The 230686-nt window shown below is 52.9% G+C and carries 238 protein-coding genes, 5 tRNA genes, 1 pseudogene and 1 riboswitch (2 of these 245 only partly in view); of the genes and pseudogenes, 107 read left to right on the forward strand and 137 right to left on the reverse strand.

Going from position 1 to position 230686, the window contains the following annotated elements:
* The 6 genes from BC440_RS09650 to BC440_RS09675 form a co-directional block, all read left to right on the forward strand.
* Positions 1-432: the final stretch of a branched-chain amino acid ABC transporter permease gene (locus BC440_RS09650; protein WP_007089521.1), read on the forward strand. 492 nt of this gene lie to the left of the window's left edge; the window shows 432 of its 924 coding nt (coding positions 493-924); its start codon lies off the left edge, out of view; the stop codon is at positions 430-432.
* Positions 432-1952, forward strand: a complete 1521-nt coding sequence (gene livM, locus BC440_RS09655; RefSeq protein ID WP_071239972.1) for a high-affinity branched-chain amino acid ABC transporter permease LivM — start codon at positions 432-434, stop codon at positions 1950-1952. The genes BC440_RS09650 and livM overlap by 1 nt, the downstream gene beginning before the upstream one ends.
* The gene (locus tag BC440_RS09660; RefSeq protein ID WP_071239973.1) at positions 1949-2800 is read left to right on the forward strand and encodes an ATP-binding cassette domain-containing protein; all 852 of its coding nucleotides are present in this window, start codon (positions 1949-1951) and stop codon (positions 2798-2800) included. Before livM ends, BC440_RS09660 begins: the two co-directional genes overlap by 4 nt.
* Positions 2801-2823: 23 nt before the next feature.
* Positions 2824-3534 (forward strand): ABC transporter ATP-binding protein, encoded by a 711-nt coding sequence (locus tag BC440_RS09665; RefSeq protein WP_007089524.1) that lies wholly within the window; start codon positions 2824-2826, stop codon positions 3532-3534.
* Positions 3535-3544: 10 nt separating this feature from the next.
* A complete protein-coding gene (locus tag BC440_RS09670; RefSeq protein WP_007089525.1) occupies positions 3545-3898 on the forward strand; it encodes a DUF6867 family protein in 354 nt (117 codons plus the stop codon).
* A gap of 209 nt (positions 3899-4107) precedes the next feature.
* Entirely contained in the window at positions 4108-5214 is a 1107-nt protein-coding gene (locus tag BC440_RS09675; RefSeq protein ID WP_007089526.1) for a branched-chain amino acid ABC transporter substrate-binding protein, read from the forward strand.
* 126 nt (positions 5215-5340) lie between these two features.
* On the opposite strand, the gene BC440_RS09680 is transcribed toward BC440_RS09675, so the two are convergent.
* Positions 5341-5760 carry a MucR family transcriptional regulator gene (locus tag BC440_RS09680; protein ID WP_007089527.1) on the reverse strand — a complete coding sequence of 140 codons (420 nt, stop codon included), beginning with the start codon at positions 5758-5760 and terminating at the stop codon, positions 5341-5343.
* A gap of 461 nt (positions 5761-6221) precedes the next feature.
* On the opposite strand from BC440_RS09680, the gene rpiB reads away from it, so the two are divergent.
* From rpiB to thiL, 9 genes are all read left to right on the forward strand, one after another.
* Positions 6222-6668, forward strand: coding sequence for a ribose 5-phosphate isomerase B (gene rpiB / locus BC440_RS09685; protein WP_071239974.1), 447 nt, complete (start codon positions 6222-6224; stop codon positions 6666-6668).
* 84 nt (positions 6669-6752) lie between these two features.
* Positions 6753-8027 carry a serine hydroxymethyltransferase gene (gene glyA, locus BC440_RS09690; RefSeq protein ID WP_007089529.1) on the forward strand — a complete coding sequence of 425 codons (1275 nt, stop codon included), beginning with the start codon at positions 6753-6755 and terminating at the stop codon, positions 8025-8027.
* Between the two features lie 24 nt (positions 8028-8051).
* Entirely contained in the window at positions 8052-8525 is a 474-nt protein-coding gene (gene nrdR / locus BC440_RS09695; protein ID WP_007089530.1) for a transcriptional regulator NrdR, read from the forward strand.
* The gene (ribD, locus tag BC440_RS09700; protein ID WP_071239975.1) at positions 8525-9646 is read left to right on the forward strand and encodes a bifunctional diaminohydroxyphosphoribosylaminopyrimidine deaminase/5-amino-6-(5-phosphoribosylamino)uracil reductase RibD; all 1122 of its coding nucleotides are present in this window, start codon (positions 8525-8527) and stop codon (positions 9644-9646) included. The genes nrdR and ribD overlap by 1 nt, the downstream gene beginning before the upstream one ends.
* A gap of 4 nt (positions 9647-9650) precedes the next feature.
* Positions 9651-10238, forward strand: a complete 588-nt coding sequence (locus BC440_RS09705; RefSeq protein WP_071239976.1) for a riboflavin synthase — start codon at positions 9651-9653, stop codon at positions 10236-10238.
* Between the two features lie 6 nt (positions 10239-10244).
* Positions 10245-11399 (forward strand): 3,4-dihydroxy-2-butanone-4-phosphate synthase, encoded by a 1155-nt coding sequence (gene ribB, locus BC440_RS09710; RefSeq protein WP_071239977.1) that lies wholly within the window; start codon positions 10245-10247, stop codon positions 11397-11399.
* Positions 11400-11401: 2 nt separating this feature from the next.
* Complete coding sequence (gene ribH / locus BC440_RS09715; protein WP_071239978.1) at positions 11402-11866, forward strand: 6,7-dimethyl-8-ribityllumazine synthase; 465 nt, start codon at positions 11402-11404, stop codon at positions 11864-11866.
* Positions 11866-12363: a transcription antitermination factor NusB gene (gene nusB, locus BC440_RS09720; protein WP_007089535.1), complete on the forward strand. Its 498-nt coding sequence runs from the start codon at positions 11866-11868 to the stop codon at positions 12361-12363. Before ribH ends, nusB begins: the two co-directional genes overlap by 1 nt.
* Before the next feature lies 1 nt (position 12364).
* A complete protein-coding gene (gene thiL, locus BC440_RS09725) occupies positions 12365-13342 on the forward strand; it encodes a thiamine-phosphate kinase (RefSeq protein WP_071239979.1) in 978 nt (325 codons plus the stop codon).
* Positions 13343-13357: 15 nt separating this feature from the next.
* On the opposite strand, the gene bamE is transcribed toward thiL, so the two are convergent.
* Positions 13358-13807: an outer membrane protein assembly factor BamE gene (gene bamE, locus BC440_RS09730; RefSeq protein WP_007089537.1), complete on the reverse strand. Its 450-nt coding sequence runs from the start codon at positions 13805-13807 to the stop codon at positions 13358-13360.
* Positions 13808-13970: 163 nt separating this feature from the next.
* Here bamE and BC440_RS09735 point away from each other — a divergent pair, with 163 nt between their 5' ends.
* The 7 genes from BC440_RS09735 to BC440_RS09765 all read left to right on the forward strand — a co-directional run bounded on the left by BC440_RS09735 (position 13971) and on the right by BC440_RS09765 (position 18547).
* Positions 13971-14522, forward strand: a complete 552-nt coding sequence (locus tag BC440_RS09735; RefSeq protein ID WP_247643553.1) for a ubiquinol-cytochrome C chaperone family protein — start codon at positions 13971-13973, stop codon at positions 14520-14522.
* 12 nt (positions 14523-14534) lie between these two features.
* Positions 14535-15107, forward strand: a complete 573-nt coding sequence (locus tag BC440_RS09740) for a DUF177 domain-containing protein (RefSeq protein WP_071239981.1) — start codon at positions 14535-14537, stop codon at positions 15105-15107.
* 262 nt (positions 15108-15369) lie between these two features.
* Complete coding sequence (plsX, locus tag BC440_RS09745) at positions 15370-16446, forward strand: phosphate acyltransferase PlsX (RefSeq protein ID WP_037992611.1); 1077 nt, start codon at positions 15370-15372, stop codon at positions 16444-16446.
* Positions 16447-16493: 47 nt separating this feature from the next.
* The gene (locus BC440_RS09750; RefSeq protein WP_071239982.1) at positions 16494-17465 is read left to right on the forward strand and encodes a beta-ketoacyl-ACP synthase III; all 972 of its coding nucleotides are present in this window, start codon (positions 16494-16496) and stop codon (positions 17463-17465) included.
* A 154-nt stretch (positions 17466-17619) separates the two neighbouring features.
* Positions 17620-17910 carry an integration host factor subunit alpha gene (locus tag BC440_RS09755; RefSeq protein ID WP_007089542.1) on the forward strand — a complete coding sequence of 97 codons (291 nt, stop codon included), beginning with the start codon at positions 17620-17622 and terminating at the stop codon, positions 17908-17910.
* An 11-nt stretch (positions 17911-17921) separates the two neighbouring features.
* The gene (locus BC440_RS09760; RefSeq protein ID WP_071239983.1) at positions 17922-18401 is read left to right on the forward strand and encodes a MerR family transcriptional regulator; all 480 of its coding nucleotides are present in this window, start codon (positions 17922-17924) and stop codon (positions 18399-18401) included.
* A gap of 69 nt (positions 18402-18470) precedes the next feature.
* A tRNA-Pro gene (locus BC440_RS09765) sits at positions 18471-18547 on the forward strand.
* Between the two features lie 48 nt (positions 18548-18595).
* Here BC440_RS09765 and BC440_RS09770 read toward each other — a convergent pair.
* On the reverse strand, positions 18596-19042 hold the full coding sequence (locus tag BC440_RS09770; RefSeq protein ID WP_071239984.1) for a histidine phosphatase family protein: 447 nt from the start codon (positions 19040-19042) through the stop codon (positions 18596-18598).
* Between the two features lie 226 nt (positions 19043-19268).
* Complete coding sequence (locus BC440_RS09775) at positions 19269-19526, reverse strand: hypothetical protein (RefSeq protein ID WP_071239985.1); 258 nt, start codon at positions 19524-19526, stop codon at positions 19269-19271.
* Between the two features lie 104 nt (positions 19527-19630).
* On the opposite strand from BC440_RS09775, the gene cutA reads away from it, so the two are divergent.
* Together cutA and BC440_RS09785 are read left to right on the forward strand one after the other, a co-directional pair.
* Complete coding sequence (gene cutA, locus BC440_RS09780) at positions 19631-19987, forward strand: divalent-cation tolerance protein CutA (RefSeq protein WP_071239986.1); 357 nt, start codon at positions 19631-19633, stop codon at positions 19985-19987.
* A gap of 60 nt (positions 19988-20047) precedes the next feature.
* Positions 20048-20611: a septation protein A gene (locus BC440_RS09785; RefSeq protein WP_037992603.1), complete on the forward strand. Its 564-nt coding sequence runs from the start codon at positions 20048-20050 to the stop codon at positions 20609-20611.
* A gap of 65 nt (positions 20612-20676) precedes the next feature.
* Here the strand turns inward: BC440_RS09785 and BC440_RS09790 are convergent, their stop codons facing one another.
* Positions 20677-21870, reverse strand: a complete 1194-nt coding sequence (locus BC440_RS09790) for a bifunctional 2-C-methyl-D-erythritol 4-phosphate cytidylyltransferase/2-C-methyl-D-erythritol 2,4-cyclodiphosphate synthase (protein WP_071239987.1) — start codon at positions 21868-21870, stop codon at positions 20677-20679.
* 170 nt (positions 21871-22040) lie between these two features.
* On the opposite strand from BC440_RS09790, the gene ccsA reads away from it, so the two are divergent.
* The 11 genes from ccsA (at position 22041) to BC440_RS09845 (ending at position 35013) form a co-directional block, all read left to right on the forward strand.
* Complete coding sequence (gene ccsA / locus BC440_RS09795; protein ID WP_247643554.1) at positions 22041-22793, forward strand: cytochrome c biogenesis protein CcsA; 753 nt, start codon at positions 22041-22043, stop codon at positions 22791-22793.
* 129 nt (positions 22794-22922) lie between these two features.
* Complete coding sequence (gene dusB / locus BC440_RS09800; RefSeq protein WP_071239989.1) at positions 22923-23927, forward strand: tRNA dihydrouridine synthase DusB; 1005 nt, start codon at positions 22923-22925, stop codon at positions 23925-23927.
* 43 nt (positions 23928-23970) lie between these two features.
* Complete coding sequence (locus BC440_RS09805; RefSeq protein ID WP_037992596.1) at positions 23971-25116, forward strand: ATP-binding protein; 1146 nt, start codon at positions 23971-23973, stop codon at positions 25114-25116.
* On the forward strand, positions 25113-26561 hold the full coding sequence (ntrC, locus tag BC440_RS09810; RefSeq protein WP_007089552.1) for a nitrogen regulation protein NR(I): 1449 nt from the start codon (positions 25113-25115) through the stop codon (positions 26559-26561). Before BC440_RS09805 ends, ntrC begins: the two co-directional genes overlap by 4 nt.
* Positions 26558-28831, forward strand: a complete 2274-nt coding sequence (locus BC440_RS09815; protein ID WP_083379334.1) for a PAS domain-containing sensor histidine kinase — start codon at positions 26558-26560, stop codon at positions 28829-28831. Before ntrC ends, BC440_RS09815 begins: the two co-directional genes overlap by 4 nt.
* 50 nt (positions 28832-28881) lie before the next feature.
* The gene (locus BC440_RS09820) at positions 28882-30264 is read left to right on the forward strand and encodes a sigma-54 dependent transcriptional regulator (RefSeq protein WP_007089554.1); all 1383 of its coding nucleotides are present in this window, start codon (positions 28882-28884) and stop codon (positions 30262-30264) included.
* Between the two features lie 43 nt (positions 30265-30307).
* A complete protein-coding gene (trkA, locus tag BC440_RS09825; protein WP_007089555.1) occupies positions 30308-31687 on the forward strand; it encodes a Trk system potassium transporter TrkA in 1380 nt (459 codons plus the stop codon).
* A gap of 62 nt (positions 31688-31749) precedes the next feature.
* A complete protein-coding gene (locus BC440_RS09830) occupies positions 31750-32436 on the forward strand; it encodes an HAD family hydrolase (protein ID WP_071239990.1) in 687 nt (228 codons plus the stop codon).
* Between the two features lie 120 nt (positions 32437-32556).
* Positions 32557-32814, forward strand: a complete 258-nt coding sequence (hfq, locus tag BC440_RS09835) for an RNA chaperone Hfq (protein ID WP_007089557.1) — start codon at positions 32557-32559, stop codon at positions 32812-32814.
* On the forward strand, positions 32774-34153 hold the full coding sequence (gene hflX, locus BC440_RS09840) for a GTPase HflX (protein WP_139192097.1): 1380 nt from the start codon (positions 32774-32776) through the stop codon (positions 34151-34153). The genes hfq and hflX overlap by 41 nt, the downstream gene beginning before the upstream one ends.
* A gap of 53 nt (positions 34154-34206) precedes the next feature.
* Positions 34207-35013, forward strand: a complete 807-nt coding sequence (locus BC440_RS09845) for an inositol monophosphatase (RefSeq protein WP_071239991.1) — start codon at positions 34207-34209, stop codon at positions 35011-35013.
* Positions 35014-35030: 17 nt separating this feature from the next.
* Here BC440_RS09845 and mazG read toward each other — a convergent pair whose 3' ends face one another.
* The 5 genes from mazG to ectA form a co-directional block, all read right to left on the reverse strand.
* Positions 35031-35855, reverse strand: coding sequence for a nucleoside triphosphate pyrophosphohydrolase (mazG, locus tag BC440_RS09850; RefSeq protein WP_071239992.1), 825 nt, complete (start codon positions 35853-35855; stop codon positions 35031-35033).
* A 150-nt stretch (positions 35856-36005) separates the two neighbouring features.
* The gene (locus BC440_RS09855; protein WP_071239993.1) at positions 36006-37505 is read right to left on the reverse strand and encodes an aspartate kinase; all 1500 of its coding nucleotides are present in this window, start codon (positions 37503-37505) and stop codon (positions 36006-36008) included.
* An 86-nt stretch (positions 37506-37591) separates the two neighbouring features.
* Complete coding sequence (locus BC440_RS09860; RefSeq protein WP_007089562.1) at positions 37592-37993, reverse strand: ectoine synthase; 402 nt, start codon at positions 37991-37993, stop codon at positions 37592-37594.
* Positions 37994-38058: 65 nt separating this feature from the next.
* The gene (ectB, locus tag BC440_RS09865) at positions 38059-39342 is read right to left on the reverse strand and encodes a diaminobutyrate--2-oxoglutarate transaminase (protein WP_071239994.1); all 1284 of its coding nucleotides are present in this window, start codon (positions 39340-39342) and stop codon (positions 38059-38061) included.
* Positions 39343-39457: 115 nt separating this feature from the next.
* Positions 39458-40006, reverse strand: a complete 549-nt coding sequence (gene ectA, locus BC440_RS09870) for a diaminobutyrate acetyltransferase (protein WP_007089564.1) — start codon at positions 40004-40006, stop codon at positions 39458-39460.
* 210 nt (positions 40007-40216) lie between these two features.
* Between ectA and BC440_RS09875 the strand changes: the two genes are divergently transcribed.
* Together BC440_RS09875 and BC440_RS09885 are read left to right on the forward strand one after the other, a co-directional pair.
* A complete protein-coding gene (locus tag BC440_RS09875; protein WP_247643555.1) occupies positions 40217-40828 on the forward strand; it encodes a MarR family winged helix-turn-helix transcriptional regulator in 612 nt (203 codons plus the stop codon).
* Between the two features lie 307 nt (positions 40829-41135).
* Positions 41136-41567 carry a hypothetical protein gene (locus BC440_RS09885; RefSeq protein WP_063091980.1) on the forward strand — a complete coding sequence of 144 codons (432 nt, stop codon included), beginning with the start codon at positions 41136-41138 and terminating at the stop codon, positions 41565-41567.
* Positions 41568-41604: 37 nt separating this feature from the next.
* Here the strand turns inward: BC440_RS09885 and BC440_RS23120 are convergent, their stop codons facing one another.
* The 21 genes from BC440_RS23120 to BC440_RS09970 all read right to left on the reverse strand — a co-directional run bounded on the left by BC440_RS23120 (position 41605) and on the right by BC440_RS09970 (position 51298).
* On the reverse strand, positions 41605-41772 hold the full coding sequence (locus BC440_RS23120; RefSeq protein WP_175484477.1) for a hypothetical protein: 168 nt from the start codon (positions 41770-41772) through the stop codon (positions 41605-41607).
* 144 nt (positions 41773-41916) lie between these two features.
* Positions 41917-42144: a hypothetical protein gene (locus BC440_RS09890; protein WP_071239997.1), complete on the reverse strand. Its 228-nt coding sequence runs from the start codon at positions 42142-42144 to the stop codon at positions 41917-41919.
* Positions 42134-42277, reverse strand: coding sequence for a hypothetical protein (locus tag BC440_RS23125; RefSeq protein WP_175484478.1), 144 nt, complete (start codon positions 42275-42277; stop codon positions 42134-42136). The genes BC440_RS09890 and BC440_RS23125 overlap by 11 nt, the downstream gene beginning before the upstream one ends.
* Positions 42278-42436 (reverse strand): hypothetical protein, encoded by a 159-nt coding sequence (locus BC440_RS23130; RefSeq protein ID WP_175484479.1) that lies wholly within the window; start codon positions 42434-42436, stop codon positions 42278-42280.
* Positions 42437-42584: 148 nt separating this feature from the next.
* Positions 42585-42851 carry a hypothetical protein gene (locus tag BC440_RS09895; RefSeq protein ID WP_071239998.1) on the reverse strand — a complete coding sequence of 89 codons (267 nt, stop codon included), beginning with the start codon at positions 42849-42851 and terminating at the stop codon, positions 42585-42587.
* Between the two features lie 7 nt (positions 42852-42858).
* Positions 42859-43362 carry a cell wall hydrolase gene (locus tag BC440_RS09900; protein ID WP_247643556.1) on the reverse strand — a complete coding sequence of 168 codons (504 nt, stop codon included), beginning with the start codon at positions 43360-43362 and terminating at the stop codon, positions 42859-42861.
* On the reverse strand, positions 43359-43583 hold the full coding sequence (locus BC440_RS09905; protein ID WP_071239999.1) for a hypothetical protein: 225 nt from the start codon (positions 43581-43583) through the stop codon (positions 43359-43361). Before BC440_RS09905 ends, BC440_RS09900 begins: the two co-directional genes overlap by 4 nt.
* Positions 43580-44287, reverse strand: a complete 708-nt coding sequence (locus BC440_RS09910) for a hypothetical protein (RefSeq protein ID WP_071240000.1) — start codon at positions 44285-44287, stop codon at positions 43580-43582. Before BC440_RS09910 ends, BC440_RS09905 begins: the two co-directional genes overlap by 4 nt.
* A gap of 7 nt (positions 44288-44294) precedes the next feature.
* The gene (locus tag BC440_RS09915) at positions 44295-44669 is read right to left on the reverse strand and encodes a hypothetical protein (RefSeq protein ID WP_071240001.1); all 375 of its coding nucleotides are present in this window, start codon (positions 44667-44669) and stop codon (positions 44295-44297) included.
* Complete coding sequence (locus tag BC440_RS09920) at positions 44666-45082, reverse strand: hypothetical protein (protein ID WP_071240002.1); 417 nt, start codon at positions 45080-45082, stop codon at positions 44666-44668. The genes BC440_RS09915 and BC440_RS09920 overlap by 4 nt, the downstream gene beginning before the upstream one ends.
* A complete protein-coding gene (locus BC440_RS09925) occupies positions 45061-45306 on the reverse strand; it encodes a hypothetical protein (protein ID WP_071240003.1) in 246 nt (81 codons plus the stop codon). Before BC440_RS09925 ends, BC440_RS09920 begins: the two co-directional genes overlap by 22 nt.
* A 9-nt stretch (positions 45307-45315) precedes the next feature.
* Positions 45316-45606 (reverse strand): LPXTG cell wall anchor domain-containing protein, encoded by a 291-nt coding sequence (locus tag BC440_RS09930; protein WP_071240004.1) that lies wholly within the window; start codon positions 45604-45606, stop codon positions 45316-45318.
* 55 nt (positions 45607-45661) lie between these two features.
* Positions 45662-46480 (reverse strand): major capsid protein P2, encoded by an 819-nt coding sequence (locus BC440_RS09935; protein ID WP_071240005.1) that lies wholly within the window; start codon positions 46478-46480, stop codon positions 45662-45664.
* Positions 46481-46492: 12 nt separating this feature from the next.
* The gene (locus BC440_RS23610; RefSeq protein WP_282097243.1) at positions 46493-46615 is read right to left on the reverse strand and encodes a hypothetical protein; all 123 of its coding nucleotides are present in this window, start codon (positions 46613-46615) and stop codon (positions 46493-46495) included.
* 238 nt (positions 46616-46853) lie between these two features.
* Complete coding sequence (locus tag BC440_RS09940; protein ID WP_139192098.1) at positions 46854-47510, reverse strand: DUF87 domain-containing protein; 657 nt, start codon at positions 47508-47510, stop codon at positions 46854-46856.
* The gene (locus BC440_RS09945; protein WP_139192099.1) at positions 47495-48139 is read right to left on the reverse strand and encodes a hypothetical protein; all 645 of its coding nucleotides are present in this window, start codon (positions 48137-48139) and stop codon (positions 47495-47497) included. Before BC440_RS09945 ends, BC440_RS09940 begins: the two co-directional genes overlap by 16 nt.
* Positions 48140-48454: 315 nt before the next feature.
* Positions 48455-49684, reverse strand: coding sequence for a hypothetical protein (locus tag BC440_RS09950; protein WP_139192100.1), 1230 nt, complete (start codon positions 49682-49684; stop codon positions 48455-48457).
* A 56-nt stretch (positions 49685-49740) separates the two neighbouring features.
* On the reverse strand, positions 49741-50007 hold the full coding sequence (locus BC440_RS09955; protein ID WP_071240009.1) for a hypothetical protein: 267 nt from the start codon (positions 50005-50007) through the stop codon (positions 49741-49743).
* 121 nt (positions 50008-50128) lie between these two features.
* Complete coding sequence (locus BC440_RS09960; protein WP_175484480.1) at positions 50129-50521, reverse strand: hypothetical protein; 393 nt, start codon at positions 50519-50521, stop codon at positions 50129-50131.
* Positions 50502-50891 (reverse strand): DUF736 family protein, encoded by a 390-nt coding sequence (locus BC440_RS09965; protein WP_071240011.1) that lies wholly within the window; start codon positions 50889-50891, stop codon positions 50502-50504. Before BC440_RS09965 ends, BC440_RS09960 begins: the two co-directional genes overlap by 20 nt.
* Positions 50892-51082: 191 nt before the next feature.
* Positions 51083-51298, reverse strand: coding sequence for a hypothetical protein (locus BC440_RS09970; RefSeq protein ID WP_071240012.1), 216 nt, complete (start codon positions 51296-51298; stop codon positions 51083-51085).
* Between the two features lie 197 nt (positions 51299-51495).
* Here BC440_RS09970 and BC440_RS09975 point away from each other — a divergent pair, with 197 nt between their 5' ends.
* Positions 51496-51789, forward strand: coding sequence for a hypothetical protein (locus BC440_RS09975; RefSeq protein WP_071240013.1), 294 nt, complete (start codon positions 51496-51498; stop codon positions 51787-51789).
* Between the two features lie 148 nt (positions 51790-51937).
* Here BC440_RS09975 and BC440_RS09980 read toward each other — a convergent pair whose 3' ends face one another.
* From BC440_RS09980 to BC440_RS10015, 8 genes are all read right to left on the reverse strand, one after another.
* Positions 51938-52711 carry an MBL fold metallo-hydrolase gene (locus BC440_RS09980; RefSeq protein WP_071240014.1) on the reverse strand — a complete coding sequence of 258 codons (774 nt, stop codon included), beginning with the start codon at positions 52709-52711 and terminating at the stop codon, positions 51938-51940.
* Complete coding sequence (locus tag BC440_RS09985) at positions 52708-53526, reverse strand: TatD family hydrolase (protein WP_071240015.1); 819 nt, start codon at positions 53524-53526, stop codon at positions 52708-52710. The genes BC440_RS09980 and BC440_RS09985 overlap by 4 nt, the downstream gene beginning before the upstream one ends.
* The gene (metG, locus tag BC440_RS09990; protein ID WP_071240210.1) at positions 53523-55082 is read right to left on the reverse strand and encodes a methionine--tRNA ligase; all 1560 of its coding nucleotides are present in this window, start codon (positions 55080-55082) and stop codon (positions 53523-53525) included. The genes BC440_RS09985 and metG overlap by 4 nt, the downstream gene beginning before the upstream one ends.
* An 87-nt stretch (positions 55083-55169) precedes the next feature.
* Positions 55170-56273, reverse strand: coding sequence for a DNA polymerase III subunit delta' (locus tag BC440_RS09995; protein ID WP_071240016.1), 1104 nt, complete (start codon positions 56271-56273; stop codon positions 55170-55172).
* On the reverse strand, positions 56273-56932 hold the full coding sequence (gene tmk, locus BC440_RS10000) for a dTMP kinase (RefSeq protein ID WP_071240017.1): 660 nt from the start codon (positions 56930-56932) through the stop codon (positions 56273-56275). Before tmk ends, BC440_RS09995 begins: the two co-directional genes overlap by 1 nt.
* Positions 56929-58101 (reverse strand): D-alanyl-D-alanine carboxypeptidase family protein, encoded by a 1173-nt coding sequence (locus BC440_RS10005; RefSeq protein ID WP_071240018.1) that lies wholly within the window; start codon positions 58099-58101, stop codon positions 56929-56931. Before BC440_RS10005 ends, tmk begins: the two co-directional genes overlap by 4 nt.
* A gap of 123 nt (positions 58102-58224) precedes the next feature.
* Positions 58225-59295, reverse strand: a complete 1071-nt coding sequence (locus tag BC440_RS10010; protein WP_071240019.1) for a septal ring lytic transglycosylase RlpA family protein — start codon at positions 59293-59295, stop codon at positions 58225-58227.
* A gap of 51 nt (positions 59296-59346) precedes the next feature.
* Entirely contained in the window at positions 59347-60354 is a 1008-nt protein-coding gene (locus BC440_RS10015) for a lytic murein transglycosylase (RefSeq protein ID WP_071240211.1), read from the reverse strand.
* 259 nt (positions 60355-60613) lie between these two features.
* On the opposite strand from BC440_RS10015, the gene BC440_RS10020 reads away from it, so the two are divergent.
* The 20 genes from BC440_RS10020 to BC440_RS10115 all read left to right on the forward strand — a co-directional run bounded on the left by BC440_RS10020 (position 60614) and on the right by BC440_RS10115 (position 81100).
* Positions 60614-60703 (forward strand) — tRNA-Ser (locus BC440_RS10020).
* 116 nt (positions 60704-60819) lie between these two features.
* The gene (locus BC440_RS10025; RefSeq protein WP_071240020.1) at positions 60820-61911 is read left to right on the forward strand and encodes a tyrosine-type recombinase/integrase; all 1092 of its coding nucleotides are present in this window, start codon (positions 60820-60822) and stop codon (positions 61909-61911) included.
* Between the two features lie 158 nt (positions 61912-62069).
* Positions 62070-64247, forward strand: a complete 2178-nt coding sequence (locus BC440_RS10030; RefSeq protein WP_071240021.1) for a replication endonuclease — start codon at positions 62070-62072, stop codon at positions 64245-64247.
* Between the two features lie 116 nt (positions 64248-64363).
* On the forward strand, positions 64364-64693 hold the full coding sequence (locus BC440_RS10035) for a hypothetical protein (protein WP_071240022.1): 330 nt from the start codon (positions 64364-64366) through the stop codon (positions 64691-64693).
* Positions 64690-65106: a hypothetical protein gene (locus tag BC440_RS10040; protein WP_071240023.1), complete on the forward strand. Its 417-nt coding sequence runs from the start codon at positions 64690-64692 to the stop codon at positions 65104-65106. The genes BC440_RS10035 and BC440_RS10040 overlap by 4 nt, the downstream gene beginning before the upstream one ends.
* Positions 65107-65109: 3 nt before the next feature.
* A complete protein-coding gene (locus tag BC440_RS10045) occupies positions 65110-65394 on the forward strand; it encodes a hypothetical protein (protein ID WP_071240024.1) in 285 nt (94 codons plus the stop codon).
* Between the two features lie 890 nt (positions 65395-66284).
* Positions 66285-66788, forward strand: coding sequence for a hypothetical protein (locus tag BC440_RS10050; RefSeq protein ID WP_071240025.1), 504 nt, complete (start codon positions 66285-66287; stop codon positions 66786-66788).
* Entirely contained in the window at positions 66781-67170 is a 390-nt protein-coding gene (locus tag BC440_RS10055) for a hypothetical protein (RefSeq protein ID WP_071240026.1), read from the forward strand. Before BC440_RS10050 ends, BC440_RS10055 begins: the two co-directional genes overlap by 8 nt.
* Entirely contained in the window at positions 67167-69005 is a 1839-nt protein-coding gene (locus BC440_RS10060) for a hypothetical protein (RefSeq protein WP_071240027.1), read from the forward strand. Before BC440_RS10055 ends, BC440_RS10060 begins: the two co-directional genes overlap by 4 nt.
* Before the next feature lie 3 nt (positions 69006-69008).
* Positions 69009-69878, forward strand: a complete 870-nt coding sequence (locus tag BC440_RS10065) for a hypothetical protein (RefSeq protein ID WP_071240028.1) — start codon at positions 69009-69011, stop codon at positions 69876-69878.
* A complete protein-coding gene (locus BC440_RS10070; protein WP_071240029.1) occupies positions 69875-70501 on the forward strand; it encodes a hypothetical protein in 627 nt (208 codons plus the stop codon). The genes BC440_RS10065 and BC440_RS10070 overlap by 4 nt, the downstream gene beginning before the upstream one ends.
* Before the next feature lie 890 nt (positions 70502-71391).
* Positions 71392-73335 carry a methyl-accepting chemotaxis protein gene (locus BC440_RS10075; RefSeq protein WP_071240030.1) on the forward strand — a complete coding sequence of 648 codons (1944 nt, stop codon included), beginning with the start codon at positions 71392-71394 and terminating at the stop codon, positions 73333-73335.
* 429 nt (positions 73336-73764) lie between these two features.
* Positions 73765-74526 (forward strand): ATP-binding cassette domain-containing protein, encoded by a 762-nt coding sequence (locus BC440_RS10080; RefSeq protein WP_348769614.1) that lies wholly within the window; start codon positions 73765-73767, stop codon positions 74524-74526.
* Positions 74527-74610: 84 nt separating this feature from the next.
* A complete protein-coding gene (locus tag BC440_RS10085; protein WP_062948861.1) occupies positions 74611-75408 on the forward strand; it encodes a lysine/arginine/ornithine ABC transporter substrate-binding protein in 798 nt (265 codons plus the stop codon).
* A gap of 87 nt (positions 75409-75495) precedes the next feature.
* Positions 75496-76188 carry an ABC transporter permease gene (locus BC440_RS10090; protein ID WP_071240032.1) on the forward strand — a complete coding sequence of 231 codons (693 nt, stop codon included), beginning with the start codon at positions 75496-75498 and terminating at the stop codon, positions 76186-76188.
* Positions 76189-76191: 3 nt separating this feature from the next.
* Entirely contained in the window at positions 76192-76938 is a 747-nt protein-coding gene (locus BC440_RS10095) for an ABC transporter permease subunit (protein WP_071240033.1), read from the forward strand.
* 165 nt (positions 76939-77103) lie between these two features.
* On the forward strand, positions 77104-78207 hold the full coding sequence (locus tag BC440_RS10100) for a succinylglutamate desuccinylase/aspartoacylase family protein (RefSeq protein ID WP_247643557.1): 1104 nt from the start codon (positions 77104-77106) through the stop codon (positions 78205-78207).
* 88 nt (positions 78208-78295) lie between these two features.
* Complete coding sequence (gene deoC, locus BC440_RS10105) at positions 78296-79129, forward strand: deoxyribose-phosphate aldolase (protein WP_071240035.1); 834 nt, start codon at positions 78296-78298, stop codon at positions 79127-79129.
* Positions 79130-79186: 57 nt separating this feature from the next.
* A complete protein-coding gene (locus BC440_RS10110) occupies positions 79187-80410 on the forward strand; it encodes a phosphopentomutase (RefSeq protein ID WP_071240036.1) in 1224 nt (407 codons plus the stop codon).
* Positions 80411-80413: 3 nt separating this feature from the next.
* Positions 80414-81100, forward strand: a complete 687-nt coding sequence (locus BC440_RS10115) for a DsbA family oxidoreductase (RefSeq protein WP_083379336.1) — start codon at positions 80414-80416, stop codon at positions 81098-81100.
* A 58-nt stretch (positions 81101-81158) separates the two neighbouring features.
* On the opposite strand, the gene mfd is transcribed toward BC440_RS10115, so the two are convergent.
* The gene (gene mfd / locus BC440_RS10120; RefSeq protein ID WP_071240037.1) at positions 81159-84656 is read right to left on the reverse strand and encodes a transcription-repair coupling factor; all 3498 of its coding nucleotides are present in this window, start codon (positions 84654-84656) and stop codon (positions 81159-81161) included.
* 4 nt (positions 84657-84660) lie between these two features.
* Positions 84661-84936: a succinate dehydrogenase assembly factor 2 gene (locus tag BC440_RS10125; protein WP_007089584.1), complete on the reverse strand. Its 276-nt coding sequence runs from the start codon at positions 84934-84936 to the stop codon at positions 84661-84663.
* 234 nt (positions 84937-85170) lie between these two features.
* On the opposite strand from BC440_RS10125, the gene recG reads away from it, so the two are divergent.
* Positions 85171-87258: an ATP-dependent DNA helicase RecG gene (gene recG / locus BC440_RS10130; RefSeq protein WP_071240038.1), complete on the forward strand. Its 2088-nt coding sequence runs from the start codon at positions 85171-85173 to the stop codon at positions 87256-87258.
* 57 nt (positions 87259-87315) lie between these two features.
* On the opposite strand, the gene BC440_RS10135 is transcribed toward recG, so the two are convergent.
* A complete protein-coding gene (locus BC440_RS10135; RefSeq protein ID WP_071240039.1) occupies positions 87316-88164 on the reverse strand; it encodes a DUF502 domain-containing protein in 849 nt (282 codons plus the stop codon).
* A gap of 199 nt (positions 88165-88363) precedes the next feature.
* Here BC440_RS10135 and BC440_RS10140 point away from each other — a divergent pair, with 199 nt between their 5' ends.
* Together BC440_RS10140 and BC440_RS23515 are read left to right on the forward strand one after the other, a co-directional pair.
* Entirely contained in the window at positions 88364-88630 is a 267-nt protein-coding gene (locus tag BC440_RS10140) for a hypothetical protein (protein WP_071240040.1), read from the forward strand.
* 76 nt (positions 88631-88706) lie between these two features.
* Positions 88707-88892, forward strand: a pseudogene (locus BC440_RS23515) (NUDIX domain-containing protein); the annotation flags it as partial.
* Between the two features lie 245 nt (positions 88893-89137).
* Here the strand turns inward: BC440_RS23515 and rpoH are convergent.
* Positions 89138-90007: an RNA polymerase sigma factor RpoH gene (gene rpoH / locus BC440_RS10150; RefSeq protein ID WP_037992565.1), complete on the reverse strand. Its 870-nt coding sequence runs from the start codon at positions 90005-90007 to the stop codon at positions 89138-89140.
* Positions 90008-90601: 594 nt separating this feature from the next.
* Between rpoH and BC440_RS22395 the strand changes: the two genes are divergently transcribed.
* Entirely contained in the window at positions 90602-91141 is a 540-nt protein-coding gene (locus BC440_RS22395; RefSeq protein WP_233421868.1) for a YchJ family protein, read from the forward strand.
* Here the strand turns inward: BC440_RS22395 and BC440_RS10160 are convergent.
* The 17 genes from BC440_RS10160 to BC440_RS10240 form a co-directional block, all read right to left on the reverse strand.
* A complete protein-coding gene (locus BC440_RS10160; RefSeq protein WP_223305096.1) occupies positions 91138-91557 on the reverse strand; it encodes an NUDIX domain-containing protein in 420 nt (139 codons plus the stop codon). The two genes, BC440_RS22395 and BC440_RS10160, sit on opposite strands and share 4 nt — an antisense overlap.
* 103 nt (positions 91558-91660) lie before the next feature.
* Positions 91661-92515, reverse strand: coding sequence for a hypothetical protein (locus BC440_RS10165; RefSeq protein WP_139192103.1), 855 nt, complete (start codon positions 92513-92515; stop codon positions 91661-91663).
* Positions 92516-92679: 164 nt separating this feature from the next.
* Complete coding sequence (gene ssb, locus BC440_RS10170; protein ID WP_007089593.1) at positions 92680-93204, reverse strand: single-stranded DNA-binding protein; 525 nt, start codon at positions 93202-93204, stop codon at positions 92680-92682.
* A 59-nt stretch (positions 93205-93263) separates the two neighbouring features.
* Positions 93264-93737 carry a GAF domain-containing protein gene (locus tag BC440_RS10175; RefSeq protein ID WP_007089594.1) on the reverse strand — a complete coding sequence of 158 codons (474 nt, stop codon included), beginning with the start codon at positions 93735-93737 and terminating at the stop codon, positions 93264-93266.
* Positions 93738-93906: 169 nt separating this feature from the next.
* Positions 93907-94977, reverse strand: a complete 1071-nt coding sequence (locus BC440_RS10180) for a sn-glycerol-3-phosphate import ATP-binding protein UgpC (RefSeq protein ID WP_007089595.1) — start codon at positions 94975-94977, stop codon at positions 93907-93909.
* A 63-nt stretch (positions 94978-95040) separates the two neighbouring features.
* Complete coding sequence (gene ugpE / locus BC440_RS10185) at positions 95041-95895, reverse strand: sn-glycerol-3-phosphate ABC transporter permease UgpE (RefSeq protein ID WP_007089596.1); 855 nt, start codon at positions 95893-95895, stop codon at positions 95041-95043.
* 14 nt (positions 95896-95909) lie between these two features.
* Positions 95910-96788, reverse strand: coding sequence for an ABC transporter permease subunit (locus tag BC440_RS10190; protein ID WP_007089597.1), 879 nt, complete (start codon positions 96786-96788; stop codon positions 95910-95912).
* Between the two features lie 80 nt (positions 96789-96868).
* Positions 96869-98167: a sn-glycerol-3-phosphate ABC transporter substrate-binding protein UgpB gene (gene ugpB / locus BC440_RS10195; RefSeq protein ID WP_071240042.1), complete on the reverse strand. Its 1299-nt coding sequence runs from the start codon at positions 98165-98167 to the stop codon at positions 96869-96871.
* A gap of 442 nt (positions 98168-98609) precedes the next feature.
* Positions 98610-99470 (reverse strand): ABC transporter permease, encoded by an 861-nt coding sequence (locus BC440_RS10200; RefSeq protein ID WP_007089599.1) that lies wholly within the window; start codon positions 99468-99470, stop codon positions 98610-98612.
* A gap of 14 nt (positions 99471-99484) precedes the next feature.
* Positions 99485-100366 (reverse strand): ABC transporter permease, encoded by an 882-nt coding sequence (locus BC440_RS10205; RefSeq protein ID WP_071240043.1) that lies wholly within the window; start codon positions 100364-100366, stop codon positions 99485-99487.
* On the reverse strand, positions 100363-101475 hold the full coding sequence (locus BC440_RS10210; protein ID WP_071240213.1) for an ABC transporter ATP-binding protein: 1113 nt from the start codon (positions 101473-101475) through the stop codon (positions 100363-100365). Before BC440_RS10210 ends, BC440_RS10205 begins: the two co-directional genes overlap by 4 nt.
* A gap of 133 nt (positions 101476-101608) precedes the next feature.
* On the reverse strand, positions 101609-102697 hold the full coding sequence (locus BC440_RS10215; RefSeq protein ID WP_007089602.1) for an extracellular solute-binding protein: 1089 nt from the start codon (positions 102695-102697) through the stop codon (positions 101609-101611).
* A 306-nt stretch (positions 102698-103003) separates the two neighbouring features.
* Positions 103004-104122 carry a sn-glycerol-3-phosphate ABC transporter ATP-binding protein UgpC gene (gene ugpC / locus BC440_RS10220; RefSeq protein ID WP_071240044.1) on the reverse strand — a complete coding sequence of 373 codons (1119 nt, stop codon included), beginning with the start codon at positions 104120-104122 and terminating at the stop codon, positions 103004-103006.
* Between the two features lie 27 nt (positions 104123-104149).
* Positions 104150-105001, reverse strand: coding sequence for a carbohydrate ABC transporter permease (locus BC440_RS10225; protein ID WP_071240045.1), 852 nt, complete (start codon positions 104999-105001; stop codon positions 104150-104152).
* 12 nt (positions 105002-105013) lie between these two features.
* Complete coding sequence (locus BC440_RS10230; protein WP_071240046.1) at positions 105014-105952, reverse strand: sugar ABC transporter permease; 939 nt, start codon at positions 105950-105952, stop codon at positions 105014-105016.
* Positions 105953-106142: 190 nt separating this feature from the next.
* The gene (locus tag BC440_RS10235; RefSeq protein ID WP_037992556.1) at positions 106143-107405 is read right to left on the reverse strand and encodes an ABC transporter substrate-binding protein; all 1263 of its coding nucleotides are present in this window, start codon (positions 107403-107405) and stop codon (positions 106143-106145) included.
* Between the two features lie 47 nt (positions 107406-107452).
* Positions 107453-108340: an N-acetylmuramic acid 6-phosphate etherase gene (locus tag BC440_RS10240; RefSeq protein WP_037992553.1), complete on the reverse strand. Its 888-nt coding sequence runs from the start codon at positions 108338-108340 to the stop codon at positions 107453-107455.
* A gap of 266 nt (positions 108341-108606) precedes the next feature.
* On the opposite strand from BC440_RS10240, the gene BC440_RS10245 reads away from it, so the two are divergent.
* From BC440_RS10245 to uvrA, 7 genes are all read left to right on the forward strand, one after another.
* Complete coding sequence (locus tag BC440_RS10245) at positions 108607-109497, forward strand: BadF/BadG/BcrA/BcrD ATPase family protein (RefSeq protein ID WP_071240047.1); 891 nt, start codon at positions 108607-108609, stop codon at positions 109495-109497.
* Entirely contained in the window at positions 109494-110255 is a 762-nt protein-coding gene (locus tag BC440_RS10250; RefSeq protein WP_037992551.1) for a GntR family transcriptional regulator, read from the forward strand. Before BC440_RS10245 ends, BC440_RS10250 begins: the two co-directional genes overlap by 4 nt.
* A gap of 48 nt (positions 110256-110303) precedes the next feature.
* The gene (locus BC440_RS10255; RefSeq protein ID WP_037992549.1) at positions 110304-111347 is read left to right on the forward strand and encodes an SIS domain-containing protein; all 1044 of its coding nucleotides are present in this window, start codon (positions 110304-110306) and stop codon (positions 111345-111347) included.
* Positions 111347-112483, forward strand: a complete 1137-nt coding sequence (nagA, locus tag BC440_RS10260; protein ID WP_037992548.1) for an N-acetylglucosamine-6-phosphate deacetylase — start codon at positions 111347-111349, stop codon at positions 112481-112483. Before BC440_RS10255 ends, nagA begins: the two co-directional genes overlap by 1 nt.
* Before the next feature lie 43 nt (positions 112484-112526).
* Complete coding sequence (locus BC440_RS10265; protein WP_037992545.1) at positions 112527-113594, forward strand: Gfo/Idh/MocA family oxidoreductase; 1068 nt, start codon at positions 112527-112529, stop codon at positions 113592-113594.
* Between the two features lie 20 nt (positions 113595-113614).
* On the forward strand, positions 113615-114694 hold the full coding sequence (fbaA, locus tag BC440_RS10270; RefSeq protein ID WP_037992544.1) for a class II fructose-bisphosphate aldolase: 1080 nt from the start codon (positions 113615-113617) through the stop codon (positions 114692-114694).
* A gap of 191 nt (positions 114695-114885) precedes the next feature.
* The gene (gene uvrA / locus BC440_RS10275) at positions 114886-117714 is read left to right on the forward strand and encodes an excinuclease ABC subunit UvrA (protein WP_071240048.1); all 2829 of its coding nucleotides are present in this window, start codon (positions 114886-114888) and stop codon (positions 117712-117714) included.
* A gap of 22 nt (positions 117715-117736) precedes the next feature.
* Here the strand turns inward: uvrA and BC440_RS10280 are convergent, their stop codons facing one another.
* Positions 117737-118717 (reverse strand): hypothetical protein, encoded by a 981-nt coding sequence (locus tag BC440_RS10280; protein WP_247643558.1) that lies wholly within the window; start codon positions 118715-118717, stop codon positions 117737-117739.
* A 186-nt stretch (positions 118718-118903) separates the two neighbouring features.
* On the opposite strand from BC440_RS10280, the gene trmFO reads away from it, so the two are divergent.
* Positions 118904-120250, forward strand: coding sequence for a methylenetetrahydrofolate--tRNA-(uracil(54)-C(5))-methyltransferase (FADH(2)-oxidizing) TrmFO (gene trmFO / locus BC440_RS10285; RefSeq protein ID WP_071240214.1), 1347 nt, complete (start codon positions 118904-118906; stop codon positions 120248-120250).
* Between the two features lie 37 nt (positions 120251-120287).
* On the opposite strand, the gene BC440_RS10290 is transcribed toward trmFO, so the two are convergent.
* The 3 genes from BC440_RS10290 to BC440_RS10300 form a co-directional block, all read right to left on the reverse strand.
* On the reverse strand, positions 120288-120854 hold the full coding sequence (locus BC440_RS10290; RefSeq protein WP_083379358.1) for a hypothetical protein: 567 nt from the start codon (positions 120852-120854) through the stop codon (positions 120288-120290).
* Positions 120855-120996: 142 nt separating this feature from the next.
* A complete protein-coding gene (locus tag BC440_RS10295) occupies positions 120997-121842 on the reverse strand; it encodes a phytoene/squalene synthase family protein (protein WP_071240050.1) in 846 nt (281 codons plus the stop codon).
* Positions 121843-121848: 6 nt separating this feature from the next.
* The gene (locus BC440_RS10300) at positions 121849-123027 is read right to left on the reverse strand and encodes a mechanosensitive ion channel family protein (protein WP_071240051.1); all 1179 of its coding nucleotides are present in this window, start codon (positions 123025-123027) and stop codon (positions 121849-121851) included.
* A 111-nt stretch (positions 123028-123138) separates the two neighbouring features.
* Between BC440_RS10300 and BC440_RS10305 the strand changes: the two genes are divergently transcribed.
* Positions 123139-124497 carry an NAD(P)-binding protein gene (locus BC440_RS10305; RefSeq protein WP_071240052.1) on the forward strand — a complete coding sequence of 453 codons (1359 nt, stop codon included), beginning with the start codon at positions 123139-123141 and terminating at the stop codon, positions 124495-124497.
* A gap of 6 nt (positions 124498-124503) precedes the next feature.
* Here BC440_RS10305 and BC440_RS10310 read toward each other — a convergent pair whose 3' ends face one another.
* From BC440_RS10310 to yajC, 5 genes are all read right to left on the reverse strand, one after another.
* Positions 124504-124884, reverse strand: coding sequence for an Mth938-like domain-containing protein (locus BC440_RS10310; RefSeq protein ID WP_007089621.1), 381 nt, complete (start codon positions 124882-124884; stop codon positions 124504-124506).
* Between the two features lie 50 nt (positions 124885-124934).
* Positions 124935-125834: a DMT family transporter gene (locus BC440_RS10315; protein ID WP_071240053.1), complete on the reverse strand. Its 900-nt coding sequence runs from the start codon at positions 125832-125834 to the stop codon at positions 124935-124937.
* A gap of 145 nt (positions 125835-125979) precedes the next feature.
* Positions 125980-126909 carry a protein translocase subunit SecF gene (gene secF, locus BC440_RS10320; RefSeq protein WP_007089623.1) on the reverse strand — a complete coding sequence of 310 codons (930 nt, stop codon included), beginning with the start codon at positions 126907-126909 and terminating at the stop codon, positions 125980-125982.
* 19 nt (positions 126910-126928) lie between these two features.
* On the reverse strand, positions 126929-128503 hold the full coding sequence (gene secD / locus BC440_RS10325; protein WP_007089624.1) for a protein translocase subunit SecD: 1575 nt from the start codon (positions 128501-128503) through the stop codon (positions 126929-126931).
* Between the two features lie 135 nt (positions 128504-128638).
* A complete protein-coding gene (yajC, locus tag BC440_RS10330) occupies positions 128639-129016 on the reverse strand; it encodes a preprotein translocase subunit YajC (RefSeq protein ID WP_007089625.1) in 378 nt (125 codons plus the stop codon).
* A 236-nt stretch (positions 129017-129252) separates the two neighbouring features.
* Between yajC and BC440_RS10335 the strand changes: the two genes are divergently transcribed.
* Complete coding sequence (locus tag BC440_RS10335; RefSeq protein WP_037992528.1) at positions 129253-130116, forward strand: ATP-binding protein; 864 nt, start codon at positions 129253-129255, stop codon at positions 130114-130116.
* 60 nt (positions 130117-130176) lie between these two features.
* Here the strand turns inward: BC440_RS10335 and BC440_RS10340 are convergent, their stop codons facing one another.
* The 14 genes from BC440_RS10340 to argS form a co-directional block, all read right to left on the reverse strand.
* Positions 130177-131271, reverse strand: coding sequence for a peptidoglycan DD-metalloendopeptidase family protein (locus tag BC440_RS10340; protein WP_247643560.1), 1095 nt, complete (start codon positions 131269-131271; stop codon positions 130177-130179).
* A gap of 57 nt (positions 131272-131328) precedes the next feature.
* Positions 131329-131982: a protein-L-isoaspartate(D-aspartate) O-methyltransferase gene (locus BC440_RS10345; RefSeq protein ID WP_037992525.1), complete on the reverse strand. Its 654-nt coding sequence runs from the start codon at positions 131980-131982 to the stop codon at positions 131329-131331.
* Entirely contained in the window at positions 131979-132746 is a 768-nt protein-coding gene (gene surE / locus BC440_RS10350; protein WP_007089629.1) for a 5'/3'-nucleotidase SurE, read from the reverse strand. The genes BC440_RS10345 and surE overlap by 4 nt, the downstream gene beginning before the upstream one ends.
* A gap of 8 nt (positions 132747-132754) precedes the next feature.
* Positions 132755-134032, reverse strand: coding sequence for a serine--tRNA ligase (gene serS / locus BC440_RS10355; protein ID WP_071240054.1), 1278 nt, complete (start codon positions 134030-134032; stop codon positions 132755-132757).
* 112 nt (positions 134033-134144) lie between these two features.
* Entirely contained in the window at positions 134145-135143 is a 999-nt protein-coding gene (tatC, locus tag BC440_RS10360; RefSeq protein WP_341455978.1) for a twin-arginine translocase subunit TatC, read from the reverse strand.
* A gap of 2 nt (positions 135144-135145) precedes the next feature.
* Positions 135146-135559: a Sec-independent protein translocase protein TatB gene (tatB, locus tag BC440_RS10365; protein WP_071240056.1), complete on the reverse strand. Its 414-nt coding sequence runs from the start codon at positions 135557-135559 to the stop codon at positions 135146-135148.
* Positions 135560-135594: 35 nt separating this feature from the next.
* Positions 135595-135825, reverse strand: a complete 231-nt coding sequence (gene tatA, locus BC440_RS10370; protein WP_007089633.1) for a twin-arginine translocase TatA/TatE family subunit — start codon at positions 135823-135825, stop codon at positions 135595-135597.
* A gap of 165 nt (positions 135826-135990) precedes the next feature.
* Entirely contained in the window at positions 135991-137034 is a 1044-nt protein-coding gene (locus BC440_RS10375; protein ID WP_071240057.1) for an ABC transporter ATP-binding protein, read from the reverse strand.
* 135 nt (positions 137035-137169) lie between these two features.
* Positions 137170-137940, reverse strand: coding sequence for an SMC-Scp complex subunit ScpB (gene scpB, locus BC440_RS10380; RefSeq protein WP_071240058.1), 771 nt, complete (start codon positions 137938-137940; stop codon positions 137170-137172).
* Entirely contained in the window at positions 137930-138838 is a 909-nt protein-coding gene (locus tag BC440_RS10385; RefSeq protein WP_071240059.1) for a ScpA family protein, read from the reverse strand. The genes scpB and BC440_RS10385 overlap by 11 nt, the downstream gene beginning before the upstream one ends.
* A 26-nt stretch (positions 138839-138864) precedes the next feature.
* Positions 138865-139548, reverse strand: a complete 684-nt coding sequence (locus BC440_RS10390; RefSeq protein WP_071240060.1) for a site-2 protease family protein — start codon at positions 139546-139548, stop codon at positions 138865-138867.
* 14 nt (positions 139549-139562) lie between these two features.
* On the reverse strand, positions 139563-140630 hold the full coding sequence (gene nagZ / locus BC440_RS10395; RefSeq protein WP_071240061.1) for a beta-N-acetylhexosaminidase: 1068 nt from the start codon (positions 140628-140630) through the stop codon (positions 139563-139565).
* Positions 140617-141462: an SPOR domain-containing protein gene (locus BC440_RS10400; protein ID WP_071240062.1), complete on the reverse strand. Its 846-nt coding sequence runs from the start codon at positions 141460-141462 to the stop codon at positions 140617-140619. Before BC440_RS10400 ends, nagZ begins: the two co-directional genes overlap by 14 nt.
* Positions 141463-141467: 5 nt before the next feature.
* A complete protein-coding gene (gene argS / locus BC440_RS10405; RefSeq protein WP_071240217.1) occupies positions 141468-143219 on the reverse strand; it encodes an arginine--tRNA ligase in 1752 nt (583 codons plus the stop codon).
* Positions 143220-143488: 269 nt separating this feature from the next.
* Here argS and erpA point away from each other — a divergent pair, with 269 nt between their 5' ends.
* Positions 143489-143830 (forward strand): iron-sulfur cluster insertion protein ErpA, encoded by a 342-nt coding sequence (gene erpA / locus BC440_RS10410; protein ID WP_007089641.1) that lies wholly within the window; start codon positions 143489-143491, stop codon positions 143828-143830.
* A 76-nt stretch (positions 143831-143906) separates the two neighbouring features.
* The gene (gene xth / locus BC440_RS10415; protein ID WP_083379340.1) at positions 143907-144734 is read left to right on the forward strand and encodes an exodeoxyribonuclease III; all 828 of its coding nucleotides are present in this window, start codon (positions 143907-143909) and stop codon (positions 144732-144734) included.
* 202 nt (positions 144735-144936) lie between these two features.
* On the opposite strand, the gene ribB (BC440_RS10420) is transcribed toward xth, so the two are convergent.
* The 10 genes from ribB (BC440_RS10420) to BC440_RS10465 all read right to left on the reverse strand — a co-directional run bounded on the left by ribB (BC440_RS10420) (position 144937) and on the right by BC440_RS10465 (position 156483).
* Positions 144937-145605, reverse strand: a complete 669-nt coding sequence (gene ribB, locus BC440_RS10420) for a 3,4-dihydroxy-2-butanone-4-phosphate synthase (protein WP_007089643.1) — start codon at positions 145603-145605, stop codon at positions 144937-144939.
* Positions 145606-145724: 119 nt separating this feature from the next.
* A riboswitch (FMN riboswitch) is annotated at positions 145725-145875 on the reverse strand.
* 132 nt (positions 145876-146007) lie between these two features.
* Entirely contained in the window at positions 146008-147285 is a 1278-nt protein-coding gene (locus BC440_RS10425) for an EAL domain-containing protein (protein WP_037992632.1), read from the reverse strand.
* A 57-nt stretch (positions 147286-147342) separates the two neighbouring features.
* Positions 147343-148209, reverse strand: a complete 867-nt coding sequence (locus tag BC440_RS10430; RefSeq protein ID WP_071240063.1) for an aminotransferase class IV — start codon at positions 148207-148209, stop codon at positions 147343-147345.
* Complete coding sequence (locus BC440_RS10435; protein WP_071240064.1) at positions 148206-148799, reverse strand: aminodeoxychorismate/anthranilate synthase component II; 594 nt, start codon at positions 148797-148799, stop codon at positions 148206-148208. Before BC440_RS10435 ends, BC440_RS10430 begins: the two co-directional genes overlap by 4 nt.
* A 54-nt stretch (positions 148800-148853) precedes the next feature.
* A complete protein-coding gene (gene pabB / locus BC440_RS10440; protein WP_247643561.1) occupies positions 148854-150287 on the reverse strand; it encodes an aminodeoxychorismate synthase component I in 1434 nt (477 codons plus the stop codon).
* 151 nt (positions 150288-150438) lie between these two features.
* Positions 150439-153105, reverse strand: a complete 2667-nt coding sequence (locus tag BC440_RS10445) for a valine--tRNA ligase (RefSeq protein ID WP_063094071.1) — start codon at positions 153103-153105, stop codon at positions 150439-150441.
* A gap of 89 nt (positions 153106-153194) precedes the next feature.
* Positions 153195-153803, reverse strand: a complete 609-nt coding sequence (locus BC440_RS10450) for a DUF2497 domain-containing protein (protein WP_071240065.1) — start codon at positions 153801-153803, stop codon at positions 153195-153197.
* A gap of 112 nt (positions 153804-153915) precedes the next feature.
* Positions 153916-155268: a TolC family outer membrane protein gene (locus BC440_RS10455; RefSeq protein WP_071240066.1), complete on the reverse strand. Its 1353-nt coding sequence runs from the start codon at positions 155266-155268 to the stop codon at positions 153916-153918.
* Positions 155269-155410: 142 nt separating this feature from the next.
* A complete protein-coding gene (locus BC440_RS10460) occupies positions 155411-155734 on the reverse strand; it encodes a rhodanese-like domain-containing protein (protein ID WP_007089652.1) in 324 nt (107 codons plus the stop codon).
* A 95-nt stretch (positions 155735-155829) separates the two neighbouring features.
* Positions 155830-156483, reverse strand: coding sequence for a protein-L-isoaspartate O-methyltransferase (locus BC440_RS10465; RefSeq protein ID WP_071240067.1), 654 nt, complete (start codon positions 156481-156483; stop codon positions 155830-155832).
* 294 nt (positions 156484-156777) lie between these two features.
* On the opposite strand from BC440_RS10465, the gene BC440_RS10470 reads away from it, so the two are divergent.
* The 6 genes from BC440_RS10470 (at position 156778) to BC440_RS10495 (ending at position 161537) form a co-directional block, all read left to right on the forward strand.
* Positions 156778-156851, forward strand: a tRNA-Cys gene (locus tag BC440_RS10470).
* Positions 156852-156855: 4 nt separating this feature from the next.
* Positions 156856-156931 (forward strand) — tRNA-Asn (locus tag BC440_RS10475).
* A gap of 105 nt (positions 156932-157036) precedes the next feature.
* A complete protein-coding gene (locus BC440_RS10480; RefSeq protein ID WP_071240068.1) occupies positions 157037-157960 on the forward strand; it encodes an aldo/keto reductase in 924 nt (307 codons plus the stop codon).
* Positions 157961-158129: 169 nt separating this feature from the next.
* Positions 158130-158205, forward strand: a tRNA-Asn gene (locus tag BC440_RS10485).
* 82 nt (positions 158206-158287) lie between these two features.
* Positions 158288-158605 (forward strand): hypothetical protein, encoded by a 318-nt coding sequence (locus BC440_RS10490; protein WP_071240069.1) that lies wholly within the window; start codon positions 158288-158290, stop codon positions 158603-158605.
* A 241-nt stretch (positions 158606-158846) separates the two neighbouring features.
* Positions 158847-161537 carry a bifunctional acetate--CoA ligase family protein/GNAT family N-acetyltransferase gene (locus BC440_RS10495; RefSeq protein WP_071240070.1) on the forward strand — a complete coding sequence of 897 codons (2691 nt, stop codon included), beginning with the start codon at positions 158847-158849 and terminating at the stop codon, positions 161535-161537.
* An 83-nt stretch (positions 161538-161620) separates the two neighbouring features.
* On the opposite strand, the gene BC440_RS10500 is transcribed toward BC440_RS10495, so the two are convergent.
* Complete coding sequence (locus BC440_RS10500; protein ID WP_007092176.1) at positions 161621-162058, reverse strand: MerR family DNA-binding transcriptional regulator; 438 nt, start codon at positions 162056-162058, stop codon at positions 161621-161623.
* 126 nt (positions 162059-162184) lie between these two features.
* Positions 162185-163687 (reverse strand): hypothetical protein, encoded by a 1503-nt coding sequence (locus tag BC440_RS10505; RefSeq protein WP_071240071.1) that lies wholly within the window; start codon positions 163685-163687, stop codon positions 162185-162187.
* A gap of 667 nt (positions 163688-164354) precedes the next feature.
* Here BC440_RS10505 and secD (BC440_RS10515) point away from each other — a divergent pair.
* The 7 genes from secD (BC440_RS10515) (at position 164355) to BC440_RS10545 (ending at position 171412) form a co-directional block, all read left to right on the forward strand.
* On the forward strand, positions 164355-166931 hold the full coding sequence (gene secD, locus BC440_RS10515; protein ID WP_071240073.1) for a protein translocase subunit SecD: 2577 nt from the start codon (positions 164355-164357) through the stop codon (positions 166929-166931).
* Between the two features lie 174 nt (positions 166932-167105).
* On the forward strand, positions 167106-167891 hold the full coding sequence (locus tag BC440_RS10520) for a DUF4198 domain-containing protein (RefSeq protein WP_071240074.1): 786 nt from the start codon (positions 167106-167108) through the stop codon (positions 167889-167891).
* Between the two features lie 207 nt (positions 167892-168098).
* The gene (gene cbiM / locus BC440_RS10525; RefSeq protein ID WP_063094050.1) at positions 168099-168722 is read left to right on the forward strand and encodes a cobalt transporter CbiM; all 624 of its coding nucleotides are present in this window, start codon (positions 168099-168101) and stop codon (positions 168720-168722) included.
* A 3-nt stretch (positions 168723-168725) separates the two neighbouring features.
* Positions 168726-169394 carry a hypothetical protein gene (locus tag BC440_RS10530; RefSeq protein ID WP_071240075.1) on the forward strand — a complete coding sequence of 223 codons (669 nt, stop codon included), beginning with the start codon at positions 168726-168728 and terminating at the stop codon, positions 169392-169394.
* Positions 169391-170167, forward strand: a complete 777-nt coding sequence (cbiQ, locus tag BC440_RS10535; protein WP_071240076.1) for a cobalt ECF transporter T component CbiQ — start codon at positions 169391-169393, stop codon at positions 170165-170167. Before BC440_RS10530 ends, cbiQ begins: the two co-directional genes overlap by 4 nt.
* Complete coding sequence (locus tag BC440_RS10540; RefSeq protein ID WP_071240077.1) at positions 170149-170808, forward strand: ABC transporter ATP-binding protein; 660 nt, start codon at positions 170149-170151, stop codon at positions 170806-170808. The genes cbiQ and BC440_RS10540 overlap by 19 nt, the downstream gene beginning before the upstream one ends.
* A gap of 61 nt (positions 170809-170869) precedes the next feature.
* Positions 170870-171412 carry a DUF924 family protein gene (locus BC440_RS10545; protein ID WP_071240078.1) on the forward strand — a complete coding sequence of 181 codons (543 nt, stop codon included), beginning with the start codon at positions 170870-170872 and terminating at the stop codon, positions 171410-171412.
* Between the two features lie 71 nt (positions 171413-171483).
* On the opposite strand, the gene BC440_RS10550 is transcribed toward BC440_RS10545, so the two are convergent.
* Both BC440_RS10550 and yaaA read right to left on the reverse strand, forming a co-directional pair.
* Complete coding sequence (locus BC440_RS10550) at positions 171484-172548, reverse strand: glycosyl transferase family protein (protein WP_007092166.1); 1065 nt, start codon at positions 172546-172548, stop codon at positions 171484-171486.
* Between the two features lie 21 nt (positions 172549-172569).
* Entirely contained in the window at positions 172570-173343 is a 774-nt protein-coding gene (gene yaaA / locus BC440_RS10555; RefSeq protein ID WP_071240079.1) for a peroxide stress protein YaaA, read from the reverse strand.
* A 196-nt stretch (positions 173344-173539) separates the two neighbouring features.
* Between yaaA and BC440_RS10560 the strand changes: the two genes are divergently transcribed.
* Positions 173540-173860, forward strand: a complete 321-nt coding sequence (locus tag BC440_RS10560) for a peptidylprolyl isomerase (protein ID WP_007092164.1) — start codon at positions 173540-173542, stop codon at positions 173858-173860.
* Between the two features lie 79 nt (positions 173861-173939).
* Here BC440_RS10560 and BC440_RS10565 read toward each other — a convergent pair whose 3' ends face one another.
* The 3 genes from BC440_RS10565 to BC440_RS10575 form a co-directional block, all read right to left on the reverse strand.
* Entirely contained in the window at positions 173940-174290 is a 351-nt protein-coding gene (locus BC440_RS10565) for a DUF1491 family protein (protein WP_007092163.1), read from the reverse strand.
* Positions 174290-175084 carry a peptidoglycan DD-metalloendopeptidase family protein gene (locus BC440_RS10570; RefSeq protein ID WP_071240080.1) on the reverse strand — a complete coding sequence of 265 codons (795 nt, stop codon included), beginning with the start codon at positions 175082-175084 and terminating at the stop codon, positions 174290-174292. The genes BC440_RS10565 and BC440_RS10570 overlap by 1 nt, the downstream gene beginning before the upstream one ends.
* A gap of 88 nt (positions 175085-175172) precedes the next feature.
* The gene (locus BC440_RS10575) at positions 175173-175658 is read right to left on the reverse strand and encodes a hypothetical protein (protein ID WP_007092161.1); all 486 of its coding nucleotides are present in this window, start codon (positions 175656-175658) and stop codon (positions 175173-175175) included.
* 216 nt (positions 175659-175874) lie between these two features.
* On the opposite strand from BC440_RS10575, the gene BC440_RS10580 reads away from it, so the two are divergent.
* Complete coding sequence (locus tag BC440_RS10580; RefSeq protein ID WP_071240081.1) at positions 175875-176552, forward strand: DUF599 domain-containing protein; 678 nt, start codon at positions 175875-175877, stop codon at positions 176550-176552.
* 38 nt (positions 176553-176590) lie between these two features.
* On the opposite strand, the gene BC440_RS10585 is transcribed toward BC440_RS10580, so the two are convergent.
* A complete protein-coding gene (locus BC440_RS10585) occupies positions 176591-177778 on the reverse strand; it encodes an MFS transporter (protein WP_071240082.1) in 1188 nt (395 codons plus the stop codon).
* Between the two features lie 386 nt (positions 177779-178164).
* On the opposite strand from BC440_RS10585, the gene thrS reads away from it, so the two are divergent.
* From thrS to msrA, 6 genes are all read left to right on the forward strand, one after another.
* Positions 178165-180102: a threonine--tRNA ligase gene (gene thrS, locus BC440_RS10590; RefSeq protein WP_071240083.1), complete on the forward strand. Its 1938-nt coding sequence runs from the start codon at positions 178165-178167 to the stop codon at positions 180100-180102.
* A 261-nt stretch (positions 180103-180363) separates the two neighbouring features.
* A complete protein-coding gene (locus tag BC440_RS10595; RefSeq protein WP_071240084.1) occupies positions 180364-180825 on the forward strand; it encodes a tetratricopeptide repeat protein in 462 nt (153 codons plus the stop codon).
* A gap of 113 nt (positions 180826-180938) precedes the next feature.
* Complete coding sequence (locus BC440_RS10600; RefSeq protein ID WP_247643562.1) at positions 180939-181325, forward strand: hypothetical protein; 387 nt, start codon at positions 180939-180941, stop codon at positions 181323-181325.
* A 167-nt stretch (positions 181326-181492) separates the two neighbouring features.
* Positions 181493-182821: an SPOR domain-containing protein gene (locus BC440_RS10605; RefSeq protein ID WP_139192105.1), complete on the forward strand. Its 1329-nt coding sequence runs from the start codon at positions 181493-181495 to the stop codon at positions 182819-182821.
* Positions 182822-183036: 215 nt separating this feature from the next.
* Positions 183037-183369: a hypothetical protein gene (locus tag BC440_RS22940; protein ID WP_139192106.1), complete on the forward strand. Its 333-nt coding sequence runs from the start codon at positions 183037-183039 to the stop codon at positions 183367-183369.
* Between the two features lies 1 nt (position 183370).
* Complete coding sequence (msrA, locus tag BC440_RS10615) at positions 183371-184015, forward strand: peptide-methionine (S)-S-oxide reductase MsrA (RefSeq protein ID WP_063094020.1); 645 nt, start codon at positions 183371-183373, stop codon at positions 184013-184015.
* Between the two features lie 57 nt (positions 184016-184072).
* Here the strand turns inward: msrA and BC440_RS10620 are convergent, their stop codons facing one another.
* The 5 genes from BC440_RS10620 to moaB all read right to left on the reverse strand — a co-directional run bounded on the left by BC440_RS10620 (position 184073) and on the right by moaB (position 188588).
* Positions 184073-184834, reverse strand: a complete 762-nt coding sequence (locus BC440_RS10620; RefSeq protein WP_007092152.1) for an IclR family transcriptional regulator C-terminal domain-containing protein — start codon at positions 184832-184834, stop codon at positions 184073-184075.
* Positions 184835-184905: 71 nt separating this feature from the next.
* The gene (locus BC440_RS10625) at positions 184906-185712 is read right to left on the reverse strand and encodes a hypothetical protein (RefSeq protein WP_071240087.1); all 807 of its coding nucleotides are present in this window, start codon (positions 185710-185712) and stop codon (positions 184906-184908) included.
* Between the two features lie 213 nt (positions 185713-185925).
* On the reverse strand, positions 185926-186987 hold the full coding sequence (locus BC440_RS23615) for a methyl-accepting chemotaxis protein (RefSeq protein ID WP_071240088.1): 1062 nt from the start codon (positions 186985-186987) through the stop codon (positions 185926-185928).
* 249 nt (positions 186988-187236) lie between these two features.
* Positions 187237-188007, reverse strand: coding sequence for a sulfite exporter TauE/SafE family protein (locus BC440_RS10635; protein ID WP_071240089.1), 771 nt, complete (start codon positions 188005-188007; stop codon positions 187237-187239).
* Positions 188008-188057: 50 nt separating this feature from the next.
* Positions 188058-188588: a molybdenum cofactor biosynthesis protein B gene (gene moaB, locus BC440_RS10640; protein WP_007092148.1), complete on the reverse strand. Its 531-nt coding sequence runs from the start codon at positions 188586-188588 to the stop codon at positions 188058-188060.
* Between the two features lie 426 nt (positions 188589-189014).
* Here moaB and BC440_RS10645 point away from each other — a divergent pair, with 426 nt between their 5' ends.
* From BC440_RS10645 to BC440_RS10670, 6 genes are all read left to right on the forward strand, one after another.
* Positions 189015-190967 (forward strand): acetoacetate--CoA ligase, encoded by a 1953-nt coding sequence (locus BC440_RS10645; RefSeq protein WP_071240090.1) that lies wholly within the window; start codon positions 189015-189017, stop codon positions 190965-190967.
* Between the two features lie 533 nt (positions 190968-191500).
* Positions 191501-192520, forward strand: coding sequence for an amino acid ABC transporter substrate-binding protein (locus tag BC440_RS10650; RefSeq protein ID WP_007092146.1), 1020 nt, complete (start codon positions 191501-191503; stop codon positions 192518-192520).
* Positions 192521-192635: 115 nt separating this feature from the next.
* Entirely contained in the window at positions 192636-193832 is a 1197-nt protein-coding gene (locus BC440_RS10655) for an amino acid ABC transporter permease (protein WP_007092145.1), read from the forward strand.
* Position 193833: 1 nt separating this feature from the next.
* On the forward strand, positions 193834-194937 hold the full coding sequence (locus BC440_RS10660; RefSeq protein ID WP_007092144.1) for an amino acid ABC transporter permease: 1104 nt from the start codon (positions 193834-193836) through the stop codon (positions 194935-194937).
* A gap of 18 nt (positions 194938-194955) precedes the next feature.
* The gene (locus tag BC440_RS10665) at positions 194956-195744 is read left to right on the forward strand and encodes an amino acid ABC transporter ATP-binding protein (protein WP_071240091.1); all 789 of its coding nucleotides are present in this window, start codon (positions 194956-194958) and stop codon (positions 195742-195744) included.
* Between the two features lie 147 nt (positions 195745-195891).
* On the forward strand, positions 195892-196716 hold the full coding sequence (locus BC440_RS10670; protein WP_071240092.1) for an ATP-binding cassette domain-containing protein: 825 nt from the start codon (positions 195892-195894) through the stop codon (positions 196714-196716).
* Between the two features lie 20 nt (positions 196717-196736).
* On the opposite strand, the gene BC440_RS10675 is transcribed toward BC440_RS10670, so the two are convergent.
* Positions 196737-197501, reverse strand: a complete 765-nt coding sequence (locus BC440_RS10675; RefSeq protein WP_037987529.1) for a DeoR/GlpR family DNA-binding transcription regulator — start codon at positions 197499-197501, stop codon at positions 196737-196739.
* A 106-nt stretch (positions 197502-197607) separates the two neighbouring features.
* On the reverse strand, positions 197608-199167 hold the full coding sequence (locus tag BC440_RS10680) for a DASS family sodium-coupled anion symporter (RefSeq protein WP_071240093.1): 1560 nt from the start codon (positions 199165-199167) through the stop codon (positions 197608-197610).
* A 293-nt stretch (positions 199168-199460) separates the two neighbouring features.
* On the opposite strand from BC440_RS10680, the gene BC440_RS10685 reads away from it, so the two are divergent.
* Positions 199461-201092, forward strand: coding sequence for a GMC family oxidoreductase N-terminal domain-containing protein (locus tag BC440_RS10685; RefSeq protein ID WP_071240094.1), 1632 nt, complete (start codon positions 199461-199463; stop codon positions 201090-201092).
* 75 nt (positions 201093-201167) lie between these two features.
* On the opposite strand, the gene deoA is transcribed toward BC440_RS10685, so the two are convergent.
* From deoA to BC440_RS10725, 9 genes are all read right to left on the reverse strand, one after another.
* Complete coding sequence (gene deoA, locus BC440_RS10690; protein ID WP_071240095.1) at positions 201168-202508, reverse strand: thymidine phosphorylase; 1341 nt, start codon at positions 202506-202508, stop codon at positions 201168-201170.
* Between the two features lie 58 nt (positions 202509-202566).
* On the reverse strand, positions 202567-203373 hold the full coding sequence (locus tag BC440_RS10695; RefSeq protein WP_071240096.1) for a purine-nucleoside phosphorylase: 807 nt from the start codon (positions 203371-203373) through the stop codon (positions 202567-202569).
* Positions 203370-203900, reverse strand: coding sequence for a cytidine deaminase (cdd, locus tag BC440_RS10700; RefSeq protein WP_348769613.1), 531 nt, complete (start codon positions 203898-203900; stop codon positions 203370-203372). The genes BC440_RS10695 and cdd overlap by 4 nt, the downstream gene beginning before the upstream one ends.
* 29 nt (positions 203901-203929) lie before the next feature.
* Positions 203930-204055, reverse strand: a complete 126-nt coding sequence (locus BC440_RS23620) for a hypothetical protein (RefSeq protein ID WP_278371619.1) — start codon at positions 204053-204055, stop codon at positions 203930-203932.
* A 15-nt stretch (positions 204056-204070) separates the two neighbouring features.
* Complete coding sequence (locus BC440_RS10705) at positions 204071-204265, reverse strand: hypothetical protein (protein WP_139192108.1); 195 nt, start codon at positions 204263-204265, stop codon at positions 204071-204073.
* Between the two features lie 148 nt (positions 204266-204413).
* The gene (locus BC440_RS10710) at positions 204414-205385 is read right to left on the reverse strand and encodes an ABC transporter permease (RefSeq protein ID WP_071240099.1); all 972 of its coding nucleotides are present in this window, start codon (positions 205383-205385) and stop codon (positions 204414-204416) included.
* Positions 205385-206503, reverse strand: coding sequence for an ABC transporter permease (locus BC440_RS10715; RefSeq protein ID WP_071240100.1), 1119 nt, complete (start codon positions 206501-206503; stop codon positions 205385-205387). The genes BC440_RS10710 and BC440_RS10715 overlap by 1 nt, the downstream gene beginning before the upstream one ends.
* Positions 206500-208074: an ABC transporter ATP-binding protein gene (locus tag BC440_RS10720; protein WP_071240220.1), complete on the reverse strand. Its 1575-nt coding sequence runs from the start codon at positions 208072-208074 to the stop codon at positions 206500-206502. Before BC440_RS10720 ends, BC440_RS10715 begins: the two co-directional genes overlap by 4 nt.
* Positions 208075-208123: 49 nt before the next feature.
* On the reverse strand, positions 208124-209119 hold the full coding sequence (locus BC440_RS10725; protein ID WP_071240101.1) for a BMP family ABC transporter substrate-binding protein: 996 nt from the start codon (positions 209117-209119) through the stop codon (positions 208124-208126).
* Between the two features lie 600 nt (positions 209120-209719).
* On the opposite strand from BC440_RS10725, the gene BC440_RS10730 reads away from it, so the two are divergent.
* Together BC440_RS10730 and BC440_RS10735 are read left to right on the forward strand one after the other, a co-directional pair.
* Positions 209720-211315, forward strand: a complete 1596-nt coding sequence (locus tag BC440_RS10730; protein WP_071240102.1) for a bifunctional metallophosphatase/5'-nucleotidase — start codon at positions 209720-209722, stop codon at positions 211313-211315.
* Positions 211316-211460: 145 nt separating this feature from the next.
* Positions 211461-212411, forward strand: a complete 951-nt coding sequence (locus BC440_RS10735; protein ID WP_071240103.1) for a carbohydrate kinase family protein — start codon at positions 211461-211463, stop codon at positions 212409-212411.
* Here the strand turns inward: BC440_RS10735 and BC440_RS10740 are convergent.
* The 7 genes from BC440_RS10740 to BC440_RS10770 form a co-directional block, all read right to left on the reverse strand.
* Positions 212408-213265 carry a type 1 glutamine amidotransferase gene (locus BC440_RS10740; RefSeq protein ID WP_071240104.1) on the reverse strand — a complete coding sequence of 286 codons (858 nt, stop codon included), beginning with the start codon at positions 213263-213265 and terminating at the stop codon, positions 212408-212410. The genes BC440_RS10735 and BC440_RS10740 overlap by 4 nt on opposite strands.
* Positions 213266-213311: 46 nt before the next feature.
* Positions 213312-214481, reverse strand: a complete 1170-nt coding sequence (locus BC440_RS10745) for an iron-containing alcohol dehydrogenase (RefSeq protein WP_071240105.1) — start codon at positions 214479-214481, stop codon at positions 213312-213314.
* Between the two features lie 29 nt (positions 214482-214510).
* A complete protein-coding gene (locus tag BC440_RS10750) occupies positions 214511-215902 on the reverse strand; it encodes an aldehyde dehydrogenase family protein (RefSeq protein ID WP_071240106.1) in 1392 nt (463 codons plus the stop codon).
* An 84-nt stretch (positions 215903-215986) separates the two neighbouring features.
* Entirely contained in the window at positions 215987-217354 is a 1368-nt protein-coding gene (locus tag BC440_RS10755) for a glutamine synthetase (protein WP_071240107.1), read from the reverse strand.
* Positions 217355-217610: 256 nt separating this feature from the next.
* Positions 217611-218663 (reverse strand): TRAP transporter substrate-binding protein, encoded by a 1053-nt coding sequence (locus tag BC440_RS10760; protein WP_071240221.1) that lies wholly within the window; start codon positions 218661-218663, stop codon positions 217611-217613.
* 169 nt (positions 218664-218832) lie between these two features.
* On the reverse strand, positions 218833-220158 hold the full coding sequence (locus BC440_RS10765) for a TRAP transporter large permease subunit (RefSeq protein WP_071240108.1): 1326 nt from the start codon (positions 220156-220158) through the stop codon (positions 218833-218835).
* The gene (locus BC440_RS10770) at positions 220155-220664 is read right to left on the reverse strand and encodes a TRAP transporter small permease subunit (RefSeq protein ID WP_037987544.1); all 510 of its coding nucleotides are present in this window, start codon (positions 220662-220664) and stop codon (positions 220155-220157) included. Before BC440_RS10770 ends, BC440_RS10765 begins: the two co-directional genes overlap by 4 nt.
* Before the next feature lie 508 nt (positions 220665-221172).
* Here BC440_RS10770 and BC440_RS10775 point away from each other — a divergent pair.
* Together BC440_RS10775 and BC440_RS10780 are read left to right on the forward strand one after the other, a co-directional pair.
* Positions 221173-222048: a MurR/RpiR family transcriptional regulator gene (locus BC440_RS10775; RefSeq protein WP_071240222.1), complete on the forward strand. Its 876-nt coding sequence runs from the start codon at positions 221173-221175 to the stop codon at positions 222046-222048.
* Between the two features lie 97 nt (positions 222049-222145).
* A complete protein-coding gene (locus BC440_RS10780; protein ID WP_007089884.1) occupies positions 222146-222388 on the forward strand; it encodes an Lrp/AsnC ligand binding domain-containing protein in 243 nt (80 codons plus the stop codon).
* 81 nt (positions 222389-222469) lie between these two features.
* Here BC440_RS10780 and BC440_RS10785 read toward each other — a convergent pair whose 3' ends face one another.
* Positions 222470-222949, reverse strand: a complete 480-nt coding sequence (locus tag BC440_RS10785; RefSeq protein WP_247643563.1) for a hypothetical protein — start codon at positions 222947-222949, stop codon at positions 222470-222472.
* 346 nt (positions 222950-223295) lie between these two features.
* Between BC440_RS10785 and BC440_RS10790 the strand changes: the two genes are divergently transcribed.
* Positions 223296-223649 (forward strand): hypothetical protein, encoded by a 354-nt coding sequence (locus tag BC440_RS10790; RefSeq protein WP_063093033.1) that lies wholly within the window; start codon positions 223296-223298, stop codon positions 223647-223649.
* Here the strand turns inward: BC440_RS10790 and BC440_RS10795 are convergent.
* The 12 genes in view from BC440_RS10795 to BC440_RS10850 are tightly spaced (at most 41 nt apart) and all read right to left on the reverse strand, a layout consistent with a single transcriptional unit that may run on beyond the window.
* Positions 223646-223879, reverse strand: coding sequence for a hypothetical protein (locus BC440_RS10795; RefSeq protein WP_071240110.1), 234 nt, complete (start codon positions 223877-223879; stop codon positions 223646-223648). The two genes, BC440_RS10790 and BC440_RS10795, sit on opposite strands and share 4 nt — an antisense overlap.
* Positions 223800-224039, reverse strand: a complete 240-nt coding sequence (locus BC440_RS10800) for a hypothetical protein (RefSeq protein ID WP_063093032.1) — start codon at positions 224037-224039, stop codon at positions 223800-223802. The genes BC440_RS10795 and BC440_RS10800 overlap by 80 nt, the downstream gene beginning before the upstream one ends.
* Positions 224036-224683 (reverse strand): cell wall hydrolase, encoded by a 648-nt coding sequence (locus BC440_RS10805; RefSeq protein WP_063093031.1) that lies wholly within the window; start codon positions 224681-224683, stop codon positions 224036-224038. The genes BC440_RS10800 and BC440_RS10805 overlap by 4 nt, the downstream gene beginning before the upstream one ends.
* Position 224684: 1 nt before the next feature.
* Positions 224685-224882, reverse strand: a complete 198-nt coding sequence (locus tag BC440_RS10810; RefSeq protein WP_063093030.1) for a hypothetical protein — start codon at positions 224880-224882, stop codon at positions 224685-224687.
* A complete protein-coding gene (locus BC440_RS10815; protein WP_063093029.1) occupies positions 224879-225211 on the reverse strand; it encodes a phage holin family protein in 333 nt (110 codons plus the stop codon). The genes BC440_RS10810 and BC440_RS10815 overlap by 4 nt, the downstream gene beginning before the upstream one ends.
* A gap of 41 nt (positions 225212-225252) precedes the next feature.
* Positions 225253-225546 carry a hypothetical protein gene (locus BC440_RS10820; protein WP_071240111.1) on the reverse strand — a complete coding sequence of 98 codons (294 nt, stop codon included), beginning with the start codon at positions 225544-225546 and terminating at the stop codon, positions 225253-225255.
* Positions 225547-225583: 37 nt separating this feature from the next.
* Positions 225584-225919, reverse strand: a complete 336-nt coding sequence (locus BC440_RS10825) for a hypothetical protein (protein WP_071240112.1) — start codon at positions 225917-225919, stop codon at positions 225584-225586.
* Positions 225916-226296, reverse strand: a complete 381-nt coding sequence (locus BC440_RS10830) for a hypothetical protein (protein WP_071240113.1) — start codon at positions 226294-226296, stop codon at positions 225916-225918. The genes BC440_RS10825 and BC440_RS10830 overlap by 4 nt, the downstream gene beginning before the upstream one ends.
* 10 nt (positions 226297-226306) lie before the next feature.
* A complete protein-coding gene (locus BC440_RS10835) occupies positions 226307-227317 on the reverse strand; it encodes a hypothetical protein (protein ID WP_071240114.1) in 1011 nt (336 codons plus the stop codon).
* Positions 227317-227646, reverse strand: a complete 330-nt coding sequence (locus tag BC440_RS10840; protein WP_071240115.1) for a hypothetical protein — start codon at positions 227644-227646, stop codon at positions 227317-227319. Before BC440_RS10840 ends, BC440_RS10835 begins: the two co-directional genes overlap by 1 nt.
* A 14-nt stretch (positions 227647-227660) precedes the next feature.
* Positions 227661-230273, reverse strand: coding sequence for a phage tail protein (locus BC440_RS10845; RefSeq protein WP_071240116.1), 2613 nt, complete (start codon positions 230271-230273; stop codon positions 227661-227663).
* Between the two features lie 3 nt (positions 230274-230276).
* A protein-coding gene (locus BC440_RS10850; RefSeq protein WP_083379343.1) for a hypothetical protein crosses the window boundary here: on the reverse strand, positions 230277-230686 show its 3' portion. The gene runs 10 nt beyond the window's last position; the window shows 410 of its 420 coding nt (coding positions 11-420); its start codon lies off the right edge, out of view — the gene reads right to left on this strand; the stop codon is at positions 230277-230279.

The following is a 230686-nucleotide window of genomic DNA, read 5'->3' on the forward strand; positions in this document are numbered from 1 at the left end:
GTTCTGATGGCTGTGTTTTCGACACTGATTGCGAAAACGTCGCTTGGTCGTGCTCAGCGCGCCTGTGAGCAGGACCGTACCATGGCTGGCCTGCTTGGCGTTAACGTTGACCGCACCATCTCCACGACCTTTGTCATGGGGGCAGCTCTTGCCGCAGTCGCGGGGATGATGGTGACCCTGTATTACGGTGTGATCGACTTCTATATCGGCTTCCTTGCCGGTGTTAAGGCGTTCACTGCTGCCGTTCTGGGGGGCATCGGATCGCTTCCGGGTGCAATGCTTGGTGGTCTTCTGATTGGTCTGATCGAAGCATTCTGGTCGGGTTATCTCACGATCGAATACAAGGACGTCGCAACGTTCAGTATTCTGGTTCTCGTGCTGATTTTCCGTCCGTGGGGTCTGCTTGGTAAGCCGGAGGTCGAGAAAGTCTGATGTCCGCTCTTATCACTTCTTCACGGATTTCCGGTGCGGAAATTGTCAAGGAACTCGCGTTCTTTGCTGTTATTGCACTGTTGATGTCGGTCATGATCCTTGGTGTCGAGACGGTTGACCGTCCGACCGGGCTTGAACTGGCTGTTCGTTGGGATCTGGTGGTTACCGCCATCATCTCGACAATCATTGGTCGATTGGCATTGATCCTTCGCCGCGAACACATTTCGCGTGTGGGACAGGCTTTGCTGATTACCGCCGCCGCAGTGGCGGTATTCGAGATGTTCGTCCGCTTCCGCGACATGGATGATCGCTGGGCTTCGCCAGTCTTCCTTGATATGGCGTTTGGCAGTGCAACGAGCGTAATTGTGGCTGTTGCGTTCGTCACGATCGTTTTTGCAATTGCCTATTTCAGCATGAAAAAGCCAGGTGCCGAAGAGGAAGAAAGCGGCTCCAGGCTTTCGTCAAAAATCCAGCTGGCATATCGGACCAACACCAAGAAGATCGGGGCATTGGGGATTGTATTCTTCATTATTTTCCCGTTCCTGTTTGGTGAAAACCGCTCCGCTATCGACCTCGCGACCCTGGTCATGATCTACATCATGCTGGGTTGGGGGCTGAATATCGTGGTCGGTCTGGCCGGTTTGCTTGATCTGGGTTACGTCGCATTTTATGCGGTCGGCGCCTATTCCTATGCACTGTTGTCCCAGCATTTCGATCTGAGCTTCTGGTTGTGCCTGCCGCTGGCCGGTATTTTTGCCGCAAGTTTCGGTATTGTGCTTGGTTTCCCGGTGTTGCGACTGCGTGGCGATTATCTGGCGATTGTGACGCTTGGTTTCGGTGAAATCATCCGTGTTGTCCTGATCAACTGGTATGATCTGACCCGTGGACCAGACGGTATTTCGTCGATTGCCCGGCCCAGCTTCTTTGGCTTTGCCGAGTTTGATCGACGCTTGCCGGAAGGGGTTATGGGATTCAACGAATTGTTCGGTTTGGACTATTCGACGATGCATCGCCTGATCTTCCTGTATTACCTGATCCTTGTGCTGGCACTGGTAACCGCATTTGTTACCGTACGCCTTCGCAAACTGCCGATTGGTCGTGCATGGGAAGCGTTGCGCGAAGACGAAATCGCCTGCCGCTCGCTGGGGATCAACCCGACGAATACCAAACTTTCGGCATTTGCGATTGGTGCAATGTTCGGTGGTTTTGCTGGCGCGTTCTTTGCAACACGTCAGGGCTTCATCAGCCCGGAAAGCTTTACCTTCCTTGAATCTGCCGTGATCCTGGCCATCGTTGTTCTGGGTGGTATGGGCAGTCAGATCGGGGTGGTTCTTGCCGCGATTGTCATGATCGGTTTCCCGGAAATGTTCCGCGAACTGGCCGAATATCGCATGCTGATTTTCGGAGCTGGTATGGTTGCCATCATGTTGTGGCGTCCGCGCGGTCTTCTGTCTTTCCGTGACCCGACCATTCTGCTGAATATGAGCAAGAAAGAAAAAGTTGCCGGAGAAGTCAAATGACCGACAACGTACAGCTTGAAGTCGAACATCTAACCATGCGCTTTGGCGGTCTGGTCGCGATTGATAATCTTTCGTTCACCGCAAGAAAGCGTGAGATCACGGCAATTATCGGCCCGAACGGGGCAGGGAAGACCACGGTCTTCAACTGTCTTACCGGGTTCTATGTGCCGACCGAGGGACGTCTGACGCTTTATGCCAATGACGGACCGCGTTTGCTGGAGCGTATGGAAGGTTTCCGTATTCCACGCAACAACGGTGTGGCACGTACTTTCCAGAATATCCGCCTGTTCACGGGCATGACCGTTCTGGAAAACCTGGTTGTCGCCCAACATAACCAGCTTATGGAGGCATCCGCCTTTTCGCTGGCAGGACTTTTCAATCTTGGTCGCTATACCAGTGCCGAGAAAGAAGCGCTTGAAACCGCCAAGTTCTGGCTTAACAAGGTTGGTCTGTATGAACAGGCTGACTGGAATGCCGGGAACCTGCCTTATGGCTCCCAGCGTCGCCTCGAGATTGCGCGTGCAATGTGCGTCAATCCTTCCTTGCTGTGTCTTGACGAGCCGGCAGCAGGCCTTAACCCTCGTGAGTCCGCGGAGCTTAACGTTCTGTTACAGAGCATCCGCGATGATCAGGGAATCGGCCTTCTGTTGATCGAACATGATATGAGCGTCGTCATGAAGATTTCCGATCATGTGATCGTCCTTGATTACGGAAAGAAGATTGCTGATGGCAATCCGGAAGCCGTCAAGAATGATCCGGCTGTTATTCGTGCTTACCTCGGTGAGGATGAAGACGATGAACTGCCGTCGGAAGTCGCCGCCGACCTTCATCTAGATCCGAATGCGTAGCGAGGGAGCAGATCGATATGTCCATGCTGAAGATTGAAGGTGTTCACACCTTCTATGGCAATATCGAAGCCCTCAAGGGCATTGATATGGAAGTCAACGAGGGCGAGATTGTCACCTTGATCGGGGCCAATGGTGCCGGCAAGACGACCTTGCTGATGACATGCTGCGGATCACCGCAGGCGTCAAAAGGGCGCATTCTGTTTGAAGGTCAGGATATCAGTCGCATGCCAACGCATGAGATTTGTCGTCTTGGTATTCAGCAATCCCCTGAAGGGCGTCGGATTTTCCCGCGCATGTCTGTCTATGAAAACCTGCAGATGGGGGCAAGCACCCAGGATCCGAAATATTTCGAAGAGGATCTGGAGATGGTGTTTGATCTGTTCCCGCGTCTGAAAGAACGCATCAACCAGCGTGCGGGAACAATGTCCGGGGGCGAGCAGCAGATGCTGGCAATCGGTCGTGCCCTTATGGGGCGTCCCCGTTTGCTGTTGCTTGATGAGCCTTCTCTCGGGATTGCGCCACTTGTCGTCAAGCAGATTTTCGAGACGATCAAGAAGATCAACCGCGAGAAGAAGGTCACGGTCTTCCTGGTCGAGCAGAACGCGTTCCACGCACTCAAGCTTGCCCATCGCGGTTATGTGATGGTCAATGGCAATATTACTCTCTCGGGTACGGGGGCTGAACTTCTGGCAAATCCGGAAGTTCGTGCCGCCTATCTCGAGGGTGGCCACTAGGAGGACGGATATGGAAGCGATTACAGGTACCAGCATTGGTGTCACAATCGGAATTACCGTCATCCTGATGGGGTTCTGTGCATTTATGACAGGGCAGGCGATCGCCAATACATGGCGGCCGTTCTACCAGCTTTATCCGTATGCCTTGTTACTGGGGGCGACGGACCGTTTCATGACGTTTGCGCTGTTCGAGGGTGAGCTTCTTTCGCTTACAGGATATATTTTCGATACGGTTATCCTGTTTGTGATTATGGCGGCCGCCTTCCGCGTAACGCGGGTCAACAAGATGCTGTCGCAATATCCGTGGCTTTATGAACGTGTCGGACCCTTCGGATTTCGCGCACGTGACGGGGCGGACGTCTGATCTTTTCGGGGGTGATGGGCAACTGTCACCACCACATTGCTAAATTGTTGGCAATGCAATGTTTAGTACTATTGCACACCAATTCTGGGGTGTTAAAGTACAGGGAGCCAAAACCGGTAATCGAAAAAAAAGCGAGCCGGTTTAGGGTCCGAAAAAGATGGTTCTGTCATGGTGACGGAACCAACCTTTGGAACAGGGAGACTTCTCTTATGTCGAAAACCAAGCTCGGCCTTCTGGCAACTGCTTCCGCGCTTGTCCTCTCGATGGGTGCAGCAAAAGCAGACATCGTTATCGCGACCGTCGGTCCGATGACCGGCCCTTACGCCGCCTTTGGCGAACAGATGACCCAGGGCGCCCAGAAAGCGGTTGCAGACCTCAATGCTGCTGGTGGCGTTAACGGCGAAAAAGTCGTTCTCGAAATCGGTGATGATGCTTGCGATCCGAAACAGGCTGTTGCTGTTGCAAACCAGCTCGTTAGCAAGGGTGTTGCTCTTGTCGCTGGTCACTTCTGCTCGGGTTCCTCGATCCCGGCTTCGGAAGTTTACTTCGAAGAGGGCATCGTGCAGATTTCCCCGGCTTCGACCAACCCGCAGCTGACCGAACGTGACATGGACAACGTTTTCCGTGTTTGCGGTCGTGATGACCAGCAGGGCGAAGTTGCCGGCAAGTATCTTGCTGAAAACTATGGCGACAAGAAAATCGCCATTGTTCATGACAAACAGGCTTATTCCAAAGGTCTTGCAGACGAGACCAAGAAAAACCTGAACGCTGCTGGCGTTGAAGAAGTCATGTACGAAGCCATCACCCCGGGCGAGAAAGATTACTCGGCTCTGGTAACCAAACTGAAATCCGAAGGCGTTGACGTCCTTTATTATGGCGGTTATCACACCGAGCTGGGCCTGATCGTTCGTCAGATGCGCAGCCAGGGTCTTGAGACCGTTGCGATTTCTGGTGATGCGCTCAACTCACTCGAATACTGGTCGATCACGGGTGATGCCGGTGCAGGAACACTTTTCACCGCCGGTCCGGCGCTTGAAAAAGACCCGCGCAACGCTGAACTCGTAAAATACTTCGAAGGTCAGGGCTACAAGCCGGAAGGTTACACCCTTTACACCTATGGTGCGGTTCAGGCTTGGGCACAGGCAGTTGAAAAGGCCGGTACCACCGACTCTGAAGCTGTCATCGAAGCACTGCATAGCGGTGATACATTCGACACCGTTCTTGGTTCGATTGCGTTCGATGCCAAGGGTGACGTCGCAGCTCCGGGTTACGTCTTCTATGAATGGAAAGACGGCGGCTACGATTACGCAAACTAATCAGATATTCTGATCAGCAGAAAGCCCGGCAGAAATGCCGGGCTTTTTTGTTGCCGACCACATAAAAGAAAAGCGCCTTCAGAAATTGCTGAAAACGCTTTTTCTTTTAGGTCAAAGGGCAGGCGATTACTTCGCCTTGCGACCCAGGCCGATTTTCTTGGCAAACTGCGAACGCTGTTTTGCATAGTTCGGCGCGACCATCGGGTAATCTGACGGCAGGCCCCATTTCGCCCGGTATTCTTCCGGGGTCAAATTGTATGTTGTCCGAAGGTGGCGTTTGAGCATTTTGAGCTTTTTGCCGTCTTCAAGGCAGATGATGTAATCATCGCCAATTGATTTGCGGATCGGAACAGCCGGTTTCAGCGGTTCTTCTTCTTCAATGGTTTCGTCTTCACGCAGAACGTCAAGCGAATTGAAAATTGTCGAAATCAATTCCGGAATCTGTGCAGATGCAATTGCATTGTTACTGACATAAGCAGAAACGATATCAACAGTCATCTGTAGCAGTTCGTCGCGGTCCAGAACGCTGTTTTCAGCATCGGTCATCTTAAAATATTTCCTTCGCTATTATGAATAGGCAATGCTTTTTGCATTATTTTACGAATATAGTCAAACAAGACTGTTATTCAATATATCGATTCTACTTAAATTTTCAAAACAAGGAAAACCCATGCGAGATGAGAAACAAATAAAATCTGCAAAGGCATGACTGCTAATGCGGTTTAGTTGATAAAGATTCCACACCTTTTGTTTCGTCGATTTTGTTCGACAGCGTATGGTGGGGTTTATATCAATGTATATGTGTCGTTGTTTTTCTTTAGTTGATGATTTTCTAACGCAATGGGGGTGAATGTCTTTTTTAAGTGTAGTCAAGTGTTGTTCTGTACGCTTAGAAGTTGCTGACTTAAAACTTTGGCAACATAGGCCGCTGTGCGTTGGCAGTTGCGAAGCTATGTGCTAAAAGGCGCTCCAAATTACTGTTTGGCGTATTTACCAAGGGCTCGCATATGACAGCCAAGACCATTGCCATCGCTGCCGATCACGGTGGCGTTGAACTTAAATCCCAAATCATCAAGTCGCTTGCCGGAAATGGCTGGGAGGTTCTCGACCTTGGAACCGACGGTTCTACGTCAGTTGATTACCCGGATTATGCGCAAGCCGTTGCCAAATCGATTATCGATGGCAAGGCTGAACGCGGTATTCTTGTATGCGGTTCCGGGATCGGTATGAGCATCGCTGCCAACCGATATCCTCAAATTCGTGCTGCCTTAGTACATGATCGCCTGTCAGCCGAACTTTGCCGTCAGCACAACAACGCCAATGTTCTGTGCCTCGGCGCACGCCTTTTGGGTGATGCGACGGCGCTTGATTGCGTTAACGCGTTTATGATGACTGAATTCGAAGGCGGTCGTCACGAACGGCGTGTTGAAAAGCTTTCTTCACTTACCGACTGATTTTTCGCCACCTGGCAATAACCCGGTACGGGTTTCGAACTTTGCTGCGTTCGGCCCCGCCACATTGTATCGAGAGGCCCCATAATGTCATTCAAAGGCTTTTTCTCTACCAGCTTGTCAGAAGCAGATCCGGCACTGTTCAAATCGATTACCGATGAACTGGATCGCCAGCAGAACCAGATCGAAATGATTGCTTCGGAAAACATTGTTTCCAAGGCTGTGATCGAGGCACAGGGAACGGTTCTGACCAACAAATACGCCGAAGGCTATCCTTCGCGCCGGTATTATGGTGGCTGCGAGTTTGTCGACGTTGCAGAAGAACTTGCGATCAATCGCGCAAAAGAACTGTTTGGGTGTGAATTTGTCAACGTGCAGCCGCATTCTGGAGCGCAGGCAAATGGTGCGGTCATGCTTGCCCTTTGCAAGCCCGGTGATACCATCCTTGGCATGTCGCTTGACGCAGGCGGGCATCTTACCCACGGAGCACGCCCGGCACTTTCTGGCAAATGGTTTAATGCCATTCAGTATGGTGTGCGTGAAGACGATCTGACGCTTGATTACGATCAGGTCGAAGCTCTTGCTGTGGAACACAAGCCGACACTGATCATTGCAGGTGGTTCAGCCATTCCGCGCCAGATCGATTTCAAACGCTTCCGTGAAATCGCCGACAAGGTAGGTGCGTTGTTGATGGTTGATATGGCGCATTTCGCCGGTCTTGTCGCCGGTGGCGTTCATCCGAGCCCGCTTCCCTATGCCGATGTCGTGACAACCACGACGCATAAAACCCTTCGCGGTCCGCGTGGCGGTATGATCCTGTCGAATAATGTTGAAATCGGCAAAAAGATCAATTCGGCAGTCTTCCCTGGCTTGCAGGGCGGCCCATTGATGCATGTTATCGCTGCCAAGGCGGTTGCCTTTGGCGAAGCATTGCGCCCCGAATTCAAGGAATATGCGCAGCAGGTTGTCGATAACGCGAAGGCATTGGCCGAAGTTCTGGTCAAGCGTGGTTTCGATATCGTGACCGGAGGCACCGATACGCATCTGATGCTGGTTGACCTGCGTCCGAAAGGCCTCAAAGGCAACAATGCAGAAGTTGCGCTTGAGCGTGCAGGAATCACTTGCAACAAAAACGGCATTCCGTTCGATACCGAGAAACCGACCATCACGTCCGGCGTTCGTTTGGGGACACCGGCAGGCACCACGCGTGGTTTTGGTGTTGAGGAATTCAGGCAGATCGGTGAACTGATTGGCGATGTGCTTGATGCTCTTGTTGATAATCCTGATGGCAATGCCCAGGTCGAAACGGCAGTTCGCACCAAGGTCGAAGACCTTTGCAAACGCTTCCCGATTTATGCCTGATTATATCGGGAGAGAGTAAAAACAATGCGTTGTCCGTTCTGCGGCCATACAGACACCCAGGTCAAGGACTCCCGTCCGACCGAGGAACATCACGCAATTCGCAGACGCCGGTTTTGTCCGGCCTGCGGGTCCCGATTCACGACATTTGAACGTGTTCAGCTGCGTGAATTGATGGTGGTGAAAAAGGACGGGCAACGCGAATTGTTTGATCGTGACAAACTGGCGCGATCAATCTTTCTTGCCTGCCGGAAGCGCCCGATTGAGGACGAACGTGTCGAAAAGGCGTTAAACGGCATTCAACGACGCCTTGAAAGCAGTGGTGAAAGCGACATTTCTACCGACACAATCGGAGAAATGGTCATGGGAGCTTTGATCGCTCTCGATCAGGTTGCTTATGTCCGTTATGCTTCGGTGTATAAAAATTTCCGAGAAGCCCGCGACTTTGAGCAGTTCGTGGAAAACATGCATGATGGGGAAGAAGAGGCGGACACAGAGTAATGACAGCCACCGCGTTTTCAGATGACGACCGGCATTTCATGCGGGTTGCGCTAAGCCTGTCAAAACGTGGTCTGGGAAATGTCTGGCCCAACCCGTCAGTTGGGTGTGTTCTGGTTTCTTCTGAAGGGGCAATCGTCGGTCGTGGTTTTACCAAGCCGGGCGGTCGCCCACATGCAGAGCGTGTCGCACTTGATGAGGCAGGCGATAAAGCACGCAACTCTACTGCCTATGTAACGCTCGAACCCTGTAGTCATTTTGGTAAATCGCCGCCTTGTGCGTTGGGACTGATCGAATCCGGTGTAAAGCGTGTCGTCAGCGCCCTCGAAGACCCTGATCGTCGTGTTTCAGGAAAAGGGTACAAAATGTTGCGTGATGCGGGCATCACGGTTGAAACAGGGCTTTATGGCGACGAAGCCCATCGCATCAATGCTGGGTTCCTATCGCGCATTGTTTCCGGTCGGCCGATCATTACATTAAAACTGGCATCCACCATCGATGCCCGATCCGCGACGCGCTCTGGTCAGAGCCAGTGGATAACGGGGGATATTGCGCGTGAGTGTGGTCACCTGTTGAGAGCCAATCACGATGCGATCCTTGTTGGTGCCAAGACTGTCATTGTTGATAACCCCACTCTCACATGCCGTATCCCCGGACGAGAAGCCCAATCACCTGTTCGTGTTGTCCTTGATCGCAATGGCGATGTACCTGTATCGGCGGAATTGGTCCGTGGTGCCCAAAAAGTCCCTACCTGGATCATTACATCCCAAGACAAATTTGACGAAGTTTTTGAAAAATTTGGAAAAACCGGGGTCAAAGTACTTACTGCCGGGTGCAAGAATGATCATTTCGACCTAAATGACGTGATGAAACGTTTGGGCGAGCAGGGTCTGACGCGTGTTTTGGTTGAAAGTGGCGGCAATCTGGCTGCCGACTTGGTGCATCGAGATTTGATTGATCGGGTGGTTCATTTCATTGCACCATCCCTGATCGGGGCAGAAGGCAAGGCGATGATCGCTGAGCTCGGGCTTGATCACCTTTCAGACATGCCACGTTTTCAGCGCAAATCTGTTCGTCCAGTTGGTAAAGATATTGCGATAACTTACGAAAAAATAACGGAATAGATAAATGTTCACTGGCATCATTACGGATATAGGATTTGTTCGGAAAATCGAAAAACGCGGCGACACCCGTTTCGAATTCTCGACCGCTTTTGATACCTCTAAAATCGCTCTTGGGGCGTCGATTGCCTGTAATGGTGCGTGCATGACCGTTATCGAAATTGGTTCGGACTGGTTTGCCATCGAGGCATCTGCCGAAAGTCTTGATAAGACGACTTTGGGCGATCTTGAGGTCGGATCGCGCATAAATCTGGAACAGGCCACACGGATCGGGGACGAGTTGGGCGGGCATATCGTATCCGGTCATGTGGACGGTGTTGCGACGCTGATAAAACGCATTCCCGAAGGTGATTCCCTTCGTTTGACATTCGAGGTTCCTGAAGCTTTTGCGAAATACATTGCGTCAAAAGGCTCGGTAACGCTTGAAGGTGTTTCATTGACTGTCAATGAGGTTGACGGAAACACTTTTGGTATCAATCTGATACCCCATACCCAGACTCACACGACGCTGGGATCGAAACAACCAGGTGACCGGATCAATTTCGAGATTGATATGCTGGCGCGTTATGTCGCGCGCATGCTGGGTAAGGATTGAACGACCATGCCGCATCGTTATCTGTCACCAATTGAAGATGTTATTGAAGAAGCCCGAAATGGCCGGATGTTTATTCTTGTCGATGACGAGGACCGGGAAAACGAGGGTGATCTGGTTATTCCCGCCCAAATGGCAACACCGGATGCCGTAAACTTTATGGCAACTCATGGCCGTGGGCTTATTTGTCTGACGCTGGAATCCGAACGTTGCGATCATCTTGGGCTGCCTTTGATGAGCGCGCGAAATGGTACGCGGCATGAAACGGCGTTTACAGTTTCGATCGAAGCGGCGACAGGTGTGACAACCGGTATTTCCGCCCCGGACAGGGCGCGAACAATTTCCGTCGCGATTGATACAAAATCAACTTCCGACGATATAGTGACCCCGGGACATGTCTTTCCTTTGCGCGCGCGTCCAGGTGGTGTTCTTGTGCGGGCGGGGCATACCGAAGCATCGGTTGATATTTCGCGCCTTGCGGGCCTCAATCCATCTGGCGTTATTTGCGAGATCATGAGCGAAAGCGGCGAAATGGCGCGTTTGCCGGAACTTGTCGAGTTCGCCAAAAAGCATAATCTCAAAATCGCCCAGATTGCCGATTTGATCCGCTATCGCCGGAAGCATGAAAGAGTTGTTCAGCGTAAGGCGACAACAAAAATCAATTCGGTGCATGGCGGCGAGTTTGAGCTCAATCTGTATGTCAACAATGTCACATATGCCGAACATATTGCTTTGGTGAAGGGCGACATTTCTGATGCAAAGCCGGTTCTGACGCGTGTCCACGCATTGAATTTGCTTGAAGATGTGCTTGGCGACCGGCAAGGAGCGCATGGCGGCGAGTTGCAGGCCGCAATGCGGCAGATTGGCGAGGAGGGGCGTGGCGTTATTGTTCTCATCCGTGAACCGCGCCCCAATACGCTTTCATCGTCTATTGCAAAGCTTATCGAGCTCAATGGCGGGGACGGAGATGCTCTGCGTCAGGAAATCGCAAAATCTGCTGACGACTCTGATTTGCGTGACTATGGTGTTGGCGCACAGATCCTGCTTGATCTTGGCGTTCGCGATATGATTTTGCTTTCAAATACCAAAAGACACATCGTAGGGCTTGACGGGTTCGGTCTAAATCTGGTTGATCAGCGTCCGCTTGTTGTCTCGGAGGAATAAACATGAGTAACGGTCCGCACATTCTGGTCGTTGATGCGCCTTATTACACCCATATCGTCGAAGATCTGGTCAAAGGGGCTGCGTCGACGCTCGAAGCTGGTGGTGCAACCTGGGACCGGATTTCTGTTTCAGGTGCCTTCGAGGTTCCTATAGCAATCCGCTACGCTGTTCAGTCCATGGCTGATCTTGCGACTGGTCCGCGCTATGATGGCTACTTGGCACTTGGCTGCGTTATTCGCGGTGAAACCACACATTACGACCATATCTGTGAAGAAGCAAATCGCGCATTGATGCAGCTTTGCCTTGATTACCGTCTGGCGATCGGCAATGGCATCCTGACCGTTGAAAATGAAGCCCAGGCACTTGCACGCGCCAAGGCAGATCAGAAGAATAAAGGTGGCGAGGCCGCCCGTGCTGTTCTTCGTATGATTGAAGTTCAAAACCATTTTGGAATACATCACAAGTAATGACTGATAAACCCAAGGCATCAGCCGCCCAACGACGCAGTGCTGCGCGTTTTGCCGCCATTCAGGCGCTATACCAGGCGGAGCTTTCCCAGCTTTCGGCCGGTGACGTCGTGCGCGAATATTCGGATTTCCGCCTTGATGGCGAAGGTATTCGCGACCTTGATGAGCCCAATGACAATCTGATTGATCCGGATCGCGGATTTTTTGCCGACCTGGTTCAGGGGGTTACTGCGCGCACGGTCGATCTTGACGGGCTGATCGACTCAGCTCTGGAAAAGGGTTGGACAACCAAACGTCTTGAAACTGTTTTGCGCTGTATTCTGCGGGCAGGAACCTATGAGTTGATGATGCGCGAAGATGTACCGATGCGCGTTGTCATCACTGAATATGTGGACGCTGCCCATTCGTTCTTTGACGAAACCGAGCCGAAGCTTGTAAACGCTGTCCTTGACAGGATCGGCAAAACGCTTCGCGCGGGTGAAGCCGGTAAGAATTGATATGGTCGCGCGATCAGGAGAATTCGATCTGATCGCACGTCATTTTGCGCCCATCGCGCAAAAGTCAAAAGCCGCATTGTCCCTTCTGGACGATGCGGCTATTTTGTCACCACCTGATGGGCACGAAATTGTTGTTACGGTCGACGCACTTGTGGCCGATGTACATTTTCGCAGTCAGGATGATCCGGTCGACATCGCGCGCAAGGTTATGCGTGTCAATCTGTCTGACCTTGCAGCTATGGGGGCTTATCCTTTGGGGGTGCTGCTAACGGCTGGTTATAATCGCGACCTTTCCGAAGACTGGATCGCTTCCTTTGCGAACGGTTTGGGGCAGGATTGCGCTACCTATGATACCCCGCTTCTGGGGGGCGATACTGTTGGAACACCAGGTCCCACATTTTTCAGCCTGACGGCGTTCGGTGCCGTGCCAATTGGGCGCGCCATGCGCCGGGATGCGGCCAAACCGGGTGATTTGATTGCGGTTACCGGTACATTGGGCGATGGCGCACTCGGCTTAAAGGTCTTACAGGGCAACCTTATAGGGCTGGACGCCACCGATAGTGCCTATCTTTCGTCGCGATACCTGTTACCGCAACCACGCCTGACGATTGGCAGAAAATGCGCTGATGCTTATGGCCGCTATGCTGCGATGGATATCTCGGACGGATTGGCCGGGGATTGTCGCAAGATTTGTTTGGCGTCTGGTGTCGGCATGGTTTTTGACAAGGATCTTATTCCATTATCAAAGGCAGCGATGAATGCGGTAAATACCGATCCCGACCTATGGGCGTCTGTGCTGGGGGGCGGGGATGATTACGAACTTCTGATTTGCGCCGATCAAGCAGATATCAAAACGTTGGGTAACGATGTCACGGTCATTGGCAAGGTGACGGACCGGCCTGGACAGGTCGAACTCATCGGAGCCGACAAAAAAATAGTCGAACTCGCCAATGACGGGTTCGACCATTTCAAAGCCTGAAAACGAATTTGGAATTTATTTGGTTTCGCTGAAGCGACCAAGGTTGCCAAACAGCTGCTGCAGAACTGTAATTTCCTTGCCTGCGGTTGGCGTGATCCGATCCGTCGGAATGACTGGTTTACCGTCTTCAAGGTCATATTCGCTTAGGATATCGACCCGGTTTGCCGCATCAAAACTGACGAGAATAACCTTTTGCTCAACGACATCCGGTGCCAGAAACGCAATTGTTTCGGTTCTGCGCGAAATATAAAGCCAGACATTTTCGTCAAAGGCCGCAACGCTTGATGGCGATCCCAAAAGATCGGTCACATCACCCTTTGTGGATTGCCCGACGATGATTTGTTCGAGAACTTCGGGTTCAGGAGCATTGCCGCGCGTTGCGATACGCGGGCTGCAGGCAGCAACAAATGCCACTGCCAATCCGGCCAGCATCATAAGGGAAAGGCGTGTTGTTCTTGTATGCATGGAACTCACCAAAGCGATCAGCCAGTTAAAGTCATTAAGGAATTGCCTTGAGTTTCAGCGCTGGGCGCATGATATTGCCGGGCAATGTTGGGGCGATGTCGCCCCGGGAAATTTACGGCATTCTGCGTGCCATGGCTGGAATGTCAACGAAGGAGTGTTACTGTTGTTCGGCTGGTTGAAGAAAAAAGACCGTAAACAAAGTGCTGCCTTTGCGCTTTACACCGGAATGGTGGGGCAGGCGCGCAAGTCTGAATTCTATACACGCCTTGGCGTCGCAGATACCATGGAAGGGCGATTTGACCTGATTCTGGTGCATGCCTTTGTTCTGTTTCGGCGTCTGAAAAAAGACAATGAAAGTCGTGAACTGGCGCAGGAAATCTTTGACGTGATGTTTTCCGATCTTGACCAGAATATGCGTGAGATGGGAATTGGTGATGTCGGAATCCTGAAGCGCATCCGAAAAATGTCGGAGTCCTATCACGGTCGCATTGTCGCCTACGAAGAGGGTGTTCAATCCGGTGCAATAGAACTTGCCGCCGCACTCAACCGCAATCTTTATGCCGACAACGAGGCTAGTGATGCGCAATTGATGGCCATGGTCGGTTATGTCAATGATGCCCTTGCACACCTTGACCGTCAGAAAACCGAAGAATTACACAACGGCGTTATCCATTTTCCGGCTGTGCCGGAAGCCGCCGTTGCACCAACCGAATAGAAAGAGGCCCCAATGCCTGAACAGATTACACCCGAATTTTCCCGCATCGTTAATACGGACGAACAGGTCGGGAAAAAAAGCAAGATCGAGATCGAAGCAAATGAAAAGGAGCGCGAGGCGCTTGCTGAACGCTTCGAACTGATTGCTATCAATAGTTTAAAGGCAACCCTGACGACTACGACGGCAGGCAATGGCGAAGTCACCCTTCGTGGTCCCATGCATGCCGATATTGTTCAGCGTTGTGTTGCGACACTCGAGCCGGTCCGCGAAACCATCGAAGACGAGGTGGAGGTTCTGTTTTCTCCGCATGTATCCGAAGATGACCTTCCTTCGAATCCCGATGATCTGGATGATCTTTCCGAAGAAGAGCTTATGGCGCTTCTGGATCAGCCAGAGCCATTGGTAGATGGCAAAATTGATGTTGGTGAAGTTGTCGCACAGTTTCTTGCTGTCGCTATGGACCCTTATCCGCGCAAGGACGGCGCGAAAGTTGCGGACGTGGTTAAATCGGAAGACGAAGAAGAGCGTCCCAACCCGTTTGCAAAACTCGCAGGTCTTAAGGATAAGCTAGAGAAGAAAAACTAAATTACCATTCTGGTTGCGTTTTTCGTCACGTAAAATGTCAGGAAAATGCCGGTAACGACCGGCATTTTACGCTTTTGACCGAAAAGGCGAAGAGCAAGCCGGATACTGGTCGCTTTTGATTGCATATCGGCTTTACCTTGTATCTGGCTGAGAATTCCGGTAATTACGGGCTTTCCGGCATGCCGAAGACAAGTTTAGCCGATAGGCAAGCCTGCCGGTAAATTCCGGTTCAGATGTTTTAGAACAACCATAAGAGAATACATTGCCTGAACAGGTCTGCATATCACTTGACGCGATGGGAGGAGACCACGCGCCTGAGATGGTCGTGGCGGGTGCGGAAATTGCCCTGAAACGGTTGCCTCATCTTAAATTTTTGATGTTTGGGGATGAAGCGCGGCTCAAACCGCTGCTCGCCAAATATCCGGGGCTCGAAACCGTCAGTCAAATTCGTCATGCCTCTCAAGAAGTGACGATGGATGACAAACCGTCCGTTGCCTTGCGGCAGCGTCGGGATTCCAGCATGCGGCTGGCTATCAATGCTGTTAAAGAGGGGGACGCGCAAGGCGTCGTATCTGCCGGAAATACCGGTGCTCTGATGGCTATGGCCAAATTCGTCCTTAAAACCGTACGTGGTATCGACCGGCCGGCAATTGCGACCTATATGCCAACCCAGCGCGGCGAGACTGTCATGCTCGATCTTGGCGCCAACATTGAATGTGACGAGAACAACCTAGTGCAGTTCGCGCTTATGGGCGAGGTTTTCGCACGCATTCTGTTTGGTATTGAAAGGCCTTCTGTGGGCTTGCTCAATGTCGGGATTGAAGAACTCAAAGGCAATGAGTCGGTCAAGAAGGCCGCAGCGATACTTCGTGAAATCGACCTTCCGATCCGCTTCGAAGGATTTGTCGAAGGCGATGACCTTGCCAAGGGCACCGTGGACGTAATTGTGACCGACGGCTTTACCGGTAACGTTGCACTTAAAACCGCCGAAGGAACGGCGCGACTGCTGGTGCACTTCCTGCGTGAAACTTTCAAAAGTTCATTCTGGGCGAAGGTCGGCTATCTGTTGGCTCGTCGATCATTGCAGCGTTTCCGGGAACGTATGGACCCGCGTCGTTACAATGGTGCGATGCTGCTGGGGCTGAACGGGATTGCCGTGAAAAGCCACGGTGGCACCGATGCGCTGGGGTTCTCGAATGCCATTGGCGTTTGTCACGACCTTATTGCGAACCGGCTGAACGAAACGATCAAGGGTGAACTTGCCGCCTTCGAAGAGGCGATTTCCAAAGCTCCGATCGATGAGGAAACCATCGCCCTCGCAGCTGGCCAGGTCGACTGATACTGTCTGTCCCAACTATTCCCACTAAAACTGGCGGTTCTTAAATCATGACTGTTCGTTCTCGCATTATTGGTTGCGGTTCTTATCTTCCTTCGAATGTTGTAACCAATGATGAACTGGCAAAGCGCGTCGATACATCTGATGAATGGATCGTTGCGCGGACGGGAATACGACAGCGTCATATCGCTGCCGAAGGGGAAACTACCAGTGATCTTGCGGTGGCTGCTGCAACACGTGCAATGGAACATGCCGGTGTGACTGCCGCGGACATTGATATGATTATCGTTGCGACAGCGACACCCGATAATACCTTTCCGGCAACGGCAACAAAGGTACAGCATCGACTGGGCGTTGTCGGTTTTGCCTTCGACGTTCAGGCGGTTTGCTCGGGCTTCGTTTACGCCCTTACCACTGCGGACATGTATATCCGAAACGGTCAGGCAAAAACGGTTCTCGTGATCGGGGCAGAAACATTTTCGCGTATTCTGGATTGGGAAGACCGCCGGACATGCGTTTTGTTCGGGGACGGAGCAGGGGCGGTTGTTGTTCAGGCCGTTGAAGGCAAGGGCACCGTCGAGGATCAAGGTATTCTCGCAAGTCGATTGCATTCGGATGGTGGTAAATACGAACTGCTGTATGTCAATGGCGGTCCATCAACGACCCAGACTGTTGGTTTTCTTCAGATGGAAGGCAAGGAAGTTTTCCGCCATGCAGTGACCAACCTTGCAGGCGTTATTCGCGAAGTCCTTGCCGATACGGGGCTTGAAGTCGCGGATATTGATTGGCTGGTGCCGCATCAGGCCAATCGTCGCATTCTTGACAGCACTGCCAGAAAGTTTGGCATTTCCAAAGACAAGGTGGTCATTACGGTTGATCGTCACGCGAACACGTCCGCGGCGTCGATTCCCCTGGCACTTGCCGAAGCCGTTCATGATGGCCGGATCAAGCGTGGTGATATTGTAATTCTGGAAGCGATGGGCGGCGGTTTCACTTGGGGCGCTGCACTGGTTCGCTGGTAAGCTCTGGATTCTGTAGGATATCTGACAAAAACAAAGCATTTGCTTAAAAAACACAACATTCTGCCGCAAAGCGATGTATCCTGTTGATATTGACTGATTTCGCCACCAGATATAGCCTTGTGTATAAAGTCCCGTTTTAAGGAGGCGGCCTGTTATGTCGGAAGCTACGATTACCCGCGCTGATCTTGCCGAAGCCGTTTATCAGGAAGTCGGTTTGTCGCGTAACGAGTCCGCCCAGTTGCTGGAAACGGTTCTCGACGAAATTTCATCTGCCTTGATCAAGGATGAAGTCGTAAAGATTTCCTCGTTTGGCAGTTTTTCCGTTCGCCAGAAGGGACAGCGCATTGGTCGCAATCCCAAGACAGGTGAAGAAGTGCCAATCCTGCCGCGCAAAGTGCTTGTGTTCCGGCCGTCGCAGGTGTTGAAAGCACGCATTAACGCTTAAGAACTGAACTCATGAAAAATAACTTGGGGGCTGAGGCGGAAAACCGCCGCACAGCAAAGTCTGACTCTGCGTTTCGTACAATTAGCGAAGCAGCAAAAGAGCTGGGGCTGCAGCAGCATGTCCTGCGTTTTTGGGAATCCAAGTTTGCTCAGATCAAACCAATGAAACGTGCTGGCGGGCGACGTTATTATCGCCCGGAAGATCTGGTGTTGCTGGCTGATATTCGTTCACTGCTCCATGATCAGGGCTACACCATCAAGGGTGTGCAAAAGCTGCTTGATCAGAACAAGGGGCAGTTGCCTTCGGAAGTCGCGGTGGCGTCGCGGGCTGAAACCGTCGATGGTCCATCGGATGAAGCATCAGATATGGCTTATTCGGCAGGCACATCAGGAACACCAGATAAGACTGTTCTTGCAAACCTGTTAGGTGAATTGGAAGAGCTTCAAGGCATCCTCAGGTCGGCCCTGCAACAGTCGGAAAAAAATACGTAAAAACCATTTGCGTCTTTGGGCTTGCGCGGCTATTTATCGAGCCGCGTCAAACGACGCATTCTTTACGGTCGGAGCGTGGCGCAGCCTGGTAGCGCACCTGCATGGGGTGCAGGGGGTCGGAGGTTCGAATCCTCTCGCTCCGACCAATTTATTCTCCATCAAAATCTGATATGCGATCATTGGTACTGGCGAGGCTACGGCATCAGTCGGGCAAGCATTTCCACAGTGTTATTTTCGTCAACACGGATCAAAATGATTTCTCCTGATCTCGGATAGATGCCGGTTAATGCGGTGATATTCACCTGATGGGTAATCAACAGGGCCTTGATTCCTTCGGGAAGTGCACCAAGTCGGTCAATGATTTGGTCTGTTTGAGTTTTCTTGGTACCGCTATCACGGAAAAACGAATTAAGTGCCGGTTCTTCTGTCACGGGGCCAAGGTCAAGCAAGCTGGCGGTTTCCAAACAGCGACACCACTGACTGCTGAGAATTACATCCAACGCAATGCCCGCTTCACGGACGCGTTCTCCGATGGCGCGCGCCTGATTGCGACCGGTCTCGTCAAGATTTCGTTGGGTGCTGCAATCGCCAATGGTGAAGTTTTCCGGATCGCCAGTACCCGGCGCAATGGCATGACGCATTAGCGCATGCACATCTGGCTGATGCCATATATCCCACGCGTGCTCGGTATCTGACGCTTTGGCGCTGTGTGCGACAAAGGAGCATGCGAGGGTGAGAACAGCAACCGTATTTCTGACAAATGAACACATGATCCGGCACACTCAGTGGTAAAAGGTGATTAACCTTGATACCCGTGGACATGCTGATTAGATCAGTGCAGCGGTTCGGGATCGCGACCGGATGTCCTTATGCGTTTTTATCAGCAACAGAGGTCGCAACCCTACGACCTTCATCGGTTAGTTTGCAAATCAGCCAGTTCGGTTTGATCGGGTTGTCGAACCATGGGGCAGCCCATCCATGATCAATGCAGCTTTTGACTGTTTTTTCACTGATTTGCTTGCCATTGGTGTCAAAGAGCGGCAACTTTCCACCCGGCTGGCTAAGGCCACGGCGCAACCAATCGAGTTGTGTTTGTGTCGGTTTCACCTGCTTTTTCCCCGTCATGGCATCCCTGAATTGATAGAATAGGTTTGTGTGTGGCGCGATGTGATGATGAAGCTATATATTGCAGGTAAGTGTGACGGATAATCAACCGAGGGGCAATCGCCATGACATCGAAGTCCTTTGATCGTAGTGACATGGTCTTTCTTTATGTGACCGCGCCGGACATGGAAGTCGCCCGCTTGATTGCGGGCGGTGCCGTTCGAGAAAGATTGGCGGCCTGCGCGAACATCATGCCCCAAATGACGGCAATCTATGAATGGGATGGTGATATCGAAGAAGAAAACGAGATAATTGTTATTCTGAAATCGACCAGCACAGCGGCAACGACGCTTTCGGAATGGATCACAGATCATCACCCCTATGATGTTCCCTGTATTCTGGAAATTCCATTAGGCAGGGGAAATGGACCATATGTCGATTGGTTGCGCGGTCAGGTCGCAGGGGCAACAATCCCGAATTGATTGCATCAATGGCCTTTGGCCCCTAGGATGGCTGAAATTTTACATTTAACGAAGTGACCAATGAACCAGCTTACAAAACTTGCCCTTGAAATGGGGCCGCTGATCCTGTTTTTCGCAGTCAATGCGACAACCAATCTTATGACTGCAACAGCGGTTTTTGTAACGGCAACAGTGGTTGCTCTGGCAGTATCGTATGCTATTGCCCGAACCATTCCGGTGATGCCGTTGATTGGCGGCGCTTTCGTGATCGTGTTTGGCGGCTTAACGCTTTATCTCGACAATGATCTGTTCATTAAAATCAAGCCGACGATTGTCAATCTGCTGTTTGCAGCGATCCTGTTTGGCGGTTTGATTGCTGGAAAGCTGTTTTTGAAATTGGTTTTGGAAAGTGCATTTAAGGCGACGGACGAAGGATGGCGCATCCTGACCTGGCGCTGGAGCATTTTCTTCGTCGTTCTTGCCGTGATCAATGAAATTGTCTGGCGCAATTTTTCGACCGATACATGGGTTGCGTTCAAGGTATGGGGGATTATGCCGCTGACCATGGTGTTTGGCATGGCCCAGGTTCCAGTCCTGATGAAACATCAATTGCCAGAAAAAGAGAACGGTTCATCTCCGGCATAAGGTCTGAACGAAAATAAGAAAGGAGGGATTTTCATCCTGCCTTTCTTATTGAATGGAAGAACACGCTATTTGACGGGTAGGGCGACGCTGACCGCAGCCTGAGCCGCGATACCTTCCTCGCGTCCGGTGAAGCCCAGGCGCTCTGTCGTCGTCGCCTTCACATTGACGCGATCAACTTCAACACCAAGAATTTCAGCAACCTTTTCGCGCATGGCCGGTGTATGCGGTCCTATTTTGGGCCGCTCACAGATCAGGGTGATATCCGCATTGACGATGCGTCCGCCGCGTTCGCGGATCAGATTGACTGCGTGAAGAACAAACTGATCCGATGCTGCCCCCTTCCATTTCATGTCAGAAGGCGGGAAATGTTGGCCGATATCGCCGGCACCAATGGCACCCAACAATGCGTCTGTTAACGTATGCAGGCCGACATCCGCATCGGAATGGCCTTCAAGGCGTGCGGAATGGGGGACTTTGACACCGCAAAGGATACAATGGTCACCTGGGGCAAATCGATGAACGTCAAAACCGGTACCAGCCCGGAACTCTTCGTGGGTCATATCGCTGTCTTTCTCTGAGGCTGGAACAGGGGTAATCCAGTCACGGGCGCGCCCAATATCGTCGGGGCGCGTAATTTTGTCGTTTGAAACAGCCCCCTCTACGCAGACCACATCCAGGCCAAGTTGTTCCAGCAGGGCGGCATCATCAGTGAATTCGTGCCCCTCAAACTGTTGGTGAGCATCAAGGATCGTTTTGAAATGAAATCCCTGAGGTGTCTGGGCGCGATGAAGCTGTTCTCGTGGAATGGTTCGTCTAATTATCCCGGTGGATTCCGTCTGCTTGATGGTGTCGAGAACGGGAAGGGTGGGAATGGCACCCTGATATGTCGCCAGAGCTGAGATGACGCGGTCGATAACATCGTCTGAAATGCCCGGCCTTGCCGCATCATGAATAAGCACGTGGTCAGGGTTTTCATTTTCCAGTGAACGTAATCCGTTCAGGACAGATTGTTGTCTTGTCACTCCACCGGGCACTGGGGCGTCCAAGGATAGGCCTTTAACCGAATTATCGTACAAATCCTGATGGTCAGGATTATAAATGACCCTAATCAGTTCGGACGGCACATGCTTAGCGAAGCTCTCAATGCAGTGACGCAGCAATGTCTTTGCGCCAAGCAGATGATATTGTTTTGGTATCGGATCACCAAATCTGCTACCGCTGCCTGCTGCAACGATGACAACTGCGATTTTTTTGGTCATAAACGTGATGCCGTGACTTGTCTGAATTGCGCCGCAGGCTATCTTTCTGCGATGACTTTGCCAAGTCGCCATTTGCCTGATGTTATGATGTAAACGCCTTTAGGCCGGATCCGAACATGATTGCTGCCGCCTTACATATCTTATGTTTGCTACCGCTAACCACGCAAATCATGCGGCGCGACCCGCAGCGCGACATATGGCTGTTTTTGTCCATATTTGTTGCCGCGGCTGGTACGGTGATCGTGCTTGGCCTGACGGGCGAGGAAGTGCAATCGCGCGGATTTACAGCGGCTTTGCATTGGTCGGAACTTTCCGTGATCCTGATCTTTGGCGGGCTTGTCATATGCAACGGGCCGAAACAAATCTGGCGTCTTGCCGGTTATATCGGTGGATATCTTTTGGCATTCGGTGGAGTTGCAGCTGTTTTTAACGTCTTTGAACCGGTTGCTGACCCGTCGGTTGCAGAACCGGTTCTTTATTCTGGCTGGCTTTGGGTTCATATCGGAACGTCACTTGTAACCTATGCGCTTGTGACACTGTCTGCAATTGCGGCCATGGGCTATGTTATTCAGGAAGATGCACTTAAAAATCGCCGTCCAAACCGCTGGACCCGTCGCCTGCCGCCGTTGCGCGACAGCGAACACATGCTTGTGAGTTTTCTGAAATGGTCGGCATGGGTCCTTGTGATCGGAATTATTACCGGTTTTGCATTGCGCCAGGTCGAGGGGCAATCGCTGCTCTATCTTGATCACAAGATGCTTCTTACCCTGCTTGGTTTTGCCGTGATTTGCGGCCTGATATTCATTCATGAAAAATCCACTCTGCGCGGGCGTATGGCTGTTCGGTTTGTGCTGGGGGCATGGCTGCTGCTTACCCTGGCATTCCCGGGCGTTCGATTTGTTTCGGGATATCTGATCGGATGAATATTCCGGGCCTTGTTTAAAGGTGGTGGCCGTGTTGGTTGGCTTATATTCGCCAATTCGCTTAGAGTTGTTGCAACGCCGAGCCAGTTTCATTAATCTGCCCAAGTTTTAGGCAATCGGATTTCCTTCATGTCTTTGCAGATCGGTTCTGTAAATGTGCCAGAGAATGTCATCTTGGCACCAATGTCAGGTGTGACTGACCTTCCTTTTCGGCAACAGGTGCGCCAGTTTGGCGGGCATCTGGTTGTCTCGGAAATGATTGCGTCTGATGCCATGACACGTATCCAGCGCCATCAAAAAGAAGTGCGCAAAATGCACGGCGATTGTGCAGCCGAAAGCCCGCTTTCCATTCAGCTTGCCGGAACTGAACCCGATGAGATGGCGCTTGCCGCAAAGATGAACGAAGATCGCGGTGCTATGATCATTGACATCAATATGGGCTGTCCTGCCAAAAAGGTCACAAAGGGCTATGCCGGATCGGCCCTGATGCGTGATGAGAATCTTGCTGCCGATATCATTGAGGCAACTGTCAATGCCGTTTCCGTACCCGTGACGCTTAAGATGCGTTTGGGATGGGACGATGACAATCGTAATGCGCCGCGTCTGGCAAAAATCGCCGAGGATCTGGGAATTGCGATGTTGACCATCCATGGTCGGACACGCTGCCAGTTTTATAAAGGCGATGCGGACTGGGACGCAATTGCACTGGTCAAACAGGCTGTATCGATCCCGGTTATCGGCAATGGGGACGTCAATAGCGAGGAAGATGCGGCAGAGCTTCTGAAACGTTCCGGTGCTGATGGTGTAATGGTGGGGCGTGGCGCGCAGGGACGACCGTGGTTTCTGGCACAGGTATCACATTATTTGAAAACCGGTCAGAAACTGTCAGCGCCGTCGCTTGCTGTGCAACTGCAAACGATCCTTAGTCATTATGATGCGATGATTGATCATCACGGTCAGCAAGGTGTTCGTATCGCAAGAAAACATTTGGCGTGGTATTGCAACAGTTTGCGTAACGCGACTGAATTCCGTCGTATTGTGAATGAGTTAAGTGACCCATTTGAAGTCAAGTATCAGATCCAGGCATTCTACGAGCCATTGATCGAAAATGCAGATAAACAGGCCGCGGCCTGAGAAAAACAAGAATTAAATAGCGATATTATCGGGGAAAATTTGAATGAGACTTGGATTTGGCAAAGGAAACGGGGTAGACCCGACTGGCGTGCTTAATGCAATTGCCAGTGCGGTCGTCGTTTCTGATCGGGATGGCAAAATCCGCTTCGTCAATCAGGCGACGGAACAGCTGTTCAATACCAGCGCCGCCGTTTTGTGCCGCAGCAACCTCAAGGACTTCATTCCCGGTGATAGCCCGGTTTTCTCGTTGATCAGTCAGGCCATCGACGAAGCAACCTTGGTGGCGGATCATAATCTTCTGATCGAAAGCCCGAAGATTGGCAAACATACCGTCAATCTGACAGTGGGCTCGATGCCAGATGAACCTGATTGCGCTGTTCTGACGTTCGAGCCGCGCTCTATCGCTCAGAAGATTGATAATCAGTTGTTAAGCCGGAATTCGGCACGTTCGGTAAGTGCGATGGCAGCGATCCTTGCGCACGAGATTAAAAATCCGCTATCGGGTATCCGTGGTGCGGCACAGTTGCTTGAACAAACATCGAATGAAGACGACCGGGTACTAACGCGGTTGATATGTGATGAGGCCGACCGGATCGTTGACCTTGTTGACCGCATGGAAATCTTTTCCGACAAGCCGATGGAACGCGGTGCGGTTAACATTCATACCGTGCTTGAACATGTCCGCAGGCTTGCTGAAAACGGTTTTGGCAAACACCTTGCATTCGAAGAAATCTATGACCCGTCGTTGCCACCGGTATTTGGCAACCGCGATCAGCTGATTCAGGTATTTCTGAACCTTCTTAAAAATGCAGGCGAGGCTGTCGACCATGACAGCGGTCATATTGTGATTTCAACGCGTTACCAGCATGGTATCCGTCTGGCTGTGGCTGGCGGAGATGCACGTGTGCATTTGCCACTGGTTGTTTCGGTGCGCGACAATGGACCGGGCATTGCGCCCGATATGCGCGAAAGCCTGTTTGATCCGTTTGTGACCACCAAACCAACCGGTTCCGGACTGGGATTGGCGTTGGTGGCAAAAATTATCAATGACCATGGTGGTGTTATAGAAGTGAAAGACGCACCGGGGGGCGGTGCCGAATTTCAGATCATGCTGCCGATCTATAACCGCACGTTGGCCGAAGACGTCAGTGCGGATAATATAATGAAAAACAAGGAAGAAACCGTATGAGCCCGAGCCCGGCCAGAATTCTTGTTGCTGATGATGACCGTGCGATCCGTACTGTTCTGACGCAGGCTCTGTCGCGTCAGGGGCACGAGGTCCGCAGTACAGGTCACGGACGTACCTTGTGGGACTGGATTGCCGATGGGGACGGCGATCTGGTGATTACGGATGTTATGATGCCAGATGAAAACGGGCTTGATATGGTGCCGCGTATCCGCAAGCTTCGACCGGATTTACGCGTTATCGTCATGAGCGCGCAGAACACCCTGATGACAGCCGTAAAAGCAGCACAGCGCGGTGCATTTGAATATCTTCCAAAACCTTTTGATTTAAACGAGTTGATCAGCATTGTTGATCGTGCGCTTGAAACACCACAAGCCGCCGACAATGCCAAATCATCAGATGATGAAGGTGATGACCGTCTGCCATTGATCGGTCGTTCCGCGGCAATGCAGGAAATCTATCGTGCGCTGGCCCGGTTGATGAACACCGACCTGACAGTGATGGTGACTGGTGAAAGTGGTACCGGCAAGGAGCTGGTAGCGCGTGCACTTCATGAATATGGCGGTCGTCGTCATGGGCCGTTCGTTGCCATTAACATGGCAGCAATCCCGCGTGAACTGATCGAAAGCGAGTTGTTCGGTCATGAAAAGGGTGCTTTCACCGGTGCCAACGAACGCAAGGTTGGCCGCTTTGAGCAGGCCGAGGGCGGTACGCTGTTTCTCGATGAAATCGGTGATATGCCGCTTGAAGCCCAAACCCGTTTGCTTCGTGTCCTTCAGGAAGGCGAATATACCCGTGTTGGCGGGCGCACGCCAATCCGCGTTAATGTTCGTATTGTTGCGGCAACACATCGCGATCTGCGCAAACTGATCCGCGAAGGAACTTTCCGCGAGGATTTATTCTATCGCCTGAATGTCGTGCCGATCCGTTTGCCATCCCTTCGGGAGCGGCTTGAAGATATCCCGGAACTGGTCAATCACTTCCTGATGCAGGCAAGCGAAGAGGGACTTCCTCGCAAGACGCTTTCTTCCGATGCGATGGCGCGTTTGAAGGTGCATCGCTGGCCGGGCAACATCCGCGAACTGGAAAACATGGTTCGCCGTCTGACGGCTCTATATTCGCATGATGTGATTGGTGTCGATGTTATCGAAACCGAGTTTTCCGAAAATAACATCAGCGAGTCAGCCCCAGTCGGAGAGCCTCAGTCACTTGCGGAATCGATCGAACGTCATGTTCGCGAGTATTACGATGCCCATGACGAGGATTTGCCATCAAGTGGTCTCTATGATCGTATTCTGCGTGAAATGGAACGCCCGCTTTTGACCGTTACACTGGAAGCGACCAGGGGCAATCAGGTGAAGGCAGCCGAGGTTCTTGGGCTTAATCGCAATACCCTGCGCAAGAAAATTCGTGATCTCGGACTGGAAGTTGTTAGGGGCGCAAAATGACCGAAGCCGGACGACCCGTCACCAGTCGTCTGATGCAGTCGTGGTTTGTCAGGTTTCTGGGGCGACTTAGCCAATCGCGAAAGTTTGCGATAGGTTTGGTCTGTGCCGCGCTTGTATCTGTTCTTGCGACCTATCTCGCGATGACCGGTACCGCACCGCTACGGCCAGAACCTCGTCTGATCATCCTTTTGCTGAATATTGACCTTGTTCTTGTTCTTGCTCTTGCCACGCTGGTTGCCCGCAAGCTCGTCCAGATATGGGCAGAGCGACGTCGTGGTACGGCCGGCGCCAAACTGCATACAAGAATGGTTCTGCTGTTTTCACTGGTCGCGGTAACGCCAGCGATTATCGTTGCCGTATTTTCCGCGTTGTTCCTGCATTTCGGTATTCAGGGATGGTTCAGTGATCGCATCCGAACCGCCGTCGAAGAAAGTATGGTGATTGCCGAAGCATATCTGAAAGAACATCAGGAACTGATCCGGGCCGATGTTCTGGCAACGGCCAATGACCTTCAACGTCTTGGCGTCAACTTTGCGACTGATCGGGAGCGGATCAACAGAATTCTGACGGCGCAGGCAGATGCACGTGGTTTGCCCGAAGCCGTCATTATTGATGGAAGCGGAGCCGTTCTGGCGCAATCCGATTACAGTTTCTCATACGATCCGGTTTTGTCGCCAATCCCGCAGGAAGTATATGATCGCGCTCGAAATAATGATGTGGTTCTGATTTTGGGCAATAGCGATAATCGCATCCGCGCAATGACACATCTTGATAGCTTCATCGACGGGTATCTTCTTGTTGGCCGGTTCGTCGATCCCAATGTGCTGGAACGTATCGATAAGGCCCGCAAAGCGGTTACCGCATACGAAAACCTTGAAGGCGAACGATCAGGGATCGTGATCACCTTTGTCATGATCTTTGTTCTGATCGCGGTTGTTCTGCTTTTGGCGGCGGTTACGCTAGGGCTGATGGTCGCAACGCGATTGGTTGAACCGATTTCTCAGTTGATCATCGGTGCCGAAAAAGTCAGCGATGGCGATTTAACCTTCCGCGTTCCGCTTGCGGGGCAGGAGGACGAGCTTGAGGCATTAACCCGTGCCTTCAATCGCATGACGTCCCAGCTTGACACGCAGCGAACGGAACTGGTGGCGGCCAACCGCCTGAATGATGAACGTCGGCGCTTTACAGAAGCCATTTTGGGTGGTGTGACGGCAGGCGTTATCGGACTGGATGAAGAGTGTCACATCAATCTTCCAAACCGCAGTGCGTCGGACCTGATGGGAATTGATCTGGATGGGGCTATCGGGAAGTCGATCTGCGAGGTTATCCCGGAATTTTCCGTGTTGTTCGAAGATCTCAGCAAGGAAGGGGATCGCAGTAAATCACGGCAGATCGAAATACGGCGCGATGGTTTGAACCTTATGCTTTTAGCGCGCGTCACGATCGAGCGTGCGGAAGACCGGTCTATTTTCGGATATGTCGTAACTTTTGACGATGTCACTGAACTTCAAACCGCGCAACGGATGGCCGCATGGGCCGATGTTGCCCGCCGTATCGCCCACGAGATCAAGAACCCGCTAACTCCGATACAGCTCTCAGCAGAACGTCTTAAACGTCGATATCTGAAGGAAATTCAAAGCGATACCGAGGTATTTAAAACCTGTACCGACACGATTATTCGTCAGGTTGGAGATATTGGACGCATGGTTGACGAATTTTCAAGCTTTGCCCGAATGCCATCGCCAAAGATGAAATCGGAAAAGATTGTTGATCTGGTGAAAGGTGCCGTGTTCCTGCAAAAACAGGCTTACACCAAAATCATCTATGACTTCGACGCAAAGGCAGGACGTGAAATTGAGGTATCCTGTGATGCGCGTCAGGTTAACCAATGTCTTACCAACACCCTTAAAAACGCCGCAGAGGCGATCGAGGGGCGGGAAGGTGATGTTACCGAGCTTCCGCAAGGACGTATCGAAATTTCTGTAACACGTTCTGATGAAAATCAACGTATCTATGTGACAGTTTCGGATAATGGCAAAGGTCTGCCGGTTGAAAACCGTGAAAGGCTGACCGAACCCTACGTCACCACACGATCAAAAGGTACTGGTCTTGGTCTTGCAATCGTCAAGAAAATCATGGAAGACCATGGCGGAGAGCTTATACTTGCCGACGGTGTCGAGAGCGGTGCAACCGTTACGCTGGCGTTTCCGACCGCAGGCAAACACATAACTGCAGAAGATACTGCGGACAGCAATTCTTTGAACAACTGATCTGGTTGTTTCATCAGCAATAATTTAAATACGGGCATATTGGTCAAGACATGGCGCACGATATTCTGATCGTCGATGATGAAGAAGATATCCGGGCTCTGATTGCCGGAATTCTGGAAGACGAAGGACACAAGACCCGTCAGGCAGGCTCCAGCCAGGAAGCGCTTTCCGAGGTTGCTGCTCGCCGTCCGAGCCTTGTTATCCTCGATATCTGGATGGATGAAAGCGATCACGACGGTATCGAGACTCTGAAGCTGATCAAACGTGAGCATAGCGAAGTCCCAGTAGTCATGATTTCCGGCCACGGAAATATTGAAACCGCGCTTGAAGCTTCACGCAACGGGGCATATGATTTCATCGAAAAACCGTTCAATACGGATCGGCTTTTGCTGGTGGTTGAACGTGCCATTGATGATGCGCGCCTGCGCCGCGAAAACCGCGAACTAACCATGCGGGCAGGGGGCGATACCGAACTTGTCGGCAGTTCAAGTGCCATCAACGGATTGCGCCAGGCCATTGATCGGGTTGCCCGCACAGGAAGCCGTATCCTGATTTCAGGCCCTGCTGGTTCGGGAAAAGAGGTTGTCGCGCGCCTGATCCACAAAAATTCCGCCCGTTCAGATGCACCATTCGTTGTGCTGAACTGCGCAAATATTTCGCCGGAAACGATGGAGGAATCCCTGTTTGGTGCGGTTGCGGCTGCAAATCGGGAAGCCCGCACCGGGGTGCTCGAACTCGCACATGGCGGTACGCTTTTGCTTGATGAAGTGGCTGATATGCCACTGGAAACGCAAGGAAAAATCGTTCGTGTGCTGCAAGAACAAACCTTTGAACGTGTTGGTGGTTCTGTTCCGGTCAGTGTTGATGTTCGTGTCGTTGCGACGACTGCGCGCGACCTGGAAGAGCGTATTGCTGAACAGCGTTTCCGTCAGGATTTATACTACCGTCTGAATGTTGTACCCTTGCAGGTGCCGTCATTGCAGCAACGTCGCGATGATATCCCGGATCTTGCCGAATGGTTCCTTGTGCGTTACGCCGAAGCGACCGGCCTGCCAAAGCGTAAACTGTCGGGGGAAGCATTGGCTGCGTTGCATTCCTATGACTGGCCGGGAAACGTTCGTCAACTGCGAAATGTGATTGAACGATTGATGATCATGGCGCCGGATGACAGTACGGATATTATCAGCGGTAAAATGCTGCCAGCCGAGCTGTTTGAAGATGTTCCTGTATCTTTGAATTTTGATAAAACCAGTGAAATCATGGCATTGCCGCTGCGTGAAGCCCGCGAGATGTTCGAAAAGGAATATCTTCAGACACAGGTAGAGCGCTTTGGCGGGAATATTTCCAAAACCGCAAGTTTTGTAGGAATGGAACGTTCGGCCTTGCATCGAAAACTCAAAAGTCTGGGCGTGAATGGAGAACGTGCTGAATAAGCCGCCTCATACGATCCGGAACTTTTGAACGGGAGACGAAACAATGAAGGTCATCATTTGCGGCGCCGGGCAGGTGGGCTTCCACATCGCCAAATACCTTGCTGCCGAAAACAATGATGTGACGGTTATCGACCAATCGGAAGAATTGGTTCGCAAGATTTCCGATACACTGGAAGTCAAGGGGATCATTGGCTTTGGATCACATCCTGATGTCTTGCAGCAGGCAGGTGCCGATGAAGCAGATATGCTGATCGCGGTGACCTTTGCCGACGAAGTCAACATGACGGCCTGTCAGGTTGCGCATTCGCTGTTTAATGTGCCGACGAAAATCGCCCGTATTCGCAGCCAGACCTATCTGCAGCCAGAATGGGCAAGCCTGTTTGGCCGTGAAAAGTTGCCGATCGACGTTGTGATTTCCCCTGAAATGGAAGTTGCCCGCGCCGTCGCACGGCGTTTGCGGGCACCCGGTGCATTCGACATGATCCCGTTTGCGGATGACAAGGTCAAAATCCTTGGTCTTCGCTGCAACGAAGATTGTCCGGTGATCAATACACCGCTTCGTCAATTGCATCAGCTTTTTCCGGATCTGAATATTTCGATCCTTGGCATGATCCGTAATGATAAACCGGTTTATCCCAAGGGCGATGATCAGATGCTGGCTGGTGATCTGGTCTATCTGGCGGTGTCCAGTGACCAGGTGGATCGTGCCATGTCGGCCTTTGGTCACGAAGACCCGGAAGCACGACGCATTGTTATTTTCGGGGGTGGGAACATCGCACTTTTCCTGGCCGAGGAAATCAATCAGAACTTCCCAGGTGTCACTACCCGCCTGATCGAGGCTGATCCGGAACGTGCCCGTTTCGTAGCTCAGAAACTGCCCAAGAAAAGCGTGGTTCTGCGCGGGGATGTGCTTGATCCCGAACTGCTTGAAGAGGCCAATGTCGGCAATGCCGAGGCGGTTGTCGCGCTGACTAACGATGATGAAACCAACATTCTGTCATCGCTTCTGGCGAAACGGTATGGCTGCCCGCGCGCGCTGACCCTGATTAACAAAAGCACCTATACATCTTTGGTTTCCGAGCTTGGGATTGACGTTGTCATCAGCCCGCGCATGACGACGGTGTCGACCATTCTGCACCATGTTCGCCGTGGGCGAATTCGTGCGGTGCACAGTCTTTCCGAAGGATTTGGCGAAGTTCTGGAAGCCGAAGCACTTGAGACAGCACCAATTGTCGGCAAGGCGATCAAGGATATCGCCATGCCGGCAGGCGTTGTGTTTGGTGCAATCCTGCGCGATGGCGAAGTCGTGATGCCACGCGCCAATACGGTAATCGAAGCCAATGACCGGATTGTGGTCTTTGCGGGCTCCGAGCAAATAAAAAAGGTCGAAAAGATGTTTGCCGTACGGCTGGAATATTTCTAAAAATTCAAAGGCTTGCAGCATTATTATTGTAAATCAGATTAACGTGCGTTCCGGATATATTCATGTCAGAAAAAATGCTATTGCCGCCCAAAGCCGTTATTTTCGACTGGGACAACACGCTGGTCGATAGCTGGGAAACCATTCAGGCGGCTCTTAATCTGACATTTGATGATTTTGGCAAGGATCGGTGGGACCTTGCCGAGACAAAAACACGGGTCGCGCGTTCATTGCGGGACAGTTTCCCAACCCTTTTTGGCGACGACCGCTGGGAAGAAGCCAAAGATCGTTTCTATGCCCATTTCAAGGCGATACACTTGGAAACCCTTACGCCACTCGCTGGCGCGCATAATCTTTTGGGTGCGCTTCGTGATACTGGTGCCTATATGGGGGTGGTCAGCAACAAGAACGGTGATTTTCTGCGCTCGGAAGTTGCCTATCTTGGTTGGGGGCATTATTTCGGTGGTGTGGTCGGGGCTACAGATGCAAAAAAAGACAAACCGGCGGCTGATCCGGTGCATATGGCGATGGGCGACTCTGCTGCGGCGCAATATGAGAATCTTTGGTTTGTGGGTGATAGCGTGGTCGATATTCAGTGCGCGCGCAATGTTGGTGCAACCGCGATACTGATCGGCGACGGAATTACCGGCCACGGGGACACCACGAATTCCGCGAATCTTGGACCAGATTGGCATTTCCCCGATTGCGAAGCGCTTGTAAGGCTTGTAAAAAGCTTTGCGGAAGTCTTATAGTTCAATCAGGTCATAAAAATGGGGCCGGAACCGTAATTGACAGAAAAGTCGTCGGTTCTGCATTTTCCTTGACCGCCCGAAACGATAAAAACGCTCATAAAAGAAGGCTAGGTCTAACCAATGGCGGAAAAATCACAAAATGTTCAGGACGTATTCCTGAATTATTGCCGTAAAAACAAAACGCCGGTTACCGTGTTTCTGGTCAACGGAGTCAAATTGCAGGGCATTATTACCTGGTTTGACAATTTCTCTGTTTTGCTGCGGCGCGATGCTCACACCCAGCTCGTTTACAAACACGCGATTTCGACGGTAATGCCGACGACACCGATTAAACTGTTTGATCCGAGCCAGCCTGCAACGGACGAAGAAAATAGCTGATGAATCTCTGACTGCGGGGGCTAACGGCGACGATGACAGCCCCCGGGTCCTCGTTTTCCATCCGGAACTGAAACGTGCGGATCAAGCTGGATCCTGGCGCGACGCATCGTCGCGACTGGAAGAAGCCGTCAGCCTGACCGGCGCACTGGATTTTGAAGTTGTGGGCGCAGAGGTTGTGCCCATAGCAAAGACACGTCCGGCCACCCTGTTTGGGACCGGTGTCGTTGAACGCCTTGGAAATCAGATCAAAGCCGAAGAAGCCGACATTGTCATGATCAATGGCCAGCTTTCCCCGATCCAGCAACGTAATCTGGAACGGGAATGGAAATGCAAGGTTATTGATCGGACCGGTCTTATTCTTGAAATCTTTGCTGATCGTGCGCGCACCCGTGAAGGGCGCCTGCAGGTTCAACTGGCGTTGCTGAGCTATCAAAAGTCCCGTCTGGTTCGCACATGGACGCACCTTGAACGCCAGCGTGGCGGTCGCGGGTTCCTTGCCGGTCCTGGGGAACGCCAGATCGAGATCGACCGTCGTTTGATTGGCGACAAGCTGGCCAAACTTCGCCGTGAGCTTGAGGAAGTCAAGCGGACACGCGAACTTCATCGCGAGGCACGTCGACGCGTTCCTTATCCGATTGTGGCACTTGTCGGCTATACCAACGCTGGCAAATCAACGCTGTTCAACCAGTTGACCGTTTCGGACGTCTTTGCAGAGGATATGCTGTTTGCAACCCTTGATCCGACCATGCGCGGTCTTGAACTGCCAAGTGGTCGTAAGGTGATCCTGTCCGATACTGTCGGATTTGTTTCAGACCTGCCGCACGATCTTGTAGCAGCGTTCAGGGCGACACTTGAAGAAGTTCTCGAAGCTGACTTGATCGTGCATGTGCGTGATGCCTCCTCGCACGAGGCGGAAGCCCAGAAGCTTGACGTGCTGGAAGTTCTAAAAGCGCTTGGTCTGCAAAAGGCAATTGACGGCGAAGAGCTGGTCGAGGCGCTGAACAAATGCGATCAGCTTGAAGGCGAAGATTTGACCGCTGTGCAGGAATATTCGGCACGTAATGCCAATACGATTGCAATATCAGCGATCAAAGGCACCAACTGTGATGCGTTGCTGGCTCTGATCGAGGATAGGCTGACCGAAGACATGCCTGTTTTCGAGCTGCTTGTCCCTTATTCGGATGGCAAGGCGTTGGCTCGGCTCTATGAACAGGGCGAAGTGCTAAAACGGATTGACGGTGAGGACGGCATTTCGGTGCAGGTCAGAATTGATGACAGTCGCGTCGGTCGTTTCGAAGATTGGTGCGCCAAATCCGGGTTTGATCTGCATTTGGTCTAGAATTGCCTGTTAGAACTCAGACTGGAAAGGAACAAAGTGTGCTTAGTGTCGATATGGATAAGGTGACTGAGATTATCCGCGAAGTATCGGCAGAAGAGATCGCACCGCGTTTTGGGCAGCTGGAAAAAGGCGACATCGATACCAAAACCCATGCAATGGATCTGGTAACGATTGCGGATACCGAGGCAGAACGTGTTCTAACAAAGAGGTTTTGCGATCTTTTGCCCGGCAGTGTCGCACTGGGTGAAGAGGCCGCGCATGCCGACCCGAAACTGCCGGAACGTGTGTTTGGTGAAGATGCCCCGATCTGGATCATCGATCCTGTAGACGGCACCAAAAACTTCGCCCACCACAAACAGCCGTTTCGCTGCATGGTTGCCCTTTATCACGGTGGCGAAACTATTGCTGCGTGGATCGTTGACCCTATTGAGGGTTCGGCAACGGTCGCGGAAAAAGGGGCGGGGACGTATCATAATGCCGCCCCCGTCCGGGTTCGCTCAGACATTCAGGCAGCCAAAGATGCCAAGGGATTTCTAATCTCGTTCGCGCGTGATCGTATTCGCAAGCATTATGGTCATATCGATTTCTTTGACGAGATTGCCCACTATTCCTGTTGTGGGGCCGAATATCAGGAAATTGCCCGGGGACTTTTTGATTTCTGCGCCTATCGCAACCTGAAACCCTGGGATCATGCGCCCGGCACCTTGCTTGTGCGGGAGGCTGGTGGTGTTGCCAAATATATCACCGCTGACAGATCGAATGAATATCACGCCAATGGCAATGCGCTAGGTTTACTGTGTGCATCCTCACCTGAACTTTGGGCGGAAATGAACGAGTTATTGCTGCCTTTGTTCGAGTAGTTTTCGCTCTTTATCCTTCAACCGCTATTGCGCTCCGCCTGTTTGGCGGCGTTCCAAAGCGCATCCATTTCTTCCAGATCGGATTGCCCTGCACTTCGCCCGTCGCGTGCCAATTCGTTTTCGATGAAATGAAAACGTCGTGTGAATTTGTGGTTTGCGCGACGCAAGGCAACTTCGGGATCAACACCCAGCTTGCGCGACAGGTTGGCCATGACGAACAGCATGTCACCGAGTTCGTCCTCAATCCGATCCTGATCAGGGTTTTCAGTCAGTTCGGCCTGCAGCTCGCCGATTTCTTCATGCAGTTTATCAAAAACTTCATCCGTGGATGGCCAGTCAAACCCCACACGCGCAGCCCGTTTCGTCAGTTTCTCGGCACGCATCAGCGCGGGCAGGGCGCTTGCCACACCGTCAAGGGCGCTATGGCGTTGCTGCCCTTTTGTTTCAGCCTTTTGCGCACGTTCTTCGGCCTTGATCTTTTCCCATGTCTGATTGACACCATCCGTGGTTATGGCATCACCATCGCCAAAGACATGCGGATGACGATCAATCATTTTCGAAACAATGCTGTTTGCGACATCTTCAAAGGTGAAATGACCTTCTTCGGTGGCCATCTGCGAATGAAAAACGACCTGAAGCAACAGATCGCCAAGTTCCTCGCGCAGTTCGCTCATATCATTCTGGGCAATCGCATCGGCAACTTCATATGCCTCCTCGATTGTGTAGGGGGCGATGGTCGCAAAATTCTGTTCCAGGTCCCAAGGGCAGCCGCCATCGGGATCACGTAATCTGGCCATGACATCCAGTAATGCATTGATTGCCTTCCTGTTATGGTTCGCCATGTCCGTAATGTCCTGCTTATTCGTTGTGACTTGTTCATTCTGTCGTAACGCGACATACCCTGCATGGCAAGCTCGCGGAAAAGCAAGGCAAAACAAAAACCGCCAGAAGATGACTGGCGGTTTTCGATTTGTAATTGCCGCTTGATTTAATCAGGCTGCGGCACGCTCTTCGGGTTTGGCAACGCTTTTATCGTCAGCTTTGCTATGCTTGCCTTCGACAAGCCCCCGATGCAACGCCTTAATTGCCTTGTTGAAGTCGCCTTCGGCAACCACGAACTGAAGATCAACACGGCGACTTGGATAGTGGCTGGCGACCAGTTCAATGCCGTCGGCGTCAAGAATGCCAACCGCACGGGCAAATAGGCCCGGCTGATCAATATTGGCACCGATCACAGAAACAATTGCAACCTTGCGGGTTTTCACACTCGCTTCGGGTTGTTTCTCTTCGATCTCATCCACACAGCGGCGGATTTGCTTAAGCGGTGCGGATACATAATGCGTGATCGTGTTTGCATTCAGGTTCTTGGTGACGGTTGGAACCTTGAAGCGTTTCAGGACACTCAGAATTGTTTCTTCACCACCGGCAACACCAACCATGTCCTGATTGAACACTTCGATCTCGAATGCTGTCGGTACGCCAGTCACGATTTCGACACGGCTGTCATCCGGGTCCCAATGATCGTCAATGACGGTCCCCGGATGTTCCGGCTCAAACGTATTGGCAATACGAAGTGGGATATCATTCTGACGCAGCCCCTTTGCTGCGCGCGGATGAATGGCTTCCATGCCCATATTTGACAACTGATCGGCGACATCATAGCTGGTGCGACCAATCGGACGCACGGCATCCTCACCGACGATGCGAGGATCAGCACTCGACAGGTGGAATTCCTTGTGAATGATCGCTTCGCGGGCCTGTGTCAGGCAGGCGATACGCGAAAACGTTACTTCGCTGTATCCGCGACCATAGATGCTCATCAAACCTTCGCTGCACTGGGCATAGCCAGTGGCAATCGGAAGCTGTTTGGCGATGTCGATATCGGAAAATACCTTTTCGATACGGCCATCAAGCGTTGATGCTTCCGGCTCACGCCAGCCAGAAAGGTCGGCAAAAACAGCATTAACACCCTTGGCACGGAGCAACAGCATGGTGTTGTGGGCACTATGCGCTTCACCAATCGCGCTGAGCATTTCGCGAACAGTCAGCAAATGCTTTTCAAGTCTGAAATGCCCAAAGCTGCACAGGCGATGCAGGTCCATCAGACAACTGCGCGTGCCTTCAATACGCTCTTGAACGAATGCATTTGCCAGCTTGAGCTCCGGCGCATCGCCAAAGATTTCTTCGTTAATCGCACACATCTTTTCAGAAACCTTGGTCAGGGAATCGCCCCATGCCCAATCGGTTTCCGAACCCGCATAAAGCTGATAAACGCCGGCTTCACCGGTCTTTTTGTTTTCCAGCAGCATGTCAGTGAAACCGCCATAAGCCGAAACCACAAAAACGCGGTTATAAAGTTCTTCATCGCTACGATTGCCGACAAGGATGTTGTCCATTACGGCATTGACCTGCGACATCGATGTTCCGCCGATCTTGTGAACGCTATGCCCAGCGTCCGTTTTTGCGACAGTCTTTTTCTGGGCTGAAAGCATGTTGCCTCCTTTGGGGGCGTTTCCTTGAAAAGTCTATTCATTCAAAGCTTGGGGCGGTCCGTAATGGCCGCCCCAAAGCAAAAGCCCTAGCTGGCGAGTGCATCACCATCAAGCGGGTAAACCCCGTTTTCATCGTGGGTTTCGCGCCCGTTAAGCGGCGGGTTGAACGCACAGGCAACCACCATATCCTCAGTGCCACCACGCAGATAATGACGATCGTGCTTATTGAGTATGTAAACTGTGCCAGGCACGATCTTGTATTTCTTGCCGTCCGCGATGGTTTCGACTTCGCCATTACCAGAAATGCAATAGACGGTCTCGAAATGGTTGGCGTAGCAAATTTCGGTCTCGGTGCCGGCATAGATCGTGGTGATGTGGAACGAGAAACCCATGCCATCGTCAGCAAGCGACAGACGAGTGCTTTCCCAGTTATCGGCGACGATACGGCGACCGGATGCTTCACATTCTTTCAGTGTGCGAACAATCATGTATAACTCTTTGATTTAATTAGAACCGTGGGGCAGGGCGACACCGTGATGTCGCCCAGTTAAAATCATTCAGCAGCAGCCTTCGGTGCAACAATTTCCTTGTCCATTGCCTTGGCGGTCGCCATTTCCAGAATATCAAGGCCGTGGGCCAGATCTTCTTTGGAAATGATCAAGGGCACCAGGCATTTGACGACTTCGTCTTCCGGGCCACTGGTTTCGATAACCAGATTGTGCGCGAAACATTCCTTGGTAACCTTAGATGCGACCTCGCCACTTTCAAAGCAGATACCCTGCATCAAGCCGCGACCTTTGCGATAGATTTTCCCATCGCCATAGCGTTCGGCAATCTGTTCAAGGCGCTTGCCAAGGAAGTCGGCCTTGTCTAGGATATCGCTAGCGAACTTGTCATCCGACCAGAAATGATCAAGTGCAGCCGCCGCCGTCACAAATGCATGGTTATTGCCGCGGAACGTGCCATTGTGTTCACCCGGATGCCATACATCATATTCCGGTTTGATCAGAACAACCGCCAGCGGCAAACCATAAGCCGAAAGCGATTTAGACAGCGTCACCATATCGGGTTTGATCCCGGCTGGCTCAAAGCTGAAGAAGGTGCCTGTTCGGCCACAACCCGCCTGAATATCATCAACGATCAGCAGGATATCGTGCTTACGGCAGACCTGTTCCAGCTTTCTCAGCCAGTCAAAATCAGCAGCGTTCAGCCCGCCTTCGCCCTGAACGGTCTCAACGATGATGGCAGCGGGCAGGGCGATACCACTTGAATTGTCGCCCAGAACACGGTCCAGATATTCAGTCGTGTCGGCACCGTCACCCATGTAACCATCGAAGGGGACCGCCACGGCATTATCAAGAGATACCCCGGCAGCACCACGATGATGCTCGTTACCAGTAATTGCCAGTGCACCAAGTGTTACACCGTGGAAACCATTGGTGAATGAAATCACGGTTTCGCGTCCTTTTACACGGCGCGCAAGCTTAAGGGCCGCCTCAACCGCGTTGGTACCGGTTGGGCCGGTAAACTGGATTTTATAATCCATGTTGCGTGGTTTCAGCACTTTGCTTTCCATCGCATTCAGGAAAGCAGCCTTGGCCTTGGTGTGCATATCCAAGCCATGAGTAATGCCGTTCGATTTGATATAATCGATCAGTTTTTCCTGCAACACAGGGTGATTATGCCCATAGTTAAGGCTACCTGCACCAGCAAGGAAGTCGAGATAACGTTTGCCATCGATATCGGTCAGCCAAGCACCTTCCGCTTTTTCAAAGGTAACAGGAAAGGAGCGAGCATAGCTCTGGACTTCCGATTCAAGACGATCAAATACAGTCATAATTCCCTCTTTTGATTGGGAAAATAAAAAATGGTCCTGTCATAGCAAACGTCCGGGCAGGCCGGTTTGTTCCATCTAAATGACAGCAGAAAGCAGGAAAATGATGATCTGGCGATCAGGCTGCTACGCGCGCAACGTCCTCACGTTCGAACGGGCCGATCTGCCAAAGTATTTCACTTGCGGATGCGCCATCGAAATGCGTTTCGCGTTCGAACAGGACCTTGCGTTTGACCTCGGTCTCCAGTTCGCGTGCCACGGAACGGAAAACACCCTGTGACGGTGCATTCGACGACGTGATGGTCGTCTGCAGCTCGGTCACGTCATGACAAATCGGGCGATCAAGGATTTCAAGAATCATGGACTTCGCAAGCTTCAGGCCGCGCGCCTTTGGTGAAACGGCAACCTGCCAGATAAACAGACGTTCCGGATTTTCCGGAACAATGTAGCCAGAAACGAACCCTACGGGCTCGCCGTTAAGTTCTGCGATCACGCAGGTATCTGCGAAATGCGAACATTGCAAAAGGTTGCAATAAACAGAATTTTCGTCCAGAGGCTTGCATTCAGCAATCAATTCATTGACTGCTGCACCGTCTGTGGCCTTGGGTTTCCGGATCATCAAATTGGCTTTACGGCCGTTATTGCCGTTTGTGGTGGCAATTTTCATCGGTCTATCTGCTCTATTATTTCGATATACGATCTTTCATGTCGCGATAAATATATAGAATATCGATGCAAAAAGGTCAACATGCGCTCTGTGACGAAATCGTGATATCTCTCATTATGTTGATATTATTTGATATTTTATTTTTTTGTGGGCTCATTCGCTTTATGGGGAAATCAAAGAAATTTGCATAGATGATACAACAGATTTCGATTGAAATATATTTCGATCATCTATGCAAAGAGTCCGGAAAACGTTGCAGAGTATCAGTTTTATGGGGTATTAGTTGGTCAAATCAGAACAACAAATTCCGGAAATTGCCGCATGGACAAGTTGCACGAAGCGCTCATTTCAATTCGACGCATTTTACGTGCCAGCGACATTCACGCCAAAAAGCTTGGAAAAGTCACCGGCCTCAAGACATCGCAACTTATTGTCCTCCAGTCTCTTGAAGAATTCGGGGAAATGACCGTTGGGGAAATCGCCGGGAAGGTCAATCTTGCCCAGGCTTCCGCAACGGCGCTTGTCGATAGGCTTCAGGCGATGAACCTCGTGATGCGTGCGCGCGGAAATACAGACAAACGAAAGGTCTTTGTGCAATTGACCGAGCATGGTCGAAATGTTCTGGGTCGTGCACCAATGGCACTTCATGATCGGTTTTCTGATAAGTTCAAGGCGCTTGACGAGTGGGAGCAAAGCTTCCTCATCGCAGCCCTTCAGCGTGTTTCCGGCATGATGGACGCCAGCGACTATGACGTCGCACCACTGCTTGATCACGAGGTAATCATAGAGAAGGGTGGTGAACCACCCAGATCCGCTCATTGATTGGTCTGCAGCCAAGAGGTTCGCGCACGAAAAGACAGGCGGCAGGTGCAAAAGGAAAAGCTTGGAATGTGTCGTGATGATAGTCGAGCAGAAATTTAGCAACGCCGATCACGAAAAGATATTATGTTTTATAACAACATCTTGATTAGAATTTCTCGTTAAATAGATCACAATTAATTTGTCATAATATATATTATAGAACTTTAGCCGCTCTCCGTTTCCCAGCATTTCCAACGGCTTGAGCGTTAACAGAATGTTAAACCCATCGGCTAAAGGCTTCACTCTCCCGCTAGACAGAGTGAAGCACATGGACACTATTCTTTTAGAACAGCTTGACCCGAAATCGCTTCTCTCACTGGCACGAGCATATGAAGAATTTGCCAAAAAAGCCCGATCAAGAGCGGCAGAGATCGAAATGAGGGAACAAAGCCTGATTGATATCAATCACAGGCTAAAAAGCTTACACGGCATCGGTCCCGATATGGCCGACCTTCTCAATCAATACGAGTATAAGTATGTTCAAAAAAAATTGGCTCACCACTACAAAACACCACCGGAAACGATTGATTACTACTGGAAAAAGTACCTCAGGCGACGCGACGCGGCAGCAATTGACCGGCGCAAGCGGTTGGTGGCGTCCCTCGCCCGGCGCGGCCTGACCAACCGGGAAATCGCGCAAAGGACCGGATTACATGAGGTTTCCGTTTGCAGAATCCTGAAACCAATTCTTCGCCCCTAAAACATGAAGCCGACCACATGGATCGGCTTCATTAATTTTATAGCTTGCCTGCAGATGCTACCGCCGAGATACATTCTCGATAAAGCTTTAGAGCCTCTTCTCTATCTTTAGGTCGATTGCCCTCAATATCTATGATTTCGTTGTAAAGCAGGTAGGCAATTGCATATGGTCCGGCCAAAGGCTTGTTTTCGTGATAGGAACCCATGAGACATTTCTCCTATAAAATGTTCTACCTCATGCATTGCACTACCCGTGGTTAAAAAGGTCAAGCTAATACAATTCAGATGAAACATAGAAAAAGGCGGCTCTATAGCCGCCTTCATTCTCTCAGTTGCTGCGCTATTTATAATCAGCGACTACCCTTTTCCTTAAGGAAGATCGACAGCACACCGAACAGAAGCGCACCCCCGGCAGTCACGTAATCGCCATTCACCGCCGCCTGACCGGCTTGGCCAATCAATTCGGCCACCTGAGGCGCTTCATTGATCTTTGCCACCTGACCGACGCCCACGGTTGCCAGCGCCAGCCCTGCATAGGTTGACGGTTCGGCAAGGCGCTGTTTGATTTTATCCCACATTGGATTTCACCCCTTCCAATTTCAATTCAACCGCCAACAACCGACGGTCCACTTTCCAAAAGGCAATCAATAGGGCGATGGTCGCCAGATCGCCGCCCCCTTGCAAAATCTTGAATAGATCGTATTCGAGCATTCACCACGCCTTTGCATATTTCCCGGCGACGTAGACGCCCGCCCCGATCACCCCAAGCCGCAAAAGCTTCTGCGCTGCCGTGAGGCCATCGGCGACAACAAAGCCACCCCCAGCCCCCAGAATACCCCCCAGAACGAACGGCAGCACAAAAGCAGGCATTATTTACGGCCTTTCGCTTTGACCGTCCGACCGTTCTTGATCGTGTAGCCCTTTTTCAACTGACCATTGGCCTTGCGCCCAGCGCGTTTTGCCATATCGTCACCCTCCTGTTTGTTGATCATCTGCAATCGCAAGCCCAGACGCACGATTACCCCCTTTCCAAAGCCGCCATGAACAGCACTGCGCCGCACATGAGCGCAATCACGCCCCAATCAATCGTTTCGTATTGCAGGGGCACATCAATGACCAATCCGGTGTCATTCTCGAACGGATCACCCACCGGATCGCCTTCGCCTTCGCTCGATGCAGCCTCAAGCGCCAAATTCATGCATGCATGCTGATCCAGTGCACCGCACGTCATCCAGCGTCCGGGCAGATATTCAACGGCATGTAATCCAGCGTCGTAGGTCGCCATGCGTCACCTAAACGTAAAAGCGATGGTTGCCGATATCGGTAAGGCGCGTTAGCGCACTGGCCCAAGACGGCAAGACCACATTCGGATTGAAATAGTGCGTTGCACCCCCGGTGATATCGTCCAGGGTGCCCGCAATCGCCCGTCCGGCGATCTGCAAGGCCAGACGGAACTGCGGATCTTGCGTAGTCACCTTGCGGGCAAGATCAAAATTCGGATCATTGCGGTTCCAAGCGGAGAATTGAGCCGGTTTCAGGCAGACTTCCACCGGGCTATTGCCCCACCATCCGCCAACCCGCGCGCGGTTCATAATGACGTTGGCCACGGCATGCATGCCGCGTTCGCCCTCGCCCCGCGCCTCACCCCAGATCGTCCGGGCGACGGTATCGACTTCCTGACTGATTTGACCGGCATTGGTCAGATCGATCGTTGTGACCGATTTGCCCTTGGCAACCTGAAACGCCGCGAAGGCAAGCCCACCGGCCCCGACCAGAAGGAGTGCATCTTTCATCATGGCGTCACCTCGACCATAGAACCGTCACCCATGATCTTGTATTCAGTGCGCACCCCGTTGATCACTTCGGACTTGGAACCGATTTCTTCAGTCGGCCCCGGTGCGGGCGATTGCATGGTAGCAAGATCGGCCCGGATATCCGCGATGATAACCGATAGATCACGAGTGTCTCCCTGCGCCTGACGCTGATAGGCAAGGCTTAAAACTTCCATATCACTCATGGCAAATAATCCCAGCTAACGGTGTAATATCCATTCACAACAGTGGATAACGCCCACAGCCCCAAACCGGCAGACAACAAAAACTGACCATCATGGACCGGCACAGCGTTAGAACTTCGTAGTAACGCATGATTTGAAACCATGCTTCCCGGTGCAGACGCCCCATAAAAAAGCCCAGCAGCATAAGACGCCGCTGTCAAAATCGAAGCATGACGAACAATCACCCCGTTTGTGTTTAGCAATGGGCTTATGATTTCCACAGACGACGCTATAAAACCTGCCGTTGCAGCACTCTCCCCTAACACCTTTACCGGGTGCCCTTGATCCGTGTCGCTCTGCATCATCGCCAAAATTTCGGCACTCTTGGCAATCACGTTGGCGAAGCTGTCCCCCGTGTTCGGATCAATCACATTCAGATCGCCCGAAGCGGTCAGGCGGTTGTCATCAACCCGGCCCATGGCGGTCCATAGTTCGAAGGTCGCCGCCGTTGCGTTCGGGTTGAAAATCTGGATTTTCTCGAACTCGACATCAAAGCTTAGGGATGCACCCGCGAAGAACCGGGAGCGCGACCCGTCATTGATGACGATTTCCAGATCATCGGACGCGGCAACCATTGCAACAGATCGGCCCCGGCGATGGATCGTGAACAGATCGCCCGGCTGGACCGTTCCTGAATAGCTTTGGAAAAATGAACTATCGGCCATGCTGCCCCTATTTCTTGAAAATCGCTGGAAGGATGAAGGCCGCGCCAAGAACAGGAACGCCGATCTTGATCAACATTTCCAGCGTGTTTGCGGTGTCAGACGTATTTGCCTTGCGCAATTCAGTGAGCGCGACCCCAACCGTCTGATTGGATTTTTCCAGTGCGCCAAAAGCAGAACCGACCGTGATAGCCGCCAGATCAAGCGCGTCTGCATTCACATCGGCGGCAAAATCCCAAGCCTCAGGCGTGGTTGCGTCGATGTTGACCTGTCCACCACCTGAAACCGCGATAGAGCCATCTTCTGCCCCTGCCCGCTGGTCATAGTTGTTGCTGGTCGTTGTGCTACTGCTTTTGCTACTGGAATTGCTTAGTGCGGAACTCATGCAATCGCCTTTCGCATCACGGTTTGAACCACTTGGTAATTGCGCCGTTTCATTTTGAAAACCAGCCCCGGACGGTGCGTGGGTACATCGACCGCGACACATCCCAACTTTGCGGCCCAGCCCTCAAGGGCGGGCATGCAGGTTTCGACCAGATCAAACCCCGCCAGATCGGCATTGGCGCATTCAATCACGAAATGCAGACCATCCCCGCCCGCCAGAAGCCGGACCAGAACCGACCCGATACGCTCCCCATCGGCCAGAACGGCCAGAACGGAAGCCGACCCCGCTTCCACGTCGTTTTTCAGGCCCTCAAGGCCCGCTGGGCTGTCTGGCAGGACAACGGGGCGGAAATGTTCCGCCGCCGTGTCATCCCACGCCACAACCCCCAGCGTCACCGTTTCAATACCAGCCATGCCATCACCCCAGCGGCCACAAACGGAACGGCCATTTTGATCATTGAAACCGCGTTGTCATCGTCACCCCCGACGATAAACGGCGCAGTGTTGTAGCTGTAAATCTGCCCGGATACCGCACGGGCGTTGGACATGGCGGTTGCTTCGCTGGATGTTTCCAGCCAGCTACCGCCGCCACCCCCGCCGCCCATCATTCCGGTAAGACCAGAAAGCGCAGGAAACATATGCGCCCCCTATTTTTTGCGCGTGAGAAGGATCATACCGGCCAGCAAAGCCACACCGACACCGATATAGAGCCCGGTATTGACCGAGCCGGTTGCAGGCGATGACGGATTTGGGTTTGACCAGCCGCTGTTATTCTCACCGGATGCATAATCACTGCCCCCGCCCATGGCGTTCTCACTGCCAAAGGTCGCTTGCCATTGGGAATAGGTTTCGAAAACGGCATTCTTGGTTTTGTTCAGATACCCAAAAATACTGTCAAGAATTTCCAGCCCACCGGCACTTTGCGTCGTTTCAGCCATATTACCCCCTTAAGGCCAGCCGGGACGCGTTAGCGCCCCGGTTTCCATCCACCTGTCAGGCGGCAACACGCCCGCGAATTTCCTCGGTATACAGGTTGAAGTTGCCCGTGGCGGTCATGTCCAGACGCACCCGGAAATCTTCAAGCAGCATCGGCAGGAAGTCGGAAAGACGGTCACTGATCGTGAAATCAATGTGGGTCCAGCCGGTCTGCCAGACCTTGCCGGTCTGGATCGCCGCCGCCGCACCAACAACCCGGTCAAAATCGCGCAGAATGCGCTGGTTCGCCTCGACCTGAACGCTATCAATATCATCCGTGCTGATATGCATTTTGGTGATGTGATAGTCAGAGCGCGGCAAATCCTGCAATTCGCGGATGCCGGTATTGCCGACGTTGAACGGATATTTCTTGATCGCGTAGAACTGACCAAGCGGTGTGTTTGGACCCAGCAGGCCATAAACGACCAGCGATGGCGACGTAACACCTGCCTTGATATCAACCTCAAGGGAAAGTGACTGAATATCGGCGGTGCCGATAGCCGGTGCATCTTCGCCCATCGGGGTACGTTGTGCCGGATCAGAGAACATGAGCGGCAACGCCCCGTCCTTAACCGTCTGGCCCTTGTAGGTCAGAATTGCCGCCAGATCAGCAGCGTCAATGCGGATGGTTTCCTGCCCGTCGATATAGAGCCGGATTTCACCAAGCACGGTACCAAGGCTGGCTTTCGGCACATCAACCACGCCCGATCCAAGATCGGCCTGAATGCGGAACAAAAGCTGATGATAGGTTACGCCGTTCGGCAGGTTGAACGTTGCGGTTTGGCCCGCACCGATACCGGAGCCGTTCGGCATTTTTTTGGAAATGCGATTGGTCAACGCGCCGCCCCCTTACTTGTCGAAGCCGTCAGAGGCCTGTTTCACAATCGACACGTCGTACATCATGTTCATGACGTAACCGGCGACCATGACGCCCAACGCGGTCAGAACGACCGTTTTGATATCACCCTTCAAATTGACCCCCTAAGCCATGTTCGGCTTGATGAATTTGTCATAAATGACCGTTGCGACCAGCGCGGTAGCAACGCCCACTGCAAAACTCTTTGCACTCACGGAAAACCCCTTTTTCCTGTGTGACAGCCGGGGAAACAAAAACCCGGTCGCCTGTCTGACAACCGGGTTACGCCGCATTTTCGGGGGCGGCAAATCTAGGTAACGTTACGTTACCTTACGTAGGAAAATTCATGCTTTTTCAGTTTTTTCCTTTGGTAATGGCCCCGTCTTTTTCATGAATGTAATGGTGTGGCTGTAACGCTTGGATTTCTGCGGTTGACACGCCGCCCAACTCGTCGCTTGCCGCCTTAAGATCACGCGGCCCCTTTTGCCGGAAAACATAGGTTTCGGTGCAATTACCTCGAAACCGGGTGTTGACTTCGGCAATTCGCTGTGAAACGCCGATCAATTCAATGCCCGAATGCCGCCCCCGCGAACAGAGATCACCAAACCCACCGAATGCGCGTGGTATCCCTGTCACGGGGAAACATTCATTCATTTCCTCGACCAGCAAACAGATTTGCCGCTCGTCGTGCCCTTCGAAAAATGGCCGCTGGGCGACTTTCAACAGCTTTGACAGCCGATCAAGTGCGGCCATTTCCTGCCCGGCTGGCGGCACGTAGGCCACCCGGAAATTGCGCCGCCAGTTTCGCGCCATATAGGCCCGGACCTGATCAATCGTTGTTACCCGGAAAAAGCCGCGCTCGTGCTGGTATTCGTCCTGAGGATCAAAGACAACGGCCCGCTTTCGTTTCGCAATCAAACGCTTTGCCCGCGTCGATTTGCCGGACCCGGATCGACCCCAGATGCCAATCCGGCCCGCTTCTGAAAACGCCGCCATTACGTCGGAGCCCAATCATATTGACCACCGTTTGCAGGCGGTTCCTTGTCCGGTTCCGGCTTGGCCCTTTCGGACTTTTTATCTTGTCCAGGGGATTGATTGACCGGCCTTGCTTTCTTCGCCTTGATTTCCGAAACGACCCCCATTGCCTTAGGCAATGCAAAGGCCGAAATCGCGGCGACACGCTGAAACCACACGCCACCGGGCTTAACAAGGAAATGCATGGAAGGTGTATCAAGGCATATTTCATACAGCGCATCGGACGCGGCCCGCGCCTGATCCATTTCGCTGTCATCAATCTTGAGACTGGTCAGATATGGCGGCACACATGCACCAATCTGGAAGGCGGTACAGAAGGACGAAAAGAACACGTCCGAACTGATAAATTCGCCGCTGTCATCGGCCAGATTGGACAGGCCATCCAGCCCGCCGAATTCGTCGGCCTCGCCTTCTAGCGGATCGACCTTGAACGACGCCAGATGCTCCGCGCCCGTGTCGATATCGTCATGATCGGATGTATTCGGCCAATCCGGCGAAGATGGGCCGTTGAGGCTCGTGGATTGGTTCAGGCTGGCTTTCGTCGGCCCGGCTTTCGGCTTCGTCTGGCTGGCTCCCGGTAGCCAATCGGTCTTTTCGGTCATCATCAACACCTTTACGCTCGTGGGCGCGTCTGGCTTCCCAATACGCCCTCAATTTCTGGTTTGATGCGACCCGTCCCCATTTTTCATGATGCGAACACCCTTGACCGTTGTTGTCGTCGTTAGGTGTGCAAAAGTAATATGCAATCTGATTTTTGTTCGCCTTGACGTAGACCGGGTTCCCACACCCTGAACAAGCGCGAACTTCAATCACAGTGCCCGGATCAACGGTTGCCATTTTCCAGCCGCTCGACCCGTTCAACCAATTCGTTCAACAGCCCGCCTAATTCGGTCAAGGCTTTGTCGATCAAACCGGCCTTGTTAAACAAAGGCGCTTTCTGTGCGGCCTCTGTCGCCGCAACCAATTTGTCCAATCGTTTTTTCATCAAGAATAACTCCGTCAATGTCGATAAATTCGTATTTCCTATGCACCTTGTGCATCTTTCGCCGGAACTCTTTGACGTCCACACCCTCCACATGTTTTGCAATCATTTCGGCAACCTTGCCCGGTAGCCCGGTCAAGCGTTCCGGGTCCATCCCGGTCAAAACCGCCAGATTGGCCGACAGGCCGATAATCTGCGCGGAAATGGTCTGTTTTTGCTGTTCAATCATCACCTGTTTGATAACACCCGGCTTCGCCCCGGATGACCAATCAAACAGATCGCCCGCGACCTTTTCGCGAACACCATCCCATAAGGGACTATCAGGAACACGGGTGGTATTTTCGTGATCCTCCCAGCGCCGTTCCTTGTAACGTATACGTAGGAGTGCTGTTTTATACACATCACCCAATTTTGCCCGCAAATCGGCCCATGTTTTTATGCCAAACGCATTACGCAAGTGATCTTTCCCTGCCCGGATTTCGACCCGCCAAATCTGCTCACCAGCTGCATCCAGTTCATCACGATCAATGCCCCATATTTTCCACCAATGCGGTTTTCGCTTTTCCACGATTTCGGCCCGCTTGTCGTAAATGCAGATTTGTCGCCCCGGCATTTTACCGATCGTGATCCCGGTACACCGTCTCGCCCGCCAAGCCTCGCCCATGGTTTCGTTATGCGTGGATGATTTTGATGTGCCGTGCATGGCAAAACAGGACGGATCAAGCCGGAAATCATGGGGCATGCGCCAATCAACCGCGAAATCGACCCGTCCTATCGCCTCTTCAAGCACCGTTGCCCCGATGGCATCCAGTTCCGCATACATGCGGTTAACCGTCTCTTCAAAGCCATATGCAGCCAGCGTGGCAGACCGGCAGGAAACCCGGATACCCCAGTTTTCAAGACGCTGAGACTTCGAAAAGAACCACTTGAAACCCAATTCCCCGGTATCAACGATAAAAGAATATCCGCCGTCGCGCAGACCAGCAGGCCCGACATAGCCGCAAAAAGCCTTTTTGTTGATTTCAACAAGCTGAGGCTGTTTGAACTCTATCGCCCCTTCCTTGCCGCGCTCCAATACATCAATGGCGGATTGAGGTATGCGACCTTTGAATGTCACATCCAGACCATCGAACCCAGCGTATAGAAGTTGCATGCCGTTATCGCTCATTTCCCCCACCATGTAATCAGCGACCCCCGTGTTACAAAACTGGGGGTCGCGCAGCATCATTTCAGATAGTCAAGATCAAGCCCGCGTTCGGGCGAGAGCACTTCAATCACCGCCCAGCTTCGCCGGTTGTTGATCGCATCGTTTCCCCAGTTCCATGCATCGTCACGGCTATCAAATCCGCCAACCACGCAGTAACGCTTTTTCTCAGGCTTAGAACTGCCTGATGCAAACGGCGGATCATTCTGGATCACAACGACAAACGACCCCACACAGGGGCCATTACCACGCAGTTCTTCGCGCTCTTCCCGGCTCAGTGCATCCATTCCGTTACCCATGTTTCACCTCAATTGTTAAACCAGCCGTCAATGATACCAAGAAAGACCGACACGGACACCGCAATGCCGACCACCAGCCCGACGACGAAAGCAACAATCGTTACACCGCTCATTTATCCAGCCTTCCATGAAAGCCATAGCGCCCAAACAGGCACTTCCAACGCACATCGACCCATTCAGCGCGACGCCTCTTAATCGCCTGCCAGAGCCGTTCGAAAGTAGGTTTTGAAATCTTGTTACCGGGCCAGATTTCCACCCGGTCAACGACGCCATCAATCCGCATGCGGTCCAGTGCCGCCGCAAGGTCTATCGCGTCATCCTTACGCAGAAAAACCGCATAGTCGCGGTTGCGCTCAGTCCATTCGACATAGGCATTTTTCGCATGTGCAAATGCATCGCCAAAATGCGGCATTTGCACATCCGAAAAATCCCCATCATCGGCAATGGCCGGGGACGTTGCCCCGGCCTGCTCGTGACCCGCTTTAAGCTGCATTGGCTGCACGGCGCGGGCGCTCCCATTTGATTTCAAAAACCGCCTCTTTCCCGCCCTTCAATTCCCACGCGGTCAGATTGAGCGGAGCCGGAAAACTCATGTCATCGGCAGTGATCCGCAGGAAGTCTTTGCCAGCATTCGGCCCGCGCTTGATTTTCCCCATCCACACGGCCCCTTGCAGTTCGATCAACTCCCCGTCCGGGCTGATGGCCGACACGCTATAGGCAGGACGCCCCGGCCCGGTTTCGTCGCCCAGAGGCGGCTTACCGTCCTTCCAGTTGTCCAAAATGGCGTTTAATTCGATATCAAGGCCAAACGAGAGAGATTGAAACCGGCCTGTTGCCTGATGGCGGGTTTCGTTAAATGTCAGTCGGTTCATGATCTATTCCCCTGTTCATTGGAAATTGGCGCTTCGCGCAGAGAGTTTTCTTGCGGTTTAGAAGGGGGCGGCGGATTTTGATGCGCACATCTGGCAGTCTGCCTTGTGGTGCCGTTCGCAGTTCCAGCCGCCCCGCGTCTTGGAGAGGCTAAAGCCCCTTCCAAACCCCCGGTGATTTTGGCGCTCCCGCCTCAACCGGGTGAAACTGAATTCAGGTATTTTGACAGGCGGCGTTCATACAGATGCGCCGACACCCCGACCGATGCATAAAGGTCAAAAAGGTCTGTCCGATCCGTCGTGCTGGCCTGATCGCGGCAGTCCTTCGCGATGGCCTCAATTTCTGTGATTTTGTCTAAAAGCTGGCGATGCAGGGCAGAAACGCCCTGATTTGATCCTGTTTTCAACATCTTCGTTTCCCTTTGTCCGGCGACCATGTACCGGACGGGGCGCCGAGCTTTGGGAAACGGGGCGCCCCTTATGGGTACGGATCGCACATTGCACAGTATCACTATGCAACTTGCAAATAGAACTCCACAACTCCCCGTATGTTGTCAAACGGGTTTTTTTGGGGATACAATCTTTGCGGGAAACGGAGATATGAGCGATGAAATCAATCAGTGATTATATTGACGATGCCAGACGGCATTCGAACCTGCATTCAAACAATGCGGTTGCCCGCGAACTTGGCATCAACAGCATCAACATGACGCGCTATCATCGCGGGCACGGCCTGCCCGGCGACGAAATAATGATCAAGTTAGCATTGCTTGGCGGTAATGATCCATTTGAGGCTTTACTAGACCTCAACTACTGGCGAACCAAAGGAACGGACGCCGAGACTTATTATATTAAGATGCACGACAATATTCACAAAGCAATGGAAGGGATTGCGGCCTGATCGCAATCCTACCTTTGTGTATATCCTACGTAGTTTTGCGCCCTACCCTAGAGTAGCGAACAGGATAGCAACGGATTAACACATGATTTGCGGCTAATATATATTATAGAACTTATTGATGTAGGAGAACGAGCAACCTTTCCGTCCTTTAATCCAGATCAATAACCAGCCCATCATACGCCGGCGCGACATGATCTGGCGTATCTGCCATTGCTTCATCGTAATCAAAAAGAATGCTCATATGCGTGAAGTAAGTTTGTTTGGGTTTGAATTCCTCAACCCACTGCAACGCTTTTTCAAGATGTGCGTGCGTTGCATGCGGTTTATGACGAAGGCAATCAACAACCCAGACATCCAGCCCGTAAAGATGTTCTCGAGATTCTTCCGGGAAATTGACCACGTCCGTTGAATAGGCAAATTTCCCAACTTTGAAACCAAGTGTTTCACCGTAACCATGATCCTGACGGAAAACGGTTATCGGAACCCCTGCCGCTTCAAACGGCCCGGATATCACATGCGGGATCAGCACAGGTTTGTAATAAAAGTCTGTGCCGTTGGCCAATGGTTCAAACACATAGGCAAAACGATGATCAATGTCAGAGATGGTTTCGGCAGACGCGTATATATCGATCGGTCGATGCATCGCGACATTGATCCAGCGAAGCTCATCTATGCCATGGACATGATCAGCATGTGCATGTGTGAACAGCACCGCATCAACATGATTGATGTCATGGCGCAATGCCTGTTCACGAAAATCCGGTGTCACATCGACAAGAATTTTTTTACCTGCCTGCTCGATCAGGATTGAACTTCTCAGACGACGGTTTTTCGGATTTGTCGGATTGCATTTTCCCCATCCCAAGCCAACGGATGGGACACCGTTTGATGATCCGCAGCCCAGAATGGTGATTTTTGTCACTGTTCGCCCGCCTCCGGGGACAGAAGATTCTTGCGATCAGCTTTCTTGAATAGTGTGAAGAAATTATCGCTGGTTATCCGGGCTATTTCATGAACATCAACGCCCTTGATCTGAGCAAGTTTTGCCGCTGTATGTGCGACATAGCTTGGTTCGTTTGGTTTACCGCGCTTCGGGACTGGTGCCAGATATGGCGCATCGGTTTCCACAAGCAAACGGTCAAGCGGAACATCAGTGACCGCTGCCTGAATTTCTTTTGCGGAATTGAAGGTAATAATCCCGGAGCACGAGATATAAAAACCAATCTTCAAGGCACGTTGCGCCAGCGTCGCCGAACTTGAAAAGCAATGAATGACACCAGTAAACGGCCCCTTTTCATATTCCTCTTCAAGGATATCCATCGTGTCGTCGTCTGCGTCACGTGTGTGGACAATCAATGGCAGACCGGTTTCGCGACATGCTGCAATATGGGCGCGAAAGCTTTGGCGCTGTGCTTCGCGGGGGGCATGATCGTAATAATAATCAAGGCCGCTTTCGCCGATACCGATAATCTTCGGATCGGATGCCATTTCGATCAGGCGATCAGGTGATGAAAGCCCCTCCTCGCCCGCCTCGTGCGGATGGACACCGACCGTGCAGTAAATGTGGTCAGCTTTGGCAGCGACGGCGCGAACATTTTCGAAAGTCGAAAGCTTGACGCCGATACTGACCATCATACCGACACCAGCATTCCGGGCACGTTCAATTGTGCCCGGAAGGTCTTCGGAAAACTGGGGATAATCCAGATGGCAGTGGCTGTCGACAAGTGCGACATTCATGCCTTCTCTCCTTCGTCTTCGACATAGCGCGGGAATACGCCTTCCGGCTTTGGCAGTTTGGTGCCTGCGACCAGGGCGTGATCTGCGCCAAGCTGTTCAAATCCGCGCTGATCGAGCGGTAGAACAAGCTGATCAAGGATTTTGGCAGCAGATGCGGGCATCAGCGGCTGCACGAGAATACCGACATGACGAATGACTTCGGCCAGGACATACAGGACAGTTTCCATGCGCGCCGGGTCGGTCTTTTTCAAGCCCCAAGGAGCCATTTCATCGACGTAGCGGTTCGCGTCACCAACCAATTCCCAAATTGCTTCGATGCCTTTATGAAATGCCTGTGCATCAAATAACGGACGAACGGTATCAAGCATGCCATAGGCCTTGCCAAGGATGGCCAGATCAGCCTCGGTAAAGTCACCTGCGGTCGGGACAGAAGCGTTGCAATTCTTGTGGATCATCGAAAGGACGCGCTGGCACATATTGCCAAGATCGTTGGCCAGCTCGCTATTCATGCGGTTGACCATCGAACGATGCGAGAAGTCACCGTCGTTGCCGAAAGGAACTTCGCGCAGCAGGAAATAACGTGTCTGATCCAAACCATACCGATCTGTAAGGTCGTAGGGATCAATCACATTGCCCAGCGATTTAGAGATTTTCTGCCCCTCATTGGTCCACCAGCCATGCGCAAAGACCCGTTTCGGCGGCGTGATCCCGGCGGCCAAAAGGAATGCAGGCCAATAAACAGCATGGAACCTAAGGATATCCTTGCCAACCATATGCAGATCTGCAGGCCAGAACTTTGCAAGTTTCGCCGGATCCGCATCCGGATAACCGATCGCGGTCAGATAGTTGGTCAACGCGTCAAGCCAGACATACATGACATGATCTTCGTCGCCCGGTACCGGTACGCCCCATTTAAAGCTGGTCCGCGATACCGACAAATCATGCATGCCACCCTTTACAAAGCTGATCACCTCGTTACGGCGTGACTGTGGCGCAATGAAATCGGGATTGTCGTCATAGAATTTCAGCAAGCGATCGCCCCAGGCGGACAGCTTGAAGAAATAGCTGGGCTCGGAAACCCACTCGACGGGGGCACCGGTTGGTGCAACCTTTTCCCCATCCTTTTCAATCAGTTCCTTTTCGCCGTAGAACGCCTCATCGCGAACGGAATACCAACCGTCATAAGAGCCAAGATAAATTTCGCCCTTCTCAAGCAATGTATTCCAGAGTGCCTGACAGGCTTTTTTGTGGCGTTCTTCGGTCGTGCGAATGAAATCGTCATTTGAATAATTCATATGAACGGCAAGATCGCGGAAATTCTGCGAGACCTGATCGGTAAAGGTTTGCGGATCGATCCCCTTGGCCGCAGCCGATTTGTCGACCTTCTGGCCATGTTCATCGGTTCCGGTCAGGAACATCACGTCATAACCGTCCAGGCGCTTGAAGCGTGCCAGAACGTCGCAGGCAAGCGTGGTATAGGCATGTCCTATATGCGGCTTGTCATTAACGTAATAGATCGGTGTTGTGATGTAATAGGGCTGTTTGTGCCCGGTCATGATCGCAAATCCTTCGCGCAAGTCGTGAAACAAAACGGCCCGAAATGGGCCGTTATGGTCATAATTCCGGTTGATTGGTGCTTTTTTTCAGTTTCGCATGGTTTCTTCAAGCATGAAGAACGCATTGAGCAGAGCCTGTTTGCGATCAAGATGCAAACCACGCGTGGCACTCATCAGTTCGCTGATCTTTTCCCACACCTCAATCCATTGATCAAGCGGTTGCGCAGCGGCCATGCGCTGCATCGCGGGCAATTCCCCTGCAATCACTTCGCGCGGCGCCTGCCCTGTTGCGGCAAAGCGTATCAGACGACCGAGCCACCAATGCAGGAGGTTCGTCACCGTGGCAAAGGCGGCATCACGATCCGCCGGGGAAAACCGTTCTGAAAATTTATGCTGTGCCAGCACGTCCGCATCCGGCAATGCCGCGAGCAAACGGACCATTTCGGTATAAAACTCAAGCCCGCCAACATCGTGCAGTTGCAATGCCCGGCCAATACTGCCTTCTGCCAGACCAGACAACGCATCCCGGTCATCAAGATCAAGGTCCGGGCAATAGCGCCCGAGAAGATCGATCACCTGATGGTCTTCAAGAACACCAAGATTAAGACGGCGACAGCGCGATCGGATCGTCGGCAAAAGCTTGCCGGGTTGATGCGCAACCAGGATCATCATTGCGTTCGCAGGCGGTTCTTCAAGAACCTTGAGAATCGCATTGGCCGCGTTCCGGTTCAATTCATCGGCAGCATCGACAATGACAATCCGCCAGCCGCCTTCGGCAGCGGTTTTTGACATGAAATTGCCAACCGTACGAACGCTATCAACGGTAATTTCCCCCTGCAGACGCTTTTTCTTTTCGTCATACTGGCGTTCAATAACCTTGAGATCGACATGCCCCCCCCCTGCAATGCGACGGAAAACAGGGTTTTCAGGATCAACATGTAGTCCTTCGGGAGCATCTCCAAACAACCCGCCGCCCTGTTCATTGCCACCAGAAAGAACGAAACGCGCCATACGATAGGCGAGTGTTGCCTTGCCGACCCCGCGGGGGCCGCATAACAACCATGCATGATGCATGCGTTTACTGTTCCAAGCGTCCAGAATGGTCTTTTCAGCGTCGTCATGACCTACGAAATGGCCATTGCGACGGGGCGTTGGGAAAGTACCGTTTTCTTCCTGATCATCAACAGCCATTATCCGATCCCCTGCGCGGATAATCTGGAAGAAACTGCCGAAATCATGCGTTCGGAAACGGTATCGATGTCACTGTCGGCGTCGATAATTTTACAGCGTTCCGGATTTTCACGGGCAATATCGATAAAGCCCTGTCTAAGCCGTTGATGGAAATCTGATCCCATACGCTCAAAGCGGTCTTCTGCCGCACTAACATTGGCAAATCTAGCCCCCGCCCGTTTCAGACCGACATCAACCGGTAGATCAAAAATCAGTGTCAGATCAGGTTTGAAATCGCCAATCGCGACGTGCCAAAGATTGCGGATATATTCTGCGCCAAGACCATGACCATATCCCTGATAGGCGACTGAGGAATCGGCAAAGCGATCACACAGCACAACCTTGCCTTCGCCAAGTGCAGGGCGAATGGTGCGTTCAACATGGTCGCGACGCGATGCAAACATCAGCAACGCCTCTGTCACGGCATCCCAACGTCCCGGGTCGCCGGTGAGCAAAAGATTTCTGATTTCCTCAGCTCCCGGTGAACCACCGGGTTCTCGGGTTACGACAACGGCGCGTCCGCGCTGACTGAACCAGCTCTCAAGCCGACGTATCTGGGTTGTTTTGCCACTGCCTTCACCACCTTCAAAGCTGATGAATAAACCGGGCACCGCACTCACCCGTTTGCTCCCCAAAGCAGGTATTTGATTGCCGCACCGATGCGACCAATAAAGCCAAGGCGATCAACTTCGGTTGCCGCGTAAAGTGGGAATTCATGCGGCTCTCCGCCTGGAAGTTCGACCTTAAGCGTTGCAACCTGCTGTCCCGCAGCAATCGGAGCCGGAATTGGGCCTTCGTAAACGACCGAAACTTTCATGTCGTCACGATTGGTGCGCGGCAGAGTCAAAAGAATGTCCTGATCGGTGACCAGATCGACTTTTGCTTCAGAACCAAGCCAGACGTTGGCTGAGCTTACAACTTCGCCGGAATCAAACAGGTCGTAATTGTCAAATTCGCGGAAGCCCCAATCGAGCAATTTTTGGGACTCTGTCCGGCGTTCACGTACGGAACCCAGACCATTCACCACAAGAATAAGGCGTCGACCATCACGTTCTGCTGTCGCGGTCAGGCCATAGCCAGCCGTTTCAGTGTGACCGGTTTTCATGCCATCCACGCCGGCACTGGTGCCCAAAAGCGGATTCCTGTTTGGCTGGCGAATACCGTTATACGTGAATTCCTTTACGGCATAGAGCTTATAAAGCTCGGGAAAATTCCGGATGGTGTCGCGTGCAAGAATAGCCAGATCGTGCACCGTGACCATATGGCTTTCATCTGGCCAGCCGGTTGCGTTTTTAAACACGGATTTTGTCATACCGATTTTGCGGGCTTCGGCGGTCATTTCCTCAGCAAAGGCTTCTTCGGTTCCAGCCAGTCCTTCGGCGACGACAATGGCGGCATCATTTCCCGACTGAACAATAATGCCATGCAGCAAATCGTTGACCGAAACATCGGAGTTTACCTCGACGAACATTTTCGATCCGCCCTTGCGCCATGCTTTTTCGCTAACATGAAACGTGTCATCAAGCGATACGCTGCCACTTTTGATGCGATCAAACAGCATATGAACTGTCATCATTTTGGTCATTGATGCCGGTTCGGTAAGCGCGTCACCATTCTTGTCAAGCAAGACCGTACCGGTGTCGTAATCCATCAGATAGGCTTCGCGCGCAGTTGTTTCGAGTGCCTGCACACTGGTCAGGGATATCGCCATGGCCGAGCCGAATATTGCGGCCCCGGCCACTACCCGGTTCAGTTTTGTCTTGAACGGAATTGGCGGCATCAAACTCATAACGTCCTAACCTTATTCTTTAAATTCAAAAATCGTACCGCCGTTGCTGCGGCGGACGAAGATCGGTCTCTATGTCGCAAATCCGGCAAAATTGTGCAACCGCTTCGACTTTTCGACAAATTCCTAGCAACCTGAAACGCTGCTTTGCAAAGCGCCATCGGCGCATTCGACGACAACTTTTGCACCATTTTGCCCCGTGGCAATGACTCGCTCGAGCAAAATGTCAGCTTCCGGAACGGTATTTAACGGTCCAAGGCGAACGCGGTAAAAGGTGGTTCCCTTTACGTCAACCGGCTCTATTTTGCTTGGTGCCATGTCATACAGGCGGTTCCGAAGGTTAAGGGCATTGTCATAAACAGAAAACGCACCTGCCTGTACATAGATTGAAGACGGTGAAACAGGCTCAACCCTGACGACTGCACCCTCATCAACCGTACCGTCAAGTGCGGTTTGCTCAACAGATTGTGTGGTTGCTCTCTTCTCGGCTGGCGGTGTTAACCGGATGGTCGACTTTGTTGGTTCCCCGCTGTCCGTGATCGGCCCGTCATTATCAAGCTGAACCGTCTCCACCGTATCGCGGGGGGCTGCGGAAACAGTCTGCTGTTCTGCGACTGTCACAGCAGGCGCAGCCTTACCCTGCGCAATTGCAGCCATCTGCCGGCTTTCATCTTCGATCACTTCAACCAGAACTTTGGCCGTTCCTTTTTGCTCGAACCCAAGAAGCTGGGCGGCGCGGCGTGACATATCGATGATACGGCTATGCGCAAACGGTCCGCGATCGTTGATGCGCACCTTAAGCGAGCGTCCGTTTTCAAGATTGGTCACACGCACCACACTTGGCATTGGAAGTGTACGGTGGGCTGCAGATACCTCGTACTGGTCAAAGATTTCGCCATTCGCGGTCTTCTTGCCATGGAATTTCGGGCCATACCAGGACGCAATACCGGTTTCCTTGTACTCGTAATCGGCCGCCGGGTAATACCATTGCCCTGCTATCTCGTAAGGATTGCCAATTTTGTAAGAGCCAACTTGCACTGGTGACTGCTGTTGAGAGCCTCCAATACGTTTGACGCCATGGACAGCAAGTTGCGTTTCAGCACAACCGGCCAATAAAACGGTCATGGCAAGTGCACCAGCAGCCCAACGGCCTTTGTTCCAGCCCTGTACAAGCGCCTTGCGCGCGTTTCTCGGCATTCAGTTGTCCCCGTCCAGATATTGAACCTGTATTTGATAAATCCAGAATAATTAGCGACCCGCAATCGCATCAGCAAGTGTACCAACTGCAATGGCAAAATAGGTAGACCGGTTCCAATGCATAATGGTGTGGAAATTGTTATAAACCATATAAGCAGGTCCGACACCGTCATTTACAATGACAATTGCGGCTTCCATATCGGCTGATGGCAGGCTGGAACCGTCGGGCATCCGCACACCAAGCTTCTGCCATTCGCTGATCGGTTTGCGAATTTCGCGCCCTGTCATTGATTTATCAAGATTTTCGGGAATGCTGACCTTGCGGCCCCAGCGTTCATCCGTTTTCCAGCCAACGGTCGACAGATAATTCGCAGCAGAGGCAAACACGTCTTCCTTGGCGCCCCAAAGATCAATCTTTCCATCGCCATTTCCATCGCGCGCATAATTCAGGAAGGTAGAGGGCATAAATTGCGCCTGCCCCATGGCACCGGCCCAGGATCCTTCCATCTTTTCAGCCGCGATATGTCCTGCATCAATGATTTTAAGCGCATTGATCAGTTCAGTGCGGAAATATTCTGCGCGCCGCCCTTCAAAGGCCAGGGTCGCGAGCGAGTCAACAACCGAATATCCACCAGTATGACGTCCAAACCCGGTTTCAATTCCCCAGAACGCCGTCAGGTAATGCCCCGGAACACCGTATTTCTTGGCAGCAGCATCAATGACGGTACGGTTCTCGGCATATTTACGGCGTCCCTCGTCTATTCGAGACTGCGGGACCACACGCTGTAAATACTGTTCGAAGGTCAGTTTGAACTCCGGCTGACTGCGATCATACTCGATAACTTTCGGGATCGGCTGTGTGTTTGCAAAGGCAACATCCAATGTAGATTGGGAAATGCCCTTGGACGCGGCATCCTTTTTGAAATCAGCCAGCCACACATCAAAACCCTCTGTCGTAAAGGCCGGTAATTCATCGGTATTGGCTTGAGCAAGAACAGGTGAAGCCGTCACGAGCATGCCAATAATTGACGCTACAGTCCCGATGGTCCGATAATTCATTTTGCTCGCCTCGTGCCGGTTCAATTTAAAATTCCCAATCAGTTTGAAAGGGGATCCAGTCATCTTTGTATCTGCACTCATTTTGTGCGCTTCATAGTGCTGATACCGTCTTACACGTTAAGACTTGTTAAATGTCTCGAGTATGCCTGAACGTAAATTACCCCCATAAGAAATTTAACAAAGCCGACACTGGCATATTGACAGGTGCATCCCGGCAATTTATTGAGAGCGCGCAGGGCGATAAACGCCACCACAATGCGGAGAGATGGCAGAGTGGTTGAATGCACCGGTCTTGAAAACCGGCGAAGGCGAAAGCCTTTCCAGGGTTCGAATCCCTGTCTCTCCGCCATTTTTTGGGTATTTACTGCGAATTAAATTGCCTTTTTTGTGACAATTTGGGACACTCATGTTGTTGAGGGACGCCTCAACAATTCCCAAAATACCCAAAAAAGCGAGCAATTGTAGATGGCATCCATCACCAAAAGAGGCCCGGCTCAATGGCAGGCCAAGGTCCGGCGAACCGGATTCCCCGCCCGTTCAAAAACATTCGAAACCTTCGAAGCTGCAAAAGCGTGGGCCGACGTTCTCGAAGGTAAAATTTCGGGTGACGAATACGTTGACAAAAGCCGTGAGAAGGCTTTGACCCTCCGTGACCTGATTGAGCGTTACCTTCTTGAAGTCACCCCCAAGAAGGCCAGTGCGCACACAGAGCGCCCTCTCCTAAATAAATGGCTCGCAGAACCATTTGCGGACTGGTCACTTGTCAGCGTACAACCATCCGATTTTGTGGAGTGGCGAGAACGCCGCCACAATATCGACAAGGCAGCACCGACCACGATTAACAACGCGATGAACACGCTATCAAACGCGTTCAAAATCGCTCGTGCCGAATGGGGCTGGAATATCGACAACCCTTTGTCAGGCATTCGTCGGATTGAGCAAAATGAGCCGCGATGGGTCGAGCTGACGTCAGAAGACGAACAGAAATTGCTTGAGGAATGCAGCCTGCCCCGCCACCCCGCGTGGCTATTTTGGGAAACCCGCATTGCGATTGAAACCGCAATGCGTCAATCCGAAATCCGCGCTTTGCGCTGGGAGCATATTTTCCCAGCCTACATTCATGTTCCAAAGATGAAATCGAACAGAAAAGGCCGGGCGGCGGGAGGCGCGACAAAACGAGATGTTCCGCTCACGTCAAAGGGTCGAGAGCTTATCGCTCAGTTGCGGGCGTCACCCCTGCCCCGCCGACTTGATGGCTTTGTCTTCGGTGACCCCACGGTTGCCTCAGCAACCGAGGGCGGTCACACCAAAGACCAAGTAAGCAGGGCTTTTCGTCGTGCCGCCCGATTTGCTGAAATCAATCTGACATTTCACGACTTGCGCCACGTGGCGATTACTCGCCTCGCCCCACTTCATCGTGATGCACTCGACCTTGCCAAGACGACCGGTCACAAAAACTCACACGTCTTGCAGCGGTATTACAATCCGAGCACCGATGACCGAATTAAAGAGATTTTGTGGCGAGAGCAACAAATTGCGAATGGTGCGCTGATTTAGTTGTGATTTTTGCTTGCTCGTTTGCAACGAGTCATGCGTAAAATGAAGAACGAGGGTCACAGGACCGGCAAAGTCCTACCCTCGTTCGTCAACAGGTTGTTCTGAGGTAATATTGTACCACATTTCTCCACCCGTCAACCGAATTTTGAGGCCATAAGTTGGCCGCGCTGGTCTCTATCACAGACACCAAGCGCACCCCCAACCTACCCAAATCTGTCAACAAATTTGGCATCCATGAGTTGAATATCGAAGGCTATCCGTCGCGCCTTCGAATTCGAGCAGATGCAGTCAAGACGCTTGAAGCCTTGGAAACGCTGGCTCCGGCACTCCAAAAACGGCTGATTGACCACGCGAACTCGCTGGCAGGAACGGCCTGCACGACCCCGCCCGCCTTCATCGCACACCACACACCAGACCATCCCTTCATTGCTGCATTGACCGACCTTTTGCCGGTCATGTATGCAGTGACGGATGCTGACCTGTCACAGCGCAGCCCGGAACTTCGCCGCCTGTCTGGCCTGCCAGACATATACATGTCGGCCATCCTGAAACGGACCGGCATCAAAATGCCCGTTCCCGATTTCAGACGGATGCAGGCCGAGCCGTCTGCGTGGTGGACCACAAGGCTTTTGCAGACAGATGACATCGGCGCAGAAGTCAAACGCTTAACCGACTGTCACACTCGATTAACGCAGGCAATGCGCGAGCTTTGCCCGCACGACATCATCACAGACGACGGTGTACGCTTTGTCTTAGGCGATGAAACCGCAATCACGATAGAAGCGTCTTTGCGGGCGGGCGCGGCTCGGGACCGAGTGTGGGACATCCCCGAAGATCAGCTTACACCAGACCAGCGGTCTGCGATGGACCCGCGCACTCACAAAAGGTCAATTCGCCGTCAGGCCCTACAAGCGCAGGCGTTCTTTGACAGTGTGTTGCGATTGGCTGGAACGAAAGGGGTGCCTTTCGTCTCAGCCTTCACGCTTGCGGCCTTTCGACAGCGGCAGGCGAAACAAGAGGCATGGGCGAAGGCGACAAATGTCGTCTTCGAGGATGGCACAGAAGTCCCCATGACCAAGATTCTTGCTCGTGCTCAAAAGGCCAAGACTGCACAAGTGTATGCGGTCACTTGCGCGATGGAGCATTTAGGCTCAACTGCGGGCATGACACCGATTTTCATTACGATGACCTTGCCCGGTGAATTTCACCCCACGACTACAAGAAGTGGCTTCCGCGCCTCGAACGACAATTTCTGTCACACCCCAGCGGAGCAGCACCGCAAGCTGATGCATTCGTGGGAAAAGTTACGGTCGCGACTGTGGAAAACCGACGAAATGCGTGACGCCTACGGTATGCGCGTTCTTGAGCCGCATGAGGATGGAACCCCCCACCTGCATGCAATGCTGTGGCTACCGGCTCGCTATAACGGTGAACGCACCGTCACGGTTGTTCGCCGCCACCTGTCTGCAATCCTGCCCGGCAGGATTGCAACCAAGGCGGTCGAGATTTCCGAGGCCGGGGCGGCAGAGGACGGTAGACCAGTCGCCCGCGCTGCCAGCTACGTTCTCACATACATCGTAAAGTCGCTTGGCGTTCCAGTTGACCAAGCCAAACGTGCGCTTGGCTTGGGCGACACCGATATTCTGCCCGATGAAGATCACATCGCACAGCATAGCGCTTACCGGGCTTGGGCGTCGTCAAGACGTGTCAGGACATTTGCATTTGTTGGCGTCCACGGGTCACTGCGCATCTTGCAGCGCATTCGGAACGCGAAAGAAGAAGAAGTCGAACAGTGGGCCTCCCCGCGCATGCGTGCATGCTGGCACAGCATGCGTGAAGCCACAGAGCACGGCGAACGGGCTAAATCCGGCGAAGGACTACGACCTGCCGACAGACGCGCCTATCGTGATATGCAGTCGGCAGCATGGGTTCGGTGCCTCGAGGCCATCGGAGCATTGCGTATGCTTCGCCGTGATGATGGTTATCGCCTCACGCTGACCTATGAAGATGGTTTTACCGAACACGGGCATGCATGCAGACGGGTTATCGGAATTGCTGACACCGAAACCGGCCACATGATTCCCATTCGTTTAAAAACGGCAGTCTTGGTTACTGACTGGAATGCTGTCCAGGTGATGGAGCTTGAGGAATATCTGGATGTTCAGGACAGTAGTTCAGAAGATGAGGTTACAGTTAAATCCATTTCTCCAAGGGCCGGGTCAAGCCCCGGCCTCAGACCTCTTTCCGACGAGGATGCCTTCTTAGAAGACATCTTGCGCGGGCCGCCTGACCAGAAACCGACCTCTAAAAACACAGATTTCATCGTTGCGGCATAAGTCGTTGATTTCGCACGCATAAATAATTACGTTCGGAACGTTTTAATACTTGCTGTTTCGTTCGGAACGGAATACTATAATTATGTTCCGAACGTAATGACAAAAGGATTTCCCCAATGGCTGGACGCCCACCCAAAAACGAAACGGCACAATCAACGACTGAGCGCACAAGAGCGCACAGGCACCGCGTTAAGTGGTTCTCATCAATCGGCATAAGCCTACTTCAAAAGCATTTCGAAGATGAAGCGCAACGCAGAGAGTGCATCATTGAATGGGCTGAAACGGTACTCACCGAAGCAACAAAAAACCTCGGGCTGTCCGAAGAAGAAGCAATCGGCATGCTTCATGAAATGCTGCGCGACCGACTACCAACGGAGCTTGAAAACGTGGTCCTCTCAACCGCCGCCACTAGCTTTTTTGGAACCGAAAACGGACTCGACCAATGACAACCTTTGCTGAACATGAAGCCGCCGAAATTGAAAGATTTCGCGACTACCTGAACACTCTCACCAGCATCGTTAACGAAGCCTCCGACGTCTTTTCAAAGGCCGACGGATACTTCACTGCGGACGATTTTGACGGACAGCTCAAGGCCATCTCCACAGCGAAACTCGAATTCAAACGTTCGCTAAAGCTGGGTTCACTGAAGAAGCTGGAAGAAGACCTTTATGCCGATCTCAGCAACTGTCTATCCCCGATCCGTGGGCCTTGGTTGGACGGCAGAGAACGGGCTGAGCTCTTTCTTTCGGACGACTATCGCTTCGGCGCAGCGTTCATCAAATTGTGTATCGCAGATGCTCGCCGTCGACTTTCGGCCTATGAACAAAAACCATCGGATTTCTTAGCGAATGGAGCGTAAGTCATGACCACCATTGTTTTCACCGACCAGAGCGGTCGCCGTTTCACCCCCGACCAGCTCACTTTTCTGTCAGGCGAGCACCCCGAACGCACCCTCAAGCGAGCGGTACTCAGTTACCGTTCGGCGGGCGTATCGGCTCAGGAGCTGGCGGATGACATCGCGCCGGACCCTGCGACGAGCAAAGGTGGGATTTTGCATTATAGCGCGTTTGCCACCGTTTCCGACGATTTCAGCACCATCGAGGTGGAGCTTGCTTTCGTGGTGAATGGTGTCATCGACCACCAGTGAGCAGTCAACCACCCCCGTATTCTGGTCGGGCCTTGGCCCGGCCAGAGGGCGGCGGTCGGACGAAGTCCGGGCCGACGACCACCAATAGCCGTCATTCCAAGATCAGCTGATACCCACAGCGATCGTAAACTCCCGCTATGGATATCAGCTAGACCGAACGATTTGCCGCTTTAAAGCTCACTACGTGAGCGCGGCCCACCAGTAGTTTATTTGAGATACCCACAACTTGCTACGCCAGCGCCTCGGATACGCGCTTCGCAAATCATGGATATCTCAAATAAACTCGACGACCGTAGCTGACACACAGCCCTCGTAAACTCAGACTGTGGACAGCTACTACATCTCAGTTCACCTCACCAAATTCACTTTGACGCACTTCAGAAGACGCCAGCCGAATAGAGGGCTGGCTAGATGCCTGCGGCAGCACGGCAAAGGGAGGACTCTTGACGCAGGCTATCGCCTGCTTTGGAGGTGGTCACAGACCACCTCAAGGGTTCCTCCCGCCTCCATACATTCCCGCAGGCTACGCCAGCAGGAATGCGTCGGCGGTCGGTGCTGCGCCATCATGACGCGAAGCGTCACGATGACTTGCAAAGGGAAGTCCGACGGCAGCACGACATGGATGCGCGGAGTGTCGTACATGGGTGCGCAAATTCCGCAAAGTTGTTACCCCGCACCTTAAAAGTATTACTTAAAGTAAAAAATGTTTACGTCATCACATATACTGTACGTCAACTTATTTTGCTTTGAGTATTCGCGGAGTTTTATTGGACTCTTTCATGTGATTGAGGGTATTCTCTATATGCCAGCCATGTACCGCGCTCCGCGCAGTACAGGCAGGCCAGGGGGTAAACCCCCATGGACCCCCAAGAAAAAAGGAAGCCACCGCCATGACCGACGAACTCCCGGACTTTGATCCGCTCGCCTTTCTGCCAGACGATGGCGAAGACGAAGAATACGACGACTTGCTGTGTGAGGATGGCTTTCCCGACGAGCCGCCAGCTGATTTGGGCAATTTCGGCAGCAGCGCCCGTCGCGAACAAAAACTGGCCGAAGCCTACGACGACACGTGGGCAGACCCGACCGCTCTCGAGCTTCGCGCCGTCATACTCCACGAACTGATTCGGCTTTTCACGAATGCGGCAGAAGCCTGCTTCGGCACAATTTTGGCGGAAGCCGCCAAAGATAGCCCATGCGATCCCGCGAACATGACGGCTGTTCGTGAAGCTGCCCGCGCAGGCATCCGTGAATGCAGCCGGGCAGCTTCACGAGTGCAAGCCGATGACGCTTACTTCGCGCGGGCAGATGCAGAGCAGGCCCGTCGGTTGCGCGGCATCCACGCGCGTCACTACCCGCGCTCCCCGAGATATTGGGAGGAAGGAGCTAATGTCTGAAAAACGTCAACTAACTCAAATGATGCACATCCGCACCACGCCGGGAGTTTACAATCTACTCGCTCAAATGGCCGCAAAGGAAGGCATTTCGCTGCCATCGCTGTGTCGCAAAATGTGGAATCAAGCTATTTTCGAAGCGTACGGCAAGCCGCTGTCCCCGGTCATCGTGCCCGCCACTCGCCGAGAAACCGCCCCAGAAGACGTGCAACAACTTCGTGGCCTTAGGGCCGACCTCGCCCGCCTCACGGGTGCCCTCGTTCAAGCGGCAATCAGGTGCCGTGAAACCGATGCACACGCCTTGCATTCCGCTGTCGAAGCCGCAATCAACGACAACAAACAGATCGGTTGCGACATCGACCAAGTTCTCAGGCGGCTGGCATGATAACGGGCGGGCGGTCAGGTGCTGGCGGGCGAGCTTTAGCGGCACACGTTGCCAATGCCGAGACGAACGAAGTCGTTCGCCCGGGTGAAAGTCGTGGCCTGTTTTCCGACGACATCAAAGAACAGGTTCTTGAAGTCTCGCAGCTCGCCAACTCCGCCGGACATAAAAGACCCGTTTATCATGTGCACCTGAATTGGCCTGAAGACCAGCACATGACTGAAGGTATGCGGGCCGATTTCTGGCATCGGTTCGAAACCGAGTTTGGCCTCGAAAACGCGCCTTTCGCCAGCCAAATCCACGTCAAAAATGGCCGCGAGCATGAACACCGTCAGTACAGCCTACTGCGTGATGACGGTCATCTCGTGAGCATGAAACAGGATTTTGCCCGCCGCGAAAAGTTGTGCAGGAGCTTCGAATTTGACCATGGACACGAGTTGGTCAAAGGCAAGCACAACAAGGCTGTAATCGCTGCTCTTCGGGCCGATGGTCGCCCGGATGTGGCCGACGCGATGGCGGACCTTGCGAAAGGCCCACCCGGCCAGTCAAACCTATCTCCGCGCCAGCGACAGCAAATGGAAAGAACCGGTATTGACCCCCGTCAGGTTGGCCTTGCTGCACTGGCCGCGTTCAAGGCCAGTGACAGCCCAAGGGCTTTCCAGGCTGCACTTGCCGACAAAGGTTTGATATTGGCGGAGGGAGACCGGGGCGCGGTTCTGGTCGATGCGTCCGGGTCAACTCACTCGCTGACACGGTCAATTGGCACCGCGTCAAAGTCAGAGGATGGTGTTCGCATCCGCGCCGCCGAGGTTCACGCTCGGGTTGACGGCCTTGATTTGCCGACCGTTGAACAGGTGCGGGCCGACTTGAATGCAGCCGACGCACCCGGTCAACCGCAGGCCGACCAGCAGCCGGACCAAGGCAGGATTATCGGCCTCGGTGGTGGCGGGCCAAGTTTGGAAGGCCGACAGCTTCAGGCCGGTGTTGTGACCGCCGAAGATGCCACCGACCGTATGCAGCAAATCGCATCCGGGCTTGAGCAGCAGGTGAAAGCCGGTGCGGAGCAAGATCAAAAAATTGCCGCCGCCACCAAAAAGAAAATCAGTCAAGCGCAGGAAATTGCCGATGCAACAGCCAGAACAATCGAACAAACCCGCCGTCAGCGAATGGAATCTGAACTTGTTCAAAAGCCTCGTTCAGAAGGCCACGCAAAACCAGAAGCCGTCCGAAATCAGTCTCCACTCAGCCGCATTGAACAGCGAGCAGCTCCTGCCGTTGCTGGAACTTTTGGAAACGCCAGACGGCAGCGGGGACAAGCTCCAAGCCATCCTAGACGGGGTGGAATCCATCATGGCCAGTCAGACAACGATCCTCGAACGTCTAGACGTTCAGGACCGGATTTTGCGCGCAATCTTGCAGCGGACAGGGCAATCAACAAGCAGCTAAACAGTCCCCGTTTTTCCGGTTCTTTCGACCGCATTAAAGCCGCTCAAAACCGGCTTGATGCTGCAATCAACAAGCAACCTCAACCTGTTCGTAAACCGCCCACAATCACACCGGCTGGCAAGATATTTCAGGATGAACTTGCCCGTCTGAAAGACCCATCACGGGCCGTTCTTTCAACTGCCCGACAGGGCTACAACCTCAAGCAAATCGCCCACGGCCTGCACACGGTCTGGCAAGGCATGCCACAGGCCGACCGCGAGCAGATGGTGAAAGACACCATCAAAAAGGCGTTGGAACGCCTCAAGGCCGAACGTGAAGCCCGCGAACGGCTTGAACGCCTGCAACCCGGCACAAAACCGGGCAGAAGCCCCAGCCCCACAATCAGGAGATAACAGATGTCATATCTACCAGCCCCAAACACCGCACTCGACGGCATCATCAAGTGGGCCCGCGACCAACTTGGACGCCATCCGACAGAAGGCGAAATAACCGTTGTCCGGGTAGCGATGGAAATGCAACGCCGTCGCCAGGAGGACAGGCAGGAGCGTCGTCAGCAGGCAGCAGAAGCCGCCGCCGTCCGTCGTCGTCAAAATGACGAACAGGAAGAAGACGACTTCAAAAAGAGGATGGCAAAGGAAATCGATGACCTATGGGTTTGGGCTATTTGCATCATCCTGCTCAGCCCCTTTGCCCGCGAATGGCAGGCGCTGGCACAGGGCTCAAAAGCCTGCTTTTCGAAGACCGACCCGCACCAGATCATTCGGTCAGGACTAACTTTCAAGGCTCAAGAAACCGATGTTTTCTTTGAGACAGCCCCAGAACAACGTCACCGTGCTCTACTGGCATACATCGCGTCGAAAATGCCGAAACTGGCCTCCGGCTTGCCAGTAAATCCGCCGCATTACGGTGTGGATAAAGAGCCGGGCTTTTATGACATTGCGGCACACGGCTGGGAAATCAGGACGGACCTTCACCCGTACCACCTTGCCCTTATCAATGCGCAAAGACCCGAGCGAATCAAGGCCATCTTTCAAGAAGTTGCTGCGGTTTCACCCTTTGATTCCGGTGTGCTGATGGACAAAATTGCACGCGAAGGCGAACTTGCAATTCCGGCTATAAGGGACTGGCCTTCTGCATTCGCCTTCACTCCAGGCGAGCCCCCGATGGCATTGCTGCCTGAGCCGCCGAAGCCGGACTTGGACGACCTTCTGAACGATACAGAAGGCCTTGATTTGGACGGTGACACCCCGGAGTTCCAGCCATGAGCAATGTCCCTTTGATTTTCGATAACGCCATCAAGATTCAACATGGGTCCGCACGCAGCATACGGCTTTCGGACCTGCCCGAGCAGGTTGCAGCTAAGCTCGACCCGGATGCACCGCAGATCTTCGCTCCGCGGTCACTACCTGTCATAGTCCGTGAAATTGCACGACTTTCAAATCGGATAGTTCCGACAACCGAAGTCTACATCGCACCAAATCTCAGGCGTTACGGTGGCTTCGCGTTCGTCGAGCGCAACATGATTGTGCTCGAGGCCCCGAAGGGCTTTTGCGACCCCACATTCAATGCGTGGGGATTAGCTCACACCGTCGAGAAGCTCTTTCACGAAGTCTGGCATATCTGCTCAAAGCAGCTATCACCGGAGCTTTACAAGACGTGTGCGGACATGGTGAAGGATGGCATGCCGTTGGGAGACCCGTCCTACTGGGACACCCCCGAAGAAAGGCTTGCGCGGTGCTTTCAGCACTGGGCCATGAGCCACTGGATGGGCTGGCAAAGTGTGACGGACGACCCCCGAACCCATCAAACGCCAAGCGCGGTTTTTGCTGCGATTTATAGCGGCTACTTTGCTCAGGTAGTGGCTGGCAAAGAAGGGCGGGCGGCGTAAAAAAGGGCCGCTCGAAAGCGACCCCTTTTAATATAAATCCTTACAGCCGGTGTATCCGACTGCATTTATACTGTACCCGGTTCGACCTTCTTTGGTCTACCTCTACCCCGTCTTTTCGACTGATTGTCGTTCTGCCCGAAAATCAGGCCGTCAAGCCACGCTTCAAACGAACTGCGTTCGTAAACAACGCGACCACAAATGACGGCTGAGGGTGGAGCAGGAGGAAGACCGGGCAGTCTCTTGTCGCCTTTTTGTGCGACACGAGCGAGAAAATCGGCGGAGACGGGGTAGAGAGCTGCGACTTCGCGACGCGTCAGGTATCGCGTCAGGTATTTGTTTTCAGACATAGATACACGTTCCCTAGTACAAAAAAGTTGCACTACGGCGCGCCTCACGAATCTTGTATCGCATCACCTTTTGTAAAAGTCAACAACGTATCCCAACACATCTCAAAACCATCAAAAACCTTGTGACAATTTGGGACACTGACATCGACAATTTGGGACAAAACACCCCACCCCATCCCAATGCACCCCAATAAATCTCAACATTAAGTCATTGATTTTTGTCAACATTTTGGAAAAGCCGTTTCTTTTCAATGCCCCCTATTCGGTCTTGAAAACCGGCGTGCCTTTACGGGTACCCAGGGTTCGAATCCCTGTCTCTCCGCCAGCTCCCTTATTATTAGCCGAATTTTGAACCGCGCTAAGACAAGTGTTTGTCATCGCGTTTATTCGCACGCATGAGTCGGTTCAGTTCAATCACACGATTAAGCCAGATAAAATCACACGCCTTTTACTAATGTTTGGGGTGCTTAAGTTCTCTTGTAACCGGGGTACATGATGCCAACCTGATAAAACAGGGTGGAGCGTATCAGCGGAGAAAACCTGATGTCACTGAATATTGGCAGCCGTATTCTTTTGGCAGCGGCACTGATTGTTGTGACCACATTTGTGGCATTCATTCTGTATTTCGACCTTCAACAAAGATCTGCAATTCAGGATTCACTTCAATCCAAGCTGATTGAAACGGGTTCTCTGGCAACAACCGGGATCGCAAATTGGATTGAGGGCCGAAAGTTGCTGGTAGAGAGCCTTGGGCAAAACATTGCCCGGAAGAATGACAGTGACAGTGTGAAGGATCTGGTCAGCCGCCCTGCCCTCGCCAATACATTCATGTTCTCGTATTTTGGCAGTGCATCTGGAGAAATGCTGATGTTTCCACCGGACGAACTGCCTGCCGATTACGATCCACGTAAACGACCATGGTATTCGGACGCAGTAACTGCAGGTGGCAGTACGCTTACCGAACCTTATACGGATGCCTCAACAGGAAAGCTGATTGTGACAGCGACTACACCGGTTTCTTCTGATGGGAAAATCGTTGGCGTCGTAGGGGGAGATATTGACATCACCACCTTGGGGGAACTGGTGCGGAGCGTTGATCTAGGTGGGATCGGGTACGGATTTCTGGTTAACGACCAGGGAACTATCCTGATCCATCCTGATACCGATTTAACCCTCAAACCAATTGCAGAAGCCTTTCCGGAGAGTACCCCGACTGTTCAGGAAGGCATGGATGACGTCCTGAATGGAAGTGGTGATCAAATTTTCACTTTCTTCAAGGTTGAAGGTCTGCCCGCCGTAAGCTGGTACCTTGGCTTTGCCATCGACCGTGACCTTGCTTACCTGTCACTGACAAACTTCCGGAAGACATCCGTTATCACAGCCATTATCGCGGTCCTTGCCATAATGGGACTTCTGGGGATTTTGGTACGTCAATGGGTATCGAGACCCGTTCTGAGCATGACAGATGCCATGACACGCCTTGCAAGTGGTGATCGCAGCGTAGAAGTACCGGGTACCGAACTCAAGGATGAAATCGGTTCAATGGCTGCTGCTGTTGTTGTATTCAAGGACAATGCTATCGAAATGGAACGCCTCGCCAAAGAGAACGAGGCCGCCACAAAACGGCTGGCGGAGGAACGCAGACGCGCACTCAACCAAATGGCAGACAATTTCGAGAAAAATGTCCTTTCGATCGTTGAAACTGTCGCATATGCGTCCGGGCAGACCCAGCATGTAGCCAAACAGCTGACAGCAAGTGCCGAAGAATCCAATGCGCGGGCAGCTGCCGTTTCCAAAGCCGCAGCCGAGACGACTGAAAGCGTTCAGACCGTCGCATCCGCCACCGAGGAATTATCTGCCGCCATCAGGGAAATCGCAGCGCAAGTTACGCAATCCATCCAGGTTGCAAGCATGGCGGTTGAAGGCGTGAATAACACCAGCCAGACCGTCACGGAGCTTGCCGATGCAGCAGAACGGATTGGAAAGGTTGTCGGCTTAATTCAGGATATTGCTGGGCAGACAAACCTCTTGGCTCTGAACGCCACCATCGAAGCTGCGCGCGCCGGAGATGCAGGCAAAGGATTTGCCGTGGTAGCAGGCGAAGTGAAATCCCTTGCCAATCAGACAGACAAGGCAACCGGCGACATTCAGACACAGGTCGATGGCATTCAATCTTCGTCTACCCGCTCCGTAACGGAAATCAGCGATATCACCACAACAATCGAACGGATTAACAAGTTCTGCAATGCGATAGCAGCCGCTGTCGAGCAACAGGGAGCTGCAACGCAGGAAATTGCGGATAGCGTGCAACGCGCCGCTTCGGGAACACAGGATGTGTCCCGGAATGTATCAGCCGTTTCCGATGCTTCGACCATGGTCAGCGACGAAGCCCGCGCTCTTTTGCAGTCGTCAAATGAAATGCAGGCTTTGGCCGGAAAGCTTCGCGAGGAAGTGATTGGCTTCCTCAAAACAGTTCGCGACAATTGAGCCGTAGCAATCATCCGGACCCGCGTCGTACGTTGATCACGGTGCGGGCCTTTTGATTGCCCTCTGGTTGCCGCAAAAATGGTCGAAAACTAAAATGCCACGTTCAGGTGCAAAAATTTGCGGCAAAACCAAGTGTGATTCGGCTCTCTCGGAAATGCTGGGAATTTTTATTGCGTAAAAACACTTAGGACAGCAGTATATTTGCTAAGGTTTCCCAACCCCGGCCAAATATAATGCGGAGAGGGCCGTTTTCTTCATATAACTGCAAAAAATCAGTAGAATTACGGTGCCCAGACAGGCAATTATTCAGGGGAAGAATGTGATTCGGATTGTCCAAAGGGGTGAAGCATCGATCTGGTGCGGATCGGGCAGGCCCGAAACAACAAGAACTTTCAACAGGGGACTCTTTATCTCGATATGAGCACAAACATACCCGCCCTAAAGGTCGAAGGGATGTTCAAAAGCTTTGGGGAGCATGAAGTCCTCAAAGGTATTGATCTGACCGCGAATACCGGTGACGTTATTTCGATCATCGGTTCATCCGGTTCTGGCAAAAGTACCTTTTTGCGCTGCATCAACCTTCTTGAAACACCGAATTCCGGCACCGTGCATGTTCATGGCGAGCTGATCAAGATGCGCGGCCTGAAAGATGGAAGTCAGGAACCGGCCGACAAAAAACAGCTCCAACGCATTCGCACCAAACTGGCCATGGTCTTTCAAAGCTTCAATCTTTGGAGCCACCTGACCATTCTGGAAAATGTAATCGAAGCGCCGGTGCATGTTCTTGGCATTCCCAAAAAAGAAGCAATAGAACGTGCTGATGCACTGCTTCACAAAGTAGGGATGCATGAACGCCGCGACTATTATCCCGGCCATATTTCCGGCGGACAGCAACAACGCGCTGCCATTGCCCGTGCTTTGGCGATAGAGCCCGAAGTTCTGCTGTTTGACGAACCGACATCGGCTCTTGACCCCGAATTGGTTGGCGAGGTTCTGCACGTTATGACGGGCCTTGCCGAAGAAGGCCGAACCATGCTCGTTGTAACCCACGAGATGGGATTTGCCAAAGGCGTATCAAGCCACGTTATGTATCTTCATCAGGGACTGGTCGAAGAGTTTGGTGCCCCGAAAGAAGTTTTCGAAAATCCAAAATCAGAACGTATGAAGCAATTCCTTCAGCGTGATTTCTGATCTGGAAGGGCTGGTTCCGCGAAAGAACCGACCGACAAGGACAGTGTCGATACGGCCTGTTCTCAACAACAAGGGAGACTATGAATGAAAAACTGGATCAAGGTTGCGACCGCAGCAGCCGTGGGTGTCGCACTGAGTGCATCGGCAGCAAGTGCAGCCTGGGAAAAGGTCGTTATTGCGACCGAAGGTGCATACCCTCCGTTCAACTATGTCGACAAGGATGGCAAACTGCAGGGGTTTGACGTCGATTTCGCGGTAAAACTTTGTGAGACGGCTGGTATCGAATGTGAAATCGTAGCCCAGGACTGGGACGGGATCATTCCGGGTCTGCTGGCAAAAAAATATGATGCGATTATCGCCCAGATGTCGATCACCGAAGAGCGTAAACGCTCCATCGACTTCACCAATTACTACAGCACCACGCCGGCGGTATTCGTTGGTAAGGAAGGAATGTCTGTGGAGGCATGGAAAGATGGCGCGGTTGTTGAAGACGCGCTTGACGGTCTCGTGATCGGCGTTCAGCGCTCGACCACTCACTCTGCTTTCCTCGAAGACAATTTCCCGAACGCTGAAATTCGTATGTATGACACGCAGGACAACGCTCTGCTTGATCTTACGGCTGGCCGCATTGATGCAACACTGGCCGATTCCGGTGTTCTCGTTGAATGGGTCAAGTCCGATGAGGGCAAAGGCTATGCTTTCGTGTCGGAAACTTTTGCGCCTAAAGAATTCTTTGGCGAAGGTGCCGGGATCGGCATTCGCAAAGAAGATCAGGACCTGAAAGAAATCCTGAACAAGGCACTGGCCGAAATGCTTGCCAATGGTTCGTATCAGGAAATAAACAAAAAGTACTTCGAAGAAATCAACCTGCACCCGAATTGATCGGAAGGCAGTTTAGGGCGGCACCAGCGTGCCGCCCTTCCCTTATTGCCCGACGTTGATGTGGCATGAAGGTTTGCAGGAGATACCATGTTTGATTTATACGGCCGCGGTTGGCAGATGCTTGAAGGTGGGCTTGTGACAGTCCAGCTTTGCCTGACCGTGCTGCCATTCATGATTATTCTGGGTTTGCTGGGCGCTTCGGCAAAATTGTCGCGTTACCGGAGCTTGAGGATAATCGGGGAAAGCTACACCGTTATTATCCGCGGTATTCCCGAACTTTTGGTTATTTTATTGATCTATTTTGGCGGCACGATTGCCGTGCAGAACCTTGCCGAGCTTATTGGCGGTGAAGCTGTTCGTGTTGATATCCCGGCATTCTGGTCGGGCGTGGCGGCACTTGCTCTTGTTCAGGGTGCATTCGCCTCCGAAGTGTTTCGCGCAGCCATGCAATCCATTCCGGTTGGCCAGATTGAAGCCGCAACGGCGTGCGGCATGACACCAGCGCAAATATTCCTTCGAATCAAGTTACCGCAACTCTGGCGGTTCGCCCTGCCCGGTCTGAATAACCTGTTTCAGGTTCTGATCAAGGATACGGCCCTGATTTCAGTCGTCGGTGTCGAGGAAATCCTGCGAAAAGCGGCGGTTGGTGCGGGGACAGAAAAAGCGCCATTCACGTTCTATCTGGTTGCAATGGCGATGTTCCTGGCTTTTACCACTGTATCGCTGTTCGTTTTCAGCCGACTTGAAAAGCGGGCTTCCCGTGGCATTGCGAGGGCGTAAACGATGTTTGAAGATCTGATATACGTCCTGACCAAATATGATACCTGGCTGTGGCAGGGGTTCCTTCTGACACTGCAGTTATTGGCAGTTTCTGTCGTATTTGGCACCCTAATTGCCATCCCGCTTGCCGTGGCCCGTGTTTCAAAGCTGGTTTGGGTTCAAGCCCTGCCCTTTGCGTTTATCTATGTGTTTCGCGGTACACCGCTGATCGCGCAGCTGTTCATGATGTATTATGGCTGCGGGCAGCTGATCGCCAGCATTGATGGTATTCAGGATCACTGGTCCTGGACGTATCTGCGTGATCCTTACTGGTACTGTCTGTTGACGTTTGTTCTTAACACGGCGGCTTATATGGCCGAGATCATGCGTGGCGGCATCCAGAACGTTCCGAATGGCGAGATTGAGGCGGCGCGCGCGTGCGGAATGGCCCCCGCCACCATTTATCGCCGGATCATCTTCCCGCGTATGTGGCAGATTATCTGGCCCGCCTACACCAACGATGTAATTTTCACGCTTAAGGCAACGTCACTGGCGTCAACGGTGACAATGATGGAACTAACCGGAGCCGCGCGCAAAATTGTTGCTCGCACTGCATTGCCATATGAAGCCTTTATTTCGGCCGGTGTGATCTACCTGATAATTGTTTACGTTCTCACCTTTGGCTTCAAGGGGATCGAGAAGCACCTTCGCCGAAACGAAAACCGGAAAGAAAACAAATCCGTTCCGGCCAAAGCTGGCGGACATATTTGATCCAGCCTTTTGTGCCTGCCCCCGAGCGAAGATAAGCATCGCTCGGGGACACGCGTCCCAGCCAGCCATGCAACCCAGTAGTTTGCAAGTGCTGTTGATAATGCCACCACCAAATCCCACAGGAATATCATGCAACAAGAACGCATTGAATTGATTCGCCCTCAAATGGGTACTGCCCGCGCGCTTACCGTCCGTCGCTATGGCAAAGTCGGGCAAGGACCAAAAGCTTATCTGCAGGCAGCCCTTCATGCCGACGAGCTCCCTGGTGTAATCGCCCTGCACCATTTGGAAATGCTCCTGAAAGCTGCCGAAGAAAGCGGCCAGATCAACGGTGAAATCGTGGTTGTACCGTTCGCCAATCCGATCGGTTTCACCCAGTATGTTGATATGAAACCGCTCGGGCGTTTTGAAATGCGCACCGGACAGAACTTCAACCGTCACTATCCCGACCTGTGTAAGGAACTGATTGCGGCTGTTGATGGTAAGCTTGGTCAGGATCCGGATGCCAATGTTGAATGTGCGCGTGTCGAACTTCGTCGCTTGATCAAGGAACACCGCAGCAATGCAGGGCCCTTGACCGATCTTGAGGATTTACGTCTGACACTGGCGGAACTGGCAATTGATGCGGACTATGTTCTTGACCTGCATTGCGACTGGGAAGCCGCCATGCATCTTTATACCAGCGATTCCAGCTGGCCGGATGCAGCAGATCTGTCGGCTCAAATCGGTGCAGAAGCCTGCCTGATTGCCGAAGAAAGCGGCGCCAACCCGTTCGACGAAGCTTTCAGCCGCCCCTGGGTCGAATTGCGCCGCGTTTATGGCGACAAGTTTCCGATCCCGATGGCAACACTTTCAACCACAATCGAATTGCGCGGTGAACAGGACGTTTATGATCACCTTGCCAGTCAGGATGCAAAGAACCTGTTTGCATTCCTGCAACGTCGTGGCGTTATCGCAGGTGATCCCGGCCCCCTACCCCAGGCAAAATGCACGGCCACACCGCTTGCAGGTGTTGATCGCGTAACGGCAACCCATGGCGGGATGATCGTGTTTTCCGTCGATGCCGGTGTCCATGTAAAAGCAGGTCAGGAACTGGGCTATGTTCTTGATTGCGAAACAGGTGACAAAACACCGTTTTCCAGCCGTACAGACGGTTTCATGTACGCACGTGTCGGTGGGCGTCTTGTGGTCCCCGGCGGTTTGCTTTGCTCTGTCGCAGGGCCCGAAGCATTGCCTGGTCGCGAAGGGCTTCTTTTGACCGCACGTTGACCTTCTTTATGGGACGCGATAGCAAGAGTTCGGTATAATCCTTGCCGAATTCAACACTTCGCGTCCCACGCGTTTTAAGGATATCGACATGTTCGACCCGAATTCTGTTTCAGAAGTCATTGCCGCCGCCAAAGCAGCAGCAAGAAGCGATGCGGAAACCGCGCGACTGGCCATTTCCGTTCTTGATCTGACCAGCCTGAATGACGATGACACGGTCGAAAAGATCGAAGTACTGTGTGACCGCGCACAAAGCCCGGCAGGGAATACCGCCGCTGTTTGTGTGTATGCGCCATTTATCGAAACCGCATGGCGGGCGCTGGGCCAAAGCGGTGTTAAAACTGCTACTGTTGTCAATTTCCCGGACGGTGGCACCAATGCGCAGCGCGTGGGCGACGAAACAGCAGACGCCGTTGCCAAGGGTGCGGACGAGGTTGATCTGGTTTTGCCTTACAAGGCTTTTATAGCCGGGGATATCCAGACTGTCGTTGATGTTATTGAAGCAACCCGCATGGCTTGCGGTCCGATGACCACGATGAAGGTCATTCTTGAAAGCGGCGAATTTGACGATCTTTCCAAGGTCTATGATGCCGCCCGCCTTGCGATCAAACATGGTGCGAATTTCGTCAAAACCTCGACCGGGAAAGTGCCAGTTGGCGCGACGCCCGAGGCGGCGGTAGCAATGATTTCGGCCATTCGCGATGCCCGGGAGGAAGATGGTCTTGCTTGTGGCTTCAAGGCATCTGGCGGCGTCAAAACGGCTGATGACGCAGCATTGTTTCTTGCAATTGCGGATGAAATAATGGGTGAAGGCTGGGCAGAGCCAAGCACGTTCCGTTTCGGTGCCAGCGGGGTTTTGACAGCCTTGTTGGAAACTTGTGGTATTGATCAGTCTGTTGCGCCAAAGACGACTGGCAACTACTGAGAATTATGACTATCTGCCAATCAATCCAAATGGCAGACACAGCTGAAGGAAGACGGAATGGCCCGCGCCATAATCATTGTTGCAGACAGTTTCGGTATCGGCGCAGCCCCAGATGCAGCCAAGTTTGGTGATCAGGGCTCAGACACCTTGGGTCACATTGCAGAAAACTGTGCTAATGGTCTGGCAGACAATGATATTCGCAAGGGAGAACTGAATATTCCCAACATGACCGCGTTAGGTCTTGGCGAAGCCGCCAGGGATGCAACCGGTCGTGTCCCACCGGGACTTGAACATGGTGGCGCGATGATTGGCGCCTATGGCCATGCCCAGGAACTGTCACGCGGTAAGGATACGCCAAGCGGCCATTGGGAAATTGCGGGTGTGCCCGTTGATTTTGATTGGGGCTATTTCCCGCTTGAAGTGCCGACCTTCCCCAGAGAATTGACCGATACGCTGATCAAGCAGGCAAAGTTGCCCGGTATTCTTGGCAATTGTCATGCATCTGGTACAACAATCATTGCCGAACTCGGGGAAGAACACATCAAAACCGGCATGCCGATTTGCTATACTTCGGCCGATAGCGTGTTTCAGATTGCCGCCCACGAAGAGCATTTTGGTCTGGATCGGTTGTACAAGGTTTGCGAGATCGCCTTTAAACTGGTTGAACCATATAATATTGGCCGTGTCATCGCCCGCCCGTTTGTCGGCAGCAGTCCGGCTGATTTCAAGCGAACGGCAAATCGTCGCGATATAGCGATCCCGCCTCATAGACCGACCCTACTGGATAAGTTTAGCGAGGCTGGCGGCACGGTCATCTCGGTGGGCAAAATTGCCGATATCTATGCGCAGCGCGGCATTTCAAAGAAGGTAAAGGCATCGGGTAATATGGCCCTTTTTGATGCCATGATGACTGAAATTGATCAGGCGCCTGATAACAGCATCGTTTTCACCAATCTTGTCGATTTTGATATGGAGTTTGGTCATCGTCGCGATGTGCCGGGTTATGCCAATGCCCTTGAAGAGTTCGATGCCCGCATTCCCGAACTGCGCGCGATTTTAAAGCCGGGCGACCTTGTCATCATCACCGCGGATCATGGCTGCGATCCAACTTGGCGCGGCAATGACCACACACGCGAATTCGTGCCGATTCTGGCATTCGGTCCAGCCATTCAACCCGGGCCGATTGGCATGCGTGACAGTTTTGCCGATATTGGCCAAACCGTTGCGGATCACCTTGGCATCGCGCCGCTGGCCGCGGGTACTTCGTTCCTGAATGGATAAAACATGAACTGGCAACCCGGTCATAGCGAAGCACCGATGGCGCCGATCCGTATCGAGGCGATCATCGATACCGTGTGTCCATGGTGTTACATCGGCAAGAAACGTTTGGAAAAGGCGCTTGTCCGGGAAAAACTTGACCATATGCCAATTACCTGGCGTCCATTCCTTTTGAACCCCGATATGCCAACGGGCGGGATAGACCGGAAATTATATCTGTCGGCCAAATTTGGCGGCACTGAAAGTGCAGGCCGGGTTTACAAGGCGATTGAGGCTGCGGGTGCGGCTGTCGGGATTGATTTCAATTTCGATGCCATTCGTCTGACGCCGGATTCAACAGATTCCCATCGCGTGATCTATAAAGTTTGCGCCGAACGCCCTGCTGTCGGGAATGATCTGGTTGAAGATCTGTTTACGGCTTACTTCCTTGATGGACGCGACATTGGTGATCTTGACGTTCTGGTTGAGATTGCCGTCACCCATGGCGAAGATAGAAACGAAATCCTCGATTACCTTGGGGGTGACATGGATCGCGAATTCGTATCGCAGGAAAACCGGGTTGCCCATCAAATGGGCGTAACCGGGGTCCCATGCTTCCTGTTTAATGGCCGCCATGCTCTTTCGGGCGCGCAGGAACCCGAAATCCTGCAACGCATGATCCGTCTGGCGCGTCAGGAAGAAACACCCATCTGACATGTATCCCGTATGGGAATAAAAAAGGCAGGTCCTGAACGGGTACCTGCCTTTTTCGTTATGCTTTTGCAGCAATATCGGCCAAGCGACGCATCAGGCGCTTTAAACCTTCCAATCGATCTGTCGGACCATCCCACCCCGCAGCATAAACGATCTTGTGATCCGGGCGCAAACGGGCCACGCCAACCTGTTGCTGGATAAAACCAACCAGACCGGCCGGGTTCGGGAATTCATTATTCCGAAGCGTGATAAGCGCCCCTTTGGGGCCGGCATCGAGTTTTTCAACATTGGATGTGCGGCACCATTGTTTGATCGTGACCACGTCCAAAAGGTTTTCGACCTCTTTTGGCAGCTTGCCAAAACGGTCAATCATCTCGGCGGCAAATTGGTCAACTTCCTCGCGGGAACGCAGTTCCGAAATCCGTCGATACAGGCCAAGTCGCACGCCAAGGTCGGGCACATAACGATCCGGTATCAGCACCGGCATTCCGACATTGATCTGCGGCACGAAGGATGCCGCGTCATCGGCCTCTATCTCGCCCTTGGCCTCGGCCACGGCTTCTTCGATCATCTGCTGATAAAGTTCGATCCCAACTTCCTTGATATGGCCTGATTGTTCCTCGCCAAGCAGGTTTCCTGCTCCGCGAATATCAAGGTCATGGCTGGCAAGATTGAAACCGGCACCAAGACTGTCAAGCGTCTGCATGACTTCAAGTCGCTTTAATGCGGTTGCTGTAAGCTTCTTGCCATTTGGCAATGTCAGATAGGCATAGGCACGCTGTTTTGATCGACCGATACGCCCGCGCAACTGATAAAGCTGCGCCAAACCAAACATGTCGGCGCGATGTATGATCATGGTATTGGCGTTCGGAACATCGATGCCGGACTCTATAATATTGGTCGCAAGCAACAGATCAAATTTGCGATCAGTGAAATCGGTCATCACCTGTTCAAGGTCACGAGGCCCCATCTGGCCATGTGCAACGTCAAACTTGATTTCAGGCACAAGTGTTTCAAGTTCCTTGGCAACCCGTCCAAGTTCATTGACCCGTGGGCAGACATAGAAGATTTGCCCGCCACGATGACGTTCACGCAATATCGCTTCGCGCACAACAACCGGATCATATGGCGTGATATAAGTCCGAACAGCAAGACGGTCGACCGGCGGGGTTGCAATAATCGAAAGTTCTTTTACCCCGGTCAGTGCAAGCTGCAATGTGCGTGGGATCGGCGTCGCTGTTAATGTCAGCACATGGACATCGGTTTTAAGCTCTTTCAGGCGTTCCTTATGCTTGACGCCGAAATGCTGCTCTTCATCGATGATCAGAAGTCCAAGATCTTTGAACTTTACACCGTTACCCAAAAGCGCGTGTGTCCCACACACGATGTCTACATGCCCGCTTTCAAGGTTGTCCTTGACCAGCTTGGCATTCTTGCCGGTCACCAGACGCGACAGTTGCTCTACCCGCACCGGAAGCCCGTCAAAGCGCTGCTTGAAGGTCAGGTAATGCTGACGGCATAGCAATGTGGTCGGCGCAACAATCGCAACCTGTTTGCCCGACATTACGGCGGCAAAGGCTGCGCGCAATGCGACCTCTGTTTTGCCAAAGCCAACGTCCCCGCATACAAGACGATCCATCGGCTTTCCTGCGGCCAGATCGTCAAGCGTATCGCGAATGGCACGTGCCTGATCTTCGGTTTCAGCAAACGGGAAGCTTGCACAGAATTCGTCATAACTTCCCTCGGGGGCGGTCAAGGCCGCCCCTTTGCGCAGATGGCGTTCGGCGGCAACCTTTATCAGCTTGCCTGCCATATCGCGAATGCGCTCGCGCAATTTGGCCTTGCGGGCCTGCCAGGCAACGCCGCCAAGTTTATCAAGGATCGACAGCCCCTCGTCCGAGCCATAGCGCGATAGAACTTCGATATTCTCAACCGGAACAAAAAGCTTGTCGCCGCCATCATATTCCAGTTCCAGACAATCGTGAGGCGCACCACCCGCCGTAACGGTCCGAAGACCAAGATAACGACCGATCCCGTGGTCAAGATGGACGACAAGGTCCCCCTCTGAAATCTCGGATGCTTCACGCAGGAAGTTTTCAGCCTTGCGACGTCGTCCGCCTGGACGGCTCATACGATCGCCAAGAATATCCTGTTCCGAAAGTATCCAAAGACCTTCACGGCGGAACCCGTGTTCAAGATCGAGAATAACAACAGCAAGCTGTTCTGGCGTCAGATCGTCAGTAACATCTTCCCAGCATTCTGCCGTAACAACCTTTGCAACTCCATGTTCGCGCAGAACCGAAATCATACGGTCACGTGATCCATCGGAATAAGCTGCGATAACAACCTGTTGATTCTTTCCACGTTGGGCGACGATGAAATCACGCAATTCATCATAAAGATTGGTATCGGCCCGTGCCCGAACATCACCAAAGTCGCGCCCGGGACGTGCGCCCATGTCAAAAACGGCACGCTCAGCACTTTCTTCTTCGTAGTAAGGTGAAAGTTCTAGAACCGTGCGATCATTCAGCATCCGGTCAAATTCGGCCTGATCAAGGTAAAGCCGCTCGGGCGGCACAGGTTTATAAACATTGTCCCCCGAAAGCCCGCCGCCCTTTATATTCAGGCGTGCCTGATAATAATCGTCAATCATCTCAAGGCGGTTTTCGATGACCTCGCCATATTGATGATCAAGGCTGACCATCACATCAGGAAGATAGGCAAAAACTGTATCCATACCGTCGTGGAACAACGGCAGCCAATGCTCCATTCCACCATATTTCAAGCCGTTACTGATCGATTCATAAAGTGGATCAGTTTGCGATACGACGCCAAAAAGTTCGCGATATCCGCTGCGGAACCGGGAAATGCTTTCGTGATCCAGAAACACTTCGCCAACGGGCAGAAGGGCGATTTCGTTGATCCGTCCGACAGTGCGCTGGGTTTCAACGTCAAACCGGCGAATGCTTTCGATCTCGTCACCAAAGAAATCAAGTCGCACAGGCTCTTTCATACCCGGCGCAAAGATATCAACAATATCGCCGCGAACCGCGTAATCACCGGGCTCCATAACCTGTTCGGCACGGTTATAGCCCATCCGATCAAAATAGCCGGTCAGATCGGCGCGCGAATGCTCCTGTCCTGATTTAAAGGTCAGTTTGCCATCGCGCATAACATCTACCCGCGGGACGCGCTGCATGACCGCCGCTGCTGTTGCCAGAACGATACGTCCCTGCCCGCTGGCCGGTTTGATATCCTCAGCCAGTGTCGTCAATGTTTCAACCCTGCGTGCCGTTACTTCGGCAATCGGTGAAACCCGGTCGTAAGGCAAGCAATCCCACGCCGGCAGGGTCAAGACTTCGACCTCGCCCGCAAAGAAAGCAAGTGCCTCGGCAAGCTGGGCCATGCGTTTGTCATCGCGCACGATATGCAGGATTGTGGCGTCGTTTGCCGATGCATCCAGCAATTCGCGCAACAACAAAGCGTCGGCACCCTCGGGAACACCACACAGTCGCTTGCGACCTTTTGTTGAAATGATTTCTTTTAATTTATTCAATGTTTTATCTGGCGTTGCTAAGTTCCTGAATCATGTGCAGCACGTCGGTATCATATTCCTCCGGTGCCTGCTCTTTGCCCGTTGCCCACTTAAAGAAATCGGCATCGGGAACATCATTCATCAGGATTTCAAAACGTTCGAGCTGTTCTTCTGACAGGGTGGCAAGGTGCGCCTCCATGAAACGACCGATCAGGATATCGTTTTCCTTGGTACCGCGATGGCCGCCGCGAAACAGCAATTTCTTGCGTCGGACTTCAAGTTCTTTGCTGTCGATACTCACGTTCGATCTCCTGTCTTTTCTGGTCACTGTGCATCGGCATAAAACCAAAGGCACAGTTTGTCTTTTGTGGCATGGTTTGTACGGTAAATTCGCCAATTGGTCCATGCTGTCATCCATCCAATTTGCATTGGCTCGTGACTTGTCGGTTGTCGCACGATAATTTTGTTGTATACCCAGCATCTAAACCGATTTGTTCTATTAACGTTCTTATCCGAAAACACAACGAAAACCGTCATGCGCCCGGAAATATTGTTCCCGCTTTTTGCTGAAATCGACAGCTTGCCCGGCATTGGCCCGCGCCTGAAGCCTTTGCTTGCGCGGTTGATCGGCGGCGAACATGTGGTCGATTTGCTGTGGCATTTGCCATCGGGGCTGATTGATCGACGTTTTTCTCCGCCTCTAACAGAAACAATTGATGGATCGATTGTTACGCTGGATGTCTGGATAGAACGCCATGATGCCCCGCCAAATCGGCGCCGCCCGTATCGGGTCATTTGCAAAACTCAAGGTGTCCCTCTGGTTTTGGCGTTTTTCAATGCCAGGGCCAAATATCTGAACGAAGTTCTGCCGGTTGGTGAAAAGCGTATCGTCTCGGGCAAAATTGATCATTATCGCGGTGAATACCAGATCACCCATCCTGACCGAATTGGTACCGAGGCCGAGCGTGATGAAATTCAAACCGTGGAGCCTGTGTACCCGATGTCAGCTGGTGTCACGGGTAAAACTCTTACCAAATCAACTCGTGCGGCTCTTGCGATGGTACCGGAGCTCCCGGAATGGCATGACCCCGCCCTACAGGCGCGGCACAAATGGCCTGCTCTGAAGTCCGCCCTGCATCAGGTTCATAACCCTGAAAATGATGGCGACCTGTCACCCGACCACCCTGCCCGCAAACGACTTGCCTATGACGAACTGCTGGCAAATCAGCTTGCCCTTGCGCTTATTCGAGCAAAGATGCGCAAGCTGGGCGGACGAGCAACAAACGGTGATGGCCGTTTGCGCAAGGCACTTGAAGCAGAACTTCCCTTTGCCATGACAGGTGCGCAGCAACGCGCACTGAAAGACATTTACGAAGACATGGGTGGCAACGGACGCATGCTACGCCTGCTTCAGGGGGATGTTGGCTCGGGAAAAACGGTTGTCGCCCTGATGGCCATGCTGAATGCAATCGAAACAGGCCGTCAGGCTGCTTTGATGGCGCCGACTGAAATTCTTGCCCGTCAGCATTTTGAAACGATCACCCCGCTTCTTGAAAAGATCGGTGTGACCTGCGCAATCCTGACGGGTCGTGATAAAGGCAAAAGTCGTAAAGCTGCGCTCGAAGGTTTTGCAGATGGCACTTTTCAGATTGCCGTTGGTACGCATGCACTGTTTCAGGAAGACGTGCAATTCCGCGATCTGGCTTTCGCCGTTGTCGATGAACAACATCGATTTGGCGTCCATCAACGTTTGATGCTGGCTGGCAAGGGACAGGCTGTCGACGTACTGGTCATGACGGCAACACCGATCCCCAGAACCCTGACCCTAACGGCCTTTGGGGATATGGAAGTATCGCGATTGGATGAAAAACCACCAGGAAGAAAGCCCGTTGATACACGTGTCCTGCCCGCTGACAAAGCGGATGACGTGATATCAGGCATCGGGCGTGCCATGCGCACCGGAACCAAGATTTACTGGGTATGCCCGTTGGTCGAGGATTCCGAAATCCTTGACCTGCAGGCAGCAGAAGAACGTTATCGCATTCTGGTCGAACTTTTTGGCGAAAGTCGTGTCGGGCTTGTCCACGGCAAAATGAAAGCCAAGGACAAGGACACCGTGATGGAACGCTTCGCCCACGGTGATCTGTCAATTCTTGTCGCAACCACCGTGATTGAGGTTGGTGTCAACGTCCCGGAAGCGACAATCATGGTCATAGAACATGCTGAACGCTTTGGGTTGGCACAGCTGCATCAGCTACGCGGACGGATCGGACGTGGAGACGCGGCATCAACCTGTCTGCTGCTTTACGGTTCACCATTAGGCGAAATTTCAAAAGCTCGCCTGAAAATCATGCGCGAAACCGAAGACGGTTTTATCATTGCCGAAGAAGACCTTCGTTTGAGAGGCGCTGGCGAAGTATTGGGCACCCGGCAAAGCGGCTTGCAAGCCTATCGCCTAGCCAGCCTTGAGATGCATGGGGATTTGCTTGCAATTGCACGTGATGATGCCCGACTGATTGTCGAACTTGATCCCGATCTGCAAAAGCCGCGCGGCGAAGCATTGCGGTTGTTGCTGTATCTTTTCGAGCGCGACGAAGCCGTTCGCTATTTCCGGTCCGGCTAAAAACAAGGGCGCTTGCAAATTGCGGCACCCTTGTTTTTTGTTTTCCATTAAACCGCTTTACGCATCCTCGCGGCTTTTGTCATCGGTATTCTCGTTCCCCGGTTCGGGATGTTTGGAAACCAGAACCGGTATGTTTTCTTTTTCACGCAAAACATCGACGTCTTCGTATGTCTTTGCGGAAACACGCGGCTTGGCCTGAAGTTCAGCACTGCGACGATCAGGTGGTGTGACAATCCCGCCTGACATAACCATTTTGATCGCCTCTTCGACCGTCATATCAAGGATCACGATATCCCGGCGTGGCACGAACAAAAGGAATCCCGATGTCGGGTTTGGTGTGGTTGGCAAAAAGATATTGATAACCGTATCTTCCGTCAGGTTCTGCACTTCACCCTTTGTCTCACCGGTAATAAAGCCAATAGCCCACATGCCGCGGCGCGGATATTCCAACAAAACAGCCTGACGGAATGCATTTGACTGATTGGCCAGCACCGTTTCAAGTATCTGTTTGACCGCACCATAAATGCTGCGAACCGCAGGAATACGCGCCAGAATACGTTCATAAAGCTTGATCAGCGCGCGTCCGGCAAAGTTGGTGGTGAACCAGCCGACAACCGTAATGAAAATCAGGATCACCAACAAACCAAATCCCGGGATACCGTATTCCTGATAACCTTCGGGCAGGTAATAGACCGGGTTGTAATGCCCCGGAATCAGCGGCATGACCTTACTGTCGACGAATTCTATAAACCACCATGCCAAACCAAATGTTATAACAAGTGGCGCACTGACGAGAACGCCTGTCAGAAAATAGGCCCGCACACGGGCAAAAAAGCCCGGACTGGGAAGGGCATGTCCGGCGTTTTCGCTATCCGAATCATGTTGATTATCGTGATTGGCGGTCATTGATCACCTGTGAAGAGACGTCGCATTACATCTTTTGACCTGTAATACATATTTGCATTCACCATTTGTCATTAACAGTATGGCAATGCTGCGACTATTAAGCTGGGAAATTCCCATTTATAGAGTGATAGCAGCATTCAAGTTTGTGGCGCAACCAAACAAAACAGGCGGCATCAACCGCCATTGAAAAGGAGTTGTTTTGCAGGTCTGGATTGTTGAATACATATACGATGATAATGGCTCTGTCGGTATCCGCACAGCGAAGGTAACAGCGCCCGATTATGAAACTGCACGGCAATTTGCCCTGGGTGACGCACCAGCAGTCGATTTCGTGATGTCTTTGCATCCGGAATCCGAAGATCAGTTTCTTGGCCGACCTGCCATAAGGGCGCGGGAAATGACAGGAAAAGTCGCCCATGACGTTCCTGATCCGGATGAAGACATAGAAGATGAGGATGATGTCTGATATCGACGATAAGCGAGATTACCTTGCCAGACCGATCATCGGAGTTGGTGCTGTTATTTAGAATGACGAAAATGTTTTACTGATCAAACGGGGCAAGGCGCCAAGTAAAGGCAGTTGGAGCATTCCCGGCGGCGCACAGGAGCTTGGTGAAACATTGCGTGATGCGGTTCGGCGGGAAGTCCTGGAGGAAGCCGGTATCATCGTATCAACCCCGGTTCTGATTGATACAGTCGACCTGATCACGCCAGATGGCAATGGGTAGGTTCAATATCACTATACCCTGATCGACTTCGTCGCCGAAGCACAAGAAACCGATTTAAAGACTGGCGGCGATGCTGCCGATGCCCGCTGGGTGCCTTTCGTGCAGCTTGATGACTACAGGCTTTGGGACAAAACCAAAGACATCATTACCCGCTCGCGCGCTTTACGTCGGTAAATTCAACCCTCACGAAAACAAAAAGGCGACATCAGAAGATGCCGCCTTTTGATCGATTAGTGGAAATCTGATCACGCTGCAGCATGCTGCGTCAGAACAGATTCCTGAATTTTTTTGAATGCGCGCGCCTCAAGCTGACGGACACGTTCGCGACTTACGCCAAAGCGTTCGCCAAGTTTTTCAAGCGTAATCGGATCATCACTCAGGAAACGGGCTTCGATAATCTCACGCTCACGCTCTGGCAACTCACCCATCGCGCTTTTCAGCATGTCGTTATGTAAAACACGTTCCTCTGCATCTGCAACGATGCTTTCCGGGCTTGGTGCATCTGACGACAGAGTATCAAGATACTCCATGCCTTCGTCTTTCGGCATTGGTGTGTTAAGCGAGAAATCACGCGCTGCAAGGCGACGGTTCATTTCAAGCGCTTCTTTACCGGTCACGCCAAGCTTCTCGGCAACGGCATCTGCCTGTTCGGGTGACAGTTCGCCATTGTCATAGATGTTAAGCTGCTTTTTGGCTTTACGCAGGCTGAAAAACAGCTTTTTCTGCGCTGCCATGGTGCCAAGTTTCACCATCGACCAGCTGTGAAGGATATATTCGGTCACTGCCGCCTTGATCCACCACATTGCATAGGTCGACAGACGGAAACCACGTTCCGGATCGAATTTTTGAACAGCCCGCATCAAGCCGGTATTGCCCTCGGCCACCAGATCAGCCATTGGAAGGCCATAGCCCCGATAGCCGAACGCAATTTTTGCTACAAGACGCAAGTGACTTGTGACCAGCTTGTGAGCTGCATCCGTGTCATCATGCTCGTGATAGCGGCGTGCAAGCATATATTCTTCGTCTACGCTGAGCATCGGAAACTTCCAGACCTGTCTCAGGTAACCGGAGAAACCGTCGTCCTGCGGTACTGCAGGTAATTTAATCGTGCTCATATCATGTCCTCCAGAGAGGTTTACGCACCACGCCTGACAATTCTTCCTACGAATTCAAACAGACTTTAGATGACGCGCAAACACTGTCAGTTGTGACTTAAATCACGTGGACGACCGGCATTCATTTGGGGAAATGGTTTCGTCCGGTCGCAATTTCATCCCATAGGCCCTATGGGAGAGGACAGCAGACGCAAAGATAACGTATATTCATCGTGTCTCTTCCTTCCTCGAAGCAAATCGACAATTTACATGTCCGCCATTAGGCCGGAACATCATCCGGCGGTGCCATTGGGCCCCCACCCGCAAAAGTTAATATACCTAAATCCGACTAAATTCGTCAAGATAAACCTGACTGGATTTCAGCTATATTTAACTTTCAATATCAGTATTTTACATAATTTACCCGATAAACGCAGTCGGGAATTATCAATACCAATATCTTCACGCTAAAATCGATATACGGCAAAAAGAAGGCATACTGATTGTTTTTTGCAGCGTTTTAAGGCACCCCATAAAATGTGGTAATGGGACTGGTCGATACCCGCTCCTGTTGGGGCTGGTATGACACGACATTAACAATGCGTTTGAGCGAAAATGATTTATGTGACCAATGGACAGTTGCGATGTGCGATGCATAAACCTGCAGCCATAGGCCCCTGCCCTTGTGGAAAAGGCGAAAGTTTCGACAATTGCTGCGGGGCAATCCTGGCTGGAAAGCGAAAAGCCTCAACTGCCGAACAATTGATGCGTGCTCGTTACAGCGCATTTGTTTGCCGAGACGCGGATTACCTTCTGGCAACACTGGCTCCGGAAAAGGCATCAGGATTTGATCAGGATCAGATCAGGTCGGACAGATGCGAATGGACTGGACTGGAAATAATTGCGACGGATAAAGGCGGCATTCTTGATCAGAATGGTATTGTCGAATTCGTTGCCCGGTTTCGCGATAGGGGTACCGATCATGTCTTGCACGAAATATCCCGATTTGAACGCCGCAACGGGAACTGGCTTTATATAGATGGTAAATTTCCCGAACAACGAAACCTAAAAACTGTTCTTAACTCCGTCAACATTGGCCGCAATGATCCCTGCCCTTGTGGTTCGGGCAAGAAATATAAAAAGTGTTGCGGTTAAGGCGATGCCTGCTCTCCCGCAAACCCTACTTCAAGCGCCCAACGATGAAATGGCCGGATCAATTTTTGATGCGCATCATCATAGGCAAGCCAGATCAGTTCATGATCCGGTTCAACCGGCGGCCCAAGTCGTTCGGTGAACTCGCACAGGAAGAACACACCGCGCTTGAGCCGAAACCGGCCTTTGGTAAAATTGCTGACATATTGTGAAGCAATTCCAAGACGATTGCGAATATCTATCCTGTAACCGGATTCTTCATATGCTTCGCGATGCAAGGCATCACGCTCACTTTCGCCACGCTCGACCCCGCCCCCGATGAGAACAACGCCTTTGGGAGTGCGCGCAACCGCAACCTCACCGGCATCGTTGCGGATGACGGCATAGACACAGTCCTGCACGATGTAGTTTCTACCCATGTCCGGGTTACCAAAGATCGGTCCGACCAAATTTATATTCCCGGATTTGAATACCGCGCAAATGTTCAAACGAACACATTATATGTTTGAAGTTACAACAATTTCAAATTGCTCGCGCCTGATCAAGCAGCAATTGACAACGAACAGCATCCAGCCGTAATTCGCTTTGCCGGGCGGCGGCGAAGTGTCTTTTAAGGTCATCATTTGATACCGGCATTTCAAGACCGCCGAACTCGGATATCAGACGTTTGGCATGGTTTTCAGGGAATACCCGATCTTGAAACCTGCCCTTGGTCAGGAACCTCTCCGCTAACGCGAAATCGAGTTGCATATTGCGATACAGGATCGTCTGGTAATTCGCATGCGCTTCGAGCTTCCCGTCCGCCGAAACAAAGAAGATCGGGAACATAACGGCCAATTCAGGCAAAAGCCGGTTTGGATAGATATTACCCTTCCAGTATTTCTCAGCGAGCCCGGCATAGGTGTCATAGTCCGAGATCGAATAGAATCGGGCCTTGGCCAGCGGAAGGATTTCCACCTTTGGCTTGGTGATCGTCACTGTATCATTGGAAACATCGACGTAAAGATCGCCGAACTGGAAAGCATTCTGAAAATATTCGTGTCGAAGATTGCCCCAAACACGTTTGGCTATTCCACCATTCAGACAAAAATCTCGTAACGCGCCAATCCCCACGGTCTGTGGCGCCTGCAACTCATGCTCCAAAAGCTCTTTGACGCCTTTGGTGATTTCATAGCAGTATCCTTGGGGATATTCGCCTTTTTTCGGGTGCCGGGCCTGATCAAACTCACGATCAAACTGCAATCTCAGACGTAGCAAGTCGTCTTGCAATTTCCGGATGTGCGGCAACAGAAACTTCTTTGTCAGCTTCACCTGCTTGAAGTTCGTCGGCATTAGCTGTTCTTCTTCTGCCTGCTGCTTTATGAAATCAAGGGTCAACTTGCCATTCGATGTCATGGGAATGCTACTTTTCACAGATGCGAGGCTGGGAACCGAAAGATCGGCTGGGTGGCTTATTCAGATGCACTCTTCTGGCATGAACAAAAATGCCCCGGAAAAGCAAGTTCCCGAGGGCATCAACAAGTCTTGCAACCAACCGCGTCTTAGAACGGAATTTCGTCATCAAGGTCCGGTGCTCCGGCAGGCGCAGAACCGCCGCCCGACGAGCTACCATTGCCCCAACCGGCATCCGATCCGCCGCCATAACCGCCACCATTGTCCGATCCATAGCTGCCGCCAGAGCTTGCGCCGCCACCACCCATGCCGCCGCCTTCGCCGCGGTTGTCGAGCATGGTCAGGTTCGAGTTGAATCCTTCAAGCACGATTTCAGTGGTGTAATTGTCCTTGCCGTCCTGCCCCTGCCATTTGCGGGTGCGAAGCTGGCCTTCGATATAAAGCTTGCTGCCTTTTTTCACAAAGCGTTCAACCACATCGGCCAAACCTTCGTTGAAAACGACGATGCGATGCCATTCGGTGCGCTCGCGACGCTCGCCCGACTGGCGGTCTCGCCACTGTTCCGAGGTCGCAATGCTGAAATTGGCAATCTTTTTGCCAGCCTGGGTGAAACGAATTTCAGGATCGCGGCCGAGGTTCCCGACGAGAATGACTTTATTGACACTGCCAGCCATGGGTTATCTTCCAAAGTTTGTGTTGTCCGCCGTTTCGTATGAACGAAACTGGTGAGTTATCATTGCGCAAAAATGCGCTGCATTAAAGTTTCAAGTGCGATGCGATCAGTATCGTCGAACGAACCAGCCTCGACACTATCGACGTCGAGCACCGCAATCAACTGTCCTTGCGCATTCAGCACCGGCACGACAATCTCGGAGTTCGACCGGCTGTCACAGGCGATATGCCCCGGAAAAGCGTGAACATCTTCAACAACCTGGGTTTTGAGCGTCGCAGCAGCTGTGCCGCAAACACCGCGACCAAACGGAATGCGCAGGCACCCCAAAGTCCCCTGATAAGGCCCGACGACCAGTTCATTTTCTTTCGCTGGATCAACGATATAAAAGCCAGTCCAGAAATAATAGTCGAACTTTTGTGCAAGAATACAGCTGATTGTCGCCATCAGCGCGGTGACGTTGGTTTCACCCTCGGTGATGCTGATCAGTTCTTTTTCAGCTTCCTGATAAAGAACCTGTTTCTGTTCGGCGTTCACATGATGCTCCTGCGTTGTATGGCCAAGGAACTACCTGCTTGGCTGTATCGAAACAAGGACAAAATTAACCCGGTTACGCATTCCCTCCGTCTAAAAAACAGCCCCGGCACGATAGACGCACCGGGGCCGCTGCAGACCGGCTTGCGACGAACCAGAGATCAAATCAAGATCAGAGACGCTTGCCACTGTCCCTGTCAAACAGATGCACCTGATCGGTTGTGGTCGAAAGTGCCAGTTCCTGTCCTTTGGCAAACTGATGCGTGCCCTGCATGCGCAACGTCACACTTTCATTCTTTTCACCGAATTCAAGATAGACCAGCGTTTCCGCACCAAGCGATTCAATCATTCGAACCCTGGCCTTCAATGCACCACTGCCATCGACAGTCAGGGTAAAGTGTTCTGGACGGACCCCGACCACCAGTTCTCGACCGGCCTCGATCTGATGATCAAGATCGATCTTGCTGCCATCGCCGATAACGACGTGGCTTTTGTCATCCGAAACCGTCCCGTTTAGGAAGTTCATTGACGGCGATCCGATGAAGCTTGCGACAAAGAGGCTGGCCGGTTTTTCATATATTTCAATCGGCGTGCCAATCTGTTCGGCAACGCCAGCATTCATGACAATCAGGCGATCTGCCAGTGTCATGGCTTCGACCTGATCATGCGTCACATAAACTGAAGTAATTCCAAGACGTTGCTGAAGGTTCTTGATCTCAAGCCTCATATCGACACGAAGCTTTGCATCAAGGTTCGACAGCGGCTCATCAAACAGAAAAACCTTTGGTTCGCGCACAATTGCACGCCCCATTGCCACACGCTGGCGCTGCCCGCCCGAAAGCTGCTGCGGTTTGCGTTCCAGATAATCGTCAAGCTGAAGAATCTTGGCGGCATCTCGAACGCGGGTGTCGATTTCCACCTTGCTGTATCCGCGATTTTTAAGACCATACGCCATGTTGGCATAGTTGGTCATATGCGGATAAAGCGCATAGTTCTGAAACACCATCGCGATGTCACGATCAGCCGGCGCAACATTGTTGACAACCCGGTCATCGATTTTGATCTCGCCACCTGTAATGCTTTCAAGGCCCGCGATCATTCGCAGAAGTGTTGATTTGCCACAGCCCGACGGGCCGACCAGAACGGTGAATTCCCCGTCACCAATATGAAGATCGATACCATGCAAAGCCTTGAAGCCATTGTCATAGGTTTTTTCAGCCCGATTAAGGGTAACAGTTGCCATTTTCGTATCCTGTATGCGGATCTGTGTATCTTTAAATCACTGATATCAAATGGTTGATCGAGCCTATTTTTCGGTTTCGACCAGACCTTTTACGAACATTCGCTGGAAAATCACCACCACCAGTACCGGCGGGATGGTTGCCATGATTGTCAGTGCAAATGCCTTGGGGAACTGCGGAATCTGGCCGCCTTCATAAAGCGAATTATAAACCTGCTTGATCCCGATCACGATGGTGTAAAGCTGATCATCAGTAGTCATCAGCAACGGCCAAAGATACTGGTTCCAGCCAACCACAAACATGATGATAAAGATCGCGGCAATCATGGTGACCGAAAGCGGCACCAGAATATCGATGAAGAAACGAAGCGGCCCTGCCCCATCCAGACGCGCGGCTTCCAAAAGCTCATCCGGAACAGATCTGAAAAACTGACGGAAGAAAAACGTACCCGTTGCCGACGCAATCAGCGGCAGGATCAAGCCGGTATAGGTATTGAGTAGCCCAAGGCTTGATACCACCTCGTAGGATGGCACAATTCGCACTTCAAGAGGCAGCAAAAGGGTCGAGAAAATGACCCAGAATATCGGCACCGCAAGCCGGAAGCGGAAATAGACGATCGCATATGCCGCCATCATTGAAATGATGACTTTGCCAATCGCAAAGCCAAGTCCAAGAACCATGCTATTAAACAGCATTTCAAGCGCAGTAACACGGCCTTTTGTTGCCGCCGTGTCAAACAAGATCGCGCCGTAATTTTCAAGGAAATGTCCGCCAAACCAGAACTGCAAGCCGTTCTGGAACAGAAATTCACGCGTATGGGTCGATGAAACGAACGCAATCCATACCGGCAGGATCATAAAGAGCGATCCAAGAATAAGGATCACATGATTGGTAATAGAACGCCATTTTGACTGATACATGACGCGTCCCCCCCCTAATAATGCACTTTGCGTTCGATAAATCGGAACTGGAATACAGTCAGCACGCTGACCATGATCATCAGCAGCACGGATTGCGCCGAACTACCGCCCATATCCGCTCCAAGGAATCCGTCGACATAAACCTTGTAAACAAGGGTTGCTGTCGCACCCCCCGGTGATCCCTTGGTCGAAACATCGATGATCCCGAACGTTTCAAAGAACGCATAGGTCAGGTTGATCACCATCAGGAAGAATGTGGTTGGCGCCAGCAGCGGGAAGGTAATCGTCCAGAAACGACGTTCCGCACTTTTGCAATCCAGCGTAGCGGCTTCAGTTACCGATTTCGGAATTCCCTGCAAACCTGACAGGAAGAAAATGAAATTCACACTGACCTGTTTCCACACGGCAATCAGCGTCACGACAAATGCCGCATCATTCGCATTCTGGATGTGATTGAACTCAAACCCGAAGCTGTTGAACAGCTTGTATAGATCGCCCATCAACGGGTTGAACAACATATTGCCCAGCAAGCCAGCCACAGGCGGCGCAACGGCATATCCCCACATCAAAAGCGTTTTATATGATTTGGCTCCACGGATCACTTCATCGGCCCGAACGGCAAGAAACAGCGAAATCGCGATGGAAATGAATGCCACAAGGAAGGAAAAGACAGCTGTGAAAATGGCTGACTTCAGCCAGCTGCTGCTCGAAAGCACATCCTCAAAATTTCGGAACCAAACAAATTGCGAGGACATGCCAAAGGCGTCCTCAAGCAGGAAAGACTGGTAAACTGCCTGTGCGGCAGGCCACAGGAAAAATATCGCAATAATCAGAATTTGTGGTGCCACAAAAAAGTATGGCACCGGGCTGTGCCCGAATTGTACGCGTTTCATTGCTGACGCAACCCCAAGACCGGTCCAGGAATCGAAAAACAGGGCGGCCGGTAAAAGCCGCCCTGTCAGCGAGATAATGCTTAGTTCGAATAGGTATCGTGGAAGCGTTTCAGAAGCGCATTGCCTTCTTCCTCGATCGTAGCAAAAGCTTGATCGATGGTTGCTTCACCATTCATCATCTTGTCGACTTCGCGATAGATGACTTCACGGATCTGAACGTAGAAACCAAGGCGATAACCTTTGGTCCACTCTCCACCTTCTTCGGAAAGCTGCTGAATGCCGACTTCGGCGTCCGGGCTTTCGTTATAGTAGCCTTCTTTCTTGGCAAGTTCGTAGGCCGCGGTGGTGATCGGAACATAACCGGTTTCTTTGTGCCAGTAGAACTGGGTTTCCGGTTTGGTCAGGAACTCGAAGAATTTGGCAACGCCGGCATCTTCTTCTGCACTGTGGCCAGAGAATGCGAACAGCGAGGCACCACCGATGAAGGTCGATTTCGGCGCGTCACCAACGCCTTCCCAATATGGAAGGGTCGAAGTGCCAAATTCAAACTGTGCGGATTTTTTCAGACCACCGAACGAGCCGGAAGAACCGAGCCACATTGCGGCTTTCTGCTGCAGGAAGGCGTCCTGGTTGGCGCCCCATGCGCGGCCATAGTAACCGAAATAACCGGCATCTTTCCATTCTTTGACGTGCTTCCAGTGATCTTTCAGCGCGTCATTGTTGTATAGAAGTTCGACATCCGTGCTGTCATAACCATTGTTGGCGGTTGCCATCTGAAGGTTGTGACGCGACATGAAGTTTTCAAAGAAGATCCACGGGCTGTGTGACTCGGCAAGGCCTTCGAAACCGGCTTCTTTCAACTTCGGTGCGATCTCTTCGAATTCCTGCCAGGTTTTCGGCACGTCAACACCGGCTTTGGCCAGCGCATCTTTGTTGAAATAAAGCAGCGGGGTCGAGCTGTTGAACGGCATGCCAATCATCTTGCCATCGGAATCGGCATAGAAGTAGCGAACCCCCGGGATGTAATCATTGATGTCAAACTTGACACCATTTGATTCCATAAGGTCCTGAACCGGTTTAACAGCGCCTTTGGCGTTAATGATGGTTGCAGCACCGGCATCAAAGATCTGGATGATGTTCGGCTGGTTTTTCGCGCGGAAAGCAGCAATACCGGCGGTCATCGTGTCTTCGTAACCGCCCTTGTTCACAGCAACCAGTTGGTATTCGTCCTGGCTGGCGTTGAAGTCGGCAGTGATCTGATTGACGACATCGCCCAGTGCGCCGTCCATGGCATGCCACCAAGTGATCTCGGTCGCAGCATTCGCTGTGCCGCCCAGTGCGAACACAGCTGCTGCTGCCATCAGGGTTTTGCGAAACATGATCTTCTATCTCCCAAATAAAAACTCGTTCGCGCCAACCGCCTGTTGATCGGTCGACACAACGCATTCGTTTTCATTCGAGGGGGACGTTTCCTCAAGTGACAGTTTTCGGAAATTTACTTTTGATGCGCGAAATGACCTTAAAAACTGTCAGTTTTTGCTTTTTAGTGTGCATTCGACCCCTTCAAATGTTCATATGAACATCTCATAAATCGAACAGCTTGCAAAGGCTTTCAATCCTGATGAATGGCATAAATGTCTTTCACATGCGCACATTTAACATTTCCCCAGATTTTTCGGCACTTTCACAAATATTACAAAGTCATGCACTTGCAACAATGCATTGCAACAACTCCATTTGCATATGCAAAACGGGTACCCAAAGGATACCCGTTCAATGTTCATTTGCGAACATGGATCGCTGCATCTTGACGCTGTAATCTCAGGTGGAATTCCTGTCACGCTGAACAAAAACGGAAAGCAATGCCAAGCCGCCGGAAACCACCATAAGCAGCAGGGACAGCGCGTTCAGAACCGGTGTTGATCCCTGTTTGAGGCGGTCAAACATGGCAATGGTCAACGGCGCATCAGATCCGACTAGCATCAGTGTTGTGTTGAAATTTTCAAATGACATCAGGAATGCAACGATCCCCGCCCCGATCAATGCCGGTTTCAGGAATGGGATGGTAACCGTCCAAAGAGCTGCCTGTCGTGTTGCACCAAGATTAAGTGCGGCTTCTTCCAGGCTGATGTCAAATTTGCGAAGACGCGCAGAAATCACTAGCGTCGTTATCGTAGTGATAAAGGCAAATTGTCCGATAATCACCAGAAACAGCCCCGGTCGCAGGAAATCAAGATCCCATCCAATCGCTTCTTCAATTCCGTTTGCAATGGCATTGGAAAAGACCAGAATCGATATGCCCAATATGACCCCGGGAATAACCAAGGGCGACAACGCCACCACATAAAGCAGATTTTTGCCCGGAAACTGCGCACGTTCAAACAGGAACGCATTGCAGGTTCCGACAGTAACCGACAGCAAGGTCACCCAAAATGCGACAAAGGCTGAAACCCCAACGCTTTCCAGTAACTTGCCGTCATTGAATATTCCGATATACGGACCGTCGCTGCCAAAAAACCATTTGAGTGTGCCTCCCTCCCATGGCATGGACGGGAACAGGCTATCATTGAAGGCAAACACACCAACAACAATCAACGGTGCACTAAGGTAGATGAAAAATAGAGCGATATACCCTGCGTAAATGCCTTTGTAAAAGCGCGGCTGCGGAATGCTCGGAATCATGGCGGTTTCCTCCCTCAGCTCACGGTTTCTGAGAGTGTCTGGCGGCTCAGCTTCAGACCGATCCAAACAATCATCGATGACAGAACCAGCAACAGGAACCCGAATGCCGATCCGGATTCCCAGTTAAACCGCGTGATGAACTGTGTATAGATTTGCTCGGTAAACCAAAGGCTATCCTTGCCGCCCAAAAGATTCGGGGTCAGATAGTTACCAAGTGTCAGCATGAAAACAACGATGCAGCCTGACGCGATTCCGGGCATGGCATGCGGAATGACGATATCGCGTGTCACCGTGAATGCATTTCCGCCAAGGTCATAGCCTGCCTCAATCAAACTGTCGTCAAGGCTGTCAAGTACTGACACAAGAGGCACGACCATGAACAACATCGACGTATATACAAGCCCCACCATGATGGTGGCATCATTATAAAGCATCTCGACCGGCCCATCGGCGATCCCGGCCCATTGCAGGAAATTGCTGATCACACCGCTTTCGCGCAGCAAAATCATCCAGCCAAACGTCCGCACCAGCTCTGATACCCAGAACGGGATCAGGCATAGCAGGAACAAAACATTTTTGCCTTTGCCCCGCATGACTTTGGCGATGTAATAGGAAACAGGAAAACCGATCAAAAGCGTAAGTGCGGTCGCCATGATCGACATCACCGCCGTTCGAACATAGGTATTCCAATAAAGCGGCTCGACAAAAAACTCGGTGTAATTGATCAGGCTGAATTCGTACTTGCCATATGAAATCCGTTCACGCAGCGACACAAGCAACAAGTCGACATGCGGCAGGATCACCAGCAAAAACAGCCAAATCAACAAGGGCATGGCCAGCAATAGCGCGCCAAAGCGAACAGCCCCACCAGTGCCCGAGGATGCAGGATTTGTCATGCTGTCGCCTCTTGATTTTCTGCTGCGACAAAGCATCGGGTTTGTTCAGCCCCCCAGGTCAAATTGACCAGATCACCGGATTTCAGATTGGCAAAAGCACCCGTTTGCGGCAACGCAACCGTCATTTCATGGCCGGTTGCCTTATCACGGACCTGAACACTGCTGGCGGCACCATTAAACAGAACATTGTCAACTTTTGCGGCAATCGCATTGTCAGTCTTGCCCTGCCCGTCAATCGCGATGGTTTCCGGACGGACAAAAACATCAACAGGTTGCCCTTCAGCCAGTGTTGGATGAGTCTTGCGAGATGCCAGAACGGCCCCACCGGTTGGTAGATTGATAACGATATGATCGTCATGCGTCATGCCAACCGTCCCCTTCCAGCGATTGCTTTCGCCAACAAATCCGGCAACGAAAGCCGTATGCGGGTTGTAATAAAGATCCTGCGGAGCCCCAACCTGCTCAAACCGGCCAGCATTCATGACGGCCACCTGATCGGACATTACCAAGGCTTCGGATTGGTCGTGCGTGATGTAAACAAAGGTCGTGCCGATCTCGTGCTGCAATTGCTTGAGCTCTACCTTCATATGCTCACGCAACTTGAGATCAAGAGCGCCTAGCGGCTCATCAAGCAGCAGCACCGCTGGTTCCAGCACAAGGCATCGTGCAATCGCGATACGCTGTTTCTGCCCTCCAGAAAGCTGACTGATCTGTTTGGGGCCGGAATCCGGCAACCCGACACGTGCCAGTGTATCACTGACCTTTTTCTCGATTGTAGCCCGATCAGCACCACGGCGTTTCAGTCCGTATGCCACGTTCTCCGAAACATTCATCATCGGAAACAGCGCCAGATGCTGAAATACCATATTCACCGGTCGACGGTTTGGCGGGACACCCAGCACCGATGATCCCTTGATCAGGATGTCGCCCGATGTCGGTGCCTGAAACCCTGCCAGCATGCGCAACAGCGTGGTTTTACCGCAACCACTTGGCCCCAGAATAGAAAAGAAGGACCCTTTGGGAATCGTAAGTGAAATCGAATCTACCGCGGTAAAAGCGTCAAACTTTTTGACCACGTCACGACATTCAAGGTCGAATTGATCTGCCATAGGAGCCTGCATGAAATGAATTACCGATGCCAGCTTGAACCCGGCTATCGCAGAAATGAAAAAATGCAATGTCCCCGGCAACATATGCCGGGGACATTATCATCCGATCCAAACAGGATCAGAACAGCTTGGCTTACGACTGTGCTGCTTTCACACGATCAAGCGTTTTGCCTTCAAGGGTTTCCAGACCAGCCGGAACCGTCGGATACCATTTAATGTTGTCAAGGGCTTCGGCTGGGAAGCTTCCCTGGAACTGCGCCTTCAGCTTGTCATCCGCAAACTCGTCCGCACCTTTGGATGCGGTAAAGTTACCGGCACTTGCGGTGATTTTGGCAGCAATCTCCGGCTGCATGACGAAATTGATCCACTTGTAAGCAGCATCTTCGTTCTCGGATTTGCGCGGCAAGACGAAGGTATCGATCCAGCCCAATGCACCTGATGCAGGGGCAACAAACGTGATATCGGCGTTGTCGTTATTGAGCTTCCAGCCACCGGTATCCCATGCCATAGCGGCAACCACTTCACCAGAACGTACCAGGTTCAGAAGCGCATCGCCCCCTTCCCAATAGGTTTTGACGTTCGGCTTGCACTCGACCAGTTTCTTTTCAACCGCATCAAGAATTTCCTGATACTTGGCTTCATCGCCATAAGCCGCAAACGGATCCATACCCATTGCAAAGGCAAATCCGATCAGGGTTGGACGTTTCAAGCGATAGGAAACCTTGCCTGAAATATCGGCATTGCAAAGATCGGTATAATCCTTGACGTCACCAGCTTTGGTCGTGTCAACGATCAGGCCGCTGGTGCCCCAAACATGCGGAACACCATAAACCTCGCCATCAAGCGTGGTGTTTTTCTTGGTTGCTTCCAGCATCGAAGGAATGAACTTCGCAGCATCAATCTTGGAAAGATCAATCGGCTTGTAAATGCCGTATTCGAGCTGTGCACCAGAAATGCGGTCCTGGGATGGCTGGGCAAGGTCGAAACCGCCACCACCGGTAGCACGCAGTTTGGAAATCATGTCTTCGTTGTTCGAAAGCGTGACTTCAACGTCGATTCCGGTCTCTTTCTCAAACATCTCGACGACGTCATCCGGGGCATATCCACCCCAGGTCAGCAAACGAAGCTCTTCAGCCTGTGCGTTTGCACCAAGCATCGCCATTCCAGCAAGAGCAGTAAGCCCCAGCAAAGAACCGCGCAGTGCGCCATGCTTTTTCGACATTATTTTACCTCTCTGTTGACGTGACGGCACTTCCCCTGTCCGGCGTCAATGTATTCTGTGACATTGCTAACGTTCCGGGACTGCACCAGTATCGCAAGAAACTCTGTTGCAACGAAAGCAAAATCGATCATTTTGCGTTCTTTTGAACAATTCGTTTCAATTCTCGCCGTGAAACCGGACTTTCTGCAAGTTAAACTTCTGCAACAATTTTTCGGAACTTCGGGACCGAAACGCATCTGCTTGCAAATAAAAAAGGGGCAGCCAAACCGGCTACCCCTTCATAACTAAATATCTGGAAGCTAAACTCTATTCGTCGGCACTATATTCCGGTGGGCATTCCAGCTTGGCATAAGCCTTGCCGTCGACGTCAAACAGATGGGATGCCCCGGCTTCGGCTGCTGCACTAACAGTCTCGCCGATTTTAATACGGCTGTGGCCAGGGGCGCGAACCGTGAAGCGGTCGCCATTCGCGAGCTTGAGATACAAATAGGTAGAGTCGCCAAGTTTCTCGACAACGTCGACCTCGCCCGAGATCGACAAATCCCCCTGCTCGCCCGGTGACAGATGCTCGGGACGTACTCCCAGTTCGACATCCTTGCCAATATCATCGACCGGTACATCAAACGGCAGGACGGCCTTGGTGCCTCCTGGCACAGTGACGGTTACCTTACCCTGCGCTACCGCATCAACATGCACGGTTGTAAAATTCATCGCAGGTGATCCGATGAAACCGGCAACAAACCGGGTTTGCGGGTGATGATAAAGCTGCATCGGTGATCCGACCTGCTCGACATTGCCAGCATTCATCACAACGATCTTGTCGGCAAGCGTCATCGCTTCGACCTGATCATGTGTGACGTAGACAATCGTTGATTGTAATTCCTGATGCAGCTTAGCGATCTCGATACGGGTTTGAACGCGCAACGCCGCATCCAGGTTCGACAGTGGTTCATCAAACAGGAAAACTTTCGGCTGACGCACAATGGCGCGACCAATTGCGACACGCTGACGCTGCCCGCCCGACAATTCAGAAGGACGACGATCCAGCAGCTTGTCCAGTTGCAGAATGCGGGCGGCTTCTCGCACCCGCTGGTCAATCGCGCTTTTGTCGTGATTAGCCAGTTTCAAGCCGAACGCCATATTTTTATAGACCGTCATATGCGGATAAAGCGCATAGGACTGGAACACCATCGCAATCCCGCGGTCGCGCGGGCTTTTGGTATTGACGATATCACCGTCGATCATCAGATCACCCGCCGTGATATCTTCCAGACCGGCAATAATGCGCAAAAGTGTCGATTTACCGCAGCCGGACGGCCCAACAAATACGACGAACTCTCCGTCCTTCACATCCAGATCAATGCCATGCAGCACGTCAACAGCGCCATAGCTTTTGCGGATCTGGTCCAGTTTCAAATCAGCCATTTAGGTAAGCTCCTGTCACACCAATACTCATTTCACCGCGCCAGATGTCAGGCCGCGAATGAGTTGTCGGGAGAAAATCAGATAAAGAATCAGGATCGGAATGATCGCGAGGCTCAACGACGCCAGAACCGCGTTCCAGTCGGTCACGTACTGACCGATGAATTGCTGGATACCAAGCGTAATGGTCTGCTTGCCATCCCCCGGGGCAAGGATCAGCGGGAACCAAAGATCATTCCAGATCGGGATCATGGTAAATACGGCGACCGTTGCCACAGCCGGCCGGATCAGCGGCAGGATAACTGCAAAGAAAATCTTGAATTCACCGACCCCATCGCAACGGGCGGCTTCTTTCAAATCCTTGGGTATCTGATGCATGAATTCCGTCAGGATAAAGATCGCCAACGGCAATCCTTGCGCGACATAAACCAGCACAAGGGCCGTCAGCGTATTGATCAATCCCAACTCAACAATCAGGTTCAGGATGGAAACCGATCCCAGACGGATCGGAACCATGATGCCAACAGCCAGATACAGCGCAAGCCAGGTATTGCCCGGAAACTTGTATTCATAAAGCGCCCAGGCGGCCATAGATGCAAGTAGCAGAACAATAACGATGGTCACGACGGTTACGGTAAAGCTGTTAAAGAAAAACAGCTCGAAATTCGACTTGGCCAGGACTTTGGTAAAACCGTCAAGACTGAAGGTTTCCGCATTCGGCAACCCCATCGGGTCTTTGAAAATACCTTTGCGGGATTTGAATGCGTTGATGATCACGAGAAAGATCGGATACAGCGCCACCAACGTGTAGGTCAGCAGGATCGCATGCACAATCACGGCACGCGACATGTCTTCCCTGCGAATATTTTTATTCATCATCATCTGGCCGCCTCCTTACAACTGGTAGCGCGCCAGACGGCGCTGCACGGCGAACAGATAGAACAGAACACCAGCAAGAATGATCAGGAACATTAGTGACGCGACCGTCGCCCCCAGGCTCGGATCGCCAAGCTGCAACTGGTAGCCAAAGAATGTGCGATAGAACAGTGTGCCCATGATATCGGTCGAGAAATTCGGACCGGCCAACGCACCCTTTACGGCATAAATCAGGTCGAACGCATTGAAGTTACCCACAAATGTCAGGATCGACACCATCGCAATCGTCGGCAGAACCAGCGGCAGCTTGATATGCAGAAACACCTCGAAATGGGTCGCGCCATCGACAATCGCCGCATCGACCAGATCATCGGGGATAGCCAGAAGGGCCGCATAAATCAGCATCAGCGGGATGCCCACCCACTGCCAGACCGAGATAAAGGAAAGCGTGATCAGGGCCGAACCTTCCTTGCCAAGCCACGGACCAAACAGTGATTTCAGGCCGAAAATATCAAGGATATCGACGCCCACACCCCAGACAGGGCTCAGGATCAGTTGCCAGATGAAACCGACAATCACCACCGACAGCATGGTTGGCATGATCATCATCGTGCGATAGGTATTGCGGAACCTTAGTTGCGGCAGGCTCAAAATACCCGCAAGCGCGATCCCGATCGGGTTCTGTACCAGCATGTGAACCGCAAAGAATTTCATGTTGTTCCAGAAACTGTTCCAGAAGGTCGCCGACCAGTCCGGATCACCCAGAATGGTTCGATAGTTATCGAAACCGACAAAGGCCATCTCCCCGCCGCTTGGCGTGGAATAAAAACTGAGACGTATGGAATCGATCAGCGGATAGATCATGAACAATGTGTAGATGATCGTCGCAGGTGCCAGAAAGGCAAACACAGGCAATTTTGCCTTGCGCCAATCGGTCATGGGCCCGGAATGCGCCATACCTTATCCTGTCTTTCTGAGATTAAGCGTACGGGGAACGCGCCCCCCGGTCGAAAGCGTTCATCTAAGCGCCTGATTGCAGTCCTGTCCGCCGCATTTGTCAATCAGCGTGATCTGCGGAACTGCAACATATTACTGCGGATACAAGGATGGCAGGCGCAAGAAGTCACCTGCCATCTGTATTCAGGCCTTACTGATGCGGCGCATACCACTTCGCAAGTCCGGCTTCGGTAGCTTTGCCTGCCTCTTCCGGGGTAACGGTGCCGTTGATAACCTGTGCGGAAATGTTCCACAGTTCGTTTTCAAGGTTCGGCGTGCCGCGTGACAGAATCTGATACGAGTTACGAATGGTTGACTCGCATTTCTGACGCCAGCTGACGAACTCGTTGGCAACCGGATCGCTGATTTCAACCTTGTGGTTCGACAACGAGAAGAAACCCGGCAGCGCGTTCGAATAAAGCGACGCAAATTCCGAACCGGTCATCCATTCGAGAAAGATCTTTGCTTCGGCGGCATTCGGCGATTTGGCATTCAGACCCAGCGCGATATCGGTATGATCACTGATATAGCAGGTATCCGAACCCGCAGCCGGGGGCGGTGGGAAGGCACCGAATTCAAAATCGGCCTGGCTGTTAAACAGGGAAATATCCCACGAACCGGCCGGATAAACTGCCGCGCGACCAAGCGAGAACAGGTTCTGCGCATCCGGATAGGAAATGGCTTCATAACCGTCCGGCAGATAGTTCGACCAGCTCGCCAGTTCAGTAAAGGTATCAATATACGGCTTGTCGGTGAATTTCTGGCTACCATCGATCAGGGCTTTACGGCCCTCTTCGCCTTTCCAGTAATTCGGACCAATGTTCTGGAAGCCCATTGTGGCGGCTTCCCACTGATCAGCAGTCCCCATTGCCATCGGGATATAGCTGCCTTCTTCCTTGATTTTATCAAGGGCGGCATAGAACTCTTCGCGGGTTTTCGGCACTTCTACACCGGCCGCCTCGAAGGCTTCCTTGTTATAAATAAAGCCATGAATAACCGATGCCATTGGCAGACAGAAGGTGGCGGAACCATCATCGGTCTGCCATGCGGATTTCGCAACGTCCGAGAAATTGTCCATCCCCTTGATGTCATCAAGCGGTGCAAGATTTCCCTGCTTGTAAAGTTCAAGCGACGCATCGAACGGACGGCAGGTAATCAGATCGCCAGCAGTACCGCCTGCGAATTTCGCATTGATCAGCGCGTTATAATCTGTCGGCGGGGTCGGCGAGAAAGTCACCTTGATTTCAGGATATTCCTTGTTAAAGGCCGGAATAATCTGATCATTCCAGATATCGATATCGTCGTTACGCCAGCTCTCGATCACGAGTTCGCCGGCAGATGCCATCAACGGAACCAGGGCGACACTTGCCGCCAGGGCCGCTGCCAGGCCTTTTGCAAACACTTTATTCGACATTTATGCCTCCTCTGATCAATGTCGGCGGACTGCTATCCCTGCAGATGTCAGTCCTTATACTCAAGCGCTGCCCGGAGATTTCCGTTAAACATCGCAAGAATTTCTTTGGCTTTCGCGGTCTCGTGCCCTTTGGCAATCAGGACCGCGATGCGGATATCAAACTGTGCTTTTTCAAGGGCGCTTTCGGCATTCCGCGCATCGCAACCAGCAATATGCCCCGTAATGCGGATGGCGCGATCATGCAACTTGATGTTTTCGGCACGCATGCCGACCATCAGATTATCAAAAAGTCGCCCCAGCTTGCTCATGACAAGCGATGAAAGGATATTTATGGCAGCCTTCTGCGCGGTCCCTGCCCCCATCCGGGTTGAGCCAGCGATAACTTCGGGCGCGCTATCAAGAAAAATACCGCACTCTGCCGTCGTCAAAAGTTTGCCATCAGGGTTATTGCAAAGACCAACGGTGTAAGCACCGCGCTCGCGGGCCAGTTTAACGGCGCGCAATGTATAAGGCGTAGAGCCACTGGCCGCGACGGCAATGACCGCGTCACCTTCACCTATGCGATGTCGGGTAATTTCATTTTCGGCTGCTTTGGTATCGTCTTCAGCGGAATTGAATACACCCGGCTCGCTTTGTAAACCGCCTGCCAACATGACAATGGTCATGTCTTCGGGCCAGCCAAAAGTTCCGCCAAGTTCCTTGGCATCCTGCCAGGCCACCGTGCCGGAAGTTCCAGCACCAACATAAACGAGACGCCCGCCGCCCTCCAGGCGACGTGCTATCCCGTTTGCGGCTATTGCCATATCCGACAGGACCGGCCCCAGCGATGCGACCGCGCGCATCTGGCCTTCCCACAAAACCATAAGGAAATCGGCGTCGGACCACCGATCCAACCCGGCAAAGCGCATATCAAATTCTTCAGTGCGTGATGCCATTTTCCAATCTCCCTCCATCAATTAAATACCATTATGATACCAGCAAGGCAAGGCACTTCCTGCACGTACCCCGAAATTTACTCAAATGCACCTCATATTTCACTTGTTTTCAAATAGATAATAGGTGATTTCAATTTATCACCGGCAGCGCCATCCTTATCTACACAATGCCAAAATGGGACCGAGAACAGCATTAGTGGATTTATATTGGTATTGCTTTTCAAAATACCACTCTGCTATGATCCCTTCAGTTAGGGATGGTCGGAATGCAAAACGCACAAAAAGAAAAGCTCTACCTTGGCATTGATGGTGGCGGTACGCGCTGCCGGGCGCGCATTGTCAATAGCGCGGGCGAAACCCTCGGTGAAGCCATGCGCGGCGGGGCAAATACCCGCCTTGGCATAAACCACGTCTTTGGTGAAATCATTGCCGCTGCGACCATGGCACTCAAGGAAGCAGGCCTTTCCGACAGCCGCATTTCGGATTTGCACGCAGGACTTGGACTGGCCGGTTTGCCGTTGGAGCGCGAACGCAAACTTGCCGAATCCTATAAACATCCGTTCGCCAGTGCCTGTTTTGCGACCGATGCCTACACTGCATGCCTTGGCGCACATGATGGTGCTGATGGTGCCATATTGATTGTTGGAACCGGCACCTGCGGACAGGCGATTGTCGAGGGTCGTGAATTGGCACTTGCTGGTTGGGGCTTCGAGATTTCTGATATCGGAAGCGGCGCCCGTATTGGCCGGACGGCGATTGAAACCGCCCTGCTTGCCCACGAAGGTTTGGCGGTGTCATCCGAACTGACTCGCGCCGTCATGAAACATTTTAACGACAATCCAGAAGAAATCGTCGCTTTTGCCGAGAAAGCCCGACCAGCTGATTATGGCGCATTCTGCCCAATGGTATTCGATGCCGACAGCCATAGTGACTCGACTGCTGCCGCCATCATTGATGTTGCTGTAACCGCAAATCGCAATATTCTGCACAAGCTTCAGGAATTCGGCGCGAAACGGCTGAGTTTGATGGGCGGCCTTGCCGAGCAGATGGCCAAACGCATGCCTGACGATATCCGGTCCGATCTGGTTCCGGCACAAAACGATGCCCTGCATGGGGCAATCCTGATGGCCAGGAAATATCAAAAGGTGCATGCATGATCAGTACAGCAGACGTCATCGCAAGCCTGCGTGCCCGGGACATCGAAAATATCGGTCATGGCCCGCTGTATCGCCGCCTGCAAACGGCAATCAAGGCCGTTATCGATGATGGTATCCTGAAAGTCGATGACGCCCTGCCAAGCGAACGCGATCTAGCTAATGAACTTGGTATTTCACGCGTTACCGTACGAAATGCCATGCGTGCCCTTGTAGAAGAAGGCGTCCTTGTACAGCGTCACGGCGCAGGCACATTTGTCGCCCCGCGCGTTGAACAGGCCCTTTCGCGCCTGACATCCTTTACCGAGGATATGATCACGCGTGGTATGAAGCCCGGTGCAGTCTGGATTGAAAAAACCCTCGGTCATGCCTCGCCCGAAGAAGCCATGGCGCTTAATCTTTCGCCGGGTACAGAAGTAACAAGGTTGCGGCGTTTACGTACAGCCAATGACAAACCGATGGCTCTCGAATACGCAGTCGTGCCACGCGCCTTCCTGCCAAGCCCGGATGAAGTCGAAAAGTCGCTTTATGATGCGCTGGCAAAATACGGCAAAAAGCCTGAACGCGCTCTTCAACGTCTTCGGGCTGAACTGTTTGATGGCGAAACGGCAAAAATCCTTGGCGTACCTGATGGCAGCGCAGCCCTTTACATCGAACGCCGTTCCTTCCTTGCGAACGGCACCCCTGTCGAATTCACCCGTTCCTATTACCGTGGCGACAGTTACGACTTCATCGCCGAAATGCAAGTTGATGCGCGTTGAAAATGATCGCGTCGCACGTCGCCCCAAAAGTTTGAGGAAACACTCGATATGAGCACGCGCTGGAAACCAAAAACCCAGATGGGTCGCGAACTGGCCGAAGCCCCGGTCGTCGTTGCCAAGCAGCTTGATCATAACAAGGCTGCAATTGATGCTCTGGTCGCAGACCTGCGTGCCAACCCGCCGAAATTCGTTGTGACGTGTGGGCGCGGCAGCTCTGATCATGCAACGCTTTATGCAAAATATCTGATTGAAAGCCAGCTTGGTATTCCGGTCGTATCTGCGGCCCCATCGATCGTCTCGATATATAACCGGTCTATCGCCAGCAAGGACGCCCTGTTCATTGCCGTCTCCCAGTCGGGCAAAAGCCCGGACTTGGTCAAGAATGCCGAGGCCGCCCATAATGCCGGTGCCCGCACCCTGGCATTGGTCAATGTCGTTGATTCCCCGTTGGCCGATACGGTTGACCATGTCATTCCGCTGATGGCAGGACCTGAAACAAGTGTTGCCGCCACTAAATCCTATATCGCAACCCTTTCTGCCATCGCACAGATCGTTGGGGGATGGACCCGGGATCCAGCCTTTAACAAAGCACTTTCCACCCTGCCCGCGTCACTAGAAAAGGCACTTGGCAAGGATTGGCTTGATGCTGCTGACGCGATTGCGAAATCAAACGGTCTTTATGTGATCGGCCGAGGTCCGGCCTTTGCCATCGCACAGGAAGCAGCCCTTAAATTCAAGGAAACCAGTAGCTTGCATGCCGAAGCTTTCAGCGCAGCCGAAGTGAAGCATGGCCCGATGGCACTGGTAACCAAGGACTTCCCGTTGCTGGTATTTTCCCAACAGGATGCATCGCGCGAAAGTGTCGAGGGTTTCCTCGAAGAAATGCGGGCGAAAACCAATAATCTGTTCGCCGCCGAAACCGGTCACGCTGATATCAAGGGCCATCTTCCGGTGGTCGAGGATATCCACCCGCTTCTGGCCCCCATCGCAATGATCCAGACATTCTATACGCTCGCAGAACATGTTGCGCTGGAACGTGGTTGCAATCCAGATGCGCCACCACACCTGTCCAAAGTAACGGAGACGCACTGATGACCGATTTTGCCATTACCAATGCACGTGTCTTTGACGGTACAGATTTCCATAACGGCAAAGCTGTCATTGTCCGGAACGGCAAGGTAGATGCAATTGTCGAAAGCAGCGATATTACTGAAAACATCAACGTGATTGATGCAAAAAATCAGACACTTGCACCGGGCCTTATCGATGTTCAGGTCAATGGTGGCGGCGGTGTGTTGCTGAATGACGAACCCGATGTCGACGGTATTCGTGCGATTATGGCTGCCCACCGTAAATATGGCACCACGGCCATGCTGCCGACCCTGATCACCGATCACCGCGATAAAATGGAAGCCGCGATAACGGCCGTCACCGATGCGATCAGCCAGGATGTGCCGGGCATTGTCGGCATCCATCTGGAAGGCCCGTATCTGAATGCCGAACGCAAAGGCGTGCATGACGCGAACATCATCCGCCCGATGGAAGGTGACGCGATTGATCTTCTGACCCGCCTTACCAATGGCCGTATCCTGGTGACCATGGCCCCGGAAAAGGCCGCCAAAGGCACAATTAAAAAGCTGGCTGATCGTGGCGTTCTGGTTTGTGCCGGTCATACTGCAGGCACTTATAACCACGTACAGGCTGCCATTGCCGAAGGCATGCGCGGCTTCACGCATTTGTTTAATGCCATGAGCCCGATGACCCACCGTGAACCCGGTGTTGCCGGTGCGGCGATGGCCGATGACAGCACCTGGTGCGGATTGATCGCTGATGGCTATCATGTGCATCCAGCCGTTCTGAAGGTTGCCATTCACGCCAAGGCCAAAGGCAAGATCATGCTGGTGACCGACGCCATGCCAACAGTCGGGGCTGACGAAAAACGCTTTGTTCTGGGTGGCGAGGAGATCATGGCCACCGATGGTCGCTGCGCGCTGGCTGATGGTACATTGGCCGGATCGGACCTCGACATGATCGCCGCGGTTAAGAATTGCGTCGAAATGGTCGGCATCGATCTTGGCGAAGCCCTTCGCATGGCATCCCTGTATCCGGCCGCGTTCCTGAAACTTGACGATGTCATGGGTCGCATCGCACCGGGCTATCAGGCCGACATGATCCTGTTTGATGACGATTACAACGTCACTCGCAGCTGGATCAAAGGCGTAGAATAATCTCAATACAACAAAGCATTAAAAACTTATCAGGAGGCACAACATGAAGCCGGTTCGTATTCTTGTCGTCGGTCTTGGCAATATGGGATTATCGCATGCCAAAGCCTATCACGCGCTTGAAGGGTACGAAATCGTCGGACTGTGTGCCCGTTCCGAAATCCCGGCAGAAAACCTTCCGGATGGTTTTGCCGCCTACCCGCAATTTACCGATTTTCATACTGCCCTGGCGGCAACAAAACCTGATGCAGTTTCGATCAACACATATACCGAAACCCATGCTGATTTTGCCATCGCCGCATTTGAAGCCGGGGCGCATGTCTTTATTGAAAAGCCGTTGGCAGCTACTGCCGAGGATGCCGAACGTGTGGTCAATGCAGCCAAAAAGCACGGTCGCAAACTGGTGATCGGCTATATCCTGCGCCATCATCCGTCTTGGGAAAAGTTCGTTGAAGTTGCAAAGACACTCGGCAAGCCGCTCGTCATGCGCATGAACCTGAACCAACAAAGCAGCGGTGCTTTCTGGGAAACCCATAAACGGTTGCTCAACAGTGTTTCACCGATTGTCGATTGTGGTGTGCATTATCTTGACATGATGTGCCTGATGACCGGCGCAAAACCGGTATCGGTCAGCGCCATCGGCGTACGCCTGTCTGATGAAGTTGCACCTGAAATGTATAACTATGGTCAGTTGCAGGTGCGCTTTGATGACGGATCAGTTGGCTGGTACGAGGCCGGTTGGGGACCAATGATCAGCGAAACCGCCTTTTTCGTCAAAGATGTGATCGGACCGAAAGGCTGTGTTTCCATCACCGATGTTGAAGAAAAAGGTGCCGGTTCAGCCGATATCGACACCCACACAAAGACGAATGCCTTAAAGCTTCACCATGCTGCCACAGATGCTGCCGGAAAATTTACACAATCTGACGAAATCATCCGCACAGACGACGAGCCCGATCATGACGGCCTGTGTCTGCGTGAACAGCAATTTTTCCTAAAGTCTATAATGGAAAACCTTGACCTTACGCAGCATATGGAAGATGCATTGGGCTCCTTACGGATTGCCCTCGCTGCGGATCAGTCGGTGCGCACGGGGGAAACAATAATACTCTGACCCCCAGGAGGAGTACCCACATGCCTTCCGTTAAACCCGGTGTTGTTACCGGTTCTGCCTATCGTGACCTTGTCGCTGCCTGCAAGCAGGACGGTTACGCCCTTCCCGCCGTCAATATCACATCGTCCAGCACGATGAATGCCGCCCTTGAAGCCGCTGCAAATGCCGGTTCTGACATCATCATTCAGCTTTCGAATGGCGGTGCACAGTTCTTTGCCGGCAAGGGCATCAAGGACGCTGCGGCTGCCCGTGTGGTAGGCGCCGTTTCGGCGGCACGCCATGCCCAGCTGATGGCTGAATATTATGGTGTTGCTGTCGTCATGCATACCGACCACGCAAACCGGAAATTCGTTCCGTGGGTCGATGAAATGCTGAAATGGAGCGAAAAGGCCTATGCCGAGACCGGCAAGGCGCTTTATAGCTCCCATATGCTGGACCTGTCCGAGGAACCGCTCGAAGACAACCTGTCGACCTGCGAAGAGTTCCTCAAACGCATGTCGAAAATCGAAATGAGTCTGGAAATCGAACTGGGCGTGACCGGCGGCGAAGAAGACGGTATCGGCCATGACCTTGATACTAGTGTCGAGGAAATTGATCCGCGCCTTTATACCCGCCCAGAAGAAGTCGAAGAAGCATACCGCCGCCTTGCTCCGCTTGGCCATTTCTCGGTCGCGGCGGCATTCGGTAACGTTCACGGTGTTTATAAACCTGGCAACGTCAAACTTCGTCCGGAAATCCTTCTGGAATCCCAGAAATACGTTTCGGAAAAGCATAACCTTGGCGACCGGCCGCTGGACTTCGTATTCCATGGCGGTTCGGGTTCGGAAAAAGAAAAAATCGAAGAAGCCGTCAGCTACGGCGTCTTCAAGATGAATATCGATACCGATACCCAGTTCGCCTATTCGCGCCCGGTTGGCGAATATGTCGAAGCCAATGCACGTGCTTTCAAATATCAGGTCGATCCGGATACCGATCAGCCCTACAAAAAACAGTACGACCCGCGCGTATGGGTCCGCGAAGCCGAACTCTCGATGGCGGCCCGCCTCGAAGAAGCTTTCAAGGATCTTGGCGCAACCGGTCGGTCGGTTACCAAAGGGTGATCCTTTAGGATTGCAAAAGCATGTTCAACCCGCCGGTTTTTCCGGCGGGTTTTTTTCGTGGGCGATCTTGCGCCACTGCAAAAATAAACTACTCCTGACAGATACTGACAGGAACTGTCAGGGGCGCGCTTGCGTATCAGGATTGGCTCCTCTATACCTTTCCCGAACATTACAGGAACAAAAGGCCCGACATGCTGACGAAAATTTCGGTTCGCGGTGCGAAAGAACATAACCTGCAAAATATCGATGTTGAACTGCCTCGCGATGCTCTGGTGGTCATCACTGGTCTGTCAGGGTCGGGCAAAAGTTCGCTGGCGTTCGATACGATTTATGCCGAAGGACAGCGTCGTTATGTCGAAAGCCTGTCAGCGTATGCACGTCAATTCCTTGAATTGATGCAAAAACCCGATGTGGAATATATTGATGGCCTGTCTCCTGCCATTTCCATCGAACAGAAAACAACATCGCGCAACCCGCGCTCGACTGTGGGAACGGTTACCGAAATTTATGACTATATGCGTCTTCTCTGGGCGCGCGTTGGCATCCCGTATTCCCCGGCAACCGGCCTTCCGATTGTCAGCCAGACCGTATCGCAGATGGTTGACCGCGTTATGGAAATGCCCGAAGGCACGCGGCTTTATCTGCTGGCACCGTTCGTTCGGGGGCGTAAGGGTGAATACAAAAAGGAACTGCGTGACCTTCGCACACGCGGGTTCCAGCGCGTCAAGATTGATGGCGAAATGTATGACATCGACGAAGCACCTGAACTGAACAAAAAACTCAAGCACGATATCTCGGTCGTGGTTGACCGTCTGATCGTCAAGGAAGGGATTGCAACCCGCCTTGCCGACAGTTTTGAAACCGCCCTTGAACTGACAGACGGTATCGTCCTGACAGAAGATGCCAAAACCGGCGAAACAACCGTGTTCTCGGCAAAGTTCGCCTGCCCGGTTTCCGGTTTCACGATTGAGGAAATAGAACCCCGCCTGTTTTCGTTCAACAACCCGTTTGGCGCCTGCCCGGCTTGCGATGGTCTTGGCACCCAGATGGAATTCGACCCGGAACTGGTCGTCCCGGATGAAGGCAAAAGCCTTGACGAAGGCGCTGTTGCGCCTTGGGCCAGCACCACATCGAAATATTATCTTCAAACCCTACGGGCGGTCGCCAAGCATTTCGGCTTCAAGACCAATGTCGCATGGGAAAAGCTTCCGAAAACAGCACAGGACATCATTCTGTATGGTTCAGGTGATGAAGACGTCACGGTGACCTACGATGACGGTTCGCGCAGCTACAAGGTTGCCCGACCGTTCGAAGGTGTCATTCCCAACATGTCACGCCGCTGGCGCGAAACCGACAGCCAGTGGGCACGCGATGAACTTTCGAAATACCAGACGGTTTCAAGCTGCCCGACCTGCGAAGGCCATCGCCTGAAACCCGAGGCACTGGCCGTAAAGATCGACAAATGTACGATTTCGGAAATTACCGACCTTTCGATTGGCAAAGCCGCCGATTGGTTCCAGGCGCTTGAAGGCAAACTGAACGAAAAAGAAACCGAAATCGCGCGACGCATCCTGCGCGAAATCAATGATCGCCTGCGTTTCCTGCGGGATGTCGGACTGGATTATCTGTCGATGTCGCGTACATCTGGCACACTTTCAGGTGGCGAAAGCCAGCGTATCCGGCTGGCGTCGCAAATCGGATCCGGCCTGACCGGGGTCTTGTATGTTCTGGATGAACCTTCCATTGGCCTGCATCAGCGTGACAATGACCGATTGCTTGAGACCCTGAAACGTCTTCGCGATCTGGGCAACACCGTGCTTGTTGTTGAACATGACGAAGACGCCATTCGTGCCGCCGATTATGTCGTTGATATGGGCCCTGGTGCTGGTATCCATGGCGGTCGTATTGTTGCCGAAGGCACACCAGAACAGATACAGCAGAACCCGAACAGCCTGACCGGAAAGTATCTTGTCGGGGTTGAACAGATCGCCGTTCCCCAGGAACGCCGCAATGGTAATGGCAAATCGATTGCGATCAAGGGTGCCCGCGCCAACAACCTGCAAAATGTCGATGCCAAATTCCCGCTTGGCAAATTCATCTGTGTTACAGGTGTTTCGGGTGGCGGCAAGTCCAGCCTTGTCATTGAAACGCTGTATAAAGCACTTGCCAAGCGGATGCATAATGCACGCAATCACCCCGGTGCCCATGACACCATCACCGGCATCGAACATATCGACAAAATCATCGATATCGACCAAAGCCCGATTGGCCGCACCCCGCGTTCCAACCCAGTCACCTATACCGGGGCCTTCACCCCGATCCGTGACTGGTTCGCGCAATTGCCCGAAGCCAAAACACGCGGTTACAAGCCCGGCCGTTTCTCGTTCAACGTCAAGGGTGGCCGTTGTGAAGCTTGTCAGGGCGATGGCGTGATCAAGATCGAAATGCATTTCCTGCCTGATGTTTACGTTACCTGTGATCAATGTAAGGGGAAGCGATACAACCGCGAAACGCTGGAAATATCATTTAAAGGCAAATCGATATCTGACATTCTTGATATGACAGTCGAAGAAGGGGCCGATTTCTTCAAGGCCGTTCCGTCCATTCGCGACAAGATGGAAACCTTAAAACAGGTCGGGTTGAGCTACATCCATCTCGGTCAGCAGGCAACGACCCTTTCGGGTGGTGAAGCGCAGCGCGTGAAGCTTGCCAAGGAACTGTCAAAGCGGGCCACTGGCCGCACGCTATACATCCTTGATGAACCAACCACCGGGCTTCATTTCCATGATATCCGCAAGCTCCTGGAAGTGTTGCACACCATTGTCGATCAGGGCAACACGGTGGTTGTGATCGAACATAACCTTGATGTCATAAAAACTGCCGACTGGATCATTGATATCGGTCCCGAGGGTGGTGATGGTGGCGGCAAGCTGGTTGGTTGCGGCACACCAGAGGTCATCATGGCCAACGAGGAAAGCTATACCGGCAAATACCTTAAACGCCATCTCGGCCTGAAGTAATGTCTTAAAGCGAAGCGGGCACCTAGCCCGCTTCGACCCGATCTTCGACCCGTTTGACAAGAGCAGAGCTTAGCCGCTCGCTAAAGCCTGACAGGAATGCCAGCACCAGCACGATGGAAATCTGTTGCCCGGCACCAGGAATCGTTCCGATCTGATCCATGTCGGAAATATTGTGCAACTGATCCAGCGGGATCGGCAGAATACCGGCACGCAGTGCCAGCAACACGATCAGGGCAAAGCAAAAACCAAGGCAGGGTCGAAACAGAAAATTGAAAAAAACCGACGCCGGTTCCATTTCCGCCCAGTCGACATCCTTACCCAACCGCATCATCATGCTGACCAGTGCCCCGATCGCACCGAAACTGCCGACAAAGAATAACAAATCATAACTGAAGCCGAACAGTTTGCCGTGCCCGGCGCTGACGATCTGGTCTACGTGTAAAAACAGCATCACCGACACGACCAGCAATATCGGCGAAAGCGCCAGCGCAATTGCTGCCACCCGAAGCGAACGGAAAAAAGCCCGCTGTGTGTTATCAAGCTGATCGCGCCCGCCCGCCAGATCAGACAGATAACCATGCACAAATCCGTCCCGCCCTTGATTGAGCGCCAGCAACATGACGATTGCATCTGACGTTTTGCGCATTTGGGCATCGGCATCGAGCCCTTCATCCTTGCGCCACCAGCGCAAAAACGACCGCATGACAAGCGATGCGCGCCATCCCTGACGGGTGGCGACAACATAATCAATCATGTTTTCAACATCACTGCTGCCAAACTTGTTGGCGCCGATATCACCAAATGGAAAGGCAATCCGTCCGATGGTAGAGGCGGCATTTTTGCGCGCTGATGTATTATCATCTCCGTCTGTCGCACCTTCACCGCCATTGCCATCAGGCAAACAATCAATCGTCGTGCTCTGTCTGGATCGCCGGATTGGAACAAGCCCCATCACTGGGCAATGGGCCGGATCGTAACCATAGGGTCGATGCGGATAGCTCATGATGCCCTCCTTGTGATGGATGTGTCTGGTATCAGCGACGCAGCAACAGGAGGTTTGTGAATAATTTACGGTCACATAAGTGATATGCAGCAGCGAAATGGCGCAATTCACTTGAAATCTGGCCTCCTGCACCGCTATGTGTGTGCCAGAAAGTTTAATTCTGTTTTTGCTGAGGAGTTCGCAACCGTGAGCACGGTCAAACCTGTTCATATCATCGGCGCCGGTCTTGCCGGTAGCGAAGCCGCATGGCAACTGGCAGAGGCCGGCATTCCGGTTATCCTGCACGAAATGCGCCCGACCCGCCCGACCGACGCACATCACACGGACAAATGTGCCGAACTGGTCTGTTCCAACTCGTTCCGGTCTGACGACAAAGAATATAACGCGGTCGGCCTGATCCATGATGAAATGCGCCGTGCCGGGTCGCTGATCATTCGCTGTGCGGACGCGCACAAGGTTCCCGCCGGTGCCGCTCTTGCGGTTGATCGCGAAGGTTTCTCGCAGGCGGTAACCGATGCGCTGATGAACCATCCTCTGATCACCATGGAGCGTGGCGAAATCGATGGCCTGCCACCGGTCGAATGGGAAAGCACAATCATCGCAACCGGCCCGCTGACCTCAAGCGCACTGGCCGAAGACATTCGCAAGGCCACCGGCGAGGAAAGCCTTGCCTTCTTCGATGCGATTGCGCCGATCGTCTATAAGGAAAGCATCGACTTTGACAAGGCATGGTTCCAGTCGCGTTACGACAAGGGCGATGGTAAGGACTATATCAATTGTCCGATGAATGAAGAGCAATACAACGCCTTCATCGACGCCCTGATCGAAGGTGATAAAACCGAATTCAAGGAATGGGAAAAAGATACTCCCTATTTCGATGGTTGCCTGCCGATTGAAGTCATGGCTGAACGTGGCCGCGAAACCCTTCGTCACGGCCCGATGAAGCCGGTTGGTCTGACCAATCCGCATGATCCGACCCGTAAGCCACGCGCCATCGTGCAACTGCGCCAAGACAATGCTTTGGGCACGCTCTACAACATGGTCGGTTTCCAGACGAAACTGAAATATGGTGCGCAAGCCGATGTGTTTCGCATGATCCCGGGGCTTGAAAATGCCGAATTCGCCCGTCTAGGCGGTATTCATCGCAACACCTTCCTGAATTCCCCACGTCTTCTGGATGGCACGCTTCGCCTGAAAGCCCGGACCGATATCCGATTTGCCGGGCAGATCACCGGCTGTGAGGGATATGTGGAAAGTGCCGCTGTAGGCCTGATGGTTGGGCGTTTTGCTGCGGCTGAAAAGCAAGGCAAAACAATCCCGACACCGCCGCTTGCAACCGCCATGGGAGCCCTTTTAAACCACATCACCGGCGGTGCTGACGAAAGCACCTTCCAGCCGATGAATGTCAATTTCGGGCTTTTCCCGGAACTTGAACTGACCAAACGGGTGAAAGGCCGCGACCGCAAGAAGCTTTATAGCGACCGCGCTATTCCCTTGTTTGACGCATGGCTTTCAGACATCAACGCCGCATGAAACAAAGGCCGCATCATCCGATGTGGCCTTTTAAATTTCAATATTTGCTCTGGCGTTTGAGCTTTCCGGTGACATCGCGGATAGGTTCGCCATTTCGGAACCGTTTGAACACGAGATCCATATTGCCATCTGCATCCAAGCTGCGTTCATAGACCTGCATTTCGTAACCACCGTCATCCGTGATGTAAAGCGCATGAACGGTCAGGGTTTTTCCGACGATACGCGCCCAGACAAACGGTTCACCCTGCAACGGGTCATTGGGAACACGTTTGCCAAACAGGCCTGTGCGCATCGCACTTCCATAAATGTCGGGCCGATCCGTGGTATAGAACTCGATACTCAGCGATACGTTTTTTTCGCGACCATCAGCCTTGTGAATTACCGTTGACCAATCAATGGTAAAGCCACGACCGGTTTCCGTGATCTTCACGTCAAGATCGCGCGCTTTAAGTTCTTCCTCGGCGTTATAGATCGATGTCCCGTGATACTCGCCAACAAACGGGCCGATATTTCCCGCATGACAAGGCGCTGGCACAACAAGCCACATGATCAAAAGCATGCCAAACAGCCCCAAAGCTTTGATCGGCGCATGCAAATTCATCATGTTGGACCTCGTTATGTTCATTTCGTCCGCCTCGTTTGCCATCAGGCCCCCAGCGTCAAATAACGCTACCACAAGACTTTACGAAAATATTGTATCCATTACATCTATTTAGATGAGATTTCGCCAATATCTAGCTTGGTGCTCAATATCGATTTAAAAATGCCTTTACCGTCAGCCGGAAACTGGCCGGGCGTGCAAGACCAAACTCGGCACTGAATGGATCAAAACCGGCCTTTTCAAGCTTGCGTAAATATCCATCAGCCAGCACCACAGGCAATGCCGCGGCCAATGCATTTGACGGCAGATATTTACGATACTTTCTGGCTTCCCTGATCCGGTTTTGCGCCAGTTCGGCAATCTCGCGCGTCAGTGCTTTGACTGTGTCTGTTTTGCGGAATTCAAAAATGTCGCCCTGCCCGACCCCATAATGTTCCATCCGATCATGAGGCAGGTAAAGCCGTTTTGCCCGGCCATGGAAAACCATGGCGCGCAGAATTCCCACCAAACCATAAGCATTCCCGGCCAGTCGGGCGGCGTGTCTGGCATCAGCATCATCCACACCAAGCAGTTCGGTCGCCATCACCGCCAGATGCCCGGACGTCTGATCGATATAGTGATCGAGTTCAGCCTGATTTGCCGGCACCTTATCGGTAAGGTCAAATTCACGCGCAGCTATCAGGGTTTCCAGATTACGCGCATCAAGCCGCCCGGACTGGATCACGACCGAGAGAGGTTCAACAACTTCATGCTTGCGGATTTTACCCTGCTCAATCTCGGCAAGGGTGTCACGCCACCATTGCAACCGGATATGGCCCAGCATGGTGTCGCTAACCATTTCGCGCGTTTTCGATACTTCCTGATTAAAGGCATAAAGCGTGAAAAGGCTTTCACGTTTGTCCGGGCTTGCGAAAAGCGAACACAAAAACCGATCCTTGTCATTTCGACGCACGTAGTCGGCACAATAGGAAAGCTTTGGGGCCTCAGTCATCGCACGTTATCCGATCTTGCGCGATGTTTCAGCGCGGTCATCATTGGTGTTATCGGTCATTTTTTCCGGCAAGGTTTCGACATAAAGCGACTGCGACGGGAAGGCAAACGCCGCATCGTTATCCTCGACAATACGTTTGAATGCAATGATATGCCGGTTGCGGATATCGCGCCATGTCACCCAATCGGTCGTGGTCGTAAAGTAATACAGATCGATATTGATCGAACTTGCCCCGAAATCAGACAAATGCACCATCTGCACCACATCGGTTTGCGCGACATCATCATCATTTTTCAGGAAGGATCGGATATCGTCGACGATCTTTTCAATCTGATCGGCTGTGGTGCGATATTCGACCCCAATCACCATCTTGATGCGGCGATGGGTCATGCGGGACCAGTTGATTACCGGGGAATCAACGATTTGCGCATTGGGCATCGTCACCAAGGCCTTGGCAAACGTGCGCACCTTGGTCGCGCGAAGGCCGACGACCTCGACCGTTCCTTCAAACTGCGGTGTTTCGATCCAGTCGCCCCGCTTGTAAAGGTTATCTGCCAGAATGGTCAGGCCGCCGAAAACATTGGCGACTGAATCCTTTGCTGCCAATGCCACGGCCATACCGGCAAGCCCAAGACCGCCCAGAAATGCAGAAACATCAATGCCCCAGTTTTCCAACAGAACGACAACGCCGATCACAACAATCAGCGTCTTGACCGCCCGAATAAAGAACTGTCGCAAATCATCACCAAGACCGCCCCCAAAACGCCATGCCAGATTGTTAAAAGACATTGCCAGCGGTTCAATCGACCTGAATAGCGCCCAGAAGACCGAGAAGGTCGCAAAAATGCCGATCAACTCAAACAGAACGGTGTCAAAGTTTTCCGGAAGATCAAGAATCTCGATGGCAAAATACACGCCCCCCAGAATCACCAGAAGCTGAATCGGTGCCTCGAAGGCGTCCAGAACATGGGCGGCTGTACTATGTTTGTGCTGATGCGCCAGCTTGCGCAGGCTACCAATGACACCAAGTGCCAGAACACGTTTCAGGACGAACACAAACAGCAGCACCGCCCCTGCGACGACATATTTGCCGATTTCTCCGCCGCCCAGCATCTCAACCCAATTGGTCATCTGATCAATGACTTCGCTGTTCAGGCTATCAATTTCGGATGTAATTTCGTCCATGACTTCACATGTAATCTGCTGTTAAGGTTTTAAATCAAACAATGACTTAACGGTTACCGCTACGGATTGTTTCTTGCGGCCCCTGTATAACAACTAAAACAGGACAGGCATATGGCATCCTTTGCTGCACCAAGACTTCATGTCATTGGCGCCGGACTTGCTGGCTCAGCACTTGCAACGCAAATGGCGCAGGATGGTGTATCCGTAACGTTGTACGATTCCGGCGAACCTTTCGCCAGCCGCTGGACACGCGGCATGAAAACTTCCCCCAAAAACCACAAGGTTGCCGAACCCGAAATTTTCTATGATCCCGAGGATCTGGTTCGGCATTTTTTCTCGCAATGGCCGGAAATTCCGCGAAAACTGATCCGACCGGCCCATGCGGTTATCGGCCTTAAACACCCCGGACGAAGCCCCGCCATCATTGATCTTGATCACGGCATTGCCGCGGCTTTGATTGCACGTCGCCCGACGATTTTCGCACGGCTGTTTACGGCATGGAATTTATGGTTCTCCCGTTACGCCAGTGAAGATCGGCGTGTCAGTCAACGAATGCGGGTCGCTGCTGATTTGGGTGAAGATATGGAAACACCGACAGCAACCTATCATCAGGGTGCACTTGCGACACTGGCCGAGGTGCTGTTTTCAATGCCAGCCCACAATTGCTCGGCCGCTTTGCTGGGGCGCGTTTTAATGCCGACATTGCGTGAAATACGCCGCCATAATGCAAGCCACGCCTTCGCGGCGATTGACCCAATCATCCTAAACGATATCGCGCTGCCCACTATGCGCGATCATTTTATCGCAGCTGGCGGCGACATCATAAGCGGTATGGAACTTGGTGATATCGACAGTACGACGGATTTCGCCACCGACCTGTTTTTCGGCGATGATCAGATCGAGGTGCGCCCGCAAGATGCCGTGGTGCTTGCACTTCATCCAAGGCCACTTTGCGATGCGGTACCTGATATCGGCATTCCGCCAGCCCCGGCGCATCGACGAACTTTTGTGTTTCAGGCCAGCAAAAGCTTTGCCGAACCATGCTGTGTCCTGGCTGATGATGATCTGGTACGTGCGATTTATTGCAACCGTCGTCACATACAGGTCAGCATGAACAGCAGTCTGATTCTGCCAAGCGACGGCACAGCGGTTCAGTTGGCAGCAACGATCTGGCAGCGCGTCACAGAGCTTTGCGATCAGCATTTAAATCATGATCTGTCGGAAAGGACAAAAATTGAAACCGGCGATGAGCATCCGGCTTTCAGTTATGTTGACTGTGAAGCCCCTTTTCCGGAACTCAGTCCGGGGGTTGCAGCACTTCGCCACCGGATTACGCCACCTTGGCGGAACCTGTTTTTATGCGGGGATGCCTTTCCGCCGGATTATCCGCCCGGACCGGCAGCGGTTATCGCAAGTGTGATGAAGGTTCGCGCGCAGTTGCATCAATATCTGAAACTGCGCGACTTATAAGACGGGTCAAACCGAAATCAGGGCTGCGGCAACCCGACGGGCTTCCGATACCAGAACATTATAGGTGCGACACGCAGCACCGGTATCCATCGGCTCGACGACAATGCCATGCTTGCGAAGTGCAATGCGCCATTCAGCAGGCAATGGTTTCATGCCACTTCCCATTCCCAGCAGCAGGATATCGATCTCGTCGGATGCTTCAATCACCCGACCAAAGGCATCGACATCAACCTGATCAATATTCTCATACGGCCAGGAATAGACATTCTTTGGAAACAGTAGAACCGAACCCGTGACAACTTCTTCGCCAAAACGAAACAGGCCATCCCCATAGCTGGTAACGATCTTTCGGCCTTCTGCGATCAGCGGACTTACTTCCAAAGACATATCATTCCCTTTTGACGCAACCTTGAAAACTTCTCCTGGCGTTGTCTGCCTCAAAGCGCAGCCGCAGGTGCCTTTGCTTTTTTCCCGCGCCACAAAATAAACAACCCGGAAACAACAACGATACTACACCCGATCAACATAGGCATGTCGAGTTCCTCACCAAACAGGAACACGCCCAAGGCAATACCGAACAACAACCGAGTATACCTGAACGGTGTAACCGACGAAACATCACCGCTGCGCATCGCTTTCATCAGGGCGGCATAAGCAGAAATCCCCATCAGGACCGCACCGGAAAAATAGAAAAGGCTTTGGCCGTCGGGTAGCGTAAATGCTTTGCCTTCCCAAACCGAAAACAGGATACCGGCAATAATAATGGCAATAAAACCATAGAATCCCAGAATAGACGTCCCCAATGATATCGGGGCTGCCCGGCTGGCTAGATCACGACCGGCAAAACCGATTGTTCCGATCACCGCCAGCAACGACAGGACTGAAAAGCCATCGGCGCTCGGACGAAGAATGATCAAAACACCGATCAGACCAACAAAAATTGCCAACCATCTGCGCCATCCCACTTTTTCACCAAAAATGAGCGCCGCACCAAGAACCACAATAAGCGGCGTTGCCTGTAAAATGGCCGTGGTCGAAGACAAAGGTGTTAAAGCAAGCGCAAGCACATAAAACAGTCGCCCGATGACCTCGAACACGATCCTTACACACATGGGACGCGACAGAACCGCCGGGTCAAGCAGTCGCTTATTCTGGACTTTGGCAATCGCGGCAAACAAAACCGCCCCTCCGACACCAAACAGGATCAAAACCTGTCCCACTGGATGCGTCGCCGAAACGGCCTTCACAAATGCGTCTTCAACGGCGAATGCTGCCATTGCCGCCATCATCCACAGACTACCGAGCAAATTTGCCCGATGACCATCACTTGCGTCCATATTAAGCGCCACAGGCAAGAACCAGTTTTGAAAATGGTTTAATCAGTTCGCAAAAGTCATACGCCACTGCGCACTAAAGGAAAAGGCCGGGTTGTTTTCGCACAAACCCGGCCTTTCTGTAAATCCATGTCTTGCGGCTGAGGAATCAGGCACCGGCCTTCTGGGTCTCTTCGCCTTCGGGAATCTTGCGGTTAAGCCGCAGAACCATCAGCAACGGAGACGCCACACAGATTGACGAATAAGTCCCGATGACAATGCCGAAAATCAGCGCCATCGTGAAACCACGGATCGCTTCACCACCAAATACGAACAACGCAATCAGCGCCAGTAATGTGGTAAATGATGTCATGGTCGTACGTGACAGGGTAGAATTGATCGACAGATCAAGAAGATCGGGTATTTCCATCTTGCGGAATTTGCGCAGATATTCGCGAATACGGTCAAATACAACCACCGTATCGTTGATCGAATAACCGGCAACGGTCAGAACCGCTGCCAGCGTCGCCAGATCGAACTGAACACCGGTGATCACAAAGAAACCGATGGTAATCAGAACATCATGCAGAAGTGCCACAACCGATGCCACGGCAAACTGCCATTCGAACCGGAACCAGATATAGACCATGATCAGCAAAAGCGAGATGGCAACCGAATAGACACCGGCTTCCTTCAGCTCGTCACCGACCTTCGGGCCGACCAGTTCGCTACGGCGAATGGTAACATTGTCACCAAGTGCCTCGGTCACAGTAGCAAGCGCTGCCATCTGGGCTTTTTCATCACCGTCCTGGCGCTGCAACTGGATCAGGACATCATCGGGTTCGCCGAATTCCTGAATTGATACATCCCCCAGTCCAAGAGAACCAAGATTATCACGCAGCGCGCCAATATCGGCCGGACCGTCGGTTTTGATTTCAAGGAGAATACCACCCCGGAAATCGATCCCGAAATTCAGCCCCTTGGTTACAAATAAGCCAACAGATGCCAGCACCATGACCAGCGAGACAATATAAAAGATTTTCCGGAATTTGAGGAACGGGACGTTCACGTCATCCGGAACAAGATGCAATGGTTTCATAATTTTCCTGCTCCCTTCCTCAAAGTACCAGTTCCGTCGGACGACGGCGTTTAACCCACACCGAAATCAACAGTCGGGTCACCCAGATTGCCGAGAACATCGACGTGATAATGCCGATGGCAAGCGTGACGGCAAAGCCCTTGATCGGCCCGGAACCAAAGCTGAATAGCACAAGAGCCGCAATCAGCGTGGTTAGGTTGGCGTCAAGGATGGTCGACATCGCACTGCGATAACCGGCATCAATTGCGTTGATGATCGTACGGCCATTATTACGTTCTTCACGGATACGTTCGAAAATCAGTACGTTGGCGTCAACCGCCATACCGACCGTCAAAACGATACCGGCGATACCCGGCAGTGTCAGCGTTGCCTGCAATACCGACATCACTGCCAGCACGAGGATAAGGTTCATCAGAAGTGCGATATCGGCATAAATCCCGAACCGCCCATAACTGATCACCATAAAGGCAATAACGAAGACAAGACCAAGAACGGCTGCAATTTCACCGGCCTCGACAGAATCCTGTCCTAGCCCGGGGCCGACTGAACGTTCTTCAAGGATCTGCATTGGTGCGGGTAATGCACCGGCACGCAACAGCAACGAAAGATCGTTGGCCTCCTGAACACTGAACTGGCCGGTAATGATACCGTTACCACCAAGGATCGGTTCATTGATCCGCGGGGCTGAAATCACTTCGCCATCCAGAACGATAGCCAGACGACGACCGGCATTTTTCGACGTCATGTCGCCAAACCGCGCACCACCTGCCGCGTCAAAGCGGAATGAAACAACGGGGCGACCATCGTTAAAGGTGGGTTGGGAATCGATAAGGTTATCACCCGAAACAACCACACGACGGTCAATCAGATATTCGTTGATACCGGCCGCACGGTCACCGGCATCAGCCGATGGCAGGATAATGGTTCCCGGCGGCATGCCGGTGGCACGCGCCTGGGAAGCTGTTTTTTCCTCGTTCACGAGGTGGAAGTTCATTTTCGCGGTACGGCCAAGAATCGCGCGTAAACGCGACGGATCATCAAGTCCAGGTACCTGAACAACAATACGGTCTTCACCCTGGCGCTGGATCGACGGTTCGGTCGTTCCCAGTTCGTCAACACGACGGCGCACCACTTCAAGTGACTGGCTGATCGCGCGATCAACAAGTTCTTTGCGGGCCTGTTCGGTGTAGGAAACGATAATGTTGTTGCCGTCACCACTCATGACGGTATTAGGTTCGACATCACGGATCAGATCGCGGGCTTTTTCGACCTCGTCGGCATTGACGATGGTGACTTCCGCGCCGTCCAATCCGGCATCGCGCGGACGGTAACGAATGCGTTCCTCGCGCAGTGTCGAACGGATCGTATCTCCAAGCGCTTCATAACGCTCGCGGATCACGCTGTTAATGTCCACCTCAAGCAGCATGTGCGATCCGCCGCGCAGATCAAGACCAAGGCTGATCTGTTTACCCGGAAGATAGCTGGCTTCAGTCGCCAACGTGCCCTTGGGCAGGAAATTCGGTGCAGCGTATATAACGCCCAAAGCGCACACCAGCAAAACCAGTGCTGCTTTCCATTTCGTAAAATAAAGCATGTGTCCTTTAACCAGATTTGTCTGGAAAACCTTGGTCTGGTTCTATCGAACATCGGGAGAGTTACACCCCGCAGGCCACCGGCTGTAAACAAGAAGGCGGAGCATTTTGCCCCGCCTTGCAAGTCATCAAAGAGATCAGTCTTTTTTGGTCTCTTCAGCTTCTTTTTCGTCTTCGTCTTTGTCGTCGCCTTTGGCTGGCTCGGTTTTCGACAGAACTGTCGAAACCATGCCGCGTGCAACCTTGACTTTGACCCCTTCAGCAATCTCGACCGAAAGTTCATCGTCACCAATAACCTTGGCAACGGTACCGATCAGACCACCGGCGGTAACGATTTTGTCACCGCGACGAACAGCAGCGAGCATCGCTTTATGCTCTTTCTGTTTTTTCTGCTGCGGACGGATAAGCAGGAAATAAAAAACAACAAAAATCAGGATCAGCGGCAGGAAGCTGGTAAGCATATCTGCACCACCTGCGCCACCTGCGCCCTGCGCGAAAGCCGGCGAAATCAACATTAGGAACTCCTAATCCCATACAACAAAACAAATCAACTGCCGGAATATAACGGTGTGTCCCGTCAACGCAAGGAAGAACAGGATTTTTATCGGTTAAATCCCGTATTCTGTGGTTCTGTTCACGTCACCAAAAGCGCGCTAAATCATATGGCACTGTTATTGCCAGATCGCCTTGTGATAGCGTTTTGGGCATATTCGTCGCCACCACGATAAAAAGAAACATCCAAGAGGCTTTAATGACCAACGATTTCAATCAATTGCTGCCCACCCTTGAGCGCATTGCCGACGCGCTGGAACGCATGGCCCCACCTGCGCATAAAACCAATGACCTTGCCGCGGCTGATGCCTTTGTCTGGCAGGCCGAAAGCGGTTATCTGCAACCGGTGCGCAATGTGAACCGGATTGATATCGATCTTTTGCAGGGAATCGAACAGCAAAAGACGATTCTTTATAACAATACCAAACGGTTCGCCAATGGACTTCCGGCCAACAATGCGTTGCTTTGGGGCGCACGTGGCACCGGCAAAAGTTCGATCGTCAAGGCGATGCACGCCAAAATCAACACGGAAAAGGCTGGCGCATTGGCATTGGTCGAAATCCATCGCGAAGACATCCCGACCCTGCCCCATCTTCTGCATATTCTCGAAGAAAGCGGTCGCAAGACGGTTCTGTTCTGTGATGACCTCTCATTCGATTTGCAGGATGAATCCTACAAGTCGCTTAAGGCTGTGCTTGAAGGCGGCATCGAAGGCCGCCCCAACAATGTGATTTTCTATGCAACATCGAACCGTCGCCATTTGATGGCGCGCGATATGATCGAAAACGAACGATCAACCGCGATCAATCCGTCCGAGGCCGTCGAGGAAAAGGTATCCCTATCCGACCGCTTCGGCCTGTGGCTTGGCTTCCACAACATTTCACAGGATGTCTATTTCGAAATCATCGAAGGGTACGCCAAGGAATTCGGGCTTGATGTTCCGATTGAAGACCTGCGTGCACGAGCCAAGGAATGGACGGTCACACGTGGCAGTCGTTCAGGCCGCGTTGCATGGCAATTCATTCAGGAATTAGCCGGCGAAATGGGAAAAAAGCTTGGCTGACTGCCCCAGACAGCAGCGTATAAACAAAACTCCCGGAACATCAAGGTCCGGGAGTTTTGTTTATCGCGATACCATCATCTGTGGCAGGTATTTCATCGGGTCCGTGGATTTTCGTCCACGACGGATTTCAAAATGAAGTTGCGGCTGGTTAACTGCCCCCGTGCTGCCGACACTTGAAATCTTCTGACCGCGCTCGACAACGTCGCCGCGTGCCACCATCGGATTTTCCGTATGGGCATAGGCTGTCACATAATCATCGGCATGCTTGATCAGGATCAGATTGCCAAAGCCGCGCAACTCATTCCCGACATAGGTCACAACGCCATTATCCGCAGCAAGGATCGGCGTACCACGCGCAGCCCTGATGTTGATTCCGTCATTGTAAAGACCGCCCGTGCTGGCACCGTATTTAAGAACAATGTCACCGCGAACCGGCCAGACAAAGCCCTTGCGATTGTCGGGTTCGGCAATAACGACATTCTTACGAACTGCACTGCCTTGCCCCGCAACCGGTGTTGCTTCGGGCATCTGGCGGGTATCGTTATTCCAGCTATTGGCAGATGCGTAACGCTGTTCGGCGCGCGCGGCGAAATCCTGTGGCTTCAGGCCTGGCGTCGGGATGCTGCCGCCGTTATTCGGACTAATACGCGCGGTTTGAACCGTTGACGAGCGTTCGGGTGCGGCGGCAGTTTCAGATGTACCAAGCGGCACACTGACAACTTCGCGCTTGCCGCCGATGGTGACGGTCTTACGCGGCGCGGAGCTTGTTGAACTTGGTGTCGTCGATGATGACCGGCTTGCAACTGCAGTCTGGCTGTTACTGTCATAAGACGGATCCCACGGCGGCAGCACAAGCCGCTGTCCCGGATAGATCACATAAGGCTTCGCCAATTTGTTTCGCTCGGTAAAACGGCCAAAATCGGTGCGATACCGGTTGGCAAGCCCCGAAACAGTATCACCCGGTTCGACCGTAATAACCCGCTCACCATTTTTAAGCTTGGGCATGCTATAGGGGCTGTAAGTCGCACCTTCGCCATAAACTACTGGCACAGGGACGGAATTAAGCAAACAGCCGCCAAGCGCTGCGGTTGTCCCACAGACAAGCGCCAGCGTCCGTATTCTTCGAACTGCCTGTTTGACACTATTTTCCATCATGGAAAACATTGTCTGCGATCAGCCGTTAACAATCCGTAATCAGATGCAGCAATCGGCTCAGAATTCTTCAGTACCCGGCAACATCGGAACGAAACGGACCGGCATCAGTTCGGTTACATCAATCCCGGTGGGGGTACGCAAAACCCGCAAAAGCAGTTGCGTGTGGGATACCTCGCCCACCGGCACGACCATGATCCCGCCAATCGCCAACTGATCGACCAGCACAGGCGGCACATCTTGTGCTGCCGCAGTCACGATAATACGATCAAACGGTGCCTGTGCCTTCCAGCCAAGCCCGCCATCACCATGCAGGGTCGAAATCGTATGCAACCCCAATTCGCGGAATTTGTCTTCCGCCTCACGCAGAAGCGGCTTGTGCCGTTCAAGCGTGTAAACCCGGCGTGCCAGCTTGGCGAGGATGGCGGCCTGATAGCCCGACCCGGTACCGACCTCAAGCACCTTCATCCGGTCATTCAGCTCAAGCGCCTGCGTCATCAGGGCGACGATATAGGGCTGTGAAATCGTCTGGCCCTTGCTGATCGGAAGGGCGACATTTTCCCATGCCCGGCTGACAAACGGCTCGGCGACGAAAATTTCGCGCGGGATGCTGGCCAGCGCACGTAAAACGTCCTCGTCATGGATCCCGTCATTGCGCAGGATCGCAAGCAGATGTTCGATTTCAGCTTCTCGGGCAATGACAGGCTCGTTCACGGAAATGCCTTCGTCAGTTTTGCGTGCGTCTCGTAATGCGTGAAATCGAGACTGATCGGAGTTACCGAAATATCGCCCCTCTCAATGACCCGCAAGTCCGCATTTTCATCCTTGGGCAATTCCGACTTGATCGCACCGATCCAATAATAAGGCTCTCCGCGCGGATCAAGGCGTTCGGCAATATGATCGCCAATCTTGCGCTGCCCCTGCCGGGAAACCTCGATACGGGCTCCGCCGTCACGTTCGGCTTCCGGGAAATTGACGTTAATCAGAACGCCACGTGGCCAAGTCGTGTGAATAAGGGTTTCCGCAACCGGTAAAAGATGCTTTTCCGCAACCGACCAGTCGATCAGATTGCCGGAAAAAAACTGGGAAAAGGCAATTGCAGGCACATTCAGCAACGTTGCTTCCATCGCGGCAGCAACCGTACCGGAATAGGTTACATCCTCGCCAAGGTTGCCACCCCGGTTGATCCCCGAAAGAACAATATCGGGCGGACTGTCACGCATGATTTGCTGAAGGGCCAGCAGAACGCAATCGGTTGGCGTTCCGTCGACAGAAAAATGTCGCTCGTCACGTTTGCGTATCCGCAACGGATGGCGCAGGGTAAGCGAATGCCCGGCCCCGCTTTGCTCTGTCGTCGGTGCGACAACCCAGACATCATCGGAAAGGGAACAGGCAAGCTTTTCCAAAAGCCGAATCCCCGGCGCATCAATCCCGTCATCGTTGCTGATCAGGATGCGGGCATTTTTCAGATCGACCATATCGCCCCCTATCCGCGCGGTGAAATCACCTCGACACCGCCCATATAGGGCTTCAATGCATCCGGCACACGAATTGAACCATCTGCCTGCTGATAGTTTTCCATCACCGCAATCAGGCAACGCCCAACAGCAAGCCCCGACCCATTCAGGGTATGAACAAAACTGGTTTTCTTGTCGCCAGCGGCACGATACCGCGCATTCATGCGCCGTGCCTGGAAATCACCGGTGTTAGAACAGGATGAAATTTCACGATATTTACCCTGCCCCGGAAGCCAGACTTCAATATCAAATGTTTTGCGCGCGGCAAAACCGATATCGCCTGAACACAGAACCACCGTCCGGTAGGGAAGACCGAGACGTTCAAGAACGGTCTCTGCGCAGCGGGTTTTTCGATCAAGTTCCTCGTTCGATTTTTCGGCGGCCACAACCGACACCATTTCAACCTTTGAAAACTGATGCTGGCGGATCATGCCGCGCGTATCACGCCCGGCCGAACCGGCTTCCGAACGGAAACACTGGGTCAATGCGGTATAGCGCAGCGGCAATGCGGCTTCGTCGATAATCTCGCCCGCGACCTGATTGGTAAGCGTCACTTCCGACGTCGGGATCAGCCACATGTCATTGGTGGTTCTGAACGAATCTTCGGCAAACTTCGGCAACTGACCGGTGCCAAACATCGCATCATCGCGTACCAGCATCGGCGTGATGGTTTCTTCATAACAATGCTCGTTTACATGCAGGTCCAGCATGAACTGGCCCAATGCCCGTTCAAGCTTTGCCAGGCCACCACGCAGAACAACAAAACGCGAACCCGAAAGTTTAGCCGCGGTTTCGAAATCCATCATGCCAAGCTTGTCGCCGATCTCGAAATGCTCAAGCGGCTTGAAGTCAAATTCGCCGGGAGTTCCCCATTTGCGAACTTCAACATTGTCTTCTTCGCTTTCGCCTGCCGGAACTTCCGCATCGATAACGTTCGGAAGCGACGACAGCAAAAGATCAAGCTGCTCGTTTAAACCGGCCTGCCCGTCTTCGGCATCCTTGATCCGGTCTTTGAGTTTACCCATCTCGGCCATCAGTTCGTCAGCATCGCCGCCACTCTGGCGCAATTTGCCAATTTCACCGGAAATGGATTTGCGGCGCGCCAGCATTTCCTGATGTTCAGTCATCAGGCGACGACGGTCTGCATCGATATCGATCAGACGCTGGGCGGTCATTTCGACCTTGCGCGCGGTCATCGCCGCGTCAAAGGCCTCGGGATTGTCACGAATCCATTTAATGTCGTGCATGAAACGGCACCTTGTTATTCAGCTATGCGGGCAATTATTCGGGCTTTTATACGATGGGGTGGACGCTTGGTCCACCCCGTCAGATCGGTCATTCGAGAACCGGACAATTCAATCAGCGCGCGCTATTGAAATCATCCTCGTCATCGTCGCCTTTCGCGGATCCCAAAGATCGGAATGACGAAGGCGCATCAGATTTTGGCGCAGAACCGGCAAGCGCTTTGAAATCGGTCTTGTCATCTGCTTTGCCATCATCGTCCCCGTAATCAGCAGCTGCCGCAGCCGCCCCCTGGGTATCGACGTCGTCTTTATTGTGATCGGTATCCTCATCGTCACCTTCAAGCTCGGCATCTTCTTCCGCTTCACGCTGGGCACGTTTACGTTCCGACATCCGCGCCATCAGGATCGAAATTTCATAAAGAATGATGATGGGGATCGCCAGGCCAACCTGCGAAATCAGATCCGGCGGCGTCAGCACTGCGGCAAACACAAAGGCGATCACAACCGCATATTTGCGCCGCTTGGCAAGCGAAGATGCGGTTACGATGCCAGCGCGCGCCATCAGTGTCAGCAATACCGGTAGTTGGAAACTCAGGCCAAACGCAAAAATAAGCTTCATCACCAGCGCAAGATATTCGCCGACCTTGGCTTCAAGCTGAATGGCAAGTCCCGATGCCCCGCCTGCACTTTCGAAACTGAGGAAGAATTTCCACGCCAGCGGCATGATCAGGTAGTAAACCAGTGCCCCGCCCGCAAGAAACAGGATCGGCGTCGCAAACAGGAACGGCATGAATGCCGAACGTTCATTCTTGTATAGTCCCGGCGCGACAAAGGCCCATAGCTGGCCAAGAAAGACCGGTGCGGAAACAAAACAGGCCGCAAAGAACGAGACCTTCACATAGGTGAAGAACACCTCGGTCAATGCGGTATAGATCATGCGCCGGTCCGGCCCCATGACGTCAGCAAGGGGCTTTACGAGGAACCCGTAAATATCTTCGACGAAATAATAACAAATACCGAAAGTGATAAAGAGTGCCAGAACCGCCCATGTCAGACGGTTCCGAAGCTCGATCAGATGCTCCATGATCGGCATCTGCTTGTCATCCGACTGCATGTTCACGCCTGGCTCTCCGGATGATCAGTCTTCTTATCCGCAGCAGCAGGTTTTGCAGATGCCGCGGCATCGGTCTTCGGTGCTGTGGTTTTGGTTTCCGATTTGTTGTCGGTTTCGCTTTCGGCAGTTTTATCTGCCGGTTTTGCCGGTTTTGGCTTGGTTTTCGGCTCGGCAATCTTGTTTTCGATGAAGTCTGATGTGCTCGAACGTGCATCGTTGACCTGCTTGCGCAGATCATCAAGTTCGGCTTCACGAATCAGATTATCGATACCGCCCTGAAATTCGCGCGCCATACCGCGCACTTTTTTCCAGTACCCGGCAAGCTTGTAAAGCACATGGGGCAAGTCCTTGGGGCCGACGACGAACAACGCGACGACGGCCACAAGTGCCATTTCGGTCCAGCCGATATCAAACATGGAACACGCCTATCTGAAGGAAATCCGACAGACGATCAGGATTTCACGGAATCCTTGTCTTTGCTTTCAGCAGAAACCGAAGCAGACGTGTTGTTTTCGATGGTTTTGGCCGAAGCAGCGCTGTCTTCGTCTTTTTCGTTTATGCCTGCTTTGAAGCTCTTGATCCCTTTACCCATGTCACCCATGACTTTCGGCAGTTTGCCGGCACCAAAGATGATCAGGACAATCGCCAGAATCAGAACGATTTGCCAAACGCCAATACCCATAACTTCTATCTCCAAAGATCCAATCTGCCATCCGGCGAGAATGCCCGGATAATGGCAGAAAGCCCCCCACTGTGCAATGCAACGATTGTGAATATACCGTGCACCGCTACGAACCTGTATGTTTGTTTCTTAGTCTCATCGGACCTGTTTCGCGTTGAAATTGGCCTAATTCATAGGAAACACAAAGGTCATGTCAGGATCAAGCGTAATAGCGACCGACCCCTGATTTACTGACGAAAGTCTGCGTGGCACGCGCGCATGGACATGCCCGCCCGCATGAAGTGATAAATGCATCAGACTGATTTCACCAAGTGACCGCACAGCATCAACCCGCGCCAGAATATCATGTCCATTCATGGCATCGGCAATCTGCAATCCTTCCGGGCGCACCAGAACTTCAACCTGTGTTCCGTCATCAAGATCACCCTGCGCCACATCACCAAGCGGCGTCGTCACAATCCCGCCCTGCACTGTTCCGGGGAAACGGTTAACCTCGCCAAAGAAAGATGCAACAAAACGATTTTGCGGATTGAAATAAAGGTCTTCGGGGGTGCCATCCTGCATCACCTGCCCTTCATTCATGATGATAATCCGATCCGCCATATACATCGCTTCTTCCGGATCATGGGTCACCATGATGGTTGCGATCCCGGCATTTTTCAAAACATGCAACGTGGTATCACGAAGTTCGGCACGGCGTGCAACATCAAGCCCCGAAAACGGCTCGTCCAGCAACATCACGCGCGGTGTTGGCGCCAGAGCTCGGGCCAGTGCAATCCGCTGTTGCTGCCCGCCGGATAATTCGTGGGGATAGGCATTGTAATATTCTGCCATACCGACCTGCCGAAGCGCACGTTCGACCGCTTCCTTGCGTTCAATCTCAGATGATGAACGCAGACCGAACCCGATATTCTTGGCAACGCTCAGATGCGGAAACAGGGCGTAATCCTGAAACACCATACCGACACCGCGTTTTTCGGGTTCAAGATATTCCCCGGGCCGCGCTACAAGCTGATCATTAATTGAAACGCTGCCTTGCTGAAGCTTTTCAAGCCCTGCGGCAATACGCAATGCAGTAGTCTTGCCACATCCCGAGGGCCCCAAAAGGCAAACCAGTTCGCCGGGCGCAACGTCAAAGCTTATGTCTTTGAGAACCTTGGTACTGCCGAAATCATGGCTGACATTGGACATTCTCAAGCCGTCGGGCATCAGATCTCTCTTTATTCTTTTGCAAGGAAACCCTGCAATTAAGTTGCAAAATCTTTCCCAGATTTAATCCTACCCAACAGCGCATGCAAGAAGCTGGATCAAAGAAGCACGATAAAAGATGTGAATGGGCCCGATTTAACGGTTCTCCGCGTCGTATTCTTCTTCCAGATTGGGATTATCGCTGTAGATGGTTTCATCAAGATCGGCCAGATTGCGGGTCGTAAGAGCTTCTTCGACAACAGCATCGGTAACTTCGCCATCATCAACCAGATCGGGCAATGCTTCCTCGTCGGAACTGGCACCGTATCGGCCCATGCCAGGACGGCTATCAAGCAATCCAGCGGCTTTCAAATCGGCAAGTCCCGGCAGATCGTCACGATGTTCAAGTCCGAAATGATCCAGAAAATCATCCGTCGTCGCCCAAAGAACCGGACGGCCCGGCACACGTTTGCGCCCCTTCGGACGGATCCATTTCGCTTCCAGCAGAATATCAAGCGTCCCCTTGGACAGGGCCACACCACGAATTTCTTCAATTTCGGAACGTGTAACCGGCTCGTGATAGGCAATGATCGCCAGCGTTTCGAGCGTTGCACGCGTCATTTTCTTTGCTTTTTCGACCTCGATATGAAGATCACCTGCCAAATCAGCCGCAGTGCGAAACGCCCATTTTTCACCAACACGATTCAGATTTATTCCACGCTCTGAATAGTTTGCCTGCAGTTCTTTAAGCAAAAGGGAAACATCTGAACCTTCGGGCAAACGCGCGGCAAGAACCCGTTCACTGACCGGTTCCGCAGACGCAAACAGCACAGCTTCAACAATTCGAAGATGCTGAAAGTCGATTTGAGGACCGTGTTCGATACCATCGATTTCAAACTGCGGGTCGGTTACTGTCTCAGTCACCATTATTATCCATCCCTGCCCCGGATTTGGCTCTTAGCTTGTCCATATCGCTGTAATCCCCGGATGTGATGTCCAATTCAGGATCGCGTCTTTTTTGCGGTGACCTCAGCATGATCGGGCCAAACACCTGCTCTTGCGAGATTTCCAATTCGCCATCGCGGCACATTTCAAGGCTGGCAACAAAATGCGCAGCCAGTGCCGACCGTGCCTTCAAAGGCGTGCCAAGACCATGTGGCATGAATTCCAGAAGCTTTGTCCATGTCGGTACAACCCGTCGCCCGAACAGATCGCGCAACCGCCGGATTGCATCGTCCATCGCATAAAGATCGAATGCCTCAATCTCCAGTGTCTTGGATTCAGATGTCAGCATGATCTGCGCATAGGCTTTCAACAGGTCATAAAGCGACGCATCATAAACCGACGCCGTCGTGACCCGGACTTCCTCCGGATCACCCCGGCCAAAGAAATCACGCCCGAGGTTGGGCCGCTCCAGCAGTTTCTCACCGGCCGCTTTCATCGCTTCCAGCCGCTTCAGCTGGAAGGCCAGAAGCTCTGCCATTTCCTCTGCACTGAGCTCTTCCTCGTCGGACTCCTGCTTTGGCAGCAACAACCGAGATTTCAGATAAGCCAGCCACGCCGCCATCACCAGATAATCGGCCGCCAGTTCCAGTCGCAATTCACGCGCGGTATTAATGAAAGTCAGATACTGCTCGGCAAGCTCTAGGATCGAAATCCTGATTATGTCGACTTTCTGGTCGCGTGCCAGCTCCAGCAAAAGGTCAAGCGGCCCTTCAAACCCTTCCAGATCCAGCATAAGGCGTTCAGCAAGACTTGGCCCATCATCAACGGGTGCCTTGTCAAATACCTCGTCCGGAATATCGAGTTCGAACTGTTTGGCCATAATCCCCCCGGACCGTCCGCCTCATATCAGGCGAAAATACCGGCCAGAAAATCAACAAGTGCAGATGCAGGCTCAATCACCAGCCATTGGAATATCGGTAGATTAACGCCAAGAAGCCCCGTGACGTAGGGCAACAGGAAGATCAGCGTAATCAGAAGGATCATGCCGGTTTTTTCCATGCGCGCCAAGACCCGCGCAATTGGCATTGGCGATATCGCGGTCAGAACCCGCCCTCCATCCAATGGCGGGATTGGCAGCATGTTAAACACCGCCAGAATGCAGTTCAGCCAGATCGACTGCTGTAACGTCGTTGCCAGCCAGTCATTGACCGCCGGCGAAAATGACGGCAACCCGACCAGTAATAGAATTGATGCAATTGCCAATGCGACGTTGGTTGCGGGCCCGGCAACCGCCACCCCGATTACACCAAGACGTTGCGGATGCAAACGATGGAACGCGACCGGGACCGGCTTGGCATAACCAAACAGGAACGGCGCACCAGTCAGCAACAGCAAACCGGGAATCAGAATAGTCCCCACCGGATCAATATGGCGGATCGGGTTCAGGCTAAGCCGCCCGGCGCGTTGCGCTGTATCATCCCCGAACAGCTTGGCTGCAAAGCCGTGCGCGGCTTCGTGCAAAGTCACCGCCAGCAATACCGGCAACACCCACGTAGACGCGGAAATGATAATCTCGATAATGTCGTTCACCTATTCAGCTTCCCTTACGCCTGCTCGCCAGCCGACCAGACCGGTGATAGCAATTCAGCCAGTCGGGCCTGCCAATCGGCAATCTGCGCCGAGGGTGGCTGTATAGTATTAAAACCTACGATCTGATTGCTCAGCAATTGCGAACGTGTCAGCGCCTCACCGGCAAGTTTCGGGGCCATGGATACGACTTCCTCCATTTCCGTGCGCTTGCCATTGCAATGAAGGGCAATGTCGCACCCGGCGGCAAGGCATTCGTGAGTCCGGCTAGCAATCGATCCACCAAGCGCTTCCATTGATAGATCATCACTGATCAGAAGGTTTTCAAACCCGATATCACCGCGGACAATTTCGGAAATGACCTTGGCCGATACGGTTCCCGGGCGTTGATCATCAATCGCGGTAAACAGCAAATGGGCCGACATCGCTGCAACCACATCCTTCATCTGACGGAACGGTTCGAAATCAAGGCGACTCAGTTCTTCGCGCGACGCGGTCACGATCGGCAAATCCTTGTGACTGTCGACCGATGCACGCCCGTGACCCGGAATATGTTTGATGACCGGTGCGATCCCGCCGTCCAGCAACCCGGCGGCAACCGCACTTGCCAACGGCACAATCTGTTCCACCGTCGAACCATAGGAACGGTCGCCAACCACGTCGCTCATACCAGGGAAGCGGATATCAAGCACCGGCGCACAGGTGATGTTAAACCCGGCATCACGCAAATCCGCCGCCATCAGGCGCGCATTAATATATGCGGCTTCGCGGGCATTTTCAGGTGCTGTTTCAAACAATTGACCAAACACACCAGCCGCAGGGATTTTGCGCCAGTGCGGCGGCTTGAGGCGCATGACGCGCCCACCTTCCTGATCGACAAAAATCGGCACATTGATATTGCCGACAACTTCGCGCAGTTGATTGTTCAACGCCTTGACCTGCTTCAGATCCGTGACATTACGGGCAAACAGGATAAAGCCATAGGGATCAGCTTCACGAAAGAAGCCCTTCTCCCAATTGCTTAGTTCTGTACCTTCAACACCAAGAATACAGGCACGCGGTTTTCTTACCTCAAGGCCGGACAATCAGACACCCCACATTGCGTTGTTTCAAGTTGCGACAAAGCGTTTCAGCCGCAGCAGAGTCCGGCAAAGGACCGGCTTGCAAACGATAGAACACACCCTTGTCACCAAGGTCTGCACGTTTCAGATATATCTGAAGACTGCCAAGCAAGTCATTGTTTTTAGACAACAATCTCTTCCATTCCGCTTCGGCCCCCGACGTATCGCGAACTGACGCCAATTGAATGCGAAAGTCTTTCTCCGATACGCCGCTGGCGCTGGTGGCAGCCGGTGCTGCGGCCTGTTCCTTGGCCTTGGCAACAGCGATTGCTTTTTCTGCATCACTTGGTGCGGAAATTGCTGTTTCAGCCGGAGTTGTCGCAGACGCATTTACATCTTTGCCCGAACCGCTCTGCGCTGCATTTGCGACAATCTCGGCCTCCGGTGTCTGCTCAATCACCGCTGGTTCTCCCGTATTATCGGGGGATGGTATGACATCGGGCGCCTTTGGCATATCAGGCAGTTCCTGAAGAACCACCTGATCCTCGGGCTGGTTACTATCAAGCTGTTCATAAATCGTTGTATCCCGGTGGGGAACTTCCATTCCGCCGGGATCATCCGGTCGCAACTTGATCGGCAGTGGATCTGGCAAAAGGATTGGCAATTTGCCTTCCTCCTGTGCGGGCTGCCCCTGATTATATAACCAGTAACCGGCCCCGCCCAGACCACCACCAATAATCACAAGACCAAGAACGATGGTTCCAACCCCTTTCGCCAAGCCGCCGCCCGGGGCTTTTTTGCCAGCCCCTTGATAACGCTGCTCCGCTCTAAGGCCGAAACCCTGTTCTTCGTTCATCGTGATTACATCTCCTCGACCGGGGCAACGCCCAGGACATCAAGACCGGACGCAATAACCAATGCGGCAGCACGGATCATGGCAAGGCGCGCCTGCGTCACCGCCAGATCATCGGCAACGATGAAACGCAATGCGGTATTGTCACGCCCCTTGTTCCACAAGGCGTGGAATTCGGCAGCAATTTCGCTCAGGAAGAATGCGATACGATGTGGCTCATGTGCAACGGCGGCCTGTTCAACAATACGCGGCCATTCAGCCATCCGACGCACCAGCATCTTTTCATCTTCCGACACCAAAGCCGATAGATCGGCCCCGACCAGTGCCGCATCCGAGAAATCCTGATTAGGGAACGCTTCGCGCGCCTGACGAAATACCGAATTAACGCGGGCATGGGCGTATTGAACGTAAAATACCGGGTTGTCTTTGGACTGTTCGGTTACTTTGGCAAAATCAAAATCAAGCGTCGCGTCGTTCTTGCGCGTCAACATGATGAACCGCACGACATCCTTACCAACGCGTTCAACCACATCACGCAGGGTCACGAACGTTCCGGCACGTTTGGACATTTTAACCGGCTCACCATTGTCAAATAGGCTGACCAATTGGCAAAGCTTGACATCAAGGTCGCCCTCGCCGCCCGTAATCGCCTTGGTCGCGGCTTTCATACGTTTGACGTAACCGCCATGATCAGCACCGAAAATATCGATCATGTGGTTGAAACCACGTTCGTATTTGTCAAAGTGATAGGCAATATCGGACGCAAAATAGGTCCAACTGCCATCCGACTTTTTCAGAGGGCGGTCAACATCATCACCAAATTCAGTCGCCCGGAACAGCGTCTGCGGGCGCGGTTCCCAATCATCGGGCGTTTTGCCTTTTGGCGGTTCCAGAACGCCGACATAAATGTCGCCCTTTTTCTCCAGATGCTCGAACGCGGCCTGCACCTTGCCTGCGGCAACAAGTCCGGCTTCAGACGTAAAGACGTCGTGATCAACGCCCAGAAGACGCAGGTCTTCCTTGATCAATGCCATCATCTCGACAATGGCAAAACCCCGGAACTCTTCCAGCCAATTTTCCTCGGGGGCTTCGACCCATTTGTTGCCGTCACGCGCCGCAAGCTTTTTGCCCGGTGCCACCAGATAATCGCCCGGATAAAGACCAGCCGGAATTTCATCGATGGTTTCGCCAAGTGCTTCGCGGTAACGCAGATGCAGGGATCGCGCCAGAACATCGACCTGCGCACCGGCATCGTTGATGTAATATTCCTTGGTCACGTCGTAACCGGCCTTGGCCAGCAGATTTGCCAGAACATCACCGACAACCGCCCCGCGGCAATGGCCGACATGCATCGGGCCGGTCGGATTGGCCGAGACATATTCGACATTCATCTTGGTGTTTGCACCAAGATTGCTGTTGCCATAGGTCTTGCCGTTTTCAAGCACTTCGGTGATCTGCGACAACCAGAAATCATCGGCCATTCGCAGATTGATGAAACCGGGCCCGGCGATCTCGACCTGTTCGATATGATCTAGCGTGCCGAGTTTTTCGGCAAGTTTTTCTGCCAGATCACGTGGCTTCATCCCCGCAGCCTTGGAAAGCAGCATCGCGGCATTGGTCGCGGCATCGCCATGCGCGGCATCGCGCGGCGGTTCGACCGTGATACGTGCGGTATCGCTGCCAGCGGGCAGAACGCCGTCTTTTTCAAGGGCGAGAATCTGGTTCTCGATGTCGCTTTTCAACAGGCTGAAAACATTCATCACTTTTGGTCTTTGCAAATTTCGTTCATGGTCCATCACAACCATTTTGATGTGGCTGTTTTGGGACATTTCGCATCAAAACGCAAGCAACCGCTTGGTTGCCCTGCTCTCAGGTTTTGACATTTCTGCCATGCACGCTAAATAGACCCTTAAGGAACGCGATCAGGCTGTGTTAAAGTTGCCACCATGATCGTCAATATACCCGTTGGGTTGCCCGTGAATATCCAGCAACTGGAATATTTCGGGATAGCACAATCAAGGAGTGTCGAATGACGGAAACTGCCCGGCAGGTCCAGATGACCGAAAGTGCCGCAAAACGTATTCAGGAACTGATTGCCAGCGATGGCAAGTCGGGCCTGATGTTGCGTCTTCAGGTTTCCGGTGGCGGGTGTAGCGGTTTTCAGTATGAATTCTCGCTTGATTCCGACAAGACCGATGAAGACCACATTTTCGAAAATCACGGCGCGAAAATGGTGATTGATGACGTATCGCTCGATCTTCTCGGTGGTGCGGAAATCGATTTTGTCCGCGAACTGGTTGGTGCAGCGTTTCGTGTGAATAATCCAAACGCAACATCATCGTGCGGTTGCGGATCCAGTTTCTCGGTTTGATCCGCATCGGAAAAACGATTTATAAAACGGGGTTCGTGTTTCACGGACCCCGTTTTTGTTTGGACATAACGCTGTTATGTCTGTGCATAAAGCCGCAAAACTCATCCTGAACATCGAGGCCCGCATGAAAATCGCCACCTGGAACGTCAACTCGATCAAGGCTCGCCTGCCCAATATCCTTGAATGGCTTGGCGACGCAAAGCCCGATGTTGTCCTGCTTCAGGAAACCAAAACTGTCGATGACGGCTTCCCGGCCATGGAAATCGAGGATCTTGGCTATAACATCGCCCTGCACGGCCAGAAGACCTATAATGGGGTGGCGATCCTGTCAAAATTCCCGATTGAAGATGTCGAACGCGGCCTGCCGGGCAATGACAACGACGAACAGGCACGCTATATCGAAGCCACTATAGCGGGAAATCGTCCGATTCGTGTGGCATCGATCTACGTCCCGATGGGAAGCGAGGTCGGATCGGAGAAATTCGAATATAAGCTGAACTTCCTGGATCGCCTGATCAAGCGTTTTGAGAAAATCCGTGAAAGTGGCGACGCCGCCGTTATGGGCGGTGACTACAACATCGCGCCGGATGACTCGGATGTTTACGACCCGATCAAGCTGCACGAAACCGTTCTATGTTCGACCGTGGAACGCAAAAAACTGCGAACCATGATGAATATGGGCTACACCGACGCATTCCGGACCTTCAATCCGCAGGGCCACCAATATAGCTGGTGGGATTACCGTGCGGGGGCGTGGAACAAGGATAACGGGCTTCGCATCGATCACCTGCTGTTGACTCCGGCCGCAGCCGACCGGCTCAGCGCATCGAATATTGATCGCGACCCGCGCGCCAAGGAAAAGGCATCGGATCACACCCCGGTCTGGTGCATGATCGACGACTGATCAAGGATCGTTCGCGGCCCGGCGAGACAAAGTCATCGAACGCAAAAGGCAGCAGAAAAACTCTGCTGCCTTTCAGCTTGAGCAAAGTATGACGCAAGCCTTGCCAAGTGCGCAAATTTGTCGTGCTACTCGCTCGCCAAGAGCCCAAGAAGCGCAAAGTCAGATTAAACTCTCACCCCCAGACGGTCCCTGTCTGACATATCTATTCCGCTGCAAGCTGTAAAACGCCGCGATAGGCAACGATATCTTCGATGCTGATCACAACAATGTCGTGCTGCTGTGCGTAGGCAATCAGTTCCGGTAAACGCGCCATGGTGCCGTCCGGATTGGTGACTTCGCAGAGAACACCTGCCGGTTTAAAGCCTGCCAGACGCATCAGATCAACCGTTCCTTCGGTATGACCGCGACGTTCCAGAACACCGCCTGCACGTGCACGTAGCGGGAAGACATGCCCCGGACGGGCAAGGTCATCCGGCTTTGCTCCATCGGCAATTGCGGTTTTGACCGTGGTCACGCGATCAGCAGCGGAAACACCGGTGGTCACGCCAACCTTTGCCTCGATGGAAACGGTAAAACCGGTTCCCATGCTCGACGTGTTGTTGGCAACCATCGGCGGTAGATCAAGTGCAGTTGCCATTTCATCGGTCAGACACAGGCAGACAATGCCGCTGCAATCGCGGATCAGCATCGCCATCTGTTCATTGGTCAGATTTTCTGCGGAAAAAATAAGATCGCCTTCATTTTCGCGATCTTCATCATCGACGACCAGAACCCCCTTGCCATTGCGCAAATCCGAAAGTGCACGTTCCATACGTGCAATCGGATCGCCAAAGATCGAAAGTTCCGGTTCCTGATGAACACTCTGATTCATAACGGTTCTCCGTTTAAGGAGCTTACGAATCAAGGCATCAAAAGAAAGGTCTGCACGCACGGCAAAGCCGCACGACAGTCATAGGCTGACAACAACAGGTTCCCCCGTTATCCGCCACGCTTTATCCTCTCCCATCCGGACTGTTACCGTCGGCTCCGGAATCTCACCGGATCTGCTGACCCTGCCAAATTGCTTTGGCAGGCGCTCGCGGGCTTCCCTGAAATCAGGATTACCGCCGGTCAGGAATTTCACCCTGCCCTGAGAATAAGCGCCGTGTTTCAACGACATGCCTGACCACCTTGATCAGACCTCTTCACTTTAGAAAATGGAAAGATTGTTGTCAAACCCCCTATACAGGGTGTCAGTGGAAACACTGTGTTGCCGGGTAGTAGGGCGACAAGGTCAAATCTCGGCCAGAATTTTTCCAGCCCTGAAATGAAATTCGCAACCATTTTTGCGTAATTCGCGCGGTGCCCACTGACATACAGCACATTTACGATCCGAAGTGGTATTACGCGATTTACATTCCTTATGCAGGTATTTACCCAAAAGCGCGTCGATGTAGCTTCCCTGAAACGCATCCACACCAAGGCTTCGGCCCATGCGCAGTGCCGTGCGACTGTCACACCGGGTCAGAATCAGGTTGCGGTCGGCAAAAACAGAAGCAAATTCGCGAAGCCTGTCTGTCGCGTCAGCCCGTTTGGAGCCGATAATGTTCTGATCCCAGATCACCTTGACGAAATCGACATTGATCTTTTGAGGCGACAGGAATTCAAGCGATGGCAAGGTGATACGATCAAGCCCCACACGCACGCCAGCAGAATGCAGCAGATTGCAGGCATCTTCGAATTCCCACCAATCTGAAATCGCATTTTCAAGCGAGATTTCAATCGCCAGATTTTCAGCAAAACGACTGTCTTCCGAGCCCAGAAACTCGGCAAAGCGATCACTGAATACCGTTTGCACCATCATATTCAGATGCAAGGTATCCGGCAGCATTTGAGGGGCCAGACTTTTGGTGACATCCATCACCTTCTCATCAAGCACGCGCGACAGGATTTCAACCTCGCCCGGGCCTTCCAGAAGGAAACTGGCAAGATGGTGCTGACGCAGATAATCCAGCGAACAATAAAGTTCATGGCCAAGGATTTCGCGACGGCTGTCGTGAAATTCCAGAATAGCCTGACGGCGACAGGAATCGAAAACCGCTTCATCAGTGATGGCAGAACGCAGCATTTCGGCCATATCAAAGCGTTGCAGGCTTTCGTTTGGAAAATGGTTTTCTTCAGGAAGCCCCAACAAACCAAACATTGCCTTGCGGTCTTCTGGCCAGGAAAATTCGTTCCAAAGCTTTTGCGGGATGTCGCCCAAACCCTGTCGATGGATAACGTCCTTGAGCGTTTCGGTCACACTGGTCAAAAACGTATCGGTTTCACCAAACGATTTGGATGGACGAATAAAAGCGACCATACCGTTTTCAAGACGATATTCTTGGGTCTTTTCAGGCAGATGATGAAATGCATCACGCGAAATATCCTGATAATCCTGCGGTTCAAGGCGCAAGGATACGGGGATATTCAAAATTGCAACAATCGACCGCTTGCCATTGGCCCCGTGTTTGCGCAGGTTTTCAACGAACCTTGCTAAGGTCAGTTCCGATTTTGTTGAAGACGCGGTCATGTGCATTCCCGTCAAAAGGCGTGGGAAACGAAAATGCCCGATTGAAGTTAATTTTAGTTAAACATCTATACCAAAGCATAGTGATTTTTCAAAATCACTCACCAATTGCATAGCGTGATCGTGCTTCGCCTGATCAAAGTCAAAAGCAACGCCATCAATCGAGCGAACAAACCTTATTCCCTGCAATGCGTTACAGACAAAAACCAAATCCATTGACAGCAGGTCTTTCAGATCGATAGACGCCTCGTGGACGGCAACCGCCTGATCTCGACACCAATCAATGACGAATTTCCGTGCCAACCCGGCAAGAATTCCGCAATTGGCAGGTGCAGTATAAAACGTGTTGTCACGAATCCCGAACAGGTTGGCGATTGTTGTTTCCGCGACAGAACCATCAACAGAAAGAACGAGTGCCTCTTCCGCGCCACAAGCGGCGACTTCCTGTCGCGCCGCTATATTGTCGAGATAGTTAAGGCTTTTGACCTTGCCTGCAATCGACCACGGATTGCGCCGAACCCGTTTTGACGTCGCAAGGATCAATCCCTCATCCTTTGCCGCTTTGGCAAAGGGAGCCGCCGTTATCAGAACCGTGGGATGGCAATCCTGGGGTGGTAACAACCCGCGCGGGCCGCTACCACGCGTAACGGTCAGGCGGATAACCGCTTCATTCCCACCGAGTTCCATACAAAGCGATGCGATAGCCTGGGCAATTGTTTGGGCATTTGGCAATAATATCGGATCAAGCCCGATTAATTCGGCATGGCTGGTCAGACGATCAAGATGCCGATCAAGCCAGGCAACCCTGCCTTTATGGGCCCGCATGGTTTCAAAAAAACCATCTCCCAACAGCAATCCCCGATCCGTGACGGCAATATGCGCATCCGTCTGACCAATGATATTGCCATTAAGCCAGACTTTCGTCACGACGCAGCCTTTCGCGGAACGGTCGCACCGGCAATGGCAAGGAAGTTAGACAACAAATCATGTCCCTGCTCGGTCAAGACGGCTTCGGGATGGAATTGGACACCAAAGATCGGCAGATCCCGATGGGCAAAAGCCATGATTTCGCCGTCCGGTCCCGTCGCGGTCTGAACCAAAGTGCCATCCAGCGGAAGATCAACAACCAGCGAGTGATAGCGCGTTACCGTCAGCGGAGATTTGATACCGTTAAACAGTGCCGAACCATTGTGATCAATTGCCGATGTCATGCCATGTACCGGTCGGTTTGCGCGCTTTACGACGCCACCAAATGCCCGTGCAATCGACTGATGCCCCAGGCAGACCCCCAGCATCGGGTAATCGCCGGATAATTTGGTAATCAGGTCGATACTGTTTCCCGCTTCATCCGGGCCGCATGGTCCGGGGGAAAAGACGATGGCATCGGGATTCAACCGACGTACTTCATCAATATCGATCCGATCATTGCGCACGACATCAACCTTCTGTCCAAGCTCCACGAAATAGCGCGCCAGATTGAAAACAAAGGAATCGTAATTGTCGATCAGCAGGATCATTTCAACCCGATCCGTCCAGGAGTGCGTTGATGATAATGCATAAGGTCAACCATCTTACACCGCATAGGGCCGGATCCCCAATGCTTCGAATATCTTGGCGGCCTTGACCAGCGTCTCATCATATTCAGCAGCGGGAATGCTATCGGCGACGATTCCACCACCGACATTGAACGCCATACGACCGCCATTTACACAAATGCTTCGGATCGCAATATTGGTATCCATGCTGCCATTAAAGCTGATAAAGCCGATTGCCCCGCAATATGCACCACGCGTCGATCTTTCAAGTTCGGTAATGATTTCCATTGCGCGGATTTTTGGTGCGCCTGTAATCGAACCGCCTGGGAAACAGGCCGCTAGCAAATCGACAGCAGACTTGCCATCCTGCAATTCCCCGGTCACAGTCGAAACCAAATGATGGACATTTGCATAACTCTCAAGCGTACAAATCTGCGGCGTCTTTACGCTATGCGGCTTGCATACTTTCGATAAATCGTTACGCAGAAGGTCAACAATCATAATATTTTCTGCGCGATCTTTCGCAGATAACATCAATTCCTGTGCGAGTTCGGCATCCTCGACGGGCATGGCCCCGCGCCTGCGTGTGCCCTTGATCGGTCTGGTTTCCACCTGCCCATTCGCGACCTTCATAAACCGCTCGGGCGAATTGGACAGGACTGCCACATCGCCAAAATTCAGGAAAGCCCCGAATGGTGCCGGACTGGCAAGGCTGAGGCGGCGATAAAGGTCAAACCGTTTGGGAATGGCATCATAAGTATATTCGGCCCGGAAGCTTTGCGACAGATTCGCCTGAAAAATATCCCCGGCATGGATGTAATCAACGACGGTCTGCACGGCACCTTCGTAGCCGACACGATCAAAGTTCGACTGCCAAGGCATGATATCTGGCCTATGAGGAATTTCGGGCGTTTCAAGCATTGGCCGTGCAAGCCGAAGGTACTTACGAATAATCCCGATGCGATCAGCCGCACGTTTTTTCCGTGCAGTCGGCGATGTTTCGGGAATCCCCGTCGAAATAAGCCACATGCGGCGATCAAGCTGATCGAATGCGATAACAAGGTCATAGATGCCAACCGCCATGTCGGGCATGTTGAGCCAGTCCTGCGGAGCATGGGGAAGCGTTTCGAGCTGTTGGGCAAGCTCATAACCGAAATAACCGACAGCCCCGCCCTGAAACGGGGGTAAATCCGGATCGGCTTCCACACGATAGCGCGCCATCAGATCGGCTAGAACCCCGAACGGATCACCGGGAACGGGAAAACCGTCAAGCTTCACCTGCCCGTTCTTGGCAGTCAGTTTATGCAACGGCGATGCAACAACATAAGCAAAGCGGTCCCGGTCACCGGAATCAAGAAAATGACTGTCTGCGAACCCGGCAAAGGCACCGTAGGCATCAAGCGGTTCGATATAAGGGCATTCTTCAATCAGCATTTTACGGTTCGGCCCATCATCGGGATAAAGTTGCATCAGATCGCGAGATAACGGTTGGTCGCCAATTTATGCGATTCTATAACTCTGGCGAGGATGAATTTCAAAATTCGTCAAAGATCAGAGTGAATGAAACGCAAAAGGGCCAACCCGATGGACTGGCCCTTTGACGTGATTACAACAACCGGAATTACATCGCCGCGATGCGGGCGTGAGCTTCCTGAAGTTTGGCAAGGGTATCGCGCGCTTCTTCAAGCTTGGCTTTTTCGGTCGCGACAATATGTTCAGGCGCACGGCTGACGAAACTTTCGTTCGACAATTTGCCTTCCTGACCCTTGATATATTTGGTTTTGCCGTCGATTTCCTTTTCAAGGCGCGACTTTTCGGCCACGACATCGATGAAATCGGCAACCGAAACGAAGACGGTTACACCGTCAACGACGGTCTGAATGGCCCCTTTGGCGATGGCTTCAACATCGCCCTGCCCTTTGAATTCAACCACAGCCACACGTGCCAGACGTTTAACCTGGGCTTCCTGCGCGGACACGGCTGCCTTCATTGCATCGGATGCATCGACCAGATAGATCGGAACCTCAGCCGCAGGCGGTACGTTCATTTCGGAACGAACACCACGAATATTACCGATCAGGCGGATGGCAAGATCGATTTCATCTTCGGCGGCACGGTCAATCAGTGCATCGTCGAATTTCGGATAAGCCTGCGACATCAGAAGCGTCGCACGATTATCAGCCGACTTTTCCCAAAGTTCTTCGGTGATATAGGGCATGATCGGGTGCAGGATCAAAAGAATCTGATCCAGAACCCATGCAGTCACAGCCCGGATTTCGGCTTTGGCGTCTTCGTCCTGGCCCATAAGGACCGGTTTTGCAAGTTCCAGATACCAGTCGCAGAAAGTGCCCCAGACAAACTGATAAGCACCGTTCGCTGCATCATTGAAACGATAGCTTTCGATGCCCGATGAAACGGTTTTTGCCGCCTCGGCGGTCTTACCGACAATCCAGCGTGCCAGTGTCGAACTGACATTGGCAGGATTGAACCCGTCGACCGGTTTGCATTCGTTCATTTCAGCGAAACGTGCCGCATTCCAAAGCTTGGTCGCGAAGTTGCGGTAACCTTCAACGCGGGACGCTGCAAGCTTGATATCGCGACCCTGAGCCGCCAGTGCCGTCAGGGTCAGACGCAGCGCGTCACAGCCATATTCGTCAATCAGTTCCAGCGGATCAATTACGTTGCCCTTGGATTTCGACATCTTCTGACCATGTTCGTCACGGACCAGCGCATGGATATAGACATCCTTGAACGGAACTTTACCGTCCATGAAATGCATGCCCATCATGATCATGCGGGCAACCCAGAAGAAGATGATGTCAAAACCGGTAACCAGCACATCGCCCGGATAATATTTATCAAGTTCCGGCGTTTTATCCGGCCAGCCAAGGGTCGAGAATGGCCATAATGCCGATGAGAACCACGTATCAAGAACGTCGGTTTCCTGGGTAAGTTCAACATCCTTGCCGAAATGCGCTTTGGCTGCGGCCAATGCTTCTTCTTCGGTTTCCTCGACAAATATTTCACCGTCTGGACCGAACCATGCCGGAATGCGATGTCCCCACCAAAGCTGACGCGATATGCACCATGGCTGGATATTGCGCATCCATTCAAAATAGGTGTTTTCCCAGTTTTTGGGCACAAATTTGATACGACCGTCTTCAACTGCCTCGGTCGCCGGTTTGGCCAGAACTTCGGCATTCACGAACCACTGATCGGTCAGGTACGGCTCGATCACGACGTTTGACCGGTCACCATATGGCACCATGTGAACGGTGTCTTCGATCTTTTCCAGCAGACCGAGTTCTTCCATTTTGGCAACGATCAGTTCGCGTGCCTTGAACCGATCCAGACCACGATATTCTTCCGGCGCGTCATCATTGATGCGCGCATGATCATCCATGATGTTGATTTTTTCGAGATCATTGCGTTTGCCGACTTCAAAGTCGTTGAAATCATGCGCTGGGGTGATTTTAACGGCGCCCGATCCCTTTTCAGGATCGGCATATTCATCGGCAACGATTTTGATGCGGCGTCCCACGATTGGCAGAATGCAGTACTGACCAATCAGATCCTTGTAACGTTCATCATCAGGATGAACCGCAACACCGGTATCACCCAGCATGGTTTCAGGCCTCGTGGTCGCAACGGTGATGAACTCGCCTTCCTTGCCCTCAATCGGGTATTTGAAGTGCCAATAATGGCCTTTGACTTCTTTCTGAACGACTTCAAGATCGGAAATCGCGGTCAGAAGTTTCGGGTCCCAGTTGACCAGACGCTTGTCACGGTAAATCAGTCCCTGTTTGTGCAGGGTAACAAATACCTTGCGAACAGCAGCCGACAGACCATCGTCCATGGTAAAGCGTTCACGTGGCCAATCTGGTGATGCGCCCAGACGGCGAAGCTGATTGGTGATGGTGCCGCCGGATTTTTCTTTCCATTCCCAGACTTTTTCGATGAACTTTTCGCGGCCAAGGTCATGACGCGTCACGTTTTGTTCGCCAAGCTGGCGTTCAACAACCATCTGTGTCGCGATACCGGCATGGTCGGTACCGGGCTGCCACAGCGTATCCTTGCCCGACATCCGGTTATAGCGCACCAGAATATCCTGAAGCGTAAAGGTCAGTGCATGCCCCATATGGAGGCTGCCGGTTACGTTGGGCGGCGGCATCATGATGACATAGGGATTTGCACCTGATGCAGGATCGGCGGCAAACGCCCCCGATTTTTCCCATTTATCGTAAAGTCTGCCTTCAACGTCGGCCGGGCTATATGTCTTCTCCAACATGGTCTTTTGATCCGCTGCGGGTTTTATCACTGTACAAAGAAAAAGCGGCGCACCGTTGGCGCGCCGCTGTAAATCATATTTCGGCTCGCCTACAGGTCTTCGGCGCGGTTCACAATCCGCTCGATTTCCTTTTTCACAAGGCGTTCGATCATATAGGGAAGGTTTTCGTCAAGCCATTCCTTAAGCAACGGACGCAGCATATCACGCACAAGATCTTCAAGCGTGATATGACCCGCATTAAGGCCAAGGGCGACGGCACGTTTCTTTGCAACGGCTTGCGCCAAATCCGAGATGGTTCCGGTTGCAGTGTTTTCGGTAGCACGGGAAATCAGCGGCTCGTCATCTTCGTCGTCCTCGTAGACCGTCGGCATTGCCGGTTCGGGTTCAGGTTCGTCGAAGTCATCCATCAGATCGAGTTCAGGTTCTGCGAATTCGTCTTCTTCCGGGGTTTCATCGAAATCGAGCATATCGTCGAGTTCGAGCTCTTCTTCGGGCTCGTCAAGCTCAAGCTCTTCCGGTTCTTCATCGAATTCAAGTTCTTCGGGCTCTTCATCAAGTTCGAGCTCGTCGATCTCTTCTTCAATCTCCGGTTCGGGCTCTGGTTCCGGCATCGGTTCTGGTTCAGGAGCGGCCTGTTTCTTGTCATCATCCCCTTCATCAGCAAGAATCTTGCGGATGGACTGGAGGATGTCCTCCATTGAAGGTTCTTGTTGCCCGTCACTCATTTTTTATCTTCCGCACTAGATTTCATTACCGAACCGACCCTTCCCCAAGGTCTGACAGGGCCCAAAGGCCCTGTCAGCAATCAGGTCAATCCGTTCCCCACCACTGATCCTTGACTTTGTTGTAGTTGGATTCAGTGTCATAAATTTCGACCGGAAGGCCGAGAACCTGCGCATTCAAGGCACCCATCGCCGCCTTGACCTGGAATTCGGCAACCGCTGCGTCACGGCGCGAACCAACAAGGTTCACACGTGCCTGAAGCAGTTCCTGTTCCTGATCTAGAACGTCAAGAACGGTACGCGAACCAACAGAAGCTTCGCGCTGCACTCCATCAAGGGCTACCTCGGCAGATGATACCTGCGCCTGCTGGGATTCGATGCTCGCACGTGCCGTCACGAGGGTTTCCCAGGAACTGGTCGCATTTTCAATCACGGCGCGACGGGCCTCATCAACCTGAACCCGGGCCTGACCGGCTGTTTGCTTGGCCGCACGAACAGATGAATAAACCGCACCTTTCTGATAAAGCGGAACGGTGACCTGTGCGAGTATTTCTGCACTGTCCGAGGTCAGATCCTCCTGCGAGGCTTCGTAAGCGCGCTGCACACCGGCACTCAGATTGACTTCCGGATAAAGCGACCCTTCGCTCAGCCGGATGTCGGATTTCGCGGCATCTTCGGTATACTGGGCCTGAACCACATCAGGATGCTGTTCCTGGGCAATCGCCAGAACATCCGTAACACTGGTCGGAAGCCCCGACAACGGATTCGGAATTTCAAGATTGTCAGGCTTGTTACCCACCAGACGCTCGTACTGGGCACGGGTATTGGCAAGGTTACCCTGGGCTGAGATCAGGTCTGCCTTGGAACCGGCAAGACGGGCTTCGGCCTGTGAGACGTCGGTACGTGTCACTTCACCAACCGAGAAACGGTCACGCGTTGCTTCAAGCTGACGTTCAAGAACGCGGACGTTATTCTGATTAAGTTCGACAACTGCCGTATCACGCAAAACGTTGAAATAGGCCGTTGCAACCTGCAGCAGCACATCCTGTTCTGAAGAACGCAGGGCCGCACGTGCCGCACTGATACGCGCTTCCGCCCGATCAGTTTCAGCAACGGTACGACCACCACGATAGAGAGGCTGAACAACTTCTGCACCGACAGTATAAGGCGTCAGGCTATTGTCCGTTTCGGTACCATTTAGGTCGGTATCCAAGTCCCGGAAGCCAGCTTCGCCCGAAAGCGAAACGTTCGGGCGCCAGTTTGACAGCGCCTGCGAAACCTGTTCATCCGTGGCACGAAGCGACGCACGACCGGATTCCAGCGTCGGGTTGCTTTGATATGCCTTGATCAAAGCTTCTTCAAGGCTCTCTGCAGAGGCCCCATTGGCAACGATGCCACCAGTGGCCAGAATACTGCAGGTCAGCAAGAACCGTTTTAACATTTATCTACCCTTGTAAGATCCTACACCAAGTCCCGACCCCGGCGCAGTTTCGCATATGGTAACGACGGAACGAATATTTTCCAACAAAAGAGGCATTTGTTTGAGAAAAAATAAAAATGCCGACCTTTTCGCCATCAAATTATCAATCGTAACGTGTCATATCCGGGTCGATTTCCAACGCCCAGACATCTATACCGCCAGCAACATTAAAAACATCTTTAAATCCGCGATCCTCAAGCAGCATTGCGGCATGGCGACTGCGAACGCCATGATGGCAAAGAAGTGCAACCGGTTTTTCGGGGGCAAGTTCCCCTGCCCGATCCGCCAATTCGCCCAAAGGTATATGGATCGCGCCCGCGATTGCGCAAATCTCTAATTCCCAATCTTCGCGCACATCAACAAGTACGAGGGGATTGTTTCCTTCAAGACTTGATGCCAGTTCGCTGCATCGAAGATCGCGCACCATTTACTTTCTTACCTGCTCTATTTTCCTGATCGGGTTGCTGAACCGGTTTACATAGAATTTTGCCCGGAGTTTTCCCCGGGCAAAACAAAATCATATCAGAACACGAAACTTTCTGCCGGTTCGAACCCGGGAAGATAGGGAATGTTGGCATCGAACAGATCACGATGTCCAACGCCCCCGTTTTCACGTTCGTAAAGACGCGCAACACCAACCTTGCCAGGTGCCCGAACGACAACCAGCAAACGCCCCCCCTCGGAAAGCTGATCAAGAATGTTGGCAGGAACTTCGGCAACCGCACCGTCAAAGACGATCACATTATACGGCGACTGCTTGGCGTAACCCTCGTCAAGATCGCCTTCCACCACGATGACATTGTCATAGCTGTGCGCCTGGAATGTCTTTTCAGCGATGGATGCCATTTCCTTATCGCTTTCGACCGCAACCACGGTTTCGGCAACGCGCGAAAGAACTGCCCCCGTATAGCCATAGCCTGCGCCAATCACCAGCGCGACGTCGCTACGTGCAATCTCGGCAGACTGCATCATGCGTGCGATTACCATCGGCTCCATCGCATATCGGCCATTTCCGACAGGAATATCTTCATCGACATAGGCAATGCCACGCTTGCCTTCCGGCAGGAACAGCTCGCGTGGAACCTCCTCCATCGCAGCGATGACCAAGGGATCGGTAACCTTGTTGGTCCGAACCTGATTTTCCACCATGTTATGGCGCGCGATTTGGTAATCCATGTTTATCTGACCTGAAAATTCTCGCGAGAAAAAGCCTGCAACCGGTCTTTGTCCCCAAAACCACGTCACAGATGTTGCCCTGTTTATAGTCAGCACATGGGCAACTGACAACAACGGATCAACGGCAGAGCGGCAATTATTCGCGAAAACATATTGAAAACATATCCAGAATGGATTTATCCGTGCACAAATTGTTTGTTGGCGATCTTCAGATTGTTTTCTGTTTAAAAATCTAAAATTGGGTGCTTGACGGCCTGTATTCGATAGGGCTATACACCGGCCAGCCAACGCGAAGGCGCGATGGCGGAGTGGTTACGCAGAGGACTGCAAATCCTTGCACGCCGGTTCGATTCCGGCTCGCGCCTCCACTAATCCGGCATAGCTCAGTTGGTAGAGCAAATGACTGTTAATCATTGGGTCGCAGGTTCGAGTCCTGCTGCCGGAGCCACAAACCCCTGGAACTCTGTTCCGGGGGTTTTTGCTTTTGTGCCCTGCCCTGCAAATTGCTACCAATAGCGCATCATCCGCCCTGAACTTCGATTAGGATCAATATATGTCATCCCCTGTTTCGCGCCGTCGCATGGCCAAGGATTTGAGTTTCTCGCAATTGGCGTGGGGCGCATGGCGATTGCGCGACAGCACGGACATCAAAAATGTCGGTGATATTCTGGCATTGATCCACGCCTGCCTTGATGCTGGGATTACCACATTTGATCATGCCGACATTTATGGAGGCTACGGATGCGAAACCTATTTTGGCGAGGCGCTGGCAAAAGCACCAGAACTGCGCAAGAGAATGGAAATCGTGACCAAGTGCGATGTCGCACTGGTCAAGGATGCGCGGCCCGACAACCGGATCAATCATTACAACACCAGCAAGGCGCATATTCTGGCATCGGTTGAAAATTCGCTTAGTAACCTGACAACCGACAGTATCGACATGCTTTTGATCCACCGTCCCGATCCACTGATGATCGCTGACGAGGTTGCGGATGCATTCAACAAACTCCGCCAATCCGGCAAGGTTCGTCATTTCGGTGTTTCAAACTTTACGCCGTCACAATTCAATCTGTTACAAAGCCGACTTGATGCACCGCTCGCAACCAATCAGGTGGAATGTTCGGTTCTGGAACTTGCCCCGATCTTTGATGGCACGTTTGATCAGATGCAGCAAAAGCGGATCCATCCGATGATCTGGTCACCACTTGGTGGCGCACGACTGTTCAACGCGCAAAATGATGTGACAGCCGACCGCTTGCGCCCCGTTCTAGAACGAATGCGTGACAAATATAACCTGCCCGGCATCGCCGAAGTTGCAATTGCATGGTTGTTGCGCCTGCCCTGTCAGCCGGTGCCGGTCCTTGGCACCATGAAGACACACCGCATTATTGATGCAACAACATCCTGCAGCGTTCAATTTGATCGGCAGGACTGGTTTGAAATTCTGATCGCGGCACAGGGGCATCCGGTCCCCTAAGCATTTACAGGCACAGGAAACAGGTGTTCAATTAACCGGAAGGCGACGGGCGATACGATACCGTGAAAAAAGATGGATTTCGGATCATTTTTTCTCAAAAAGGTCTTGCGGGATCAAAGCTGTTTTATTATACCCCTGCCACGCGCTTCAAACGGAGTGCCAACCCTGATCCGGCATAGCTCAGTTGGTAGAGCAAATGACTGTTAATCATTGGGTCGCAGGTTCGAGTCCTGCTGCCGGAGCCAATTAAAAAGGGACCGAACAATTTGTTCGGTCCCTTTTTCTTTTGATATTGCTTTATCCGCCCCAAAACCGGACCTATCGACCATGAAAACAGCCAAAATCGAATTGAAACAAGTGAAACTTGGCACGCTTTCCGGTGCGACTGAGGGCTGGATGATTGTCTGCGAAGATGATGTCATTCATGGCCTTGTGCACCGGATAGATGGTGATCTGTTTACAATTTCCTCGACGACCGATGAACGTATCCAGGCATTTGGTTGGTGCCCGATGTTTGACAGCCTCGCCCATGTTCAAAACGATCTTGAAATTGCGCTGGCGATGCGAAGTGCCGGCGAAGTCGAGGAATGGATTGAACAGTCCGAGCGTTTCGATGACGAAAGTCATCATGGGCATCTGCATTAAGTAAAGTCGATTAAATAAACTTGCCGATCAGCAGATGGTTGGATGGCATATGACGGTTGTGCGAAACCGTTATGTCCACAATGCTTTATTGATCCACAGCAAAACAATATACTCTTTGACGAAATATGATCTCGCATCTGCGAAAGCGGATTTTGACAGGTGGCCGGAACAAATATGATGGCCATTCAATTGCCACCGGCCGCGTCATCGCGTGCCCCATGGAAAAAGCGGGAATTCGGTCATGAGCACGATCAATCTGGACCATCTTTTCAAACCAAAATCGGTCGCAGTCATCGGCGCATCCAATCGGTCCCATTCCGTTGGACAGGTGATCATGCGCAATCTGCTGGCAGGCGGTTTTGACGGACCGATCATGCCGGTTAATCCGCACAGCCAGTCAATTGGTGGTGTTCTGGCCTACCCTGATGTTGAAAACCTGCCGGTTGTTCCCGAACTTGCCGTTATTTGCGTCCCCCCCAAAGCCGTTGTGCCAACCATGGAATGCCTTGCCGCCAAAGGCTGCATGGCCGCCATTGTGCTGACCGCGGGTCTTGGTGCCGAACAATATGACGATAGCCGCAGCGTGAAACAGGCGATGCTTGAAATTGCCGCAAGCCATAAAATGCGCCTGCTGGGCCCAAACTGTCTTGGCCTGATGGTGCCGGGTATCGGACTCAATGCCAGTTTCAGTCATCAAAGCATCGGCATTGGCAAAATCGCTTTTGTGTCGCAGTCGGGCGCGCTTTGCACCGCTGTTCTCGACTGGGCGGCGGCACGCGGCATCGGTTTTTCGCACTTTATATCGTTAGGCGAATGCGACGATGTCGATTTCGGCGACGTGATCGACTATCTGGGGTCGGATCCGAATACGCGTGCGATCATGCTTTATATCGAATCCATTCAGGAACGCCGCGGTTTCATTTCCGCAGCACGCGCCGCATCGCGCAACAAGCCGATCCTTTGCATCAAATCGGGCCGCTTTGCCGAGGGTGCAGCCGCAGCCGCATCGCATACCGGGGCGCTTGCCGGAGCCGATGACGTGTTTGATGCCGCCATCAAACGTGCGGGCGTTCTGCGCGTTTATACAGTTTCGGAAATGTTCTCCGCCGCAGAAACCTTGTCACGTATGCGCCCGTTCCGGGGCGACAAACTTGGCATTATCACCAATGGGGGCGGTATTGGCGTTTTGGCCGTTGATGCCCTGATTGAACGCCAAGGCCATCTTGCCAAGCTTGAAGACAGCACGATCGAGGCCCTTAACGGTGTCTTGCCATCGACCTGGTCACATGCAAACCCGATCGACATTATCGGCGATGCCCCGGGCGAACGATATGCAAAGTCGATTGATGCGGTCCTGAAAGATCCCAATATCGACAGCCTTCTGGTCATGCATGCCCCAACCGCTATCACCGATCCGGTGGAAGTTGCCCAAGGCGTGATTGATGCGATCAAGGACAGTCGCAAAAACATCCTGACCAACTGGGTTGGCGAGGCAACCGTCGCCAAGGCACGCAATCTGTTTTATGCCGCTGGGATCCCGACATATCGTACCCCGGAAAATGCCGTTGCCGCCTTCCAGCATATGGTGAATTACCGCAAGTTGCAGGAAGTCCTGATGGAAACGCCGCCATCAGTTCCGCAGGATTTCACGCCGGAAACCGACAAGGCGCGCCAGATAATCCACACAGCCATTCATTCGGGGCGCGATATGTTGACCGAGCCAGAGGCAAAAGCCGTTCTGGAATGCTATGGCATCAATACGGTCAAAACCGTAGCCGCAGAATCGGTTGATGTCGCCATCGAAACGGCGAATGCCATCGGTTATCCGGTCGCGCTCAAGATTCTCTCGGATGATATCAGCCACAAGTCCGACGTTGGCGGTGTGGTTCTGAATATCGACAGTGACGAAGAGCTCCGAGCTGCCGGCAACAAGATGCTGCGGACCGTCAAACAGAAATTCCCAAATGCGCGGGTACGAGGCTTTACCGTTCAGGAAATGATCAAACGTGCTGGTGCGCGTGAATTGATCGTTGGCATGACCACCGATCCGATTTTTGGCCCGGTGATCCTGTTTGGTCATGGCGGGGTCGAAGTTGAAGTAGTCCGCGACCGGGCCATGGCGCTACCACCGCTGAATATGAAGCTGGCGCGCGAGCTTGTGGAAGGAACGCGTATCTATAATCTGCTGCGCGGTTATCGCGATGTGCCGCCGGTCAACCTGGAACAGCTTTACGTCACGCTGGTGCGGCTGTCACAGTTGGTTGTGCATCTTGGCGAGGTACTTGAACTCGACATGAACCCGCTTCTGATTGATCAGACCGGGGTGATAGCACTGGACGCACGGATCAAGGTGACACCAAAAGTGGTTAGCGATGATCAACGTCTGGCAATTCATCCCTATCCGCGCCACCTGAAACAGGAACTGATCCTTGAAGACGGGACAAAATACCTTCTGCGTCCGATCAAGCCGGAAGACGAGCCGAAGCACTATGAATTCATGTCGAAACTGACACCGGAAGACATTCATTTCCGGTTCTTTGGCTCGGTCCGTGAATTGCCGCATTCGGAAATGGCCCGCCAGACACAACTTGATTACGATAGGGATATGGCATTCCTTGCCATCGTGCCAGAGGGGCCAGAAGCAGGCGATATCCATGGCATTGTTCAGGTCGTAATCGATCCGAACAACGAGCATGCCGAATATGCGATTATGGTTCGCTCAGACATCAAAGGGCGCGGGCTTGGCCGCATATTAATGGAAAAGATGATCGAATTCTGCCGCCAGAAAGGGACAGAAACCTTTATCGGGCAGGTTCTACCAGATAACCGCCGTATGCTGACGCTTTGCGAAAAACTGGGCTTCTCGCGCAAATATCTTGCCGATGAGGAAGTGTTTGAAGTCACCCTGCCCTTGCAACGCGACGTCGCCTGATATCGGGTTGATAAATCATGAAAAAAGCCCGGTCACATTGAATTGGCCGGGTTTTTATTTTGCCATCAGACGACATCCAAAAATTACGCGGTTTCAGGCGTCAGTTTGGATTTGATGTGTGCCAATGCCTTTTCTGGGTCAATCCCCTTTTCGCGCAAGGCGTCGGCGGCCTCGCTTTCGATTTTGCGAAGTTCGCCCAAGGTTGTCTGAACGTCTTCAAGCTGTTGTTCCAGTTCGGAAATGCGACGACGCCCGACCAGCATCAGATGCGCCAGTTGATCTGCACCCGACCGTTCAGCGTCATAAAGATCAATATATTCCTTGATGTCTTCAAGCGAAAAACCAAGACGTTTGCCACGCAGCACCAGCATAAGGCGCGCGCGATCACGATAGTTATATACACGCGTCGCACCTGCCCGCTGGGGTGATAGCAGGCATTTGGTTTCATAAAATCGGATAGCGCGCGGCGTGATGTCGAACTCTTCGGCAAGCTCGGTAATGCTGTACAGCTTATCGTTCATGGTTTTTCTTATTGAATGAATGCAATGGTGCAACATCGCAACATTGGTACTTACAAGTCAATATATTTACGCTTACGTCACTTCGCTGCAGGCCATTCCCAAGATTACGACAACGTCGCCAATTCCCTAGTCCCCTGCATTCGAGTTACTTTCGTTCGTCTTGGTACGAATAAATGCCAAATCAACCGGCACATAGTCCGGACCGTTAAATAGCTTTTTGCCGGTCAATGCCCCGGGCCAGCTTTGGGGATCGGATTTCCAGACGGTGCCATCGGGCATTGGGACTTCAAGCGGATCACGGAAACCTTCGGCATATTCGGGCACCAGTTCCAGGTCACCACAAATACCCGCCTTGAATATCGGCCCTGCTGCCGGCCGTGGATTGCTCAGCACACCGGGCCAGGCATCAAATATTGCGGGATAAGTCGCGTGATTGCACACATCACCGGAAAACCGCACACCGCGATCTTCATCCCTGCCAAGATCAAGTTCGTCAGTATGACCAAACAATGTCTGATCAAGCGGCATCAGGTTGATGGGCAAAGTCGCTGGATTGGCATACCCAATGGCATTACGCCGGTTTTGCCACATCCTGGTTGCGCCCTTTTTGACGTATTTCTGACGCAGGAAGAAGCTATTGTGGAAGCATTCAAAAGGCATGATTGGCTGCGCATGACTTGACTTGCCGAATTTGAAAACGGCACCACCGTTGTTTTCATCACCCTCCGGCCCCGGGCGGCTATCAAACCAGCCGCGATTGCCGAAATAATACCAGTACCCGCCAGCCAGATTATCCTGCGAGAAAAGCTTATGACAGTTATAGAACTGGTTATAGGCCACCCACCAGCCCACGGCAGTTGCTTCGGGTTCAATCGGATTGTCGCGCACAAAACTGAATCGGTTATCAATGATGCGGACATTGCGGTTAAAGCTGCCGATCGGCTTTTGCAGATTGGTCGCGGATACATCCATTCGAACGGCGTTATAGCAGTGGCGCACATCGTTTCCACGGATTACGATATCGCCCGCAATGTCATCTGCCCCAAAAAATGCACCGTTCAGGTATCGATATGGTGCTTCCTTGCCCGGAGTGATTTCGCCGTCATGGATCATCGACCAGTCAAGGTACCGCCAGATCACATCATCCTGAATCCAGTCGCAGTTTTCGATGATGATGCGTGATGTGTGCTCGCCCGTCGCATAAAAAGCATATGTTCCGCCGCGGATTTGAAGGTTTTTGAATATCAGATCATTGCTGTCGCGGATATAGACGGCACTCGGCCATGCTCGTGCGATACGGATATTATCAAGACGAATATGGTGCTTTCCGATTATGCGAAACGCCGCGTATTTGGCGCATCCGGGATCGATTGCCGAAACTTCGGGATCAGGCGGACGGCGACCGTCAAGAATGGCACCATATTCACCGCGAATGATGATCGGCTGATCTTCAAGGCCGCTTATCGGGATATCAACCGGTTCAGGCAGGAAATAGTTTCCCGGCATCAAACGGATCAAATCACCAGGTGCACAATTGGCCACCGCATTATGAAGTGTTGAGGTTTCGCGCCAGGTAGAATCGACCCAATGACGCCCGCCATCCGGCGTGACATAAACCATCCTGAGCATTTCATGTTCCCCTTGTTACCTCGATGCCCGATTAGATTTTATTGCCAGGCTTGTGTTTTATCAGACGTCACGCCATATCTGTCGCTGTTTCACCGCTGCCGGACCAATATGAACCAACCACCGAGCCAAGCCGCAAAGGCAATAGATCATCGTGATCGTAGTCAATCCCTACCGGGTTTGTTGCGCCATGCTGCATTTTGCCTGATTGCTTGCGCGCTTATCCTGTTTGGTGGCGGCACATCCGTTACTGACACGCCAATTTCCCACGGACCGACTTTCCCCTATCCGTTTAATACCGTCAATCATGATAGCGGCCCGTCGCAGGCAGTCCTTCCGGTGGCACCGGATCGTGCCATTGCCGGTCCCCGCCAAACCCTGGACGATTTACCAGGCCATAAGCCAACCTTCCCCGATGATGCCGTTGTTGTACCGTCGGTCACACAGCATACAGCTCCCCAACGGGCAAAATGCATCTTTGTGGCAAGTGCAATCGCCACTCATGGCGCTGAAATTCTTCCATTTTCCCCGCGCGCTCCGCCCTTTCGGGTCTGATTTCTCCTACTCATAATCGCGGCACGATATGCGCCGTGTTTCCAGAAATATCAGATGACAGCATAACCGGGTATCAGGTTGGCCCGGTCTGACTGCTGTGCGGAGTTTATTTTTCATGCGTACATCAAGATGGCGCGTGGTTGTCTACAGCCTTGTCCTTCTGACAGGTTTCCTGACAGCCCTGCCAAACCTTTTCACCCCGGCTCAGCTTGCAGACTGGCCCTCATTTTTACCAAGACGCCAGGTTGCCCTTGGCCTTGATCTGCGCGGCGGATCGCACCTTGTGCTTGAAATCGATACTGCGGCAATGGTCGCCGAACGCCTTGAAATAACGCGCGATGATGTCACAAACGCCCTTCGCAAGGCCAATGTCGACACCAACAGCATTCAGATCAGTAATGATCAGGTGATTGTAAGCCTGTCTGATACCAAGGACCACGACGGTGCCCTTGATGCCCTGGAATACCTTGCCAATGCGCAGGTTGAAACACCACGGCATGGATCAACGGCAGAATTTGTCATTACCGCGCCATCCGATAACAGCATCCATATCACACTTAGCGAACAGGGCATTCGCAACCGGGTCGACGCCAGCGCCCAGCAAAGCCTTGAGATCATTCGAAGCCGCATTGACCAGATAGGCGTATCGGAACCAACGATCCAGCGGATTGGCAGTGATCGTGTTCTGGTTCAGTTGCCCGGCATTCAGGACCCGTCACAGGTTCGAAAACTTCTGGGCAGCACCGCAAAGCTTGGCTTCTATATGCTCGCGGATCGCAGCGGGACCGATAAACGCGACAGCAGTGTACGAACACTGCTGGACAAGGAGGGGCAAAGCTATCACTTGCGTCGTACTCCGGCCCTTTCGGGCGACCATCTGACAGATGCCCATGCCGGATTTGATCCACAAAGCCATCAACCAATTGTCAATTTCCGGTTTGATACGGCCGGTGCGGCAAAGTTCGCCGATATCACACGCGCCAATGTTGGAAAACCCTTTGCCATTGTTCTGGACAACGAAGTCCTTAGCGCACCAGTCATCCGGGAAGCGATAACCGGTGGTTCGGGCCAGATCAGCGGCAGCTTTACGGTTGGTGAAACGGTAACACTTTCTGCACTTCTTCGTGCCGGGTCCCTGCCCGCACCAATGACCGTGATCGAAGAACGAACCGTCGGCCCCGACCTTGGAGCAGATGCCATCGAGATGGGCCTTTATACCGGCCTGATCGGGTTGGGACTGGTCACCGGATTGATGTTTTTCCTGTATGGGCGATGGGGCATGATCGCCAATCTGGCACTTGGCCTTAACGTCATGCTGACATTCGGCGCACTGAGCCTGATGGGAGCAACACTGACCCTGCCCGGTATTGCCGGGATTGTGTTGGGTATCGGCCTTGCCGTTGACGCCAACGTTCTGATCAATGAACGTATTCGCGAGGAAACGAAAAAGGGACTTTCGGCATTTATGGCACTTGATGCCGGTTTCAAGCGGGCCTATGCCACGATTGTTGACTCCAACATCACCACCCTGATTGCCACCGCCCTTTTGTTTGAATTCGGGTCCGGTCCGGTGCGCGGCTTTGCCATCACTATGGGGCTTGGCATTCTGATTTCGATGTTTACCGCGGTTGCCGTGGTTCGAGTTATCATGACCGAAATCGTCTGGCGCACCCGTATGAAAAAGCTCGTCATTGAACCGCTTTGGCGTTTCATGCCCGAAAAAACCAGCATTTCTTTCATGCGGGCACGTTTTCTCGGCATCGGAATGTCGCTTTTGCTGTCTGCTATTTCAATCGGATTGTTCTTCAAACCCGGTCTTGATTACGGGGTTGATTTCAAGGGCGGCATTCAGGTTGAAGTTGCCAGTAGCAGTGCGAATGACGGTAACAGCCCGCTTGACCTTGGAGCCTTGCGACAGGAACTTTCGACATTGGGGCTTGGCGATGTCAGCCTTCAGGATATCGGCAAGGATGGCCATATCCTGATCCGGGTTGAACGTCAGCCGGGCGGCGAACAGGCACAGACAGCAGCCGTCGAGACAGTTAAGAAAGCCGTACAATCAATTGATCCGGCAGCAGATTTTGAACGCACAGAAGTCGTTGGCCCCAAAGTCAGCGGTGAATTGGCCCAATCTGGTGTCAGCGCTGTCATCTTCGCAAGCCTCGCGATGCTGTGCTATATCTGGTGGCGGTTTGAATGGCCATTTGCCGTTGGCGCGATTGTGACATTGATCCTTGATGTGACCAAGACCATCGGCTTTTTCGCGATTATGGGGCTCGACTTCAACCTGACGGCCATTGCAGCCCTGCTCACCCTGATCGGCTATTCGGTCAATGATAAGGTGGTGGTTTATGACCGGATGCGCGAAAATCTGAGGCTTTATCGAAAAATGCCGATGCGCGAAATCATCGACATGTCGATTAACCAGTCACTTGCCCGGTGCCTTTTCACATCTCTGACAACCCTTTTTGCAATGGTGCCAATGGCGATCTGGGGCGGGTCTGCCGTTGAGAGTTTTGCCGTTCCGATGGTGTTCGGCGTTGTGATTGCCACGACATCGTCGATCTATATAGCGGCACCAATCCTGCTGTTCCTCGACACATGGCGACAGAAACAACGCCAGAAGCATGCGCGACTGGCATCAGAAACCGACATTGATGACAATCCCCTGATAAAAAAGGCATCCAGTTAACAAGACCATATGACCATATGACCATATCGAAACCGGCTTTCATCGTCGGTTTCGATAAATCCCAGATAATCATACGTTTTAAAATATTTTATGAAATATCTTGTTTCAATGGATTGACCCGGCAAATCGGTCACCATAGGGTACGGCATCATTCCAGTTTCACAGGACAGAAAGATGTCGATTCCTTTCCGGTTTATCGTGACCGTGGGCTTTTCAGTTGGGTTGCTGATCATTGCCCAGCATGCTGCACAGGCCCACTTCCAGAAGATGATCCCGTCAACCAACGTGGTCACCCAGGAAACCGGTCGCGATATCGAGGTCGACCTGACCTTTACCCATCCAATGACCAATGGCCCGGCAATGGAAATGGCACGGCCGGTTCGGTTTGGCATTCAGACCGACGGCAATAAAACCGATCTTCGCGACAGTCTGGTGGCAAAGACGGTCGATGGCAAAGCAGCCTTCGACGCCACAGTCCGCATTGATCGTCCCGGCGGATACGCGCTTTATGTCGAACCGCTTCCCTATTTCGAACCGTCCGAGGGTAAATACATCGTCCAGTACACCAAAACGATCATTGATGCGTTTGGTGCCGGTGAAGAATGGGACCAGATGGTCGGCTTCCCGGTCGAGATAGAGCCCCTGACCCGCCCCTATGGCATCTGGACAGGTAATGTATTCAGCGCGATTGTCCGTCATAACGGCGAACCGGTACCGTTTGCCGAGGTCGAGGTTGAATATGCCAATGACGGCAGCATCACACTACCAAACGAAAGTTTTTCAACGCAGGTCATCAAAGCCGATGGCAATGGTGTTTTCAACTATGCCATGCCCCATGATGGTTGGTGGGCGTTTGCCGCCTTGGTCGAAGATGGCACGATGACGGCCCCAGGATCGGATAATCAGGTCCCAGTTGAACGCGGCGGTGTTATCTGGGTCAAAACCGACCCAATGGACTGACGTTCAAGCAACACGCCAGACCTGTCATACTTATTTGTAAAAAATATGAAACCTGCTTGACTTCGCGACTGCGAAATCGCTACGATTTTCAGGTAGGATTTATGACCTGCCTGCCCCACCAGAACAAAATGCACACGTAAATTGATCCGTTTGCAGGCCAGTCCTGTAGACCTCAGGATTGCAAATGCACTTAACAGGGATTTGACCATGCACATCGTCGATGGAGCCCTATCGAGTGAAGTCGTTGTAACCGGCGCCGTTTTTGCGGTTGCAGGTATCGGTTACGGACTTCGTAAAATCGATATTGATGCGATGCCCCGTGTGGCGATGATGAGTGCGGTTTTCTTTATTGCCTCCCTGATCCATGTTCCTGTCGGGCCAAGCAGCGCACATCTTATCGTAAATGGCTTGGCAGGTTTGATGCTGGGCTGGGCTGTTTTCCCGGCAATATTCATCGGACTGTTATTGCAGGCCGTTTTCTTTGGTTTCGGCGGCATCACCGTTCTGGGTGTAAATACAATCAACATCGCCCTGCCTGCGGTTTTGATGTGGTGGCTGGTTTCACCGTTTCTGGTACGTGCCGAAGGTAAATCGATCTTGCTGGCAGGCTTTGTCGCCGGGTGCGGTGCCATTGCCCTTTCAAGCATAATGGTTGGCCTGTCACTTGCTGCTAGCGGGCAGGAATTTGTTCCAACCGCAAAGCTTGTGGTCATGAGCCATATACCGGTCATGGTGGTTGAAGGTATCCTGACCGCAGCAGCCGTGCATCTTGTCAAAAAAGTCCGTCCGGTCATGTTGGCACCCGTCGGCTCGCTTCGAAGTGCTGCCTGATCGATGCCGCGATTTCCCGTTTTATACGTATTTTCTGTTCTGATCGGCACGCTGTTCATATCCGTCAATGCCCAGGCACATAGCCTGCATGTTTTTGCGATGGGAAACGGCGACGTCATCGACGGCTATGCCTATTTCGGGGGCGGTGCCCGGCCACATGCTGCAGAAATCCAGCTTCTCGATGATACAGGTCGCGTTATTTTTGCCGGAAAGACCGATGGTCAGGGTGAATTCAAACTTCGCGTCAGCCACCAACAGGATTATGTCATCGAAGCCAATTCCGGTGATGGCCATATCGCCAGCTTCGAAATCAATGGTGATGAGCTTTCCAGGCAATTGCCCTCAGGAAATGAAGGTATCGACGTTCAGGTTAGCCAGATTGACGCAGCATCCTCGTCTCAAAGCAAAAAAAAAGATCCCCCATCGACAATCATTGCCACGGATAGTTCCAACACAACGGTCACCCTTTCGCGGGACGAGTTGGACAACCTGATTGATGCGGCTGTATCCCGTCATGTTCGGCCCTTGCGCGAACAGCTGGTTGCCTATGAGGACAAAGTCCGATTCTCCGATCTTCTGGGTGGGATTGGTGTCATCGTCGGAATATTCGGGGCCTTTGCATGGTTCAGGGCCGGAAAATCAAGGCCCGATCAGCAGAATGAAAAACCATGATCGGCGCGACAAATGTCCTTGTACCGTCACGATCCAATTCAGTTCTGTCACGGATTGATCCACGCTGTCGTTTGCTGGCAGCTCTCGCACTGATCGTAACAGCCGTCAGTTTTTCAAGCTGGCAACCATTAGCAATGCTGGTTCTGGTCGCTGCGATCATTACCGGCTTTGCCAAACCCGACTGGTCCAGAACACTTAAAATGGTTTTGACCATGGATGGCTTCATCCTTGTGATGCTGACCATGTTGCCCTTTACCGTGCCCGGTGATGTGATATTCACCCTTTGGGGTTTTGACGCCAGCTATCAGGGCCTCTTTCAGGCCGTGCTGATCGCGCTTAAGGCAAATGCTGCGATCCTTGTTCTGATTGCACTGGTGGGCGGAATGGATGCAATCCTTCTGGGGCGGGGTTTGCAGGGGATATACGTTCCGGCAAAGCTGGTGACGCTTTTCATGTTTACCATTCGCTATATCGATCTTTTGCGGCGGGAATATCTGCGCCTGCGTGTTGCCATGCGGGCACGCGCCTTTGTCGCGCGTAACAATCGTCATAGCTGGCGCAGTTTTGGATATTTACTTGGGATGCTGTTGGTGCGCAGCCATGATCGTTCAGAACGCATTCTTTGGGCGATGAAATGTCGTGCCTACCACGGTCATATGCATTTCGGCTCCCTGCCCCGGTTCAGTCCTCAGGATTATCTGTTTGCCAGTGCCCTCATCCTTTTCACCGCTGCCCTGATCGGGTTGGAGGTCGCATGTCCGCCGCTGATCTGATCACAGTCAAAAACCTGCATTTCACCTTCCCCACCGGGCGCAAGGTCTTGAATGGTGTGGACCTGTACCTGCGGACCGGTGAAAGATTGGCCCTGATCGGGGCGAATGGCGCTGGAAAAAGCAGCCTGTTGCATTGTCTGATGGGTTTGGTCACAGCAGAGAATGGCGAGATCGCCATTCTTGGGTCAAGATGCGAAACAGAATCCGAATTCTGCGCCGTTCGCGGCCGGGTTGGGTTATTGTTTCAAGATTCCGATGATCAGCTTTTCTGCCCGACCGTTCTTGAAGACGTGATGTTTGGCCCGCTTAACCTTGGTCAATCGCGCGATGATGCTCGAAAAATAGCGATGCAAACGTTAGCTGATCTTGGACTAGATGGATTTGAAACCCGGATCACTTATCAGCTTTCCGGTGGTGAAAAGCGACTGGTTGCACTTGCAACAGTTCTGGCGATGTCGCCCGAAATCCTTCTGCTTGACGAACCAACCAATGGGCTTGATGCCGATGTCGAGCAACTTCTGATTGCAATTTTGCGCTCTTTATCACAAGCGATGGTGATCATTTCCCATGATCATCTGTTTCTTGATCAGGTCGCAACACGTTCCGTTCGCCTTCAGGATGGCGTCATATCCAAAGCCTGACTTGCTGGCATTTTCGAGCTAGCCTATGCTGCAGCAACATTAAAAGAACGGGAAATGCCCCATGAAACCTGAATCCATTCTTGTGTTCTGGTTCAAGGAACTTGAGCCTAAACAATGGTTTGAAAAAGACACTGCAATTGACCGTCATATCGCGGAACGATTTGCTGATTTTCATGCCGCAGCAGCAGCCGGGGAATTGTATGGCTGGCGCAAAACCGCACATGGCCGACTGGCTGAAATCATTATTCTGGATCAGTTTTCTCGCAACATCTATCGCGACAAACCGGAATCATTTGCCTCCGACCCTATGGCACTCGCTCTGGCACAGGAAGCCGTTGCACATGGCTTTGATATCAAACTGACCAAGCCCGCCGAAAAATCCTTCCTGTATATGCCCTACATGCATTCGGAATCAGAAGCCATTCACGAGATCGCACTGGATTTGTTTAACCAGCCGGGCCTTGAAAACAATCATGGCTACGAAATCAAACACAAACGGATCATCGATCGTTTCGGTCGCTATCCGCACCGTAATGACATTCTGGGGCGGACATCAACGCCAGATGAAATTGCGTTCCTAAAAGAACCAAACTCTTCATTCTAAAAATAACAAAAGGGGATGATTCGTCTCACCATCCCCTGATTTGATTTGGCAGTCACTCACCCCTGCGATTTTCAACCGATCTTGCGGTCACGCTTTTCCCACCAGCCATCAACCAGTGCTTCGGCTTCGTCCATGTAGTCGGCCTTGCCTGCAAGGAACGCCCCCATTGCCGCACTGCCTTTGATGCGCGCAATCGCGGCACTGTCTTCGACCTCGCCGCGCCATACGGCCATAAAATGCTGCAAGGTCACCGGGCTGTTGTCTTCATCGTCCTTTTCAGTCCGCGCCAGAAGTGCCGGCCAGCGAACGTCGCTAAGCTCGCCATTGTCAAGCATACGAAGATCGACATGCTTGAACGGTGTGCGTTCCGCCTCACCGCCGCCGCCCTTGATGACGCCAATACGCGGTAATTCCAGAAGCTTTCCGGTTTCCCGATGAACATCAAGAAACGCCGGATGGAATACGCCAAGAAACGCCGCACGCGCCTGCAACGGATTAAGCAGACGCAGCAGGGTATTGACCGGACTGCGCAACCCCAATAAAGGCCGCAGACCAATCAGCTCCTGCAATTTCGGATGGATGTGGCGCAGCGGCAAATAGGCAAAGCCCTTCGACGCAATATCGGAACGTGCTTCGTCGGCCGACATCGCCAAGGGCAATTTTAGCGTCTTGACCGCAACCTCGGTGCTCACACCGTTGGTCAGGTGCGAATTATAGCCATGCATCAGAACCGGAATACCATTCCGCGACAGCAACATCGCAGACAGCACGAACCACGGCAAACCGCGCGAACGCCCTGCCGCATAGGATGGCCAATCCAGCATCGGATGACATTTTTCCGGAATCAGGCTTTCATCGTCCAGCTCAAGCCGCGCGGCCTTGCGAACGGCTTCGATCATGCCTGCCAGTTCTTCGGGCGTTTCGGCACGATAACGCAGCATCAAAAGAAACGCGCCCAGTTGGATCGGTTCCACCTCGTCACGCAGGATCATTGAAAAGGCTTCAAATGCCTCTTCGCGCGTCAGGCTGCGTGAACGCCCCGGTCCACGGAAGAAAGTCCGCAGATATCCGGAAAACGGATGAGCTTCCGGCAGATGGTTGTCATCTTCAAGCTGCTCAAGATGGTCGTCGGTCATACGATCGCACCACTTCTGTTATCAGTTATGTTCGCGTGTAAATATCCACTCGTTATCATTTGACTGATCTTTTTGATAGCGATAACCGTCCATATCGAACGATTTAAGGTCCTCGGGCTTTTCCAGACGATTGTCGATCATGTAACGCGCCATCATGCCACGTGCACGTTTGGCCGAGAAACCAATGACCTTGCCAACACCGGCTTTGACTTCCTTGAAGACCGGCGTGATCACCGGACCGTCAAGCACATCTTCTTTCACCGACTTGAAGTATTCATGCGATGCCAGATTGATCAGGCTGCGGTTCTTGTGATCAGCGGTAATAGTATTGATCTGTCTGGCAATCTTATCACCCCAGAATGCATAAAGATCCTTGCCACGTGGGTTCGAAAGTCGGGTTCCCATTTCAAGACGATAGGGCTGCATCAAATCACGCGGTTTCAAAAGACCATAAAGGCCCGAAAGCATCCGGAAATGGTTTTCGGCCCAGTCGATATCTTTTTGATCCATCGTGTCGGCATCAAGACCGACATAGGTATCACCACGGAACGCGTAAATTGCAGGCTTGGCGTTTGTGCGATCAAAAGGCCGTGAAAAATGCGCAAAGCGCTGATAATTCAGATCAGCAAGATTTTCACTGATCCCCATCAGCTTCATCAAATCGCTGCGGCTTTTTTTACGCGCAACTTCAATAAGTTCTTCAGTATCGTCGAGAAATTGCGGTTCTGAAACGGCCATTTCAGGTGCATCCGTTTCGAAATCAAGTTTCTTTGCCGGAGAAACAACAGCAAGCATTAAAACGCCTCTTCTCTTTCATCTCTGATCATTTTGTCGTAACAAGCCACAAGGCATGGAGAAAGTCTAGGGCCAAGCCCATGTACACGCGTATATACGTTTGTGCATCGGTTTGGACCCTTTGCATTCCCCATAGATTTCTAATCTTGCAGAAAATCCGCAGGGTACAACCCACCTGTGGAAGAAAGGACGAGTTATGAGTGAACAAGTTCGCGCGTCGCACATTCTTCTGATGTATGCTGGTTCGGCACGCTCCAGTGCAACCCGCACCAAAGAAGAAGCGCTTACCGAAATCAACGCGCTCAAAGACCAGATCGCCAATGGTGCTGACTTCGGTGAAGTCGCCAAAGCAAACTCTGACTGTCCGTCCGGTCAGCAGGGCGGTGACCTTGGCTTCTTTGGACGTGGCATGATGGTTCCGGAATTCGATGCCGCTGCTTTCAACATGGAAGTCGGCACTACGTCCGACGTGGTGGAAACCGATTTCGGTTACCACCTGCTGCAGCGCACCGCCTGATTGGCGCTCACCAAAATACCAAAGGGCTCGCAACAACTTGCGGGCCCTTCTTGATTTAGCACTTCGGAAATCTCATCCATCAAAAATCGACCAGTGGCGCATCAAGCTCGTATTCGCCCTTGTGATCCTCGATCTCCAGCACCCAGACATCTCGATCAAATTTCACCTGTTTGCGCCAGTATTCGTCGCAGGCGAACTCGGTCTCGCGTCCACCATCCGCGCCGCCGGCCACCTGCATCCAGCCCATATCGCCATCAAGTGTCGTCACCCGCGAAAAGACATAGCATCCGGCCGCAAAACGATTGAGCTTCAGCAGCACCGCACCGGCATCTTCATTGCCCATGTGCACCACCATCGCCGTAATCAGCTTTGATTGGCAGATCGCAATCTGCCCGCGAACCCAGATGCCAGCCTTAAGCCGTGGCTGCATTACTGGCCACCCCGCTTTGCCGTCACATTTTCAGGCATTTGCAGGATCAGATTGGCATTTGGACAGATGCTTTCCCAGATGTCCCATTCCGATGGCTTTGCCGCCCCGAAATAATCGCCCTTTTTACCCAGCATATCGAAAATGATCTGAAAATGAAGATGCGGAATCCAGTCGCCATTAATCGGGAAATCGCCAAAAGCACATAGAAGATGGTCTTTTTCCACGGGCTGTCCGATATAAAGACCTTCAAGCGAATCACGGCTTAGGTGACCATACAATGTATAGAAAGTCACATCCGGTTCCGGATTGTGTTCAAGGATGATGGTCGGCCCATAATCAAGATGCAGATTGTTATCGCCAAAGCTGTGGACGACGCCATCAAGTGGCACATAAACGGGCGTACCCGCCGGGGCGAAAAGATCAATGCCAAGATGCTGGCTGCGCGCCTCGCCATCATTTTTGAATTGATCGGATTGATAACATATCCGGTCTTCGCGATAACGACCGACACCTACCGGCGCATTGGCATCCGCCATCTGCTGCCACATGATTTCGGTCTGGCGCGCCGGATCGCTGGTACCACCAATCACCACATCGCCATTGCTTGAAAAGTCATAAACGATTTTAGCACAGCTTTTCAGATCGCAATCCAGGACCGACGCGAAATCAGCCTGATGATCAATGATCCATTGGCGAAGTCGCGGTGCATCAGCCACCGGTTCCTGCCCCTTTGCGTAACGATCAAGATAAGACTGAAAACGTGCAGACGCATCATCAAGAATGGCTGTGCTCACAATGGTGGCTCCGGCAAAGAAAAAGGCAGGATGAAAACACCCTGCCTTTGCCTACATGATATTTTGTCATAAGGGCAAGTCCCAAGACTTACCAGTTGGTGACTTCGTACTCGCACGCGACATCGTCATCATCGGTATCGGTCAGTGCCACCGTCAGGCGACGCATCTGCGGATTAAAGCGTTTAACGAAATTCAAAAGCACCAGCGCTTCTTCGGAAAGATCGCCGGCATCTTCATCGTCTTCATCAAGTTCGCACAGCTCTACCAATTCAAGGAATAGAGCCGCAAGTGCACGTTTGACGTCTTCGCCGCCTTTAAGACCACCGGTCAATTCACCAAGCGGCCCCAGATCAACATCAAGCTTGCGAAGCGTCTTGCTCATCTGGTCGATGGCATCTTCGTCCAGAACCATCTCGGCCGCGATCATGTGCGTGCCGACTTCATTGATGTTCAGGAAACCGATAAATTCGAACAGATCGTCCTTGTTACGGCCTTCGGCCAGAAGCTGTTCGGTATGCGCTTCGAATTCTTCGAAGTCGATGTCTTCGCCAAGATCGTTTTCGAGGTCGCTCATGTCGCTCTCCAGTGAAAATTTGCGCCGCTCATACTCTGTATCGGTGAAAAATACAACCCGCACCGGGTCAATAGGGATCAGACATGCATGGATCACAGATCGGAATGAATACAGGAAACATTAAACCCGATTGCGAAGAAACATGTATCCTCAGTAGGATGACGTTACAGGCCGCCGTGTTTTATGGTCGAAACGAATTTAAAGACGGATCACACTATGCCCGAATTTACGTTACTGGACATCGCCGCTGTTAGTTGGGCATTTCTCTGGTGGGTGGGCTATACCATCTTTGCCGATGCAAGTTCGCGACGGCGTAATTCGATTTCGGCCCATATGGCGCGCAATCGGCATCGCTGGATGGAACAGATGCTTCAACGCAATCTGCGCATGGTTGATACCTCCATCGCGGGTAACCTGATCACCGGCATCAGTTTCTTTTCATCGACCACCATTCTGGTCCTGATTGGTTTGATCGCACTTCTTGGCTACACCGAAAAAGCAATCCAAACGGTATCCGCCCTGCCCTTTGCCGTCGAAACAACGGCAGCAGTCTGGGAATGCAAGGTCGTGCTGCTGATTCTGATCTTTATCTATGCGTTCTTCAAGTTCACATGGGCATTCCGTCTGTCGAACTATTGTTCGATCCTGATCGGTGCTGCCCCGGACCCAAGCGCACCGGATGCGGTCAGGGCAGCCGCCCGGGCATCACGCATGAGCATGATGTCAGCGCACAATTTCAATCGCGGCATTCGCGCCTATTTCTTCGCGCTGTCAGCACTTGCGTGGTTCTATCATCCGGTCGCGTTCATCATCGGCGCCGCATGGGTTACGCTGGTTTTATACAATCGGGAATTTCGGTCCCACGCACTTGATATTCTTGCCGGGCATCACTGACACGAAAAAGGCCGCATCAATTGGCCTTTTTGCATTTTTCAAGCTGGTTGACGACGGCGGCGCAACGCGTATCCGGCAAGCACCAACATCACCAACCCAACCGGCAAGGCCGCCGAATACAGCAAGGTTGACCATCCTGCCCCAGCATATATCGAGCCAGCTGACAATGATGCAATGGCAACAGTGCCAAACACCACAAATTCATTGATCGCCTGTACGCGGGCCTGCTCCGCCGGGCGATAGTTTTCGGTCAGGAAGGTGGTCGCGCCAACGAACATAAAGTTCCATCCAACCCCAAGCAGCACAAGAGACGGCCAGAAATTGCCGATCAAATCCTCCCCGCCCAGACCAAATGCCAGACAGATCAGGTTCAGCACCGCCCCCGCCTGAATGATGCCGAGGGCACCAAACCGGCGGATCAGGTTGCCGGTAAAGAAACCCGGCGCATACATACCCACCACATGCCACTGAATGATGAAGGCGGCATCGCCGAACTCGTAATTGCAATCAAGGATCGCAAGTGGTGTTGCAGTCATGACAAAGCTCATGACCGCATAGCCAAGTGCCCCGGCAATCATTGCAACGATCACGGCAGGTTGCCCTATCACCACTCTGAGCGGACGCGCCGGTTCATCATGCTTGGTGCCACGCATATCAGGAAGGCGCAACTGGCTGATCGCCAGAACCAGCAGAAATTGAATCCCGATCAGTGCCAGGAAAGTTCCGAGAAATGGCACCGTATCAAACCAGTTGCGTGCAAAACTTGCCAGGTTTGGTCCGACGAAGGCAGCAGCAAGCCCGCCCAGCATGGTCAGTGAAATCGCACGAGAACGGAATTCCGGCGGCGCGGCCTCGGCTGCGGCGAAACGATATTGCATGGCGATGGCATTGGCAGACCCGATGCAGGCGCAAGCTACACACAGCAACCAGAAATTCCCCCAATAGACCGTCCCCATGCCTGCCACGGCACCGACCATGCCGATACCAGATCCGATCCAGAATCCGACACGGCGACCGAACCTGCTCATCATCAATGCCGACGGAGCGGTCGTCGCCATCATTGCAATCATGGTGAACGCAACCGGTAACGTAGAAAGTGATTTATCTGGCGCCAGCGAATAACCGATTACGGCTGCAACCGTAAACAGCAGTGACATCGCGCTGGCCGACAGGGCAACACATAAACTTAAAAACAGAACATTTCGGCGCACTTCGGGACTGGACATACGGGGCGTACCTTCATCAGGCTCTGGCGTGGTGGCGCCGTTTCAATCTGGTGTTTTTGCAAACTACAAGAACAAGGAACTGCTGTAAAATCTTAACCGGGTTACGGCTTGCCCTGCTCTCTTTTGATGCTATATTGGCTTTTCAATTAACGGGATAGCATCAATGCACGGCATGGCCGACAATAAATTGATGGAATGCACAATCACCGCATGTCTTTCGGGCAACGCGGCTTTGTGTGTTGTTTCCCCGGTCGCTTTTTTCAAAGAGCGAACTTGACCTCATCCTGAAATTCCTTTTCTTGTGCCTAAAGCCCGCGTAAATATGCGGGTTTGAAAAATGCGCACATGACATTTATGCCCGCAGATAAAGCAGAGTTGAGCCAGACATGATTGCCCTCACCCTTCCGGACGGCGCCGTACGCGAATTTGACGGCCCTGTATCGGGTTTCGATGTTGCCAAAAGCATCAGTCCCTCGCTGGCAAAGAAATCCTTTGCCATCATCGTTAACGGCGAATTGCGCGACCTGTCGCGCGAAATCGATACTGATGCCGCCATCGAAATCGTGACCAAGGGGCACAAGGAGGTTCTGCCGCTGATCCGGCATGACTGCGCCCATGTCATGGCCGAAGCGGTTCAGGAACTCTATCCGGACACGCAGGTCACGATCGGCCCGTCCATCGAAAACGGTTTCTATTACGACTTTGCCCGCAAGACACCCTTTACGCCGGACGATCTGATCAAGATCGAAAAGCAGATGCACAAGATCGTCGAGCGGAACGAGAAAATCGAACGCGAAGTCTGGGATCGTAACGAAGCGATCAAATTCTTCCTCGACAAGGGTGAAGACTATAAAGCGGAGATCATTCGCGATCTTCCGGAAACCGAAACCATCACCTGCTATCGCCAGGGCAATTTCATTGACCTGTGCCGTGGCCCGCATGCCCCGTCGACCGGCAAGATCGGCAAAGCCTTCAAACTGATGAAGGTTGCCGGTGCCTATTGGCGTGGCAACTCGGATAACGAGATGCTGCAACGTATCTATGGCACCTGCTGGGAAACGCAGGAAGACCTCGATGCCTATCTGCACATGCTTGAAGAAGCCGAAAAGCGTGATCATCGCCGCCTTGGCCGCGAAATGGACCTCTTCCACATGCAGGAAGAGGCACAGGGTTCGGTTTTCTGGCACGACAAGGGCCTGAAGCTGTATCGCAAGGTAGAAACATATATCCGTGAACGTCTTGATGCAGAAGGTTATCAGGAAGTGCGCACACCGCAGCTTGTTGACCGTATCCTTTGGGAAAAATCCGGCCACTGGGAAAAGTTCCGCGAGAACATGTTCACCACGACCCCGGATGAGGACGACCCGGAAAAGGTTCTGGCTCTCAAGCCGATGAACTGCCCGTGCCACGTGCAGATTTTCCGTATGGGCAGCAAGTCCTATCGTGACCTGCCGCTGCGTATGGCTGAATTCGGCTGCTGCCACCGTAATGAGCCGTCCGGCGGCCTGCATGGCATCATGCGCGTGCGTCAGTTCATTCAAGATGACGCGCATATCTTCTGCACCGAAGACCAGATTGTCTCGGAAACCAAGATTTTCTGTGACCTTCTGAAATCGGTTTACAAGGATTTTGGCTTTACCGACATCCTCGTCAAATTCTCGGACCGTCCGGAAGTCCGTGCCGGTTCCGATGAAATCTGGGACAAGGCAGAAGCCGCCCTTCGCGAAGCCGCCGAAGAAGCTGGTCTGACGCTTGAAATTAACCCGGGCGAAGGCGCGTTCTATGGGCCGAAGCTTGAGTTTGTTCTGCGTGATGCGATTGGTCGTGACTGGCAGTGTGGCACCCTTCAGGCCGACTTCGTGCTACCTGAACGCCTTGACGCGTCTTATATGGGCGAAGATGGTGAAAAGCATCGTCCGGTCATGCTGCATCGCGCGATCCTTGGCTCGCTTGAACGCTTCATTGGCATTCTGATCGAAAACTATGCCGGTCGCCTGCCGCTTTGGCTGTCACCTGTTCATGCCATGATCTGCTCGATCACCAACGAAGCCGATAGCTACGCAGAGGACGTCAAAAAAGCACTTCAGGCCAAAGGTTTGAATGTTGAGCTTGACCTTCGAAATGAGAAGATCAGCTACAAGGTTCGCGAACACAGCCACGCGAAAATCCCGCTGATCCTTGCTCTTGGCAAACGCGAAGCAGAGGAAAAAACAGCGTCGGTCCGTCGTCTCGGTTTTCAGCATCAGAAAACCATGGGGATTGATGAGCTGGCCGAAAACATGGCGACCGAAATCCGTGATCGCGTAATCGAAGCCGATTTCTGATCGCCTGCCCACTTCAAGGCGAAACCACAAAGGCCCGCATGTTTTATTGCGGGCCTTCGCATTTTGCGTATTTCAGGACGGCACAGCGGAACCAAAGGTTTCAACATTCGTTTGGCAATCGCCACCTAATTCAGGGCTTTGGAATATAGTTCTTTCACCAACTCGTGACTGCACTTAACGCAAAGTTGTGCTAAATCCGAAACTGATCCCAAGCTCCCAACGTATCTGGTGCATATGTTTTTTCAGGAAAAGGTAGCGACAATGAATTCCAAAGGTAAAACCCGTTATTCTATTGCATCGCTGGCGATGACGCTTGCATTGGGTACTGCATCCTCCGCAGCTTTGGCGATGGGCAGCGGCAGCAGTTGGGGCAGCGATACACCCGATCTGTCCGAAGTCGTCGAAATGATTGATGCTGGCAAATACGACACAGCTATCGCAAGCCTTGAAGGCATGCTCGAAGATGATCCGAAAAATGCCGATATCCTTAACTATCTTGCTTATAGTCAGCGGAAATCAGGCGATCTTGAAAGTGCGTCCCAAAACTACGAACGCGCATTGATGATTGATCCGGAACACAAGGGTGCTTTGGAATATCAGGGCGAACTGTTCCTTCAGACCGGAAAGCCCGACATGGCGCGTGAAAACCTTGCGCGACTGGAGAAAGTCTGCGGTATGGATTGCGACGAATACAAAGAGCTGTCAGCAAAAATTCCGCAATAGATTTGCACCGCAAAAAACCTTCCGAAACTATTCGTTAGGATAACTTTGCAACACACACATTTGTCGCCATGTATTACCCCTCTTGTGGGTAATACATGGAACTGGACTTGGTCATGCCTGACGCTGTGCTGCGGAAAAGTTATACTGTTGTTGTCGTGCGCAGCACCGGACAGCAAATGGACCTGGAAACGCTTTCGGATTATCAAAGCGCGATCAATTCTGCGAAAAACGCATTGACCAACAATAACAATTCCGAAGTTCGCGTTGTCGAAAACAAATATGACGACGCCACAAAACGCGACAAAAAACAGGTTGTGAAAATCCTGACCCGTCAGAAAAGTGGCGCAGGAAATGGCGGCGCGGCAAAATCACGCGCAAAGGATTCCGGCGTCAGCCACGAAGTGGCCAACCAGTTTAGCAAGGGGATCGTCAACATCGTTCTGGCGATTACCGTTCTGGTGCTTCTTGCCGGGATTGTCATCCCATTGATGAACCGCTGATAGTGCATAACACCGCTAATCGCATCGAAACGACGATATCCCACGAGACGCTGAGATAAATCGATCATCTGTTTTCTCTGACTGCTTGACAGTGTGCCGCCCGGTTGCAAAATTGGTGAAGTCCATGCAATGGACCTTTGGGGGCTCAAAGGGAAATCAGGTGCCAATTGATCAATAAAAGCGCCAAATCCGTCATATCGTCGCGCTGGAAATACGGCTGCCTGACGATTGCCCTATTCGTCCCCCTGCTCTCCGGATGCTCTTCTGACGATATGATGTCGCTGTTTGGCAGCGAAACTGGGGCCAAACAAATCAAGATCAGCGATACGGACAGCCAGTCGCAAACGGCAATAGCAGCTGGCATCGATAGTGCTGCCTGCGGCCTTTTCTTTGATAATGCATCTGCCGGGACAGTTTCGAACCAGGCCCTGAATGACAATGCAGCAGAACCGATATCGCTGCAGGGCAATCCGGCCGATGACCTGCGTCAGGCCGTGGCACTTGATCTTGCCAACGAACATGCAAAGGCGCGGCGCCTTTATCTCTGGTTGACCGCGGTCGATCCGAATGCCTCGATCTCGATCAATTGCGGTAACGGCATTATGCTAAGCGGTACGATCACAAGCCTTGCACAAAAGCGCATCAAGGCGATGGATATCAGCAATCCTGATCTTGCCCGCTCGCGCGAAATTGATGCGGTGGTTGCTTCGGCAATCGTTGCGCCCGGCCCGGAACTTCCCGATCCGCCGACGGTGCAACGAAATCGCGATTTTTACAAAAACACTGTCGCGGTCGACATTCCGCCCGAGGATTCAACGGCTGCACGTCCTGCAATGGAAATGGATGTCAGCAGCAATACAGCACGCCTGACCTCTGTTGACCGACCAGCAAGGAAAATTGCCGCACCGTCTGTTGCCCCTCAAACAGAGCCACTAACCGCGGCAACGACACCACCTACGATCAAAGGCGATGCGGTTACGCCAAGCGCGTCACACAAGGCTCTGATTTCAACAACGCGTCCCATTGAAAGCGGCACGCTGGAACTGATAGATGAAACACCTGCATCGCAAAGCACCTTGATCGAAGTTCCAATGGTGGATGCGCCAAACAAAGCACAAGCTGAAGAGAGCGCGGAGAAAATTCCAACCGAGCCAGCAAAGATTGCTGAAGCCCCTGCACCTTCGATCCGTGAACAGGAACCCAAGCAAGAAGCGTCTCAATCGGTTCAAACAAGCAGTTCTTCTTATTACGCGGTGCAATTGGCGGCCTATCGTTCGCGTGAAATGGCTGAATCCCGTTGGTTGAAATTTGAAACTATGGGCGACGGCATCCTTCGTGGCGCAAGCCACGAGGTCCAAAGCATTGCGATTGAAGGTCAAGGTCTGTTTTTCCGCCTTATGACCGGACAGTATTCCAGCCAGTCCGAAGCACAGTCAGCGTGTGGCGGCCTGAAACGCGCCGGAATTGACTGTCTGATCCGTCACATAAAACCCTGAAATCACATCTTCGGAAAAAGCTTCAGGGTTTTGACTTATCGTCGGGTGGCATACCCACCCCGGATGCTTTACCTGCCCAGTGACCGAATGACCGGTGCCGATGAAGCGCTTCCGGCCTTGTCTTACGGCCATGCCTGCGAAGAAACCCCGGCAGGCGCTTCAGAACCGCCTCGATTCTGGTGTTATGCCGATAATATCGCCAACGCAAATACTGGATGAAACGCCTTGTGCGTTTTGACCCGGCCGCCAGCATCGGGATGCCAATCGCAATAAAAACCATCCCGAAAAACGGGGGCGGCAGAGGCAGGAATACGAACCCGATGAACAGGTTGATTACACCGCCACCAATCAGCAAGGATGATTTCAAATGTCTTGCGCGTCGCAAATCAGCGGCTTCCAGCGATAATGACATGCAGTATTCTTATTATCGCGTCCCGCGCGGCCCTTACCAAAAGAATGTTCGAAGACAATTTACCGTGAAGGCAATTGCCAAAGCATCGATCTGGGTTAAATTGCAACTCAGTCCATTAACTCAAGGCAGGTTCTGACATGTTCTCTTCGATCGCCCCAGAAAAAGTCTCTATCCCGTCTGCCGAAACAGCCCTGCCCGGTCGCGCCGAGAAATTGCAGGTCGCAGACCGTCACGCGGTTACCGGAAATCCGATGACCGGCCCGTTTCCCGACAACCTTGAAACAGCTGTCTTTGGTATGGGCTGCTTCTGGGGGGCGGAGCGTCTTTTCTGGAAGCAGGATGGCGTCTTTACCACAGCAGCAGGTTACGCGGGTGGCCACACTGAAAACCCCACATATCGCGAGGTTTGCAGCGGCATGACGGGCCATGCGGAAGTTGTGCAGATCGTCTTTGATCCGACAGTGATATCCTATCAGGCATTGCTGCGACTGTTCTGGGAAAATCATGACCCGACCCAGGGAATGCGCCAAGGGAATGATATCGGCACACAGTACCGGTCGGTAATCTATACCCTGAACGACACACAGAAAGAAGCCGCCGAGACGTCGAGAAAACAATATCTTGATGCGCTCAAATCCGCCGGGCGCAATGCCATCACAACCGAAATCAAAGACGCCCCGCCATTCTTCTATGCAGAAGACTTCCATCAGCAGTATCTGCACAAGAACCCGGATGGTTACTGCGGCCTTGGCGGAACCGGCATTTCGTGCCCGGGATTATAAAACGCAATACAAGGTTTAATGATCAGCCTGCATGAACACCAATGCGGGCTGATCATCTTACACCGGTTTGCCGCCATATTCACGGCTAAGATCTGCACAAACCCGCCGGACTTTCAATCCGAACTGTTCAATCCGTTCGTTCGGTATGCGGGCAGCGGGGCCCGACAAGGATAGTGCCGCAATCGGCAGTCCTGTCTCATCACGTACAACGCCTGCAACACAGCGCAAGCCAATGGCATGTTCTTCATCGTCAAGTGCGTATCCACGCTGTCTTGACCGGTTCAGATCACTTTTCAGCGTATCGGCACTGATCAGTGTACGTTCGGTGATTTTTGGCAGACCATGCTGCGTGATTACCGCATTCACCTCTTCATCAGGCAGAAATGCAAGCAGTGCCTTCCCCACCCCCGAGCAATGCATCAGCGCCCGGCGGCCTGGCGTTACCAATGCCCGCATCATCTTGCGGCATTCCACCTGCGACAGGAAAATAACTTCGCCGCCATCAGCCACAGCCAGATTGACCGTTTCGCCACTGTCTTCCATCAAGGCGCGCATATAGGGGCGCGCGATCTGGCTAAGATTACGGTTTTTCGTAAAGGCATTACCCACACTGAACGCCTGCACGCCGATCGACCACAGCGTTCGTTCACCATCGAATGTGACATAGCGTTCATGCTGCATCGTCGTCAATAACCGGTGCACGGTAGAGGGCGGCAAATGCACCTGATGGGCGATTTCGGTCAAGGTCATCCCGTACTCGCTATCCGCAAGCGTGTTCAGAATGCTGATTGCCCTTACCAATGACTGAACCTGCTGCATGCAGATCATCCTTCCGGTCGCAGGCTTTGGAGCCTTGGGAACTGATATATTGTAATATTATGGGATCGGCTTCAGACACGCACGGACTTTTCGCGCATCCAGACCAAAGTGGAATAAGCGATCAAATAAACTGTCGCTGCCGCGAAGCTAAGCAATGTACCAACATTAACACCCCAAACCGGATACGTGAACGTCACCGCAAGAATATAAATCCAAAGCGATCCCATACCTCTTGGGAAGTTACGGATTACCGTGTGCAATGGACCAATGCCATAAGATGCATGCAGGATCAGCATCATCGGATAAAGCGTCACCGGGAACCCTGAAAAAAGCCCGGCCCATTTCGGTCCGATCCATGCCGCAATACCGCTGATGCCAAGAACAATCAGGGCGGCAAGAACAGCTCTAAACAGCACGATGCGTCGGGTCAACCGCACCCGGTTCAATATGCGAACATTCTCGATCCCCCGAAACAGTATCAGAGCGACGATCATGGCAGCCAACAGGGTAACGGCACCTGAAATCCGGGTAAACTGGATCTGCTGGCAAATCCATGAAACGAACATGAATGCGCCAAAGGCCGCGACGGAACTTACCGGTATCTGCAATATCATCCGGCAGTCTGACAACAACCGTGACGTCAGGTAATAGGCATATAGAAAGGCAAGTGTTGCGATCAGCCCCGGCAGGGCATAGACGGCGCTTTCTGTCGCAAACACAACGCCCTGCTCCAGCCCGATGAAATACAGCAGGATCGCCGTTCCAAGCGGGTAACCGGAAAGCACCCCGGCGGCACGCGGGCCTGTACGCTCCGCAAGGATGGATAACCCCAGCACAACAGAAATTGATACTGCAAGCTTGGCAAACAGCAACGTCAAGGTAACCTCCCGCGGCTTATTTTAACAATTCATCGATGAATTGTCGTAATATTATATTTTACCGCTATCTCCTTTTTCCAGCCTGCGCAAGCAGGAACCAATTTTAGGATGTTTCACGAACACCAGGTGCATAAGCAAAAAAGCGAGCCCCGACGGTGCCCGCTTTTCTGGTTGCTATGCTTTTCTTGGTCTGGCTTTGCTGCCGACCCGGCCCTATGACGCCATTGAAAGCTTTGCCCCCGGCTTATCAACTGCTTTGGTGGCATTTCGGGGTTGTTGAACAATCACCCCGCGCCAACCAAGCCCCTTATATGTCTCATAACCGGGCGTTAGCGCATAAGCAACCAGTGACCCATCCGCCAGTAGATAGGAACCACGATTGGGGTCCTTGACCTCCAACCGGATCTGCTCGCTCAAGACGCCCTGATTATCGGACGCCGCGATGATGCGATTTTGCGAGTCAATCAGCATTACACGCGTGCGTGCACGCTCTTCATCGCTGAAGTTCAATGCCTTTACCACCATCGGCGCCTGGTTTTCCCAATCAAAGAAAACCCCCATAACACCGATAACGTCGCCTTTTGCCTTACCGCCCCGTCGAACAGCCGTCGCATAGGTCGCCGTAGCCGCGTTATTTAGCAGCTCACTGTGCGCGATATCCGCAACCGCATACGCCCCGCCATCCCGACATCGCATAGCTTCGCGGAACCACGGCATGTGACCGATATCTGTACCGATAAGACGGTATTTATCCGGACGCCCGGTGGCAATGATCCGGCCGTTACAATCCGCAATCCAAAGGTCAAGATAGACGGTATAGGAATCAAGGATCACGCCAAGGCGCTGCGATGTCTGGCTGGCGATTTCACCGTTGTCCGGGTTCTCGCAAACATCAACAACCGCGGCGTCTGTGGCCCACCATCGAACATCACAAGACCGCTCAAACAGGTTTCGGTCCATAAGCTCGACAACATATCGTGACAGGTCGGCAAAGCGGTCGCCACGCGCCGTTTGCGCCGTTCGCTCAAGATCAAGCGCCAGACTTTCAAACATATGTTCGAGTTCTTCGGTAATGACGGTTACGCGCTGCGAGATTTCCTTAACCTCGTTGGCAACGACGCCAAACCCGCGGCCTACTTCCCCCGCACGTGCTGCTTCGATCAACGCATTCAGCGCCAATGTCCGCGTAGCCCGGGTTACACCTTTTATTTCTGTGATCTTCTCATTGGCAAGTTGCGACATCTCTGTTGCCACCTGCAAAATTCGTTCGGGCATTCCCGCAAGCTCCCCTTGCAAAATTTGGTTTCACCCCGTGTTGATGCTTTTTTTTTATGCATCATTCTTAAGCGTGCAATTTATATGCGATTCATGCCCGATTGGTTAATGAAAAAATGCTTACATAGTGCGTTTGAGATAATTTTCCCGATTAAATCACGCCAAAAGAAAAAGGGCAGGAAATTTCCCGCCCTAAAATTCAACCTGATGAACACAAAAATTACCGCATCAATCACACCAGAACGTCATTCAAATCTCGGCAAAGTGGATAACGGCATCAGACAGCAGTTTTAAACCGGTAATAAACAGCAAGGTGTAGCACACCCGATAAAACAGCTTTTCATTGACCTTGTCATGCGCCCAAAGCCCCAGCCACGTCCCGAGAATCGCCACCGGAACCAGAACAAGCGCGGTTCCGAAATTGGCACCACCGAATTGCCCTAGATACCAGTAAGGAATCAGCTTCACATAATTGACAACGATGAAGAACATGACGGTCGTACCGACAAAAACCGTTTTATCCATTCGTTGCGGCAACAGGAAAACAGAAACCGGCGGACCACCAGCATGCGCAACAAAGCTGGTGAAACCAGCAATGGTTCCCCAAAACGATCCCTTACCCCAATTCGCGCGCCTGGCTTCATCGCCGCGTTTTTTTCCGCGGAACCAATGATCAAGGGTAAAGCCGATGGCAATGAGTGCAATGATCATCTTCACGGCATACTCATTCAGATAGCTGAACGATAATGTGCCGACCAGGATACCAAGAAGTGCGGCCGGTATCAGAATCATCATATTGCGACGATCCCAGTTCTTCCGGTATGCCCAGACATTGGCAACATCCATCAGACACAATATCGGCAACATAATTGCCGCAGCCGCCTGCGGCGACAACGCCAATGCCATCAGTGGCACTGCCATAACACCAAGCCCACCCCCAAACCCGCTTTTTGACACACCAGCAATCAAAACTGCCGGAATTGCAACAAGGTAAAAGAAGGGATCGGTGATAATTTCCATAAAATCGTCCTACGGAAGGTGATCGTCTCGTCTAAAACCTGAGCGGCAGATTACTTTTCGGTCAAACGCGGCATCAGTTCGACGAAGTTGCATGGACGGTGACGAATGTCGAGTTGATAGAACAGGATATCATCCCAGGCATCCTTGCACGCACCATTCGACCCAGGCAGGGCAAACATGTAAGTGCCGCACGATACGCCAGCAGTTGCACGCGACTGAACAGTCGATGTGCCAATCTTGGCATATGACAGCCAGCGAAACAGCTCGCCAAACCCGGGGATCTCCTTGTCATAAACCTTCTGATGGGCCTCTGTCGTAACATCGCGCCCGGTCACACCAGTCCCGCCCGTACTGATGATCACGTCAACCTTCGGATCATCGCACCACTGCCGGAGCTGCGAGACAATCGTGTCGAAATCATCCTTTACGATAGTCCGCGCCGCGACCTTGTGACCTTTGGCTTCGATCCGATCGGCAAGGATCTGGCCAGAGGTATCATTCCCCAGCGTTCTGGTATCGCTCACCGTCAGAACAGCAATATTTACAGATACAAACGGGCGATTTTCATCGATTCTGGACATGCTATCAACTCCGGATGGTGGCTTCATTTCCGACAGAGTAGTCAGCATGCAGACAAGCGCAAGCCGTTTCGAAATACCGCACCGCACAACACTCCCTCGGCACATCACAATCGAACAAAACATCGCAAATTTTGGTTATTTAATTACCGAAAAACGCTTGAATTTCCCGAGCCCGATCACCCTCCATTCAAAAAACAGGCAACAAACCCAATAAAATTAATGTTAATTTTCATAACACTAAGAAGAAAACCTGAAACTCTTAAACTTGACTTTCAGCAAGATAGTTCACACCTCGCCCACTCTGCCCCATGACTTTTCTTGCCATGCAACATATTTCACCGTAAAAAAGTGGTAGGGAGATACCGATTTGAGCCTTAAAAATGGTCGGTAATTGCAAGAAAACAGGCAGGAAACAAAGGATCCATCATGAGCGATTTGCTTTGGCAGCCCAGTCCAGCGCGCGTTGAAAACGCCAATGTCACCCGGTTCCGCAACTGGGTGAACGAAAAGCACAGCCTGAAACTGGACAGCTTCCCCGCGCTCTATGACTGGTCGGTCGCCAGCAAGGAAGATTTCTGGCCCGCAATTATCGACTATGTCGGTCTGAAGGCAGAAAGCTGGGGTGACGCAGTACTTGTTGACGGCAACAAAATGCCCGGTGCAAAGTTCTTCCCGAATGCCCGACTGAATTTTTCAGAAAACCTGCTGGTCCGCGATGACGACACCGACGCGCTCGTTTTCTGGGGGGAAGACAAGGTCAAAACCCGTATCTCATGGTGCGACCTGAATATCGCGGTATCGAAATTCTCGCAGGCACTTCGCGCCGAAGGCATCAAAAAGGGTGATCGCGTATGCGGATATATGCCCAACATGATCGAAACCGTGATCGCAATGCTGGGTACAGCCGCAATCGGCGCCACTTGGTCATCGGCCTCCCCCGACTTCGGGGTTCAGGGCGTCGTTGACAGGTTCGGCCAGATCGAACCCAAATTAATGATTACCGTTGACGGCTATCACTATAATGGCAAAAGCCACGATATTCGCGAAAAAGTCCGTGATGTTGTCGACAGGATCACGACGATCCAGAAAGTTGTCATCGTCAAATATGCCTTTGATGGCACCAACACGACCGGCATTCGCAATGGCATTTCCTACGATAATTTCCTTGCCCCCTTCAGTCCGGAAAAGATCGTATTTGAACAGGTCGAATTCAATCACCCGCTTTATGTGATGTTTTCGTCCGGCACGACAGGCAAACCGAAATGCATTGTGCATGGCGCTGGCGGAACACTTCTTAAACAGGTTTCCGAACATGTCCTGCATTGCGATGTGGTGCCAGGCGATCGGGTATTCTACTTCACCACCTGTGGCTGGATGATGTGGAACTGGTTGATGGGTGGCCTTGCCGCTGGCGCGACACTGCTGCTTTACGATGGATCACCGTTCTACCCCAGCGGCAATATATTGTTTGACTATGCCGATGCCGAGGGCATGACCCTGTTCGGGACATCGGCCAAATATATCGATGCATTGGCAAAGGCCGAACTTAAACCACGGGAAACCCATGATCTATCGACGGTGCGTGCCATGACATCCACCGGATCGCCCCTGGCCCCCGAAAGTTTCGATTATGTCTATCGCGATATAAAATCCGATATCCATTTGGCCTCCATCTCTGGCGGGACCGACATTCTGGGCTGCTTTGTTCTTGCTTGTCCGGTCTTACCGGTGAAGCGCGGCATCATTCAGACCCGCGCGCTGGGTCTTGCCGTTGATGTTTTTGACGATGACGGCAAATCAATCCGCAATCAAAAGGGCGAACTGGTCTGCACCGCCCCCTTCCCCTCCATGCCGATCGGTTTCTGGAATGACCCCGATGGCGCACGCTATAAAGAAGCCTATTTCAACCGTTTCGATAACATCTGGTGCCACGGCGACTATGTCGAGCTTGACGATGACGGCGGTATGGTCATCTACGGCCGATCAGACGCGACACTTAACCCGGGCGGTGTCCGGATCGGCACCGCCGAGATTTATCGTCAGGTCGAAAAGCTCCCCGAAATTCAAGAATCCATCGTTATCGGTCAGGAATGGGATAACGATGTTCGGGTCATCCTTTTCGTTGTGCTGCGCGAAAAATATCAGCTGGACGAACTTCTGATCGACCGTATACGCAAACAGATCAGGAACAATTGTACGCCCCGTCACGTCCCGGCAAAGGTCATTGCCGTGGCCGATATTCCCCGCACAAAGTCAGGAAAAATCACCGAACTGGCCGTCCGGGATGTTGTGCATGGGCGCCCGGTGAAGAATCAGGAAGCACTCGCAAACCCCACAGCACTTGAACTTTTTTCCAATTTACCGGAACTTCGCAGCTAGGCCGAGACGTCCGGCTCAAAACATCAAAGCCCCGTCGCGTGATCGACGGGGCTTTCGTTTTTGCAAAAGATTAATCAGAACCATAAAGCGTGCCGATTTGATTTCAGCGCACATCGCAAGTCGATTCCGCGCCGCAACAGAGTTTATTTTTTGAGCAACAGTTACAATTGGTTAAAAAACGCTCATTTCATTGCTGGCAACAAAAAAATTTTGAGATTTGTTGCTTTTCAGAACCTGACCATTCGAACAGGTTTTTAACCTTTTGAAATATGGCGTTTTTTAACAGCAAAAAGGCTCTGTAGTCGTCAAAACAACGTTTTTCAGTACATCACCAAAGCGTGGAAATGGCGTGAATTTGAAGAACAAGCCCCCAGCGTAAAATTTTTCAGGCTTGACACATACCAGCCGAAAATTTCTTAATTTGGTGGTCCGATAAAAACAGGACAGTAGGATATGCTGCTCTGGCATATCCAGGGTGGCATAAAAGTTACCAAAGCCATAAAGAATGCTTTGCTAATGAGGGAGCTCATCTAATGAAAATCAAAACGATCCTGGCCGCTGGCGCAATGTCTGTTGCAGCCATCGCCGCAAACAATGCCCACGCGGGCGCTGTGCTTGACGGCATCAAGGCTAAAGGTTTCGTTCAGTGTGGCGTGAACACCGGTCTTCCGGGTTTCTCCGCTGCCAACGCCGAAGGCAAATGGGAAGGTATTGACGTTGACGTTTGCCGTGGCATTGCTGCTGCACTTCTGGGCGACGCTAATAAAGTTCAGTACACCCCGTTGACCGCTGCGCAGCGTTTCACCGCTCTGCAGTCTGGCGAAATCGACATCCTTTCGCGTAACACCACAGCGACCCTGACGCGCGACGTCAAGCTTGGCCTGACCTTCCTTGGTATCAACTACTATGATGGCCAGGGCTTCCTGATTCCGAAAGCCCTGGGCGTATCCAGCGCAACGGAACTTGACGGCGCAACCGTTTGCGTCGAGCCGGGCACCACCACTGAACTCAACCTGGCTGATTACTTCCGTGCCAAAGGCATGAGCTTCGAGCCGGTCGTTATCGAAAACATCAACGAAGCAACCGCTGCCTTCTTCTCTGGCCGTTGCGACGTTTACACCACTGACGCATCGGGCCTTGCCTCGATCCGTACCACAATGGCGCCGAACCCGGACGACTATATGATTCTTCCGGAAATCATTTCCAAAGAACCGCTTGGACCGGCTGTCGCACAGGGTGACGAACAGTGGGCTGATATCGGTCGCTGGGCTCTTGCCGCCATGATCGAAGCCGAAGAGTACGGCGTCACGATGGCAAATGTTGACGAAATGAAGAGCAGCACCAACCCCGGCATCCAGCGTCTTCTAGGCGTTTCCCCGGGCATGGGCGAAGCTCTTGGTCTTGACGAAGAGTGGGCATACCGCATCATCAAGCAGGTTGGTAACTATGGCGAAAGCTATGAGAAAAACGTTACCGCGAAACTGGGTGTCGAGCGCGGCCTGAACGCCCTCTGGACCGATGGTGGTCTGCAATATGCTTGGCCGGTTCGCTAATATCTAGCGTCGGCTGAAAATCGCCTAACGAAGCTCCGCCCCACTGCCTGAACGCATGGGCGGAGCTTTTCGTTAAGGCCACTTACATTGGATACAATCTACACCTGAGGGTCAGATGAGTAAGACTCAAAATGCCCCGGGGGGTGTTCGTTCCAAGACCGTCGTCGATTACCTGAATGACGAGAATGTTCGCGCAATACTGTATCAAATCATTGCGATCGGACTTGTCATATTGGCGGGCTGGTATCTGGTTTCCAATACGCTGGTAAACCTGGAACGACAAAACATCTCAACCGGTTATGGCTTCCTTGATCTCGAAGCTTCGTTCGAAATCAGTGAAAGCATGGTCCAGTACAGTGCACAAAGCAGCTATGCAACCGCACTGTTGGTTGGCCTTCTGAACACCGTAAAGGTGTCTTTACTCGGGATTATCCTGTGTACCATTATCGGTACCATTTTCGGGATTGCGCGCTTGTCGTCGAACTGGATCGTTCGGAAACTGGCGACTGTTTACGTGGAAATTTTCCGGAATATCCCGGTCCTGTTGCAGCTTTTCTTCTGGTATGCCGTCATTCCGAACGCGTTCCCGCATCCGCGCGACGCATTCGAACCCCTGCCCGGCGTCCTGCTGACGTCACGTGGCATGTATATGCCGGTTCCGGTTGCCGATAATGCCTATACCCTGATGGGGATTGCTGCGATTATCGCCTTCGTTGCCATCTTTCTTATCAAAAAATGGGCCAAAAAACGCCAGGATGAAACCGGTCAGCCATTCCCGGTATTTCTTGTCGGAACGGGCATTTTTGTCGGCCTGGTCTTTATTGCCTATCTGATCGGCGGTGCGCCGACCGATATGGACATACCGGAACTCAAAGGCTTCAACATCCGTGGTGGCACAAATGTTTCACCCGAATTCCTTGCCGTGCTAATTGGCCTGACGGTTTACACGTCAACCTATGTTGCCGAAGTTGTCCGGTCCGGTATTCAGGCCGTCCCTCACGGCCAGTGGGAAGCTGCCGATAGTCTTGGCATCAAGCGTTCGGTTGCCCTTCGCAAGGTGATCCTGCCGCAATCAATGCGCGTCGCCATTCCGCCACTGACCAACCAGTATCTGAACCTGACCAAAAACAGCTCGCTTGCTGTCGCGGTCGGCTATCCCGATCTGGTGTCGGTATCAAATACGACCATGAACCAGACCGGTCAGGCGATCGAGGCAATCTCGATCTTCATGTCGATCTATCTTGGTCTGTCCTTGTTGACCTCGCTCTTTATGAACTGGTTCAACAAGAAAATGGCACTGGTGGAGAGGTAAGATGGCAGATAAGGCAAAATTACCTCCGCTTCCTACAGGCACTTTTTCTGCCCGTGCAGTTACATGGTCAAAAAAGAACCTGTTTGACGGTTGGTTCAACACCCTCCTGACACTAGGCTCCATCGCATTCCTTGTGTGGCTTATTCCGCCACTCGTGAACTGGGGGATCATCAATGCAACGCTGACGCCCTCCATCGAAGGTTGTGCCGAAGTCACCGGCGCATGCTGGGGCTTTGTAAACGCCAACTTGCGTCTCATTCTGTTTGGAACCTATCCGTACGACGAACAATGGCGTCCGCTTTTGGCAATGATTGTCCTGATGGGCATCATTTGCTTCAGCCTTGGCGGGGTTAAATATCCTTCCTTCCGCAAGGCAATCATCCCGATGTGGGTGATCGGAGTTCCGATCATTGCCATCCTGATGTGGGGCGGTGCACTTGGCCTGACCTATGTGCAGAACAGCTATTGGGGCGGACTTCCGCTGACTCTGATCCTGTCGGCGATCGGCATCATCTTTGCCTTCCCGCTGGGCTTGCTTCTGGCACTGGGACGTCAGTCGAATATGCCTGCGATCAAGACGATCTCGGTTGTCTATATTGAAGTGATCCGTGGTGTGCCGCTGATTACGGTTCTGTTCATGGCATCTGTCATGTTCCCGCTGTTTCTTCCGGACGGTGTGACCATCGACAAACTGCTGCGCGCGCAGATCGGTATCATTCTGTTCACCGCGGCCTATCTTGCCGAGGTGTTCCGTGGCGGTCTCCAGGCTGTGCCGCGGGGCCAGTTCGAAGCCGGCGACAGCCTTGGCCTGTCCTATTGGCAGTCCATGCGCCTGATCATCCTGCCGCAGGCTTTGCGTCTGGTAATCCCGCCGACCGTGAACAGCTTCATTTCGATGCTCAAGGATACGACACTGGTGGTCATCATCGGTCTGTTCGACTTCCTTGGCACCGTCAAGCTGGCACTGCGCAGCGACCCAGCATGGACGAAATACTACGTCGAGGGTTATGCCTTCGCCTCGGCAATTTTCTTCCTGATCTGTTTCTCCATGGCCAAATATTCGGCCTATCTTGAAAAAGAGCTCCGCAAGGGCGAGCAACGGTAAGGAGAGAGGAAAAAAACAATGACAGCTACAGAAGTACAAACCACCAATGGCGTTGTCCCTCCTCCGTCGAACGAGGAAGTGATCACCGTCAGCAAGGCCAACAAATGGTATGGCAATTTCCATGTTCTCAAGGATATCGACCTGCATGTCCGCAAGGGCGAGCGCATCGTTATCTGCGGGCCGTCCGGTTCGGGTAAATCGACCCTGATCCGCACACTCAACCGTCTTGAGACCTATCAGAGCGGCGAAATCACCGTTGATGGCATTCTGCTTGGCGACGATGTCAAAAACATCGAAGCCGTGCGCCGCGAAGTCTGCATGGTGTTCCAGCACTTCAACCTTTTCCCGCACATGACCGTGTTGGAAAACCTGACGCTTGCCCCGATCTGGGTTCGCAAGATGCCCAAGAAAGAAGCCATTGATCTAGCGATGCACTATCTGGAACGTGTCAGGATTGCAGAGCAGGCGCACAAATTCCCCGGCCAGCTTTCCGGCGGTCAGCAACAGCGTGTGGCAATCGCCCGCTCGCTCTGCATGCAGCCGAAAATCATGCTGTTCGATGAACCGACTTCGGCCCTTGACCCGGAAATGGTCAAGGAAGTGCTCGACGTTATGGTCGAACTCGCCAAGGAAGGCATGACCATGCTTTGCGTGACCCACGAAATGGGCTTCGCCAAAGAAGTCGCCGACCGCGTCGTGTTCATGGACGCCGGTGAAATCGTTGAAATGGCGGGACCGCAGGAATTCTTTGCGAACCCGAAAAGCGAACGGACCAAGCTGTTTCTCAGCCAGATCCTGTCTCACTAGGCAAAACGCCCGGTGGACTTCCACAGATTGCGTACCGGAAACGGCCCCCCGAAACGGGGCCGTTTTCTTTTTTGCAAATTTCGGGCTTGCCCCCTGCCCGTCAAATGCCGAAGATCGGCGGGCAAACAGCAATGGATAAACATCTTCATGACCACGCCCTCCACACCTGCTACCGCTGCGTCAACATCGGGCTTCATCACGGTTCAGTCACTGACCAAAAAGTTCGGTCCGAATACTGCGCTTGATGATGTCAGCCTGTCGCTCGGCAAGGGTGAAACCATGGCGATCATCGGCCCGTCGGCGGCGGGTAAAAGCGTGCTTTTGAAATGTATCGTCGGTCTTCACGGAGCCGACAGCGGTAAGATCATGCTGGGCGGTGACGATGTCAGCCAGGTCAGTTCGCCTGCGCGAAAACATTGGGCCGAACGGATTGGCATGCTGTTTCAGCAAAACGCCCTGTTTGACAGCATGAAGGTTTGGGAAAATATCTGTTTTCGCCAGATAGAGCGCGGAACCATGACCCGCAAAGAAGCCAAGGATCATGCAGTAGACCTGCTTGGTCATGTTGGCCTGTCCGAAGACAGTGCCTTTCTTTCCCCGGGTGATCTTTCCGGCGGCATGCAAAAGCGCGTTGGCATTGCGCGTGCCATTTCAACCGATCCGGAAATTCTGCTGCTTGATAATCCGACCGCAGGTCTTGATCCGGTTCTGTCGAACCATATCGAACTGATGATCAGCAAGATCGCGACCCAGCGCGGTACCACCGTCATTACCATTACCAATGATATGCAGATCGCACGCACGCGTTACGCTAACCTTGTGATGATGCACGCGGGCAAAGTTTACTGGTCGGGTCCGACAAACGATATTAATGACGCCCATAATGAACATCTGACCCAGATGCTCAATGGTTCGTCCCAAGGTCCGATCACCATGCGGATGGGCAAGCGCGGCGACCATATGGTTGCCTGATCGCAAATCGTTGTTGCCGGTCAATTCGCGGTATAAACCGACAAATCCGCTTCACGGATGACATCGGCCCAAACCGGGCCGGGATGACGGTCGGTAAACAGGGCGTCAATTTCCGAAAGATGCCCCAACCGCACCATCGCGCGACGCCCGAATTTCGATGCATCGGTACACAGGAACGTCTGGCGGGCATTGGAAATGATCGCACGCGCCACCCGGACTTCGCGATAGTCGAAATCCATCAGACTACCATCTTCGTCAACGCCGGAAATCCCGACAATCGCGTAATCCACCTTGAACTGGTTGATAAAATCGATGGTCGCCTCACCAATCACGCCAAAGTCACGCTGACGAACAACGCCACCGGCAATAATCACCTCAAAGCCCGGGTTGGCGGCACAAATCTGGGCGACATGCAGGTTATTGGTGATGATTTTCAGGCTCTTGTGTGACGATAACGCGCGCGCAACCTCTTCATTCGTGGTGCCAATATTGATGAATATCGACGCCCCTTCGGGGATATGCTGCGCCACCAGCTTGGCAATCTCGCGCTTGCTGCCAAGGTTAAGAACCTGACGATCAGTATATGCCGTGTTTTCCGTGGTCGAAAGGCTGGCCGCCCCGCCATGATAACGCGCAACAAGCCCTTCTTCGGCCATCTCGTTGATATCACGTCGAATGGTCTGGGGGGTAACGGCAAAATGATCGGCCAATGTGTCAATCGTCATGAAACTGTTCGCCGCGACCAGTTCAAGAATTTCGCGACGCCGCCGATCAAGCTTGCCCATATTGTTTCCTTCCGCCCTGAATTTTCGTCTTTGATTGTTAATTTTCGTTACCGATCAAAATGCTTTCTAATGAACGGCAATGCAAGCCCTGCGCACAAAGAAGTTGTTATTTAAACAGAATGGGCACCAGAATCATGGAAAACACCACCAGCAGAGCAAGCCCGGCAAGGTTCACAACCGCACCGGCGCGAACCATATCGCCAATTTTCAGATAGCCGCTGGCAAAAACAATAGCATTCGGGGGCGTTGCCACCGGCAACATGAAGGCACAGCTCGCGGCAATCGCCACCGGCACGGCAAGCAATAGCGGGTCGATGCCCTCGCCCAACGCATAAGTTGCCACCAGAGGCAAAAAGGTTGCAGCCGTCGCCGTATTGGATGTCAGATGGCTGATCAGGATCACCATCAAGGCAATCAGACCGATCTGCACGAACACCGGCAGGTCTGGTAAAGCACCGGCATTTCCGGCAATCCAGGCCGCAAGGCCGCTGTCATTGATCAACGCCCCTAACGCCAGTCCGCCGCCCACCAAAAGCAAAACGCCCCAAGGCAACCGCAATGTCGCCTTCCAATCCAGCACATAAAGATTTTCACGTGCCTTGACCGGGATCGCAAACAAGGCAATCGCAGCAAACATCGCAATCGATGCATCGCTGATCGGGACATCGGGCAAAGCCACCTCGATCAGCGGTCGGAAAAGCCACAGGCAGGCCGTAGCCACAAAGACGATGGCAACCGACTTCTCCCCGCGTGACATCGGTCCCAGTGCGGCAATATCACGCGCCAAAGCATGTCGTGCATTTTCCGGAAGATCATCCGCCTGCGGATAGACAACAGATGTCAGTATCCACCAGCAGAATAGCAAAAGGACCGCAGCAAACGGAACCCCCAGCATCATCCATTGCCCGAACCCTATGCTGACATCAAAGTTACTGGCAAGATAACCGGCAAGCAACGCATTCGGCGGCGTCCCGATCAGGGTCCCGATCCCGCCGATGCTCGCACCAAAGGCAATCCCGAATAGAAGCGCCAGCGCAAAATTGCGCGTCAGCGGAGCAAGCTTTTCCGTCACACTTTCATCGTCCTCCTCAATGCCTCTGGACGGTTCCGTTTCATTGTCGCGAAGCAAATTCACAATCGAAAGCGCAATCGGCAACATCATCGTCGCGGTTGCGGTATTACTGACCCACATCGAAAGGAATGCCGTGGCGGTTATGAAGCCCCCGACAAGAGCACGCGGCCTAAACCCTACCGTTTTCAGGATCATCAGCGCAATGCGTCGATGCAGGTTCCAGTGCTCCATGGCGATCGCAATGATGAATCCCCCCAAAAACATGAATATCAGGGGATTGGCATAGTGCGGCGTTACCTGTGCAACCGATGCCAAACCAAATACCGGCGCCAGGGCGACCGGCACCAGTGCTGTTGCCGCTATCGGGATCGCTTCCGACAACCACCAAACGGCCATCAAGGCGGCAAGGGATGCCGAGTACCAGGCAATCGAACTCATGCCACTTGGTGGCTCCATCAGCACCATGGCAACAAACAGGATCATCCCGCCCCAAAGCCCGGCCTGCCGCCGTAATGCTCCGGGTCGGCGGGGCGATGCCGGGTTGGCACCGGTCGACGAGATCGGAAGCTTGTCAATCAGAGGAAATCGGATCATCGGATGCTCCGGCCATAAGGCAGCATATGTGCTGTGAAACGCTGTGATATGCCATCAACTTACGACATCACAATCTCTTCGCAACAGTTTGATTTTTATATAATTATTCCAATTTTCAATTACTTTCGGAGTTTTCCGTATCGTGGAACGCATCCCACCATCGATTATATTTCCGATCCCGGCGATCAATGATAGCGTTACAGCCAAAATCAAATGCAGCCAATTGTGCTGCCAAAACAACGATATCACTGGGAGGATAGAAAACATGATCACACGACCTTACCCTGTCCGGAATGATCCCCGCGTCACGCAACGGAGTTCGATCATTGGATAGCTTTGATTACATTATCATTGGCGCCGGTTCTGCCGGATGCACACTGGCCAATCGCCTCTCGGAATTGGGCGAGGCCAGCATTCTTCTGCTAGAGGCCGGCGGCAAGGATACCAATCCATGGATTCACATTCCCGTGGGTTACCTTTATTGCATTGGCAATCCGAATGTTGACTGGTGCTTCAAAACCGAGGCAGAGAACGGCCTGAATGGCCGATCACTGGGATATCCGCGCGGCAAGGTTCTGGGCGGGTGTTCGTCGATCAACGGCATGATCTATATGCGTGGTCAGGCTGCCGATTATGATCACTGGCGGCAATCGGGATGTAACGATTGGGGCTGGGATGATGTCTTGCCGCATTTCAGAAAATCCGAAGATTACTATCTCGGCTCAGATGATATGCACGGGTCAGGCGGCGAATGGCGGGTTGAACAGGCGCGCGTGCGCTGGGAAATCCTTGATGCGTTTCAGGATGCCGCCGAACAGGCAGGCATCCCGAAGATCGCCGACTTCAACCGCGGCAATAACGAAGGGTCGGGCTATTTCGCCGTCAACCAGAAACGCGGCATTCGCTGGAATACCTCGAAGGCATTTCTGAAACCTGCCCTGTCGCGCAAGAACCTGGAACTGCGCGCGCATGCGCAAGTTCGTCGCCTGATCATTGAAAACGGTCGCGTGACCGGCGTTGAATATGACCGCAATGGCCAGGTTGAAACCGTCACGGCACGTCGTGAAATCGTTCTGTCGGCCGGTGCCGTCGGATCACCGCATATTCTGGAACTGTCGGGTATTGGTCGGGGCGATGTCCTGCAAGAACATGGCATTCAAACCATTCATGAAAGTGCACAGGTCGGTGAAAACCTTCAGGATCACCTGCAACTGCGCTGCGCCTTCAAGGTCAGCGGCATCCGCACCCTGAACGAACAGGCCAGCAGCCTTGTCGGCAAGGCCGGGATCGCGCTGGAATACCTGTTTAATCAATCAGGGCCGATGTCGATGGCCCCAAGCCAGCTTGGCATCTTCACCAAATCGGACGCATCATTTGAAACGGCAAACCTGCAATATCATGTGCAGCCACTATCGCTTGAAAAGTTCGGTGATCCTGTCCATCCCTTTCCGGCCTTTACGGCAAGTGTCTGCAATCTGCGCCCGCAAAGTCGCGGCAGCATCCACCTGAAATCACCCGATTTTCGCGACCAACCGGCCATCGCACCAAATTACCTCAGTGCGGATGCCGATAAAAAGGTCGCGGTTGATTCAATCCGTTTGACCCGCAAAATTGCCAATCAGCCCGCCCTTGCCCCGTACCGGCCCGAAGAATTCAAACCCGGCCCGTCATACGAGACCGAGGATGATCTGGTCAAAGCCGCGGGCAATATCGGCACGACAATTTTCCACCCTGTTGGCACATGTCGCATGGGTGCGGACCCGGCATCGGTGGTTGACCCGCAATTGCGCCTGCGCGGGCTTGACGGGCTTCGGATTGCCGATGCCTCAATCATGCCCACCATTACATCGGGCAATACCAATTCACCGACCATCATGATCGCGGAAAAGGCAGCTACCATGATCATGGAAAGCACACGAAACTAGCCACACAGACCAAACAAAGAGGCCGGGCAATCATCCTTCCTGCCCGGCCTTCTGCATTTTTGCGCGCCCGATTAATCACCCTTTGGTACGGGCAACAATCCGTTCGCTAACTGCTGCTGCAGAACCGGTTCTGGCGACCTCGCCATCGCCAATGACGATTGCCTCGCGCAAAAGGGCCGTCGCTTCGTCAAGCTGTGCCTGATCGCGGACATGAGCGTTACAAAGCGGCGTTTCGGCCGAAACCGCCTGTCCGACCTTGATGAAATCGGTAAAGCCGACAGCAAAGTCGATCTTCTGATCCGCACGCGTCCGGCCACCTTTCAACGCAACCAGCGCAAGCCCCACCTTGCGCGCATCCATTGATACCACCCGCCCGGTCTTTGCGGCACGTACCGGCTTGATCATCGGTGCCGTCTCAAGATGGGCCGATGTGTTTTCAATGAAATCGACCGGTCCGCCAAGGGCCGACACCATTTTACCAAATACCTCCGCTGCCTTGCCCGATGTCAGGGCGTCGCTGGCTTTTTGCAGCCCATCGGCAACATCGGTTGCAACACCGGTCAGTGCCAGCATTTCCGCTGCCAACGCCATCGTGACATCATAAACACGCTGTTCCTGATGTTTGCCCGTCAGGAAATCAACCGCCTCGTGCATTTCAAGCGCATTACCGACCGTATCGCCCAGAACCTGCTCCATATCGGTCAAAAGGGCCGTTGTCGGTACACCATTGCGGGTTGCGACTTCGGTGATGCTTTCGGCCAGTTCGCGCGCACGATCATATTCATTCATGAACGCACCCGATCCGAATTTGACATCCATCACCAGCGCATCCAGACCCGCCGCCAGTTTTTTCGACAGGATCGATGCGGTAATCAACGGAATGCTTTCCACCGTCGCGGTAACATCACGAATGCCATAGAAACGCTTGTCCGCAGGGGCAAGATCGGCGGTCTGCCCGATGATCGCACAACCGACTTCACGGGTGACCTTGGCAAATTCATCCAGGGTCGGCGCGGTGCGATAGCCGGGAATGGAATCAAATTTGTCCAGCGTCCCGCCCGTATGGCCAAGCCCCCGCCCCGAAATCATCGGAACAAATGCGCCGCAAGCACCAACAATCGGCCCCAGCACCAGACTGACCTTGTCGCCAACCCCACCAGTCGAATGCTTGTCGACAATCGGCCCGTCAAGGCCAAGCGCCTTCCAATCAAGAACGGTGCCGGAATCGCGCATATTGCGCGTAAGGGCCGCACGTTCATCCATGGTCATGCCGTTAAAAAAAATCGCCATGGCAAGGGCGGCAACCTGCCCCTCGCTGATGCTTTCATCGGCAATGCCTTTGACGAAAAAGGCGATTTCGGCGTCTGTCAGAACTTCGCCTTCACGTTTGCGGCGAATGATTTCCTGCGGCAGCATATGCTGTCTCCTGCGCGCTTATTATTGAATTACGTTTCCAAACCCGTTTGAAACAGACTCATGCATCACTTGAAAAATAACGCAGCAGGATCTTGATTAAATTGGCAGATCCTTCTTTCGCCATCTCAAGCGTCTGTTCATGACTAAGGGCAGTCGGGCTCATGCCCGCGGCCAGATTGGTGATGTTTGAAACAGCCGCCACCCGGAATCCCAAACGACGGGCAAGAATGTTTTCCGGCACCGTCGACATGCCCACCGCATCCGCCCCCAGAACCTTAAGCGCGCGAATTTCGGCCGGCGTTTCGAAACTCGGCCCGGTGCACCAGCAATAAGTGCCTTCAAACAGATTAATGCCAAGCTCCGCCGCTGTATTTTTCAAACCCGATCCGATTTCCGGATCATACGGCACATCCATTCCGACAAAACGATCATTGCCATGATATCCGATCAACGGATTGGGCCCAAACAGGCTGATATGATCCGTAATCAGCATCAGGTTCCCCGGTGATGCCTCGGGAATAAGCGACCCTGCCGCATTGGTAAGGATAAGCCGGTCGGCACCCAATTCACGCAATGTCTCGAGCGGCTCGCTCATCAAATCCGAACGGCGATGTTCATAATAATGCGCCCGCCCCTGCATGACGGCAACCAATACACCACCAATCCTGCCAAGCACCAACTGCCCGCCGTGGCCCTCCACCGTCGGCTTAGGAAATCCCGGCAGGTCGGTATAGGAAATTTTGATTGCATCACTGACGGCGTCAACAACGCCCCCCAGCCCACTGCCAAGAACAAGTGCGACCTCGGCCTTAAAGCCCGGTGCCTTGGCGGCAATGATTTCCAATGCGGCTTTGACGTTGCTCATTTCAAATTCTCCGGCCCGAAGGAATGGGGAATAAGTTCTTCACGTGTCAGGGTCAAAAGCGTTTTGCCTGCATCATTGATGATATAGATCGTCGCATCCGATCCAGTGAATTCCCGGATTTTCTGGCGACACCCGCCACATGGCGTACAGGCAACATCCCCCAGCCCCACAACGACGATTTCGTCAAACTTGGTTTCACCCGACAGAACCATCGCCGAAATCGCCCCGGCCTCGGCACACACACCTTCGGGATAGGCCGCGTTTTCAACATTGCATCCGGCAATGATCTGCCCGCGCTCCGTCCGAAGGGCTGCGCCGACGTGGAATTTCGAATAGGGCGCATATGCCCTGTCACGCGCGGCAAGTGCCACATCAATCAAATCGCGGGGGGCGTTGGTTACAGTTTGCGATGTCATATGTCTTATCCTGTTTTTCCTGCCGCTTATCGCGGGCAGGTTCCATTCTGCATATAGTCGTGAACCGTAACCTGGCGTTGATGATGTCGTTGCGCGCCGCATCGGCCGCATCCTTCATCGCAGGCATGATCAGGTCCCTGTTAATCGTCTAACGTCCAGTCAACCCCGTCTTCGGCAAGGCCAAGACTTAGAATACCCGGTTTCCAGTCCCCATCTCGCACCGCCGCGAATGCCTCGAAAACGGCAACATCGACATGCTTAACCATCGATGTCAGAATCGATTACGAATGCAGTCCGTTCTGGTTTGCATCTGATACAATCTCAAGCTTTCCGGCATCCACTTTTACCTGCAGAATGCCAATTCCCGTGCCACCGGCCAGTTGCAAAACAACATCCGCACCAAGACCGATCTGTGTAGCTGCCAGTTCCGCACCACGGCTCGCGGTCCTTCCACGCTGCACTGGTCGAATAAACAACTGCCGATGCAATTTCTGCGGCCTGCAAGGCAAAAACCATCGCGGGTATCGAAACCGTCAGAACGGCAATGATGGAAAAGACCTGTTTGCAATTCATCACAGCCTCGTTTGCCAGTTATGCCGGATCGGGAAGCTAATCGCAGCGCGATCAGCGTTCCTTCACATACGGACGACCAAGCGATTTGGGCGGAATGGCGCGGCCAATAAAGCCCGCCAGCAGGATCACCGTCAAAATATAGGGCAATGCCTGCACCAGTTGCACCGGCACCTCGCCGATCCCCGGCAGGATAACACCCTGCATGCGGGTTGCCGCGGCATCAAGGAAACCAAACAGCAGGCACGCAAACAGTGCCGGGAAAGGCCGCCATTTACCAAATACCATCGCCGCCAGCGCAATATAACCCTTGCCCGCCGTCATATCCTGCAGGAACGACGCACCCTGCGCGGTTGAAAGATACGCCCCCGACATGCCGACAAGAACACCACTGCAAATCACCGCCCGATAACGCATGCCAACCACGTCGATACCAGCGGTATCAACGGCCCCCGGGTTTTCACCAACCGCACGCAGACGCAAACCGAAACGGGTGCGATACATCACCCACCACGCGGCTGGTACTGCCAGAAACGCGACATAGACAAGGATGTTATGACCGCTCAGCAATTCTGAATAAATCGATCCCAGAACCGGGACATCGGCAACGGCATCCGCGCCGGGCAAGGTAATCGGCTGGAACCGCGATCCATGATCAAGCGACGGAGTCTTACCGCCCTGCGCAAACAGGGCAATCCCGACCAATGCCGTTAGACCCGACATCAGGATATTGATCGCCATGCCCGACACGACCTGATTGCCCTTATGCGTGATGCAGGCAAAACCATGCAGAAGCGAAAGGCAGATCGTCGTCGCGATTGCAGCCAGCAACCCGGCCCAGGGATTTCCGATATAATAAGCCACCGCAGCAGCCGAAAACGCCCCGCCCAGCATCATGCCTTCAAGTGCCAGGTTGATCGTACCCGACCGTTCTGAAAACATCCCGGCCAGTGCGGCAAGAATAAGCGGGGTCGATGTCCGAAGCGTCGCATCCAGAAGCAGGATAACCAGTTCAAAATTATCCATTATGCGGCCTCCTGCGCACGGCGGCGCAAATGCCACGCTGTATAAATCCGGGTCACGCGCGGACGGAACATATGTTCCATCGCACCGGTAAACAGGATAACAAGCCCCTGAATAACCACGACCATATCGTTCGAAATCGTCGGGATTTCAAAGCTGAGCTCCGCCCCGCCCTGATACAGCATCCCAAACAGCAATGCCGCCAGGAAAATACCAAACGGATGATTGCGCCCCATCAGGGCAACCGCAATCCCGACAAAGCCGTAACCGGCCGTAAAATCGATCAGCAACCGGTGCTGAACACCCATTACTTCGTTAAGCGCCATGAACGCCGAAAGCGCACCTGAAATCATCATCGCCATGATGATATATCGCCCCGGCTCGATCCCGGCATAGGTCGCGGCGACCGCATTGGCCCCCACAGTGCGGATCGCATAACCCCATCTTGTATGCCAGATGAACAGCCAGACCAGAATACTGCAGACAAGCGCATAAACAAACGACAGGTTCAGCGGGCTACTTGCCATCTCCAGACCAAGGCTTGCAGCGATGTCATGAATGAACGGCAAACGCAGATGTTCAGCGATCTGTTCGGTTTCCGGGGTCATTGATCCCTGCGGGCGCAGAACATTGACCAGCAGATAAACCATCAGCGACGACGCAATGAAGTTGAACATGATCGTGGTGATCACGACATGAGATCCGCGACGTGCCTGCAAATAAGCAGGTATATAGGCCCATGCCGCACCGAAAATTGCCGCGGCCAGAATGGCAACGATCAGCATGATCGGGAATGGCAGGAAATCAAGGTAAAGGGCCGCCAGAATGACACCAAGCCCCCCGACATAGGCCTGCCCCTCGGCACCGATATTGAACAGCCCGCAATGGAATGCCACAGCAAAGGCCAGACCGGTAAAGATGAAGTTGGTGGTGTAATAAAGCGTATAACCCCACGCCTCTTCATAGCCGAACGCACCATAAAGCAGGATTTCAACGACTTGCGTCGGACTTTCACCAATCGCCAGAACAACAAGCCCCGAAACAACGAGCGCCAGCAAAAGATTAAGCAGCGGCAACGCGCCAACATCAATCCAGCGCGGCAGTTGAACACTGTCACTCATGCCTGCCCCTCCGCAGCTTTGGCTTCATGGGGATCAACCCCGGCCATCATCAGGCCAAGCACCCGTTCATTAGCATCAGCAGCAGAAACTTCACCGATGATGGAACCATCACACATCACCAGTATGCGGTCGGCAAGAGACATGATTTCGTCCAGTTCGACGGATACCAGCAGGACGGCTTTGCCAGCATCGCGCATCGCAACAATACGTTTGTGAATGAATTCGATGGCGCCGATATCGACACCCCGCGTCGGCTGTCCGACCAGAAGAAGTTCCGGGTCACGCATGATTTCACGCGCCAAAACCAGTTTCTGCTGGTTGCCGCCGGAAAAATTGGCTGCTTTCAGATCGGGATCATTTGGCCGTACATCGAATTCTGACATCATATGTTCGGTCGCATCGGAAATCGCATGCCAGTTCAGGAACATGCCCTTCTGATAGGCCGCGTCATCCTCATAACCGAGAATGGCGGCTTCCTTGGCCGAAAATGACGTCACCATTGCCATGCGATGGCGGTCCTCAGGCACATGGGCGACACCGCGCTTACGCAGCTCGGCAGCATCAACACCGCGTCCCGGTGTCACATCCTGCCCGTTCAGTAGCACCTGCCCCTCGGTTACGGCACGGATCCCGCCAAGCGCTTCAAGAAGTTCGCTTTGCCCGTTGCCGGAAACCCCGGCAATACCGACGATTTCACCGGCGCGCACCGAAAAGCTGGCATTCTTTACCTTGCGCACACCCTGCGATGTTTCAACGCACAGATTATCGACCTCAAGAACCGTTGCCGCCGGTGCGGCTTCGCCCTTTTCAAGGCGCAAAAGCACCTTGCGGCCGACCATCAGTTCGGAAAGTTCTTCGGGGCTGGTTTCGGCCGTTTTGCGATGAGCCACCATTTCACCATGGCGCATCACGGAAACATTGTCCGTTGCCGCCATGATTTCGCGCAGTTTATGCGTGATCAGAACAACCGTTTTGCCCTGCTGTTTCAGGGTTTCTAGAATGCGGAATAGATGATCGGCTTCCTGCGGGGTCAGAACCCCGGTCGGTTCATCCAGAATAAGGATTTCGGCCCCCCGATAAAGGGCCTTCAGAATTTCAACGCGCTGCTGCAAGCCAACAGACAGATCACCCACAATGGCATCGGGATTAACGTCGAGCGCATATTCGCGCTCCAGACGCTTAAGCTCCCCGCGGGCTTTATCAACGCCCTGGCGCAGGATCGCCCCACCCTCGACACCCAGAATAACGTTTTCAAGAACCGTGAAAGGCTCAACCAGCATGAAATGCTGATGGACCATGCCGATGCCAACCGCAATGGCGTCTTCCGATCCCTTGATATCGCAAAGCCTGCCATCGACATGGATGGTGCCCCCATCGGCCTGATAAAAACCGTATAGAATGCTCATCAAGGTCGATTTCCCTGCACCGTTTTCCCCGACGATGCCGTGAATCGTACCTTTTTCGACTTTCAGATCGATTGATTTATTCGCGTGTACCGCACCGAACCGCTTGTCTATACCGCGCAGTTCAATAGCGGGTTGCACGGCACCGGTCTCCCCAGCGCCGTGCATTTGATGCATCGTATCCGACACTACAAATCCCCGGTTTGTTCGTCCTGCCTTACATCGGGCAGGCGCTGTCGCTCATGTAATCGTGGACTTCAAGGTTGCCGGAAATGATTTCTTCCTTGGCTTTGGCAACAGCCGCTTTCATGTCGTCGGTGATAAGCTTTTCGTTGTTCTCGTCAAGAGCCCAGTCAACACCGCCTTCTGCAAGACCAAGAACGGTGACGCCCGGCTTCCATGTATCGTTGGCTGCCGCGTCGAACGCTTCGTAAACAGCAACGTCAACACGTTTGAGCATTGAGGTCAGAACCGAACCCGGATGCAGGGCATTCTGGTTGGAGTCAACGCCGATACCAAGCTTGCCGGCATCCGCCGCCGCCTGCAGAACACCGACACCGGTGCCGCCTGCTGCGTGATAGACAACGTCAGCCCCTCGGTCGAACTGCGATTTCGCAAGCTCGCCACCTTTAACCGGGTCATTCCATGCCGCACCGGTGGTGCCGGTCATGTTCTGGAAAACTTCGGCATCGCCATTGGCGTGTTTAACGCCCTGTGCATAACCGCAGGCAAATTTGCGGATCAGCGGAATGTCCATGCCACCGATGAAGCCGACCTTGCCGGTTTCCGATGCCATGGCTGCCAGAACACCAACCAGGAACGAACCTTCATGTTCCTTGAAAACCACCGACTGAACGTTCGGCAGGTCAACAACCATATCAACGATCGTGAACTTGGTGTCGGGGAATTCGGTTGCAACTTTCTCAAGGGCGGACGCCTGCGAGAAGCCGATTGCAACAATCGGGTTCATGCCACGGCGTGCGAAGTTGCGCATTGCCTGTTCGCGCTGCGAATCGTTCTGGATCTCGAAATCGCGATACTCGACGCCCTTGTCGGCCTTGTATTTTTCGGCACCGTTATATGCGCCCTGGTTAAACGAACGGTCAAAACGGCCACCCATGTCATAAACGACTGCCGGGTTGATTTCTGCTGCGCTCGCTACACCTGCATAGCATGCAACAGCCGCGACCATGGAGGTCAGAAGCTTTTTCATTCCGATGCCCTTCTATTGCTTGATTCTCTTTTATATCCCGCCAGCGCCCTTAACCGGCAGGACTCCCTCATCGAAAAAGTGTTTCATGCAGCAGCACCGCTTTTTTTGCCCCGGATACCGGTGCCTCTTGTGCGTATCTGCTACAGAACGCCTATGGTAACTACAAAATACGGTACTCTGTAAATAGCAGAGCACGGACCATTGACACAAAACCTGTCCATTCGGTCAGAATTCATTCTACCCCAGCTTGTCATTTTGGCGTCTATCTGCGGGGTTTCCCTTAGTTTTTACCGCATTAGCAAACGCTGACATTTTAGCCGCTGCCGATACTATTTCTTAAAGAATTTCATAATTGCACCGCGCGCCATTTCTACAATTCGGCCTACTGCCCCGAAAACGGCGCCGTCCGATTCTGCATTGCAATGAAAATACAACACCCCGCCCGAACAAATGCAGATCGACAATTTAACCGTCACGTCATCAACCGGGCGTACCCCCGCCGGAATTTTAATGCTAGGATCGCGTGCGTTCAGGGATTTGACTTTTCATGCCACGCTGGGGCGAGGGATCCCGGTGCAACGGCTTGTTCGGAGATAAAAAATGAAACGGAAAATTGCCGGGCTTCTTTCGGCCTGTACGATGCTGACTTTTGGTGCCGGTTCGGCACTTGCGGATTATGATCTTCGTATCCTGCACACCAACGACGTTCATGATCGCGTTGAATCAGTTACCAAATACAACAACAGCTGCAGCGCAGAAGACGAAACCGAAGGCAAATGCTTTGGCGGTTACGCGCGCCTTGCAACCGCCATTCGCGACAATCGCGCCATGGGCGGCAATGTCCTTGTTCTCGATGGTGGTGATCAGTTCCAGGGGTCGCTTTATTATTCGACCTACAAGGGCAAACTGACCGCCGAACTGATGGCAATGGCGGGCTATGATGCCATGACCATCGGCAATCACGAATTTGACGACGGTCCCGATGTTCTTGCCGCCTTCATCAAGGCCAGCAAAATTCCGGTTCTGTCGGCCAACGTCAAGCCGCTTGGCGGTTCCGGCCTTGAAGGCTTCATCAAGCCTGACACCATCATCGAATTCGGTGGCGAGAAAATCGGCCTGATCGGTATCACGACCGAAGAAACCCCGGATATTTCAAGCCCGGGTGATCATGTCAGCATCACCGATTCCGAAATGGCGTTGCGCTATTCCGTTGCCCGCCTGCGCCTGAAGGGCATCAACAAAATTATCGTTATGAGCCATTCCGGGTCCTACAAGGATTTTGAACTGGCAAAAACCGTCAGCGGCATCGATGTCATCGTTGGCGGACATGACAACCAGCTCTTCTCGAACACCAATGAAAAGGCCGACTATCCCTACCCGGTCGTTGAAACCGCACCGGATGGCAAACCAGTTCTGGTCGTTCAGGCCTACGCCTATAGCCGCTATCTCGGCGCGCTTGAGGTCACCTTTGACGATGACGGCGTTGCAAAGGCATGGTCGGGCGAACCGATCACCCTTGATGCCAGTATCAAACCGGCCGACGACGTTCTGGCGAAAATCGCCGAAGTCAGCGGTGCGGTAGATGCCATTCGCACGGTTGAGGTCGGAAGCTTCACCACGGCCGCCGATGGATCGCGTGAAAGCTGCCGCGCGATGGAATGCGCTATGGGTTCCCTGATTGCCGATGCAATGCTGTGGAAAGCTGGCGAAGGGTATCAGATCGCCATCCAGAATGGTGGCGGTATCCGTGCCAACATTGACGAAGGTACCGTGACAATGGGCGAAGTCCTGACGGTTCTGCCGTTCCAGAATGCTCTGGCAACCTTCAAACTGACCGGTGCCGATATCGTGGCGTCCCTTGAACATGGCGTATCAATGGTATCCGAGGGCAAGGGCCAGTTCCCGCAGGTTTCCGGTCTGAAATTCGATCTGGACCTTAACGCACCGGCCGGATCGCGCGTATCCAACGTTATGGTCAATGAAGGCGGTACTTTCGTTCAGATTGACCCATCCAAAACGTATGGTGTTGTCTCGAACGACTTCATGCGCAATGGCGGAGATGGTTATGCCCTGTTCCGCGATAACGCAACCGATGTTTATGATTTCGGTCCGAACCTTGAACAGGCAGTGGCGGAATATATCGGCATGAATTCGCCGATGACCCCGGCAACCCATGATCGTATCATGATGAAATAAACCCGATCTAACCAGGTTAGCCAAAGGGCGGCGCACGATGATCCCGTACGCCGCCCTTCTTGTTTTGCTTGCGTTGAATTGACCCCGCAGCTTATGACTTTGCGCCAGCCATCAAAGATCGTTTAACAATAAACAGAGCATCATCTTGATCAACCCTGCCAGCAACATCCTTTGCCTTGGCGCAGCCCATTTTGACCGAACCCTGCAATGCACGGAAACATTCGTGCCTGCGGCGTCAAACCCTGTCCGGACCCTGCACCGCAAACCCGGTGGCGTCAGTCGCAATATCGCGGTTCACCTGCGGTTGCTGGGATGTAATGTCGGTATGCTGGGTGCGGTCGGCGACGATGGCGACGGCGATCAGATCATCCGCTCCTTATCGGAAATCGGTATCGATACCCGGCAAATCCGCAAAATCCCCGGCGGCCATACCGCGGGTTACACCGCCATCCTTGACGAAACCGGCGAACTGGCCCTCGGCCTGATGGATGCCGAAATCTATGACCGCCTGACATACGATCTTCTGGCTGATCAACTGGCAAATATTCAAAACTGGCCCTGGTGGATGGTCGATGCCAATCTGCCGACCGAAACGCTGATCTGGCTAGCCGACCAGAAAGGCACATCACGCTTTTGTGCCGCGACCGTATCCCCGTCAAAATCGGCCCGTTTCAAGCCACTTCTGGACAAACTTGATGTCCTGATCGCCAACCGGGCAGAAGCAAAAGTTTTATCCGGTGTTGAAATCAACGACATTGATGATGCCAAAAACGCAATCACGGTTCTACGCGATCATGGCATTCCCCATATTGTCATCACGCTGGGTGCCAAGGGTGTCGTATCTGCCGATGGCCGTGAAACTGCCTTCTGGCGTCCTTTGCCAACCAAGGTCGTTGACGTCAATGGAGCCGGGGATGCGTTTTATTCGGGCTTCCTGTCGGCTTTCAGCAAACTGGAAACCGGCTTTGACGCCGCGATTGGTACCGGCCTTGCCATGGCAAGTCTGACGGCGGAAACCCACGGCACAACTGTCTGGAACCTTGATAGCAAAACGGTTCAGGAACGCGCGTTAAACGCCTACAAAGAAACGATCTAACTGCGAATTTTACCGACTGAATATTTCAACCAGTTGCCAAGTTCCAGCAATCTGCGTTCATAGCGCAGCGCATCATTATCAATCCCGTATTGCCACGCAAGATCGCGCCGATCCGGATCCTGATGCAGCGTCATCCAGTTGGTCGCCATGGTTTCAAGCGCCCCCTGATCGGCGAACAATCCGGCATCAATCAACCGCTGCCCGTACCGCCGGAAAATCGCGGCAAGTTCCGCCAGCGTATATTCCGGATGGTATTGCACGCCCCAGAATTTCAGGCCGTCATTTTCCATCACAAACGCCTGAATATGGCTGTGTTCGTTCCCGGCAAGGATCACGGCCCCCTTGGGCGGAACCGATACTTCGTCCATATGCACGGTCAGTGCAGAAAAACAGACCGATTTCCCGCGATACATCGGATGCGCAACCCCTGCCCGGTTCAGGCGGATCATGCGGCCCACGCCGATCTCGCGCCCATTGGGCGATGCGCGCACTTCACCGCCAAACGCACGGGCAACAATCTGCATGCCCCAGCAACTGCCAAATACCGGCACACCGGATTCAACCGTCGCCCTAGCCAATGGCAACTGGTTTAAAACCGCGTCTTCATCGATATAGGCATTCAGCGCCGAGCCGGTCCACGCAATGCCGTCAAAATCGGTAAGCTTCACACCGTCGGGAAGACAGTCCGGCCCATCATCCGCAGGCCGGACAATCGTAACATCAAGTTCAGGATCAAGGCGTCTCAGGGCCACTTCATACCCCTCGCCCGATGGCGATCCCCCCAGTGAACGGTTGAATTCATTCACTTCGTGGCGATTGCCATCGACAATCAGGATTTTTCTGACGTTTTCCATGATAACACCCTGATCCCGTTATTGTTCTGGTTATCGTTTCTTGAACTTAGCCAAGCTCACCGACACAGGCCTGACGGAAGATTTCGGCATAATCAGCCACCGAAAGTTCAATCGGGTTGCCTCCATCGGACGGATCACCCTTGGCTTTGGTCGCGACTTCGTCGGCTCGGTTTACGTCGACACCGATTTCCGCCAGCGTATTGACGATGCCAAGACGCGTCCGGAATGACAGAACCCATTCAAACAAGGTGTCAAAGCCCGGTGCAGCTAGGCCCAGCAAACGGCAAATCGTTTCACAATTGCCTTCAATCGCACGGCGGTTGGCCCGCATGACATAAGGCAAAAGGATGGCATTGGTCAGGCCATGGTGGGTGTCGAAAATCGCCCCGATCGGATGGGCCAGTGCGTGAACACCGCCAAGCCCCTTCTGGAAGGCTGTTGCCCCCATCGACGCTGCCGAAAGCATATCGGCACGCGCCTCGATATCCTTGCCATTGTCATAGGCTCGCGGCAGCGCATCGGCAATTAGGCGCATACCTTCAAGGGCAACACCGTCTGCCATCGGATGATAACCCGGCGCACAATGGGCTTCGAAACAATGCACAAACGCATCAACACCGGTTGCCGCCGTCACATGAGGCGGCAGGCCCACGGTCAGTTCCGGATCGGAAATTACGATGGCTGGCAACATCTTCGGATGGAAGATGATTTTCTTTTCGTGTGTATCTTCCTTGGTGATCACGCTGGCACGGCCCACTTCGGAACCGGTCCCCGACGTGGTCGGAACCGCAACAATCGGTGCGATACCGGCCGGATCGGCACGGGTCCACCAGTCGCCGATATCCTCGAAATCCCACATAGGGCGGGTCTGCCCCGCCATTAGGGCAACGGCCTTGGCCGCGTCAAGGCCCGAACCGCCACCAAAGGCGATCACACCGTCATGACCGCCTGCACGATAGACCGCCAGACCGTCTTCAACGTTTTTGCCCGTCGGGTTGCCTTTCACCCCGGCAAACAGCCCGGTCGGAAGCCCTGCGGCTTCGTTTGCGGCAATTGCATCACGCACCATCGGCAGGTCCTTAAGACCCTCGTCGGTGATCAGCAACGGCTTTTTCATGCCGGTTGCCTTGCAGGCATCAGCCAGTTCTGAAATACGGCCCGGACCAAAACGCACGGAGGTCGGGAAGTTCCAGTTTCCAACAATCTTCTTGGTCATTTCTGTATCCTTTGCGCGCAAACGCCACGTTAAATCTTGGTCCGCAGGTGGAAACTTTTGGGCCGGGTCAGGGATTCGTAACCCAGTTTCGAAAGCGTGCATCCACGTCCCGAATTTTTCACCCCCGTCCAGGCCAGTGCCGGATCAAGGTAATCTGCACGGTTCATGAAAACCGTTCCGGTCTGAAGCCGGTCACCAATCGAAAGGGCAGCATCCTCATCCGCTGTCCAGATCGATGCCGTCAGCCCGAATTCACTGTCATTCATCAGGGCAATGGCTTCATCGTCGGATGTCACCTTCATAATGCCGACGACCGGGCCAAAGCTTTCCTCGCTCATGACGCGCATCGAATGATCGACATTGATCAAGACCTGCGGTGCCAGATACGGGGTGCCTTCCTTGTTGGCGGCAAATTTCGACGGGTCGATCAATGCCTTTGCGCCGTCGCGGATAGCATCGGCAATCTGGCCCCGTACGAAGGCCGCTGATGATGCACGCACCATCGGGCCAAGATTGGTTTCCGTATCAATCGGGCTGCCAAGGCGGTATTGCGATACAAGACCGGCAGCCTTCTCGACAAAGGCATCAAAAACGCTTTCATGGGCGTAAATCCGTTCAATCCCGCAGCACGACTGTCCGCTGTTAAAGAACGCGCCATCAATGACGTTTTCCACCGCATGATTGATATTGACGTCCGAACGCAGATAGGCCGGGTCCTTGCCGCCAAGCTCCATACCTGTCGCGATGAACTTGCCACCAACCGCTTTCTGAACCGCATGACCGCCCGGCACCGAACCGGTGAAATTGACGAAATCAATACGGATATCGCCCATCAGTTTTTCCGCATCCGCATGGCTCAGATGCAGATACTGGAACAATCCTTTGGGCAGACCGGCGGCTTCAAACGCCTCGGCAAAGCGTTCGGCACAAAGCGGGGTCTGGTGCGAATGCTTCAACACCACCGCATTCCCCGCCATAAGGGCCGGAACAACACCGTTCACCGCCGTCAGATACGGGAAGTTCCACGGTGCGATGATCGCAACGACGCCCAATGGCTCGCGACGGATGAAACGGTTAAAACCGGCCTTCTCGCCCGGATTGTAATCGCCAAGCGCCTCAGGCGCGATGTCGATCATATAATCGGCGCGTTCCTTGAAACCGTTAACCTCGCCACCAGCTTGCGAAATCGGCCGCCCCATCTGCCAGCTGATCTCGGCGGCAATTTCATCCTTTTTCGCAACAAAGGCGGCAACCGCCTTGCGCAGGATTTCCTGACGGGTCGCGACCGGCACATTGCGCCATTCGGCCTGTGCGGCGCGGGCAACATCAAGTGCCTTGTTGATCTCGGCGGCACCGGCAAGCGGACGCTCGACATAAACGGATCCATCAACGGGCGAGATGGTGCGTAAACTCTCAGACATGATGCCTCACAATTGGAGAATGAGTTAGGGCGCTAAGATATGTGACCAGGCGCGAAGCGACGATGCGTCGCCCCGTGCAACAGATCAAATAATTTCGAAGTAACGCTGCATTTCCCAGTCGGTAATCGCCTTGCGGAATTCGCGTTCTTCCCATTCCCGCGATTGGGCGTAATGGGTCACGAATTCTTCACCAAACAGCGCTTTTGCCGCCGCGGATTTGCGCAAACGTCCGGCTGCCTCGTAAAGGGTCGCTGGCAACGTCGTATCTTCGGGGAATTCCTGCGCATAGGCGTTGCCGACGACCATTTTGCCCGGCTCCACCTTGTTTTCAATGCCCCAAAGCCCCGAACCGATGGCCGCCGAAAGCGCGATATATGGGTTAATATCCGCCGCCGCAATGCGATATTCAATACGCTGCGATTTGGCACTACCCGGAATGACACGAAGAGCCGTGGTACGGTTTTCAACACCCCACGTTGCCGTCGTCGGTGCCCAGAAACCCGGGATCAGTCGCGAATAACTGTTTACCGTGCAGGCCACCATCGACAGCAGTTCCGGCATCAATTTCTGCTGACCGCCAAGGAACCAACGCATTTCATCGGACATATTGTGCGGCTTGTTGGCGTCATAAAATGCCGCCCGGCCATCCTTGCCCTTGATCGAAACATGCATATGACCCGACTGCCCCGGCCAATCAGGTGACCATTTCGCCATAAAGGTCGCCATCCATCCGGCACGCTGGGCCAGAACCTTGGTAAAGGTTTTGAACAATGCGGCTTTATCGGCGGCTCTTAATGCTTCGTCATAACCGATGGCGGCTTCCAGCACACCCGGACCGGTTTCGGTATGAAGTCCCTCAATCGGGAAATCCATCCTTTCACCCAGTTCAAGCAGGTCATGATAGAATTCTGAATGCACGGAATTGCGCAGCATCGAATAACCGTAAAAACCCGGCGTAATGTTCTTGAGATTGCGATAGTTCTTTTCACGCACAGAATGCGGATCTTCCTCGAACAGGAAAAACTCGAACTCGCAGGCAGCCGACACGTCATATCCCATCTGATCGGCTTTATCGAGGACACGGCGCAATGTGCCACGCGGGCACACGGTTTCCGCCCGTCCCTCGAACTCGCCAAGGAACAGAACGGTATCGTCTTCCATCGGCAATTCGCGGCAGCTTTCGGGGATCACGCGCACCGGTGCATCCGGATATGCCGTGTGCCATCCTGTAAACTCGGATTTGTCATAGAGCTGGTCATTTGAATCCCAACCCAGAACCACATCACAAAAGGCGAAACCGGAATCGAGTGCTGACAGGAATTTGTCGCGATGCATGTATTTGCCGCGCATGATTCCGTCGACGTCGAAAATACCGATTTTGACGAATTTGATGTCTCGTTCCTTAATCAGTTTTCGTGCGTCATCGGCGGTTTTGACATCCTTCGCCTGCATCGGCGGCCTCCTGTGATTTGGGCTTTGTTATTGTGTCGGACTGACCGGTTCCTGCCCGTTTTTGGTCATCGCGTCTTGTGACGTCTTGTTGCGTAACATAAATTACACTATGCAACAAATAAACATAAATTTTGCTTTTTGTATTATTTGTTACAATCCGTAACATCAACCAAACCCTAGGGAATGCAGGGAACACAGACACAAATGATGCGCCTGCGCGCCCCTGCCCGGTCAAATGTGACCATTCCCGATTGGCTTAGCTGTAACGATACGGCTTGCCCGCTTTTTCCATCACAGCAGCATACTGTTTGAAGATGTCCACAACTCTGGCGCAACGCGGGCTGGTCTGTGCAATCTCGTCCCAGAATTTATGTGCTTCGGCTTCGACCGTCGCCCATTCCGCATCCGGGATCGAGGTCAGCTTCATCTTCGTACCATGGGTACGAAGTTTGGCTTCACCACCCCAGTACCAATGCTGGCGATAATAGTGCGAGCTGTCCATGCACAGCTTGAACAGAACTTTCAGATGTTCCGGAAGTTCGTTCCAGCGTTCTTCATTGGCAAAGAACGAGCCACACCATGCACCGGAAATGTTGTTGGTCAGGAAGTAGTTGGTCACATCTGCCCAACCGACCGTGTAATCCTCCGTGATGCCCGACCATGCAATCCCGTCAAGCTCGCCGGTCTGAACGGCAACCTCGATGTCTTCCCAAGGCAGGGTGACCGGAACAACGCCAAAGCGCGACAGGAATTTACCCGCCGTCGGGAAGGTAAAGACGCGTTTGCCTTTAAGGTCTTCCAGACTGTTGATCGGATCAACCGTTGCAAAATGGCACGGGTCCCACGAACCGGCCGAAAGCCATTTGACACCTTCGACTTCGCCATACGCCTCGTCCCAGATTTCATTCAGACCGTATTCTTCAAACAGGACCGGAACGTCAAGGCTGTAACGGGTCGCAAACGGGAAATAGCCGCCAAAGACCGAAATATCGACCGGAGCCGCAATCGAGTCATCATCGGACTGAACCGCATCAATGGTACCGCGCTGCATGGCACGGAACAGCTCGCCGGTCGGAACCAACTGATCGGCGTAATAAAGTTCGATTTCCATTTCACCGTTGGCGACCTTGTTAAAGGCATCAATCGCCGGCTTGATAACATGCTCGCCCAATGCCGGACCGGCATAGGTCTGCAAACGCCAGGTGATCTTGGCATTCTGCGCCTTGACATAAGGTGCGGCAAAGGCGGTCGTACCCGCTGCTGCGGTTGCAACACCGGCTTTTTTCATAAAGTCGCGTCTCGTCGTCATTGTATCATCTCCCTGATCGATGAAGTTCGTTAACGCATTCATTAACTGCCCTGCCCGCCTAACGGGTCTGGCAGCGCCTCCTGTTGTTGGAAATTCAAACCTCCCCTGAATTGATTTTGTTTTGAACGGCGGGGCCTTCTGCGACCCCGCCGGTATCGGATTCGTATTGTTACCGGGCGTAATGCCATTCCGGCAGCCACAGCGCGATCTGCGGGAACACCATCACAATGCCCAACGCCATCGCCATGATGATCACAAACGGTGTGATCGATTTATAGATGTCCTTTAACGTCACCTCTGGCGGTGCCATGGCACGCATCAGGAACAGGTTGTAGCCGAACGGCGGCGTCATATAGGCGATCTGGCAGGTGATGGTATAAAGCACGCCATACCAGACCAGATCGAAACCAAGTGCGCCGACCAGCGGCACATAAAGCGGCGCCACGATCACCAGCATCGCTGTGTCATCAAGGAACATGCCCATCAGGATGAAGGAAATCTGCATCATGATCAGGATCTGCCACGGACCAAGTCCAAGCTGATCGACAAAGAAACTTTCAATCGCCTTGACCGCACCCAGCCCGTCAAACACCGCACCAAATGCCAGTGCCGCCAGAATGATCCACATAAACATGCAGCTGATCGAAAGCGTCTTGCGAAGGGTTTCTTCCATGACAACGCGGTTCAGACGACGCTTGAACAAGGCAGCCAGGGTAGCGGCAAGCGCCCCCACCGCCGAGCTTTCCACAAGCGACGTAATCCCCATCAGGAACAGACCGGTCATCGAGAAAAAGATGAACAGCGGAACAATCCCCGCCTTCAGCAATCCGATCTTGTCACCCCAGGTGATTTCCGCGCGTTCTTCCTTGCTCAGTGCCGGGCCCATATCGGGCTGCAGCCAGCAGCGAATGGCGATATAAACGATGAACATCCCGGCCATCAGCAGCCCGGGGAACACCCCCGCCAGCCAAAGCTGTCCAACAGGCTGACGCGCGATCATGCCATACAGCACCAGAACCACACTTGGCGGCACAAGGATGCCAAGCGAACTGCCCGCCTGGATCACCCCGGTCACCATGATCTTGTCATAGCCGCGTCGCAAAAGTTCCGGCAGCGCGATACTCGCCCCGATCGCCATGCCCGCAACGCTCAGCCCGTTCATGGCCGAGACCGCCACCATCAAAACAATCGTCCCGATGGCAAGGCCACCGCGGACCGGCCCCATCCAGACATGGAACATCCGGTAAAGGTCGTCTGCCAGACCGGATTCGGAAAGCATGTAACCCATATAAACAAACAGCGGCAGCGTGAGAAGCGGATACCACTTCATCAGCTTCATCGCGGCACTGAACGCCATTTCAGAACCGCCATCCCCCCACATGCCAAGCGCGAAGACAACGGCAACAAAACCAATGGCACCAAAAACCCGTTTCCCAGTCAGAAGCATCAGCATCATCGTGGAAAACATCAGAAGAGCGATCATCTCATAACTCATGAAAGGCTCTCCCCGCGGGCGGCTGCCACATCTTTGAAGAAGGTTGCAATCGCCTGCAGCAACATCATGAACACGCCAAAGGTCATGATCGCCTTGATCGGCGACATCGGCGGCGACCACGCGGAATAACTGGTTTCACCATACTCGAACGCATAGGCGGTCGATGAAACGCCGCCATACAGCAGAAACGCCAGATAGAAGATCAAAAACAGGATCGTGATTGCATCAAGCCCGGCCTGTTTGCGCGGCGACAAGGCGCCATACAGCAGATCCATCCGAACGTGCGAGTCCAGCTGCATGGAATATCCCCCACCCAGCAGGAAATACGACACCATCAGGAACTGCGCGGTTTCCAGCGTCCAAAGGGCCGGAAATTCCATAAGCTTGGTGGCCGCGGAATATAAAAGCACCGCAAGCATCGCAAAGATCAGATACATCGCAAACCGGCCGATGATCCGGTTCACGCAATCGACCCATCTGACGTAGGTCTTGATAAATTCAGGCATCTAACGCCACCCCAACATCTCCCTGTTCTATCGGTCGCAACAGCGGCTGGCCTGTCATCTGCAAATACGATCCCCTCCGTTCGCATCCGGTGGACACGAACGGTGATCCGAAATGCCTTACCGCCCGGAAAAACCCGACAGGTCGAACATCGACACCAAATCTGGATGGAAGTATCCGCAGCCCTGACAACCCATATTGCATCCCCTTGTCTGCACTACCTTTTGCAAGGCCGTACCGTGTGATGAACCGCCTCCCGGGCGACCGACTTTTGCCAAGCCGTTGAATTGTTGCACCGCTTTTTGCGGCACGGGTTTTATCCCTTCTGTAACGAACGTTACATGATTTCAATTTTGATGACAAGAATATCAAATATTGTAAAATTCATTACAATCATTGTATTTGTATGTCAGACAAGGTAAACCGCGCCCGAACAATGCATAAGCGCACTTTGCGGGTGTTTGGCCATTTCATGCGGATGGCATAACCGGGGAAATCTCGCCTTTGAATGTGAAGCAGCAGGCTACAAAGCCAACGGTCGCCGAACAGATCACGCAAAAAGCCGATACACTGACCGCATCGGAACGCAAGCTCGCTCAGGCTCTGCTTGGCAACTATCCGATGGCCGGCCTTGAAACGGTGGCGACCTTCGCCGAACGGTGTGGTGTTTCTGCCCCAACGGTGCTGCGTTTTGCCAGCAAGATCGGCTTTGACAGCTATCCCGACATGCAGGCGCGTCTGCGCGGCGAACTCGAAGCCCGCCTGCAATCGCCTTTAACGCGAAGCAGCCTGCCCCGCTCGCGCAATCATTCCGGTCATCCGATGGGGGAATTGCTTCATGAAATGACTGAGGCCACCATCAGCAACATCCGCACAAGCCTTGCCAATATCAATCCGGCCGAACTGCAAAGTGCCATCGAACTGATCGGCGACTGCAAGGGATCGGTCTATATCCTTGGCGGGCGGTTCACCTCCGCCCTTGCGGTCTATGCCTATGAACATCTGCGCACCATGCGAAGCCACGTTAGGCGCGTTTCGGGGCAAAGTGCCAAATGGGCCGAAGACCTTCTGGATATCGGCAAGCGCGATGTTTTACTGGTCTTTGACGTCCGGCGTTATCAGGCCGATGTCATCGCCTTTTCCGAAGCCGCCGCCAAACAGGACGCCAAAATCATCCTGTTTACCGATCAGTGGCTCAGTCCGATTGCGCAATTCGCCCGGCATGTCTTTCCGGTGCGCATCGAAACCGGCACGACATGGGATAGCTCGGCGGCCAGCATGGTGATGCTTGAAACCCTGCTTGAAGGGGTCGGGCAGCATAACCCGGAACAGGTGCGTGCGCGCATCAAACATCTTGAAATGCTGCGCCGCCCGCCGCAATCGTAATACGCAGCGTATATTCGCCGCAGTAATGATTGAAACCACCGCCGCACCGCGATAGCTTGGGGCATAATTTTTATCCCCAAATACCGGAGCCGCACCGATGCATCCCTTTTTCATTTTCGTGAAATGCGATCTGGGCAAAGCCTATGACGTTGCCACAGCACTGGTCGAGGAAATCGAAGGGGTCTCGGAAGTCTATTCGATCTCCGGCCCGTTCGAACTGCTGGTCAAGGTCTATATCGAGGACGGGCAGGATATCGGGCGCTATGTGAACGAAAAAATCCATCTGCTGCCCCATATCAAGGACACCCAGACAATCATTACCTTCAACGCTTTCACCTGATTTTCTGCAAAGATAAAAGATATACTAACAAAAAACGCGGTGAGATTTTCGCCGCGTTTTTTGTCGGTACCGCATCTGATGCTAGTTGCGCACCACATCGCGGATCACATCAAGGATGATATCGGTCCCCTTTTCAATCAGGACCACATCATTGCCGACAATCTGGCGAATGGCATCCGAACGATATGGCAGACGCGACTGCAAATCCGCCGGAAGATCGCGCTTGGCAATCCCCGGGGGTAAGGTGCCGCCGCGCTCAAGCTTCATGGCAATGCCTGGTGGCAATCCGTCTTGGCCGTTGCCGTTGCCGTTGTCCTTGCTCTTGCCACCTTTGCCTCGATTTTCGTCATCGCCAATATTGCGGTCAACCGCATCAAGCACGTCATAAATGATACGCCGTTCTTCTTGGCTAAAACCACCCGATTGCGCGATTTCGTAAACTGGCGCAGCAGCCGGTTTGCTCGCTGCCGCCGTTGCCGTCAGAACCATCACTGCCAGCAAGGTCGAACCCGCAAGTAACAATGGTTTGGCGATGGACTTGAACGGATCGAAATACATCATCGCAACCTCGTCGGATTATTAAAGCTGATCCATCATAGATGATGTTCGAGAACGCCATTAGCGAGCCCGCCTGATACGATAACGTTTGAAATGATTGTTTTATTCCCGGCTCAAAAGAAAAAAGCACCCGTTTTGGGGTGCTTTGATCAATGGCGGACAAGGAGGGATTGGGACCGATCTTACACTTATCATCAAGTGTTTGTTTTTGCTTGTTTATTAAACTTATTGATTTTGCGTTGTGTACCAAAATGTGTACCAAAATGTGTACCAGTTTCGGTGCGATGACGACGGCCTAGAAATCGGGGATGATAATAGAACAAAACAGGAACAATCAGGATAAATAAAAATGCCCGATTGGGATGGTTACATCACGCTGCGCGATGCGGCCCGGCATGATGATCACATGTTCGTCTATTGCGCGAACCATCTATGCGATCATGGCGGGGTTTTACGCCTTGGCCCACTGATCGAACGGCATGGCCCTGATATCGGACTGGGCGATATCCTGCGCAGGATGCGCTGTCAGGTATGCGGACATCTGGGCGCATACCCGCGCGCAACGACACACAGTGCTGATCACATCGCCAAGCCACTTTATTGCCCGCTACAAGGGCGCGGGCACCGGCGGTGCCTGCCCCTGACCGAATGCGTCAAAAGCTGCCGCCTCGGCCCCACACGGGCCGGGCGGCAACAGCATTAGGAACGGCATGCCCGCAATTCCGACCGCACCCGGCCATAATCGATCATGGCACGTTCCAACGCCGAACCATCCGGCAGGGCTTCCAGTTCATCGGCAAGACGCCCCTGAAATTCCACACTATATTCGATCACCGGCGGACAGACGGCAGAATCAGAATTTGCCGTTGCGCAGCCGGTCAACAACACCGGCACGATCAGAAGGGGCAGCAGCAGCCGCTTTGCGTTGTGCATTGACGTTCTCCAGGTTGCGCGCCATGGTTTCGACCCGTTCGGCCTGCCGCCCCGCATGCCTGGCGGAAAACAGCACCAGCAGGACGGCAAGAACCGCCCCGCCAATGATCGCGATGCGCATCCACGCACCCGACAGGAACGCACCGACAGCCGCTATCATACCAGCCCCTTTGCACGGTCATTCAGCCGGGCATAAATAGCCCAGCCCGCGCCAATCGCGCCCAAAACGACACACCCCCATTTGATCACGTCAGACAGGTATGCGTATTGCTCAAGCGTGGATGAAACATCCGCCGCCACCGGGCCGACAACCGCCATGACACCGGCAACAGACGCGCCCTTGATCGTGCGCGATTGCGACAGCGGGCGTTGCTGATCCAACGCATCCTTGGCACTGATCGGCGCAGGCGTATCGATATCATTAAAGAACAGGTGTCCTGCGGTTTCAAAGCAAGGCACCTTGCCCTTGGCCCAGAATGTCTTTGAACGCACCGCGCGGGTCAGGTAATGCGTTGCCGTGCTGGTCTGATCTTCAAGCCGTCCCTCGACCGCAAGCTTGGCAATTGCACAGCATTTGTCAAACCACGCACCGGATGCACTCATGATCCGCGACAGGTTCGGGTCGTTCTGATTCCAGCAGGAAAACTGCCACGCCTGTTTGCACACCGCAGCCGGGGTTGATGGCCAGTTGCGATACCCAACCCGGTTCATCACAACACAGGCAATCGCCTGTGCATCCGCAACGTCATTTGCCTTGGCCTCGCCATAAATCGTGCGGGCCAGCGTATCAATCTGCAAATCCATATTAACCCCCACTTGCCAACGCAATCATCAGCAGGATCACAAAGACAATGACGCCAGTCACAGCCCCACCGGCAACCCCGGCAATCGTCAACCAGACACCACCGATCAGGAAGAACGCACCAACCCCGCCAATCACGGCACCGGCAACGGCAAACACCCAGATCACCGGATCACGCATAAGATCACGCAGCAGTTTCATTTTTCCGTGCCTTTCGGCGCATAGCGCATCAGGAATTTATCCAGAAGGACCTCGCCACCCCGCGGCCCGAGCCACGAACAGACGCCGATGCAGGCAATCTGCTGGCTGCCGACAAGGTCAAGATAGCTGGCAACACCCACCCCGACCGCACAGCACAGAACCGCCATCGGCAGTTCCCACAAAAGATCCCATGACCAGAACCGGCGTTGGCCGACCCGTACCAGCCGCTGATGCCACAGAAGCCGCACCATCAGCGAAAAGGCCAGCAACGGCGCATTCAGCTTAAGCACATTGGCCCAATCGAAATCCGGCGGAATGTTTTCCTGCACCTTGTCACCCCCTGATGCATGAAGTCGAAACGGCAGGTTTGTTAAGCCGGGTCGCCGGGATCACCGCGCGATGCCGGAACCGGCGCGATGTGCTGCCACGCTTCACCGCTTGCCAGAAGGCACGTCACCTGATCGGGCCGGGTAAACAGGATTGTCCATGTCTGACCATCCGGTGCGCTCAGCACCTCGATCACCCCGCCGTTTGGCGTGACACCGACAGCAACAGGTTCCTCGGCATACTTTGCCGCAAGACTATCGATCACCTTGGCGCGATCGCCACAGACGGGGCTTGCGGATATGGCGGGCGATAGCGATAAAAAAAAAGACCGCAGCAAGTGCGATCCATAATGTGCGGTTCATGGTGAATCCTGCTTACGAGGTTGACGGCCAATAGCTGTCGGCGGTGTAATCGTATGGCAGTATGACCTCAAGCCCGTCAGATGCCGTCCGTATAGATTCTGCTTGCTCTTTCAGTTCTTGTGGCACCGGATCCCCGCCAAGAATCTCACGATCAATCATCCAACGCGGGACAATTTCATCAATCCGCCGACGCGCCTCGTCTTTGATATCCTGAATTGCTGTCGGGGGGTTGAAATACGCAACGATCAAAGGATCGTCATCGGTATAAGGTTCTTCTGCTTTTCCCGGCTGCGGGGAGTAATAAACTCCCCGAACCTCGCCGTTTTCAATGTGAGGATAGCAGGTCATTGGTCCACAACCTCAATCTTGCAGTACCAGCCGAAAACCGCCGTATTCGCTGTACCGTTTTGCAATCGTATGTTGAGCGTTTCACCTTCGTCAACTTCCCATTCTCCGCCCAAAACTTCATTGCTTCCGCTGTCTGCTGCGCATGAATGCAGGCACTGATTGTTCGATGTGATCGTACTGCCGATCCACGGGAAAATTACCGAAATCCCAGCAAAGTCATATCCCTCGATGCCGTAAGATTTGACCACAGCTTTTTTGCCTGCGGGAACCGTGAAAGGCAAACTTCCAGCGTTCAAAACACCGGCATTAGAACATGCAGGGTTATCAACAGAATTGTTGCCGGGAACGTTCTCTTGTCCGTAAAAAATAGTATGCATATCTAATCTCCTATATTTGATAGCCGACAATAGCCATTGCGTGCGTTGCCGTGCCAACGTTGACGCTAGCCCAATAGATCGTCTGGGACGGGCACTTTAAATCAATGAATGTCATGCGGATTGCGTAGCCGTCATACACAACCCCAGATGATTGAGCCGCAAGAGCCTGCGCACCAAGACCAGCCGTATCAGACGCAACTCGAACGCCTGCTGTAATGTTGATTGAAGCATGGCCGAACCAGCCGTCACAGGATTTGGCAATCGGCGGGACATGCGAAGAAAGACTGACGGATGTAAAAGATGAGACACCCGCGACACCAGCAAAAACAGAGTGAGGCTGAACGCTGATCTGTCGGTCGTTTTGCAAAAACGGAAAGAAGCCCCCGCTGCTATCATTCCTAATAACGCCGATCAGAGCGGAATAGGTGTAACCGCTCGGTAAGGTCGGTGCTGTTGCGCTGGTTGAAATAAGACCGTTGGTGCTTGTGCCGTTGTAAATGGCGTGAATGTAGTACCATGTGTCAGATGCTTCTGATCCAGCATCCAGGCCATTAACGCCAGACGCCGTGATATCAACCGTGAACGAAACGTTACTTGCGAGATAAGCGGAACCTAACGAGTTTTTCAAAACCAACTCGTCGGCGGTATAGGTTGCTGTTGATGCGGTCGCGTAGGCCCCGACAAGGTTTTTAGAAGCCGCAGATACTGTTGATGAAAATATACCTGTCAGTTGCGACCCATCCCCATCCGCCCGAAGCAATCCTGCACTACCACCTGCTGCAATATCCGACGCCTGCAAAAATGCAGATGTCAGATCGCCCCGATCAATCCATGCGGTGTTTGCCGCATTGCGCTGCTTAAGCCGACTGTTGCCGGTATCCCCCCACCACATAAGCGGCCATGTCGGGCTGGGCGCGGTTGCCCCCATCTGGCATGTAGCAAGCGCCTCGATCGCACCATTCACATCCGACCGGACAACAGCACCCGAACCATCGGCAATATTCATGTCATGCTGTGCCATCAGTCGTCACTCCCCGCCTTGCGCTTGTTGCGGAAATCGCGCCAGTCGGTGGCGACTGGAGCCATAGAGATGCCTGCATTTTCCAGCGCATCGATGATCGCGATCATCGCATCTTCGGCGCAGGGCATTTTATCGCGGATCGGTTTGAACTGACCGGTCTTTGCGATGTAGCGAAACAGGCTTTTCTGTTCCAGAAGGTCACAGCCTGCCGGAAGGTCAACACCTGGTTCGTCAAGGGCAACTTCCCTGATTCCGCGCAGGATGTTTTGATCATCCAGAACGGCAACCCATTTGGTCGCCGCACCGGAAGTGCGCCGTTTTTTAGCCATGTGATTATCCTTGATTATGCAAGGCTTTCCGCGCGCACGCGCAGATCGCTGATCAGAACGTTATAGGATCCGTCCGACACCGTGATTTCGGTGCGGTACTGCGCTGCCAGGCAATATACCTCTGCCCGGTCAAGCCGCTGCCACGCCGACCATTGCGGTTCCGGCACGATGTCCGGATCATCATCTGTGGTGCGATACCAGGTGATGGCATCACCTTCACCGCCACTTTCGCCGTCAAAGCTGGCCCAGCTATCAACCGTGCCCTCGCGCTGATCAAACAGGTCAATGACATTGACAGTCTGCAGACTGACCGATGCGCTTAACACCCGTCGGCTTTTGGTGCCGAAATGATGGCCCGCCGCATGGGTATAAAGCCCGCTTGCGACGATACCGCCATAGGCATCAAGCGAGGCGATTTCATCAAAGGCCGGAATATCGTCAAACATCCCCGACCCGGTCAGTTTCAGGTCTCCGCCATCGACCGCAAGGTTTTCAAGCGTGCCGGACCATGCCGGACTTTCGACCAGATCAATGACATCGCCATATTCCTGCACTGTTGCACCATCGGTCGAAACCCATACCGCATCGGAAATCGAACCGGACGCATCAACAAATTGCAGAAGATAGCAACCTGGTTTCAGCGGCAGGACCGCCACCGTATCCCCGCCCGGAACCGGCGCGCCAATCGTGGAACTTTCCGACACCAGCGGGTCGCTGCTTGCCGGGGACCAACGGAACCGCACCTGCCCGCCCATCCGAACATCAAGTTCCGTGGATCGATCCCAACGCAGAACCGCAAGCCCGCCAAGCGCCGAAATCGTCAGCCCGGTTGCCGCCAAAGGCTTGCCCGGCAGTCCATAGATTTCGCGACGTATCGTGACATATTCCGAACTTGCGCCAACCCGGTTGACCGCCTTGACCCGGAAGTCATAGACACCGGCCGGCATATCGAATATTTCAAGTTCCGGTGCCGGGACAGGTGCATATTCCGTCCAGTCCAAAGCGCCGATTTCGCGGCTTTCAAACCGGTAGGACACGACAAACCCGTCATCGGCCTCTCCCGCCGACAGCACCGCCTTGATCTTGACACCGCCCCCTTCGCGGGTTTCATACTGGACCTCCGTCACATCCAGCCCGTCAGGCGGCGCTACATCACCCGGCCCCGGCAGGGTATTGGCCGACGATGCCGCGACGATGGTTTCATCATCGGCGGTCCAGTCATAGACCGCCGCCGCCGTCTCGCGCAGCGTGATATCCACACCCAGCCGGATCACATCACCATCATCGCGCGGTGCCAGACGCCAGGTCACCACCTCGAACGGTTTGTTATCCCAGCCATAGGCAGACCGGGTAAAGCCGACGACATCGCCGACCTGCACCGCAAATGCCTTTAGGTTGCATTTAAGTTCAACCTCGGCCTGCAGACGGTTCTTGAACAGCGCCTGCTTCTGCAACCGCTGCCCGCAGGCCGGTGACGTGGTGAACAGGAATTCACGGTCAACCGCGATTTCGCGGCCCTGATCCTCGGCAATGAAGGTTGCCGATTTCAGAACCGGTAGGTCGGTCGGCTGCCACAGACTTTCGGGGGATGAATACACCCCGCGCACCACGTTAAACAGATCGCGTTTTGACTGCCGGGTCCGCACACGGATCGGGCCGTCAAGCCAGCTTTCATCGATTTCGATTTCCGGCGTGCGGTAATAGCCCGGCAGGATCGACCATTTTCCGCCCGCACGGGTCGCAATACCGCCGCCCGGATTAAGCAATTCGCGCAGATTGTCACCGACCGGATTGCCGGTATCAATCACCCCGGAAACGACATAACGTTTTTCCGTGCCGCCCGCCGCCAGCGTGACATCTTCATCACACACATTGGCCGACGCGATAAGGGTATCTTCCTCTATCGCCTCATAGCCCGAACCGACACCGTCGGAAATCTTGACATAGTCGGCGGTTACCAGCGCCCAGTTATCGGTGTAACCGGTCGTATCGCTGCGCGGGTCATAGATATCTTTCTTGCCCTTCACCAGGCATTTGATCTGCGGGATGCCGCCCGCATAAATGTCCTGGTCATAGGTCAGTTCACAATACAGCTTGGCGCATCCGCGCTGCCGATGATCAACCGTCCATTCGCTGTTGCGTGCCCGCATCGCGGCCAGCAGGTCGGCATCGCCTGCATCCGTGCCGTCACCCTTCCAGAACCATGCAAACCCGGCATATTTGCCGATGGCATTGCCTGTGCCCGATCCGGAAAACACCTTGGTATCGCCAAACCAGATATCGCCGATTTCCTCGACCGGATGACCGGTCAGGGTGATCAGCCATTGCAGCTTGCGCTTGCCATCGGTGACATTCATGTATGTCACCGGGCCAGAAGCCTGCACCTCGCCATAAATGATCGGACGGGTTGCCAGCGGCTGGCGCACCATCTGGGTGCGGGTGGCAAGCCCGGACGCATCAAAACTCTGCCCTTTGGGCTTTTTCTGGAACGCAACCGCACCGGCATAGGTGATGACACCGGCCACAACCGCACTGATGGCGTAGGCCAGCAGGGTATTGACGACAACATAGGTCGCCGCATATTTGGCCGCCGCCGCGGCAACAACAGCAACCGCAGCCTGTGGCATGGGTCAGACCCTCCAGGCACGCAGGCCCGATTTGATGGAAAAATAAACCAGCCCGGCGGCCCCTTGCGTCGCCCAGCGCGGGCCGACACAGATCGCCAGCGCCTCGCCCTCGTCGGTACTGACAAGCCCGACATCGCCACGCCGCGCCATCAGAACCGGGATTTCCGGCCAGCCCAGATCGCTTGTGATCTTTTCCGCCGTCGCGGCAAGCCCGCCCCCGGCGAAGCGTTTCAGCGCGCCATAGGCCCCGGTTTTGGTCTTGTATTTCCCGCGAAACGATTGGGCGGGATCGATCCCGGTGATTGCCTGCAACCCGTCACAGACGGTCAGGCAGCAATCGGCATCGCCCCACGAAAACGGCCGCCTTGCAGCGGCCTGTTGCCAGTCTGACAGCTTGCTTTCCCAAAGCGGCA

This window comes from Thalassospira sp. MIT1004 (genome assembly GCF_001858545.1).
In the GTDB taxonomy this organism is placed as follows: domain Bacteria; phylum Pseudomonadota; class Alphaproteobacteria; order Rhodospirillales; family Thalassospiraceae; genus Thalassospira; species Thalassospira xiamenensis.

What these genes read in the sequence shown, in the direction of transcription:
- BC440_RS10200 (WP_007089599.1), bottom strand. Translation starts at nt 99,470, where the DNA reads ATGATTCCGAGCATTCCGCAGCCGCGCTTTTACAAAGGCATTTACGCA.
- BC440_RS09890 (WP_071239997.1), bottom strand. Translation starts at nt 42,144, where the DNA reads ATGTGGGATAAAATCAAACAGCGCCTTGCCGAACCGTCAACCTATGCA.
- BC440_RS10230 (WP_071240046.1), bottom strand. Translation starts at nt 105,952, where the DNA reads ATGGCGCATTCCGGGCCCATGACCGATTGGCGCAAGGCAAAATTGCCT.
- BC440_RS09970 (WP_071240012.1), bottom strand. Translation starts at nt 51,298, where the DNA reads ATGTTGAAAACAGGATCAAATCAGGGCGTTTCTGCCCTGCATCGCCAG.
- BC440_RS10045 (WP_071240024.1), top strand. Translation starts at nt 65,110, where the DNA reads ATGACCACCATTGTTTTCACCGACCAGAGCGGTCGCCGTTTCACCCCC.
- BC440_RS10070 (WP_071240029.1), top strand. Translation starts at nt 69,875, where the DNA reads ATGAGCAATGTCCCTTTGATTTTCGATAACGCCATCAAGATTCAACAT.
- surE (WP_007089629.1), bottom strand. Translation starts at nt 132,746, where the DNA reads ATGGTCGATCTGAAAAATGCCCGCATCCTGATCAGCAACGATGACGGG.
- BC440_RS10780 (WP_007089884.1), top strand. Translation starts at nt 222,146, where the DNA reads ATGCATCCCTTTTTCATTTTCGTGAAATGCGATCTGGGCAAAGCCTAT.
- BC440_RS10005 (WP_071240018.1), bottom strand. Translation starts at nt 58,101, where the DNA reads ATGAGTTTGATGCCGCCAATTCCGTTCAAGACAAAACTGAACCGGGTA.
- BC440_RS09675 (WP_007089526.1), top strand. Translation starts at nt 4,108, where the DNA reads ATGTCGAAAACCAAGCTCGGCCTTCTGGCAACTGCTTCCGCGCTTGTC.
- deoC (WP_071240035.1), top strand. Translation starts at nt 78,296, where the DNA reads ATGTTCGACCCGAATTCTGTTTCAGAAGTCATTGCCGCCGCCAAAGCA.
- BC440_RS10310 (WP_007089621.1), bottom strand. Translation starts at nt 124,884, where the DNA reads ATGTCTTTGGAAGTAAGTCCGCTGATCGCAGAAGGCCGAAAGATCGTT.
- BC440_RS10585 (WP_071240082.1), bottom strand. Translation starts at nt 177,778, where the DNA reads ATGTCCAGTCCCGAAGTGCGCCGAAATGTTCTGTTTTTAAGTTTATGT.
- BC440_RS09860 (WP_007089562.1), bottom strand. Translation starts at nt 37,993, where the DNA reads ATGATTGTTCGCACACTGAAAGAATGTGAAGCATCCGGTCGCCGTATC.
- BC440_RS10565 (WP_007092163.1), bottom strand. Translation starts at nt 174,290, where the DNA reads ATGCAGCCACGGCTTAAGGCTGGCATCTGGGTTCGCGGGCAGATTGCG.
- BC440_RS09930 (WP_071240004.1), bottom strand. Translation starts at nt 45,606, where the DNA reads ATGGCTGAAACGACGCAAAGTGCCGGTGGGCTGGAAATTCTTGACAGT.
- BC440_RS10710 (WP_071240099.1), bottom strand. Translation starts at nt 205,385, where the DNA reads ATGGATAATTTTGAACTGGTTATCCTGCTTCTGGATGCGACGCTTCGG.
- BC440_RS10670 (WP_071240092.1), top strand. Translation starts at nt 195,892, where the DNA reads ATGACCACGCCCTCCACACCTGCTACCGCTGCGTCAACATCGGGCTTC.
- BC440_RS10010 (WP_071240019.1), bottom strand. Translation starts at nt 59,295, where the DNA reads ATGCCGAGAAACGCGCGCAAGGCGCTTGTACAGGGCTGGAACAAAGGC.
- BC440_RS10495 (WP_071240070.1), top strand. Translation starts at nt 158,847, where the DNA reads ATGAGCACGATCAATCTGGACCATCTTTTCAAACCAAAATCGGTCGCA.
- BC440_RS10580 (WP_071240081.1), top strand. Translation starts at nt 175,875, where the DNA reads ATGCCCGAATTTACGTTACTGGACATCGCCGCTGTTAGTTGGGCATTT.
- BC440_RS10315 (WP_071240053.1), bottom strand. Translation starts at nt 125,834, where the DNA reads ATGGACGCAAGTGATGGTCATCGGGCAAATTTGCTCGGTAGTCTGTGG.
- BC440_RS09855 (WP_071239993.1), bottom strand. Translation starts at nt 37,505, where the DNA reads ATGCTTTCAGCCCAGAAAAAGACTGTCGCAAAAACGGACGCTGGGCAT.
- BC440_RS10015 (WP_071240211.1), bottom strand. Translation starts at nt 60,354, where the DNA reads ATGAATTATCGGACCATCGGGACTGTAGCGTCAATTATTGGCATGCTC.
- argS (WP_071240217.1), bottom strand. Translation starts at nt 143,219, where the DNA reads ATGAATGTTTTCAGCCTGTTGAAAAGCGACATCGAGAACCAGATTCTC.
- ugpC (WP_071240044.1), bottom strand. Translation starts at nt 104,122, where the DNA reads ATGGCTGATTTGAAACTGGACCAGATCCGCAAAAGCTATGGCGCTGTT.
- BC440_RS22940 (WP_139192106.1), top strand. Translation starts at nt 183,037, where the DNA reads ATGAAACGCCTTGTGCGTTTTGACCCGGCCGCCAGCATCGGGATGCCA.
- cbiQ (WP_071240076.1), top strand. Translation starts at nt 169,391, where the DNA reads ATGATCGGCGCGACAAATGTCCTTGTACCGTCACGATCCAATTCAGTT.
- BC440_RS10675 (WP_037987529.1), bottom strand. Translation starts at nt 197,501, where the DNA reads ATGGGCAAGCTTGATCGGCGGCGTCGCGAAATTCTTGAACTGGTCGCG.
- BC440_RS23130 (WP_175484479.1), bottom strand. Translation starts at nt 42,436, where the DNA reads ATGCCTGCTTTTGTGCTGCCGTTCGTTCTGGGGGGTATTCTGGGGGCT.
- recG (WP_071240038.1), top strand. Translation starts at nt 85,171, where the DNA reads ATGCGCCCGGAAATATTGTTCCCGCTTTTTGCTGAAATCGACAGCTTG.
- BC440_RS10065 (WP_071240028.1), top strand. Translation starts at nt 69,009, where the DNA reads ATGTCATATCTACCAGCCCCAAACACCGCACTCGACGGCATCATCAAG.
- BC440_RS10840 (WP_071240115.1), bottom strand. Translation starts at nt 227,646, where the DNA reads ATGGCTAAAAAACGGCGCACTTCCGGTGCGGCGACCAAATGGGTTGCC.
- thrS (WP_071240083.1), top strand. Translation starts at nt 178,165, where the DNA reads ATGATTGCCCTCACCCTTCCGGACGGCGCCGTACGCGAATTTGACGGC.
- BC440_RS10575 (WP_007092161.1), bottom strand. Translation starts at nt 175,658, where the DNA reads ATGAGCGACCTCGAAAACGATCTTGGCGAAGACATCGACTTCGAAGAA.
- BC440_RS10730 (WP_071240102.1), top strand. Translation starts at nt 209,720, where the DNA reads ATGAAACGGAAAATTGCCGGGCTTCTTTCGGCCTGTACGATGCTGACT.
- BC440_RS10530 (WP_071240075.1), top strand. Translation starts at nt 168,726, where the DNA reads ATGCCGCGATTTCCCGTTTTATACGTATTTTCTGTTCTGATCGGCACG.
- BC440_RS10770 (WP_037987544.1), bottom strand. Translation starts at nt 220,664, where the DNA reads ATGCCTGAATTTATCAAGACCTACGTCAGATGGGTCGATTGCGTGAAC.
- BC440_RS09945 (WP_139192099.1), bottom strand. Translation starts at nt 48,139, where the DNA reads ATGATGACCGAAAAGACCGATTGGCTACCGGGAGCCAGCCAGACGAAG.
- BC440_RS23125 (WP_175484478.1), bottom strand. Translation starts at nt 42,277, where the DNA reads ATGCTCGAATACGATCTATTCAAGATTTTGCAAGGGGGCGGCGATCTG.
- BC440_RS10845 (WP_071240116.1), bottom strand. Translation starts at nt 230,273, where the DNA reads ATGCCACAGGCTGCGGTTGCTGTTGTTGCCGCGGCGGCGGCCAAATAT.
- ccsA (WP_247643554.1), top strand. Translation starts at nt 22,041, where the DNA reads ATGCGGCGCGACCCGCAGCGCGACATATGGCTGTTTTTGTCCATATTT.
- BC440_RS09965 (WP_071240011.1), bottom strand. Translation starts at nt 50,891, where the DNA reads ATGAACCGACTGACATTTAACGAAACCCGCCATCAGGCAACAGGCCGG.
- BC440_RS10385 (WP_071240059.1), bottom strand. Translation starts at nt 138,838, where the DNA reads ATGGCCAAACAGTTCGAACTCGATATTCCGGACGAGGTATTTGACAAG.
- BC440_RS09910 (WP_071240000.1), bottom strand. Translation starts at nt 44,287, where the DNA reads ATGGCCGATAGTTCATTTTTCCAAAGCTATTCAGGAACGGTCCAGCCG.
- BC440_RS10445 (WP_063094071.1), bottom strand. Translation starts at nt 153,105, where the DNA reads ATGTTGGAGAAGACATATAGCCCGGCCGACGTTGAAGGCAGACTTTAC.
- BC440_RS10255 (WP_037992549.1), top strand. Translation starts at nt 110,304, where the DNA reads ATGAGCACGCGCTGGAAACCAAAAACCCAGATGGGTCGCGAACTGGCC.
- BC440_RS10460 (WP_007089652.1), bottom strand. Translation starts at nt 155,734, where the DNA reads ATGGTGCGCGATCTTCGATGCAGCGAACTGGCATCAAGTCTTGAAGGA.
- BC440_RS09895 (WP_071239998.1), bottom strand. Translation starts at nt 42,851, where the DNA reads ATGGCGACCTACGACGCTGGATTACATGCCGTTGAATATCTGCCCGGA.
- BC440_RS10685 (WP_071240094.1), top strand. Translation starts at nt 199,461, where the DNA reads ATGATCCCCGCGTCACGCAACGGAGTTCGATCATTGGATAGCTTTGAT.
- BC440_RS10800 (WP_063093032.1), bottom strand. Translation starts at nt 224,039, where the DNA reads ATGATAGCGGCTGTCGGTGCGTTCCTGTCGGGTGCGTGGATGCGCATC.
- ectA (WP_007089564.1), bottom strand. Translation starts at nt 40,006, where the DNA reads ATGAAAATTGCCACCACAAACGGCAATAACGGCCGTAAAGCCAATTTG.
- trkA (WP_007089555.1), top strand. Translation starts at nt 30,308, where the DNA reads ATGAAGGTCATCATTTGCGGCGCCGGGCAGGTGGGCTTCCACATCGCC.
- BC440_RS10660 (WP_007092144.1), top strand. Translation starts at nt 193,834, where the DNA reads ATGGCAGATAAGGCAAAATTACCTCCGCTTCCTACAGGCACTTTTTCT.
- BC440_RS10805 (WP_063093031.1), bottom strand. Translation starts at nt 224,683, where the DNA reads ATGGATTTGCAGATTGATACGCTGGCCCGCACGATTTATGGCGAGGCC.
- yajC (WP_007089625.1), bottom strand. Translation starts at nt 129,016, where the DNA reads ATGTTGATTTCGCCGGCTTTCGCGCAGGGCGCAGGTGGCGCAGGTGGT.
- BC440_RS09885 (WP_063091980.1), top strand. Translation starts at nt 41,136, where the DNA reads ATGGACACTATTCTTTTAGAACAGCTTGACCCGAAATCGCTTCTCTCA.
- fbaA (WP_037992544.1), top strand. Translation starts at nt 113,615, where the DNA reads ATGCCTTCCGTTAAACCCGGTGTTGTTACCGGTTCTGCCTATCGTGAC.
- BC440_RS22395 (WP_233421868.1), top strand. Translation starts at nt 90,602, where the DNA reads ATGATTTATGTGACCAATGGACAGTTGCGATGTGCGATGCATAAACCT.
- serS (WP_071240054.1), bottom strand. Translation starts at nt 134,032, where the DNA reads ATGCACGACATTAAATGGATTCGTGACAATCCCGAGGCCTTTGACGCG.
- cdd (WP_348769613.1), bottom strand. Translation starts at nt 203,900, where the DNA reads ATGCGGCCGATGCGGCGCGCAACGACATCATCAACGCCAGGTTACGGT.
- cutA (WP_071239986.1), top strand. Translation starts at nt 19,631, where the DNA reads ATGACATCGAAGTCCTTTGATCGTAGTGACATGGTCTTTCTTTATGTG.
- ssb (WP_007089593.1), bottom strand. Translation starts at nt 93,204, where the DNA reads ATGGCTGGCAGTGTCAATAAAGTCATTCTCGTCGGGAACCTCGGCCGC.
- erpA (WP_007089641.1), top strand. Translation starts at nt 143,489, where the DNA reads ATGACGGAAACTGCCCGGCAGGTCCAGATGACCGAAAGTGCCGCAAAA.
- BC440_RS10480 (WP_071240068.1), top strand. Translation starts at nt 157,037, where the DNA reads ATGTCATCCCCTGTTTCGCGCCGTCGCATGGCCAAGGATTTGAGTTTC.
- xth (WP_083379340.1), top strand. Translation starts at nt 143,907, where the DNA reads ATGTCTGTGCATAAAGCCGCAAAACTCATCCTGAACATCGAGGCCCGC.
- BC440_RS10375 (WP_071240057.1), bottom strand. Translation starts at nt 137,034, where the DNA reads ATGCCCGACGGCTTGAGAATGTCCAATGTCAGCCATGATTTCGGCAGT.
- BC440_RS10115 (WP_083379336.1), top strand. Translation starts at nt 80,414, where the DNA reads ATGAACTGGCAACCCGGTCATAGCGAAGCACCGATGGCGCCGATCCGT.
- BC440_RS09995 (WP_071240016.1), bottom strand. Translation starts at nt 56,273, where the DNA reads ATGGCTGTTGATGATCAGGAAGAAAACGGTACTTTCCCAACGCCCCGT.
- BC440_RS10235 (WP_037992556.1), bottom strand. Translation starts at nt 107,405, where the DNA reads ATGTCGAATAAAGTGTTTGCAAAAGGCCTGGCAGCGGCCCTGGCGGCA.
- BC440_RS10040 (WP_071240023.1), top strand. Translation starts at nt 64,690, where the DNA reads ATGACAACCTTTGCTGAACATGAAGCCGCCGAAATTGAAAGATTTCGC.
- BC440_RS09805 (WP_037992596.1), top strand. Translation starts at nt 23,971, where the DNA reads ATGAGACTTGGATTTGGCAAAGGAAACGGGGTAGACCCGACTGGCGTG.
- BC440_RS09815 (WP_083379334.1), top strand. Translation starts at nt 26,558, where the DNA reads ATGACCGAAGCCGGACGACCCGTCACCAGTCGTCTGATGCAGTCGTGG.
- BC440_RS09975 (WP_071240013.1), top strand. Translation starts at nt 51,496, where the DNA reads ATGAAATCAATCAGTGATTATATTGACGATGCCAGACGGCATTCGAAC.
- yaaA (WP_071240079.1), bottom strand. Translation starts at nt 173,343, where the DNA reads ATGCTTGCTGTTGTTTCTCCGGCAAAGAAACTTGATTTCGAAACGGAT.
- BC440_RS10060 (WP_071240027.1), top strand. Translation starts at nt 67,167, where the DNA reads ATGATAACGGGCGGGCGGTCAGGTGCTGGCGGGCGAGCTTTAGCGGCA.
- rpiB (WP_071239974.1), top strand. Translation starts at nt 6,222, where the DNA reads ATGACAGCCAAGACCATTGCCATCGCTGCCGATCACGGTGGCGTTGAA.
- secF (WP_007089623.1), bottom strand. Translation starts at nt 126,909, where the DNA reads ATGAAACCATTGCATCTTGTTCCGGATGACGTGAACGTCCCGTTCCTC.
- BC440_RS10240 (WP_037992553.1), bottom strand. Translation starts at nt 108,340, where the DNA reads ATGGCATCACGCACTGAAGAATTTGATATGCGCTTTGCCGGGTTGGAT.
- livM (WP_071239972.1), top strand. Translation starts at nt 432, where the DNA reads ATGTCCGCTCTTATCACTTCTTCACGGATTTCCGGTGCGGAAATTGTC.
- BC440_RS09925 (WP_071240003.1), bottom strand. Translation starts at nt 45,306, where the DNA reads ATGTTTCCTGCGCTTTCTGGTCTTACCGGAATGATGGGCGGCGGGGGT.
- BC440_RS10305 (WP_071240052.1), top strand. Translation starts at nt 123,139, where the DNA reads ATGGCATCCTTTGCTGCACCAAGACTTCATGTCATTGGCGCCGGACTT.
- BC440_RS10400 (WP_071240062.1), bottom strand. Translation starts at nt 141,462, where the DNA reads ATGAACGAAGAACAGGGTTTCGGCCTTAGAGCGGAGCAGCGTTATCAA.
- BC440_RS10055 (WP_071240026.1), top strand. Translation starts at nt 66,781, where the DNA reads ATGTCTGAAAAACGTCAACTAACTCAAATGATGCACATCCGCACCACG.
- BC440_RS10835 (WP_071240114.1), bottom strand. Translation starts at nt 227,317, where the DNA reads ATGGCACAGCATGACATGAATATTGCCGATGGTTCGGGTGCTGTTGTC.
- BC440_RS10550 (WP_007092166.1), bottom strand. Translation starts at nt 172,548, where the DNA reads ATGACCGACGACCATCTTGAGCAGCTTGAAGATGACAACCATCTGCCG.
- ribD (WP_071239975.1), top strand. Translation starts at nt 8,525, where the DNA reads ATGACAGCCACCGCGTTTTCAGATGACGACCGGCATTTCATGCGGGTT.
- BC440_RS09770 (WP_071239984.1), bottom strand. Translation starts at nt 19,042, where the DNA reads ATGCGTCATGCCATTGCGCCGGGTACTGGCGATCCGGAAAACTTCACC.
- BC440_RS10785 (WP_247643563.1), bottom strand. Translation starts at nt 222,949, where the DNA reads ATGATGTATTTCGATCCGTTCAAGTCCATCGCCAAACCATTGTTACTT.
- BC440_RS10765 (WP_071240108.1), bottom strand. Translation starts at nt 220,158, where the DNA reads ATGAGTTATGAGATGATCGCTCTTCTGATGTTTTCCACGATGATGCTG.
- ntrC (WP_007089552.1), top strand. Translation starts at nt 25,113, where the DNA reads ATGAGCCCGAGCCCGGCCAGAATTCTTGTTGCTGATGATGACCGTGCG.
- BC440_RS10740 (WP_071240104.1), bottom strand. Translation starts at nt 213,265, where the DNA reads ATGGAAAACGTCAGAAAAATCCTGATTGTCGATGGCAATCGCCACGAA.
- BC440_RS09905 (WP_071239999.1), bottom strand. Translation starts at nt 43,583, where the DNA reads ATGAGTGATATGGAAGTTTTAAGCCTTGCCTATCAGCGTCAGGCGCAG.
- BC440_RS10720 (WP_071240220.1), bottom strand. Translation starts at nt 208,074, where the DNA reads ATGCACGGCGCTGGGGAGACCGGTGCCGTGCAACCCGCTATTGAACTG.
- BC440_RS10210 (WP_071240213.1), bottom strand. Translation starts at nt 101,475, where the DNA reads ATGGCAGATCAATTCGACCTTGAATGTCGTGACGTGGTCAAAAAGTTT.
- ugpB (WP_071240042.1), bottom strand. Translation starts at nt 98,167, where the DNA reads ATGTTTCGCAAAACCCTGATGGCAGCAGCAGCTGTGTTCGCACTGGGC.
- BC440_RS09830 (WP_071239990.1), top strand. Translation starts at nt 31,750, where the DNA reads ATGTCAGAAAAAATGCTATTGCCGCCCAAAGCCGTTATTTTCGACTGG.
- scpB (WP_071240058.1), bottom strand. Translation starts at nt 137,940, where the DNA reads ATGGTGACTGAGACAGTAACCGACCCGCAGTTTGAAATCGATGGTATC.
- BC440_RS09955 (WP_071240009.1), bottom strand. Translation starts at nt 50,007, where the DNA reads ATGGATGCACTGAGCCGGGAAGAGCGCGAAGAACTGCGTGGTAATGGC.
- BC440_RS10715 (WP_071240100.1), bottom strand. Translation starts at nt 206,503, where the DNA reads ATGAGTGACAGTGTTCAACTGCCGCGCTGGATTGATGTTGGCGCGTTG.
- ectB (WP_071239994.1), bottom strand. Translation starts at nt 39,342, where the DNA reads ATGACTGTATTTGATCGTCTTGAATCGGAAGTCCAGAGCTATGCTCGC.
- BC440_RS10795 (WP_071240110.1), bottom strand. Translation starts at nt 223,879, where the DNA reads ATGCACAACGCAAAGCGGCTGCTGCTGCCCCTTCTGATCGTGCCGGTG.
- BC440_RS09785 (WP_037992603.1), top strand. Translation starts at nt 20,048, where the DNA reads ATGAACCAGCTTACAAAACTTGCCCTTGAAATGGGGCCGCTGATCCTG.
- msrA (WP_063094020.1), top strand. Translation starts at nt 183,371, where the DNA reads ATGTTCTCTTCGATCGCCCCAGAAAAAGTCTCTATCCCGTCTGCCGAA.
- BC440_RS10540 (WP_071240077.1), top strand. Translation starts at nt 170,149, where the DNA reads ATGTCCGCCGCTGATCTGATCACAGTCAAAAACCTGCATTTCACCTTC.
- ribB (WP_071239977.1), top strand. Translation starts at nt 10,245, where the DNA reads ATGCCGCATCGTTATCTGTCACCAATTGAAGATGTTATTGAAGAAGCC.
- BC440_RS09950 (WP_139192100.1), bottom strand. Translation starts at nt 49,684, where the DNA reads ATGAGCGATAACGGCATGCAACTTCTATACGCTGGGTTCGATGGTCTG.
- hfq (WP_007089557.1), top strand. Translation starts at nt 32,557, where the DNA reads ATGGCGGAAAAATCACAAAATGTTCAGGACGTATTCCTGAATTATTGC.
- BC440_RS09705 (WP_071239976.1), top strand. Translation starts at nt 9,651, where the DNA reads ATGTTCACTGGCATCATTACGGATATAGGATTTGTTCGGAAAATCGAA.
- secD (WP_071240073.1), top strand. Translation starts at nt 164,355, where the DNA reads ATGCGTACATCAAGATGGCGCGTGGTTGTCTACAGCCTTGTCCTTCTG.
- pabB (WP_247643561.1), bottom strand. Translation starts at nt 150,287, where the DNA reads ATGCAACTTTATCCCGATGATGGGCCGAACCGTAAAATGCTGATTGAA.
- BC440_RS10755 (WP_071240107.1), bottom strand. Translation starts at nt 217,354, where the DNA reads ATGCAGGCGAAGGATGTCAAAACCGCCGATGACGCACGAAAACTGATT.
- BC440_RS10635 (WP_071240089.1), bottom strand. Translation starts at nt 188,007, where the DNA reads ATGGAAATTATCACCGATCCCTTCTTTTACCTTGTTGCAATTCCGGCA.
- deoA (WP_071240095.1), bottom strand. Translation starts at nt 202,508, where the DNA reads ATGCTGCCGCAGGAAATCATTCGCCGCAAACGTGAAGGCGAAGTTCTG.
- BC440_RS10180 (WP_007089595.1), bottom strand. Translation starts at nt 94,977, where the DNA reads ATGGCAACTGTTACCCTTAATCGGGCTGAAAAAACCTATGACAATGGC.
- moaB (WP_007092148.1), bottom strand. Translation starts at nt 188,588, where the DNA reads ATGTCCAGAATCGATGAAAATCGCCCGTTTGTATCTGTAAATATTGCT.
- BC440_RS10725 (WP_071240101.1), bottom strand. Translation starts at nt 209,119, where the DNA reads ATGAAAAAGCTTCTGACCTCCATGGTCGCGGCTGTTGCATGCTATGCA.
- BC440_RS10110 (WP_071240036.1), top strand. Translation starts at nt 79,187, where the DNA reads ATGGCCCGCGCCATAATCATTGTTGCAGACAGTTTCGGTATCGGCGCA.
- BC440_RS23120 (WP_175484477.1), bottom strand. Translation starts at nt 41,772, where the DNA reads ATGGGTTCCTATCACGAAAACAAGCCTTTGGCCGGACCATATGCAATT.
- BC440_RS10300 (WP_071240051.1), bottom strand. Translation starts at nt 123,027, where the DNA reads ATGGACGAAATTACATCCGAAATTGATAGCCTGAACAGCGAAGTCATT.
- BC440_RS09775 (WP_071239985.1), bottom strand. Translation starts at nt 19,526, where the DNA reads ATGACGGGGAAAAAGCAGGTGAAACCGACACAAACACAACTCGATTGG.
- BC440_RS10810 (WP_063093030.1), bottom strand. Translation starts at nt 224,882, where the DNA reads ATGAAACTGCTGCGTGATCTTATGCGTGATCCGGTGATCTGGGTGTTT.
- BC440_RS10335 (WP_037992528.1), top strand. Translation starts at nt 129,253, where the DNA reads ATGACCAACGATTTCAATCAATTGCTGCCCACCCTTGAGCGCATTGCC.
- BC440_RS10050 (WP_071240025.1), top strand. Translation starts at nt 66,285, where the DNA reads ATGACCGACGAACTCCCGGACTTTGATCCGCTCGCCTTTCTGCCAGAC.
- BC440_RS09790 (WP_071239987.1), bottom strand. Translation starts at nt 21,870, where the DNA reads ATGACCAAAAAAATCGCAGTTGTCATCGTTGCAGCAGGCAGCGGTAGC.
- BC440_RS09670 (WP_007089525.1), top strand. Translation starts at nt 3,545, where the DNA reads ATGGAAGCGATTACAGGTACCAGCATTGGTGTCACAATCGGAATTACC.
- BC440_RS10265 (WP_037992545.1), top strand. Translation starts at nt 112,527, where the DNA reads ATGAAGCCGGTTCGTATTCTTGTCGTCGGTCTTGGCAATATGGGATTA.
- BC440_RS09665 (WP_007089524.1), top strand. Translation starts at nt 2,824, where the DNA reads ATGCTGAAGATTGAAGGTGTTCACACCTTCTATGGCAATATCGAAGCC.
- BC440_RS10135 (WP_071240039.1), bottom strand. Translation starts at nt 88,164, where the DNA reads ATGACCGCCAATCACGATAATCAACATGATTCGGATAGCGAAAACGCC.
- BC440_RS09915 (WP_071240001.1), bottom strand. Translation starts at nt 44,669, where the DNA reads ATGAGTTCCGCACTAAGCAATTCCAGTAGCAAAAGCAGTAGCACAACG.
- BC440_RS09760 (WP_071239983.1), top strand. Translation starts at nt 17,922, where the DNA reads ATGAAAAATAACTTGGGGGCTGAGGCGGAAAACCGCCGCACAGCAAAG.
- BC440_RS09750 (WP_071239982.1), top strand. Translation starts at nt 16,494, where the DNA reads ATGACTGTTCGTTCTCGCATTATTGGTTGCGGTTCTTATCTTCCTTCG.
- BC440_RS10435 (WP_071240064.1), bottom strand. Translation starts at nt 148,799, where the DNA reads ATGATCCTGCTGATCGACAATTACGATTCCTTTGTTTTCAATCTGGCG.
- BC440_RS10425 (WP_037992632.1), bottom strand. Translation starts at nt 147,285, where the DNA reads ATGACCGCGTCTTCAACAAAATCGGAACTGACCTTAGCAAGGTTCGTT.
- BC440_RS23620 (WP_278371619.1), bottom strand. Translation starts at nt 204,055, where the DNA reads ATGGTTAAGCATGTCGATGTTGCCGTTTTCGAGGCATTCGCGGCGGTG.
- ribB (WP_007089643.1), bottom strand. Translation starts at nt 145,605, where the DNA reads ATGAATCAGAGTGTTCATCAGGAACCGGAACTTTCGATCTTTGGCGAT.
- BC440_RS10665 (WP_071240091.1), top strand. Translation starts at nt 194,956, where the DNA reads ATGACAGCTACAGAAGTACAAACCACCAATGGCGTTGTCCCTCCTCCG.
- BC440_RS10290 (WP_083379358.1), bottom strand. Translation starts at nt 120,854, where the DNA reads ATGATGAATTTGCATGCGCCGATCAAAGCTTTGGGGCTGTTTGGCATG.
- BC440_RS09660 (WP_071239973.1), top strand. Translation starts at nt 1,949, where the DNA reads ATGACCGACAACGTACAGCTTGAAGTCGAACATCTAACCATGCGCTTT.
- BC440_RS10465 (WP_071240067.1), bottom strand. Translation starts at nt 156,483, where the DNA reads ATGGATTACCAAATCGCGCGCCATAACATGGTGGAAAATCAGGTTCGG.
- BC440_RS10245 (WP_071240047.1), top strand. Translation starts at nt 108,607, where the DNA reads ATGCAAAACGCACAAAAAGAAAAGCTCTACCTTGGCATTGATGGTGGC.
- BC440_RS09900 (WP_247643556.1), bottom strand. Translation starts at nt 43,362, where the DNA reads ATGATGAAAGATGCACTCCTTCTGGTCGGGGCCGGTGGGCTTGCCTTC.
- BC440_RS10035 (WP_071240022.1), top strand. Translation starts at nt 64,364, where the DNA reads ATGGCTGGACGCCCACCCAAAAACGAAACGGCACAATCAACGACTGAG.
- BC440_RS09740 (WP_071239981.1), top strand. Translation starts at nt 14,535, where the DNA reads ATGCCTGAACAGATTACACCCGAATTTTCCCGCATCGTTAATACGGAC.
- BC440_RS23615 (WP_071240088.1), bottom strand. Translation starts at nt 186,987, where the DNA reads ATGCCCGAACGAATTTTGCAGGTGGCAACAGAGATGTCGCAACTTGCC.
- BC440_RS10745 (WP_071240105.1), bottom strand. Translation starts at nt 214,481, where the DNA reads ATGACCAAGAAGATTGTTGGAAACTGGAACTTCCCGACCTCCGTGCGT.
- thiL (WP_071239979.1), top strand. Translation starts at nt 12,365, where the DNA reads ATGGTCGCGCGATCAGGAGAATTCGATCTGATCGCACGTCATTTTGCG.
- BC440_RS09920 (WP_071240002.1), bottom strand. Translation starts at nt 45,082, where the DNA reads ATGGCTGGTATTGAAACGGTGACGCTGGGGGTTGTGGCGTGGGATGAC.
- BC440_RS10600 (WP_247643562.1), top strand. Translation starts at nt 180,939, where the DNA reads ATGCCTGACGCTGTGCTGCGGAAAAGTTATACTGTTGTTGTCGTGCGC.
- tatB (WP_071240056.1), bottom strand. Translation starts at nt 135,559, where the DNA reads ATGTTTGATATCGGCTGGACCGAAATGGCACTTGTGGCCGTCGTCGCG.
- BC440_RS10695 (WP_071240096.1), bottom strand. Translation starts at nt 203,373, where the DNA reads ATGAGCAACGTCAAAGCCGCATTGGAAATCATTGCCGCCAAGGCACCG.
- BC440_RS10650 (WP_007092146.1), top strand. Translation starts at nt 191,501, where the DNA reads ATGAAAATCAAAACGATCCTGGCCGCTGGCGCAATGTCTGTTGCAGCC.
- glyA (WP_007089529.1), top strand. Translation starts at nt 6,753, where the DNA reads ATGTCATTCAAAGGCTTTTTCTCTACCAGCTTGTCAGAAGCAGATCCG.
- nagA (WP_037992548.1), top strand. Translation starts at nt 111,347, where the DNA reads ATGACCGATTTTGCCATTACCAATGCACGTGTCTTTGACGGTACAGAT.
- BC440_RS10545 (WP_071240078.1), top strand. Translation starts at nt 170,870, where the DNA reads ATGAAACCTGAATCCATTCTTGTGTTCTGGTTCAAGGAACTTGAGCCT.
- BC440_RS10205 (WP_071240043.1), bottom strand. Translation starts at nt 100,366, where the DNA reads ATGACAAATCCTGCATCCTCGGGCACTGGTGGGGCTGTTCGCTTTGGC.
- BC440_RS10025 (WP_071240020.1), top strand. Translation starts at nt 60,820, where the DNA reads ATGGCATCCATCACCAAAAGAGGCCCGGCTCAATGGCAGGCCAAGGTC.
- ugpE (WP_007089596.1), bottom strand. Translation starts at nt 95,895, where the DNA reads ATGTATCAGTCAAAATGGCGTTCTATTACCAATCATGTGATCCTTATT.
- BC440_RS10645 (WP_071240090.1), top strand. Translation starts at nt 189,015, where the DNA reads ATGAGCGATTTGCTTTGGCAGCCCAGTCCAGCGCGCGTTGAAAACGCC.
- metG (WP_071240210.1), bottom strand. Translation starts at nt 55,082, where the DNA reads ATGACCGGGCACAAACAGCCCTATTACATCACAACACCGATCTATTAC.
- BC440_RS10490 (WP_071240069.1), top strand. Translation starts at nt 158,288, where the DNA reads ATGAAAACAGCCAAAATCGAATTGAAACAAGTGAAACTTGGCACGCTT.
- nusB (WP_007089535.1), top strand. Translation starts at nt 11,866, where the DNA reads ATGACTGATAAACCCAAGGCATCAGCCGCCCAACGACGCAGTGCTGCG.
- tatC (WP_341455978.1), bottom strand. Translation starts at nt 135,143, where the DNA reads ATGCAGTCGGATGACAAGCAGATGCCGATCATGGAGCATCTGATCGAG.
- cbiM (WP_063094050.1), top strand. Translation starts at nt 168,099, where the DNA reads ATGCACATCGTCGATGGAGCCCTATCGAGTGAAGTCGTTGTAACCGGC.
- BC440_RS10620 (WP_007092152.1), bottom strand. Translation starts at nt 184,834, where the DNA reads ATGCAGCAGGTTCAGTCATTGGTAAGGGCAATCAGCATTCTGAACACG.
- BC440_RS10280 (WP_247643558.1), bottom strand. Translation starts at nt 118,717, where the DNA reads ATGAGCTATCCGCATCGACCCTATGGTTACGATCCGGCCCATTGCCCA.
- BC440_RS10095 (WP_071240033.1), top strand. Translation starts at nt 76,192, where the DNA reads ATGTTTGAAGATCTGATATACGTCCTGACCAAATATGATACCTGGCTG.
- BC440_RS09845 (WP_071239991.1), top strand. Translation starts at nt 34,207, where the DNA reads ATGGATAAGGTGACTGAGATTATCCGCGAAGTATCGGCAGAAGAGATC.
- BC440_RS10455 (WP_071240066.1), bottom strand. Translation starts at nt 155,268, where the DNA reads ATGTTAAAACGGTTCTTGCTGACCTGCAGTATTCTGGCCACTGGTGGC.
- ribH (WP_071239978.1), top strand. Translation starts at nt 11,402, where the DNA reads ATGAGTAACGGTCCGCACATTCTGGTCGTTGATGCGCCTTATTACACC.
- mazG (WP_071239992.1), bottom strand. Translation starts at nt 35,855, where the DNA reads ATGGCGAACCATAACAGGAAGGCAATCAATGCATTACTGGATGTCATG.
- BC440_RS10830 (WP_071240113.1), bottom strand. Translation starts at nt 226,296, where the DNA reads ATGCATACTATTTTTTACGGACAAGAGAACGTTCCCGGCAACAATTCT.
- nrdR (WP_007089530.1), top strand. Translation starts at nt 8,052, where the DNA reads ATGCGTTGTCCGTTCTGCGGCCATACAGACACCCAGGTCAAGGACTCC.
- uvrA (WP_071240048.1), top strand. Translation starts at nt 114,886, where the DNA reads ATGCTGACGAAAATTTCGGTTCGCGGTGCGAAAGAACATAACCTGCAA.
- BC440_RS10190 (WP_007089597.1), bottom strand. Translation starts at nt 96,788, where the DNA reads ATGAAACGCGTACAATTCGGGCACAGCCCGGTGCCATACTTTTTTGTG.
- BC440_RS10655 (WP_007092145.1), top strand. Translation starts at nt 192,636, where the DNA reads ATGAGTAAGACTCAAAATGCCCCGGGGGGTGTTCGTTCCAAGACCGTC.
- BC440_RS10075 (WP_071240030.1), top strand. Translation starts at nt 71,392, where the DNA reads ATGTCACTGAATATTGGCAGCCGTATTCTTTTGGCAGCGGCACTGATT.
- BC440_RS10160 (WP_223305096.1), bottom strand. Translation starts at nt 91,557, where the DNA reads ATGGGTAGAAACTACATCGTGCAGGACTGTGTCTATGCCGTCATCCGC.
- BC440_RS10825 (WP_071240112.1), bottom strand. Translation starts at nt 225,919, where the DNA reads ATGACCTGCTATCCTCACATTGAAAACGGCGAGGTTCGGGGAGTTTAT.
- BC440_RS10760 (WP_071240221.1), bottom strand. Translation starts at nt 218,663, where the DNA reads ATGACGACGAGACGCGACTTTATGAAAAAAGCCGGTGTTGCAACCGCA.
- BC440_RS10520 (WP_071240074.1), top strand. Translation starts at nt 167,106, where the DNA reads ATGTCGATTCCTTTCCGGTTTATCGTGACCGTGGGCTTTTCAGTTGGG.
- BC440_RS10505 (WP_071240071.1), bottom strand. Translation starts at nt 163,687, where the DNA reads ATGCTCAGGATGGTTTATGTCACGCCGGATGGCGGGCGTCATTGGGTC.
- BC440_RS10225 (WP_071240045.1), bottom strand. Translation starts at nt 105,001, where the DNA reads ATGATGATGAATAAAAATATTCGCAGGGAAGACATGTCGCGTGCCGTG.
- BC440_RS10500 (WP_007092176.1), bottom strand. Translation starts at nt 162,058, where the DNA reads ATGAACGATAAGCTGTACAGCATTACCGAGCTTGCCGAAGAGTTCGAC.
- BC440_RS09820 (WP_007089554.1), top strand. Translation starts at nt 28,882, where the DNA reads ATGGCGCACGATATTCTGATCGTCGATGATGAAGAAGATATCCGGGCT.
- bamE (WP_007089537.1), bottom strand. Translation starts at nt 13,807, where the DNA reads ATGCATACAAGAACAACACGCCTTTCCCTTATGATGCTGGCCGGATTG.
- BC440_RS10085 (WP_062948861.1), top strand. Translation starts at nt 74,611, where the DNA reads ATGAAAAACTGGATCAAGGTTGCGACCGCAGCAGCCGTGGGTGTCGCA.
- tatA (WP_007089633.1), bottom strand. Translation starts at nt 135,825, where the DNA reads ATGGGTATTGGCGTTTGGCAAATCGTTCTGATTCTGGCGATTGTCCTG.
- BC440_RS10560 (WP_007092164.1), top strand. Translation starts at nt 173,540, where the DNA reads ATGAGTGAACAAGTTCGCGCGTCGCACATTCTTCTGATGTATGCTGGT.
- BC440_RS10295 (WP_071240050.1), bottom strand. Translation starts at nt 121,842, where the DNA reads ATGACTGAGGCCCCAAAGCTTTCCTATTGTGCCGACTACGTGCGTCGA.
- BC440_RS09985 (WP_071240015.1), bottom strand. Translation starts at nt 53,526, where the DNA reads ATGAATGTCGCACTTGTCGACAGCCACTGCCATCTGGATTATCCCCAG.
- BC440_RS10250 (WP_037992551.1), top strand. Translation starts at nt 109,494, where the DNA reads ATGATCAGTACAGCAGACGTCATCGCAAGCCTGCGTGCCCGGGACATC.
- BC440_RS10790 (WP_063093033.1), top strand. Translation starts at nt 223,296, where the DNA reads ATGCCCGATTGGGATGGTTACATCACGCTGCGCGATGCGGCCCGGCAT.
- BC440_RS10750 (WP_071240106.1), bottom strand. Translation starts at nt 215,902, where the DNA reads ATGTCTGAGAGTTTACGCACCATCTCGCCCGTTGATGGATCCGTTTAT.
- BC440_RS10680 (WP_071240093.1), bottom strand. Translation starts at nt 199,167, where the DNA reads ATGATCCGATTTCCTCTGATTGACAAGCTTCCGATCTCGTCGACCGGT.
- rpoH (WP_037992565.1), bottom strand. Translation starts at nt 90,007, where the DNA reads ATGAGCACGATTAAATTACCTGCAGTACCGCAGGACGACGGTTTCTCC.
- BC440_RS09755 (WP_007089542.1), top strand. Translation starts at nt 17,620, where the DNA reads ATGTCGGAAGCTACGATTACCCGCGCTGATCTTGCCGAAGCCGTTTAT.
- BC440_RS10090 (WP_071240032.1), top strand. Translation starts at nt 75,496, where the DNA reads ATGTTTGATTTATACGGCCGCGGTTGGCAGATGCTTGAAGGTGGGCTT.
- BC440_RS09680 (WP_007089527.1), bottom strand. Translation starts at nt 5,760, where the DNA reads ATGACCGATGCTGAAAACAGCGTTCTGGACCGCGACGAACTGCTACAG.
- BC440_RS10450 (WP_071240065.1), bottom strand. Translation starts at nt 153,803, where the DNA reads ATGGAGGACATCCTCCAGTCCATCCGCAAGATTCTTGCTGATGAAGGG.
- dusB (WP_071239989.1), top strand. Translation starts at nt 22,923, where the DNA reads ATGTCTTTGCAGATCGGTTCTGTAAATGTGCCAGAGAATGTCATCTTG.
- BC440_RS10340 (WP_247643560.1), bottom strand. Translation starts at nt 131,271, where the DNA reads ATGATGGAAAATAGTGTCAAACAGGCAGTTCGAAGAATACGGACGCTG.
- BC440_RS10595 (WP_071240084.1), top strand. Translation starts at nt 180,364, where the DNA reads ATGAATTCCAAAGGTAAAACCCGTTATTCTATTGCATCGCTGGCGATG.
- BC440_RS10215 (WP_007089602.1), bottom strand. Translation starts at nt 102,697, where the DNA reads ATGTCGAAAAAGCATGGCGCACTGCGCGGTTCTTTGCTGGGGCTTACT.
- BC440_RS10100 (WP_247643557.1), top strand. Translation starts at nt 77,104, where the DNA reads ATGGGTACTGCCCGCGCGCTTACCGTCCGTCGCTATGGCAAAGTCGGG.
- secD (WP_007089624.1), bottom strand. Translation starts at nt 128,503, where the DNA reads ATGCTTTATTTTACGAAATGGAAAGCAGCACTGGTTTTGCTGGTGTGC.